Source organism: Variovorax multivorans, assembly GCF_051216835.1.
GTDB lineage: Bacteria > Pseudomonadota > Gammaproteobacteria > Burkholderiales > Burkholderiaceae_C > Variovorax.
Genome location: NZ_JBPJZL010000001.1, coordinates 558,712 through 741,725, shown reverse-complemented (window position 1 = coordinate 741,725; position 183,014 = coordinate 558,712). Strand labels below are relative to the sequence as shown.

The 183,014-nt window shown below is 66.5% G+C and carries 179 protein-coding genes, 2 pseudogenes and 2 riboswitches (1 of these 183 running past the window's edge); of the genes and pseudogenes, 90 read left to right on the top strand and 91 right to left on the bottom strand.

Annotated elements, in window-relative coordinates; genetic code table 11:
• Window positions 1-420: 420 nt before the first annotated feature.
• The 8 genes from ACSFCA_RS03545 to ACSFCA_RS03510 all read left to right on the top strand — a co-directional run bounded on the left by ACSFCA_RS03545 (window position 421) and on the right by ACSFCA_RS03510 (window position 6,691).
• Complete coding sequence (locus ACSFCA_RS03545) at window positions 421-849, top strand: HYD1 signature containing ADP-ribosyltransferase family protein (protein WP_435458646.1); 429 nt, start codon at window positions 421-423, stop codon at window positions 847-849.
• Window positions 846-1,157, top strand: a complete 312-nt coding sequence (locus ACSFCA_RS03540; RefSeq protein WP_435458645.1) for a hypothetical protein — start codon at window positions 846-848, stop codon at window positions 1,155-1,157. The genes ACSFCA_RS03545 and ACSFCA_RS03540 overlap by 4 nt, the downstream gene beginning before the upstream one ends.
• A gap of 318 nt (window positions 1,158-1,475) precedes the next feature.
• Complete coding sequence (locus ACSFCA_RS03535) at window positions 1,476-1,985, top strand: hypothetical protein (RefSeq protein ID WP_307616713.1); 510 nt, start codon at window positions 1,476-1,478, stop codon at window positions 1,983-1,985.
• Between the two features lie 32 nt (window positions 1,986-2,017).
• Window positions 2,018-2,308 (top strand): DUF7710 domain-containing protein, encoded by a 291-nt coding sequence (locus ACSFCA_RS03530; protein WP_097198850.1) that lies wholly within the window; start codon window positions 2,018-2,020, stop codon window positions 2,306-2,308.
• Window positions 2,309-2,669: 361 nt separating this feature from the next.
• Complete coding sequence (locus tag ACSFCA_RS03525; RefSeq protein ID WP_258354131.1) at window positions 2,670-3,689, top strand: sugar ABC transporter substrate-binding protein; 1,020 nt, start codon at window positions 2,670-2,672, stop codon at window positions 3,687-3,689.
• Window positions 3,690-3,718: 29 nt separating this feature from the next.
• On the top strand, window positions 3,719-4,678 hold the full coding sequence (locus ACSFCA_RS03520; protein ID WP_093050562.1) for an ABC transporter permease: 960 nt from the start codon (window positions 3,719-3,721) through the stop codon (window positions 4,676-4,678).
• A complete protein-coding gene (locus ACSFCA_RS03515; RefSeq protein WP_093050559.1) occupies window positions 4,678-5,475 on the top strand; it encodes an ATP-binding cassette domain-containing protein in 798 nt (265 codons plus the stop codon). Before ACSFCA_RS03520 ends, ACSFCA_RS03515 begins: the two co-directional genes overlap by 1 nt.
• On the top strand, window positions 5,468-6,691 hold the full coding sequence (locus ACSFCA_RS03510; protein ID WP_435458644.1) for an ROK family transcriptional regulator: 1,224 nt from the start codon (window positions 5,468-5,470) through the stop codon (window positions 6,689-6,691). Before ACSFCA_RS03515 ends, ACSFCA_RS03510 begins: the two co-directional genes overlap by 8 nt.
• A 128-nt stretch (window positions 6,692-6,819) precedes the next feature.
• On the opposite strand, the gene ACSFCA_RS03505 is transcribed toward ACSFCA_RS03510, so the two are convergent.
• From ACSFCA_RS03505 to ACSFCA_RS03470, 8 genes are all read right to left on the bottom strand, one after another.
• Window positions 6,820-7,284, bottom strand: a complete 465-nt coding sequence (locus tag ACSFCA_RS03505; protein ID WP_435458643.1) for a DUF2846 domain-containing protein — start codon at window positions 7,282-7,284, stop codon at window positions 6,820-6,822.
• Window positions 7,285-7,473: 189 nt separating this feature from the next.
• On the bottom strand, window positions 7,474-7,902 hold the full coding sequence (locus ACSFCA_RS03500; RefSeq protein ID WP_435458642.1) for a DUF6194 family protein: 429 nt from the start codon (window positions 7,900-7,902) through the stop codon (window positions 7,474-7,476).
• On the bottom strand, window positions 7,902-8,915 hold the full coding sequence (locus ACSFCA_RS03495; protein WP_435458641.1) for a Bug family tripartite tricarboxylate transporter substrate binding protein: 1,014 nt from the start codon (window positions 8,913-8,915) through the stop codon (window positions 7,902-7,904). Before ACSFCA_RS03495 ends, ACSFCA_RS03500 begins: the two co-directional genes overlap by 1 nt.
• Before the next feature lie 13 nt (window positions 8,916-8,928).
• Window positions 8,929-10,338 carry a sensor histidine kinase gene (locus ACSFCA_RS03490; RefSeq protein WP_435458640.1) on the bottom strand — a complete coding sequence of 470 codons (1,410 nt, stop codon included), beginning with the start codon at window positions 10,336-10,338 and terminating at the stop codon, window positions 8,929-8,931.
• Entirely contained in the window at window positions 10,339-11,004 is a 666-nt protein-coding gene (locus ACSFCA_RS03485) for a response regulator (RefSeq protein WP_093050550.1), read from the bottom strand. It lies immediately after the preceding gene.
• Between the two features lie 26 nt (window positions 11,005-11,030).
• Window positions 11,031-12,041 carry a Bug family tripartite tricarboxylate transporter substrate binding protein gene (locus tag ACSFCA_RS03480; protein WP_258354138.1) on the bottom strand — a complete coding sequence of 337 codons (1,011 nt, stop codon included), beginning with the start codon at window positions 12,039-12,041 and terminating at the stop codon, window positions 11,031-11,033.
• 70 nt (window positions 12,042-12,111) lie between these two features.
• Complete coding sequence (locus ACSFCA_RS03475; RefSeq protein WP_435458639.1) at window positions 12,112-12,777, bottom strand: hypothetical protein; 666 nt, start codon at window positions 12,775-12,777, stop codon at window positions 12,112-12,114.
• A gap of 8 nt (window positions 12,778-12,785) precedes the next feature.
• A complete protein-coding gene (locus ACSFCA_RS03470; protein WP_435458638.1) occupies window positions 12,786-13,580 on the bottom strand; it encodes an IclR family transcriptional regulator domain-containing protein in 795 nt (264 codons plus the stop codon).
• A gap of 199 nt (window positions 13,581-13,779) precedes the next feature.
• Between ACSFCA_RS03470 and ACSFCA_RS03465 the strand changes: the two genes are divergently transcribed.
• The 12 genes from ACSFCA_RS03465 to ACSFCA_RS03410 all read left to right on the top strand — a co-directional run bounded on the left by ACSFCA_RS03465 (window position 13,780) and on the right by ACSFCA_RS03410 (window position 26,855).
• Window positions 13,780-14,703 carry a shikimate dehydrogenase family protein gene (locus ACSFCA_RS03465; protein ID WP_435458637.1) on the top strand — a complete coding sequence of 308 codons (924 nt, stop codon included), beginning with the start codon at window positions 13,780-13,782 and terminating at the stop codon, window positions 14,701-14,703.
• Between the two features lie 28 nt (window positions 14,704-14,731).
• On the top strand, window positions 14,732-15,565 hold the full coding sequence (locus tag ACSFCA_RS03460) for a shikimate dehydrogenase family protein (protein ID WP_435458636.1): 834 nt from the start codon (window positions 14,732-14,734) through the stop codon (window positions 15,563-15,565).
• 16 nt (window positions 15,566-15,581) lie between these two features.
• A complete protein-coding gene (gene pcaB, locus ACSFCA_RS03455; RefSeq protein ID WP_093050537.1) occupies window positions 15,582-16,793 on the top strand; it encodes a 3-carboxy-cis,cis-muconate cycloisomerase in 1,212 nt (403 codons plus the stop codon).
• The gene (locus ACSFCA_RS03450) at window positions 16,790-17,212 is read left to right on the top strand and encodes a carboxymuconolactone decarboxylase family protein (RefSeq protein ID WP_435458635.1); all 423 of its coding nucleotides are present in this window, start codon (window positions 16,790-16,792) and stop codon (window positions 17,210-17,212) included. The genes pcaB and ACSFCA_RS03450 overlap by 4 nt, the downstream gene beginning before the upstream one ends.
• Window positions 17,209-18,435 carry a multidrug effflux MFS transporter gene (locus tag ACSFCA_RS03445; protein WP_258354144.1) on the top strand — a complete coding sequence of 409 codons (1,227 nt, stop codon included), beginning with the start codon at window positions 17,209-17,211 and terminating at the stop codon, window positions 18,433-18,435. The genes ACSFCA_RS03450 and ACSFCA_RS03445 overlap by 4 nt, the downstream gene beginning before the upstream one ends.
• Window positions 18,432-19,196: an alpha/beta fold hydrolase gene (locus ACSFCA_RS03440; protein WP_435458634.1), complete on the top strand. Its 765-nt coding sequence runs from the start codon at window positions 18,432-18,434 to the stop codon at window positions 19,194-19,196. Before ACSFCA_RS03445 ends, ACSFCA_RS03440 begins: the two co-directional genes overlap by 4 nt.
• Before the next feature lie 134 nt (window positions 19,197-19,330).
• Window positions 19,331-21,199, top strand: coding sequence for a bifunctional sugar phosphate isomerase/epimerase/4-hydroxyphenylpyruvate dioxygenase family protein (locus ACSFCA_RS03435; protein ID WP_435458633.1), 1,869 nt, complete (start codon window positions 19,331-19,333; stop codon window positions 21,197-21,199).
• Between the two features lie 46 nt (window positions 21,200-21,245).
• Window positions 21,246-22,655 (top strand): MFS transporter, encoded by a 1,410-nt coding sequence (locus tag ACSFCA_RS03430; protein ID WP_435458632.1) that lies wholly within the window; start codon window positions 21,246-21,248, stop codon window positions 22,653-22,655.
• Window positions 22,656-22,701: 46 nt separating this feature from the next.
• Window positions 22,702-23,388, top strand: coding sequence for a DsbA family oxidoreductase (locus tag ACSFCA_RS03425; protein ID WP_258354148.1), 687 nt, complete (start codon window positions 22,702-22,704; stop codon window positions 23,386-23,388).
• Window positions 23,389-23,511: 123 nt separating this feature from the next.
• A complete protein-coding gene (locus ACSFCA_RS03420; protein WP_435458631.1) occupies window positions 23,512-23,982 on the top strand; it encodes a hypothetical protein in 471 nt (156 codons plus the stop codon).
• On the top strand, window positions 23,979-25,580 hold the full coding sequence (locus ACSFCA_RS03415; RefSeq protein WP_258354150.1) for a DUF1800 domain-containing protein: 1,602 nt from the start codon (window positions 23,979-23,981) through the stop codon (window positions 25,578-25,580). The genes ACSFCA_RS03420 and ACSFCA_RS03415 overlap by 4 nt, the downstream gene beginning before the upstream one ends.
• Before the next feature lie 63 nt (window positions 25,581-25,643).
• Entirely contained in the window at window positions 25,644-26,855 is a 1,212-nt protein-coding gene (locus tag ACSFCA_RS03410) for a DUF1501 domain-containing protein (RefSeq protein ID WP_435458630.1), read from the top strand.
• A 30-nt stretch (window positions 26,856-26,885) separates the two neighbouring features.
• Here the strand turns inward: ACSFCA_RS03410 and ACSFCA_RS03405 are convergent, their stop codons facing one another.
• Window positions 26,886-27,713 (bottom strand): HDOD domain-containing protein, encoded by an 828-nt coding sequence (locus ACSFCA_RS03405; protein ID WP_093179481.1) that lies wholly within the window; start codon window positions 27,711-27,713, stop codon window positions 26,886-26,888.
• A 121-nt stretch (window positions 27,714-27,834) separates the two neighbouring features.
• Between ACSFCA_RS03405 and ACSFCA_RS03400 the strand changes: the two genes are divergently transcribed.
• The 3 genes from ACSFCA_RS03400 (at window position 27,835) to ACSFCA_RS03390 (ending at window position 31,418) form a co-directional block, all read left to right on the top strand.
• A complete protein-coding gene (locus ACSFCA_RS03400) occupies window positions 27,835-28,578 on the top strand; it encodes a tRNA-uridine aminocarboxypropyltransferase (protein WP_435458629.1) in 744 nt (247 codons plus the stop codon).
• Window positions 28,579-28,766: 188 nt separating this feature from the next.
• Complete coding sequence (locus ACSFCA_RS03395; RefSeq protein WP_435458628.1) at window positions 28,767-30,155, top strand: NHL repeat-containing protein; 1,389 nt, start codon at window positions 28,767-28,769, stop codon at window positions 30,153-30,155.
• A gap of 51 nt (window positions 30,156-30,206) precedes the next feature.
• Complete coding sequence (locus ACSFCA_RS03390; RefSeq protein ID WP_435458627.1) at window positions 30,207-31,418, top strand: hypothetical protein; 1,212 nt, start codon at window positions 30,207-30,209, stop codon at window positions 31,416-31,418.
• 41 nt (window positions 31,419-31,459) lie between these two features.
• Here the strand turns inward: ACSFCA_RS03390 and ACSFCA_RS03385 are convergent, their stop codons facing one another.
• Window positions 31,460-32,392, bottom strand: coding sequence for a LysR family transcriptional regulator (locus ACSFCA_RS03385; protein ID WP_435458626.1), 933 nt, complete (start codon window positions 32,390-32,392; stop codon window positions 31,460-31,462).
• A gap of 127 nt (window positions 32,393-32,519) precedes the next feature.
• On the opposite strand from ACSFCA_RS03385, the gene ACSFCA_RS03380 reads away from it, so the two are divergent.
• Window positions 32,520-32,909, top strand: a complete 390-nt coding sequence (locus tag ACSFCA_RS03380) for a RidA family protein (protein ID WP_435458625.1) — start codon at window positions 32,520-32,522, stop codon at window positions 32,907-32,909.
• 14 nt (window positions 32,910-32,923) lie between these two features.
• Here the strand turns inward: ACSFCA_RS03380 and ACSFCA_RS03375 are convergent, their stop codons facing one another.
• The 4 genes from ACSFCA_RS03375 to ACSFCA_RS03360 form a co-directional block, all read right to left on the bottom strand.
• Window positions 32,924-34,186, bottom strand: a complete 1,263-nt coding sequence (locus tag ACSFCA_RS03375; RefSeq protein ID WP_435458624.1) for an MFS transporter — start codon at window positions 34,184-34,186, stop codon at window positions 32,924-32,926.
• Window positions 34,187-34,401: 215 nt separating this feature from the next.
• Complete coding sequence (locus ACSFCA_RS03370; RefSeq protein ID WP_435458623.1) at window positions 34,402-35,832, bottom strand: MFS transporter; 1,431 nt, start codon at window positions 35,830-35,832, stop codon at window positions 34,402-34,404.
• Complete coding sequence (locus tag ACSFCA_RS03365) at window positions 35,825-36,793, bottom strand: tripartite tricarboxylate transporter substrate-binding protein (RefSeq protein WP_435458622.1); 969 nt, start codon at window positions 36,791-36,793, stop codon at window positions 35,825-35,827. The genes ACSFCA_RS03370 and ACSFCA_RS03365 overlap by 8 nt, the downstream gene beginning before the upstream one ends.
• Window positions 36,794-36,836: 43 nt before the next feature.
• A complete protein-coding gene (locus tag ACSFCA_RS03360; RefSeq protein WP_435458621.1) occupies window positions 36,837-38,291 on the bottom strand; it encodes an amidase in 1,455 nt (484 codons plus the stop codon).
• Here ACSFCA_RS03360 and ACSFCA_RS03355 point away from each other — a divergent pair.
• Complete coding sequence (locus ACSFCA_RS03355) at window positions 38,290-39,261, top strand: LysR family transcriptional regulator (protein ID WP_435458620.1); 972 nt, start codon at window positions 38,290-38,292, stop codon at window positions 39,259-39,261. The two genes, ACSFCA_RS03360 and ACSFCA_RS03355, sit on opposite strands and share 2 nt — an antisense overlap.
• Before the next feature lie 238 nt (window positions 39,262-39,499).
• On the top strand, window positions 39,500-39,877 hold the full coding sequence (locus ACSFCA_RS03350; RefSeq protein ID WP_258354162.1) for an OmpA family protein: 378 nt from the start codon (window positions 39,500-39,502) through the stop codon (window positions 39,875-39,877).
• A gap of 254 nt (window positions 39,878-40,131) precedes the next feature.
• Here ACSFCA_RS03350 and ACSFCA_RS03345 read toward each other — a convergent pair.
• Both ACSFCA_RS03345 and ACSFCA_RS03340 read right to left on the bottom strand, forming a co-directional pair.
• Window positions 40,132-40,482, bottom strand: a pseudogene (locus ACSFCA_RS03345) (transposase); the annotation flags it as partial.
• Window positions 40,483-40,856: 374 nt separating this feature from the next.
• Complete coding sequence (locus ACSFCA_RS03340; RefSeq protein WP_258354163.1) at window positions 40,857-41,159, bottom strand: hypothetical protein; 303 nt, start codon at window positions 41,157-41,159, stop codon at window positions 40,857-40,859.
• A 1,220-nt stretch (window positions 41,160-42,379) separates the two neighbouring features.
• Here ACSFCA_RS03340 and ACSFCA_RS03335 point away from each other — a divergent pair.
• Complete coding sequence (locus ACSFCA_RS03335; RefSeq protein ID WP_258354164.1) at window positions 42,380-42,592, top strand: hypothetical protein; 213 nt, start codon at window positions 42,380-42,382, stop codon at window positions 42,590-42,592.
• A 15-nt stretch (window positions 42,593-42,607) separates the two neighbouring features.
• Here the strand turns inward: ACSFCA_RS03335 and ACSFCA_RS03330 are convergent, their stop codons facing one another.
• Window positions 42,608-44,029 (bottom strand): aldehyde dehydrogenase family protein, encoded by a 1,422-nt coding sequence (locus ACSFCA_RS03330; RefSeq protein ID WP_435458618.1) that lies wholly within the window; start codon window positions 44,027-44,029, stop codon window positions 42,608-42,610.
• A 122-nt stretch (window positions 44,030-44,151) separates the two neighbouring features.
• On the opposite strand from ACSFCA_RS03330, the gene ACSFCA_RS03325 reads away from it, so the two are divergent.
• Window positions 44,152-45,057, top strand: a complete 906-nt coding sequence (locus ACSFCA_RS03325) for a LysR family transcriptional regulator (RefSeq protein ID WP_435458617.1) — start codon at window positions 44,152-44,154, stop codon at window positions 45,055-45,057.
• A gap of 28 nt (window positions 45,058-45,085) precedes the next feature.
• Here ACSFCA_RS03325 and ACSFCA_RS03320 read toward each other — a convergent pair whose 3' ends face one another.
• Window positions 45,086-45,499, bottom strand: coding sequence for a GFA family protein (locus ACSFCA_RS03320; RefSeq protein ID WP_435458616.1), 414 nt, complete (start codon window positions 45,497-45,499; stop codon window positions 45,086-45,088).
• 118 nt (window positions 45,500-45,617) lie between these two features.
• Entirely contained in the window at window positions 45,618-46,484 is an 867-nt protein-coding gene (locus ACSFCA_RS03315; protein WP_435458615.1) for an AraC family transcriptional regulator, read from the bottom strand.
• A gap of 231 nt (window positions 46,485-46,715) precedes the next feature.
• Here ACSFCA_RS03315 and ACSFCA_RS03310 point away from each other — a divergent pair, with 231 nt between their 5' ends.
• Entirely contained in the window at window positions 46,716-48,017 is a 1,302-nt protein-coding gene (locus ACSFCA_RS03310) for a UDP-N-acetylglucosamine 1-carboxyvinyltransferase (RefSeq protein WP_258354170.1), read from the top strand.
• Between the two features lie 31 nt (window positions 48,018-48,048).
• On the opposite strand, the gene ACSFCA_RS03305 is transcribed toward ACSFCA_RS03310, so the two are convergent.
• The gene (locus ACSFCA_RS03305) at window positions 48,049-49,089 is read right to left on the bottom strand and encodes a hypothetical protein (protein ID WP_435458614.1); all 1,041 of its coding nucleotides are present in this window, start codon (window positions 49,087-49,089) and stop codon (window positions 48,049-48,051) included.
• A gap of 113 nt (window positions 49,090-49,202) precedes the next feature.
• Between ACSFCA_RS03305 and ACSFCA_RS03300 the strand changes: the two genes are divergently transcribed.
• Window positions 49,203-50,246, top strand: coding sequence for an NAD(P)H-dependent flavin oxidoreductase (locus tag ACSFCA_RS03300; RefSeq protein ID WP_435458613.1), 1,044 nt, complete (start codon window positions 49,203-49,205; stop codon window positions 50,244-50,246).
• Between the two features lie 10 nt (window positions 50,247-50,256).
• The gene (locus ACSFCA_RS03295) at window positions 50,257-50,931 is read left to right on the top strand and encodes an alpha/beta hydrolase (RefSeq protein ID WP_435458612.1); all 675 of its coding nucleotides are present in this window, start codon (window positions 50,257-50,259) and stop codon (window positions 50,929-50,931) included.
• Here ACSFCA_RS03295 and ACSFCA_RS03290 read toward each other — a convergent pair.
• Window positions 50,909-51,538, bottom strand: a complete 630-nt coding sequence (locus ACSFCA_RS03290) for a TetR/AcrR family transcriptional regulator (protein ID WP_435458611.1) — start codon at window positions 51,536-51,538, stop codon at window positions 50,909-50,911. The two genes, ACSFCA_RS03295 and ACSFCA_RS03290, sit on opposite strands and share 23 nt — an antisense overlap.
• Window positions 51,539-51,587: 49 nt before the next feature.
• Here ACSFCA_RS03290 and ACSFCA_RS03285 point away from each other — a divergent pair, with 49 nt between their 5' ends.
• The 3 genes from ACSFCA_RS03285 to ACSFCA_RS03275 all read left to right on the top strand — a co-directional run bounded on the left by ACSFCA_RS03285 (window position 51,588) and on the right by ACSFCA_RS03275 (window position 54,125).
• Entirely contained in the window at window positions 51,588-52,703 is a 1,116-nt protein-coding gene (locus ACSFCA_RS03285; RefSeq protein WP_435458610.1) for a DUF2855 family protein, read from the top strand.
• A gap of 125 nt (window positions 52,704-52,828) precedes the next feature.
• A complete protein-coding gene (locus ACSFCA_RS03280) occupies window positions 52,829-53,737 on the top strand; it encodes a DUF3014 domain-containing protein (protein ID WP_435458609.1) in 909 nt (302 codons plus the stop codon).
• A 133-nt stretch (window positions 53,738-53,870) separates the two neighbouring features.
• Window positions 53,871-54,125, top strand: coding sequence for a hypothetical protein (locus ACSFCA_RS03275; RefSeq protein ID WP_258354177.1), 255 nt, complete (start codon window positions 53,871-53,873; stop codon window positions 54,123-54,125).
• A gap of 27 nt (window positions 54,126-54,152) precedes the next feature.
• On the opposite strand, the gene gcvP is transcribed toward ACSFCA_RS03275, so the two are convergent.
• From gcvP to ACSFCA_RS03220, 11 genes are all read right to left on the bottom strand, one after another.
• On the bottom strand, window positions 54,153-57,062 hold the full coding sequence (gcvP, locus tag ACSFCA_RS03270) for an aminomethyl-transferring glycine dehydrogenase (protein ID WP_435458607.1): 2,910 nt from the start codon (window positions 57,060-57,062) through the stop codon (window positions 54,153-54,155).
• A gap of 51 nt (window positions 57,063-57,113) precedes the next feature.
• Window positions 57,114-57,485 carry a glycine cleavage system protein GcvH gene (gcvH, locus tag ACSFCA_RS03265; RefSeq protein WP_176658246.1) on the bottom strand — a complete coding sequence of 124 codons (372 nt, stop codon included), beginning with the start codon at window positions 57,483-57,485 and terminating at the stop codon, window positions 57,114-57,116.
• 60 nt (window positions 57,486-57,545) lie between these two features.
• A complete protein-coding gene (gcvT, locus tag ACSFCA_RS03260; protein ID WP_435458606.1) occupies window positions 57,546-58,718 on the bottom strand; it encodes a glycine cleavage system aminomethyltransferase GcvT in 1,173 nt (390 codons plus the stop codon).
• Between the two features lie 45 nt (window positions 58,719-58,763).
• Window positions 58,764-58,876: riboswitch (glycine riboswitch) on the bottom strand.
• Window positions 58,877-58,888: 12 nt separating this feature from the next.
• Window positions 58,889-58,979, bottom strand: a riboswitch (glycine riboswitch).
• 33 nt (window positions 58,980-59,012) lie between these two features.
• Entirely contained in the window at window positions 59,013-59,558 is a 546-nt protein-coding gene (locus ACSFCA_RS03255) for a hypothetical protein (RefSeq protein WP_435458605.1), read from the bottom strand.
• Window positions 59,559-59,656: 98 nt separating this feature from the next.
• Window positions 59,657-60,121, bottom strand: a complete 465-nt coding sequence (locus ACSFCA_RS03250; protein WP_435458604.1) for a L,D-transpeptidase Cds6 family protein — start codon at window positions 60,119-60,121, stop codon at window positions 59,657-59,659.
• 98 nt (window positions 60,122-60,219) lie between these two features.
• Window positions 60,220-61,512 carry a TRAP transporter large permease gene (locus ACSFCA_RS03245; RefSeq protein ID WP_435458603.1) on the bottom strand — a complete coding sequence of 431 codons (1,293 nt, stop codon included), beginning with the start codon at window positions 61,510-61,512 and terminating at the stop codon, window positions 60,220-60,222.
• A gap of 11 nt (window positions 61,513-61,523) precedes the next feature.
• Window positions 61,524-62,036 (bottom strand): TRAP transporter small permease, encoded by a 513-nt coding sequence (locus ACSFCA_RS03240; protein ID WP_258354182.1) that lies wholly within the window; start codon window positions 62,034-62,036, stop codon window positions 61,524-61,526.
• 97 nt (window positions 62,037-62,133) lie between these two features.
• A complete protein-coding gene (locus ACSFCA_RS03235; protein ID WP_258354183.1) occupies window positions 62,134-63,108 on the bottom strand; it encodes a TRAP transporter substrate-binding protein in 975 nt (324 codons plus the stop codon).
• 44 nt (window positions 63,109-63,152) lie between these two features.
• On the bottom strand, window positions 63,153-64,172 hold the full coding sequence (gene denD / locus ACSFCA_RS03230; protein ID WP_435458602.1) for a D-erythronate dehydrogenase: 1,020 nt from the start codon (window positions 64,170-64,172) through the stop codon (window positions 63,153-63,155).
• 64 nt (window positions 64,173-64,236) lie between these two features.
• A complete protein-coding gene (locus ACSFCA_RS03225; protein WP_435458601.1) occupies window positions 64,237-64,989 on the bottom strand; it encodes an anti-sigma factor in 753 nt (250 codons plus the stop codon).
• Window positions 64,986-65,579 (bottom strand): RNA polymerase sigma factor, encoded by a 594-nt coding sequence (locus ACSFCA_RS03220; protein WP_435458600.1) that lies wholly within the window; start codon window positions 65,577-65,579, stop codon window positions 64,986-64,988. The genes ACSFCA_RS03225 and ACSFCA_RS03220 overlap by 4 nt, the downstream gene beginning before the upstream one ends.
• Window positions 65,580-65,706: 127 nt before the next feature.
• On the opposite strand from ACSFCA_RS03220, the gene ACSFCA_RS03215 reads away from it, so the two are divergent.
• The gene (locus ACSFCA_RS03215; RefSeq protein ID WP_435458599.1) at window positions 65,707-66,243 is read left to right on the top strand and encodes a DUF3455 domain-containing protein; all 537 of its coding nucleotides are present in this window, start codon (window positions 65,707-65,709) and stop codon (window positions 66,241-66,243) included.
• Between the two features lie 37 nt (window positions 66,244-66,280).
• Here ACSFCA_RS03215 and ACSFCA_RS03210 read toward each other — a convergent pair whose 3' ends face one another.
• A complete protein-coding gene (locus ACSFCA_RS03210; protein WP_435458598.1) occupies window positions 66,281-66,766 on the bottom strand; it encodes a tetratricopeptide repeat protein in 486 nt (161 codons plus the stop codon).
• Window positions 66,767-66,957: 191 nt separating this feature from the next.
• On the opposite strand from ACSFCA_RS03210, the gene ACSFCA_RS03205 reads away from it, so the two are divergent.
• The gene (locus ACSFCA_RS03205; protein ID WP_435458597.1) at window positions 66,958-67,452 is read left to right on the top strand and encodes a hypothetical protein; all 495 of its coding nucleotides are present in this window, start codon (window positions 66,958-66,960) and stop codon (window positions 67,450-67,452) included.
• Between the two features lie 258 nt (window positions 67,453-67,710).
• On the opposite strand, the gene ACSFCA_RS03200 is transcribed toward ACSFCA_RS03205, so the two are convergent.
• A complete protein-coding gene (locus ACSFCA_RS03200; RefSeq protein WP_435458596.1) occupies window positions 67,711-69,408 on the bottom strand; it encodes an electron transfer flavoprotein-ubiquinone oxidoreductase in 1,698 nt (565 codons plus the stop codon).
• A gap of 141 nt (window positions 69,409-69,549) precedes the next feature.
• Here ACSFCA_RS03200 and ACSFCA_RS03195 point away from each other — a divergent pair, with 141 nt between their 5' ends.
• The 4 genes from ACSFCA_RS03195 to ACSFCA_RS03180 all read left to right on the top strand — a co-directional run bounded on the left by ACSFCA_RS03195 (window position 69,550) and on the right by ACSFCA_RS03180 (window position 72,369).
• Window positions 69,550-70,332, top strand: a complete 783-nt coding sequence (locus ACSFCA_RS03195; RefSeq protein ID WP_435458595.1) for an SDR family oxidoreductase — start codon at window positions 69,550-69,552, stop codon at window positions 70,330-70,332.
• A 77-nt stretch (window positions 70,333-70,409) separates the two neighbouring features.
• The gene (locus ACSFCA_RS03190) at window positions 70,410-71,240 is read left to right on the top strand and encodes a DMT family transporter (protein ID WP_435458663.1); all 831 of its coding nucleotides are present in this window, start codon (window positions 70,410-70,412) and stop codon (window positions 71,238-71,240) included.
• Window positions 71,237-71,659, top strand: coding sequence for an acyl-CoA thioesterase (locus ACSFCA_RS03185; protein ID WP_435458594.1), 423 nt, complete (start codon window positions 71,237-71,239; stop codon window positions 71,657-71,659). The genes ACSFCA_RS03190 and ACSFCA_RS03185 overlap by 4 nt, the downstream gene beginning before the upstream one ends.
• A gap of 11 nt (window positions 71,660-71,670) precedes the next feature.
• Window positions 71,671-72,369 carry a M949_RS01915 family surface polysaccharide biosynthesis protein gene (locus ACSFCA_RS03180; protein WP_258354193.1) on the top strand — a complete coding sequence of 233 codons (699 nt, stop codon included), beginning with the start codon at window positions 71,671-71,673 and terminating at the stop codon, window positions 72,367-72,369.
• A gap of 6 nt (window positions 72,370-72,375) precedes the next feature.
• On the opposite strand, the gene ACSFCA_RS03175 is transcribed toward ACSFCA_RS03180, so the two are convergent.
• Both ACSFCA_RS03175 and ACSFCA_RS03170 read right to left on the bottom strand, forming a co-directional pair.
• Complete coding sequence (locus ACSFCA_RS03175) at window positions 72,376-73,731, bottom strand: sensor histidine kinase (RefSeq protein WP_258354194.1); 1,356 nt, start codon at window positions 73,729-73,731, stop codon at window positions 72,376-72,378.
• Complete coding sequence (locus ACSFCA_RS03170; protein WP_435458593.1) at window positions 73,728-74,402, bottom strand: response regulator transcription factor; 675 nt, start codon at window positions 74,400-74,402, stop codon at window positions 73,728-73,730. The genes ACSFCA_RS03175 and ACSFCA_RS03170 overlap by 4 nt, the downstream gene beginning before the upstream one ends.
• 141 nt (window positions 74,403-74,543) lie before the next feature.
• On the opposite strand from ACSFCA_RS03170, the gene ACSFCA_RS03165 reads away from it, so the two are divergent.
• From ACSFCA_RS03165 to ACSFCA_RS03155, 3 genes are read left to right on the top strand one after another with little or no spacing between them, the layout of a single operon-like run.
• Window positions 74,544-75,248, top strand: a complete 705-nt coding sequence (locus ACSFCA_RS03165) for a phosphatase PAP2 family protein (RefSeq protein WP_258354196.1) — start codon at window positions 74,544-74,546, stop codon at window positions 75,246-75,248.
• On the top strand, window positions 75,235-75,834 hold the full coding sequence (locus tag ACSFCA_RS03160; RefSeq protein ID WP_435458592.1) for a phosphatase PAP2 family protein: 600 nt from the start codon (window positions 75,235-75,237) through the stop codon (window positions 75,832-75,834). The genes ACSFCA_RS03165 and ACSFCA_RS03160 overlap by 14 nt, the downstream gene beginning before the upstream one ends.
• A gap of 46 nt (window positions 75,835-75,880) precedes the next feature.
• Window positions 75,881-77,632 carry a phosphoethanolamine transferase gene (locus ACSFCA_RS03155; RefSeq protein ID WP_435458591.1) on the top strand — a complete coding sequence of 584 codons (1,752 nt, stop codon included), beginning with the start codon at window positions 75,881-75,883 and terminating at the stop codon, window positions 77,630-77,632.
• 10 nt (window positions 77,633-77,642) lie between these two features.
• On the opposite strand, the gene ACSFCA_RS03150 is transcribed toward ACSFCA_RS03155, so the two are convergent.
• From ACSFCA_RS03150 to eat, 5 genes are all read right to left on the bottom strand, one after another.
• Entirely contained in the window at window positions 77,643-78,224 is a 582-nt protein-coding gene (locus tag ACSFCA_RS03150; RefSeq protein ID WP_435458590.1) for a peroxidase-related enzyme, read from the bottom strand.
• Window positions 78,225-78,282: 58 nt separating this feature from the next.
• Window positions 78,283-79,551, bottom strand: a complete 1,269-nt coding sequence (locus ACSFCA_RS03145) for an HAD family hydrolase (protein WP_435458589.1) — start codon at window positions 79,549-79,551, stop codon at window positions 78,283-78,285.
• Between the two features lie 101 nt (window positions 79,552-79,652).
• Window positions 79,653-80,435, bottom strand: a complete 783-nt coding sequence (gene eutC, locus ACSFCA_RS03140) for an ethanolamine ammonia-lyase subunit EutC (RefSeq protein ID WP_093055602.1) — start codon at window positions 80,433-80,435, stop codon at window positions 79,653-79,655.
• Window positions 80,432-81,826, bottom strand: a complete 1,395-nt coding sequence (locus tag ACSFCA_RS03135) for an ethanolamine ammonia-lyase subunit EutB (protein ID WP_435458588.1) — start codon at window positions 81,824-81,826, stop codon at window positions 80,432-80,434. Before ACSFCA_RS03135 ends, eutC begins: the two co-directional genes overlap by 4 nt.
• A gap of 20 nt (window positions 81,827-81,846) precedes the next feature.
• A complete protein-coding gene (eat, locus tag ACSFCA_RS03130) occupies window positions 81,847-83,274 on the bottom strand; it encodes an ethanolamine permease (protein ID WP_093055605.1) in 1,428 nt (475 codons plus the stop codon).
• A 170-nt stretch (window positions 83,275-83,444) separates the two neighbouring features.
• On the opposite strand from eat, the gene ACSFCA_RS03125 reads away from it, so the two are divergent.
• Entirely contained in the window at window positions 83,445-83,813 is a 369-nt protein-coding gene (locus ACSFCA_RS03125; RefSeq protein ID WP_176928807.1) for an FKBP-type peptidyl-prolyl cis-trans isomerase, read from the top strand.
• Window positions 83,814-83,816: 3 nt separating this feature from the next.
• Here ACSFCA_RS03125 and ACSFCA_RS03120 read toward each other — a convergent pair whose 3' ends face one another.
• Window positions 83,817-84,569: an SDR family NAD(P)-dependent oxidoreductase gene (locus ACSFCA_RS03120; protein WP_435458587.1), complete on the bottom strand. Its 753-nt coding sequence runs from the start codon at window positions 84,567-84,569 to the stop codon at window positions 83,817-83,819.
• 124 nt (window positions 84,570-84,693) lie between these two features.
• Between ACSFCA_RS03120 and ACSFCA_RS03115 the strand changes: the two genes are divergently transcribed.
• Complete coding sequence (locus ACSFCA_RS03115) at window positions 84,694-85,611, top strand: LysR family transcriptional regulator (RefSeq protein WP_093055611.1); 918 nt, start codon at window positions 84,694-84,696, stop codon at window positions 85,609-85,611.
• A gap of 13 nt (window positions 85,612-85,624) precedes the next feature.
• Here the strand turns inward: ACSFCA_RS03115 and ACSFCA_RS03110 are convergent, their stop codons facing one another.
• Window positions 85,625-87,223: an OpgD/OpgG family glucan biosynthesis protein gene (locus ACSFCA_RS03110; RefSeq protein WP_435458586.1), complete on the bottom strand. Its 1,599-nt coding sequence runs from the start codon at window positions 87,221-87,223 to the stop codon at window positions 85,625-85,627.
• Between the two features lie 174 nt (window positions 87,224-87,397).
• The gene (locus ACSFCA_RS03105) at window positions 87,398-88,240 is read right to left on the bottom strand and encodes a class I SAM-dependent methyltransferase (RefSeq protein ID WP_258354204.1); all 843 of its coding nucleotides are present in this window, start codon (window positions 88,238-88,240) and stop codon (window positions 87,398-87,400) included.
• A gap of 18 nt (window positions 88,241-88,258) precedes the next feature.
• On the opposite strand from ACSFCA_RS03105, the gene ACSFCA_RS03100 reads away from it, so the two are divergent.
• Window positions 88,259-88,438, top strand: a complete 180-nt coding sequence (locus ACSFCA_RS03100) for a TOBE domain-containing protein (RefSeq protein WP_435458585.1) — start codon at window positions 88,259-88,261, stop codon at window positions 88,436-88,438.
• Between the two features lie 132 nt (window positions 88,439-88,570).
• Window positions 88,571-89,137 (top strand): NADPH-dependent FMN reductase, encoded by a 567-nt coding sequence (locus ACSFCA_RS03095; RefSeq protein ID WP_435458584.1) that lies wholly within the window; start codon window positions 88,571-88,573, stop codon window positions 89,135-89,137.
• A 12-nt stretch (window positions 89,138-89,149) separates the two neighbouring features.
• Here ACSFCA_RS03095 and ACSFCA_RS03090 read toward each other — a convergent pair whose 3' ends face one another.
• Window positions 89,150-90,355, bottom strand: a complete 1,206-nt coding sequence (locus tag ACSFCA_RS03090) for a hypothetical protein (RefSeq protein WP_435458583.1) — start codon at window positions 90,353-90,355, stop codon at window positions 89,150-89,152.
• 2 nt (window positions 90,356-90,357) lie between these two features.
• A complete protein-coding gene (locus tag ACSFCA_RS03085; protein ID WP_435458582.1) occupies window positions 90,358-91,278 on the bottom strand; it encodes a LysR family transcriptional regulator in 921 nt (306 codons plus the stop codon).
• Window positions 91,279-91,406: 128 nt separating this feature from the next.
• Between ACSFCA_RS03085 and ACSFCA_RS03080 the strand changes: the two genes are divergently transcribed.
• Genes ACSFCA_RS03080 through ACSFCA_RS03065 form a run of 4 tightly spaced genes read left to right on the top strand, consistent with a single transcriptional unit; the run spans window position 91,407 to window position 94,956 of the window.
• Window positions 91,407-92,582, top strand: coding sequence for a CaiB/BaiF CoA transferase family protein (locus ACSFCA_RS03080; RefSeq protein WP_435458581.1), 1,176 nt, complete (start codon window positions 91,407-91,409; stop codon window positions 92,580-92,582).
• A complete protein-coding gene (locus ACSFCA_RS03075) occupies window positions 92,579-93,562 on the top strand; it encodes a hydroxymethylglutaryl-CoA lyase (protein ID WP_435458580.1) in 984 nt (327 codons plus the stop codon). Before ACSFCA_RS03080 ends, ACSFCA_RS03075 begins: the two co-directional genes overlap by 4 nt.
• Window positions 93,559-93,939 (top strand): VOC family protein, encoded by a 381-nt coding sequence (locus tag ACSFCA_RS03070; RefSeq protein WP_435458579.1) that lies wholly within the window; start codon window positions 93,559-93,561, stop codon window positions 93,937-93,939. The genes ACSFCA_RS03075 and ACSFCA_RS03070 overlap by 4 nt, the downstream gene beginning before the upstream one ends.
• A 51-nt stretch (window positions 93,940-93,990) precedes the next feature.
• Window positions 93,991-94,956, top strand: a complete 966-nt coding sequence (locus tag ACSFCA_RS03065; protein ID WP_435458578.1) for a Bug family tripartite tricarboxylate transporter substrate binding protein — start codon at window positions 93,991-93,993, stop codon at window positions 94,954-94,956.
• 6 nt (window positions 94,957-94,962) lie between these two features.
• Here the strand turns inward: ACSFCA_RS03065 and ACSFCA_RS03060 are convergent, their stop codons facing one another.
• Together ACSFCA_RS03060 and ACSFCA_RS03055 are read right to left on the bottom strand one after the other, a co-directional pair.
• Window positions 94,963-95,109, bottom strand: coding sequence for a hypothetical protein (locus ACSFCA_RS03060; RefSeq protein ID WP_176928800.1), 147 nt, complete (start codon window positions 95,107-95,109; stop codon window positions 94,963-94,965).
• A gap of 172 nt (window positions 95,110-95,281) precedes the next feature.
• Window positions 95,282-95,848: a LuxR C-terminal-related transcriptional regulator gene (locus tag ACSFCA_RS03055; protein ID WP_093055635.1), complete on the bottom strand. Its 567-nt coding sequence runs from the start codon at window positions 95,846-95,848 to the stop codon at window positions 95,282-95,284.
• A 105-nt stretch (window positions 95,849-95,953) separates the two neighbouring features.
• On the opposite strand from ACSFCA_RS03055, the gene ACSFCA_RS03050 reads away from it, so the two are divergent.
• The 3 genes from ACSFCA_RS03050 to ACSFCA_RS03040 all read left to right on the top strand — a co-directional run bounded on the left by ACSFCA_RS03050 (window position 95,954) and on the right by ACSFCA_RS03040 (window position 98,857).
• Window positions 95,954-96,760: a CoA transferase subunit A gene (locus tag ACSFCA_RS03050; RefSeq protein ID WP_435458577.1), complete on the top strand. Its 807-nt coding sequence runs from the start codon at window positions 95,954-95,956 to the stop codon at window positions 96,758-96,760.
• Between the two features lies 1 nt (window position 96,761).
• The gene (locus ACSFCA_RS03045) at window positions 96,762-97,400 is read left to right on the top strand and encodes a 3-oxoacid CoA-transferase subunit B (RefSeq protein WP_093055639.1); all 639 of its coding nucleotides are present in this window, start codon (window positions 96,762-96,764) and stop codon (window positions 97,398-97,400) included.
• A gap of 77 nt (window positions 97,401-97,477) precedes the next feature.
• Complete coding sequence (locus tag ACSFCA_RS03040) at window positions 97,478-98,857, top strand: CoA transferase (RefSeq protein WP_258354214.1); 1,380 nt, start codon at window positions 97,478-97,480, stop codon at window positions 98,855-98,857.
• On the opposite strand, the gene ACSFCA_RS03035 is transcribed toward ACSFCA_RS03040, so the two are convergent.
• Both ACSFCA_RS03035 and ACSFCA_RS03030 read right to left on the bottom strand, forming a co-directional pair.
• Window positions 98,854-100,023, bottom strand: a complete 1,170-nt coding sequence (locus ACSFCA_RS03035) for a pyridoxal phosphate-dependent aminotransferase (protein ID WP_435458576.1) — start codon at window positions 100,021-100,023, stop codon at window positions 98,854-98,856. The two genes, ACSFCA_RS03040 and ACSFCA_RS03035, sit on opposite strands and share 4 nt — an antisense overlap.
• 27 nt (window positions 100,024-100,050) lie before the next feature.
• The gene (locus tag ACSFCA_RS03030; protein ID WP_435458575.1) at window positions 100,051-101,007 is read right to left on the bottom strand and encodes a LysR family transcriptional regulator; all 957 of its coding nucleotides are present in this window, start codon (window positions 101,005-101,007) and stop codon (window positions 100,051-100,053) included.
• 153 nt (window positions 101,008-101,160) lie between these two features.
• Between ACSFCA_RS03030 and ACSFCA_RS03025 the strand changes: the two genes are divergently transcribed.
• The 4 genes from ACSFCA_RS03025 to mmsB are packed head-to-tail and all read left to right on the top strand — an operon-like array spanning window position 101,161 to window position 105,931.
• Entirely contained in the window at window positions 101,161-102,684 is a 1,524-nt protein-coding gene (locus ACSFCA_RS03025) for a CoA-acylating methylmalonate-semialdehyde dehydrogenase (protein WP_435458574.1), read from the top strand.
• A gap of 12 nt (window positions 102,685-102,696) precedes the next feature.
• Complete coding sequence (locus ACSFCA_RS03020) at window positions 102,697-103,851, top strand: acyl-CoA dehydrogenase family protein (protein WP_435458573.1); 1,155 nt, start codon at window positions 102,697-102,699, stop codon at window positions 103,849-103,851.
• Between the two features lie 27 nt (window positions 103,852-103,878).
• Entirely contained in the window at window positions 103,879-104,994 is a 1,116-nt protein-coding gene (locus ACSFCA_RS03015; protein WP_258354219.1) for an enoyl-CoA hydratase/isomerase family protein, read from the top strand.
• A gap of 40 nt (window positions 104,995-105,034) precedes the next feature.
• A complete protein-coding gene (gene mmsB, locus ACSFCA_RS03010; protein WP_435458572.1) occupies window positions 105,035-105,931 on the top strand; it encodes a 3-hydroxyisobutyrate dehydrogenase in 897 nt (298 codons plus the stop codon).
• Window positions 105,932-105,949: 18 nt separating this feature from the next.
• On the opposite strand, the gene ACSFCA_RS03005 is transcribed toward mmsB, so the two are convergent.
• Window positions 105,950-106,111: a hypothetical protein gene (locus ACSFCA_RS03005; protein WP_435458571.1), complete on the bottom strand. Its 162-nt coding sequence runs from the start codon at window positions 106,109-106,111 to the stop codon at window positions 105,950-105,952.
• Window positions 106,083-107,387, bottom strand: coding sequence for an MFS transporter (locus ACSFCA_RS03000; RefSeq protein ID WP_435458570.1), 1,305 nt, complete (start codon window positions 107,385-107,387; stop codon window positions 106,083-106,085). The genes ACSFCA_RS03005 and ACSFCA_RS03000 overlap by 29 nt, the downstream gene beginning before the upstream one ends.
• A gap of 124 nt (window positions 107,388-107,511) precedes the next feature.
• On the opposite strand from ACSFCA_RS03000, the gene gcvA reads away from it, so the two are divergent.
• The 3 genes from gcvA to ACSFCA_RS02985 are packed head-to-tail and all read left to right on the top strand — an operon-like array spanning window position 107,512 to window position 109,903.
• Window positions 107,512-108,492 (top strand): transcriptional regulator GcvA, encoded by a 981-nt coding sequence (gene gcvA / locus ACSFCA_RS02995; protein WP_435458569.1) that lies wholly within the window; start codon window positions 107,512-107,514, stop codon window positions 108,490-108,492.
• A gap of 32 nt (window positions 108,493-108,524) precedes the next feature.
• Entirely contained in the window at window positions 108,525-109,163 is a 639-nt protein-coding gene (locus ACSFCA_RS02990; protein WP_435458568.1) for a DUF1345 domain-containing protein, read from the top strand.
• Window positions 109,160-109,903, top strand: a complete 744-nt coding sequence (locus ACSFCA_RS02985) for a hypothetical protein (RefSeq protein WP_435458567.1) — start codon at window positions 109,160-109,162, stop codon at window positions 109,901-109,903. Before ACSFCA_RS02990 ends, ACSFCA_RS02985 begins: the two co-directional genes overlap by 4 nt.
• A gap of 15 nt (window positions 109,904-109,918) precedes the next feature.
• Here the strand turns inward: ACSFCA_RS02985 and ACSFCA_RS02980 are convergent, their stop codons facing one another.
• A complete protein-coding gene (locus ACSFCA_RS02980; protein WP_435458566.1) occupies window positions 109,919-110,845 on the bottom strand; it encodes a LysR family transcriptional regulator in 927 nt (308 codons plus the stop codon).
• 183 nt (window positions 110,846-111,028) lie between these two features.
• On the opposite strand from ACSFCA_RS02980, the gene ACSFCA_RS02975 reads away from it, so the two are divergent.
• Window positions 111,029-111,883: a hypothetical protein gene (locus ACSFCA_RS02975; RefSeq protein ID WP_435458565.1), complete on the top strand. Its 855-nt coding sequence runs from the start codon at window positions 111,029-111,031 to the stop codon at window positions 111,881-111,883.
• Here ACSFCA_RS02975 and ACSFCA_RS02970 read toward each other — a convergent pair.
• Window positions 111,825-113,327, bottom strand: a complete 1,503-nt coding sequence (locus tag ACSFCA_RS02970) for a short-chain fatty acyl-CoA regulator family protein (protein WP_258354227.1) — start codon at window positions 113,325-113,327, stop codon at window positions 111,825-111,827. The two genes, ACSFCA_RS02975 and ACSFCA_RS02970, sit on opposite strands and share 59 nt — an antisense overlap.
• 405 nt (window positions 113,328-113,732) lie before the next feature.
• Here ACSFCA_RS02970 and ACSFCA_RS02965 point away from each other — a divergent pair, with 405 nt between their 5' ends.
• Window positions 113,733-114,086 carry an alpha/beta hydrolase gene (locus ACSFCA_RS02965; RefSeq protein ID WP_258354228.1) on the top strand — a complete coding sequence of 118 codons (354 nt, stop codon included), beginning with the start codon at window positions 113,733-113,735 and terminating at the stop codon, window positions 114,084-114,086.
• 73 nt (window positions 114,087-114,159) lie between these two features.
• Here the strand turns inward: ACSFCA_RS02965 and ACSFCA_RS02960 are convergent, their stop codons facing one another.
• The gene (locus ACSFCA_RS02960; protein ID WP_435458564.1) at window positions 114,160-114,744 is read right to left on the bottom strand and encodes a DNA-3-methyladenine glycosylase I; all 585 of its coding nucleotides are present in this window, start codon (window positions 114,742-114,744) and stop codon (window positions 114,160-114,162) included.
• A 59-nt stretch (window positions 114,745-114,803) separates the two neighbouring features.
• Here ACSFCA_RS02960 and ACSFCA_RS02955 point away from each other — a divergent pair, with 59 nt between their 5' ends.
• The 3 genes from ACSFCA_RS02955 to ACSFCA_RS02945 all read left to right on the top strand — a co-directional run bounded on the left by ACSFCA_RS02955 (window position 114,804) and on the right by ACSFCA_RS02945 (window position 118,897).
• Window positions 114,804-116,543, top strand: a complete 1,740-nt coding sequence (locus tag ACSFCA_RS02955; RefSeq protein WP_435458563.1) for a dipeptidase — start codon at window positions 114,804-114,806, stop codon at window positions 116,541-116,543.
• Window positions 116,544-116,628: 85 nt separating this feature from the next.
• Window positions 116,629-117,060: a hypothetical protein gene (locus ACSFCA_RS02950; RefSeq protein ID WP_435458562.1), complete on the top strand. Its 432-nt coding sequence runs from the start codon at window positions 116,629-116,631 to the stop codon at window positions 117,058-117,060.
• 97 nt (window positions 117,061-117,157) lie between these two features.
• Window positions 117,158-118,897 (top strand): dipeptidase, encoded by a 1,740-nt coding sequence (locus ACSFCA_RS02945; RefSeq protein ID WP_435458561.1) that lies wholly within the window; start codon window positions 117,158-117,160, stop codon window positions 118,895-118,897.
• A 1-nt stretch (window position 118,898) separates the two neighbouring features.
• Here ACSFCA_RS02945 and ACSFCA_RS02940 read toward each other — a convergent pair whose 3' ends face one another.
• The 6 genes from ACSFCA_RS02940 to ACSFCA_RS02915 form a co-directional block, all read right to left on the bottom strand.
• Window positions 118,899-119,216 carry a chaperone modulator CbpM gene (locus ACSFCA_RS02940; protein ID WP_435458560.1) on the bottom strand — a complete coding sequence of 106 codons (318 nt, stop codon included), beginning with the start codon at window positions 119,214-119,216 and terminating at the stop codon, window positions 118,899-118,901.
• Window positions 119,217-119,218: 2 nt separating this feature from the next.
• A complete protein-coding gene (locus ACSFCA_RS02935; protein ID WP_258354232.1) occupies window positions 119,219-120,181 on the bottom strand; it encodes a DnaJ C-terminal domain-containing protein in 963 nt (320 codons plus the stop codon).
• Window positions 120,182-120,246: 65 nt separating this feature from the next.
• Entirely contained in the window at window positions 120,247-120,891 is a 645-nt protein-coding gene (locus ACSFCA_RS02930; RefSeq protein WP_435458559.1) for a histidine phosphatase family protein, read from the bottom strand.
• A gap of 13 nt (window positions 120,892-120,904) precedes the next feature.
• Window positions 120,905-123,307 carry a penicillin acylase family protein gene (locus tag ACSFCA_RS02925; RefSeq protein ID WP_435458558.1) on the bottom strand — a complete coding sequence of 801 codons (2,403 nt, stop codon included), beginning with the start codon at window positions 123,305-123,307 and terminating at the stop codon, window positions 120,905-120,907.
• Between the two features lie 105 nt (window positions 123,308-123,412).
• On the bottom strand, window positions 123,413-124,051 hold the full coding sequence (locus ACSFCA_RS02920) for a CDP-alcohol phosphatidyltransferase family protein (RefSeq protein WP_258354235.1): 639 nt from the start codon (window positions 124,049-124,051) through the stop codon (window positions 123,413-123,415).
• A 76-nt stretch (window positions 124,052-124,127) separates the two neighbouring features.
• Complete coding sequence (locus ACSFCA_RS02915) at window positions 124,128-124,868, bottom strand: glutamine amidotransferase (RefSeq protein ID WP_435458557.1); 741 nt, start codon at window positions 124,866-124,868, stop codon at window positions 124,128-124,130.
• A gap of 111 nt (window positions 124,869-124,979) precedes the next feature.
• On the opposite strand from ACSFCA_RS02915, the gene ACSFCA_RS02910 reads away from it, so the two are divergent.
• The 3 genes from ACSFCA_RS02910 to ACSFCA_RS02900 are packed head-to-tail and all read left to right on the top strand — an operon-like array spanning window position 124,980 to window position 126,194.
• Complete coding sequence (locus ACSFCA_RS02910; RefSeq protein WP_258354237.1) at window positions 124,980-125,441, top strand: hypothetical protein; 462 nt, start codon at window positions 124,980-124,982, stop codon at window positions 125,439-125,441.
• Window positions 125,442-125,906, top strand: coding sequence for a ribonuclease HI family protein (locus tag ACSFCA_RS02905; RefSeq protein WP_435458556.1), 465 nt, complete (start codon window positions 125,442-125,444; stop codon window positions 125,904-125,906).
• Between the two features lie 33 nt (window positions 125,907-125,939).
• Window positions 125,940-126,194 (top strand): DUF3297 family protein, encoded by a 255-nt coding sequence (locus ACSFCA_RS02900; protein ID WP_093055689.1) that lies wholly within the window; start codon window positions 125,940-125,942, stop codon window positions 126,192-126,194.
• A 6-nt stretch (window positions 126,195-126,200) separates the two neighbouring features.
• Here the strand turns inward: ACSFCA_RS02900 and ACSFCA_RS02895 are convergent, their stop codons facing one another.
• The 6 genes from ACSFCA_RS02895 to ACSFCA_RS02870 all read right to left on the bottom strand — a co-directional run bounded on the left by ACSFCA_RS02895 (window position 126,201) and on the right by ACSFCA_RS02870 (window position 133,437).
• The gene (locus ACSFCA_RS02895; RefSeq protein ID WP_435458555.1) at window positions 126,201-127,100 is read right to left on the bottom strand and encodes a DUF2272 domain-containing protein; all 900 of its coding nucleotides are present in this window, start codon (window positions 127,098-127,100) and stop codon (window positions 126,201-126,203) included.
• Between the two features lie 133 nt (window positions 127,101-127,233).
• A complete protein-coding gene (locus ACSFCA_RS02890) occupies window positions 127,234-128,010 on the bottom strand; it encodes a DeoR/GlpR family DNA-binding transcription regulator (protein WP_435458554.1) in 777 nt (258 codons plus the stop codon).
• Between the two features lie 132 nt (window positions 128,011-128,142).
• Window positions 128,143-130,350 carry a phosphocholine-specific phospholipase C gene (locus tag ACSFCA_RS02885; RefSeq protein WP_435458553.1) on the bottom strand — a complete coding sequence of 736 codons (2,208 nt, stop codon included), beginning with the start codon at window positions 130,348-130,350 and terminating at the stop codon, window positions 128,143-128,145.
• A gap of 37 nt (window positions 130,351-130,387) precedes the next feature.
• Window positions 130,388-130,567, bottom strand: coding sequence for a hypothetical protein (locus ACSFCA_RS02880; RefSeq protein ID WP_435458552.1), 180 nt, complete (start codon window positions 130,565-130,567; stop codon window positions 130,388-130,390).
• Window positions 130,568-130,619: 52 nt separating this feature from the next.
• Entirely contained in the window at window positions 130,620-132,692 is a 2,073-nt protein-coding gene (locus ACSFCA_RS02875; RefSeq protein ID WP_435458551.1) for a LamG-like jellyroll fold domain-containing protein, read from the bottom strand.
• A gap of 250 nt (window positions 132,693-132,942) precedes the next feature.
• A complete protein-coding gene (locus ACSFCA_RS02870) occupies window positions 132,943-133,437 on the bottom strand; it encodes an SRPBCC family protein (protein WP_435458550.1) in 495 nt (164 codons plus the stop codon).
• Window positions 133,438-133,591: 154 nt separating this feature from the next.
• Here ACSFCA_RS02870 and bla point away from each other — a divergent pair, with 154 nt between their 5' ends.
• Window positions 133,592-134,479, top strand: a complete 888-nt coding sequence (gene bla, locus ACSFCA_RS02865; protein WP_435458549.1) for a class A beta-lactamase — start codon at window positions 133,592-133,594, stop codon at window positions 134,477-134,479.
• Here the strand turns inward: bla and ACSFCA_RS02860 are convergent, their stop codons facing one another.
• Both ACSFCA_RS02860 and ACSFCA_RS02855 read right to left on the bottom strand, forming a co-directional pair.
• On the bottom strand, window positions 134,480-135,349 hold the full coding sequence (locus ACSFCA_RS02860) for an amidohydrolase (protein WP_435458662.1): 870 nt from the start codon (window positions 135,347-135,349) through the stop codon (window positions 134,480-134,482).
• Window positions 135,350-135,392: 43 nt separating this feature from the next.
• Complete coding sequence (locus ACSFCA_RS02855) at window positions 135,393-135,827, bottom strand: DUF3806 domain-containing protein (protein ID WP_258354247.1); 435 nt, start codon at window positions 135,825-135,827, stop codon at window positions 135,393-135,395.
• A gap of 153 nt (window positions 135,828-135,980) precedes the next feature.
• Between ACSFCA_RS02855 and ACSFCA_RS02850 the strand changes: the two genes are divergently transcribed.
• Both ACSFCA_RS02850 and ACSFCA_RS02845 read left to right on the top strand, forming a co-directional pair.
• Window positions 135,981-137,312 carry a DUF2325 domain-containing protein gene (locus ACSFCA_RS02850; RefSeq protein WP_435458548.1) on the top strand — a complete coding sequence of 444 codons (1,332 nt, stop codon included), beginning with the start codon at window positions 135,981-135,983 and terminating at the stop codon, window positions 137,310-137,312.
• A 134-nt stretch (window positions 137,313-137,446) separates the two neighbouring features.
• Window positions 137,447-138,649, top strand: coding sequence for an NAD-dependent formate dehydrogenase (locus tag ACSFCA_RS02845; protein ID WP_435458547.1), 1,203 nt, complete (start codon window positions 137,447-137,449; stop codon window positions 138,647-138,649).
• Between the two features lie 11 nt (window positions 138,650-138,660).
• On the opposite strand, the gene ACSFCA_RS02840 is transcribed toward ACSFCA_RS02845, so the two are convergent.
• The 7 genes and pseudogenes from ACSFCA_RS02840 to ACSFCA_RS02810 all read right to left on the bottom strand — a co-directional run.
• The gene (locus ACSFCA_RS02840) at window positions 138,661-139,575 is read right to left on the bottom strand and encodes a LysR family transcriptional regulator (protein ID WP_435458546.1); all 915 of its coding nucleotides are present in this window, start codon (window positions 139,573-139,575) and stop codon (window positions 138,661-138,663) included.
• Window positions 139,576-139,663: 88 nt separating this feature from the next.
• Window positions 139,664-140,578, bottom strand: a complete 915-nt coding sequence (locus ACSFCA_RS02835) for a bestrophin family protein (protein ID WP_435458545.1) — start codon at window positions 140,576-140,578, stop codon at window positions 139,664-139,666.
• 39 nt (window positions 140,579-140,617) lie between these two features.
• The gene (trhA, locus tag ACSFCA_RS02830) at window positions 140,618-141,241 is read right to left on the bottom strand and encodes a PAQR family membrane homeostasis protein TrhA (protein WP_258354252.1); all 624 of its coding nucleotides are present in this window, start codon (window positions 141,239-141,241) and stop codon (window positions 140,618-140,620) included.
• 27 nt (window positions 141,242-141,268) lie between these two features.
• Entirely contained in the window at window positions 141,269-142,708 is a 1,440-nt protein-coding gene (locus ACSFCA_RS02825) for a glycerophosphodiester phosphodiesterase family protein (RefSeq protein WP_435458544.1), read from the bottom strand.
• Between the two features lie 108 nt (window positions 142,709-142,816).
• The gene (locus tag ACSFCA_RS02820) at window positions 142,817-143,587 is read right to left on the bottom strand and encodes a class I SAM-dependent methyltransferase (protein WP_435458543.1); all 771 of its coding nucleotides are present in this window, start codon (window positions 143,585-143,587) and stop codon (window positions 142,817-142,819) included.
• Window positions 143,588-143,592: 5 nt separating this feature from the next.
• Window positions 143,593-145,347: an IlvD/Edd family dehydratase gene (locus tag ACSFCA_RS02815; RefSeq protein ID WP_435458542.1), complete on the bottom strand. Its 1,755-nt coding sequence runs from the start codon at window positions 145,345-145,347 to the stop codon at window positions 143,593-143,595.
• Between the two features lie 87 nt (window positions 145,348-145,434).
• Window positions 145,435-145,557 (bottom strand): annotated as a pseudogene (locus tag ACSFCA_RS02810) (macro domain-containing protein); the annotation flags it as partial.
• Between the two features lie 156 nt (window positions 145,558-145,713).
• On the opposite strand from ACSFCA_RS02810, the gene ACSFCA_RS02805 reads away from it, so the two are divergent.
• Window positions 145,714-146,703: a sialic acid TRAP transporter substrate-binding protein SiaP gene (locus ACSFCA_RS02805; protein ID WP_435458541.1), complete on the top strand. Its 990-nt coding sequence runs from the start codon at window positions 145,714-145,716 to the stop codon at window positions 146,701-146,703.
• On the opposite strand, the gene ACSFCA_RS02800 is transcribed toward ACSFCA_RS02805, so the two are convergent.
• The 3 genes from ACSFCA_RS02800 to ACSFCA_RS02790 all read right to left on the bottom strand — a co-directional run bounded on the left by ACSFCA_RS02800 (window position 146,700) and on the right by ACSFCA_RS02790 (window position 150,457).
• Entirely contained in the window at window positions 146,700-148,109 is a 1,410-nt protein-coding gene (locus tag ACSFCA_RS02800) for a GTPase/DUF3482 domain-containing protein (protein ID WP_435458540.1), read from the bottom strand. The genes ACSFCA_RS02805 and ACSFCA_RS02800 overlap by 4 nt on opposite strands.
• The gene (locus ACSFCA_RS02795) at window positions 148,106-149,503 is read right to left on the bottom strand and encodes a DUF2868 domain-containing protein (protein WP_435458539.1); all 1,398 of its coding nucleotides are present in this window, start codon (window positions 149,501-149,503) and stop codon (window positions 148,106-148,108) included. Before ACSFCA_RS02795 ends, ACSFCA_RS02800 begins: the two co-directional genes overlap by 4 nt.
• 351 nt (window positions 149,504-149,854) lie before the next feature.
• Window positions 149,855-150,457 carry a TetR/AcrR family transcriptional regulator gene (locus ACSFCA_RS02790; protein ID WP_435458538.1) on the bottom strand — a complete coding sequence of 201 codons (603 nt, stop codon included), beginning with the start codon at window positions 150,455-150,457 and terminating at the stop codon, window positions 149,855-149,857.
• Between the two features lie 57 nt (window positions 150,458-150,514).
• Here ACSFCA_RS02790 and ACSFCA_RS02785 point away from each other — a divergent pair, with 57 nt between their 5' ends.
• Window positions 150,515-150,958, top strand: coding sequence for a VOC family protein (locus ACSFCA_RS02785; RefSeq protein WP_258354260.1), 444 nt, complete (start codon window positions 150,515-150,517; stop codon window positions 150,956-150,958).
• A 7-nt stretch (window positions 150,959-150,965) separates the two neighbouring features.
• Here the strand turns inward: ACSFCA_RS02785 and ACSFCA_RS02780 are convergent, their stop codons facing one another.
• Complete coding sequence (locus ACSFCA_RS02780; protein WP_258354261.1) at window positions 150,966-152,822, bottom strand: ABC transporter ATP-binding protein; 1,857 nt, start codon at window positions 152,820-152,822, stop codon at window positions 150,966-150,968.
• Window positions 152,823-152,843: 21 nt separating this feature from the next.
• Window positions 152,844-153,788: a LysR family transcriptional regulator gene (locus ACSFCA_RS02775; protein ID WP_435458536.1), complete on the bottom strand. Its 945-nt coding sequence runs from the start codon at window positions 153,786-153,788 to the stop codon at window positions 152,844-152,846.
• 111 nt (window positions 153,789-153,899) lie between these two features.
• Between ACSFCA_RS02775 and ACSFCA_RS02770 the strand changes: the two genes are divergently transcribed.
• A complete protein-coding gene (locus ACSFCA_RS02770) occupies window positions 153,900-154,733 on the top strand; it encodes a DODA-type extradiol aromatic ring-opening family dioxygenase (protein ID WP_435458535.1) in 834 nt (277 codons plus the stop codon).
• 2 nt (window positions 154,734-154,735) lie between these two features.
• On the opposite strand, the gene ACSFCA_RS02765 is transcribed toward ACSFCA_RS02770, so the two are convergent.
• On the bottom strand, window positions 154,736-156,193 hold the full coding sequence (locus tag ACSFCA_RS02765) for a glycosyltransferase family 2 protein (RefSeq protein WP_435458534.1): 1,458 nt from the start codon (window positions 156,191-156,193) through the stop codon (window positions 154,736-154,738).
• Window positions 156,194-156,336: 143 nt separating this feature from the next.
• On the opposite strand from ACSFCA_RS02765, the gene ACSFCA_RS02760 reads away from it, so the two are divergent.
• Both ACSFCA_RS02760 and ACSFCA_RS02755 read left to right on the top strand, forming a co-directional pair.
• On the top strand, window positions 156,337-156,897 hold the full coding sequence (locus tag ACSFCA_RS02760) for a cytochrome b (RefSeq protein ID WP_435458533.1): 561 nt from the start codon (window positions 156,337-156,339) through the stop codon (window positions 156,895-156,897).
• Window positions 156,894-157,754: an alpha/beta fold hydrolase gene (locus tag ACSFCA_RS02755; RefSeq protein ID WP_258354266.1), complete on the top strand. Its 861-nt coding sequence runs from the start codon at window positions 156,894-156,896 to the stop codon at window positions 157,752-157,754. Before ACSFCA_RS02760 ends, ACSFCA_RS02755 begins: the two co-directional genes overlap by 4 nt.
• A gap of 3 nt (window positions 157,755-157,757) precedes the next feature.
• Here the strand turns inward: ACSFCA_RS02755 and ACSFCA_RS02750 are convergent, their stop codons facing one another.
• Both ACSFCA_RS02750 and ACSFCA_RS02745 read right to left on the bottom strand, forming a co-directional pair.
• The gene (locus ACSFCA_RS02750; protein ID WP_435458532.1) at window positions 157,758-158,765 is read right to left on the bottom strand and encodes a Bug family tripartite tricarboxylate transporter substrate binding protein; all 1,008 of its coding nucleotides are present in this window, start codon (window positions 158,763-158,765) and stop codon (window positions 157,758-157,760) included.
• The gene (locus ACSFCA_RS02745) at window positions 158,762-159,757 is read right to left on the bottom strand and encodes a Bug family tripartite tricarboxylate transporter substrate binding protein (RefSeq protein WP_093073400.1); all 996 of its coding nucleotides are present in this window, start codon (window positions 159,755-159,757) and stop codon (window positions 158,762-158,764) included. Before ACSFCA_RS02745 ends, ACSFCA_RS02750 begins: the two co-directional genes overlap by 4 nt.
• Before the next feature lie 155 nt (window positions 159,758-159,912).
• On the opposite strand from ACSFCA_RS02745, the gene ACSFCA_RS02740 reads away from it, so the two are divergent.
• The 7 genes from ACSFCA_RS02740 (at window position 159,913) to ACSFCA_RS02710 (ending at window position 168,039) form a co-directional block, all read left to right on the top strand.
• Complete coding sequence (locus tag ACSFCA_RS02740) at window positions 159,913-161,373, top strand: FAD-dependent oxidoreductase (RefSeq protein ID WP_435458531.1); 1,461 nt, start codon at window positions 159,913-159,915, stop codon at window positions 161,371-161,373.
• A gap of 85 nt (window positions 161,374-161,458) precedes the next feature.
• Entirely contained in the window at window positions 161,459-162,310 is an 852-nt protein-coding gene (locus ACSFCA_RS02735) for an IclR family transcriptional regulator (protein ID WP_435458530.1), read from the top strand.
• 52 nt (window positions 162,311-162,362) lie between these two features.
• Window positions 162,363-163,658, top strand: coding sequence for an aconitase X (locus ACSFCA_RS02730; protein WP_435458529.1), 1,296 nt, complete (start codon window positions 162,363-162,365; stop codon window positions 163,656-163,658).
• Window positions 163,655-164,110, top strand: a complete 456-nt coding sequence (locus ACSFCA_RS02725; RefSeq protein ID WP_258354271.1) for an aconitase X swivel domain-containing protein — start codon at window positions 163,655-163,657, stop codon at window positions 164,108-164,110. The genes ACSFCA_RS02730 and ACSFCA_RS02725 overlap by 4 nt, the downstream gene beginning before the upstream one ends.
• Entirely contained in the window at window positions 164,107-165,807 is a 1,701-nt protein-coding gene (ilvD, locus tag ACSFCA_RS02720; protein ID WP_435458528.1) for a dihydroxy-acid dehydratase, read from the top strand. The genes ACSFCA_RS02725 and ilvD overlap by 4 nt, the downstream gene beginning before the upstream one ends.
• A gap of 117 nt (window positions 165,808-165,924) precedes the next feature.
• On the top strand, window positions 165,925-167,052 hold the full coding sequence (locus ACSFCA_RS02715) for a porin (protein WP_435458527.1): 1,128 nt from the start codon (window positions 165,925-165,927) through the stop codon (window positions 167,050-167,052).
• 15 nt (window positions 167,053-167,067) lie between these two features.
• The gene (locus ACSFCA_RS02710) at window positions 167,068-168,039 is read left to right on the top strand and encodes a Bug family tripartite tricarboxylate transporter substrate binding protein (protein WP_435458526.1); all 972 of its coding nucleotides are present in this window, start codon (window positions 167,068-167,070) and stop codon (window positions 168,037-168,039) included.
• Here ACSFCA_RS02710 and ACSFCA_RS02705 read toward each other — a convergent pair.
• Window positions 168,026-168,961 (bottom strand): aldo/keto reductase, encoded by a 936-nt coding sequence (locus ACSFCA_RS02705; RefSeq protein ID WP_435458525.1) that lies wholly within the window; start codon window positions 168,959-168,961, stop codon window positions 168,026-168,028. The two genes, ACSFCA_RS02710 and ACSFCA_RS02705, sit on opposite strands and share 14 nt — an antisense overlap.
• Before the next feature lie 100 nt (window positions 168,962-169,061).
• On the opposite strand from ACSFCA_RS02705, the gene imuA reads away from it, so the two are divergent.
• From imuA to ACSFCA_RS02685, 4 genes are all read left to right on the top strand, one after another.
• The gene (imuA, locus tag ACSFCA_RS02700) at window positions 169,062-169,868 is read left to right on the top strand and encodes a translesion DNA synthesis-associated protein ImuA (protein WP_435458524.1); all 807 of its coding nucleotides are present in this window, start codon (window positions 169,062-169,064) and stop codon (window positions 169,866-169,868) included.
• A complete protein-coding gene (locus ACSFCA_RS02695) occupies window positions 169,837-171,201 on the top strand; it encodes a Y-family DNA polymerase (RefSeq protein ID WP_435458523.1) in 1,365 nt (454 codons plus the stop codon). The genes imuA and ACSFCA_RS02695 overlap by 32 nt, the downstream gene beginning before the upstream one ends.
• Window positions 171,194-174,547: an error-prone DNA polymerase gene (locus ACSFCA_RS02690; RefSeq protein WP_435458522.1), complete on the top strand. Its 3,354-nt coding sequence runs from the start codon at window positions 171,194-171,196 to the stop codon at window positions 174,545-174,547. Before ACSFCA_RS02695 ends, ACSFCA_RS02690 begins: the two co-directional genes overlap by 8 nt.
• 80 nt (window positions 174,548-174,627) lie before the next feature.
• Window positions 174,628-175,539 carry a hypothetical protein gene (locus ACSFCA_RS02685; protein ID WP_435458521.1) on the top strand — a complete coding sequence of 304 codons (912 nt, stop codon included), beginning with the start codon at window positions 174,628-174,630 and terminating at the stop codon, window positions 175,537-175,539.
• Window positions 175,540-175,542: 3 nt separating this feature from the next.
• Here the strand turns inward: ACSFCA_RS02685 and ACSFCA_RS02680 are convergent, their stop codons facing one another.
• The 4 genes from ACSFCA_RS02680 to ACSFCA_RS02665 all read right to left on the bottom strand — a co-directional run bounded on the left by ACSFCA_RS02680 (window position 175,543) and on the right by ACSFCA_RS02665 (window position 178,665).
• On the bottom strand, window positions 175,543-176,556 hold the full coding sequence (locus tag ACSFCA_RS02680; RefSeq protein ID WP_435458520.1) for a phosphotransferase enzyme family protein: 1,014 nt from the start codon (window positions 176,554-176,556) through the stop codon (window positions 175,543-175,545).
• 33 nt (window positions 176,557-176,589) lie between these two features.
• Entirely contained in the window at window positions 176,590-177,111 is a 522-nt protein-coding gene (locus ACSFCA_RS02675; RefSeq protein ID WP_435458519.1) for a 2'-5' RNA ligase family protein, read from the bottom strand.
• 11 nt (window positions 177,112-177,122) lie between these two features.
• Complete coding sequence (locus ACSFCA_RS02670) at window positions 177,123-177,320, bottom strand: hypothetical protein (protein WP_435458518.1); 198 nt, start codon at window positions 177,318-177,320, stop codon at window positions 177,123-177,125.
• 70 nt (window positions 177,321-177,390) lie between these two features.
• Window positions 177,391-178,665, bottom strand: a complete 1,275-nt coding sequence (locus tag ACSFCA_RS02665) for an SGNH/GDSL hydrolase family protein (RefSeq protein ID WP_435458517.1) — start codon at window positions 178,663-178,665, stop codon at window positions 177,391-177,393.
• Between the two features lie 108 nt (window positions 178,666-178,773).
• Here ACSFCA_RS02665 and ACSFCA_RS02660 point away from each other — a divergent pair, with 108 nt between their 5' ends.
• Window positions 178,774-179,682, top strand: a complete 909-nt coding sequence (locus tag ACSFCA_RS02660; RefSeq protein ID WP_435458516.1) for a LysR family transcriptional regulator — start codon at window positions 178,774-178,776, stop codon at window positions 179,680-179,682.
• Here ACSFCA_RS02660 and ACSFCA_RS02655 read toward each other — a convergent pair.
• Window positions 179,679-181,925, bottom strand: coding sequence for a DUF6351 family protein (locus tag ACSFCA_RS02655; RefSeq protein ID WP_435458515.1), 2,247 nt, complete (start codon window positions 181,923-181,925; stop codon window positions 179,679-179,681). The two genes, ACSFCA_RS02660 and ACSFCA_RS02655, sit on opposite strands and share 4 nt — an antisense overlap.
• A gap of 72 nt (window positions 181,926-181,997) precedes the next feature.
• Between ACSFCA_RS02655 and ACSFCA_RS02650 the strand changes: the two genes are divergently transcribed.
• Complete coding sequence (locus ACSFCA_RS02650) at window positions 181,998-182,777, top strand: Crp/Fnr family transcriptional regulator (protein ID WP_435458514.1); 780 nt, start codon at window positions 181,998-182,000, stop codon at window positions 182,775-182,777.
• Here ACSFCA_RS02650 and ACSFCA_RS02645 read toward each other — a convergent pair.
• On the bottom strand, window positions 182,763-183,014 hold the end of the coding sequence (locus tag ACSFCA_RS02645; RefSeq protein ID WP_435458513.1) for a hypothetical protein. 369 nt of this gene lie beyond the right edge of the window; the window shows 252 of its 621 coding nt (coding positions 370-621); the start codon falls outside the window, past its right edge; the stop codon is at window positions 182,763-182,765. The two genes, ACSFCA_RS02650 and ACSFCA_RS02645, sit on opposite strands and share 15 nt — an antisense overlap.

Below are 183,014 nucleotides of genomic sequence, written 5' to 3'. Positions count from 1 at the left end.
CAACCTAAAAAGGAGAACACCAAGCACTTATCCACACCGTGAAGCCTTCAAGCTCACAAAGCGGGTGGGTCAGTATTCAATGGAAATCTAGGGTCAGAGATCGGCGGAATTCAACAATCCAGTGAATTGAGAGGTTAATATATGATTTGCCCGCGCTGTGAGCAAGATGAGATTGTTGAGGCGAAAATCAAAGCGAATGAAGGGTTGATTTTTATCTGCCCCGAGTGTGATGCAATGTGGTTATCGAGTGATGAAATTGGCCTCGATAATTTCCTTGATTATGGTACTTACATGAAATCGATTGGTTTATCTCAATTGTGGAGTGAATTGAGTGTAATGAAGCGAATTTAATGTGTAAGTAAATCCAATTCAAATCCTCAGTGGCGAAAGTTTCTACGAGTACGTATTAAGCCCTACGCAATGGACGACCCCTTTGGACTAGCGCGAAAGGGAGGGTGGCGTGCAAATAGCGGGAGCGCTGGTGCGATGAAGACACCAGAGCAGATGAAACCGGCGCAGTCGCAGGAGAGCACGCAATGTCCGCTGATGACGCGAGTGCGGTATTACACGAATCGAAAAGGATCGAGCGGAATTCAAGTCAGCGGCAGAGTTATTGCAAGCGACAGCAATCGCATCTATGTCGAGCCCACGAGGGGGAAGCCACTAAGCCAACGCGATGCCGAGGAGAAGTATCAGATTGGACAAGGCCGTGGGCGCAACTCTGTTGAGTTTTACGTGCAAGCGTCAGGGCTTGAGTGGGTTACGAATCCTCGGAATCACAGGCAGGAGCTAAATATTAAGGTCGACGCTCCAGCATGTAACTCAAAGTTTTTGGGAGAGCTTAAGTGATCGATAAGCGCAAGGAATTGCGGATTGATGGAGAGAAGCTATTGCATATCCTGCGAGACATCGAATACGTGCTCATTTCTCTGCACAAGATCGGCTCCCACTACGCGCCCGATCTTCCCGGAAAGAAATCGGAATACTGCGCGGAAACGACAAAATTCATTGATGACGGAGAAGTGACCGGACGGCTCGCCAAGATTCGAGCCATCTTGTCCGGGGCTTTCGACGAAACGCGGGGTGTCGATGACTTGACAGACATCGAGCGCGCTTTGGAGGGACTTGAATTCTGGAGGCCAGGAAGTGCTAGTTAATTTGACTGGCTCAAGTCGTTTACGTCACACCAGACTACAACCGGTATCGGTACTACGATAAAGCAGGACCTTTCCGATTCCAAGCGAATGTGGTGACTTACGCGTTGAGGTCGCGCGGGAACAAGGCAATGGACTGAGTCAACGGCAGAAGTATGACCCGGCCCGGCGGCTGCTCGAACAGCAGATCTCGCGCACTGGGCTCGGCGCCATCGAGGCCATGGCGGATCGAGGAGGGCGGCGAGCGCTACATCCACGAGGCGGCCTCGTTCGCGCCGCTGGTGCAGGTGCGCGGAGCGAGACGACGGACGCGAGGCGCTGATGGAGGCCAACGGCGGCGTCTACGACATCATGGAAAAAATGATTGATTTCGCATTGATTGAATGTTCCAGGATTGACTGGAGCAAGTACGAAGTGATCCAAGGGCGAGCGGATTCAGTCCCCCTCGCCTTGGAAGCTTTGTTGACTTCCACAATAAAAGAGGCAGAAAAATATTATTGGAGAATTGAAAATCATGTTGTCGTTCAAGGGCGGCTGTTTAGCGCTGCTGAACCGACGCTTCAGGTGCTCATTGCCTCGCTTTTGAATGCTCGCCCTAGGCATATTAAAATTGACGTGCTTGAACTTATATTTCAGATTGTTGTTGGTGCTGCTGCAGAGTCTGCAAATGAGGAATATAAGAAAATGCAGCAGCGAGTTCAATTTCGCGCTCTGGAAGGGTTGTGGGTTTTTTATGGCGAATTGAACGGAGAGCATGCCAAAGCTGTGGGTGAGGTGTTGGATGTGCTCGATCCGTCACGTTTGAAATTTTTTCTTGATGCCAGTAAATGATTAATTTTTATTTTTTAGCGTAGAGGCTCTAAATGGATGAGGCTAAGGAGGTTTGGGTTTTTAATGGGTCTAGGGCGAAATTTCCTTCTGCGATTTTTGTGGCCAAGGAGAATGCCCTGGAGTGGATAGAAAAATATAGATTAACTGGAATTTTGACCAAATATCCCGTGGGTGTTTCAGTTTATGAGTGGTCAATTCAAAGCGGAAATTTCCAAGTGAGGTTGGAAAGAGATTCGACGCCGGACTTCATCGGGAACTTTTCTAGTGCGGCGCAAGAGCACATGCATTTCGAAAACGGGACCACGGCGAGCGCGCCAACATGATCGAGCGCGAGCGGTTGGCGAACCGTCTTCGCAGGGGATGGCCTCCCCATGACGGGGTGACTGGCCACAGCGGCATCACCGTCGCCTTCAACTGCGACGCGCCGGGCACCGGCCATGCGACGCTCAGGGGGAGCCTCGAAACTGTTTGATTGAAGGTCTCCATGAGGCCGACTCGTCTTTTCGCTGGTGTGAGCGCATCAACCTCTTTTTCATCTTCGGGTTTCCGATAACTAAATCGCCTTGATTTAGTCGCCCCGCTGCCCGATAGTCCCCTTGCGCCCGGACGCCCCATTCCAAGGCCAGCGATCCGGATCCAAAACCGCAGGGCGCATCACCCAGCGTCCGCCCAAGGAGACAAACCATGCCCCGCAGCAGCTCCCGCACCATCCTGGCCATTGCGGCCATGTCCCTCGCCGCAGTGACCGCATCCACCGCCGCATTCGCCGCCGACCAACCCATCATCGGCCTCGTCACCAAGACCGAAACCAACCCCTTCTTCGTCAAGATGAAGGAAGGCGCGCAGGAAGAGGCCAAGAAGCAGGGCGCCAAGCTGCTTTCCGGCGCGGGCAAGGCCGACGGCGACAACGCGGGCCAGATCACGGCGATGGAAAACATGATCGCGGCCGGCGCCAAGACCATCCTGATCACGCCTAGCGACGCGAAAGCCATCGTGCCGGCGATCAAGAAGGCGCGCGACAAGGGCGTGATGGTGATCGCGCTCGACAGCCCGGCCGATCCGCCGGACGCGACCGACGCGCTGTTCGCCACCAACAACTACACGGCCGGCGTGCTGATCGGCGAATACGCCAAGGCCGCGATGGCCGGCAAGCCCGCGAAGATCATCGCGCTCGACCTGTTGCCGGGTCACCCGGTGGGTGCGCAGCGCCACAACGGCTTCATGAAGGGCTTCGGGCTGCCGGCCAACGAGGCGAAGTCGAACGAGCTGTCGAAGGCGCCCGAGATCGTCTGCATGGCCGACAGCTACGGCGACCAGGCCAAGGCGCAGACGGCGATGGAAAACTGCCTGCAGAAGGCGCCTGACGTGAACCTGGTCTACACGATCAACGAGCCCGCCGCGGCCGGTGCCTACAACGCGCTGAAGCGCGCAGGCAAGGAGAAGGGCGTGCTGATCGTCTCGGTCGACGGCGGCTGCCAGGGCATCAAGGACACCAACGCCGGCATCATTGCCGCGACCTCGCAGCAGTACCCGCTGAAGATGGCCGCGATGGGCGTCGCCGCGGGCGTCGAATTCGCCAAGACGGGCAAGAAGGCCTCGGGCTATGTCGACACGGGCGTGACGCTGATCGCGGGCAAGAGCGTGGCGGGCGTCGACAGCAAGGACACCAAAACTGGCGCCGAGCTGTGCTGGGGCAAGAAGTAAATAGCTGACAGCCCCCAGGGAGTATCTCGATGGCGAAATCTGCGACGCACCACATTCCGTGGGGCGCCTTGGGGCCGTGGCTGGCCCTTCTTGGCGCGTGCATCTTCTTTGCAACCCAGTCCGACCGTTTTCTCACGGGCGGCAATCTCTCGCTGATCCTGCAGCAGGTGATGGTGGTCGGCGTGATCGCCATCGGCCAGACGCTGGTGATCCTCACGGCGGGCATCGACCTGTCGTGCGGCATGGTGATGGCGCTGGGCAGCATCATCATGAGCAAGTTCGCCACTGAGCTCGGGCTGCCCGTGCCGGTGGCCATCCTGTGCGGCATCGGCGTGACGACGCTGTTCGGCCTGCTCAACGGCCTGCTGGTCACGCGCATCAAGCTGCCGCCTTTCATCGTGACGCTGGGCACGCTGAACATCGCCTTCGCGATCACGCAGCTGTACTCGTCGTCGCAGACCATCACCGACCTGCCCGGCGGCCTCACGGGCCTGGGCACCACTTTCACCATCGGCAATGCCGAGGTGGCGTGGGGTTCGGTGCTGATGGTGGTGCTCTATGCGCTCACGTGGTTCGTGCTGCGCGAGACGGCTGCCGGTCGGCACATCTATGCGGTGGGCAACAACGCCGAGGCCACGCGGCTGGTCGGCATTCCGACGCAGCGCGTGCTGCTGGGCGTGTATGTGGCGGCGGGTGTGCTGTACGGCATCGCCTCGCTGCTGTCGGTGGCGCGCACCGGCGTGGGCGACCCGAACGCGGGGCAGACCGAGAACCTCGACGCCATCACGGCCGTGGTGCTCGGCGGCACCAGCCTGTTCGGCGGGCGCGGCATCGTGCTCGGCTCATTGATCGGCGTGCTCATCGTGGGCGTGTTCCGCAACGGGCTCACGTTGATGGGCGTGTCGTCGATCTACCAGGTGCTGGTGACTGGCGTGCTCGTGATTCTTGCGGTGGCGGCCGACCAGCTGTCGCGCCGGGGAGCCCGCTGATGAACACCGTCACCAACCCCAAGATCGTCATGCAGGCCAAGGGCCTGGTAAAGCGCTATGGCCAGGTCACGGCGCTCGACGGTGTCGACTTCGAACTGCGCGAAGGAGAAATCCTCGCGGTGATCGGCGACAACGGCGCGGGCAAGTCGTCGCTCATCAAGGCGCTGTCGGGCGCGGTGGTGCCCGACGAGGGGCAGATCCTGCTCGACGGCCAGCCGGTGCACTTTCGCAATCCGCTGGATGCGCGCCGCGCGGGCATCGAGACGGTCTATCAAGACTTGGCCGTGGCCCCGGCCATGACCATCTACGAGAACCTGTTCCTCGGCCGCGAACTGCGCCGCCCCGGCTTCCTGGGCAGCGTGCTGCGCATGCTCGACAAGAAGCAGATGCTGCTCGAAAGCACGGCCCGCATGGCGGACCTGAAGGTCGGCATCCAGTCGATGACGCAGGCGGTCGAAACGCTCTCGGGCGGCCAACGCCAGTGCGTGGCCGTGGCGCGCAGCGCGGCCTTCGCGCGGCACGTGGTCATCATGGACGAGCCCACCGCCGCGCTGGGCGTGAAGGAGGGCAACATGGTGCTGGAGCTGATCCGCCGCGTGCGCGACCGCGGCCTGCCCGTGGTGCTCATCAGCCACAACATGCCGCACGTGTTCGAGGTGGCCGACCGCATCCACGTGGCGCGTCTCGGCAAGCGCGCGGCGGTGCTCGACCCGAAGAAGATCAGCATGAGCGACACGGTCGCCGTGATGACCGGCGCCATGACGGCCGACCAGTTGCCCGCGGAGGCGCATGCCTGATGCGGACACACCTGCACGCACGCCCGATCTGTTGCGGCCTCGCGGCTCCAACCAGGTCGGCATGCGCCAGTTCAACGAGCGCACAGTGCTGCAGGCACTGCGCGTTCACACCAGCCTGCCCAAGGCCGATCTCGCGCGGCTGACCGGACTCAGCGCGCAGACCATCGGGCTCATCACCGCGCGGCTGGAAGAAGACGGTCTCATCGTCAAGCAAAGCCGCGTGCGCGGGCGCATCGGGCAGCCTTCGGTGCCGCTGGCGCTGAACCCCGACGGCGCCTTTGCCATCGGGATCAAGGTCGGTCGACGCGGCGCCGAATGGCTGCTGATCGACTTCACCACGCAGGTGCGCGAGCGCCATGCCATCAGCTACGACTTTCCCGATGCGGACGAGCTGCTGCCCGTCATCACGCAGCACATGCACCGGCTGCGCGACGGGCTGGGGCCACTGGCGGCGCGCAACGTTGGGGCGGGGCTGGCCGCGCCGTTCCAGCTCGGCGGCTGGCACCGTACGTTGGGCCTGTCGAAGGCGCAGTCAGACCTGTGGAACCAGATGGACCTGGCCGCCGAGGTGCGCGCGCGCACCGACGTGCCGGTGAGCTTCGCGCGCGACACGGTGGCTGCCTGCGTGGCCGAGCTGGTGGGCGGGCGGGGGCACGACCTGAAGAGCTTCCTGTACATCTTCGTAGACACCTTCGTGGGGGGCGGGCTGGTCATCAACTCGCATCTGCACACCGGTGCGCACGGCAATGCGGGCGCGCTCGCTTCATTGCCGATGCAGCCGCCGGGCAGTCGCGGTGCATTGCCGCCTCAACTGGTTGCACAGGCGTCGCTCTGGGAGCTGGAGCAGCGCCTGATCGGCGAGGGCCTCGACGCCATGGCCGCGTATGACGATCGTGCCTTGCAGCCGCCCTATGCCGCGATGACGCAGGCCTGGCTGGAAAGCGCATCGCAGGCGCTGGCGCATGCCATCGTGAGCGGCACCGCCATGCTCGACCTGCCCGACGTGGTGGTGGACGGCTCGATGTCGCGCGCGTTGCTGCAGGCGCTGCTCGACCAGACCCGCGCCGCGCTGGATCGCTGCAACTGGGAAGGCCTGTGGCAGCCGCGGCTGCATGGCGGCAAGGCGGGGGCGCAGGCCTGTGCGCTGGGTGGCGCGATGTTGCCGCTGCACGCCAACTTCGCGCCGGATCACGACGTGTTCCTGAAGGCAGGTTGAGAGGCCACCGACGTCGCAACGCACCTCATGCACGCCTTGGTGGCCGACCATTCCTTGAGCGAAGGCCTGTGTCGAAATTGCCTGGGGAGGGCGATCGGCCGCTTGTGATCGCCCCCCAGGAACACCGCTTACTTGCTGCACGTACCCGGCTGCGCCAGGCCGAGTGAGGCTATATCGGCCTTGCCTTGCTCCTCTGGAATCTGCTCCAGGTCGGCGCCGCCCACGAAAGCTCCCATCTTGATGAACTGCCGGACGAAGTAGTTCTTGCCGGCATCCATGAATACCTCCAGGGAATTGGGCGAGAACTCCGATTCCGTTTCGATCTTGTTCTTCTTGCCGCCGTCGACCTGCGTGTAGAAGAACACGTCGGATGCACTCTCGCCCAGGCATTTGCCGTTGACCCAGATGTCCTTCTTCAAAGCCTTCCCGACGAAGCTGTTGCGATAGACATAAAGGCCGGATTTCCCGGTGGCCGGGGCGCTGAACTGCTTGGCCTTGTCGCTCTCCTCCTTGCTGGCCATATTGACGGAGGCGCATCCTGTCATCAGCAGCGCCGACAGGACAACGATGCTGCTCTTGTGATTGATCTTCATTTTTGTGATCTCGATTGTGTATAGAAGACCGAGTACTCCCTCGACCCGGCCGCTCGCGACAGTGGTGTCGCGAGCGGGGGGCATTATGCTTTTTGTTTCAATGCGTAATCTGGATTCAGATGGCGGATCCCCGCCGAAATTGGCGTTCCAGGAACATCACTGTGCGGGCCCCGGCAGACAGCTGCCGGGCTATTTGTTCTTGTCTCTTGCGGCCACGAGGCTGTGGGCCTCTGCGATCAGCGGCTTCATCATCTCGAATGTCCTGTCGCTCGGGTTGATCACACTGACCCAGTACATCTTCCCGTACACAGGATGTGGCATCAGCCTGTCGAGCGCGGTGTAGTCGATGGCGGTGGTGTCCGTCTCGCCGAACAGCGCGTGGAAGGTCTCCTTGCCCACGCCGATGTTCAGGCGGAATACGCCGGGGCGGTCCAGATTCGAGGCGTTGTCGAACTCGCTGTCCTTTGTCACGAGGGTGGCAAAGGGAAACTTGTTGTCCGAGTTGTGGAAGAAGAAGGTGTTGTCGTCGGCGATCTGAAAGTGGCCGCCGGCCAGCATGTCGATGATGTGTTGGGTGATGGCGTCTTCGGTCATGAGCGCGATCTTGCCTGCGTTCATCAGGAGGGCCAGCGCCGCAGTCCCAGTTCGTCCGCCAGCCGGCGGTAGGCCTTGATCTGCGCCTGCACGTAGTCGTCGAGCGCGGCGCCCGTGAGCGTGAAGGGGTACAGCCCGTGCTGCTCGCGCAACGCGGCGTAGCCGGGCGCGGCACTCGCTTCGCCGAAGGCCGCGACCCATGCGCGCACGGCGGCCTCGGGCACGTCAGCGCTCAGGTACAGGCCGCGCACGGTCGGCCACACCAGGTCGATGCCTTGCTCGCGCGCGGTCGGCACGCCGGTGAGCGCGCCGCCAAGCCGGTTCTCCGACAGCACCGCGAGCAGTCGCACGGCCGCGCCGCCCGCAATGGCCTGCATCGCCTCGGCTGCATCGCCGGGGAACACGTCGACATGCTTGCCCTGCAATGCGCTCAGCGCATCCCCGCCGCCTTCGAAAGAAACGAAGCGCATGGCCTTGTGATCGCGCCCCGCCGCGCGCACCAGCAGCGCGGCCTTCACCCAGTCCTGGCTGCCGACCGTGCCGCCCGCGCCGAAGGCGATGCGCGACGGGTCTTGCCGTAGCGCGGCGACCAGGTCCTGCAGGCGCTTGTAGGGTGAGTCGCGATGCACGGCGATTACGCCGTAGTCGGTGCCCAGCGTGGCGATCCAGCGCACGGCCGAGGGCGAATGCGGGCCGAAGCGGCCTTGCGCGAGGTTGAGCAGCGAGCCGCTGGAAAACGCCACCAGCGTGCCCGGGCCGCCGAGCTTGCCTGTGGCGACGCGGTCGAAAGCCACGGCGCCAATGCCGCCCGGCAGGTAGCGCTGGGTGAGCAGCGGCCGCGCGGGCCGCACGGCCTGCAACGCGTCGCGCGCCAGCGCGCAGGTCAGCGCGAAGCCGCCGCCGGCCTTGGCGGGGATCACGCAGTCGGCGGCGTTTTCGGAAGGGTCGTTCGCGGCGGCCATCGCGCGCATGCCGAAGGGCATCAGCAACGCGCACAACGCGCGAAGTGCATGGCGGCGAGTGGGGGGCGTGGACATGGGAGTGGGCCCATCAGATGGCGGCCGGGCGAGGCCACCAGATGATCGCATGCAGCCCCGGGCCGGCCTCGCGCGCTTCGAGCCGCAACTCGCCCCTGTGCCGCTGAGCGATAGAACGCGCAATGGCCAGCCCGAGCCCGAAGCCGCCCTTGCCGGCGCGCGCGCCGCGCCGGAAGCGCTGGCCCAGCGCGGCGCGTTCCTCGTCGCCGAGACCGGGGCCGTTGTCCTCGACGTTGAGGCTCCAGCCCGCCGCGTCGCCCGCGGCAAAGAGCGTGATCGTGCCTTCGGCCGGCGTGTAGGTGATCGCGTTGCTCACAAGGTTGCCCAGCGCCTCGCGCATGAGCCCCCGGTCTGCCACGGCAAGGAACTCCGGCGTGGGCGAATGAATGCCCAGGTCGATACGCTTGGCGCGTGCCAGTGGCAGCAGGTCGACCGCCACTTCTCGTAGTAAGCCTGCAAGGTCGAACTCGGCGGGCTCCACCGACACCGTGTCGCTGCGGCCCAGCGCCAGCAGCTGCTGCGCGCTGCGCGTCGCGCGGCCGATCTCGGTGCCGAGCGCGTCGAGCGCGACCTGCACCTGCGCCGGGTCTTGTTCGCGCCGCGCGTAGTCGGCCTGCATCTGCAGCGTGGTGAGGTGGGTGCGCAACTGATGCGAGGCGTCATCCAGAAACTGGCGCTGCTGCGTCACGAGGTCTTGCGTGCGCGACATCTGCTGGTTGACCGCGGCCACCAGTGGGCGCACCTCGGCGGGCAGGTCGGTCTCGGCGATGCGTGTGAGGTCGTCGGGCGTGCGTGAGCCCACCTCGCGCGCCAGCCGCGAGAGCGGCCTCAGCGCCGCCGCGAGGGCCAAGGCGGTGCCGCACAGCAGCATTGCCAACACCAGCCCGTCGCGCAAGGCCGCGCTGCGCACGAAGCGTGCGCTGAACTCCTGCCGCGAGCGCGTGCTTTCCCCCACCTGGATCAGCACGCTGCGCCCGGTGCTGCCGGCCGGCGCGCGGTCGAGGTCGCGGCGGTAGGCCGCGAGCCGTACTGCTTCGCCGAAGTAGGTGGCGTCGTAGAAGGCCGGCACGCCCATCGCCAGTTCGGTGGGCGGCGCGGGCAGGTCGGCGCTGCCGAGCTCCACCAGCCCGTCAGACGTGGACACACGAAAGAAGACCTGGCCGCTCGCCGTCAGCTCGAAGAACTCGAACATCGTGTACGGCAGCTCGACCGACAGGCCACCCGAGGCTGTCGAGATGTTGGCGTCGATGGACTTGAGCGCGCCCAGCAGCGAGCGGTCGTAGGCCGCGTTGGCGGCAGCCAGCGCGTCGTGCCGCGTCATCCACAGTTCGAGGCCGGTCACGATCAGCAGGGCCGGGAACAGCAGCAGCGCGAGCCGCTGCCAGAGGCTGGCGCGGCGAAGGCGTTCACGCAGGCCGCTCACTCAGTCTGCTTCCAGTACATAGCCGAGCCCGCGCAGCGTGACGATGCGAACCCCGGTGCCGTCGAGCCGCTTGCGCAGCCGATAGACGAAAACCTCGACCGCCTCCGGGTGCACCTCTTCGTCGTCGGAGAACACGCGCTCGAGGATCTGCTGCTTCGACAGCGGCTCGCCGCTGCGCTGCACCAGCACGCGCAGCACTGCCAGTTCGCGCGGCGAGAGCGCCAGCGCCTCGCCGTTCAGCGTGAAGTGCCGGCGCGCGCCGTCGTACACCAGCGGGCCGCAGGCCAGCCGCGGATGCTCCACGCCGCGCGCGCGGCGCACCAGCGCATGCAGGCGCGCTTCGAGTTCGGCCAGCGCGAAGGGCTTGGCAAGGAAGTCGTCGGCGCCCGCATTGAGCGAAGCGACGCGCTCGTTCAGCGAGTCGCGTGCGGTGAGGATCAGCGCCGGCAAGCGCTGGTCGCGCTCGCGCAGCCGTTGCAGCACCGTGTGCCCGTCGAGCCCGGGCAGGCCCAGGTCGAGCACCAGCGCATCGTGGTCGCGCTGCTGCAGCGCCCGGTCGGCCAGGCGCCCGTCGTCCACCCATTCGACCTGGATGCCCGCATGTTCCAGTGCCTTGCAGAGCCAGGTGCCCAGGGTGTGTTCGTCTTCGGCCAGCAGGATGCGCATGGCGCCGATGCTAGAGCCTGTGCTGCTCAGTCGGGCTTGATGTTTGCCCTTGCGATGACCTTCTGCCAACGGGTCTGCTCGGCTGCGATGAACTGCGCGAACTGCTCCGGCGTGCCGCCGACGGCCTCGGCCGCGTCGGCCGTCAGGCGCTGCATCGAGTCGGGCGACTTCACGGCCTTCATCGTCTCGGCCGAAAGCTTGGCCAGGTTGGCAGGCGTGATGTTGGCTGGCGCGAGCATGCCGTACCACTGAGTCATCTCGAAGCCCGGGAAGCCCTGTTCGGCCACGGTCGGCACATCGGGCAACTGCGGCAGGCGCTTGGCCGAGCCGGTCGCGATGCAGCGCACCTTGCCGGCCTTGATGAACGGAATGATCGCCGCCGCGCCGATGGCCGAGGCGTCGAGCCGGCCCGAGAGCAGGTCGGTCACCATCGGGCCGGTCCCGCGGTAGGGCACGTGCAGCATGAACACGTCGGCCGTCATCTTCAGGTATTCGAAGGCCAAGTGGCCCGCGCTGCCGTTGCCCGCCGAACCGTAGCTGAGCTTGCCCGGCTTCGACTTGGCATACGCGATGAACTCCTTGAGGTTCTTCGCCGGCACGTCGGGGTGCACCACGTAGAGGCTGGGCACCTTGGCCAGCAGGCTCACGGGCTTGAAGTCCTTGTTCGCGTCGTAGGGCAGCTTGGCAAAGATGTACGGGTTGACCGCCAGCGTGCCGATGTGCCCGAGGATGATCGTGTGCTGGTCGGTGCTGCGCGCCACTTCGCTCATCGCGATGTTGCCGGCCGCGCCCGGCTTGTTGTCGACGAACACGCTCTGGCCCAGCGTGCGCGAGAGCTCGGCGGCGGTCGAGCGCGCGACGATTTCGGAGCTGCCGCCCGGCGCGAAGGGCACGACGAAGCGGATCGACTTGCTGGGCCAGGTGTCCTGGGCCGAGGCCAGCGAAGGCAGCAGGCCGCCGAGGGTGAGAGCGCCGCCGGCTTGCAGCCAGTGGCGGCGGTTCAGGCGGGCGTCGTTCGGGGAAAAGAAGTCGGACATGGTGCTTGTGTCTCCAGCGCTTTTGGATTGAAAGCGCGCATCGTGCCCGGTGGATGCTGTCGGAAAGCTGTCAGTTGCCGTTCGTCCAGTAATCCCGGCCGAATTCGCCCGCTAGCCGGGCAATCAAAGTCTCCACGCGCGCCAGCACGATTTCGACCTGCGCGTGCACCGGTGCGTAGGCGAAGCGCAGGTTGTGGAAGGTTGTGCCTTCGTCGGGGTCGTCATCGCGCAGGTACAGCGTGCCGTCGCAGAGCCGCAGATCGAGGAACCAGCCTTGCTCGTAGTCGGAAAAGACTTCGCCGGGTATGCCGGTTGTCAGTGCTTCGATGAAGGCCCGGCCCTCGCTGAAGCGGTCGTGCCATGGGAAGTTCAGCAGGAAGCGACCGGGCGCATGGACTACCGGTATGTTCCAGAAATGGGTGCCGTCTGCCGGGTCCTTGCCGTGGCGTGCGGCCCTGGTCAACAGGTCGCGATAGTGGCGGCAGAGCTCGTCCTCGTGGCCAATGCAGTCGGCCGACAGCACGAAGCCTTGCGCCGCGCCCGGAATTGCTGGCTGATACAGCGGCTCTCGCAGGTTCTCCCATTGTTCGGGGGAGATGTGCGACGAGGGGCCGTAGTAGAGCGAGTGCTCGACGATGAATGCGATGTCGATGTGCACGTCTTCCACCGGCTCCGACTGCGCCGCCCAGTCGGGCAATGTCGTCTGGCTCGAAGAACCCGAGGCGTTTGCGGTCATGGCGCTTCTCAGATCAGATTGCGCATCGCCTGCGCCGTCTCCCGCAGCACGGGCAGCACCCGCGCCACCGCGTCTTCCGAACTCTCGTGCCCCATCGGCATCGTGATGTTCAGCGCCCCCACCAGCGTGCCGTGCCGGTCGCGCAGCGGCGCCGCGATGCCGCGCGAATTGAGGTCGAGCTGCTGCTCGGAAAGCGCCCAGCCCTGTGCCCGGATGCGGGCGAGTTCTAGCTTCATGCGCTCCATGCTCGCGATGGTGTGCGAGGTGAATACGGTGAGCTGCTTCGTTGTCAGCCATTCGTTCAGCTCGGCGTCGCTGCGCAGCGCCAGCATCAGCATGCCCGAGGCCGTGACCTGCGCCGGCACGCGCGCGCCGAGCACATAGCCGGTGCTCATGCTGCGGTTGGGGCCGTTGCGCGCGATGTAGACCACCTCGTCGCCGTCCATCACGCTGAGGTACGCGATCTCGTTGGTGCCCGCCGCCACCCGCTGCAGAAAGGGCTGCACCACGCGCGGCAGCCGGGCCGACTCCAGGTACGACTGGCCCAGCCGCAGCACGCGCGGCGTGAGCCAGAAGAGCTTGCCGTCGCTCGCCACATAGCCCATGTGCTGCAAGGTCAGCAGATAGCGCCGCGCGGCGGTGCGGGTCATGTTCGTGCGCTGGCCGGCCTGGCTGGCGGTCAGGCGCGGGTTGGCGTCGTCGAAGGCTTCGATGATGCTCACACCGCGCTCCAGGCCGGCGATCCAGTCGCGCTTGTCCAGGCCGGGGGGCGGCGCCGGGTCGTCCTTGCTGTCCTTGCTCATGGGCGGAAGTGTGCCTGTGCGGATGGGTTCGGAGTTTGCATTTGATGACAGTGAAAACCCTTGAATTGAACGATCAGTGATTTTTTGAGTTCGATAATCGCACGATTTAAGGTGCCAAAGGCTGCGTGATTCAGGCGAAGCGACTATAAAGCTCGGCATCCGCCCTCGAAAAGAGCGATTGACGAACGGAAGCACGCACATGAGCCATTCCATCCGCGGCAGCACCCAGGCTTACCTGATCCCCGGCGACCCGGTTCGCAATGTGCGGCTGCCGCGCATGTTCAACGCCGCCTTCGAGCGCTTCGGCATCGACGCCGTGCTGCTGCCCATGCAGGTGCCGGTGCGCGACTTCGCGGTGTTCTTCAAGTCGGCCTTTCTCGCGCGCAACGTGCGCGGCATGGTGATCGCGCCGCCGCACAAGCCGCTGGTGGTCGACCTGCTCGACGGCTGCGGCCTCTTCGGCCGCGTGGCGGGCTCGGTCAACGTGGTACGGCGCACCGAGGGCGACCAGCTCGAAGGCGACCTGTTCGATGGCGAAGGCCTGATCGGCGCGCTAGACCACTACAACATTCCCTTTCGCGGCAAGCGCGCGCTGATCCTGGGTGCGGGCGTGAGCGCGGCAGCCATCGGCGTTGCGCTGGCCGAGGGCGGCACGGTGAACGGCGCGGCGCACATCGCCTTCTACGACAGAGCCGCCGGCAAGGCGGCGGGCGTGGCGGCCAAGCTCGATGCCTTCTTCGACGCAACCGTGGTTGCCGTGGACAGCAACGCGCCCGAAGGCTTCGACCTCGTCGTCAACGCCACGCAGCTGGGGCTGGTCGAGGGCGATGCGCTGCCGCTCGACGTGTCGCGCATGGAAGGCCACGCGGCGCTGTTCGACATCCTGTTGCGCAACCAGCCCACGCCGCTGGTGCAGGCAGCCCGAGCGCGCGGGCTCAACGCGCAGGCGGGCTTCGAGATGCTCATCCAGCAGATGCCGCATTACTTCCGCTACTTCGGCCATCTGGATGCTGCCACTGCGATGCAGGCCGACGCCGACTTCCTGCGCGAAATCATCTATCCGCCAGCGATGCACGCCGAGATTGCGCAGCCGCTGCGCTATCACTCCCCCAGCGTGGCCTGAGCCACGCCTTCACATAGAAACAACCGACATGATTTCCGGCAAGACCACGCTCATCGCCCACATCGGCTATCCCACCGAGGCCTTCAAGGCCCCGATGATCTACAACCCCTGGTTCGACAAGCACGGCATCGACGCCGTGGTGGTGCCCATGGGCGTGAAGCCCGAGGACTATGCGGCCTCGCTGCCGCAGATCTTCAAGTTCAGCAACCTGCGCGGCGCTCTGGTGACCATGCCGCACAAGGTAACGACGATGGCGCTGGTCGACGAGGTGACGCCCACGGCGCGCGTCGCTGGCGCATGCAACGCGATCCTCAAGCGGCCAGACGGCACGCTGCTGGGCGACCAGTTCGACGGCGCGGGCTTCGTGCGCGGCGTGGAGCGCAAGGGGCGTCTCTTCAAGGGCACGCGCGTGCTGGTGTCGGGCACGGGTGGCGTTGGCTCGGCCATTGCCGCCTCGATTGCCGCTGCGGGCGCTGCCGAGCTGATGCTGTTCGACATGAGCGAGGCTTCGGCCGGCGCACTGGCGGCGCGGCTGCGCGAGCACTACCCGCAGATGAAGGTGACCACCGGCTCGAAGGACCCGGCCGGCTACGACGTGGTCGTCAACGCCACGCCGCTCGGCATGAAGGAGGGCGATCCGCTTCCCTTCGACGTGGACCGCATCGACCCCGGCACTTTCGTCGGCGAGGTGGTCATGAAGACCGAATACACGCCACTGCTGCAGGCTGCAAAAGCCAAGGGCTGCCAGGTGCAGGTCGGCACCGACATGCTGTTCGAAATGATCCCTGCGTACCTCGAGTTCTTCGGATTCGGCACAGCCTCCCCGGAGGAATTGCGTGCCGTGGCCCAATTGAAATATTGAAAGGCCAGGTCATCGCATGAGTATTTTTGAAGGCTTCCTCTCCACGTCCGAAACGCTAGGCGCCTTCAGCGACCGCGCCTTCGTCGACGCCATGCTTCGCTTCGAAGCGGCACTCGCGCGCGCACAGGTGGCCGAAGGGCTGATCCCCGAGAGCGCTGCGCATTCGATCGTCAGCAGCTGCAAGGTCGAGCTGTTCGACGTTGCCAAGATCGTGCGCGAGAGCGGCCGCGCGGGCAGCGTCGCGATTCCGCTGGTGAAGGCGTTGCGCGAGGCCGTCGGCCTCTTCAATGCCGACGCCGCGCCCTTCGTGCACTTCGGCAGCACCAGCCAGGATGTGATCGACAGCGCAATGGCGCTGGTCACGCGCGAAGCGGTCGCGCTCATCGAGACCGACCTTGCCAAGGCGGCCGACGCGCTGCTGCGCCTGGCCGTCACGCATGCCGAAACGCCGATGCTCGCGCGCACGCTGATGCAGCCGGCCTCGGTCACCAGCTTCGGCTTCAAATGCGCGGGCTGGGCCGCACCGCTGGTGCGCAGCCGCATCCGCCTGCGCGATGCTGCGAAGCACGCGCTGCAATTGCAGCTCGGCGGCGCCGTCGGCACGCTGGCGCAGATGAAGGGGCAGGGCGCTGCCGTGCGCAAGCGCATGGCCAAGGAGCTCGGCCTGGGCGACCCCGGCGCAACGTGGCACACGCAGCGCGACGAATGGGTGGCGCTTGGCTGCGAACTGGGCCTGATCACCGGCAGCCTCGGCAAGATCGCGGTCGACATCGCGCTGCTCGGGCAGTACGAAGTGGCCGAAGTCGCGGAGCCCAGCGAGCCGGGCCGCGGCGGCTCGTCGGCAATGCCGCACAAGCGCAACCCGGTGGCTTCGATGGTCGCCATCGCCGCCGCGCACCGTGCGCCACAGCGCGTGGCCGCCTTGCTCGGCGCCATGCCGCAACAACACGAACGCGCGCTCGGCGCCTGGCAGGCCGAGCTGGCCGAATGGCCGCAGCTGCTGATGTCGGCGCACGGCAGCGTGCGCGCAATGGCGGGCGCATTGCCAGGCCTGCAGGTCGACGCCGCGCGCATGCGCGCCAACATCGACCGGCTGCGCGCCGAACTCCCACGCGACGCGGCCGACGAATGGTTCGACCCCGCGCTCGCTCACAACGCCGGACAGACTGCCCTCGCCGAAGTGAAGGCGCTGCAGGCCCGGCTTACAGACAAGGAACTTGCCCAATGACCGCCCCCGAAACCCCGGCCAACGACTACGAATCCGGCCTCGTCAACCGCCGCCGCGTGCTCGGCGATGCCTGGGTCGACAAGTCGCTCGCCAACCGCAACGGCTTCAACGCCGAGTTCCAGGAACTCATCACGCGCCATGCTTGGAACGACATCTGGGGCCGCCCCGCACTGGGCGACAAGACGCGCCGCTACATGGTGCTGTCGATGATGCTGGGCATCCACGCGTATGAAGAATTCGCCATGCACGTACGCGCCGCACTCGACGGCCCGCCCGAGTCGCGCCTCACGCCGGACGACATCAAGGAAGTGATCATGATGGCCGCCATCTACTGCGGCGTGCCGGTGGCCAACCATGCCTTCGGCATCGCGACCGGCATCCTGCGCGAAAAAGGCCTGCTGCCTGCGCTGCCCCAGTGACCGCGCCGGTCGCCCGCAAGAAGGGCCGGTTCGACGTCTCCTTCGCCTTGCTGCTGCCGCTGCTGCTAGCGGCGCAGCCGGTGGCCACCGACAGTTATCTCCCCGCGCTTCCCGCCATTGCGAAGGAGCTCGGTTCGGCCAGCACCAGCCTCACGCTGTTCGTGCTGGCCTTCGGCTTTGCGCAACTGTTGTGTGGCCCGCTGGCCGATCGCTTCGGTCGCAGGCCGGTGCTGCTGGCGGGGCTCGGCTGCTATGCCATTGCCGCGCTGGGCGGCGCGTTCGCAGGCAGCGTGGCGTTGCTCGCAGGCTGGCGCACGCTGCAGGGCTTTTCGATGGCGGCGATTCTGGTGTGCTCGCGGGCGGCGGTGCGCGACCTGTATCCGGCGCACGAAGGCCCGCACGTGATGGCGCGTGGCCTCACCGGGCTGGGCGTGGTCGGCCTGATGGCGCCGCTGCTGGGTGCATGGCTTGTGCAGGGCGCGGGCTGGCGCTGGGTGATGGTCGCGATGGCGGTCTATGCCACGCTGCTGTTTGCACTGTGCTGGCGCTCGTTCGGTGAAACGCGCAAGCCGTTGTTGAGCGAGGGTGAATCGTCTGCGCCGCGCGGCAGCACGCGCGCCGTGTTCGCGAGCCGGTCGTTCCGCGCCTGGGCCTCGGTGGCCGCGACGACCTACGGCGGACTGTTCTGCTTCCTGCTGCTGTCGCCGATGGTCTACATCGGCTATCTGGGCTGGTCGCCCGCGTGGTACGGCTGGATTCCGGCTGGTGGCTCGCTGGTCTATATCTTCAGCACCACCATGTGCCGCACGCTGTTGCGGCGCTACGGGCCGGTGCGCACCGTGCGGCTCGGTGCTTCGCTGAGCCTGACCGGTGCGGTCATCCAGGCGCTCGGCTGCTGGCTGATGCCGCTGAGCGCCGTGCCGCTGCTGTTCGGCCACGCCGTGTACTGCCTCGGCCATGGCATCCACCAGCCCTGCGGGCAGGCGGGTGCGGTGGGCGACCTGCCGCATCTGGCGGGCCGGGCCGTGTCCTGGTCGGGCTTCGGCATGATGATGGTCGCGTTCTGCGTGGGGCAGCTGGCAGCAAGATTTGTCGATGCCGATTTTTCCAACGGCGCCTGGCCGATGGTCGTGCCGATGCTGCTGGCCGGCTGCGTGCTGATGGCCATCGCGTTCCTCTGGCTGCCGCGTCTTCAACATCCGAAAAAGGAAACCACACCATGACCCGTTTGAATGTCGTTCGCGAGGGCGAAGGCCCGATCGTCGTGCTCAGCCATGCGCTCGGTTGCGACCTGAGCATGTGGGACGGCGTGGCCGCGCAGCTCTCGCGCGCCCACACGGTGCTGCGCTACGACCACCGCAACCACGGCGCGTCGGAGGTGGTGCCCGGCGCGCTGCGCGTCGAGACGTTGGCACAGGACGTGGCCGAACTCATCCAGCGCGAGGCGGACGGCGAGCCCGTGCATTTCGTCGGCCTGTCGATGGGCGGCATGACCGCGCAGGCGCTGGCTGTACGGCACCCCGAGCTGCTGAAGACGATGGTGATCGCCAATTCGGCCGCCTACTACCCCGACCAGGCCCCCTGGCGTGCACGCGCCGAGACGGTGGCTGCGAGAGGCGTGGCCGCCATCGCCCCGGGCGCCGTGGCGCGCTGGCTCACGCCGGCCTACGTGGGTACGCCGGAAGGCGCAGTCGCCGCGAAGACGCTGCACGACGTGCTGGTGCGAACTGACGCGCAGGGCTACATCGAGAGCTGCAACGCCGTCGCGGCCATCGATTTTCGCGAGAGCAACCACCGCATCGCCGTGCCCACGCTGGTGATCGGCGGGCTGCAGGACGAGGCCACGCCAATGGCCATGTCGCAAGCCATGGTGGGCGCCATTCCGGGTGCACGCCTGGCCACCATTGACGCAGCGCATCTGAGCGCGGTCGAGCGGCCGGTGGAGTTCACACAGCTGCTGATCGATTTCTGGCGCAGCCTTTGAGGGCTGTTGGCTGGGCAAGCGGCCTAGGTGTATCCCGTATTTCGTGCGAATACTGCACGTATGTGATCGATCATCGATCATTTGCCTTCTGAATTGATTGTGGCGAGGGCCGGGTGTTCCTAAAGTCCATCCCCATGCATCGCTCCATTGCCACCGTCTCGCTCAGCGGCACGCTCCGCCAGAAGCTCGAAGCCGTCGCCGCCGCCGGTTTCGATGGCATCGAGCTGTTCGAGGCCGACTTCATCAACTTCAAGGGCACGGCCTCCGAGCTGCGCCGCATCGCGGGCGACCTTGGCCTGACCATCGACCTGTATCAGCCGTTCCGCGATTTCGAAGGCATGCCCGAGCCGCAGTTCCGCCGCAGCCTGGAGCGCGCCGAGCGCAAGTTCGACCTGATGGAGGCCATGGGCGCGCCGATGGTGCTCTGCTGCTCCAACACTTCGCCGCTGTCGGTGAACGACCCGGCACTGGCCGCCGCGCAACTGCACGAGCTGGCCGAGCGCGCTGCGCGCCGCAACCTGCGCGTGGGCTTCGAGGCACTCGCCTGGGGCCGCCACACCTCGCTGTACGGCCAGGCCTGGGAGATCGTGAAGCAGGCGAACCATGCGCACCTGGGCCTGATCCTCGACAGCTTCCACACGCTGTCGCTGAAGGACGATCCGGCGGGCATCGCCAAGATTCCGGGCGACAAGATCTTCTTCTTGCAGATGGCCGATGCGCCACTGCTGTCGATGGACGTGCTGCAGTGGGCGCGCCACCACCGCTCGTTTCCGGGACAGGGCGACTTCGACGTGGTCGGCTTCTTCGAGCAGGTGCTGCGAGCGGGCTACACCGGGCCGCTGTCGCTGGAGATCTTCAACGACATCTTTCGCGAGACGCCGAACCGCCGCACCGCGGTGGATGCGATGCGCTCGCTGCTGTATCTCGAAAGTGAAGTGCGGCAGCGCTTGGGCGATGTCGAGCCCGTGCAACTGTTTAGCCCGCCGCCGGTGCCGGCACTCTCCGGCCTGTCGTTCATCGAGTTCGCGGCCGACGAGGCATCTGCCGTCACGTTGGCCACGCTGGTGAAGCAACTCGGCTTCCGCCGCATCGGCAAGCACCGCTCGAAGGCCGTGACGCTGTACCGCCAGGGCGAGATCAACCTGATCGTCAACGCCCAGCCCGATTCGTTCGCGCGGCAGCGCTTCGAGGCGCACGGCACCTCGGTGTGCGCGCTGGGTGTGCGCTGCGACGATCCCATCGCGGCCGTGGGCCGAGCCACCGCCATGCGTTCGCAGCGGCATGACAGCCCGGTCGGCCCCAACGAACTGCGCGTGCCGGCCATCGTTGCGCCGGGCGGCAATCTCATTCATTTCGTGCCCGAAGCGCTGGGCGACAACGGTTTGTACGAAGCCGACTTCATCCTGGAAGACGATGGCACCGGCGCTAACGACGCCGGCCTGCAGCGCATCGACCACGTGGCCCTGGGCCTGGCCGTCGACCAGCTCGACACCTGGGTGCTGTTCACGCGCGCCGTGCTCGGCCTGGAGCCTGGCGAGAGCCTGGAGCTCGCCGACCCCTTCGGCCTGATCCGCAGCCGCGGCGTCGCCAACGCCGACCGCAGCCTGCGCCTGGTGCTCAACGTGTCGCTGAGCCAGCGCACCCGCACCGCGCGCACGCTGAGCGTGACGGGCGGTGGCGCGGTGCACCACATTGCGCTGAGCTGCACGGATATCTTCGACACGGCCGCCAGGCTGCGTGCAAACGGCACGCGCTTCGTGCCCATCTCCGACAACTACTACGACGACCTGGCCACGCGCATCGACATCGCGCCCGAACTGCTGGCGCGCATGCGCGAAGCAGGCGTGCTGTTCGACCGTTCGCCGGCCGGCGACTACCTGCATATCTATACCGAAAGTTTCGAGGGCGGACTGTTTTTCGAGGTCGCACAGCGCGTGGGCAACTACGACGCCTACGGTGCCCTCAACGCACCGGCGCGCATGGCTTCGCAGGCGCAGGATTGATTTGATTTTTTGATCTGATTTTTTTCGTCAACACTGGAGACAACACATGGCAACCAACACAGCCCATGAGCCGCAAGGCAGGCACCAGTCGAAGAAGGCCGCAGCAAGCGGCTGGATCGGCTCGGCGCTGGAGTACTACGACTTCTTCATCTACGCCACCGCGGCGGCGCTGATCTTTCCGCAGATCTTCTTTCCGAAGGGCGACCCCCAGACCGCCATCATCGCGTCGCTCGCGACCTACGGCGTGGGCTACGTCGCGCGCCCCATCGGCGCCTTCGTGCTCGGCCACTGGGGCGACACGCACGGGCGCAAGCAGGTGCTGGTGCTGTGCATGTTCCTGATGGGCTTCTCGACCGTGGCCGTCGGCCTGCTGCCTACCTATGACCAGGTCGGCCTGCTGGCACCGGCGCTGCTGGTTCTGCTGCGCCTGGTGCAAGGCTTTGCGGTGGCGGGCGAGATCTCGGGCGCGAGCTCGATGATTCTTGAGCACGCACCGTTCGGCCGCCGCGGCTTCTTCGCGAGCTTCACGCTGCAGGGTGTGCAGGCCGGCCAGATTCTGGCGGCCGCCGTGTTCCTGCCGCTGGCGCACTACATGCCCGAAGAAGCATTCAACTCGTGGGGTTGGCGCATTCCGTTCCTGCTGAGCTTCCTGGTCATCGTGGCGGGCTACATCATCCGCCGCGAGGTCGACGAGACGCCGGCCTTCGCCGAAGTCGACAAGAAGGGCGAAGTGGCCAAGGCGCCGATCGTCCAGGCCTTTACCGACAGCTGGGCCGACATGCTGCGCGTGGTCTGCATGGCGCTGATGAACGTCATTCCGGTGGTGGCCACCGTGTTCGGCGCGGCCTATGCCGTGCAGGCCGCCTACGGCATCGGCTTCCAGAAGGACGTGTACCTGTGGATTCCCGTGCTCGGCAACATCCTCGCCGTGATCGTGATCCCGTTCGTGGGCAACCTCTCGGACCGCATCGGCCGCCGCCCGCCCATCGTCGTCGGCGCGCTGCTGTCGGGGCTGCTGTCGTTCGTGTACCTGTATGCCATCAGCATCCGCAACGTGCCGCTGGCCATCGCCATGTCGCTGCTGATGTGGGGCATCGTGTACCAGGGCTACAACGCGACCTTCCCCAGCTTCTATCCGGAGCTGTTCCGCACCCGCAACCGCGTGTCGGCCATGGCCATCTCGCAGAACATCGGCACCACCATCACCGCGCTGCTGCCCGCGCTGTTCGCCGCCGTTGCGCCTCCCGGCTCGACCAACGTGTGGTTCACCGTGGGTGCCATCACCTTCGCGGTGACGGTGCTGGCGGCCCTGGCCGCGCTCAGCGCACGGGAGACCTACCGCATCCGGATGAACGACCTCGGCAAGCCCGACGCTGTGCCGGTCGACAAGCAGGAGTACGACCGCCTGCGCGAGAAGACGCTGCACGACGCACGCCTGGCCAAGGCCGCGGCCTGAAAACCTTTCGTGCACCAAGGGTTGTGGCGCCGTGAAGAATGGCGCCATGACTACCCCTACCTCTTCCCACCTCAAGATCGACTTCGTCTCCGATGTGTCCTGTCCCTGGTGCGCCGTAGGCCTGAGTGCGCTCGAGGCGGCGCTCAGGAAGGTGGCGCCCGACGTCACTGCGGAGCTGCACTTCCAGCCCTTCGAGCTGAACCCGCAGATGTCGCCCGAAGGGCAGGACACCTTCGAGCACCTGAACCAGAAGTACGGCTCCACGCGCGAGCAGCAGGCAGAGGCGCGCGAAATGATCCGCCAGCGCGGCGCGGCAGTGGGCTTCGAGTTCAGCCCCGGAGGCCGTCCGCGTGTCTACAACACCTTCAACGCACACCGCCTGCTGCATTGGGCCGAGCTGGAAAGTCCGGCCAAGCAGGCGGCGCTGAAGAAGCTGCTGCTGAAGGCCTACTTCACCGACAGCCAGAACCCCTCGGACTCCGAAGTGCTGGTGCGCGCGGCGACCGAAGCCGGGCTCGACGCAGCCCGTGCCCGCGAGATCCTGAACAGCGACGAGTTCGCACAGGAAACCCGCGAACGCGAGCGCATGTACACCGACGCTGGCATCCACTCGGTGCCCGCGATCATCATCAACGACCAGCACCTCATTTCGGGCGGCCAACCCGTCGAGGTGTTCGAGCGCGCCCTGCGGCAGATTGCAGGCGCTGCGCCGTCCAGCCTGTCTGCAGCCTGACTTAGCTGGCGCTTAGGCGCCACCTTTGCGCTGCGTTACGAGGGTAAAGAGCGTCAACGCGGAGCGGGTCCGGATGGTTGAGGAGGCGTCCTTGACTCACCATCACTCCCAGGAGCTCCGAAGATGAAGAAGAAAAGCCTAATTGCCGCACTCGCCCTCATGGCTGCGGCTTCGTTGCCCGCATTGGCCGACGAATACGGCAAGCATCCGTTCTACCTCCACGCCCTGTCCGACCTGCAAACGGCCGCCTGGAAGGTGGAGCACCGCCGCCCCGAAGACGGGCTGATCTCGCGCGACGAGCAGGTGGTGGTCGACGAGATCCACGCCGCCATCGGCGACCTGCAGCGCGCGGCATGGCTAGACGGCAAGCCCCTCGAATGGCGCGAGCCCACCGATGCGTGGCTGCCGCGCGAAGGCCGCCTGCATGCCGCGGTCGACCTGCTGCGCAAGGTGCGCTCCGATGTGGCGCGCGAAGAAGACGACCCGCGCTCGAGGCCGTTCCAGCAGCGCGGCCTGGCGCACGTAGACCTGGCGCTCAATACTGCACAGCACGCCATCGGCGACGTGCGCCATCACGACATGCGCATGGAATGATCGTGATGCCGGTCACTGCGTCGATCTTTTCGGTGCGCCGCGCGTCAATGGCGCTCGGTGCGTGTGCGCTGGCCTTGCTCGCGGCCTGCGCAAGCGCACCGGGCGATCAGCGGCCCGTGGTGTCGGTGTCATTGCCTTCAGCACCGCTCAATGACGCCGCCCGCCTGCGCTGGCTAGACCGCGTGAGCTGGGGCGCCAACGCGAGCAGCGATGCGCAGCTTGCAAAGCGCGGCCTGTCGCTGTGGATGCGCGACCAGCTCAACCCGCGCCCCGTGCCGCTGCCACCCGCGGCGCAGGCGCAGATCGACGCGATGAGCATTTCGCGCACGCCGCTCGACCAGCTCGTCACCGAACTCGACGCGCAACGCAAGGCGGCCGATGCGCTACCCGACGAAGACCAGAAGAAAGCCGCGCGACAGGCCTACCAGCAGCGGTTGAACGACCTGGTACGCGAAGCACAACAACGCTTCGTGCTGCGCGCGCTGTACTCGCCCAACCAGCTGCAGGAGCAGATGACGTGGTTCTGGATGAACCACTTCAACGTCAACCTGCGCAAGGACAACATTCGCGCGATGGTGGGCGACTATGAAGAGAACGCGATTCGCCCGCACGCACTCGGCAAGTTTCGCGACCTGCTCGGCGCCACGCTGCACCACCCGGCAATGCTGCGCTACCTCGACAACGCGCAGAACGCCGCCAACCGCATCAACGAGAACTACGCACGCGAGCTGATGGAGCTGCACACGCTAGGCGTGGGCGGCGGCTATTCGCAGGGCGACGTGCAGGAGCTGGCGCGCGTGCTCACCGGCGTGGGCGTGAGCAACCAGCCACTCGACGCGCCGCCGCCGAACGTGCGGCCGGCCGTGCGCGCCGACTACGTGCGCAAGGGCCTGTTCGAGTTCAACCCCAACCGTCACGACTACGGCCCGAAGACGCTGTTGGGCCAACCCATCAAGAGCAGCGGCCTGGCCGAGGCCGACGAAGCGCTCGACCGCCTGGCGCGCGCGCCGGCTACCGCGCGCTTCATTTCGCGCAAGCTCGCCGTGTACTTCGTCTCCGACGATCCGCCGCAGGCATTGGTCGACCGCATGGCCGCTGCCTTCACCCGCAGCGACGGCGACATCGCCATCACGCTGAAGGCGTTGTTCGAGTCGCCCGAGTTCACTGCATCGCTGGGCCGCAAGTTCCGCGACCCGGTGCACTACGTGATGGCCGGCGTGCGGCTCGCCTACGACGATCGCGTGGTGTCGAACGTGAACCCGATGCTCGGCTGGATCAACCGCATGGGCGAACAGCTGTACGGCCACGAGACGCCCGACGGCTATCCGCTCAACGAGGCAGCCTGGGCCAGTGCGGGGCAGATGAACACGCGCTTCGAGATTGCGCGCGCCATCGGCGCGAATGGCGCAGTGCTGTTTCGTACGGACGACAAGGCGCCGCTGGAGAAGCCGGCCTTCCCGCAGCTGGCCGATTCGCACGCGGTGCGCGCGATGCAGGTTGGCATGAGCACGGACACGCGCGAGGCGCTGGCGCAGGCGAAGAACCCGCAGGAGTGGAACACCTTCCTGTTGGCATCGCCGGAGTTGATGCGCCGCTGAGGTTTTGGTTTTTCTCCCTCCCCCTTTGGGGGAAGGGGCAAGACAGAAGAAAGGACAACCGTCATGCAACGTCGAGAACTCTTGAAGCTCATGGCCGCCGCCCCGTTCGCGGGCGCCGCCGGCCAGTTGATGGCCGCGCCCGCGGCCGAAGGCGCCAAGCTGCTGGTCGTGTTCCTGCGCGGCGCGTACGACTGCAGCAATCTGCTCGTACCCACGAGCAGCGACTTCTACTACGCCTCGCGCCCCAACATCGCCATCGCGCGCCCCGGCACGCCCAACGGCGCACTGCCGCTCGACAACAACTGGGGCCTGCACCCCGCGCTGGCGCAGAGCGTGATGCCAATGTTCCAGCAGAAGCAGGCCTCCTTCGTCGCCTTCGCAGGCACCGACGACCTCACGCGCAGCCACTTCGAAACACAGGACTCCATCGAGCTAGGCCAGGCGCTCGACAAGCGCCGCGACTACCGATCGGGCTTCCTCAACCGGCTGGCCGGTGTGCTCGGCGCAGGGCCCGTTACCGACGTGTCGCCCATCGCCTTCACCGATCAGTTGCCCATCTCGATGCGCGGCAGCGCCAAGGCGGCCAACATGGCGATCGCGGGCAACGCACGCTCGGGCATCGATGCGCGGCAGAGCCAGATCATCACGGGCATGTACCGCAACACCTCGCTGGCCCAGCCGGTGGCCGAGGGCTTTCAGGTGCGCGACGAGGTAACGCGCGCGGTGCAGGCCGAGATGGACGCCGCCAGCCGCAACGCCATGACCGCCAAGGGCTTCGAGCTGGTGGCGCGCCGCATGGCGCTGCTGATGCGCGACCGCTTCGACCTGGGCTTTGTCGACGTCGGCGGCTGGGACACGCATGTGGGGCAGGGCGGCGCCACCGGCTACCTTGCCAACCGCTTTGAAGAACTGGGCCGCGGCGTGGCCGGCTTTGCCCAGGAGATGGGCGACGACGCATGGCGCCAGACCGTGGTGGTCGTCATCAGCGAGTTCGGCCGCACCTTCCGCGAGAACGGCAACCGCGGCACCGATCACGGGCACGGCACCGTCTACTGGGTGCTCGGCGGCGGCCTCTCGGCGCAGGCCGGCGGGCGCGTCGTGGGCGAGCAGCAGGCGCTGACGCAGGCCACGCTTTTCCAGAACCGCGACTATCCAGTGCTCAACGAATACCGCGCGGTGTTCGGCGGGCTGTTCAAGCGGATGTATGGCCTTTCGCCGGCACAGCTCGCGCGGGTGTTCGACGGGGTGGCGCCGAAAGACCTGCAGTTGGTCTAGCGCGCGAAGAAGGTCGAGACCGGAGTACGGTCAGGCGATCATCGATTCGAGGTCCGCGGCAAGCTCACGCGGCGCCGGCATTTCTTGGACCATGTCCTCGGTGATGCCGACAGCCAGTGCGGACTGGCTCGGCCAGAAGCCGCCGATATTGCTCAGGTCCACGCCCTGGCGCTCCAGTGCCACGCGCCACACGGCCAGGTGAAGAACGCCGCCGAGTGCATCGGCATGTTCCGACTTTGCCGGGCTCACGAAGCTCGAAAGCCCACCGACCAGGTCGGGAGCGAAGCCCCAGCGCTGCGCCAGAGACGCGCTCACGTCGCCGTAGTGATATCCGAACTCGACAAGCTCGAGTTGCGCACGCCCCAGCGCGTCCAAGGGGTGAACGGCATTCAGCGCGGCCATGCGATCGGGCATTGCCTGCGCCATGATCAGGTGGCCGATGGCATGCATGCTGCCCGCGGTGAACGCCAGGTTGGGGTCCACGTGCCGGGTCTTGGAAGCCAGATACCTCGAGACCGACGCCACGCGCAGGCTGTGGGCCCAGAAGGCTGGGAGGTTGACTCCGTCCACCTTCCTGAAGGCGCCTGACAAACCCGAACTCACGACGAACGACCGGATGGCGGAGAGCCCAAGCATCAGGATCGCACCCTGGATCGAGGAAATCTTTCGCCGGAGCCCGAAGAACGGCGAGTTGACCATTTGCAGCACCCTGGCCGCGAGCACCTGGTCAAGCTCGATCCGATGCGCGATGGCCGCGAAAGGCACGTCGTCGTCGCGCAGCATCTCAATCAGGTCGGATACCACCTTCGGCACGGTGGGGAGCGACTCGTCATTGGCAAAGAGTTCGTCGAGTGTCATGGCGTTATGGGCGTATTGCCTTTGTATGCAATGGATTTTCCCCCAGCACAGGGCCTGCCAGAGCCTCTATCGGCGCGAATGTGTAATTTCTACGGATTCCGGTGGGACCGAGAATCGCCGCATGCCCCACGCCGTCTCCCTCCTTCGCGCCGCCCGCCTGGCGCGAAGCGCCAAGCCCTTTCTCGCCCGTGGTGGCTTCAAGCGCGAGCGCTGCGCGGGCTGCCGCCTGGTGCCCAGCCATTGCATGTGCGCCGTGCGCCCTTCGGTGGCAACGCGCGCGGGGGTGTGCCTGCTCATGGCCGACATTGAGCCGCTCAAGCCCACCAACACCGGTTGGCTGGTCGCCGACGTGGTGGCCGATACCTTCGCCTTCGGCTGGGCCCGTACCGAAACCGATCCCGCGCTGCTGGCGCTGCTGAACGACCCGCAATGGCAACCCTACGTGGTGTTCCCGGGGCAGTATGCGGCGCCCGAGCGCGTGGTACTGACCGTTCCGTCGCCTGAGGCGACCAGCAGCGGCACCGCGAAACGCCCGCTCTTCATCCTGTTCGACGCGACATGGGCCGAGGCACGCAAGATGTTTCGCAGGAGCCCCTACCTCGACCGGCTACCTGTGCTGAGCCTGCAGCCGGAACAGATCACGCAATACAAGCTGCGCAACTCCGGCCGCGACGACCATTTCTGCACCAGCGAAGTGGCCGCGATGTGCATGAGCCTGGCAGGCGAGCATGCCGCCGAGCAAACGCTGGATGCCTACCTGGTGGTGTTCACGCACCACTATCTGAGCGCGAAGAACCAGCAGCCCGTGGCTTGGGATGGTGCGGCGCACCAGCGGCTGCGCGAAGTGTCCATCCCGCGGCCCTGACGACTCTGCCTGCCGCCGCCGCGCCGCACGGGCAGGCGCAGCCGTGCCTCGCTCCGCCATCTACCTAGTTCCGGTGATGGTGAAGAAGCAAATAGTTAACAAGAATCAACGATTTGAAACCGCCGGTAGCACTTCGGCCGGAGCGCGGGTTTCTTTTCGTGAATCGACAAAACCAAAGAGGGCAGTGGATGTTTTCCAGTCAAGTGAGTTTTTACGGGCGCTGCGGCGTCGTGGCCAGTGCGATCGTGTTGCTGGCTTCCTGCGGCGGTGGTGGTGGTGGCGGCTCGGGCTTTGTGCCGATTGCTGCGCCGGTGCAGACGCCACCGCCCCCCGTCGTCGTGACGCATACGGTCGGCGGCACCGTCACCGGCCTCACCGGCAGCCTGGTGCTCCAGAACAATGCGGGCGACGACCTGAAACTCACGGCCGACGGCAAGTTCACCTTTGCTACCGCGCTCACCGAAGGCTCAGCCTACGAGGTCAGCGTGCGCACCCAGCCCCTGTGGCAGTTCTGCACCGTGACCAAGGGCAGCGGCAAGGCCTCGGCCGACATCGGCGACGTGGCGGTCGCCTGCTCGGCGGAAGTGGCGCAGGTGTCCACGTTCGCTGGGTCCGGCACTATCGGCTCGGTCAATGCAAACGGCAGCGCGGCGTCGTTCTATCTTCCGTACAGCGTGGTCGTCGACAAGAGCGGCAACCTGCTCGTGTCGGATACGGCAACGAACCTTGTGCGAAAGATCTCGCCCGCTGGCGATGTCACGACATTTGCGGGCGGTGGCAGCAGCGGTACTTCGCAAGACGGCAACGGCACGGCAGCTTCGTTCTCGGGCCTGTCCGGCCTTGCGCTGGACTCCACGGGCAATGCCTATGCTGCGGAATTCGGCGGCAACCGCATCCGCAAGATCACGCCCGCAGCCGACGTGACCACGCTCGCAGGCAGTGGCGCCATCGGCTCGCTCGATGGCCACGGCACCTCTGCCACGTTCAATACCCCTTCATCGGTGGCCACGGACGCCGACGGCAACATCTACGTGCTCGAATTCATCGGCGCCGTTGTCCGCAAGATCACGCCTGCCGGCGACGTCACCACGCTGGCCGGTTCGGGCACTGCAGGCTTCGCCGACGGCACGGGGACTGCGGCATCTTTCGGGCAGGCCTATGGCATTGCGACTGACGTGGCCGGCAACGTCTACGTTGCCGACAGCGGCAACAACCGGATCCGCAAGATCACGCCCGGCGGCGTGGTCACGACGCTGGCCGGTTCAGGCCAGATTGGCGCGACCGACGGGGCCGGCAGTTCGGCATCTTTCAGCATGCCAGGCGGCCTGACGGTGGACAGCGACGGCAATGTCTACGTGGCCGACACAGGCAACAGCCTGCTGCGCAGGATCACGCCGGCAGGCGTCGTCTCCACGATCGCCGGCCAGCGCGGCGTGCTGGGCGCGCAGAACGGCATCGGCGCGGCCGCCACGTTCAAGCAGCCTTACGGGGTGACTGTGGACGCCGGCGGCACCCTGTACGTGGCCGACACCTTCGGCAACCTGATCCGCAAGGTCACGCCGGTTCGTGCGCCCTGAAGGCCCGGCTTCCCGCTAACCGCACGCGCTTCGCCAAAGGGAATTCTTCGCATGCCAATTTCAGTGGTCAGCGCACACCTGCTTCTTCGATCGCTCGGCGTCCATGTGCTGATGACCGATGCGCGCCTGGGCAACCTCTGTGCCAACTACCGCGCCACCACAGTCACTGCCGTGAATGGGGACGTGGCCCGGGTGAACGCGGTCGTTTCCATCCTCTGTCCTGGGGCTGTGGCGCCGGGTGTTTTCTCGCAGCCGCGGTTCAATGCGGCCAAGAGGTTTCTTGACCATATCAATGCGGGAGCCTCGGTGCCTGCGGTGAGAGCGCTCATCGACGAGGCCGAGGTCGTCCTGGATTGGCTGGGCCTGTCCTTTGCCGCCTTGACGGCGAACAACGTGCCGTCGACCGCCTTGCTGCGCCAGCACTGGGGGAACGTGCTACCGGCGCAGCAGGAGGGCATTTGGCTGTTCGCGCAATTGCGAACCCCCCTCACCGTGGTGCAGACCTTGATCAACCTTGCGAACGTGCCCGGCGCACCTGCTTTGACCAACCTGTCCACGCTAGGGCAGCTTGCACAGGCCGTGAATGCTTGCCGCGGCCTTGCAGACAGGAACCGCTTCTCGGGCATCACAGACGTGGCCTTCCCGAACCTTCGCACGCTCTACGGCCTGCACGGGCCCAACTCCGCTTTCGCGGGATTCGTGCGCTGGGGACCGGGTGACCACGGCTCACCCGAACTGAATCTGAAGTACCACTTCCTCAAGCATGTCTGCTATGCCGGGGTGGAGTCGGAGTTTCCCAGGGAGTCCGCTTGGTGGTGGGGTGTTTTGGACATCAGGCTGACCTTGGATCAGATGAACGGTTTTTTCGCCGGCAGCGTTGCGGAGCACGAAAGAAATGTGGTGCGGGCGATGTTCAATGATGACGAGGACCTGATCCCGGCAAAGAGGTTGCAATTTCTGCTTCTGGGCGTCGTTTCGCAGAACCCGAAATTGCTGAGCTATCTCGTAGACAACTATCAGAACGCCTATCGAGACCAAGCGCTGCACCCGCACGTGGCCATGACGGACAAGATCGTGCAGAGCAATGGCGAGAAGGTGTTCATCAGCGGTGCTGTGCGTATTGCGGGGGGCACGAGGGGTGTCTTCATCATCGGGCGCCTTGACGACGCCGGTCTATTGGGTGTCTCGGCCTGTTACATGTGCGAAAAAATCCAGGACAAATTGACGCCCGCAGCCAAAAACAAGGTCTGGGATCTGGCTTGAAGGCAGTGGCACGACGTCCGGGCGGCTGACCTGCGAGTGCGTCAGCCCGAGGAATCGCGCCGGCCGGCAACAGGCGCATGCCGCGCCATCAGCTCGACCACCCAATCGATGAACACGCGCAGCTTGGCGCTGACATGCCGGTTCGGCGGAAACGCCACGTACAAAGGCATCGGATCGAGTTGCCAGCCCTCGAACAGGGGCACCAGCTCGCCGCTCGGCAGATGTGGTTCGGCCATGTAGTCCGGCAGCCAAAGCACTCCCATGCCCGCCAGACCAGCCGCGAGATAGGCGTTGCCATCATCGACCGACAGCACGTAGCGGCCCTGCACCTCAATGCTCTCGTCGCCGAGGTGCATGGCGTATGGAAAGGTCTTGCCGCTGCGCGACCACAGGAAGCCCACGATGCGGTGATGCGTGTCTTCCAGCTCCCGCGGGTGTGAAGGCATGCCCGCGCGTTCCAGATAGCTCGGCGCCGCGTAAACCCCCAACTGCAGGTCGCCCACGCGGCGCGCCATCAGCGACTGGTCGGTGAGCTCGCCGCCGCGCACCACGCAATCGACGTTCTCGCCGATCACGTCCACCATGCGATCGCTCACGCCCATGTCGAGCTGGATGTCGGGGTAGCGGGCATGGAACGCCGGCATTGCCGGCACCAGGATCATGCGAGCCAGCGGGCTCGGCACATCAACCCGCAGCCGTCCGCGGGGCAACGCCGAGGCGCTCGACAGACTGGTCTCCGCATCGTCCATGTCGGCCAGCAGGCGCACCACGCGCTCGTAGTAGGCCGCCCCGTCGGCCGTGACGTTCACCTTGCGCGTCGTGCGGTTGAGCAGCTTCACGCGCAGCCTTGCCTCCAGTTGCTGCACCAGCTGCGTCACGCTGGTCTTGCTCATGTGCAGTGTCTCGGCCGCCTTGGTGAAGCTGCCAGCTTCCACCACGCGGGCGAATGCCTGCATCGCATCGAAACGGTCCATGTCTGCTGTTCCTGGTTCGAGGATTGTTTGGGTTCTGCAAACAGTGATTGTTGGCTTTGCCCGTTTATCGGGAAAGCACTGCTGCCTAAAGTCCCTTCATCGTCATCAAAGAAGGAAGAAGCAACTCATGGCCAAACGCGACGTCGTTTTCCCGCCCGGGCGCCAGGCGCTCTATGAAAAGAACCGCTACTCGCCGGCAGTCCGCTCCAACGGCTTCCTGTTCGTTTCAGGGCAAGTCGGCAGCCGTGAAGACGGCTCTCCTGAGCCCGAACTTGAGGCGCAGGTACGGCGCGCGTTCGAAAACCTGAACGGAATCCTCGGGGCTGCGGGCTGTACCTTCGACGACGTGGTCGACGTGACCGTCTTCATCGTCGACCCGGAGTCGAACTTCGACACGGTCTGGAAGGTGCTGCCGGACTATTGGGGCAGCGCGCCGCATCCGACGCTGACCGGCATCGGCGTGACGTGGCTCTATGGCTTCAAGTTCGAGATCAAGGTGATTGCGAAGCTCCCATAGAAGCCGCCGAACGGCTACCCCTCGTCGAGTCGATCCCGTCGCATGGCACGCCAGAGCGCAAGGTCGTAGGAAATCTTGAGCAACCCGCATGCGACGAGCGGCAACGAGATCCATCCGGCTGCGAACAGGGCGCCGCTGAGCGTCGGGCTGATGGCTGCGGCCAGACTCCGAGGCACTGCGGTGAAGCTCGCCGCAGCGCTGCGTTCCGCCGGCGTCACGACCGCCATCACGTAGGCCGTTCGCGTGGGCACATCCATCGACGACAGCGCGCTGCGGATCATCAGCAGGCCCAGCGCGACAGGCAGGCTTGGCGCCACCGCTGCCAGCACCAGGCAGACGTTGGCCGGCAGGTGCGTGAAGACCATGGTGTTGAGCAACCCGATGCGCCGGGCCACCAGCGGTGCAGCGAGTTGCGACGCTGCGCTGAGCAGGCCGGTCCAGAAGAAGAACACGCCGGCCTGGGTCAGCGAGAAGCCGAATCGCTCCAGCAGCCACAGCGACATCAGCGCGTTGACCGTCAGTCCGCCGGCAAATGCGTCGACGCTGAAGAGTGCGGCCAATCGCACCACGACGCGGCGCGACGGCCCCAGGGGTGTTGGCGCGACAGGCAGGCTGTCCGCGTTGTTGGCGCCGGCGTAGGCCGGCAGATTCCGATAGAGCCAGAAGACGATCAGCCCGATTGCCGCGTAGACCACGAACATCCCGCGCAGCGCGTCGAGCCGCGCGAACTCGCTGTGCCGAACCAGCCAGTCCGGCACAGCGGCGGCCAGCGCGCCCAAGGCTGCGCACAGGGCACCCAGGAGGCTGTAGCGTGCAAACAATGCTGTTCGTGCATGGCCTTGTGCCGCCGCCGCCAGGCGGGCGTGCTCAAGCGGAAGAAACACGCTGACGTCGCCGGAACTGGGGTTGAGCGTGCCGACCAGCGCGACCACCAACAACGGCCAGAACGAGGACAGGCCCGCAAAGCCCAGGCCCGTAGCGGCCATCAGCAAAGCAGCGCCGCGCAGCAGCCGACCGCCGGCAAAGCGGTATCCCCAGGCGCCGACCGCGAGCGTGGCCAGCGCCGAGCCCAGCATCGTCGCGGTACTGACGATGCCTACCTCCAGCGTTCCGAGCCCGATCGACAGAAGGTAGGCCGGCAGCAGTACCGCCATGTACCCGTCCCCGAAGGCGCGAAGCCCCCGCGCCGCGAGCAAGGGCAAGGCGCCTGGATCGACTCCGGAAGGCAGCAGGCGCGCGAGGCCCATGCGTGGGCGAGATGCGGAAGTGGTGCTCATCGGGTTTTCACAGCCAGAAGCGCAGGGGCTTCGATGAAAGAGATGGGCTGGGGTGGCGCGGTAAGCGCAATGGGTGCGTCAGGAAAGGCGGTGTCCACGGATAGCTCCGTTGTGAGTCACCAGCGCTTGGACGGGACACCGTCTGACTTTGCAGAACGGGAGGCTGTTTTCCCGCGAGCGGCATCGTAGCAGACCCAAAACCACATTGCGTGGTTCTACGGCTTCCAGTTCGGGATCAGCGCCGCACCCGCAAGGCAAAGACAAGCAAGCATCGCGAAAGCATTTCTCGCCCCCTGAGTGAATGCAACGACATCGACGCCCGAGAGCCCTGCACCGCCATTCCCGAGAATCATGAGCTGCGAGCTGTAGGGCAGCCCAGCCATCGCCACGCTCAACGCCAGGGCGGTTCCCATCATGATTCCGGTGTTCTGCAGCGTCGAGCGAACGCCGTTCGCAATGCCCCGGCGCTGCGGCACCACGCTTTGCAGAATCGACGCGTTGTTGGGCGTCACGAAGCTCCCGATGCCCAGGCCCAGCATCCACAGGCACGCGGCCAGTTGCCCGGCGCCGATGGCCGGCTGCAGCATGGCTGCCAACAGCGCCAGCGCGGCTGCGGCAAGCAGCAGGCCTGCAATGCAGATGGCTTGGGGTGTGAAGCGTCGCATCAGGCTGCCGGCTGTAGGAGCGGCCATCAGCATCCCCAGCGCGACCGGTGCGATGCGCATGCCCGCCTCTGATGGCGCCAGGCCCGCGCACGCCTGGAGATACAGGGCCACGAGCAGCAGTGGCGCAGCCTGCGACATCGACAGGAGCAGGATGCCCGCGTACGCCGTGCGACGCCCCGAGTCCTTGAACAGCGCCGGGTCGACCAAGGGGCTTGCCGTGCGCTGCTGAACCTTGGCGAACAAGAGGAGGGCGCAAACACCTGAGAGCATGAAGGCCCACACCGGTGTGCTCGCCCAGCCGCGCGTTCCCACCATCGATAGGGCATAGATCACGCCCCCGATCCCGGCGAGCGACAGCAGGGCACCGGTCAGGTCGAAGCGCTCGGCCTTGGCCGTTGCCGCGCTCTTCGGCAGAACCCGCCACGACCACGCCAGCACGCAAAGCCCGACAGGCATGTTCAGCATGAAGAGAACGCGCCAGCCCCACCACGACACGACGAACCCGCCAGCCAGCGGCCCCACGACCTGCGCCAGCGCGGCCACCATGGCGAGCACCCCGAGCGCAAGGCCCACCTTCTTGCGGCCGAAGGCATCGCCCACCAGGGCGCTGGAGTTGGCCATGACGCCCGCCGCACCCACCGCCTGGCAGATGCGAAAGAACAGCATGGCGCCGAAGCTCGTCGCGGCCGCGCAGGCTGCACACGCAACCAGAAAAAGCCCCAGCCCCGCAAGAAAAAGCCGCCGTCGCCCCCACAGATCAGCCAGCCTCCCGAAGCTGAGGATGCACACGGTGCTGACCAGCATGTAAGACAGCAGGATCCAGCTTGCCTGCGATGGCGAAGCGTTCAGGCCGCGCGCAACCGAGGGCAGCGCCACGTTGAGCGCGCTGAGATTCAAGAAGCAGAGAAACGCACCCAGGCTTGCAACAACGAGCACCGCCCACGCGGCCCTTTCCTCGTCTTCTGCCGCCGCTTCACTCATCGCTCTTGAAGCCCGAGGCCTTGACGATGGGCCGCCAGTACTCGCGGTCTTCGTTCATGATGCGCGTCACTTCGGCGCCGGGCAGCCCGGTCGCGTCGAGCCCCATGCGTTCGAGCTGGCCGCGCACCTGCGGGCTGCGCATCGCTGCCAGGAAGGCTGCTTCAAGCTTCGCGACAACATCCTTCGGCGTGCCCGCCGGCACGAAGGCGGCATAAGACGCGTTGGCACGATCGAAGGCGTCGTAGCCCGCTTCCTTGAAGGTCGGAACATCAGGCAGCCAGCTCAGCCGCTTCGTGCCCGCCACGCCGAGGATGCGCAGCTTGCCCGAGCGATGCAGCTCCAGCTGGCTGGCCAACGCGTCGGCGCCCAGCGGCACGTGGTCGCCGATGATGTCTGTCGCCAGCGGCGCGCCGCCCCGGTAAGTAACGGCCGTGAGCGGCACGCCGATGGCCTTCGACAGTTGCAGCACGCTGAAGTGCAGGCCGCCGCCAAGGTTGGTCATGCCCACGCTGCCCTGAGCGGGGTTCTTCTTGATCCACGCGACGTATTCGGGAATCGTCTTGTACGGCTGGTTCGCGCCGGTGGAGACCACGCTGGGCACGTTGGCCAGATGCGCGATGGGAATGAAGTCTTTGTCGACGTCGTAGTTCAGCCGCGCATAGGTCATCGGAAACAGCACGAAGGGCGGCGTTCCACCGATGAGGATCGTGCGGCCGTCGGGCCGCGCAGCCTTCACCGCCTCGATGGAAATGCGCGTGGATGCACCGGGGCGGTTTTCCACCAGAACGGGCTCCTTGAGCGAGCCTCGCAATTCCTCGGCGAGGGAGCGCGCCAGGTTGTCGAGCGCGCCGCCCGGCGGAAAACCGATGATGAGGCGAACGGGCGCGTTGTCGGCGTGCGCGGCGACGCCGGCCAGGGCAATCGACGCGCCGAGCACGAGTGTCTTCAGGAACGAGGTCATGGTGGCTACCTGATGGTTGAAAAATCGGAAGAGAAGAAAGACTTCAGAAAGCCACAACCGGCAACGGATTCGCCGGCCAGTGCGCAGCCTCGAACGAAGCGGCGGCCTGCAGCAACAGCCCGTCTTCGCGGAAGCGGCCGACCAGCTGCATGCCGATGGGCAGGCCCTCGCGGTCCGCGCCGCAGGGCAGGCTGATTGCGGGGTGGCCCGTGAGGTTGAAAGGCATCGTCCAGGGGAACCAGTTCGCGCGCACCTCGGCGTATTCCTTGCCGTCGATCTCGATGCTGCCGAACAGGTCCTGGTCGATGGGCAGGGCCGTGCGCGAGAGTGTGGGCGTGAAGATGAAGTCGTGCGTTTCCAGCCGCGCTTGCACGTCGCGGAACAACGCAGTCCGCGCGAACATGGCCTGCTGGAACGCAACGCCATCCACATGCTCGGCCAGCGCAAGCTGCTGCAGCAGCGACGGGCTCATCTGGTCGCCATGCGCCGCAGCCATGGGCGCGAAACGGCCGCGCCAGCTCGTGTGGTTGATCACGCGCCACACAGGCTCCACGTCGAAGCCTTCGCCCGACATCGGCTCCAGCACGGCACCCATCGACTCCAGCGTTGCCAGAGCGGCTTCGAAGGCAGACGCAACGTCCGCCGCAATCGGCCGCCCCGCCGGAGCGGCGCAGAAAAGAATGCGCTTGCCGCGAAGATCGCCGCCGGCTTGCAGGTCGTCGAAGTAGCGCTTGGCCGGCACGCCCAGCGACCACGGGTCGGACCCGTGCGCGCCGGTCATGGCCTGCAGCATCAGTGCCGTGTCTGCCACGTTGCGCGTGGTGGGCGTCACGTAGGTGTAGTTGCCGAACGCGTCCTGCACCTGGCTGTGGGGCACCACGCCCAGGCTCTGCTTCAGGCCGACCACGCCGTTGCACGCGGCGGGAATGCGCGTAGAGCCACCACCGTCGGTGGCAATGGCGAGCGGCGCGATGCCCGCCGCTATCGACGACGCCGCGCCGCCGCTGGAGCCACCGCTCGTGCGCGACGCATTCCACGCATTGCGGGTGCTGCCGAACAGCGGTGCATCGGTCAGGCACTTGGCGCCGAATTCAGAAGAGGTGGTCTTGCCGATGAGGATGGCGCCGGCCTCGCGCATCTGCGCCACGGCCACCGCGTCTTTCGTGGGCACATGGTCGCGGTGCAGCAAAGAGCCGTAGGTGGTGCGCACGTTCGCCGTGTCGACGATGTCCTTCACCGTGAAGGGCAGGCCATGCAGCAGGCCCGAAGCCTCACCGCGCATCAGCGCCTGTTCGGCCTCCTTGGCCTGCTGAAGCGCCTGCTCATGGCACAGCGTGATGAAGCAGTTCAGGTGCGGCTGCAGCGCATCGGCCCGGCGCAGCACCTCTTCGACGATCTCCACCGGCGAGAGCTCGCGCTGCGCAACCAGCTTGCGCATGGTTGTTGCTGGCATCTCGCAGATCTCGGACTTGGGAAGAAGGACGGGAGAGTTTTTCATGGCGCAAATGATTGATGCGCCGCAACAAGTCGTCCAATACTGTTTTCCAGAAAAGGCATATGCACAGCGTATGGCTACCCCAGACCTTCGAACTCTTCGCTATTTCGTGGCCGTTGCCGAGGAGCGCAGCGTCGGCAAGGCCGCGCGCCGGCTCAACATGGCACAGCCGCCGCTGTCCGTTCACATCAAGAACCTCGAGGCGGCGGTGGGCACGCCGCTCTTTCGCAGGGCCGCGCACGGCATGGAAATAACCGATGCGGGCAATGCACTGTTTCGGCGCGCGAAAGAGGCGCTGCTGCTGGCCAACGAAGGCTTCGACGCCGCGCGCGCCGTCGGCTCGGGCAGCCGGGGCCGGCTCACCATCGGCACGATGGTCGTGCTGTCTTACCTCGTGCTGCCGCGGCTCGAAAACGAATTGCGGCGCAAGTTGCCCGAGGTGGAGATCCAGTATGCGGAGCTGAACGCCGTCAACAACGTATCGGCCCTCACCAACTCTGACGTGTCGGTGGCCATCTGCATTCCTCCCATTGCGCAGGCGGGCATTGCGGCAGAGCGCATCGGCAGCCAGCCGCTGATGCTTGCGGTGCGCGCCGATTCACCGCTCGCGCGACTGCCCAGCATTCCGCTGGCGCGCCTCTCGGGCCTGCCGCTCATTGGGCTGCCCGCGCCCGAGGGCGATGTAGACAAATCGGTCGTCGCCTCGCTGCTGCGACGGCACGACGTGAGCATGCCGGTTGCGCAGCGGGTCGAGACGATGGTGTCGGCACTGGCGCTGGTGCTGGCGGGGAAGGGCGTGGCGATATTGCCCGCCTGCGCGCAGATCGGTCGGCCGCCCGGGGTGGTGTTCAGGGCTTTGCGCAATGTCGATGCGCGGATGGAGATTGCGGCTTGCTGGCGTAGTGATTGGGATAGTCCGTTGATTGAGCCGTTTTTGGTTTGTGCGCGGGCGGTGTTGCGGGAGTTGGCTTAGATGAGTAAGAGAGTCTGTTCGGCGGACCGTCGTAAGTCGCGCTTAGACTTCCGAAGTCGGCCAAGACCGGCCCTCGAGGAAACGGCGGAATGAATTCAGTCAGAACTGAACCTTCAGCCTCACCGAAGCATTTCACCGAATGAACTCTTCCGCCGCTCCACTTGCAGCGATCCGAATCGCGATGATGCTTCCATCGACGTTGGCGTGTTCCGTTGCTCTTGCGACGACCCCGCTACACATGACTACCGATGTCTGGTTCAAAGAAAACAGTTCACTGCTAGAGCCAAATGCCGTCGTGGAACTGGAGAGACTAGTCTGCAAACTCAAGGGCGGCAGGGTTGATGTGTTGAGGTTGTACGCGCACGCCGCGAAAGGTGAGGGGAATCCGGAAAATCTTGCATTGGATCGTGCATTGGCCGTTCGGGCATTGATGCTTGCTTCGCCTGCTGCCATTGAGCACATCGTGATTAGGAATGGTTCTGACACAGAACCTGTCAAGAGCAACGCTACGGAGGCGGGGCGTGCCGCCAATCGGCATGTGGAGCTTGAGGTGTCCTTCGCAAAACCACCAATGGGGTGGGGTGAAGAATGCGGTCCACGAGGCCAACTTCCATAGCCTTTCGTCCGCGCCCGCACTGCGCAGACAGGGCAACTGTTCGCCATGGAGAGAAAACCGCCTCCACGCGATCGACCGCTTTCGAGCGGACCGCGTGTCGGCTTAGGGCCGAGGCTGTGTAGAAACGCGCAACCGTCCGTGCAAACGACGACGTGCGGGGATCACAGACTTCATTCGGTGCCGAGCCGCGTCTGAGATCGACTACGGGGCCTTCACGGCACCTCATCGAAGCGCGAATGAGAGCCTGAAGAGGCTCATGCCCCCACCAGCCGCATCGCCTTCATCGTTTTCGCAACCCCCAACACGCTCATCACCCGCTTGAGGTTGTAGGCCAGCACGTGAAGACTCATCTCCGTCCCAACGTGAGCCATCGTCTTCATCAGGAAGTGCGTCGAGCCCATCCAGTGTTTCAGCGTTCCGAACACATGCTCAATGGTCGAGCGCCGCAAAGTCATCGCATCAGGCTTGCGGTCCAAGCGCTGCTGCATGCGGTCGATCACGGCTTCGTGCTCCCAGCGCCGGATGCGCCGGACAGATGAGGTGGTGCACTGATCTCTCAGGGCGCAGTTTGGACAGGCACTGGGCCAGTAGAGACGCAATTCCAGGTCAATCAAATCAGCTCCTTCAGGCCTTACGGATTCGACCCGAACATGGTTCCAAATCTCATTGGGGCACTTGATCACCGGCACTGTTGGCGGTTGAGCACCGATGGCCTCGATCTTCTCTAAATAGTCGGCAAAACATGCATGCTCTAGAGCGGTGCGCAGACCATCCGTCCAGTTACCCATGTTGCGGAGAGCGAGATGCTCCTCTCCGGTTAGGTCGGAAAAGGTCGAGTCGACTTGAACCGGAACATTCAACCAGGGGAACACCACATTTTCAGCAAGCATATGTACCCTCCAAAGGTCTGCTCGTGCCTATGATTTTTGCCCCGCCTCCGACCGACCGCTTATGGCCGATCAACGACATCGCAGTCACTTCATGCGTTCGCATCCGCGCTGCAAAACGGACACCAGAGCGGGTCTGGAGAGCAGTCTCGCAACTGCACATTCTCGTTGAGCACCTGCACTGTCATCTTTCCGTGCAGTTCGCATTCGATCTCTACACCGACGCCATGTCGAGTCAACGTGGAGATCGAGAGGTCTTCCCAACCGCACCAAGGGCATGCGCAAAGTGCGGCATCTGTGGCGGCAAGAACCGAGAGGTTCCAGCCGCACTCGCCACATTGCAGACGGTGAAGCAATTTCGGTTCGGACGTGCTGACGACCTTGGGAAGTGACATACGACTCCTGAACGATACGGTGATGTCTGGCTAGACTACCCTGAACATACTCTTGCGAATGGCGGCTCCCGGCCGAATCTAGCCGAAGCGCTAGCCGACAGCGTGGTGTTTCCCAGGAGCGTCAGCTGTCCCCCCCGCGAACGAGGAGGCTCGCCCATTGGGGGTGCTCCAACACTGGAACGAGGTCTTTCAGCGACTGGAAATTGGCCAAGTAGGGGCGCGCATGGGCCTCCAGTGCCGGCACAGCTGCCCGCGAGAGCGCGACGTCGAGGACCTTGCTATCTCTACAGGGAAAACGAGACGCGCCGCCGCCCACCCCGACCTTCGCATTGAGGCCAGCAGCCTGACCCGTGGGAACGCCCACGAAGTCTGGAAAGCGAGCCCACTGGTCGAGCCCGAGTAAAGGCGTACCGGGAAAGACCCATACCTCAAACTCGATACCACTCGACCGTCTCGAAAAGTGGATGAAGTGGAACAAGTCATCGTGTACCTGCCGATGGAAAGTGCAGCCACGCCCAGCACCAGTCGTAAAACCCCAGGGCGCTACGACCGGCTCAACGATGCGTCTCACAGATTTATCGAAATGATGCTCAAGCATTCATGCCCAAAATTTTCGGTTTCCCGCAGCGCGTGCCAACCTAGCGACGCCCAAGGTGGCCCCCTTGTGTCGGCACGCTAAATGACCGGTTGTGGCCGACTGTAGCCGGATGCACAGCCAGCGCGATCAGAGCTTCGTCTCAATCGAATGCGCAATTCATCGATTCATCTGGCGACCTCTCGGTATGACCTCGGCTCCCCAAGCTTGACGCCCGCCATTGACACCGCTTACATTGCCTTCGCCTCGTGATGAGCGAGGTCGGGATTGGCGTCCCGCTGACATCCTGCGACGAAAGCCGCAGTCACCGCACATGGTCTGCGGCTTTTTTGTTCATGCTTCCTTTTTTAGGCGGCTCGAACGGGAGGGCTCGCGCCCTGCCGGTTTCCGCAAGGATGTCCCGGTACGCCAACCTGTTCGAGCTGCCGCCCCCGATTGGCGTCGGGTGCGTCGGTTTCTGCAAATCGACATCCTTGGGAGGCCCATGGCCAATGCTTCTTCAAACGACGCAAGCACCAACGCCCGTTGTGCTTGCGCGTCCTATCGTCCCACCGTCCAATTCAAACCCTTCGAATGGATCCAGGGCGACCGACTCGATTCTTCCCAACAAAGCCAAGCCGCATTCTTGAACGACGCACGCGACGTAGTGCAAGGCGCGCAAACGCTGGTTCAGCTACTCGCCTGGGACGAAGACCGGCGCGATGCCGCTTCATCCGATGCAGACCCCGCGCCGCTCTTCGATGCATGCCAGCGCGGCTCGCTGCAGCGGCTTCTCTCGGCAACGCTGGGCCTGCTCCACGCCCGCATCGAAGTCCAGTGCGAGGCGCTGACGGGGTAGGGAAGGCCTTCGAGTTCAAGCCGCGCGTATCACCGACTTAGGCTCCAGATAAGCCTCCAGCCCGAAGGTGCCAAATTCACGGCCGATGCCCGATTGCTTGAAGCCGCCGAAGGGCGCCAGGGGCTCGTGGTGCAGGCCGTTGATCAGCACCCGGCCCGCCTGCAGGCGGGAGCCCACGGCAAGGGCGTGTTCGTCGCTGCCCGACAGCACCACCGCTTGCAGGCCGTAGACCGTGTCGTTGGCGATTGCGATGGCGTCTTCCTCGTCGCGGTAGGCAATGAGGCAGAGCACGGGCCCGAAGATTTCTTCACGCGCGATGACCATGTCGTTGCGTATTCCGGCGAACAGGGTGGGGCGCACGTAGAAGCCGGTGTCGAGGCCAGCCGGGCGGCCCTCACCGCCGGCGATGAGCCGCGCGCCCTCGTCGATTCCCTTGCGGATATAGCCCTGCACCCGCTCCCACTGCTTGCGGCTGACCATGGGGCCGATTTCGGTCGCGGCATCGTGCGGGTCGCCGACCTTCGCGGCTTCGACAGCCGCCCGGGCCAGCGCGATAGCCTCTTCCAGCCGGTGTTCGGGCACCAGGATGCGGGTGCCGGCCAGGCAGGCCTGGCCGCTGTTCTGGAAGCCGGCCGCCACGGCCAGGGGAATGGCGGTGGCGAAGTCGGCGTCGTCCAGCACCACGGTGGGCGACTTGCCGCCCAGCTCCAGCGTCACGCGCTTGAGGGTGTCGGCCCCGGCGCGCTGGATGGCCTTGCCCACGGCGGTGCTGCCGGTGAACGAAATCTTGGCAATGTCGGGGTGGCTGCTGAGCTCCACGCCCACCACGTCGCCCCGGCCGTTGACGATATTGAACAGCCCCGGCGGCAGGCCCGCGGCGTGCAGCGCCTCGGTGACCACCTGGGTCTGGATGGCGCTCATCTCGCTGGGCTTGATGACCACGGTGCAGCCGGCGGCCAGCGCGGTGGCCAGCTTGTTGCAGATGAATCCGGCGTTGGAATTCCAGGGCGTGATGAGGCCGGCCACGCCGACCGGCTCCATCACGACCTGCGCGCTACCGATCTGGCGGGTGAGCGGGTATTGCTCCAGCGTCTTCGCCGCGAGCAGAAAGGCTTGTGCCGCATACGACGCAACCCAGCTGGCGCGAGACACGGGGCCGCCGTATTCCTCGGTGGTGGCGGCGTTGATGTCGTCGGCGCGGGCCAGCACCGCGGCATGCAGGCGGTGAAGCAGCGCGATGCGCTCGGCCTTGGTGGTGCGCGCATAGGCGGGCCAGGCGCGCTTGGCGGCGGCAATGGCTCGCAGCGTGTCTTCGCGGTCACCCAGGGTGACGTGGCCGATGACGGCTTCGGTGGCGGGGTTGATGAGCTCGGCCTGTTCGCGCCCGTGTGGGGTGACGAAGGCGCCGTCGATGTAGATCTGGTCGATGTTGCGCATGGCGGTGTTCCTGTTGATTCGCCGGAGAAAAATCTGGCGTGAATCAAATCTAGGGCTCTGGCATTGACTTGAGAAGCCGGCCAAATCACCATGCGTCATTCAGATAATCAGGACAATCCATCATGCACAGCAGCGGGTTGATAGAGCTGGAGGCGGTGCTGGCGGTGGCCCGGCACGGCGGCTTCAGGGCGGCGGCGGTCGACATGGGCATGTCGCGCTCGGCCCTCAGCGCCACGGTGGCGGGGTTGGAGGCAAGGCTGGGCGTACGCCTGTTCAACCGCACCACGCGCAGCGTGTCCACCACCGAGGCGGGCGAGCAGTTCATCGCGCGCATCGCGCCGGCGCTGGCCGACATCCGCGGCGCCATGGAGGCGACCAACGAGCTGCGCGACACGCCCACCGGCACCCTGCGGCTCAACAGTTCGGTCGGTGCGGCGCAGATGATCTTCGCGCCGGTGGTGCTGGAGTACCTGCGCCGCTACCCCGACATGAAGGTAGACATCGTCACCGAGCGCCGGATGATCGACATCGTGGCCGAGGGCTTCGACGCCGGCATTCGCCTGGCAGAGGCTGTGCCGCGCGACATGGTGGCCGTGCCCATGGGCGGCGAGCAGCGCATGGTGGTCGTCGCGTCGCCGCAATACCTGCAGAAGCATCCCGCGCCCCAGGTGCCCGACGACCTGATGGCGCACCGCTGCGTGCGCTGGCGCTTTTCGAGCGGCATCGTTTACCGCTGGGAGTTCGCGCGCCACGGCGAGGCGATGACGCTCGACGTGCCCGGCCCCATCACACTCGACGAACCCCTGCTGATGCTGGAGGCGGCGCGCGCAGGCGTAGGCATTGCCTACATGGGGATGTTCCATGTTGCAGACGACCTGGCCAGCGGCCGGCTGGTGCCGCTGCTGGAAGAGTGGTCGCCAAGCTATCCGGGCATTTGCCTTTACTACCCGAGCCGGCGCAACGTGCCGGCGGGGCTGAGAGCCTTTATTGACCTGGTGCGCGAGTTGATCGAGTTGCCGGGCCCGTAGCGGAACCCTGAGCGAGCGGGCAGGGCCGTTACATCGGCGGCATCTTGTCGAACTTGGGCAATGCCGGGTCCAGAAAGTCCCATTCGTGCCCGCGCACGGTGTACGTCACCGCCTGGGGCTTGTACCGGCCGGGGTCGTCGAGGCTTGCCGCGTGCACGGTGAAGACGTCGGGCATCGCCGCAAAGGTCAGGTACACGGGCGAGCCGCAGTTCGGGCAGAACCCCCGGGTCTTGACGTTGCCGCTGTCGCCGACCATGTCCCACAGCGTGGCATTGCCGCTGTGCTTCACACCGCTGCGCGGGAAGGTGAGGTACGAGCCGTGGCCGGTGCCGCTCTTGCGTTGGCAGTCGCGGCACTGGCAGTCGTTCTGGAAGATCGGCTTGGCTGAAATTTCGTAGCGGATTGCGCCGCACGCGCAGCCGCCGGTGTAGGCGTGGCTCATTTGTCTTGTCCTTTCGAGGTTGTTTTCCAGCGGGGCTGGCTGGGTGCAACCAATTTAGGCGAGCGAGGGCGCGGCGGGGGAGTAACAAGTTCGTCGTGAGTGGGCACCGCCCGGGAGCTCAGGCTTCCACGGGCACGTAGAAGTCGATCACGGCTCCTGGCTGGTCGGGTGCGAAATGGCCGTCGTACATCTCGAAGTCGGGGCTGTCGACGACCCGCAGGCCCGAGGCGGGAATCAACTCGCCCCAGATGGTCGCCATGGCGCTCTTGACTTGCGGGTGCAGCGCTGACCCGTTCAGGGCGATGCGAAAAACGACATAGGTTGCCGCCGGAATCTCCTTCACGGTGAACCCCTTGGGGAGTTCGCCGTCGGTCACTACGCCCACGCCCGCCATGTACATGAAGCTCCCGGCCTCCCGGTCCGTGCTCCAGACCACGCCGTACGTTGCCCAGCTCGGGCTTTGGCCCTTCAGCGGCAAGGCGCCGACAAGTGCCGACCACAGCTGGGGAATCTCCGACCTCGTCGCGTCGTCGAAGCGTCGGGAGGGGCCCGCGACGCGGAACGCCTCGAGCTTGATCAATTCGGGCAATCGGGTCACTGCCGTGGAGGTGCTGCTGGGTGCATTCATGGGAAATTGTCCTTCGATGGGGGTGGGAGAGAAGCCGACACGAAAGCGGCCGGGCGACACGCCGAAGAGGCGCTTGAATGCGCGTGTGAAGGCCTCCTGCGATTCGAAGCCGCAATCCAAGGCCAGATCGACGAGCTTCACGTCGGGCTCGGTGCAGAGCCTGCGGGCGCCGCGCACGAGTCGACGCCCGCGCACATGCGCCATGACGCTGCGGCCCATGCGGGCGGTGAACATCCGGGAGAAGTGGTACGCCGAAAAACCCGCGCGTTGCGCGATCAGCTCGAGCGTGAGGGGCTCGTCGAGCCGCTCCTCGATCCAGGCCACAAGGGGGATGAAGATGTCGGGTTCGCGGGGCATCGGGTTGTCCATGCGGCGATCATGAAGTAGCGCAAACCGGCTGTCCTGACCGAACTTGCTGGCGCGCAGTAATGCGAAAGAATTGCCAACCCAGCGGCTTCTGCTTTGAAGTTCTTACAACTTCGGCCCCGTACATGCGGGTTTCAGACGGTAAAGTGCCCGTCTCCGGTTTCGGACTGTTTCCGACCCTTTTCCCGCCGCCTCCCGCTCCCCCGTTTCTGTTTCTTCTTCATGTCCAACCTCATCGTGCACGGCGGTACGCCGCTGCGTGGCCGCATCACCCCCTCCGCCAACAAGAACGCCGTGCTTCCGGTGCTCTGTGCCACCTTGCTCACCTGGGAGCCCCTGCGCCTGCTTGGCGTGCCCGACATCACCGACGTGCGCAAGATCCTCGACATCTTCCGCACCCTCGGCAGCGACGTGCACATGGACCACGAGACCGGCACGCTCGAGCTGCATCACCGCGAGACCACCTTCGACGCATCGCTGCACCGGCTGCCCGAGGAGATGCGTTCGTCGATCATGCTGGTGCCGCCGCTGCTGGCGCGCTTCGGCGTTGCGCGGCTTGAAGACAACGTGAAGGGTTGCACGCTGGGCGTGCGCGAGATCGATCCGCACGTGGAGGTGTTCCAGCGCTTCGGCGGCGAGGTCGAGCGCACCGAGGGCTCGCTGCTGGTGCGCAGCAAAGGCCGGCTCACACCGACCGACCACTGGCTCGACTACGCCTCAGTCACCACCACTGAAAACTTCGTGCTGTGCGCGGCCGCCGCGGGCGGCACCTCGACGCTGACCAATGCAGCGTCGGAGCCGCACGTGCAGGAGTTCTGCCGCTTCATGGCCATGATCGGCGTGCGCATCGAGGGCATGGGCACTTCGCGGCTCACGGTGCATGGCAATGGCGCGCTCAAGGGCGGCGAGTTTCGCTTCGACGAAGACTTCCACGAGATCACGACCTTCCTGGCGCTGGGTGCCATTACGGGCGGCGATGTGGTCGTGCGCAACAGCGCCCCCGAAAACTTTCCGCTGCTCGACCGCACCTTCGCCAAGTTCGGCGTGCAGATCGAGCATGCGGACGGCTGGTCGCGCGCCATCCGCACTGGTCCGCTGAAGGTGCAGACACCTTTCACGAGCAACGTGCTCACCAAGGTCGAGGCGGCGCCGTGGCCGTACTTTCCGGTGGACCTGCTGCCGATCTTCATTGCGCTGGGCGTGCGCGCCCAAGGCAATGCGATGTTCTGGAACAAGGTGTACGACGGGGCGCTGGGCTGGACGGGCGAGCTCTCGAAATTCGGCGCGCACGTGTTCTCGTCTGACCCACACCGGCTCATTACCTTCGGCGGCAATCCGCTGACGCCCGCGGTGGTCGAGAGCCCCTACATCATTCGCGTGGCGATCGCGCTGTTCATGGTGGCGGCGAGCATCGAGGGCAAGTCGGAGATCCGCAACGCCGCGCCTATTCGCCGGGCGCATCCGCGCTTCGTGGAAAACCTGCGCAGCCTGGGCGTGCAGGTGGAGTGGACGAGCGAGGAATAACTGGCGGGGTTGGTGCCGCAGCGCTCGCCCGTCAGAACGACGGAACGGGGTTGCGCCCTTCGGTCAGCACATAGGCGCCATTGCGCCAGGCATAGACCAGCGTGCTGTCGATGGTGAGCACGCGGCGGTTTTTGGTGCCGCTCGTTTTTTCGCCCTTGAACGCGATGCGCATCTCACCCGGCTCTTCGTCGGTGCCCAGCGTAAAGCTCGGCGTGCCGCTGACGTCGAAGCACGCGCCGCGTGGTGGCTCTTCCGGCTTGCCGGGCCTGGGCATTTTCTCGCAGGACTCGTCGGCACCTTCGTTGGTGGCCGACAGCGCAATGCCCCTTGCCAGCACGCGCACCTTGCCCGCTTCGAGCCCATACACCGACAGCCACTGCCCGCAGTAGCCCTGCCAGCAACTGCCGTGGGCAATGGTCAGCGCAAAGCGCTGGGGCGCGATGCGCTCGACCTTGGTGGTGCCGAGGTTGCCCATGAAGCCGAGGTAGTCGACAGCGTCGCTGCGGCTCGCGAGCTTCCAGCCCTCGGCGCTCTGCTCGAAGAAGTAGGCGCCGAGCCATGCGCCGTTCACGTGGCCGTTCATCGGCTCGCCCCGGTCGTCGAGCGGCACAGTTTCGGTCAGCATGACGGCGTGCGTATCGTCCAGCCGCACCACTTCGCGCGGCGACACCTGAGCCTGTTGATCGGCCTCGCTGCCGGGCACTGTCTTGCCCTCGTTGGCCCTCTCGGGCAGCGAGACGGTGTCGGGCTGTCGGGGCGAGGCGCCCGGGCCCTGGGAGTCGGGGAACACCAGCGCCATGAGTTCGGCTCGCTTGAGCGTGGCTGATGCGGTGGGGCGAGGCACTGGTGGTGCAGGTGATGCTGGCGGTGCCGCGGGGGCAACGGCCTCGGCGGTTGCCACGGCCACTGCCACTGCGGCTTCGTCCGGTTGCGCGTCGGCGGTGGTAGCAGGGGCTTCTTCTTTCTGCGGGCAGCCGCCGAGCATGACGAGGCTGGCGGTGGCAATGGCAGCAGCAATGGTGCGCTGCAGCGGCCGCGAGTGAGCGGGCCGCGTCGGGTTCAGGATGGGCATGCGCGCGATTGTGCCGAAGCCATTTGGCGATGATGACCCCGCCGCCGCCGCAACCTCCGGCTTGGCAGGAGAATGGCCGGCAACCGGCGACACACGAACAAGGAGCGCTCCAAATGACCACGCTGCAACAACTCATCGGAACGGACCTTCCGCTCATTCAGGCTCCCATGGCCGGCGTGCAGGGCAGCGCGCTGGCCATCGCTGTCAGCAATGCCGGTGGCCTGGGCTCGCTGCCTGGAGCCATGCTGAGCCCCGACGTCATGCGCAGCGAACTCGCCGCCATTCGCGCGGGCACCAGCAAGCCCTACAACGTCAATTTCTTCTGCCACACGCCGCCGGTGCCGAGCGCCGATCGCGAAGCGGCCTGGCGTACCGCGCTGGCGCCGTACTATGCGGAGTTCGGCATCGACGCGGCGAACATTCCCACCGGCCCGGGGCGCAACCCTTTCAGCGCCGAAGTGGCCGATTTGCTGGCCGAATTCCGTCCGCCGGTGGTGAGCTTTCATTTCGGGTTGCCGTCCGAAGCGCTGATGGCGCAGGTGCACGGTTGGGGTGCGAAGGTGCTGGCATCGGCCACCACGGTCGAAGAGGCGCAGTGGCTCGAAGCGCGCGGCGTGGATGCGGTCATTGCGCAAGGGCTGGAGGCCGGTGGGCATCGCGGTCATTTCCTGTCGCACGACCTGACGCGGCAGCTCGGCACTTTCGCGCTGTTGCCGCAGCTGGTGCACGCCGTGAAGGTGCCGGTGATCGCGGCCGGTGGCATTGCCGATGCAGCCGGCGTGGCCGCGGCCATGGCGATGGGCGCGGCGGGCGTGCAGATTGGCACGGCCTACTTGCTGACGCCCGAGGCGACCACCAGCGCGCTCCATCGCGAGGCGCTCAAGAGCAGGGCCTCGCGGCACACGGCGCTGACCAATCTTTTTACCGGCCGGCCGGCGCGCGGCATCGTGAACCGCGTGATGCGCGAGCTGGGGCCCATCGGCGCGGCCGCACCGGAGTTTCCGCTGGCCACTTCGGGCATCGCGCCCCTGCGCGCCAAGGCCGAAGCGCAGGGCAACGGCGACTTCTCTCCGCTGTGGTCGGGGCAGAACGCCACCGGCTGCCGCGAGTTGCCTGCGGCCGAGGTCACGCGCGAGCTGGCGCAAGGATTTCATTGAGCTTCAAACCATGACCCAACTGCATCTGCCCCTGAAGTTTCTCGCGCATGGCGCGCAACCCGATGTTCGCGAACCCTGGCTGCTGGTGCTGATGCACGGCGTGGGCAGCAACGAGCAAGATCTGTTCGGCTTGGCGCGCATGATGCCGCCGCAGTTCAACGTGTTGAGCCTGCGCGCGCCCTACGTGCTGTCGCCAGATGCCTACGCGTGGTTCGAGTTCCAGATACTGCCCGATGGTGAACGCCGGATCGACGAAGAGCAGGAGCGCGAAAGCCGCTTCCTGGTCGGCGAGATGATCGCCTCGGCCGGCAAGCAACTCGGCGTGCCGGCGGAACGCGTGGTGGTCGGCGGCTTCAGCCAGGGCGGCATCATGGCGCTGTCGCTGCTGCTGACCAAGCCCGAGAGCGTGCGTGCTGCGATGGTGTGGCACAGCCGGCTGCTGTCGCAGGTGCTGCCGCACGTCGCGGCACCCGAGGCCTTCGAGGGGAAGGCGCTCTGGGTGAGCCATGGCAGCGCCGACAACGTGATTCCGCCAAGCGCCGCGCAGGCCACGCGCGAGTTCGCGCGTACCTTGCCAGTGGCGCTGTCGGGTGCGGACTTTCCGGGTGCGCACGAGCTTCGTCCGGCAGAGTTGCAGGCCACGCTGGCGTGGCTGCAATCGCTCAGCGCGCCGACAAGTGCGTAGACAAGCGCGCCATGACCATCGCTTCCATCTCGGCCACCCATTCGTCGTTGTCCGCTTCGGGCTGCACCAGCAGGCGATAGCGGCGGCCGCCCCATGCGGCGGTCAGCAGCGCGTGGATGGTGGCGGGCGAGGGCGGCGGTTGCAGGTCTGTGCAGACGGCAAAGGCCTTGAGCCATCTGTCAGCCAGTTCGTCGTACACGCGGCGGTGATGCTTGGGCTCCGCCACGCGGTGTTCGAGCATCAGCATCTCGTGGTCGAAAGCCGGCAGCCCTTCGAGCCGCGTGTCGCAGGTGATGCGCACGAGGCGCTGCACGCGCGCTTGCCAGGCGATATCCGAAGGCGCGATCACTTCTGCATCGAGCCGCGCGAGTAGCGCCTCGATGCAGTGGCGCACATAGCCCGAGAGCAGGGCTTCCTTGTCGGGGAAGTAGTCGTAGAGCGTGCCGACCGCGATGCCGGTTTCCAGCGCCACTGCGCGCGTGGTCACGCCCTCCCAGCCGTTCGCGGACCAAATCCGAACAAAGGCGTCGTAGATCGCCTGCACGGTGAACTTGCTGCGTGCCTGCGTGGGGCGTTTCAGGGGCTTGGAGCGGGGTGTGTCCGGCATCGACGGTTTTCCGAACCCGCCGGGAGACGGGCCGCCATACAGTTTGCGAATGAACAACGCATTCACTTTAACCCGCCTCGAAACGCGCAAGAACGCCCTTGGCACCACCCGTGTCGTGACCACGCAAGACACCGGCAAGCTGCAGCCCGGCGAGGTGCTGCTGAAGATAGGCCGCTTCTCGTTGACCACCAACAACATCACCTACGCGGCCTTCGGCGATGCGGTCATGAAGTACTGGCAGTTCTTCCCGACCGGCGACGCCGACTGGGGCCATATGCCGGCCTGGGGCTTTGCCGACGTGGCGGCCTCGAACGTGGAGGGCGTGGCGGTGGGCGAGCGCTTCTACGGCTACTTTCCGATCGCGAGCCACCTGCGCATGCAGCCCGTGCGCGTAACGCCGCGCGGCTTCTACGACGGCGCGCCGCACCGCAGCGAGCTGGTGTCGGCCTACAACCAGTACATGCGCTGCAGCAACGACGCAGGCTACGTCGCCGCGCTGGAGGACTACCAGATGCTGGTGCGCCCGCTGTTCATCACCTCGTTCATGCTGGCCGACTTCCTGGAAGACAACGCCTTCTTCGGCGCGAAGCAGGTCGTGGTGTCGAGCGCGTCGAGCAAGACGGCGTTCGGCACGGCCTTCTGCCTGCGGCAGCGCGAGGGGCTGAAGCTGATCGCGGCCACGTCCAACGCCAATCGCGCTTTCGTGGAGAGCCTGGGTTGCTACGACCGCACGCTGGGTTATGAAGAAGTGACGACGCTGCCGGCCGACGTGCCCACGCTGTATGTTGACTTCTCGGGCAACGACGAACTGCGCGCCACCATCCACCATCACTTCGGTGAAGCGCTGGTGTACGACTGCTATGCGGGCTCCGCGCAGAAGACCGAATTTCTCGGCGATACCACTGCGCTGCCCGGCCCCACGCCCCAGCTCTACTTCGCCCCTGTGCAGATCCGCAAGCGCAACGCGGACTGGGGCCCGCAGGAGGTCAACCGCCGCTTCAACGAGGCGCAAGGCAACTTCATCGCCGAACTCAGCCGGCCTGACAACCGATGGATGACGCTGGCGCAAGGCAAGGGCTTCGCGCATGCGCAGGCGGTGATTGCCGACCTGCACGCGGGCAAGGTCGATCCGCGGCAGGCTCACGTGGTGCGGCTCATGGGCTGAGCGTGTGAACTTCCGCGCCGCGGGCGCGTCACAGGGCGTTACGACGACGGGGCTGGTGCGCAGCCCGAATTGGTGCACCATAGCCGTTCGCTTCCCCGACATTCCCGCACAAGGAAACCGACCTCATGTCCGAGCCCGACAGCGACACGCGCGACGCCCCTGAGTTCAGACCCCGCCGCGAAATGCCCATAGGCGCCATCGTCGCCTTCGTGCTGGTATTGCTCGGGACTGCCTACGTTGGCTGGCGCTGGTATCAGCAGCAACAGCAAAAGCCGGCTGAGCCCGTGCCGGTGGCGGCGGCACCCAACGACGCGCCCGCACCGCCGCCGGTTGCCCAACCAACCGGCCCGCAGAACCCGATCGATGCGCTGGCACCGCCCGATGCCGCACTGCCCAAGCTGGCCGACTCCGATGCACGCGTGACGAAGGCACTGGCTGAATTGCTCGGCAGCAAGAACGTCGCGGAGTACCTGCGCTCCGACGGCATAGTGAGCCGCTTCGTCACCACCGTCGACAACCTCGCACGAGAACAGGCGCCGGCCAATGCCTGGCCGGTGCAGCCCACGGGCCAGCGTTTCATCACCGAAGGGCCGCAGGGCCAGGTGCAGACCATCGCCGCGAACAACGCCGCGCGCTACAACGCCATCGTGCTGCTGGCCGAATCGGTCGACCCGGCCAAGGCGGCAGCCGTGTATGCAAAGCTCTATCCGCTGTTCCAGCAGGCGTACGAAGAGCTGGGCTATCCGGGCCGCTACTTCAACGACCGGCTCATTGCCGTGATCGACCACTTGCTGCAGGCGCCCGAACCCAAGGGCCCGGTGCAGGTGCGGCTGATCGAGGTGAAGGGCGACGTGCCCTCGACCCGGCCGTGGGTGCGCTACGAATACGTCGATCCGCAACTGCAGTCGCTGTCTTCCGGCCAGAAGATCATGGTGCGCATGGGGCCGGAGAACGAGCGCAAGGTGAAGGCCAGCCTGCGCGGGCTGCGCCAGCAGATCGCCACGGGCGACGTGGCGAAGAAGAAGCAACCCTGACGCGCACGGCGCTCGATGTACACGAGCGCCCGTGAGCATTCCTCCGGCGCGCTGTGTAGGCGCGAACCGATTGCATGCCGCACGGATGTCGCTGAGGCTTTGTTCTCAAGATCAAAATCTCGAGGACAAGCGTATGAACCTGATGAGCGTCGATCTCTACCAGAGTGCCACTGATTCGGAGAAATTCCTCGCGCTTCCAGCGGGCACCGATCCTGCCGAACTCATGGGTCCGATGACCTTCGACCAGGACTATGCGCAGGTCAAGCGATACCAGGAGGCATTCCAGTTCAATCCATCGGAAGCCTATGCGGGCGTCAATGCCGCCAAGATCGCTGCGGACATCCTGACCGTGAAGTGGGCGACCTATCGTCGCGAATCCCCGCCGTAGAAGGGAATCGCTGCGATACGACGGCGCTCAGGCCTCTTCGGTTTCCTTGTAGTCGCCCACGGGCACGCAGCTGCAGAACAGGTTGCGGTCGCCGTACACGTTGTCGACGCGGCCGATGGGCGGCCAGTACTTCGCGTTCTTGAGTTCGGCCAGCGGAAACGCGCCGAGTTCGCGCGAGTACGGGTGGCTCCACTCGGTGCCGAGCAGGCTCGCAGCCGTGTGCGGCGCGTGCTTGAGCGGGTTGTCTTCCTTCGGCCACACGCCTTCTTCGATGCGGCGGATCTCGCCGCGAATGGCGATCATCGCGTCGATGAAGCGGTCGAGCTCGGCCAGCGGCTCGCTCTCGGTCGGCTCCACCATCAGCGTGCCGGGCACGGGGAAGCTCAGCGTCGGCGCGTGGAAGCCGTAGTCGATCAGGCGCTTGGCCACGTCTTCGGCGGTGACGCCGCTGGTGTCTTTCAGCGGGCGCAGGTCGAGGATGCACTCGTGCGCGACGTGCCCGTTGGGGCTCGCGTACAGCGTGGGGTAGTGATCCTTCAGGCGCGCGCTGATGTAGTTGGCGCTGAGAATGGCCGTTTCGGTCGCGGCCTGCAGGCCCTTGGCGCCCATCATGCGGCAGTACATCCAGCTGATCGGCAGCACGGCCGCATTGCCCAGCGGCGCGGCCGACACGGCACCCACGCCGTTCGACGGCATGCCTGCGGTCACGTGCCCAGGCAGGTACGGCACGAGGTCTTCGACCACGCACACCGGGCCCACGCCCGGGCCGCCGCCGCCGTGCGGAATGCAGAAGGTCTTGTGCAGGTTCAGGTGGCTCACGTCGCCGCCGAACTCGCCCGGCGCAGCCACACCGACCAGCGCGTTCATGTTGGCGCCGTCGACGTACACGCGGCCGCCGTGCTCGTGCACCAGCTCGCACAGTTCCTTCACGCGGGTTTCGAAAACGCCGTGCGTGCTGGGGTAGGTGATCATCACTGCGGCCAGCTTGTCGCTGTGCTTTTCGCAAGCGCGCTTCAGGTCGTCCATGTCGACGTTGCCCTGCGCGTCGCAGGCCGTCACCACCACTTGCAGGCCCACCATCTGGGCGCTTGCGGGGTTGGTGCCGTGCGCGGAGGACGGAATCAGGCAGATGTTGCGGTGCCCCTGGCCCTTGGCTTCGTGGAAGGAGCGGATGGCCAGCAGGCCCGCGTACTCGCCCTGCGAACCCGCGTTGGGCTGCAGGCTGATGCCCGCATAGCCGGTGGCTTCGCACAGCCAGGCGCGCAGTTGAGCGTCGAGCTGGGCATAGCCCTGCTGCTGCTCGGCGGGCGCGAAGGGGTGAATGTTGGCGAACTCGGGCCAGGTGATGGGGATCATCTCGCTCGTTGCGTTGAGCTTCATCGTGCAGCTGCCCAGCGGGATCATGCTGCGGTCGAGCGCCAGGTCTTTGTCCGACAGGCTGCGGATGTAGCGCAGCATCGCGGTCTCGCTCTTGTGGGTGTTGAACACCGGGTGCGTGAGAAAGGCGCTGGTGCGGCGCAGGTCTTCGGGGATCAGCGGCGTGGTGCTGCCCGAGAGGTCATCGAAGCGCGGCGCCTGCGTACCGGCGGGCGCGAACAGGTTCCACAGGGTTTCGACGTCGGCGCGCGTGCTGGTCTCGTCGAGCGAGATGCCCAGGTGCTGCTGCAGGCGCTGGCGCAGGTTGACGCCGGCGGCTTGCGCGCGCTCGATGATCGCCGGCGTGTCTTCGCCGGTGCGGATGGTCAGGGAGTCGAAAGCGGTGGTGTTGACCAGCTCGCGGCCCGTCTGCGTGAGACCCTTGGCGAGGATGGCCGTGAGCGCCGCCACGCGCTGCGCGATGCGCGTGAGGCCGTCAGGCCCGTGGTACACGGCGTACATGCTGGCCACCACGGCCGGCAGCACCTGCGCGGTGCAGATGTTGGAGGTGGCCTTCTCGCGGCGGATGTGCTGCTCGCGCGTCTGCAGTGCGAGGCGGTAGGCGGGCTGGCCGTGCGTATCGACGCTCACGCCGACCAGTCGGCCCGGCAGCGAGCGCTTGAATTCGTCGCGGCAGGCCAGGTAGGCGGCGTGCGGGCCGCCGTTGCACAGCGGCATGCCGAAGCGCTGCGTGGTGCCGCAGACGATGTCGGCATCGAACTCGCCGGGTGCAACGAGCAGCGTGAGCGCCAGCAGGTCGGCCGCGACGATGAGGGCGGCGTCGCACTGATGCGCGTGGCCCGCGAGCGGGCGCAGGTCATGTACGTGGCCGGTGGTGGCGGGGTACTGCGCGAGCGCGGCGAAGAACTCGCCGCTCACCATCAGGTGTGGCAGCGTTTCCGACACGGTGCTCACCTTCACTTCGATGCCCAGCGGCGCGGCGCGCGTCTTGATGACTTCGATGGTCTGCGGGTGACAGTCGCCAGACACCAGGAACACGTTGCTCTTGCTCTTCACGCTGCGCTTGGCCAGCGTCATGGCCTCGGCTGCGGCCGTGGCTTCGTCGAGCATCGAGGCGTTGGCGATGGTCATGCCCGTGAGGTCGCACACCATCGTCTGGAAGTTGAGCAGGGCTTCCATGCGGCCCTGCGAAATTTCGGCCTGGTAGGGCGTGTAGGCGGTGTACCAGGCGGGGTTTTCGAGCACGTTGCGCAAGATCACGCCCGGCGTGTGCGTGCCGTAGTAGCCCTGGCCGATGAAGTTCTTGAACACCTTGTTCTTCGACGCCATCACCTTCAGCTCGGCCAGCGCATCGGCTTCGGTTGCCGGTGCGGGCAGGCGCATCGGCTTTGAGCGGCGGATGGCCGCGGGCACGATGCCGTCGATGAGTTCCGCGCGCGTTTCCGAGCCGATCACCGGCAGCATGCGCGCCTCGTCCGCCGCATCGATACCGATGTGGCGGGCGAGGAATTCTTCGGCGTTCTCTAGTTCTTGCAAAGAGGGAAGGGCGGGCGTCGGCATGGCGGTGAGGGCTCGGGGAGAAGAAGAAAGGTGGCTGAAGAACTCAGCGGATCAGGATTCGGCGGCGAACTTGTCGTAGGAGGCCGCGTCCAGCAGGGCGTCGAGCTGTGCAGGCTCGCTCAGCTTGACCTTGAAGAACCAGCCGGAGGCCAGCGGGTCGCTGTTGGCGAGCGACGGGTCGGCGCGCAGCGCCTCGTTCACTTCGGTGATCTCGCCCGACACGGGCATGAACACGTCGGCCGCGGCCTTGACCGACTCAACGACGCCGGCAACTTCGCCTTGCGCAAAGGTCTTGCCGACTTCGGGCAGGTCGACGAACACCACGTCGCCCAGCGCGTCCTGCGCATGCACGGTGATGCCGACGGTGGCTGCGTCGCCTTCGGCCGACACCCATTCGTGGTCCTTGGTGTACTTGATGCTCATGGAAAAACTCCTCGTGGAAAAAATGAATCGGGGTGCAGAGCCTAGCCGGGTCGACCAGGCTCAGCCGCGGTAGTAGCGGGTGGGCACGAAAGGCATCGTCGAGACCTCCATCGGCACCGGCTTGCCGCGCACGATGGCCTGCACGCGCGTGCCCGGCTCGGCGAAGGCGGTGGCCACGTAGCCCATGGCGATGCAGCGGTCGGCCGTCGGGCCGAGCAGGCCGCTGGTGACGACGCCGATGTCGTGGCCTTCGAACGACTGCAGCACCGTGCCGTCACGCACCGGAATGCGTTCGAGGGCAACGAGGCCCACGCGCTTGCGCTTCAGCGTGTCGTGGTCGGTGTGGCCGGCAGCGCCCGCGGCAGCGACGGCGAGCTGCGCGAGGATCTTTGCCGCACCAGGGAAGCCGCCTTCGCGCGCGCCACCGGTGCGGCGCACCTTCTGCATCGCCCAGTTGAGCGAGGCCTCGACCGGCGTGGTCGTGGTGTCGATGTCGTTGCCGTAGAGGCAAAGCCCGGCTTCGAGCCGCAGTGAATTGCGTGCGCCAAGGCCGATGGGCTTGACCTCGGGCTGGGCCAGCAGCAGGCGGGCCAGCGCCTCGGCGTCTTTGGCGGCCACCGAGATCTCGAAGCCGTCTTCGCCGGTGTAGCCGCTGCGGGTGACGAAGGCAGGAATGCCGCCGATCTGCACCGCGCCGCCGGTCATGAACACGAAGCGCTCGATGCCGGGCGACAGCCGCGCCAGTGTGGCCGCGGCCTGCGGGCCCTGCAGCGCGAGCAGGGCATGGTCGGGCAGGGGCTGCACCTTGCAGCGGCCGCCGATCTTCTGCTGGATGTGAGCGATGTCGGCCACCTTGCAGGCGCCGTTGACGATCACGAAGATCGAGCCGTTGCCCTCGTTGAAGAACATCAGGTCGTCGAGGATGCCGCCTTCGTCGCTCAGCAGCAGGCCGTAGCGCTGCTTGCCGGCGGGCAGGTCGATCACGTCGACGGGCATCAGGGTTTCGAAAGCCGCCGCCGCATCGGGCCCGACGAGGCGCAGCTGGCCCATGTGGGAGATGTCGAACAGGCCGGCCGCATCGCGCGTGTGCTTGTGTTCGGCCATCAGGCCGGCGGGGTACTGCACCGGCATCGAATAGCCGGCAAAGGGCACCATGCGGGCACCGAGCTCCACGTGGAGGTCGTACAGCGGCGTCTTGAGAAGTTCGGTAGCGGGGGCGGAAGAAGCAGCCACGGGGCACTCCAAAGGGGCAGACGAAATCCATGACGCAAGCCATGGGCCACCCCTGCTGTCCGCTTTACCTGAGAGATTCGCCCCACGATCGGGGTTTGCTCCTTCGGTGGGCCGATGGGCAGTTTTCACTGCAACGGCCTCTCTCCAGCAAGGAAACGCCGGTGTTCACCGGCGCCTTGTCAGTCCTTTTGCCTGAGCGTTCGGGAAACCCCTGCGCCTTCGGCGGCCCCGGCATGCGGGGCTCTCTCCTGACCCTGGCGAGTGTAGTGGATCGCGCGGGGCCGGGGTTTGGCGTCAGTGGATGATTTCGGCCGGGGGCAGCAGCTTGTCTATACGCTCGCGCAGCGATTCGGCGCGTTCGGGGCCGGCCGTTTTCTCGATTTCGGAGAGCATCAGCGCGGCGATGGTCAACATCGCCTGCCGGTCACGGGCCTCGCGCAGGGCGTCACGCATCTGCAGCGCGAACTTCGGGTCGCGCCGCACGAACATGCGCTCGCAGATGTCGAACAGGAACATGCGCGTGGTGGCCAGCGAGCGCTTGCCGTCGAAGGTGTCGGCCGAGGTGGTGGCGACCTGGATCGGCTCGGCGGCGGCGATTGGCGCGGGCTGGGCCGCTGCCGGTGCGGGTGCCGCAGCAGCCTGCGGGGCCTGCAGGTAGCCCCGCTGCACCAGCGCCAGGATCGCCTGTTCGGCTTCAATCCGGTTGGCGAACAGCGGACTGAAGTCGGTCAGCGAGCGCCGGCCGTCGGCCATCAGCAGCAGGGCGCGTTCACGCTGGCTGAGCGTGCGCTGTCCGCCCTGGAGTTCGTCGCGCGCCTTGTCGGTCTTGGTGGGAAACATGGCAGCCACAGCTTTCGGGAATCGAGGGCTGCAGCATCGTTGCAAGTGGTGACATCTTCATGAACCGTTTGCCTTACAGGGGCAATCGCGGCTGGCCTTCAGCCCGCGCTTTCCTTGCGTATGAGCCACTGGTTGCCCACGCGCTGCAATTCCAGCGTCTTGCGGCTCTTCTCGCGCAGCTTGTCGGCGCTGTAGGTCTGCTGAAAGCTCGCGCTGGCCGCCTGTCCCTGGACGCTGATGACGAGGCTGTCGATGCTCACGCTGATGGCCGCCTTGTCGGTAATGCGCGCGCGGCGGTCGGCTTCCCAGGCCTTGCGGTCCTGGCCGCGGGGTGGCGCGAAATCGGGTGCATAGGCGGCCAGGTAGCGCGCCACGTCCCGGGCTGACCAGGCTGCAGCCCAGGCGCGCACGGCGGCTTCGACTTCGCGGATGCTGGCGGCGGGATCGGCCGGCGCTGCTGCCGATACGGGGGCTGGTGCCGCGGCGGGCATTGCGGGCGGGGCGCCGAAGGCAGCCGGAGCCAGCAAGGCACCGCCCAGCAGGCAGCTCAGGAATCGATTCATGGCGCAGTCCCCTCCTTGTCGGTTGTCGGCCCTTGGCCCGTCGCCCGATTCTGGCAGTGAACATGCACCGGGCCGATCGGGCCCCGGAGCCCAGGCCGCTACTTGAACCCGAGCACGTGCGGCAGCCAGGTGCTCAGCGCCGGCACGAAGGTCAGGATGACCAGCACAGCCCCGTGCGCCCAAAGGAACGGCACCAGTTCCTTCACCAGCGCCGACATCGGCACCTTCGACACGTTGCACGTCACGAACAGCAGCCCGCCCACCGGCGGCGTGATCATGCCCAGCGTGAGGTTGAAGATCACGATCATCGCGAAGTGCACCGGGTCCACGCCCAGCTTGATGGCCACCGGCGCGAGGATCGGCGCCAGCACCATCACGCCCGGCAGCGGCTCGATGAAGATCCCGAACAGCAGCAGGAACACGTTGACGATGATCAGGAACATCCACGGCGAGAGGTTTATGCTGATCAGCCATTCGGCCATCTGCTGCGGAATGCCCTCGATGGTCAGCACCCACGCGAACGAGGCCGACAGCCCGATGATGATCAGCACCGAAGCCGACAGCAGGGCAGAGCGCGAGAGGATGTCCGGCAGCATCTTCCACTCAAGCGTGCGGTAGACGAACTTGCCGCACACCAGCGCATAGAACACCGCGACCACCGAGGCCTCGGTCGGCGTGAACCAGCCGGCGCGCATGCCGCCAAGAATGACCACCGGCAGCAGGATCGCGGGAATCGCCTTCCAAGTGGTGACCAGTATTTCGCGCAGCGGAGGCGTCTGCCCATCGCCCTTGTAGTTGCGCTTTTTCGAGACGTAGAAGTTCACGACGCACATCGCCACCGCGATCAGGATGCCCGGCATGATGCCGGCCGCGAACAGCGTGCCGACCGACACGCTCTCGTCCTGCAGCGCGTAGATGATCATGATGATCGAGGGCGGAATGATCGGCCCCACGATGGCAGTCGAGGCCGTGAGCGCCGCCGCATACGAGCGGTCGTAGCCGGCCTTGTCCATCATCTTGATGAGCATCGACCCCGGCCCTGCCGCGTCGGCCAACGCCGAGCCCGAGATGCCGGAGAAGAAGGTCAGCGACACCACGTTGGTGTAGCCCAGCCCGCCGCGCCGGTGGCCCACGAACTGGCCCGCGAAGCGCAGCAGCACCTCGGTGAGCGAGCCGCCGCTCATGAGCTCGGCCGCAAGAATGAAGAAGGGCACCGCCATCAGCGGAAAGCTGTCGATGCCGGTGAAGGTTTCCTTCAGCAGCACCATCAGCGGGTAGTTTTCCGCGAGGATGAGCGTGGTCACGGTAGAGAGGCCCAGCGCAAAGGCCACCGGCACGCCGATGGCCAGGAAAATGCAGGCAGAAACGATCAGAACGATGCTGGCATCCATGGTCGTTCTCCTTACAGCGACGCCGAGGCGTTGGCGTCGAAGTGCGCGTCGGACGCGAACTCCCTGCGCAGCACGTAGCCGCGCACCACCAGCAGCCAGTGCACGATCAGCAGCACGCCGCCGAACAGCATCGCGCTGTAGATGTAGGCGAACGGAATTTGCGTCACGGCAGTGAGCTGGAACATCGTGCGTTCCATGTACAGCCAGCCGTACCAGACCATGAAGCCGAAGAATGCGAACAGCAACCCGGCGACGACGATGCGCACCGCGACGGCCGCATTGCGGGGCAATGCGTCTTGCAGGTTCTCGACCGCGATGTGTCCGCCGTAGCGCAGCACCGGCCCGGCCCCCAGGAAGGTGAGCCAGATCATCATGTGGCGCGACACCTCTTCCGCCCATTCGAGCGACTGGTTCGTGGTGTAGCGCAGCACGACGTTGGTGAAGATGATGACCGACATGGCGGCCAGCAGAAGAATCAGCGCCCAGCGGTTGGCGGCGAGAAAGTAGCGCTCGAAGGCTTGCACTTTGTGTTGTTCTCTGTTCTGTCTGAAAAACGAAGCGCCCGGCGCACGCATGCGTGCCGGGCGCGTTGCCGGAAAGCCGGCCGTGGCGGCTCAGGGCTTACTTGACGTCCGTGATCTTCTTGATGTTGTCGGCGCCGAATTCCTTGGCGTAGCTCACGTAGGCGGGCTTCAGCGCCTCGCGGAAGGCGGCGCCGTCGACGGTGCGCGTGACCTTCATGCCGTCTTTCTCGAGCTGGGCGATGCCGTTGTTCTCGTCGTCGTTGACCTTCTTGCGCTGGGCGATGGAGGCCTTCTTCGCGGCTTCGGTGAACACCTTCTTGTCGGCGTCAGAGAGCTTGTTCCACACCTTCGGCGACAGCAGCAGCAGCGCCGGCGAGTACACGTGGCCCGTGAGCGAGAGGTGCTTTTGCACCTGCGAGAACTTCGACGACAGGATCACCGGAATCGGGTTCTCCTGCCCGTCGACCGTGCCTTGCTGCAGCGCGCCGAACAGTTCGGGGAAGGCCATGGGCGTGGGCAAGATGCCGAAGGTGCGGTAGCCGTCCATGTGCACCTTGTTTTCCATGGTGCGCATCTTCAGGCCGGCCGCATCGCTGGGCTTGACGATGTCGCGCTTGCTGTTCGTCATGTGGCGAAAGCCGTTTTCCGTCCAGGCGAGCGCGATGATGCCCTTGCTCGGGAACTTGGTCAGGATGTCCTGGCCGATGGGGCCGTCCATGACTTTGCGCGCATGGTCATAGTCGCGGAACAGGAACGGGATGTCGACGATCTTGACCTCGGGCACGAAGTTGCCCACCGGGCCGGTCGAGGTGTTGACCAGGTCCTGCGTGCCGAGCTGGATGGCCTCGATCTGCTCGCGTTCGCCGCCCAGCGCCGAGTTGGCGAAGTGCTGGCACTTGTAGCGGCCTTGCGTGCCTTTCTCGATTTCTTCGCAGAACACCGTGGAGCCCACGCCGTAGTGCGACTCCTTGGAAGTCGCGTAGCCGATCTTCAGAACGGTCGGTTGCTGCGCGAAGGCGGAAGTGCCCAGGGCGAGCGAAAGGCAGGCGGCGGCGATGTGGCCGAGTTTCATGATGTCTCCGGGGTTGGGGTCAGGTGCGCGTCAGGCGCAACGGACTATGCAACACCGGGGAGCTTCACCGCGTCGGGATTTTCACGGACGTACTGGCGAATGACGGCCTCGAAGCTTTCGTCAGGCATGAGCCCCAGCGCCCTCGCGCGCACGGTCTCGATGTGGCCCGGCCAGGTCTTCACGATGCGCTGGATCGTCGGGTCGGGCGTGCGGTCAAGCAGGGCGGTGGCGGCCTTGCCGGCCACGTGCTCCAGCGCCGCGGCCATCTCGCCGACCGTGGTGGCGAGCGAGGGCAGGTTGAGCGCGGTGCGCGGGCCCCATTGCGCATCGCTGGTCTCGGCGGCGCGGATGATGCCTTCGATGGTGCGCGCTGGTGACGCAATGGCGACAGGCGTTGCGTCGGGCACGGGGCAGGCGGCGGGCAACCCGGCCAGCGGCTCGCGGATCATGCCGCTGAAGAAGCCCGAGGCCGCGCCGTTGGGCTTGCCGGGGCGCACGCTTACCGTCATGAGCCGCACGCTGCGCCCGCGCACGAAGCCCTTGCGCGTGAAATCGGCCACCAGCTGTTCACCAATGAATTTCTGGATGCCGTAGCTGGTCTGCGGCGTGGGCAGCGTGTGGTCTTCGATGACCTTCGGCAGCGGTTGCTCGGGAGAATCGCCGAACACCGCTAGCGAACTGGCGAACACCAGCACGGGTTTCGTGCCGAGCGTGCGTACTTTTTCGAGCAGGGCATGCGTGGCTGCGAAATTGCTGCGCATGCCGAGGTCGAAGTCGGCCTCGCATTCGCCGCTCACCGCGGCGGCCAGGTGGAAGATGGCATCGGCTTCGCGCCAGACGGTGGCGTCCGCCTCGGCGGCGAGCTGTGCGTTCAGGTCGCCGGTCACGGCGGTGATGCGCGCATCGGCAGCGAGGTCAGCGGGAGCGCCCGCGCGGTCGACCAGCGTGATGCGCTCGATGGGCCGGGCCGGTGCGCCGGCCAGAGAAAGGCTGCCTTGCTTCAACAGCGTGCGCGCGAGGCGCGCGCCCAGAAAACCGGCGCCGCCGGTGATGACGATCTGCATGGGTTTTTGTCTCCTGTGAGCCGCAAGAATAAGCGAGGCTCACCGGATCAGGATCACAGGAAGCTCACCAGAGCTTGGCGCAGGCGCCGCTCAACACCACATCGGCACTGGGGGCCGCAGGCGAGGTGCTGCGCTCGCGCGTCACGACGAGGCGCGAGACCTTCGACAGCAGCTTCTCGGAGGTGTCGGGCAGCGTGAGGATGCCAGCGCCGCTCGCCGGCACCGTGCCGATGGCGAAGGGCGCCGCGTCGGCGGGCAAGGCCCACAGCACGAGCCGTTCGCCGCCCGAAACGGGCAGCGCCGTCGCACCCAGCACCTTCAGCGTGACCGTGCGGCCATGTCGCAGCGAACTGACCAGCAATCGCCCCCGGCCCTCGGTGTCGGAGAGCACGCCCACATAGCTTTGCGGCAGCCGCTCGCCCGTACGCATCGCGAGCTGGTCGCTCGTGATGAAGGCTCCAGGCATTGCAAGGAACAGCGCGCTCGCAGCGATGACGCCCGCCACGAGCCCGCCGAAGCCGAAGCCCGCGGGCCGCAGCCAGCCGGTCCAGCGAGAGGCCCGTGCCTGTCGTGCTTGCTGTGCCTGGGCGGGTTGGGTGCGCGCGGCGATCGCGCGCCAGAGATCGGGCGAAGGCTTGCGCTGCGGCACCGACAGGGCCAGCTGCCCGAGCCTCTGCTCCCATTGCGCCACCACGGCGCGCACGTCCGCGCGATCGCGCATCAGCCGCTCGAAGCGCCGCCGCGCGCCGCCTTCGAGCGTGCCGAGTGCGTAGGCCGATGCCAGTGCATCGAGCAGGCGGGCGTCGGTGTATCTCATGACGCCACCCCTTGCGCGCTCAGGCAGGCGCGCAGCTTGTCGAGCCCGCGTCGTATCCAGGCCTTGACCGTGCCGAGCGGCGCATTCATCTGCGCCGCCACCTCGGTGTGCGACAGGCCCTGGTAGTAGGCCAGCGCCAGGCTCTGGCGGAAGCTGCCGTCGAGCACAGACATGCAGCCCTCGATGCGAAGCGCATGCATGGCCTGGTCGAACAGCTGCGCTGCGCCGGGGGCCGGGTCGGCTGCCGTGTCGGCCTCGGTTTCTGCCTCTCCGTCCGGGCCGGTGGCCAGCGGTTGTTCGTGGGCATTGCGTCGCTTGCGCGCGCGCAGCGAGTCCAGCGCCTTGTTGCGCACGATCGCGATCAGCCAGGTGATGGGCTGGATCTCTTGCCCGTCGACGCTGGAGCGATAGCCGCCCGCGTTTTTCCAGATGCTCACATAGGCCTCTTGCAGCACGTCTTCGGCTGCCTGTTCATTGCCCAACATACGAACCGCGACGCCGAACAGATGCAGGTGCGTGCGTTCGTAGATCTGGGCAAAGCACGCGTGGTCGCCACGGGCCGCGCCGGCGATCAGGTCTTGCAGACTCATCAGAATATTTCTATTCATGCGGGCGAGTATTGCATCCGTTCCTGCGTGCGTGTCGTTTCTGGAGAAGGGCCGGATAGTCCGGCCCGCACTTGTTCGTTTATCTTTTCTTCTTGAACCGGGAAATGCCATGACATTGAAACCGACGCGAATCCTTCCCTTGGGAGCTGCCCTGCTGGGCGCCGCCTTGCTTGCCGCCTGCGCATCGCCAGCCACCGAACTGCCGGCCGCCATCAAGGCGCCTGATGGCGAACGCGCCGCCTTCACCTGGCACGCGGTGGGCGTGCAGATCTACGAGTGCAAGGCCGGCGACAAGGGTGCGCTGGCCTGGCAGTTCGTGGCGCCTGAAGCGGAGCTGTACGGCCCCGGTGGTGCCAAGGTCGGCACGCACGGCGCTGGGCCCAATTGGACCGCGCTGGACGGCAGCAAGACGCTCGGCACCGTGAAGGCTCGTGCCAACGGCCAGCGCGAGGCCGACATTCCGTGGCTGTTGCTGACCGCCAAGTCGGCGGGCGGCCCCGGAAAACTGGCCGGCGTTACCAGCGTGCAGCGCATCAACACCCTCGGCGGCAATGCGCCGGCAAAGGGGTGCGAGGCGCAGGCCGATGCAGGCAAGCGCATCCGGCAGGACTACAGCGCGGACTACGTCTTTCTGGTTGCCAGGTAGCCGCCGCATGAAGCGGGCCAGCTGGCCCGCTTCATGCTCAGCTCTTCTTGGCGCCACCGGCCTTGAAGCTCTCGACGGAAGCCTTCAGGTCCTTGTACTCCGGGCAGGCCATGTTGCAGGCCTGGCCCAGTGTGGCAAGGCGCTGCTCGGCCTTGGGCAGGTCACCCATCGAGATGTACAGCTCGCCCGAATATTCGAGCGCACCGACGTGCTTCGGATCGATCTTCAGCGCGGCGTCGTAGTACTTCTCCGAGGCGGTCCACTTGCCGGCGCCGGACTTGCGCAGCGTGTAGCCCATGAGGTTGTTCCAGTCGGCGTTGCCGGTGTCGTTGACGCGTTCGAGTTCGCTGATGGCCGCGGTCCACTTGCTCTCGGCGATAAGGGCGCGGGCGGCAGCCAGCTTGCTGACCGGTGCGGCCTTGGCGGCCGGCGCAGGGGCGGGTGCCGGGTCTGCGGCGAGCGCGTGACTGGCGGCGACGGTCAGAGCGGCGGCGATGGCGATGCGGTTGAGCAGGGTGTTCATGGCGAAAGATCCTCTTCGAGAAGTTGAATGGGTTGGCGGGCGGCAACTTGCATCGCCGTCCTGATTCCATTTACGCCACGGGTTTCCGAACGGACGCATCGCCGCGAAAAAAACTCTGACGAGGCCTCCCGTCGTGGTCCTGTCGCGGATGAGTTCACGCTTAAAGTACCTGCTGGAGCGGAGGAACAATCATGGACAGCAGATTTGAAGTGTCGGATGCCGTGCGCAATCTCGACCCGGACCGGATCGATCGCGACCGGTTCAGCTGGCGCGCCGCTTTGCTTGGCGCAGCGGTCGGTGTCGGTGGGCAGACCTATGGCAGCAGCCTGATCTCCAACGTGAGCACCTTGGTCCTGCAGTCGCTGGGTGCTTCTCCCAAAGAGGCCTATGCGCAGGTCTACGGGTTTGCGCTGACACCCAGCTTCGTTCTGTCGTTCGCGCTCGGTGTGTGTGTCTACCTTGCTTGCGGCTATGTCGCCGCATCGCATGCGCACAGTCGGCCCTATCAACACGGTCTGGTCGCAGGCTTGATGACGGCCTCGCTCTTCGTGCTCATGGCGATGGGGCCATACGGGTCTTCGATACCCGGCTGGTACGCGTGGCTGGCACTGACACTGCCGGTCGCATGCGGCACGGCCGGGGCGTATCTGTATGCGCGCAAGCGCGGAGGCGGCGTGAAGCCGTAAATATTTCCTGGACGCGGGGAGTGCGGACAGACGTTGAAGAGCCGATAGAGCGGCAGTTGATCGGCGAACACAACAGCAGCACTCATTGTGCGAAGGGCGCCGGGTGCTCCCCGCAGCGAAATAAAGGAGGAGGCCGAAGGCCGGGGGACATTCGCGGAGGGGAGCACCCGGTGGCCTTCGCACGCGCCCCCGAACGCAGACAGCACCAAAACGAAAAAGCCCTCCGAAGAGGGCTTTTCCACACAAGCGCAGAGCGCCTTACATCCCCACGTAGTTCGGCCCGCCGCCACCTTCAGGCGTAACCCACACGATGTTCTGCGTCGGATCCTTGATGTCGCAGGTCTTGCAGTGCACGCAGTTCTGCGCGTTGATCTGCAGGCGCTGCTTGCCGTCATCGGTGCCCACGAACTCGTACACGCCGGCCGGGCAGTAGCGGCTCTCGGGACCGGCGAACTTCGCGAGGTTGACGTTGACCGGCACCGTCGCATCCTTCAGCGTCAGGTGGGCCGGCTGCTGCTCTTCGTGGTTGGTGTTGCTGATGAACACGCTGGAGAGCCGGTCGAAGGTGAGCTTGCCGTCCGGCTTCGGATAGACGATGGGCTTGCACTCCGACGCGGGCTTCAGGTACTGGTGGTCGGGCTTGTTGCGGCGCAGCGTCCATGGAATGTGGCCCTTGAGCAGCCATTGCTCGACGCCGTTCATGAAGGTTGCAATGCCCAGGCCCTTCTTGAACCAGGCCTTGAAGTTGCGCGCCTTGTTCAGCTCGGCGTGCAGCCAGCTCTTCTCGAACGCGGCCGGGTAGGCCGTGAGCTCGTCGTGCTGGCGGCCGGCAGTGACCGCGTCGAAGGCGGCTTCGGCGCACAGCATGCCGGTCTTGATGGCGGCGTGGCTGCCCTTGATGCGGCTCACGTTGAGGTAACCGGCCTCGCAGCCGACCAGCGCACCGCCCGGGAACACCGTCTTGGGCAGCGACATCAGGCCGCCTGCCGTGATGGCACGTGCGCCGTAGCCGATGCGCTTGGCCGGCTTGATGCCCTTGGCCTCGTCGCCTTCGAGATACCAGCGGATGTTGGGGTGCAGCTTCCAGCGCTGCATTTCCTCGAACGGGCTCAGGTAGGGGTTGCTGTAGTCCAGGCCCGTGATGAAGCCCATGGTGACCTTGTTGTCCTCCATGTGGTACAGGAAGGCGCCGCCGTAGGTGTTGTTGTCCATCGGCCAGCCGGCGGTGTGCAGCACGAAACCGGGCTGGTGGCGCTTGGGGTCGATTTCCCATACTTCCTTCACGCCGAGGCCATAGGTCTGCGGATCCTTGCCCGCGTCGAGCTTGTACTTCGCGATGAGCTGGCGGCCCAGGTGGCCGCGCGCGCCTTCGGCGAACACCGTGTACTTGCCCAGCAGTTCCATGCCGAGCTGGAAGTTCTCGGTCGGTTCGCCGTCCTTGCCGACGCCCATGTTGCCGGTGGCCACGCCGCGCACCGAGCCGTCTTCGTTGTAGAGCACTTCGGCGGCCGGAAAGCCCGGGAAGATCTCGACGCCGAGGTTCTCGGCCTGCTGCGCCAGCCACTTGGTGAAGGCGCCCAGGCTGATGATGTAGTTGCCGTGGTTCTGGAAGCAGGCCGGCAGGAAGAGGTTGGGAGTGCGCAGGCCCGATTTCTCGCCCAGGAACACCATCGCGTCGTCGGTCACGGGCTGGTTCAGCGGGGCGCCGAGTTCCTTCCAGTCGGGCAGCAGCTCGTTGAGCGCACGCGGGTCCATGATGGCGCCCGAGAGGATGTGCGCGCCGGGCTCCGAGCCCTTTTCGAGCACCACGACCGAGATCTCTTTTTCGTGCTGCGCGGCGAGCTGCTTGAGCCGGATCGCGGTCGAGAGGCCGGCCGGGCCGCCACCGACCACGACCACGTCGTATTCCATGGCTTCGCGAGGGCCGAACTGGGCGAGGATTTCGTCGTGGGTCATGTGGGTTGGGTCGATAATGATTTTTCGAGGCGCGGGGCTTCCCGGGTTGCGGGGCATTTTATGCGGCGTCCACGGGCGGTCCGTGTCACTCGTGGGCGGGGCGCTTGGGCGTCACCTGCGCGACTCCACAGGATTCAGTTCATGGCTTACAGCATCGATCTTTCCGGCCGCGTGGCCTTCGTCACCGGCGCCTCCAGCGGGCTCGGCGCCCAGTTCGCGAAAACCCTTGCCCGTGCCGGCGCCGCAGTGGTGCTGGCCAGTCGCCGCGTCGAGAAGCTCAAGGAACTGCGCGCACGCATCGAAGGCGAGGGCGGCGACGCCCACGTGGTCGAGCTCGACGTGACCGACATCGGCAGCATCAAGGCGGCAGTTGCGCGCGCCGAGACCGAGGTGGGCGCCATCGACATCCTGGTCAACAACTCGGGCGTGAGCACCACGCAGCGCCTGGAGGACGTGACCCCCGACGACTACGACTACATCTTCGACACCAACGTGAAGGGCTCCTTCTTCGTGGCGCAAGAAGTGGGCAAGCGCATGCTGGCTCGCGCCAAGGGCACGGCGCCGGGCACCTACATCGGTGGGCGCATCATCAACATCGCTTCAGCTGCCGCGCTCAAGGTCATGCCGCAGATCGGCACTTACTGCATGAGCAAGATCGCGGTGGTGCAGATGACGAAGGCCATGGCGCTCGAATGGGGCCGTTTCGGCATCAACGTGAACGCGCTGTGCCCGGGCTACATCACCACGGAGCTCAACGAGGAGCACTGGAGCACCGAAGGTGGTGCCAAGCTGGTCAACATGCTGCCGCGCAAGCGCGTGGGCAAGCCCGAGGACCTGGACGGCCTGATCGTGCTGCTGGCCAGCGGCCAGAGCCACTTCGTGAACGGCGCCGTCATCGCGGCCGACGACGGGTTCTCGCTCTGAGTCCGCGGGCTTGGGTCGGCATTGCGGCCGGGCTGGCTGCGGGTGCGCTCTGGGGCCTGACCTTCGTGGCGCCGCGCATGGTGGGCCACTTCGGCATGGTGGACATCACGGCCTCGCGCTTCGCGGTGTTCGGCGCGGTCTCTGCCCTGGCCGTGTTCGCGCGGCCGGCTGCGGTGCGCTGGCCGAACGGGCGGCAGGCGCTCGCGGCCCTGGGGCTCAGCGTGCTGGGCTTCACTGGTTACTACCTGCTGCTGGCCTTCGGCATCGAGGCGGCGGGCACCGAGGTGCCCAGCCTCATCATCGGCACGATCCCTGTCTGGATGATGTTGCTGGGCCGGCCCGTCGGCCTGCAGATGCGCGCGCTGCTGCCGGGGCTGCTGCTCACGGGCGCAGGCATCGCGCTGATGATCTACGGCGCATGGTCCGCACAGCACGGCGCAGGCAGCGGCGGTGCCCGCTTCGGCTGGGGCATCGCATTGGCCCTGGCCGCAATGGCAAGCTGGACGGTGTACGGCCTGCTCAATGCCGCCTGGCTGCAGCGCCACACCAAGCTCAATGCAACCGACTGGGCCAACTGGCTCGGCGTGGCGACCGGCCTGGGCGCCTTGCTGCTGTGGCTGGTCGCGGGCAGCGACGTGGCCACTCTGAAGGCACAGCCCGACGGCATGCTGTTCGTGTGGATCGCGCTGGCGAGCGGCTTCGGCTCGTCGTGGCTGGCGACCATCCTCTGGAACGTCGCGAGCCAGCGCTTGTCCGCCAGTCTGTGCGGCCAGCTGATCGTCAGCGAAACGCTGTTCGCGCTGTTCTATTCCTTTGTCTGGGACGGCCGCTGGCCGCAGGCCGCCGAGTGGGCGGCGGCGCTGCTGTTCGTGCTGGGCATCCTCGCATCCATCAAGGCGCACCGATGAGAATCGAAATCCCCGAAAAGAAAAAGCTCGTGTATGAAACGTCGATCCCGATCCGCTGGGGCGACATGGATGCAATGGGCCACTTGAACAACGGCACGTACTTTCGCTACCTCGAAACCGCGCGCATCGACTGGATGCACTCCATCGGCTTCGAGCCCGAGCCGAGCGGCGAGGGCATGGTGATCGTCAACGCCTTCTGCAATTTCTACCGCCAGATCGAATACCCGGGCAACGTGCTGCTCAAGATGTACGTGAGCGACCCCGGCCGCACCACCTTCGAGAGCTGGGGCACCATGGCTCGCGAGGAAGAACCCGACGTGATCTGCGCGGCCGGAGGCGCGACCACCATCTGGGTCGACTTTCCGAAGCAGAAGGCGCTGGCGCTGCCAGACTGGCTGCGTGCGCTGGTGAGCGAGTGAGCTGCGGTCCGATGAAGCGGAAGCTCCTGGCGTTAACGCTCCTGGCATTGCTCGCCACCGGCAGCCATGCCCAGAAGACCCCACCCGGCAAGAACGAATGTGCAGCCAATGCGCCGTATCTGAGCGCCGAGGCGCTGAAGAAGGCCGGGCTTGAACTCCCCGCATTCAAGCGCTATTGCTACACCGACAAGTCGGGCAGCTATGTCTTGCTGCTCGGCGAGAAGCAGGACGAGCCATACGCCGGGGAACTGCTGTCCTCGGCCATCCAGGCCTCGCTCTACAAGGTGGGCGGCGACAACACCTTGACCCGTGAATGGTCGATCCGCGACTTCGCCAACAAGGACGAGGCCGGCGTCAACTTTCGCTCGAAGCTCATCGAACTCGCGGACATCGACGGCGACGGGCTGGTCGACCCGATCCTCGTGTATCGCTTCTTCAACCCCGTTGACTCCGATCACATCGACAACGACGACTACGTGGGGCGCATCAAGATCGTCACTTTCCATCTGGGCCGCAAGGCGACGATCCACGCCATCACCGGCCACCTGGACGGTGATCGCAAGACCACGGCCAATGACAACTACTTTGCGTTGCCCAAGCCGGTGCAGCGGCATCTCGTGAAGAAGATGAAGGCGATGTACGACGCCGAGCAGTTCGGCTTCGACAACTCCTACGACTTTGTGCCGAAAAGGGAAACCGCCCGCCGCTGAGGAGGCTCAGGCCGGCCGCAGCACGATGCGCGCCTCGAAGCCGTGCGCCGCACCCACGGGCGGCGACGAGAGTTCGAGCTTTGCGCCGTGCTTCTCGACGATGGTGCCCACGATCGAAATGCCCAGCCCATAGCCCGCGCGGTCGGAGCTGTGGCGCACGTGGCGCTCGCGCAGGGTTTCGAGCTGCGCCGGCGTAACGCCGTGGCCGGTGTCGCGCACGGCCAAGGTGCAAGGCGCCATCACCTCGATCACGACGCGGCCGCCGCCGTAGCGCAGCGCGTTCTCCACCAGGTTGCGCAGGGCAATTGCGAGCGCATCGACGTCGCCGAGGGCCAGTGGCACGACGCTGTCGGGTACCTTGAGCATGAGTCGCTCGGCATTCTGCGGGTCTTGCCAGAACTCCTGCGCCACGGTGCCGGCAAGCTGCACCAGGTCGACCCGCGTGCGCGCGAGCGAGGCGCCCGATTCCGCGCGCGACAGCTGCAGCAGCTTCTCGGTGCGGTGGCTGAGGGTACGCAGCGCATCGAGCGCGGCCTGCACGTCGTTGCGCTGCAGGTCGTGCTCCAGCGCGGTCTGCAGCCGCAGGCGGGCGGCGGCGAGCGGCGTGCGCAGCTCGTGCGCGGCATTGGCCGCCAGGGCGCGCTCCACGTCGAGCGAGTGCGACAGCCGCTCCAGCAACCGGTTGACATGGTCGCCGACAGTGCGCAGCTCCTTGGGCAACCCGCCGGGCAGGGCGATCGGGCTCAGGTCGGCGCCGCTGCGCTTCTCGATCTCGCCGGCCAGATCCTGCAGCACCCGCAGCTCGGTGCGCGCCACGTTGCGCAGCACCAGAGCGAGCAGCGGCAGCACTGCGCCGAGCGGAATGATCAGGCCGAAGAGCGTGCGGTTGAGGGCGCGGCGGCGTTCGTCGAGCGGGTCTGCCACCTGGAAGAACAGGCCCAGGGTCGGGTGTCGCACGGTGTAGATGCGCCAGGTCGGGTTGTTCGCGAAGCCGGCGGCCAGCGGCACGTCGAAGGTGTCCGCGGGCGCCTCGGCGGAGCGCAGCATCACATGCTCGTGCAGGTCGACGATCTGGTAGATCACCGCGTCTTCCGAGAACAGCTGCTTGGGCGCGATCAGCGGTTCGCGCGGCGGCTCCTGGCCCGGGTGCTGCAGCTTTTCCAGTTCCTGCACTGCCATCGCGAACATGCGGTGCGAGACCTCGACCAGTTCGTTGTCGAAGTTGTGGTTGATCTCGCGGTCCACATACCAGACCACGGCGAACACGCACAGCAGCCAAACGCCGCCGACCCAGACGATCAGCGTGCGGGTCAGCCGGCCGGCGAGCGAGTCGCGGCCGGCCGCGAAGCTGCTGGAGCTCATTCGTCGTCGTCCGCAGAGAACGACAGCCGGTAGCCGAGGCCGCGCAGCGTCTGGATGTGGCTGCGTCCGAGCTTGCGCCGCAGGCGGCTGATGAAGACTTCGAGCGTGTTGCTGTCGGCCTCGTCGCCGAAGCCGTAGAGCGCATCGGCGAGGTTCTCGCGCGTGTGAATGCGTTCGGGCCGTGTGGCCATGACGCGCAGCAGCGCCCATTCCTTCTGCGTCAGTGTGATCGGTGAGCCGTCTTTGCGCACCATGTCGTGCGCCAGGTCGATCTCGAGCGTGCCGAGCTGCAGCACCGGCGAGCTGCTGGAGCTGCGGCGCCGCTCGACCGCGCGCAGGCGCGCCAGCAGTTCGGCGGGGTCATAAGGCTTGATGAGGTAGTCGTCGGCGCCGGCGTCCAGGCCGCGGATGCGGTCTGTTACCTGGTCGCGCGCCGTCAGCACGATGACGATGGGGCGCTCGGGCAGGGCGCGAATCTGCGGCAGCAGCGAGAGGCCGTCGCCGTCGCCCAGGTGCAGGTCGAGCAGCACGGCTGCGTACTGCACCGAGAGCAAGGCGCCGCGCGCGTCGGCCAGGCTGGGCGCCACGTCGACCACGAAAGCCTTGGCCAACAGATAGCTGCAGACGGCATCTGCCAATGCACTGTCATCTTCGACCAGCAATATGCGCACGCATGTCTTTCCAAGAAAAATTGCAGTCTAGCGTCACCGAGTTGCACCGGGCCTTTCAGTCAGGTTCGGTTCATCTTGCTTCAGGCTCGGTTCATTCCGCAAACGTAGGCTCGCGACTGTTTTTCAGTCCTGCCTTCGTCCATGACTCGCTTTCCCAATTTTCGTCTGGGGGTTCTGACCCTCATCGCACTGGTTGCACTGATGGCGTGGGACGCGACGGGCGGGGATCTGATGCTGGCGCGCATGGCAGGTTCCCACATCGGGTTTCCCCTGCGCGACAGCCCTTTCATGGTTCATGTGATGCATGAGGGCGCTCGCGACCTCAGCTGGGTGCTCGTGATCACGCTGTTCGCCGCGATCCGCTGGCCCTTCGGTCTGCTGCGCCGCCTGAGCACCGGCGGCCGCGTGCAATTGGCCCTGACCGTGCTGGGCTCGGTGATTGCCGTCAGCCTGCTCAAGCATGCCAGCCACACCAGCTGCCCCTGGGACCTGCAGGAGTTCGGCGGCATGGCGCGTTACGTGTCGCACTGGTCATGGGGCGTCGACGACGGCGGCCCTGGCGGGTGCTTCCCGGCCGGCCACGCGTCGGCTGCTTTTGCCTACGTGGGTGGTTATTTCGTGCTGCGCCGGGTGTCGTCCCGCGCTGCAGCAATCTGGCTGGGGGTTGCGTTGGTTGCAGGGCTCGTGCTGGGTGTGTCGCAGCAGCTGCGCGGCGCCCACTACATGAGCCACACGCTCTGGACGGCCTGGGTCTGCTGGGTGGTGGGCTTTGCCATCGAGGTGGGGGTAACGCGCTTCGGCTCGCGCGCAGTGAGGCCGGCGGTGCCCGCACATGCAGGATCTTGATTTCGCGCTGTTCAGGCTGGTCAACGCGGGCATGTCGGTGCCGGCGTGGAGCCTGGGCTTCGCCGAGTTTTCCTCCGACCTGCTGCCGGCTCTGTTGACGCTCGCCATCGGGGTCTGTGCACTGTTCAGCCGGCGCTGGCGCTATGCGCTGTTCACGGTGCTGATGAGTGTGCTGGCCGTGTGGCTGATCGTGAACATGATCCGTGCGGTGGCGCCGATTCCCCGGCCTGCGTTCTATGGCCTGGGCATCCAGTGGGTGCCGCAGGGCGTGCGGCCCGGTTTCCCGAGCCTGCATGCGGCCGGCACCTTTGCCGCGGCCTTTGCGCTCTGGTGCCTGCCTTCTCGCTGGCCCATGCTGGCGGCGCTGCTGGTGGCCGCCGTGGTGGCGTGGAGCCGGGTGTACCTGGGCCTGCATTTCCCCTCTGACATCGTGGCGGCGGCGATGCTGGGTGCGCTGGTGTCGATCGTGGTGGAACGCGGCGTGAGCCGGCCGCTGAGCTTGGCGGCCTCTGGTGCGTACGTGGCGCGGCGGCGTTCGAAGATGAGGATGCTGAGGATGCGCAGGGCCAGCCTGAACACTGACTGAATAGTCAGTTCAGCCTCCCTTCAGGCGGGTTCGTTACATTCGCCGCATGTCTGTTTCGCGAATCGCTCCCGCCCCATTGCAGCGGGTGGGTACTTCTGACTCCAAAACGCCACACTCGCCTGCCTCCGGCGGCCCGTGGGTGCGCTTCAATCTGTGGCTGGAGCGGCCGCGTTCGGCCGCCGTGGTCGTCCTGTGGCTCAGCCTCTACCTCGTCCTGACCACCAACTGGCCGCTGTGGAACGAGTTGGCCCGCATCGGCGGTGCGCCGAGCACCTACATGTCGACCATCGTGGTCATGAGCCTGCTCACGCTGTGCGGCTCGGCGGCCATGCTGTCGCTCACAGCCTGGTCGCGATGGATGAAGCCGCTGTGGCTCGCCGTGGTCGTGCTGGCTGCGGTGGTGCAGCACTACATGCTCGAGTACCGCGTGGTGATGGACCCGACCATGATCGCCAACGCGCTGCAGACCGACCCGAACGAGGCGCGCGACCTGCTGAGCTGGCGCATGGCCTTCAACGTGGGGGTGGTGGTGCTGCCCGCGGCCTGGTTGCTGTGGCGGGTGCGCGTCGCGCCGATGGGCATCCTGTCGAAGCTCTGGCGCAACATGGCGCTGCTGCTGCTGTCGGTGGTCGTGGCGCTGGGTGCGGCTGTGTCCATGAACCGCGAGCTGGCGCCGCTGATGCGCAACAACGTTCATCTGCGCTACATGATGAACCCCATCGCGACCCTCTATTCCACGGGTTCGCTGCTCATCAAGCCACTGTTCAAGCGCAGCGGCAAGCTGATTCCGATCACCGCCGGCACGGCGCTGGGCGCGAGCTATGCGGCCCAGACCAAGCCGCCGCTGTTCGTGGTGGTGGTGGGCGAGACGGCGCGCGCCGACCATTTCGCCCTCAACGGCTATGCGCGCGACACCACGCCCGAGTTGGCCAAGCGCGGCGTGCTGAGCTACCGCGACGTGCATTCCTGCGGCACCAACACGCTGGCCTCGGTGCCGTGCATGTTCTCGCCGCTGGGCAAGCAGGGCTACGAATCGCGCAAGGACGACTACGAGAACCTGGTCGACGTGCTGCAGGCCGCCGGGCTGGCCGTGTTCTGGCTCGACAACCAGGCCGGCTGCAAGGACGTCTGCACCCGCATTCCGAACGCCTCGGCCTTCGACGGCCTCGATGCCGCCACGAAGAAGGCGCTGTGCGACGGCGACGAATGCCTCGACGACGTGATGCTCAAGGGCCTGGACGAGCGCATCGCCGCGTTGCCGGCCGAGCGCCGCGCCAAGGGCATCGTGCTGGTGATGCACCAGATGGGCAGCCACGGCCCGGCGTACTACAAGCGCTCGGCGCCCGACGTGAAGCGCTTCCTGCCCGAGTGCAAGACCAATGCGCTGGCCGAGTGCGGCCACGCGGAGCTGATGAACGTGTACGACAACTCGATCGTGCAGACCGATCGCTTCCTCGGCCAGACCATCGACTGGCTCAAGGCGCAATCGAAGCAATACGACCCGGCGATGCTGTACGTAAGCGACCACGGCGAGTCGCTCGGCGAGTACGGCCTGTTCCTGCATGGTGTGCCCTACAGCTTCGCGCCCGAGGCGCAGAAGCACGTGCCCATGGTCACGTGGTTCAGCGAAGGCATGAGCGAGCGGCGCAAGCTCTCGCGCTCGTGCATGGAGGCGGGGCTCGATGCGCCGCTCACGCACGACAACCTGTATCACACGGTGCTTGGCGTGATGGATGTGACCACGCCCACCTACAAGCCGGCACTGGACGCCCTCGCATCCTGCCGCGCGAAGGCCTGAGCGGGCCCGGCTACTTCTTCTCGCGGGGCAGCCGCCCCATGAGGAAGAACTCGTTGTTCGGCTGCATGCCGCTGAAGCTGGCCAGGCGGTTGCTCAGGCCGAAGAAGGCGGTGATGGCCGCGATGTCCCAGATGTCCTCGTCGTCGAAGCCATGGGCGTGCAGCGGCGGAAAGTCGCTGTCGTCGATCTCGTGCGAGCGGTCGCAGACCTTCATAGCAAAGTCGAGCATCGCGCGCTGGCGCGGCGTAATGTCGGCCTTGCGGTAGTTCACCGCCACCTGGTCGGCCACCAGCGGCTTCTTCTCGTAGATGCGCAGCAGCGCGCCGTGCGCCACCACGCAGTACAAGCACTGGTTGGCCGCGCTGGTGGTGGTGACGATCATCTCGCGGTCGCCCTTGGTGAGCGAGCCTTCTTCCTTGAGCATGAGCGCGTCGTGGTACGCGAAGAACGCGCGCCACTCGGCGGGGCGGCGCGCCAGGCCGAGGAACACATTGGGCACGAAGCCGGCCTTTTCCTGCACGGCGAGGATCGCGATGCGGATGTCCTCGGGCAGGTCTTTCAGTTCGGCAAGGGGGTAGCGGTCTGTGGCCATGTTGTCTCCTGGTGATCGATGCCAGGGATCATAGGCAACCGCCCCCGGTGCGCCGCGTTTACTTCAGCGCCTTGCCCTGTGCTGCACCCAGCGGCGTGTGCAGCTGCGAGGGTACCCAGGCGCCCGTGTTGTCGTCGCGCCCCTGCAGCAGGTAGCGCGTGTCGGCCTTGCCATAGTTCTGCACCGCCATGGCCGAGAACTTGCCGATGTCGGTCTTCGGATCGCGCAGGCGATTGACGATCAGCACCTTCTTCGTGTCTGCAAAGTCGGCCATCATGTTCTGGTCGCCTTCGCTGTCGCCGGCCACGAAGCTCGGGCCGTAGCCGTACTTGCTGACCAGGAAGCGCTGGATGTTCTTCGTCTTGCCCGGGCCCTGCGTCTGGTCGTAGCCGCGGCGGAACTCGGGCTGGATCATGCCGCTGGCGTCGCGCTCCAGTTCCATTGCGAGCACGCGCTCGGGCGGGTTGTTGTAGCCGAAGGCGGGGTTCGACGAGATCTCCTTGATCACATCGACGAACGACGCCGAGCACACCCACACGTCGAAGCCCGCGTTGCGGAAGGCGGCGTACAGCTCCTGCATTTCGGGCTGCAGGCGCAGGCCGTTCTTCCAGCTCACCGAGACCACGCCCGCGCGGCCCGGCAGTGCTGTGGGCGAAGTCCACTTGACCTTGGCGACCGGCTCCTTCAGCTGCCACGCCACCGTGTCGGCCGTGAGCTTGCGCACCTGCGCCTCGGTCATGCCGGCGAAGAGATACGTCACCCACGGGTAGGCCGTGTCGTGGTCGAAGGTGTCGCCAATGGCTTCGTAGAGGTAGCGCACCTTGGTGGTGAATGCGCCGTAATGCGGGCTCAGTGCCACCACGGCCAGCGACTGGTCGCCCTTCAGGCCCTTGTAGTTCTGGTAGAGCCACGTGTAGCTCGCGACGATGTCGGGCACCACGCGGTCGATGTTCACTGGCTGGCCGGCCGCGTTGTTGTACGCGGGCAGGAAGTCTTTCTTCGGAATGTTCTTGCGCAGCGCCACTTCGAGCTGCGCGGGCGTGGCGCCGAAGACGAGGTTCTCGAGCTGGTAGATGAGCGAGGCCTCTTCGATGTCGAGGAAGACGCTGGTGTTGTCCCAGTCGAACACCACGTACGGCGGCTTTGCGGCGTTGTAGCCCGGGCTGCCCTTGCCGAGGCTGGCGATCAGGCCCTCGATCTGCGCGCGGTTGAAGGCGTCCCAGTGGCCGGGCGAAAGGGCCGGCCCCGTGGAAGACGAGAGGCTGGCACAGCCGGCCGCAGCCATCGCAGCGGCAATTGGCGAGAGAAGAAGGAGGCGACGTTGCATTGCTTTTTTCCTGTTTGAGTGCATGCGTTGGACAAAAAAAGACGATGACGAGCGTACGAAGCGCTCGTGACAGTTCTGGCGTTGCCGCTTGTGGGTTGTGCTCAGCGCGCGAGCGATGGCGCCTGGCGCTGTTCAAGCACCGCGAGATCGCTCTCGTCCTTGAGCCCGATGCCGGTCAGTCCCCTGCGCAGGGACTCTCGCATCAGCCATGCCAGCTTGAACGCGGCCACTTCGTAGGGCAGGCCTTCGGGGCGCACGTTCGAGATGCAGTTGCGCTCGGCGTCGTGCCGGCCGCGCTTGGGCGAATGGGTCAGGTAGATGCCGAGGCTGTCGGGCGAGCTGAGGCCGGGCCGCTCCCCGATCAGCATGACCGAGAGCGCCGCACCGAACAGTTCGCCTACCTCGTCGGCCAGCGCGACGCGCGCCTGCGTGGCGATGACCACGGGTGCGAAGCTCGTGTCGGGCGGCAGGTGCGATCGCAATGCCGCGAGCAGTGGCACCGTATGACGGGCTGCCGCGAGCGAGGAGAGCCCGTCGCCGACCACCACGCAGACATCGCAGCCGTAGCGCCGGTCGCCGAGCAGGCGCGTGGCTGCGTCTTCATCGAGCTGGCGGCCGAGATCGGGCCGGCGCAGGTATTCGGTGCGATCCGCGGCGCGGCTGCGTGCGCGCGCCACTTCCCAGCGCTGCGCGGTCAATGCGGCTTCGAGCGCATCGACGTCGAGCGCGGCATGAATTGCGTCGCGCGCCATCGCATGCGCCCATCCGAAGCGCAGTGTCTCGTCGGTCGGCATGCCGGCGCCTGCGCGGCCCAGTGCCAGCCGGGCGGGCGTGGCCGAGCGCCATTGCGCCCAGGGGTTGGGGGTGACCGGTGAATCGCTCATGACGCGAGTGCGGACAGCCCGCTCATGTCGGCCAGCAGCCGGTTGGAAGAGGGCGGCGCCAGCTGGCCGGCCGCATTGGTGATCTGCATGCGCTGCAGCCATGCCTCGAACTCCGGCGCGCGCTTCAGGCCCAGCGTTTCGCGAAGGAACAGCGCGTCGTGGAAAGAAGTGCTCTGGTAGTTGAGCATCACGTCGTCCGCACCCGGGATGCCCATGATGAAGTTGATGCCCGCCGTGCCCAGCAGCACGAGCAGCGTGTCCATGTCGTCCTGGTCGGCCTCGGCGTGGTTGGTGTAGCAGATGTCGCAGCCGATGGGCAGGCCCAGCAGCTTGCCGCAGAAGTGATCCTCGAGCCCGGCGCGAATGATCTGCTTGCCGTCGTACAGATACTCCGGCCCGATGAAGCCGACAACAGTGTTGATGAGAAAGGGCTTGTAGCGCCGCGCCAGCGCATAGGCGCGTGCCTCGCAGGTCTGCTGGTCGACGCCGAAGTTGGCGTTGGCCGAGAGCGCGCTGCCCTGGCCGGTCTCGAAGTACATGACGTTGTCGCCAATGGTGCCGCGCTTGAGCGACAGCGCCGCCGCATAGGCCTCGTCGAGCAGTTCGGGCGTCACGCCGAAGGAGAGGTTCGCCTTCTCGGTGCCCGCGATCGACTGGAACACCAAGTCCACCGGTGCACCGGCTTCGGCCAGCTTGAGCGTGTTGGTCACGTGCGTGAGCACGCAGCTTTGCGTGGGAATCTCGAAACGCTGGATCACCTCGTCGAGCATGTGCAGCAACTGGCCCAGCACGGGCATGCTGTCCGAAGCCGGGTTGAGGCCGATCACCGCATCGCCCGCGCCGTAGAGCAGGCCGTCGAGCGTGGAGGCGGCCACACCGCGCAGGTCGTCGGTCGGGTGGTTGGGCTGCAGGCGCACGGCCAGGTGGCCGGGCAGGCCGATGGTGTCGCGAAAGCGCGTGACCACGCTGCACTTCTTCGCGACCGATACAAGGTCCTGGTTGCGCATGATCTTGGACACGGCCGCCACCATCTCGGGCGCGAGGCCCGGCGCGAGCGCGGTGAGCGTGGCGGTGGTGGCAGCCTCGGACAGCAGCCAGTTGCGAAAGTCGCCGACAGTGAGGTGCGACACCGGCGCGAAGGCCTGCGCGTCGTGGCTGTCGATGATGAGGCGCGTGATGTTGTCGCTCTCGTACGGAATCAGCGCTTCAGAGAGGAACTGCTTGAGCGGCGTGTCGGCCAGCACATGGCGCGCGGCCATGCGCTGCTGCGCGGTGGCCGCGCCGACGCCCGCGAGGTAGTCTCCCGAACGCGCGGGGCTTGCGAAGGCCATGACCTGCCGCAGGTCTTCGAAGGCGAAGACCTGGTCGGCGATGGTGGTGCGATACAGCATCTTTCTTCGGATGTCAGGTGTCAGGCGGAAGTGGTCGAAGAAGACAGCATCTCGTCGGGCGCGGCCGCCTTGCGCTGCGCCGATGTCAGCAGGAAGTAGCCGTACGCCGCGGCCATCAGCACGATGAACAGCAGCGTGAGCATGCCGTTGAACCACACCATCGCGCCCAGGCACACCACGCCGAGCCCGAGCGCGATGGCCGGGAACACAGGGTAGAAGGGCGCGCGGTAGGTGCGCAGCAGGTTCGGTTCAGTGCGGCGCAGCTTGAACAGCGCGGCCATCGAAATCAGATACATCACGATGGCGCCGAGCACGGCCATGGTCACGATGTTGGCGGTGAGCGTCTGGCCGCCGAACTGCACCCACTCGTCGCTGAAGATGGCAATGACGCCGATCACGCCGCCGGCCAGCAGCGCGCGGTGCGGCGTGTCGAAGCGCGGGCTCAGACCGGCGAAGTAGCGCGGCAGGTAGCCCGCGCGCGCCAGCGCGAAGATCTGGCGCGAGTAGCCCATGATGATTCCGTGGAACGAAGCGATCAGCCCGAACAGGCCGATCCACACCAGCATGTGCAGCCAGCCGCTGTTGTCGCCCACCACGGCCTTCATGGCCTGTGGCAGCGGATCGTTGATGTTGGCGAGCTTGCGCCAGTCGCCCACGCCGCCCGCGAAAATCATCACGCCGAAGGCCAGCACCACCAGCGTGACGATGCCCGTGGTGTATGCGATGGGAATGGTGCGATGCGGGTCGCGCGCCTCTTCGGCCGCCATGGCCGCGCCCTCGATGGCAAGAAAGAACCAGATCGCGAACGGTATGGACGCAAAGATGCCCGAGATGGCCGCGCCGTTCAGCACGCTGCCACCGGCCCAGCCATTGGCCACGAAGTTGGCCATGGTCCAGCCCGGCGTGACCACGCCCATGAACACCAGCAGCTCGACGATGGCCAGCACCGTCACGAAAAGCTCGAAGGCCGCAGCAATGCCCACGCCGACCCAGTTGAGCGCGATGAAGATCACGTACGCGCCGAGCGCAAACCACTTCGGGTTGATGCCCGGAAACTGCACGTTGAGATATGCGCCGATCGCCAGCGCAATGGCCGGCGGCGCGAAGACGAATTCGATCAGCGTCGCAAAGCCCGCAACGAAGCCGCCGTTGGGCCCGAAGGCGCGCCGCGCATAGGCAAAAGGACCACCCGCATGCGGAATGGCGGTCGATAGCTCGGTGAAGCTGAAGATGAAGGTGGTGTACATGGTGGCCACCAGCACCGTGGCAACCAGAAAGCCGAGCGTGCCGGCCGTGTTCCAGCCGTAGCTCCAACCAAAGTACTCACCCGAGATGACGAGGCCCACCGCAATGCCCCAGAGCTGGACAGGGCCGAGCACTTTCTTGAGATGGCCGGTGCCGGTATGGGCCGGCGCTGCTGCGCCAGTGCTGGCTTCGGTGGAGTTCATGCGGCTTCCTCTCTGCGTGAATGTTGACAGTGCACTTTCAGCAAAGCAAGGGCCGTTCCAACGAGGCCGGCATGGGCCGATATGAGCCGCTGGCCATAATCGGGGCCTCTCAACCTTCGAGGTGTTTTGTGAAGTCTCTTTTCTGTGCCGCTCTCGTGTCCGTCTTTGCAATGCCCGCCGCGTTCGCGCAGTCCGCGCCCGTGACCACGCCCAGCGGCCTGATCTACCAGTCGATCAAGGAAGGCACTGGCGCTTCGCCCGCTGCCACCGACGTGGTCAAGGTTCACTACCGCGGCACCTTCCCCGACACGGGCAAGGAATTCGACAGCTCCTACAAGCGCGGCGAACCCACCGAGTTCCCGCTCAACGGCGTGATCCCGTGCTGGACCGAAGGCGTGCAGAAGATGAAGCCCGGCGGCAAGGCCAAGCTGACCTGCCCACCGTCGATTGCCTATGGTTCGCGCGGCGCCGGCGGCGTGATTCCGCCGAACGCCACGCTGAACTTCGAAGTCGAGTTGGTGTCCGTCACCAAGCGCTGATCGTCAGATCTGTGCCATGCCGCCGTCGACGAAGAGTTCGATTCCGTTGACGAAGCTGCTGTCCTCCGAGGCCAGGAACACCACGGCCTTGGCAATTTCATCGGGCGTGCCGACCCGGCCCAGCGGGATGTTCTGGGCTTGTCCCTCGATGAAGCCCTGCACCTGCTCCGCCGTGAGGCCCAACAGTTCGTAGGCGGGGGTTGGTACCACGCCTGGGCTCACGGCGTTCACGCGAATGCCGGCGTCCTTCAGGTCCACCGTCCAGCTGCGCGCAAAGCTGCGCACCGCCGCCTTGGTCGCGCTGTAGACGCTGAAGGCCGGGTTGCCCTTGATGCTGGTGATCGATGCGTTGAGCACGATCGACGAGCCCTTGGGCATCAGCGGCAGCGCCTTCTGCACCGTGAAGAGCAGGCCGCGCACGTTGGTGCCGAATATCTTGTCGAAGTGTTCCTCGGTGATCTGCCCCAGCGGCAACAGGCTGCCGCCGCCCGCGTTGGCGAACAGCACGTCGAGGCGGCCTTTCTCCTGCTTGATGGCGGCGTAGAGCCGGTCGAGGTCTTCGAGCTTCGACACGTCGCCGAGCACGCCGGTCACGTTGCGCCCGATGGCTTTCACGGCCGCGTCGAGTTCGGCCTTGCGGCGGCCGGTGATGAACACGTGCGCGCCTTCGGCCACGAAGCGTTGTGCGGTGGCCAAGCCGATGCCGCTGGTGCCGCCGGTGACGAGGGCGATCTTGTCGTCGAGCTTGAGGGTCATGGTTTCTTCCTTGGTGATTGCTGCAATGCAGCGTTGTCGATAGAAGCAAGTTTGGGCGCGACCCCCACGCGGACCAAGACGGCGCGCGGGATTTGTTTGTTTCCGGATCACTAATAATCCGGCGATGGACCAGATCACCGCCATGCGCGTGTTTGCCCGCGTGGTCGAGGCCGGCACCTTCACGCGCGCTGCCGACTCGCTGCAGATGCCCAAGCCCACCGTGACGAAGATGGTGCAGCAGCTCGAAACGCATCTGCGCGTGAAGCTGCTGCAGCGCACCACGCGGCGCGTGACGGTCACGCCCGAGGGCGCGGCCTACTACGAGCGCACCGCGCGCGTGCTGGCCGAACTGGAAGACATCGAGTCCGACCTCACCAACGCGCAGGCCAATCCGCGCGGGCGCCTGAGGGTGGACGTCGGCTCCTCGCTGGCCAACATGATCCTGATTCCGCAACTGCCGACGTTCCATGCGCGCTATCCCGAGATCGAACTCGAGATCGGCGTGAGCGACCGGCCGGTGAACCTGATCGGCGATGCGGTCGACTGCGTGATCCGTGCCGGCGAACTGACCGACCAGTCGCTCGTGGCGCGCCGCATCGCGACCTTGCCCTTCGTGACCTGCGCCACGCCTGCCTACCTGGAGCGCCACGGTGTGCCGAAGACGCCCGCGGACCTCGGCGACGGCACGCACCGCGTGGTGGGCTACTTCTCGTCGCTGAGCAACCGGCCGATTCCGCTGCGCTATGGGCGCGGCGAGGAGCGCATCGAGATCCACGGCCACACCGTGGTGGGCGTGAACGAGAGCACGGCGCACCTGAGCGCGATGCTCACCGGCATGGGCGTGGCACAGACCTTCGATGTGATGGCCGCGCCCTACCTGGCCAGCGGCGCGCTGGTCGAGGTGCTGCAGGGCTGGGCGCCCGAGCCGTATCCCCTGCACGTGGTGTACCCGACCAACCGGCACCTGAGCGCCAAGCTGCGCGTGTTCGTGGACTGGGCGGTGGAACTCTTCGCGCCCTACAACAAGGCCGGCAAGCGCTGAAGCGCCTGCGGTTTCAGCCTGGCTGGTACTGGTACAACCAGGTCTCGGTCAACGTCTGGTCGCCGTTCTTCATGTACATGCGCATGTCGATCGGCTCGTTGCCTTCGGGCGTGAAGTCGAACTGCGCACGCCAGTGGCCGGGCACACCGTTGGGCACGGCCTCGGCGAAGACGTACGAGAACTTGCCGCGCGCCGCCGTCAGCATCACCTCGGGCTTCACGCCGAAGGGCACGGCCTGCAGCGGCTGTCCGATGAACTCGACCATGAACTTGCGCACGCCCTGCGGACGCGGCTGGCCCGGCTGCCCGCCGCGCCCGATGCGCGTGGCCACGCAGCGCGCGAGCGGCGACGGAAAGGGTTCCTGGTCGGTCCAGTGCAACCGGTATTGCAGGCTGTAGCTCGAGCCGGCCTTTGCGTCGGCCTTGGGCACCCAGAAGGCGACGATGTTGTCGTGGATCTCGTCGTCGGTCGGAATCTCGATGAGCTGCACCGAACCCTCGCCCCAGTCGCCCAATGGTTCGATCCACAGGCTCGGGCGCTTCTCGTAGTTCACGCCGTCCTGGTAGTGGTCGAAGGCGCGGTCGCGCTGCAGCAGGCCGAAGCCGCGCGGCTTGGTGTCGGCGAAGGCCGAGGCGCGCGTCTGCGTGGGGTTGTTGAGCGGGCGCCAGATGCGCTCGCCCGCGCCGTTCCAGATCGCGAGGCCGTCGGAGTCGTGCACCTCGGGACGCCAGTCGATGGCGGTGGGCTTGATGGTTTCGGAGTACCAGTACATCGACGTGAGCGGCACCAGGCCCAGGCGCGACACGTCGCGGCGCAGGAACATGCGTGCGTCGATGTCCATGATGACGGCCTTGCCGCGCTGCATGATGAACTTGAACACGCCCGTGATGCTCGGCCCTTCGAGCAGCGCGTAGACCGTCATCGACGTGGTGTTGTTGGCGGCCGGCGTCTCGAAGTAGAAGCGCGTGAAGGTCGGAAACTCCTCGGGCTTGTCGGGCACCGCCACGTCCAGCGCAAGGCCGCGCGCCGACAGGCCGTACTGGTAGAGCTCGCCGATCGCGCGAAAGTACGAGGCGCCGAGAAAGGCGACCCAGTCGTTCTTCTGCCAGTCGAGCTTGCTCTGGTCGCCCAGGCGGCTTTCCTGCAGGCGAAAGCCCGCGAAGCCCGCGCCCGGCGGCAGCGCGCGTGCGGGGCTGTCGGGCGGCATCGAGAAGTAGTTGGGGCTGTAGAGCACCTCGCGCGCAAACGCGTCGCCGTCGGTGTTCTCGAGCACGTGCATGCGCACCGGCGTCTGGAAGAAGCGCCCGAGGTGGAAGAAGGTAACGGGGAAGGCGCCGGGCCCGTCGCGAAAGAGGGCGTTGGCGGGGTCGAACTTGATCTTGCCGTGCGCGTCATAGTCGATGCGGTCGAGCACCTCGGGTGCCAGCGGCGCCGCGGCCGCATAGGGCTTGGCGGCGAGCGACTTCGCCTGTGCGATCAACGCGTCGAAGGAGAAGGGGGTGGGCTGGCTCAGTTGCAGCCCGTTGGCGGCCAGTGCCTCCTGGGGCAGTCCGAGGGCGGCAAGTGCGGCAGCGGCACCACCGGCGGCAAGGAAGGATCGGCGATCAAGCATGTGGTTCTTGAGGGTTGCGAATCTTGAGGGGGAAGAAAGAAAAGCAGCGAAGACGATAGAGCATTCTCCGCGACCGGGAACAGCTGGTAGCTTGACCTGGCCCGGGGCCGCTCCGCGTCAGCCATTCCGCGCAGCGTGGGCCGGACAAAGCCGGCACTTCACAAAATTGTGCGTTTATGTATCGGCGACGTCCGTCGCCTTCAGCGCGTAGAGCGCATACAGCGGCACGCCGAGAAACAGCATGACCATCGGCGCGAACAGCGTGTAGGGCAGGCCGATGCCCTCCAGCACGCGGTAAGTGGCGGTCAGCTGCAGGCGCGGATGGGGCTGCGTCAGCTCGGTAGAGCGACGGATTCCCCAGAGGAACTCGGCACCGGTCGTGCGCACCGACGGATGCTGCTTTCCGCGCCCCACCGCGAGCCAGCACATGGCGTCGAAGGCCAGCATCGAGCCTGCGGGCGCGCGTTCGCCGAAGGTGGCGAGCACTGCCTGCACCTGCTCGGGCTTCAGGTACATCAGCACGCCTTCGGTGAACAGGAACACCGGCGCAGCGTTGCGCTTGCGCGGCAGGCCCAGCTGTTCCCACCAGTCGGGCGCGGTCAGGTCGAGCTCGCGCAGGTCGTGGCGTTCATTCGTCTCGGGGATCAGCTCGCGGCGCATTTCGAGCACCTCGGGCAGGTCGGCGTCGGTCATGCGGGACTTGCCATCGTCCAGCCACTGGAAGTAATGGCTAAGGCCGCAACCCATGTTCACCACGCGCCCGCCGGGGTACTGCTTGAGGAAGTCCTGCGCCAGGCTGCGGAAGCGGCGGGTGCGCGAGAGGATGCTGTAGATGGTCGCCCTGTCTTCCGGCAGCGCCTGGCCGTCGTCGCGGATCTGCTCCAGGATGCCCGCGGCGTATGCGTCCCGCACGGCCACTTGCGGAAACATCGCGTCGCCCGAAGCCCGGGCGGCCAGGGGAATCCGCAAGGTGGAGGGGACGGCCGACAGGCGCCGTGCGGGCTTGCCGGCGGTCATGGATGCGGGAGAGAGGCCATGCACAAAGTCTGGCCGCTCCGGCATTGCGGGGCAAGTCAGTCTTTGGTTATGCCGGCCGGCGCGGCGGCGATTGTCTCGACCTTTACCAGCAACTCGGCCGATTCGCTGAAGCTGACCGAAGGCGCGAATGCCTATGCGGTGATCAAGGCTTCGAGCGTGATGGTGGGCACCGACTGAGCCTCGAGTCCGGCTGCGTGCCGGACTTTTCCGTTTGAAGGAAAAGTGGTTTCCATGAAAATCGCTTTCCCGATGGCTTGGCCGACGCCATAGTTGCCGACCACCAACCCCAGCACAAGAACAGGAAACCGAATGAGCACCCTCGACATCGTCGGCCTCTGCGGCAGTCTTCGCACCGGCTCCATCAACCGGGCCGCCCTGAACCTCGCAGGCTCGCTGATGCCCGAGCCGATGGCCATGGAGGTCGTCGAATGGCGCGAGGTGCCGGTGTTCGACGCGGACGTGTTCGCCAAGGGCTACCCCGCGTCGGTGCAGGCGCTGCGCGACCGCATCCGCCGCGCCGACGGCGTGGTGATTGCCACGCCCGAATACAACTTCTCGATTCCGGGCGGGTTCAAGAACATGATCGACTGGCTCAGCCGCGGCGAAGACCAGCCCTTCGCGCACAAGCCGGTGGCCATCCTCTCGGCATCGCCCGGGCCGGTTGGGGGCGCGCGGGTTCAGTACGACTTGCGGCGCGTGCTGCTGTTCGTGAACGCGATGGTGCTGGCGAAGCCCGAGGTTTTCATCGGCGGCGCGGGCGGCAAGTTCGATGCCGAAGGCAACTGCACCGACGAGACGACCCGCAAGTTCGTCGGCGACCAGATGAAGGCGTTCGAGAAGTGGATCGGGGCGGTCAAGCGGATGACGGCCGCTTGAGCCCATGCTCTGTCAGGCGGGGCTGGTTTCGGGTTCCTGCTCGGCCCAGGCGGCCGGGTTGGGCGCCCAGCTCGGGTCGGGCTCCCGTTCGAGCAGTGCGCAGGCATAGGCGCCGAGGTCTGCACTGAAGACGTCCTGCGCGGCTTCGGCGCCGCCGTCATCGCGCTTCGCATTCGATGCAAAGCGCGCGAACAGCTCCCAGTTTCGCCCCATCTGCTCGACAAGGATGCGTGCAAGTTCGTAGGACAGGAGATTGCCGTCGTCCGTTCTGAAGAACGACTGGCCGGACCAGAATTCCTGGATCTTTGCTTCGTCCCAGAACTTCAGATGCTTGCGCTGCAATTCCTGCGGCGTGTACAGCATGGCACCCGTGCCCGCCAGCTTGCGCTCGGTGTTGACGGCCAGTCCTTCATCCAGCCACCTCGGCAGCTTGAGGTGCGAGAGGGCGCTGTGGGTCATCTCGTGCGCGATGACGGGCTCGATGGCTGCAAGGTCGGCCCGCTTCGCGAGAAAGTGCGCGCAACCAGCGTCGACGAACATGCCGCCGCTGAAGGCGAACTCGCCGCCTTCAGGGTAGTAGCTCGATACGTAGTCGTAGTACGTTTCTTCGTCGTCCACTACCAACAGGATGCTCTTGTCACTGGCGCCGAAATGCGCGATGCCGGCCAGGACGCGTTGAATTCGCTTGCGCGTGGACGTCACGTAGGCGGCTGTTGCGGCGACGACGACATCTTCCAGTGACGACAGAACGTAGGCGCTGCCTGATTCGTACAGGCGGAAGTGCGAGCCCAGCGCGTCCCTCAAGTGAAGAAGCCATGCGCGCTTTCCCTGCTCGATGGCCGCGCGTTGGAGGTCGGCGTCGTTCATCGAGTCGGCCCATTCCTTCAGCGCCTGCCAGTCGAGCAGGGGGAGTCCGTTGTAGAGCCCCATGTGCTCGTGCAGCGGAAATGCGGGGCCGTCTCCCAGCGCGATGTTCTCCGGCGCCGCGTCGGCCGTGAAACCGTCGGACTTTGTCCCGAGGCGAGCGGGCGCGGCGCGGGTTGGTCTTGGCATGCCGATCCTGGCAAGCCAGGCGCCAAGGAACGGGATCAGCCAGACCATCCACAGGATCAGGACCTTGCGCCACAGGGGCTCCTCGCTCGCCACGATGCGCATCGTGATGTGCACATTGATCGCAAGCAGCAAGGCACCCGCGCAGAACAACAGAAACTCTTGCATCGTCACGGCCCTGCTTGTTGCAGAAGATGTCGAGCCAGCAATTGCGCCGCCGGCGAAAGTGCCGCCCCCGTCTTCGTCGCCATCAGCAACCGCCGCGTGGCCCACGCGTCCTTGAGCCGCACGACCTTCAGATCGAGCGCCGCAACCTGCGCCTTGCACGCAGCCAGCGGCACCACGCCGATGCCGAGGTTGGCCGCGATCATGTGGCACATCGCATCGAAGCTGCGCACCTGCACGCGCAGGCGCATCGGAATACCGGCCTGCTCCGCCGCGCGCGACGTGAGCTCCAGCAGCGAACTGCTGCGGTTCAGGCCAACGAATTCGTGCGCGAGGCAGGTCTTGAAGTCGACCTGCTTCACGCGGCTGCGCGCCAGCGGATGCTGCTTTGCGCACAGCACCACGAGCTCGTCGGTCTGGAAGGGCGCGACGTCGAGCCCATAGGCGGGTGTGTTCTCCGCGAACACGCCGACGTCGGCGAGCCCGTCGACCAGTGCGCGCACGATGTCGCCGCTCAATTGCTCTTCGACCTCCACTCGGATGTCGGGATGCTGCGCGAGAAAAGTCGCGAGCGTCGTGGGCAGGAACTCGGTCAGCGCCGACATGTTGGCCCACAGACGCACGTGCCCGCGCACGCCGCTCGAATAGTCGTTTATCTCGTTGCTGAACTGCTCGAAGCCCTGGAACAGCCGCATCGCATGCTGCATCGCCACATGGCCGGCGGGCGTGAGCGCGATGCCTTGCGCGCTGCGTTCGAGCAGCTTCGATCCCGTTGCTGCCTCGAAGTCCGAAAGCCGCCGGCTCGCCGCCGACAGCGCAAGGTGGCACGCCTCCGCGCCCTTGGTGATGCTTCCCGACTGCGCCACTGCGCAGAACAGGCGCAGCGTCACGAAGTCGACACGAGCGGGGTTGATCGGGCTGGGCATCGGCGGATTCTAGAGAGGCGCGGCCACCCCTTCGCGTTTTGCGAAGGAGTGCTGCCGTCACAGCAATTCCGCCCATCGCAATCTGTTCCTAGAGTCGGACCTTACCCAACAAGGAGACGGACGCGGACATGAATGCACTCGAAGGCCTGAAGGTGCTGGAGCTCGGCCAGCTCATTGCCGGCCCGTTCGCCGGCAAGACGCTGGCGGAGTTCGGCGCCGACGTGATCAAGGTCGAGCCGGCTGGTGTCGGCGACCCGCTGCGCAAGTGGCGGCTGCTGCGTGACGGCACGTCGGCATGGTGGGAGGTGCAGTCGCGCAACAAGCGTTCGGTGTGTCTCGACTTGCGCAGCGCCGAAGGCCAGGAGGCGGCGCGCGCGCTGGCGCTCGAGGCCGACGTGCTGATCGAGAACTTCAAGCCCGGCACGCTCGAAGGCTGGGGCCTGGGGTGGGAGCAGCTGCACGCGCTGAACCCGCGGCTGATCATGCTGCGCATCTCGGGCTATGGGCAGACCGGGCCTTATCGCGACAAGCCCGGCTTCGGCGTGCTCGGCGAATCGATGGGCGGGCTGCGCTATCTGAGCGGCGAGCCGGGGCGGGTGCCGGTGCGCGTGGGGGTGTCGCTGGGCGACACGCTGGCGGCGCTGCATGGCGTGATCGGCGTGCTGACCGCGCTGCACCACCGAACGGCCCATGGCGGGGAAGGGCAGTTCATCGACGTGGCGCTGTACGAGTCGGTGTTCAACGTGATGGAAAGCCTGCTGCCCGAGTACGACGCCTTCGGCGCGGTGCGTGAGCGCGCCGGCAGCGCGTTGCCCGGCATCGCGCCGACCAACGCCTACCGCTGCAACGACGGGCACTACGTGCTGGTGGCCGGCAATGGCGACAGCATCTTCCGCCGGCTGATGCGGGCCATCGGGCGTGCGGATCTGGAGAACGACGCCGAGCTCGTGCACAACGATGGGCGCGTGCGGCGTGTCGAGGAGATTGACGTCGCCATCGAGGCATGGACGCAGCAGCGCAGCCGCGACGAAGTGCTGGCAGCACTCGACGCTGCCGGCGTGCCGGTCGGGCGCATCTACACCGTGGCCGACATCGCGAGCGACCCGCAGTATCTGGCGCGCGAGATGATCGTGGAGGCGCCCACTTCGGACGGTGCCACGCTGAAGGTGCCTGGCGTAGTGCCCAAGCTCAGCGCCACGCCCGGCCGCATCGCGCACCCCGCGCCGCGCCTTGGCGAGCACACCGGCGATCTGCAAAGTACCGGCTGGCCAGCGCGCCGCACGGAAAGCGGGCTTCTCGTATGAAGGCGGGCAACGGCACGCGGCTGCTCATCAACGAGGTCGCCACCCGCGACGGCTTCCAGATGGAGAGCCGCTTCATTCCCACCGACGACAAGGTCGCGCTGATCGACCGGCTCAGCGGGCTGGGCTACGCCAAGATCGAAGTCACGTCGTTCACTTCGGCAAAGGCGATTCCGGCATTGCGCGACGGCGAAGAGGTGATGCACCGCATCGCCCGGCGCCCCGGCGTGATCTACACGGCGCTGGTGCCGAATGTGCGTGGCGCCGAGCGTGCGCTGGAGAGCCGCATCGACGAATTCAACATCGTCATGTCGGTGAGCGAGACGCACAACCTTGCCAACCTGCGCATGACGCGCGAGCAGTCGTTCGCGCAGCTGGCCGGTGTCGTCGCGCTGGCGAAGCAGGCCGGAGTGCCGGTGAACGTGTCGCTCTCGTGCGTGTTCGGCTGCCCGATGGAGGGCGAGGTGCCGCTGGCGGCGGTAAGAGGCTGGATCGACCGCTTCGCTGCGCTGGAGGTGCAGGGCATCACGCTGTGCGATACGACGGGCATGGCCTATCCCACGCAGGTGCAGGCCCTTTGCGAGGACGTCATCGCGGCTCACCCGCAGATGGATTGGACCGCCCACTTCCATAACACCCGCGGCATGGGCCTCGCAAACACCGTGGCCGCCGTCGAGGCCGGCATCCACCGGCTGGACATGTCGCTCGGCGGTATCGGCGGTTGCCCTTATGCCCCGGGCGCGACCGGCAATGTGGCGACCGAAGACGTGGTGCACATGCTGCAGTGCATGAGCTACGACACCGGCATGGACCTGGACGGCCTGATCGCCGCCGCGGCCGAGCTGGAGTCGCTCGTACAGCACGAGCTGTCGAGCCAGGTCTCGCGCGCAGGTCATCGGCTGACGCGGCATGCGCCGCCCGCGGATTTCAACGACATCGTTACCCGTGCCAAGGAGCGCGGACAGAAGGAGCTTCACCCGTGATCGACCATCTGGACCACCTTGTGCTGACGACTGCGCACGAAGAAGCCTGCACCCGTTTCTACGTCGATGTGATGGGCATGGCGCTCGAAAGCTTCGGCGCCGGCCGCAAGGCCTTTCGCTTCGGCAACCAGAAGATCAACCTGCACATCAAGGGCCACGAGTTCGAGCCCAAGGCGCAACTGCCGACGCCGGGTTCGCTCGACCTGTGCTTCATTGCCAGCGTGCCGCTCGAAGAAGTCATCGTGCAGCTGAAGGAGCACGACGTGCCGATCCTCGAAGGCCCGGTGATGCGTACGGGCGCCACCTCGCGCATCCGCTCGGTCTATGTGCGCGACCCCGACCTGAACCTGATCGAGATATCGGAGCTGGCGCCCTGACGGCGCAACTCCGAAGACTGCAAGCCAATACAAAACCACCGGAGACAAACCATGAAACCCATCCACCGCCTTCTCGCGGTCGGCCTCGCGCTGGCTGCTTCGGCTGCAAACGCCGACACCTGGCCCTCGAAGCCAATCACCATGATCGTGCCCACGTCGCCGGCCGGCTCCACCGACATCATGGCGCGCATGGTCGGCGATCCGCTGCAGCGCGCGCTGGGCCAGCCTGTGGTCATCGACAACAAGCCCGGCGCCAGCGGCAACATCGGCACCGAGTTCGTGGCGCGCGCCGCGCCGGACGGCTACACGCTGCTGATGCAGTACTCGGGCTTCCACGTCGGCAACCCCTCGCTCTATCCGAACATCAGGTGGAGCCCAACGAAGGACTTCGTGCCGGTGGCGATGGTGATGCGCGCGCCGCACGTCGTCGCGGTAAGCGGCAAGCTGCCGGTGAACTCGATGAAGGAACTCATCGAATACGGCAAGAAGAAGGAGGGCGGCCTGTTCTACGCCTCGTCGGGCAACGGCTCGATCCAGCACATCGCGGGCGAGCTGCTGTCGCGGCAGTCGAAGCAGGCGATGACGCACGTGCCCTACAAGGGCTCGGGCCCGGCCATCAATGACCTGATCTCGGGCAACGTCGACATGTTCATCACCACGCCGCCCTCGGTCATCGGTCACTTCGCGGGCGGGCGCATCAAGGCACTGGCGTATACGGGCACCAAGCGGCATCCGTCGATGCCCAACGTACCGACCTCGGCCGAGGCGGGCCTGCCGGGCTACGAGGTCGAGTCGTGGTTCGCGGTGTTCGCGCCGGCGAAGACGCCGCCTGAAGTCGTTGCCAGGCTCGGCGCGGAGCTGAAGAAGATCGTGGAGAGCGAAGCCTTCCGCAAGAAGGTCGACGAGCAGGGCGCTTTCGCGACCTACATGGACTCGCCAACGCTCGCGAAGTTTGTCGACCAGGAACTGGCGACCTGGTCGAAGGTGATCAAGTCGGCGGACATCAAGCCGGACTGACCAGGGCTACAGCTTGACGTTGATGATCGACAGGATGATTGCCGAGAGTGTCAGCGCGACGGGCACCTTCTGCACAGCGAGCGCGTGGGCCCGTGCGAACGAGGCCTGCGTTTGCAGCAAGAGGCTGGTTTCGGAATGGATACGTGTGGACATTTCAGACTCCTGAATAGTTGCTAGTTGCGGGCTTCCTGCCCTGCATGGCCTCAACGATAGGCCTCACTGCGCGCAACGGAGCAGGCGTTTCGACGACACGGCGTTTCCGTTTTCGCAACGATCAGGCGGCTTGTGGCCGGAACTTCCGGCAGGCCCTGGCAATCGTCAGGACCTAACCCGCGATCAGCTTCTGCACCAGCTCGGCGGTGGTCGCAGCCGCGTACTTGCGCATCAGCCGCGCCCGGTGCAGCTCCACTGTGCGGTGACTGATGCCCAGCGCCTTGCCGATCTCCTTGGAGGTCAGCCCGCGCATCACCTGCGCCGCCACTTCGCGCTCGCGTGGCGTGAGCTCGGCCTTCACGGCGCGGCGCGAGCCCAGGTCTTCGAAGGTCCAGATGCCGGCCTCGTGCGGGGCGGCGCGGTTCATCGCGTGGCCCGTGACGTGGCACCAGAAGGTTTCGCCCGCGATGGCGCCATGCAGGCCACCCAGGCGCCTCATCATGCGGTTGTCGGCGTAGTGGCCGCTGGCGTTCAGAAAGGGCTCCATGCGCTTGCCGATGCGCTCGAACTCGGCCACGCTGGGGTACAGGATGCTGAACGAATGCCCGACCAGCGCGGAGGGCGTTGCGCCAAAAATCTCGCACACGCGCACGTTGCAGGCCACGATGGTGCGGTTGCTCGAAACCACCATGCCGACGGGCGCGTGTTCAAAAGCCAGCCGGTAATCGATCTCGGGCATCGGGGGTCTCCATTACGAAATACTACGTATGCGAGTAGGTAGTATCGTTCAGGGGTTTCCCGCCCCTTTCCCACCCACTCTCCATTCATCCATCAAGGAGCCCGAGTGAACAAGATTTTTCCCACCGCGGACGCGGCACTCAAGGGGGTCGTCGCCGACGGGCAGATGCTCGCGGTCGGCGGCTTCGGCCTGTGCGGCATTCCCGAAGCGCTGATCGAAGCGCTCAAGGACTCCGGCGTGCAGAACCTCACCGTTGTCTCGAACAACGCGGGCGTCGACGGCTTCGGCCTCGGCAAGCTGCTGGAAACGCGCCAGATCAAGAAGATGGTCGCCTCCTACGTGGGCGAAAACAAGGAGTTCGAGCGCCAGTACCTGGCCGGCGAACTCGAGCTCGAATTCACGCCCCAGGGCACGCTGGCCGAGAAGCTGCGCGCCGGCGGCGCGGGCATTCCGGCCTTCTTCACCAAGACCGGCGTGGGCACGCAAGTGGCCGAGGGCAAGGAACTGCGCGAGTTCGATGGCGAAACCTACGTGATGGAACGCTCGCTGCTGCCCGACGTGGCACTGGTAAAGGCCGACGTGGCCGACAAGTCGGGCAACCTGCGCTTTCGCCTGACGGCGCGCAACTTCAACCCGGCCGCCGCCATGGCCGGCAAGATCTGCATCGTCGAGGTCGAGAAGATCGTCGAAGTGGGCGAGCTGGCCCCCGATGACATCCACCTGCCGGGCATCTACGTGCACCGCATCGTGCTCAACGCCAGCCCCGAGAAGCGCATCGAGAAGCGCACCGTGAGCGCATCGGTCGATGCCGCCGCCGCCAAGGTCGAGGCCCAGACCGCCATCGCCCAGGCCGCCGCCACCAGCGAAGTGCCGGTGCCCACCGTGCCCGCCAACAAGAAAGAAGGAGCCTGAGATGCCCTGGACCCAAGACCAGATGGCGGCCCGCGCCGCGCAAGAACTCGAAGACGGCTTCTACGTCAACCTCGGCATCGGCATTCCCACGCTGGTGGCCAACCACACCGGCACGAAAGAAGTGTGGCTGCAGAGCGAGAACGGCATGCTCGGCATCGGCCCCTTCCCAACCGAAGACCAGGTCGACGCCGACCTGATCAACGCCGGCAAGCAGACCGTGACCACGCTGCCCGGCTCGGCCATCTTCGGCAGCCATGACAGCTTCGCGATGATCCGCGGCGGCAAGATCAACCTGTCGATCCTGGGCGCGATGCAGGTCAGCACCAAAGGCGACCTCGCCAACTGGATGATTCCCGGCAAGATGGTCAAGGGCATGGGCGGCGCAATGGACCTCGTGGCCGGCGTGAAGCGCGTGATCGTGCTGATGGAACACGTCGCCAAGAAGAAGGACGGCACCGAGGACCTGAAGATCCTCGAGAAGTGCACCCTGCCGCTGACGGGCGTGGGCGTGGTCGACCGCATCATCACCGACCTGGCCGTGATGGACGTGGTGCCCGAAGGCCTGAAGGTCGTCGAGCTGGCGCCGGGCGTCAGCTTCGACACGCTGCAGTCCAAGACCGGCGCCAAGCTGATCCAGTAACAGGGCAGCGAACGCAACGACAACGAAGGGCAGGGCCGCGAGAGCGGGCCCTGCCTTTTTCTTTGGAGCACACAGGAATGAATGCGAACGAAGTTCTGGACGGCATCTGGCGGCAGGCGGGCCTGCCCGCGGAAGCCTTGCCATTTGCGCGGCTCACGGGCGCCGACCCGGTGCTGCCGTCGTCTTTTGCGGTCGGCGTGGCGGCGCAGAGCACCATCGCTGCGGCGGCGTTGGCTTCCTGCGAGCTCGGGCACCTGCGAGGTTCGCCGCGCCAGCAGGTCGGCGTCGACATGCAGCATGCAGCACTCGACTGCACCGGCTGGTTCAGCCTCGACGGGCGCGTGCCCGATCCGTGGGACACCTTCTCGGGGCTGTACCGCTGCGCCGACGGCTGGGTGCGCATTCACGCGAACTTTGCGCATCACCGCGATGGGGCGTTGCGGCTGATGAAGCTGGACCCGGCCACTGCCACGCGTGCCGAGGCCGAGGCGGTGATGGCGACTTGGCGCGCGCATGAATTCGAGGATGCGTCCGCTGCACAAGGGCTGGTGGCAACCGCGCTGCGCCGCTTCGACGAGTGGGACGCCACGCCGCAAGGCCGGGCCATTGCGGCGCAACCGCTCTTCACCATCGAACGCATCGGCGACGCACCGCCGCTCGCGCTGTCGCCGCTGCGCGAAGACCAGCGGCCGCTGACGGGTGTGCGCGTGCTCGACCTGACACGCATCCTCGCGGGCCCGGTCGGTGGCCGCGCGCTGGCGGCGTATGGCGCTGACGTGATGCTCGTCAATTCGCCGAACCTGCCGAACATCGAATCCATCGCCGACACCAGCCGCGGCAAGCTGTCGACGCACGTGGACCTGCGCACCGACGAGGGCCGCGCCGCGCTGCGGCAGCTCGCCACGCAGGCGCATGTCTTCGTGCAGGGCTACCGGCCCGGCGGCGTCGCATCGCTGGGTTTCGGGTCGGCGGAGCTGGCGCGGTTGCGGCCGGGCATCGTGTGCGTGTCTCTGACGGCCTACGGCACCCAGGGGCCGTGGGCCAATCGCCGTGGTTTCGATTCGCTCGTGCAGACCGCAATGGGCTTCAACCACGCCGAAGGCGAGGCCGCCGGAGACGGCAAGCCGAAGCCACTGCCAATGCAGATCCTCGACGAAGCGACCGGCTACCTGATCGCATTCGGTGCCGCCGCTGCGCTGTGGCGACAGCAGCAGGAGGGCGGCAGCTGGCACGTGCAGGTGTCGCTGGCGCAGACGGGGCAGTGGCTGCGCAGCCTCGGTCGCGTGCCGGGTGGCTTGTCGATTGCAAGACCTGACCTCAAGCCGTACGTCGAGACCTCGGCCTCCGGCTTCGGCGAACTGGCCGCGCTGCGCCACAGCGCGCAGCTGTCGCGAACGCCCGCAGGATGGGCGCGACCCTCGATGCCGCCGGGCAGCCACCCGGCGGTGTGGCCCTAGGCGCCCAGCGCAGCCCGCACCTTGTCTCCCAACCCGCGCAGCCGCTCCACCGGCTCGTTGGAAAACACAAAGCGCAGGTATTGCGCGCCGTGCGTCTCGCCCCAGCCTTGCATCGCCGTGGCGCAGACGCGATGCGACAGCAGGCGCTGCGACAGTGTCTGCCCGTCGATGCCGAAGTCGCTCGTGCGCAGCAGCAGCGACCAGCCGCCGCCCGGCACACCCACGGGCAGGCCGCGAAGTTCGTCCAGCACCGCGTCACGCCGCCGCTCCAGCTCGCCTACGTACGGCGCGAGCGTGCGCACCGATTGCTCCAGCGCCGTTGCCACCGCATCCTGAGCGATGCCGACCGGCACCACCACATTGGCCAGCGATACGGCCACGAGATCGGGCATGTAGCTCTCGGGCGCCACGGTCCAGCCGACGCGCCAGCCGATCATGCGCAGTTCCTTGGCCGATGAGCCGACGGTGATGGTGCGCTCGGCCATGCCGGGCAATCCTGCCGGGTGGATCACCTGCCGGCCGTCGAACAGCAGGCGTTCCATGGCGCTGTCGAGGATCAGCGTCAGGTCGTGCTGCACGCACAGCGCGGCGATGGCGCGCCAGTCTTCTTCATCGAAGCAGCCGCCCGTGGGCATCGAGGGCGACATCAGCAGCATCACGCGCACGCGGGGGCTGATGGCGGTGTGCAGTGCGGCGCGATCGAGCTTCCATTCGCCACCGGGGGTGAACTGGAACGGCACGTACTTCGGCGTGCCGCCGGCGAGGCGGATGCGATTGAGCAGCCCCGCGTAGGTCGGATCGGTCACCAGCACTTCGTCGCCCACCTCGACCGTCGCGAGCAGCGCGTTGAGGATGCCCGAGAGTCCGCCTGCCGAGATCACGCAGTTGCGTGCGCCGCTATACGCCACGCCCGACAGCGCGGACACATGCCGCGCCGCCACGTCGCGCAATCGAGACTGGCCGACGAAGGGCAAGTAGCTGTTGTCCGAGTCTTCCGAGGCGGCACGCACGGTGCGCGCGATGGCTTCGGGGTCGGGAGGGATGTCGACGTCGAGGTTCTCGAGCCGCAGAAAGGGCGGGCCATCGGCGTCGTCGGCGATGGCGCCCATGCGGTCGACGCCGATGCCTGCGATGTGTTCAAGACGTGCGGGGCGGTGGCGTGGCATGGGGCGGGTCTCCGTGTTGGGGGCTGGCTACGGGGTTGGCCTGCGCGGGCGGGCCGGGCGCTGCTGCTGTGACGCGCCATTCTCATCGCCGGGCGGGGCCAGAAGCAACAGCGCCTGCCGCGCCTGCACCGTCTCGCGCAGGAAGTTCCACACCGTCTGCATGCGCCCCAGATGCTTGGTTTCTGCCGGCATCGACATCCAGAACGTGCGCGTGAAGTTCGCTTGCCCCGGCAGCACGGGCTTCAGCGCGCTGTCGTTCTCCGCGATGAAGGCCGGCAGCACCGCGATGCCCGCGCCAGCCACCACTGCACCGTGCTGCGCCAGCACGCTGGTGCTGCGCAGCGCGAAGGCGTCGGGGCGGTGCAGTTCGTCGAGGTACTGCAGTTCCTTGCTGAAGAGCAGGTCGTCGACGTAGCTGATGAAAGTGTGGCCGCGCAGGTCTTCGCGCGTCTTGATGGGCTTGTGCGCGGCCAGATATTTTTTCGATGCGTAGAGCCGCAGCGTGTAGTCGGTGAGCTTGGTGACCACCACCGGCCCGCGCGCCGGGCGTTCGAGCGAGATCACGATGTCGGCCTCGCGCCGCGACAGATGCACGAGGCGCGGCATCGCGAGCAGATCGATGGTGAGCTTCGGATGCTGCACCGCGAACAACGCCAGCTGCGGTGCCAGCACCACCGTGCCGAAGCCCTCGGTCGCGCCGATGCGCACCAGCCCCGACAGGCCTTCCTGCGAAGCCGGCGCTGCGCTTTCCACGGTGCGGAAGGCGCTCTCCATCGCCTCGACCTGAGGCTGCAGCCGCCGGCCGGCCTCGGTGAGCCGGTGTCCGCCCGATTCACGCGAGAAGAGCGGGGCGCCGACTTCCTTTTCAAGTGCCTGGATACGGCGCGCCACGGTGGTGTGGTCGACCTCGAGCCGACGGGCCGCGCTCATCAGCGTGCCCGAGCGCGCCAGCTCCAGAAAGTACCGCAGGTTGTCCCAGTCCATGTGCTCTCGTGTCTCCGGTTTGAGGCTCTGCATTTTTGCAAAGCGGCCGCGCATATTTGTCTATTGTCATGGCAAATCTGCAAAGCTAGGATGCGTGACCGAACCGGCCAGACCGGCACCCGAATTTCACCGGATTCACAGGAGACAAACCCCATGGACGCCACCACCACGCCCTCGACCCAGGTCGCCACCGTCAAATTGCTGATCGGCGGCAAGCTGGTCGAATCGAAGACCACCGAATGGCGCGACGTCGTCAACCCGGCCACGCAGCAGGTGCTGGCCCGCGTGCCCTTCGCGACGCAAGCCGAACTCGACGCCGCCGTGGCTTCCGCCAAGGAAGCCTTCAAGACCTGGCGCAAGACGCCCATCGGCGCGCGCGCCCGCATCTTCCTGAAGCTGCAGCAACTCATTCGCGAACACATGGGCGAGCTCGCCGCGATCCTCACGGCCGAGCAGGGCAAGACGCTGCCTGATGCCGAAGGCGACGTGTTCCGCGGCCTCGAAGTGGTCGAGCACGCATCGAACATCGGCAACCTGCAGCTCGGCGAACTGGCCAACAACGTGGCCAACGGTGTCGACACCTACACGCTGCTGCAGCCGCTGGGCGTATGCGCCGGCATCACGCCGTTCAATTTCCCGGCCATGATCCCGCTGTGGATGTTCCCGATGGCCATCGTCACTGGCAACACCTTCGTGCTGAAGCCCTCCGAGCAAGACCCGATGGTCACCATGCGCCTGTGCGAGCTGGCGCTCGAAGCCGGCATTCCGCCTGGCGTGCTGAACGTGGTGCACGGCGGCGAGGCGATCGTCAACGGCATCTGCGATCACAAGGACATCAAGGCGATCAGCTTCGTGGGCTCGACCAAGGTCGGCACGCACGTCTACAACCGTGCCACGCTGAACGGCAAGCGCGCGCAATGCATGATGGGTGCGAAGAACCACGCCATCGTGATGCCCGACGCGAACAAGGAGCAGACGCTCAATGCGCTGGCCGGCGCGAGCTTCGGTGCGGCTGGTCAACGCTGCATGGCGGTGTCGGTGGCGGTGCTGGTTGGCGAGGCGCGCAACTGGGTGCCCGAACTCATCGAGAAGGCCAAGACGCTGAAGATCGGCGCCGGCACCGAGAAGGGCGTGGACGTGGGCCCGCTGGTTTCGTGCGCAGCGTACGACCGCGTCAACAGTCTCATCGAACGCGGCGAGGCCGACGGTGCCAAGCTCGTGCTCGACGGCCGCAAGCCCACCGTACCCGGCTACGAGAAGGGCAACTTCGTCGGCCCGACGATCTTCACGGGCGTGAAGCCTGGCATGACGATCTATGACCAGGAAGTGTTCGGCCCGGTGCTGTGCGTTGCCGATGCAGAGAACATCGACGAAGCCATCGACCTGATCAACAGCAACCCGAACGGCAACGGCACCGCGATCTTCACGCAGTCGGGTGCCGCAGCGCGTCGGTTCCAGGAAGACATCGACGTGGGTCAGGTCGGCATCAACGTGCCGATTCCGGTGCCGGTTCCGATGTTCTCGTTCACCGGCTCGCGTGCGTCGAAGCTGGGCGACCTGGGGCCGTACGGCAAGCAGGTCATCATGTTCTACACGCAGACCAAGACGGTGACGGCGCGCTGGTTCGACGACAGCACCGTCTCGCACGGCGTCAACACGACGATCAGCCTCAAGTAAGAAGTCCGCCGGATGGACTTCGAACTTTCCGAAGAGCAGCGCGCCTTTGCACAGAGTGCGCGCGACTTTGCACAGGCCGAGTTCGCGCCGCACGCGGCGCAGTGGGACGCCGAGGCCATCTTCCCGAAGGAGGCCATCGCAAAGGCCGGCGAGCTGGGCTTCTGCGGCCTCTACGCGCCCGAGCGAGTCGGTGGCCTCGGCCTGCCGCGACTCGACGCCGCACTGGTGTTCGAGGAGATGGCCGCGGTCGACCCTTCGACCACGGCCTTCATCACGATCCACAACATGGCGACGTGGATGCTCGGCACCTGGGCGACCGATGCGGTGGCGAAGCAATGGGGTGAAGAACTGACGAGCGGGCGCAAGCTCGCTTCGTACTGCCTGACCGAGCCCGGCGCCGGATCGGACGCGGGCTCGCTCAAGACGCGTGCCGAGCTGCAGGGCGCCGAGTACGTCATCAACGGCGGCAAGGCCTTTATCTCCGGCGCGGGCTCGACCGACGTGCTGGTGCTGATGGCGCGCACGGGCGGCGCGGGTGCGAGCGGCATCTCGGCCTTTGCAGTGCCGGCTGACGCGCCGGGCATCAGCTACGGCAAGAAGGAGCACAAGATGGGCTGGAACAGCCAGCCCACGCGCACCATCAATTTCGACAACGTGCGCATTCCCGCGCAGAACCTGCTGGGCAAGGAAGGCGAGGGCTTTCGCATTGCCATGAAGGGGCTGGACGGCGGGCGCATCAACATCGCGACCTGCTCGGTGGGCGCGGCGCAGGGCGCGCTGGATGCAGCGCGTCGCTACCTGCACGAGCGCCAGCAGTTCGGCAAGCCGCTCGCGAGCTTCCAGGCGCTGCAATTCAAGCTGGCCGACATGGCGACCGAACTGGTCGCGGCGCGGCAGATGGTGCGGCTCGCGGCATCGAAGCTCGATGCCGGCCATGCCGATGCGAGCACCTATTGCGCGATGGCCAAGCGCTTCGCGACCGATGCGGGCTTCAACGTCTGCAACGACGCGCTGCAGCTGCATGGCGGCTATGGCTATCTCAGCGAGTTCCCGCTGGAGCGGCTGGTTCGCGATGCGCGCGTGCACCAGATCCTCGAAGGCACCAACGAGATCATGCGCGTGATCGTTGCGCGAAAATTGCTGGAAGGGGACAGCGATATCCGCTGAGGCCTCGCATCCAGAACCCTCAAGACAATGACCGACTCCGTAGTTCTCTTCGACGAAATCAAGACCGCCGGTGGCCAGCGCTTTGCCGTGGCCACGCTCAACGCACCGGCTTCGCTCAACGCGCTGTCCGTGGACATGGTGCGCCTGCTCACGCCCAAGCTGCGCGACTGGGCTGCCGACGCCGGCATCGTCGGCGTGCTGCTGCAGGCCGCGGGCGAAAAGGCCTTCTGCGCCGGCGGCGATCTGCGCCAGCTCTACCAGACGCTGCTCGACTGCGGCCCCGCGCGCAACACCTACGCCGAAGATTTCTTCCGCGAAGAGTACGAGCTCGACTACCTGATCCACACCTTCCCCAAGCCCTTCCTGTGCTGGGGCCACGGCATCGTGATGGGTGGCGGCGTCGGCCTGCTGGCCGGTGCATCGCACCGGGTGATGACGCTGCAGAGCCGCATCGCCATGCCCGAGATCAACATCGGCCTGTACCCCGACGTGGGTGGCAGCTGGTTCCTGCGCCGCACGCCGGGCCGCACGGGGCTGTTTCTCGCGCTCACGGCCGCCAACGTGAATGCCGCAGACACCATTTTTTGCGGGCTCGCCGATGTGCTGGTGCCGCAGGAGCGCAAGGGCGAAGTGCTCGAAGCCATCGGCGCCACGCAGTGGGCAGGCGAGCAGAAGGCCGATCGCGCCACGCTGTCGCGCATCCTCGCCAAGGCGGGCGAGAGCGCCGAGATGCCGGCGTCGAAGGTGCGCGAGCACTACGACACCATCAATGCCCTGATGGCCGGCGACGACCTGCTCGACATTGCGAAGCGCCTGCGCGACCTGCAAAGCGACGACGCGTGGCTGCAGACGGCGGCCAAGACCTTCGCCAAGGGCGCGCCGAGTTCCGCCGCGCTGAGCTTCGAGCTGTGGCAGCGCGTGCTGCGCATGTCGCTGGCTGAAGTGTTTCGCCTCGAATACTGGGCTTCGCTCGGCTTCTGCGCGCACAAGGACTTTGCCGAAGGCATCCGGGCCGTGCTGGTCGACAAGGACCGCAACCCGCGCTGGAGCCCGGCCACGCTCGACGAGATCACGCCTGCCTTCATCGAAGACCACCTGCGCCCGCGTGGCGAAATGCCTGCCGAGCTGGCGTCGCTGGTCTGAGTTTCATCATTTCCCGCACAGAACAACGGAGACAAGACAAATGAAGATCGCATTCATCGGCCTCGGCAACATGGGCGGCCCGATGGCCATGAACCTGCTCAAGGCCGGCCACACGCTCAGCGCCTTCGACCTCTCGGCCGAGGCCTGCAAGAAATTCGGCGGCGATGGGCTGCCCATTGCCGCTTCGGCTGCAGAAGCGGTGGTTGACGCCGAGGTTGTCATCAGCATGCTGCCGGCCAGCGCGCACGTGGAAGGTCTGTTTCTCGGCGGCGCCGGCAAGCCCGGCCTGCTCGACAGCATTCGCGCCGGCACGTTGGTGATCGACAGCAGCACCATCGCCGCAGCCACGTCGCGCAAGGTGGCCGAAGCGGCCGGCGCCAAGGGCATCGCGATGATCGATGCGCCAGTGTCGGGCGGCACCGGCGGCGCGATCGCCGGCACGCTGACCTTCATGGTCGGCGGCGAGACGCAAGACCTGGAGCGTGCGCGCCCGGTGCTCGAGAAGATGGGTGCCAACATCTTCCACGCCGGCGCGGCCGGTGCGGGGCAGACCGCGAAGATCTGCAACAACATGCTGCTCGGCATTCTGATGATCGGCACCTCGGAGGCGCTGGCGCTGGGTGTGGCCAACGGGCTCGACCCGAAGGTGCTGTCAGAGATCATGCGCCGCAGCTCGGGCGGCAACTGGGCGCTGGAAAAGTACAACCCGATGCCGGGCGTGATGGAAACTTCGCCCGCCTCGAAGAACTATGCCGGCGGCTTCGGCACCGACCTGATGCTCAAGGACCTGGGGCTCGCGCAGGAAAACGCGACCGCAGTGCGCGCAGCCACGCCGCTTGGTGGGTTGGCGCGCAGCCTGTATGCGGCACACAGCCTCGCGGGCCATGGCGCGCTCGATTTCTCGAGCGTGCTGAAGCTGGTGCAGAAGGCGTCCTGAGCCGGACGCTGGCGGTGGTCAGCCGTAGTGGGACTGCACGACCCAAAGCAGGCCGATCACCACCACGAACAACACGGTGAAAAGCACCCAGGCGCGCATGATCGCCTGGTTTTCCGTGATTTCGGCAGGTGCAGCCGATGCGGGAGGCGGGCTAGGAGCGGCGGGCGGTGCTTGGGTCATGCCCGACTGTACCCCGCGGCGAGGCCGTGCTGGCCAGCTTTGCAGAGGCGTCCATCCGCGACATCGCCCACATGATGCCGGCCGCTATCAGGTTAGCCCCCACGCTGAACAGGATCGGCAGCAAGTAGCTGCGGCTCACGTCGAAGGCAAAGCCCGCGGCGGCCGGGCCGACCAGCGTGCCGAAGGCCACGCTTGTGTAGAGCACACCGATGATCGCGCCGATGTTGCGCCCGCCGAAGTAGTCCATCACCAGCGCCGGCAGTAGCGCGACAAAGCCGCCATAGAACGCGCCGTAGAAAAACGCGAACACCGCCAGCCCCCAGAAGCCGCTGGACGCTGCCCACACGAGCAGCGACAGCGCCATGCCGGTCGACATCAGCAGCATGGTCTGCGCGCGTCCCATGCGGTCAGCGAGCCCTCCCAGGAAGAAGCGCCCGGCCGTGCTGCCGACGCCGATGGCACCCAGCAGCAGCACCGCGTACGCATTGGGCACGCCGTGGTCCAGCGCGTAGGGCACGAGATGCACGAAGGGCACGAACAGGCCGAAGGAGCTGATGAGGCAGGCTACGTACAGGCCGGCGAAGCGCCTCGAGCGCACGGCATCGCGCACCGCGAAGCCCTCGGCCTGGGCCGACGCCGCCTTGGGCTGCGGTGGATCGCCGTCGGGGCCGAGCCCGCGGTCGCGCGGGTCGTTTTCGATCAGCAGCGCCATGCCCACGCCCACCACCACCGCCAGCGCGCCTAGCGCCAGGTAGGCGTTCCGCCAGCCCAGCGTCTCGATGAAGAACGACGCCAGCGGCGGCATCACCAGCGTGCCCACGCCGATGCCGCTCACGGCCAGCCCCGAGGCAAAGCCGCGCCGCCTGACGAACCAGCGCTGCACCGCACCCAGGACCGGCACGTACGACGCGCCGACCCCGAGGCCGACGCCGAGCCCATAAGCGAGATAGATCTGCGTCAGGCTCCGCGCCTGCCCCGCAAGCGCCAGCCCCAGCCCGACCAGCACCATGCCGGCGACGGCCAGCCGCCGCGAACCCCAGCGGTCGGCCAGCGGACCGCTGAGCACGCCGAGGCCGAAATAGAGAAAGCCTGCCAGCGAGAACACCAGCGAAACCGAGCCGCGCGAGGCGCCGAAGTCTTTCTGCAGCGATTCGAGAAAGGCGCTGAAGGTGTAGGCGCTGCCGAAGCCGACAAAGGTCACGGCAAAGGCGCCTGCGACCACCAGCCAGCCGCGGAAGAGGCCGCCGGCTTGCGATGAGGTTGGCGTGTGGCTCAAGGGAATAGGCCTTTAAAGATCAGAATATCTGAATGGATTGATTTCGGGTGTGCCAATATTCCCGCTTATCAATCTGTGCTGCAAACCAGAACTTCTACCGTTGCTGGATCAGAATTTCTAAATAATGGAACACCAGCTACCGCCCCTCAATGCACTCCGCGCCTTCGAAGCCACAGCGCGCCATCTCTCGGTGAAGAACGCGGCGGACGAACTGTGCGTGACCCCCGGCGCCGTGAGCCAGCTCGTCAAGACGCTGGAGCTGCACCTTGGCGTGCAGCTGTTCCGCCGCGTCAATCGCGGCGTTTTCCTGACCGACGCGGGCCAGGCTTATCTGCCGCCCGTGCGCAATGCCTTCAGGCAGATCAGCGATGCCACGCAAAAGGTCGCCGTTCCCGCGGAGACCGGTCTGCTCACCGTGAGCGCCACGCCGTTCTTCGCTTCGGCGTGGCTCGTGCCGCGCCTGAAGTCCTTCCAGGACGCGCATCCCGACATCGACCTGCAAGTGCTGACCGGCAATGCGCTGGCCGATTTCTCGCGCGATGGCGTTGACGTTGCCATCCGCCACGGCATGGGCCAGTACCCCGGGCTCGCCAGCCAGCGCGTGCTCACGGTCGAGATGATTCCCGTCGCCGCGCCCGCGCTGGTCGCCGAACACGGCAAGCCGAAGAAGCCGGCCGACCTGCTGCTGTGGCCGCGCGTGAACGATGCCGATCGCAAGGGCTGGCGCCTGTGGTTCGAGGCGCAGGGCATCGAAGATGCCGGCCCGGCGCGCGGGCCTTCTTTCGACGACGCCGGCCTGCTGCTGCAGGCGGTGCTCGCGGGGCAGGGCGCGGCCCTGCTGCCCGCGGCCATGATGGCTCCCGAGATCGAGCAAGGCCGGCTCGTGCAGCTCTCGAAAGCGACGTGGCTCGAAGACTTCGCGTACTACCTTGTGTGCCCCGAGGGCAGCCGCGACCGGCCGAAAGTCGCGGCTTTTCGTGACTGGCTGCTCAGCGCGGTGCGGCAGAAAAGTGCTTCGTCAGGTAGCCGCAAGAGAGCATCGTCGACAGTCGCAGGTCAGGCCGTAGCGCCGCCACCCCGGCGGCGTGCCGTGCCCAAGCCTTGATGAAACTCCAGCGACACAGATTCCTCCGCCCGATGGCCGCCCGGCCGCGACTCTTCATTGCCACGGCCATCGCCATTGCGACCGGCCTGCTCATACCCTCGGCCGTTGAAGCCCACCTGGTCACGCGCCTGCTGATAGCGTGGAACACGGGGGCCTGCCTGTACGTGCTGCTGGCCGCGGTCATGATGACCCGGTCGTCGCAGCAGCACATGCGCTACCGCGCGCAGATGCAGGACGATGGGCAGATCGTCATCCTCGTGCTGGTGGTGGTGTCCGCTATTGCGAGCCTGGCGGCCATTGGCGGCGAGCTCGCGGTGGTGAAGGACATGCACGGCCTGGAGAAGATCGCGCACATCGCGCTGGCCGGGCTCACGGTGATGTCGTCGTGGGCTTTCACGCAGATCATGTTCACGCTGCACTACGCGCACGACTACTACGCCGGCGCTGGCCGGGGGCGCAAACCCGGCCTCCAGTTTCCGGACGACGAACCGCCGACCTATGGCGATTTCTTCTATTTCTCCGCGGTGATCGGAACTTCGGGGCAGACGGCGGATGTGTCCTTCGTGTCCAAGCCTCTGCGGCGCATCGGCTCGGTGCATTGCATCCTGGCCTACCTCTTCAACACGACCGTGCTCGCGTTGCTCATCAACATTGGCGCGAGCATGTTTTGAGCGCGCCGGCACGCCATCGCAGACTTGCCGCTGCAGCGGCCCTGCTGTGCCTGGCGCCGGCCGCGTGGGCCGACGACGAGCCGGCCGAGCTGCCATTCAAGCTCACCGTGGGCGCCTACCGGGTTTCCGGCGGCGGCCTGCCCGCGGGGCCGGGGCTGGACATGAACCTGCGCTACACCTACGGCGACGGCAATGTCTGGATCGGCTGGTTCCGCTCGCCGGTGCTCGACTTCGCGCAGCCGCGCGTGGGATGGGACCACACCTTCACGCTGGGGCCGGTGCGGGTGTTGCCGTCGTTGCAGGCCGCCTCGGGTGGGTTCGTGGGCGGCAGCCTGGCGGTGGAAACCGGCGACAGCTGGTTCGTCGGCACGGGGCTGGGCCGCACCAACCTTCGCAACTACGCGAACCTGAACTTCGACCCGAACGATTCATACACGGTGTATGGCGGCTACAAGTGGACGGACGGCACGGCGCTGTCGCTCTCGCTGATCCGCGACAACCGGCTGAACCCCGACCAGCAGGACGTGCATCTGATCTACCGCGTGCCGCTGCCCGAGCGGCAACGCCTGACCGTCGATCTGCTGGCCAAGCAGGGCACTGTCGATGGCCGGTTCATTCGTCGCGCGGGCCTGACGGTTACCTACGACTGGCCGCGCTGGTTCGTTCGCGCGGCCTACGACCCGAAGGTGAACTTCACCGCGCAGGACATGGTGCGGCTGTCTGTGGGCACGCGGTTCTGAAGAGAAGAAAAGAGCTCAGAGCAGCTCGATTCCCGACAGGCTCTTGAAGCAGTTCTCTCGCGTGACGCGCACGAAGTCCGCCAGCCACGGCTGCTCCGACGTGCCCGGCGTGCACGCCATGTAGAGCCGTCCCGTCAGGCCCTTGCTGCCCACGCGCCGGGCAGTGACGTAGCCGCGGTCCAGGTAGTTCTGCACCGCCCACAGCGGCAGCGTTGCCACGCCGCGCCCGCTCGCCACCAGCTGCAGCATCGCCACCGTGAGCTCGGTCGTGCGCCGGTGCGCAGGCTCCGCGCCCGCAGGCGCCAGCACCTGCCGCACGACGTCGATCACTTCATCGGGCACGGGGTAGGTGATGAGCGTCTGGTCGGTGAAGTGGCGCGCCGTGAGGTAGGCCTTGGCCGTCAGCGGATGGTCGTTGGCCAGCAGGGCCATGATTTCGAAGCGGAACAGCGCGTGATAGTCCACCGCTTCGTCGGGGCCTTCCCTGGACACGATCGCCACTTCGGCGCGGTTCTGCATCACCTGCGCGATCGGGTCGGAGTGAAAGCCGGAGACGATGTCGAGCTCGATCTCGGGCCAGCGCTGGCGGAACGCGTCCATTGCCGGCATCAGCCAGTCGAAGCAGGCGTGGCACTCGACCACGATGCGCAGCTGGCCGCTGCGCCCCAGCGCGAGCCGCGCCACGTCGCGCTCTGCTTCCTCGATGAGCGGCAGCGCGGTGTCGGCCAGCTGCAGCAGCCGCAGGCCGGTGGTGCTGAACTGCGGCGGCACCGACTTGCGCTCGAACAGTTGCGCGTCGTAGCGGTCTTCGAGCAGCTTGATCTGGTGCGACAGCGCCGATTGCGTGAGGTTGAGCAATTGCGCCGCGCGCACCAGGCTGCCGGTGTCGCGAAGCGCGATGAGTGTGCGCAGATGACGTATTTCGAGGATCGACTGGAGCATGAAAATTATTCAATCGAATTTGCGAAATATCTCGGTTGAATCATATGCCTGGTGGCCATTCACATCCAGTTGCTTGGCTGCGAACGGACGCGTTTCGACTTCCATGCGACGAGCCTGAACTTTTGCTTTACTTCACAAGATGGCGCGACGTGGGGAACGAGCAGGTGTGCCAATAATGGCACCATGCTCTCTCCGAACCGTCTTTCCCCGTTCCGTTTCTCCCTGTTGCTTTTGCTGTCTCTGGCCCCATTGATGGGCTGGGCGCAGAACCGCGCGGAAGCACTCCTGCAGTTCGAAGGCGTGCAGGCGCGCTACCAGGCGTCCTATGCGCCCGGCGCCGTCGCGCGCGGTGCAAAGGAACTGCTTGACCCCGATGACCAGGCCATCGCCGACAAGGCGCTCAAGGCGCTGGACACGGCCGCCACGCGCGCGTTCAACACTGCCGCATCTGTGTCCGCCATCCAGCAGGAAGTGGCATCGGCGGGCAACGGCGGTGCAGCGCCCAGCCCCGAATTGCGGGCCGCCCTGGCCCGCTTCGTGAAGCTGCGCACCGACTACACCGCGATGAGCGAGGCCGGCAGGGCCGAGTTCTTCAATCGCGAGCGCGCCAAGCCGGCCGACCCAGCGCGCACCGAACTGCTCGAACGCATGGCCGTGGCCGATGTTCGCGAGATCGACTTTTCTAGCCAGCTGCTGATGAGCGCGGTGGTCAAGCAACTGGCGCGCGGCAACGGCGGACAACTCAGCTCGCTGCCGGACCGCACGCTCGACATGGCTCTCGACACGCTGTGGTCGCGCGGCGTGACGTCGACGCGCCCGCGCAACCTGATGCTGGTGGCACGCGAGTTCGAAAAGCAGGTAACGCAGGCGCTGCTCGCCGCGCTGCCCGATGCCGATGTGGCCGCCTTGCTGGCTTGGCGTAACGACCCGCAGGCCGCAGCCGAGCGCGAGGCGCTGGTGGGCACTTATCGCGCCGAGGTCAAGGGGAGCGGCGGGGTCGCGCTGCGGACGCTGGTGCGCGCCTGGCCGCGCTCCTGACGATCGCGTTGTTGCCGGACGGTGCTGCCGCGTAGGGCATGAACCGGCTCTGGTTCTCGTCCACGTCGAGTGGCCGGCCCACGAACGGAAACGCGCGCTGCGGGCAGGCCTCGCGTTCGCACACCTTGCAGCCCGCGCCGATGGGCGTGGGCACATCGGGGTCGCGCAGGTCCATGCCCTTTGAATAGACCAGCCGCGTGGCGTGGCTGATGTCGCAGCCCAGCCCGATCGAGAAGGTCTTGTTGGGCGAGCCGTAGCCGCGATAGCCGTGCGACACGGTGCGCGCAATCCAGAGGTAGGCGCGGCCGTCGGGCATGCGAGCGAGCTGCGTGAGCACGCGGCCCGGCTGCGCGAAGGCCTCGTACACGTTCCACAGCGGGCAGGTGCCGCCGGTCTTCGAGAAGTGGAAGTGCGTGGCCGACTGCCGCTTCGAGATGTTGCCCGCGCGATCGACGCGAATCAGGAAGAAGGGCACGCCGCGTGCCTCGGGCCGCTGCAGCGAGCTCAGGCGATGGCAGATGGTTTCGAAGCCCACGCCGAAGCGGCGCGCCAGCTGGTCGATGTCGTAGCGCAACTGCTCGGCGGTTTCGAGGAACTCGCCGTAGGGCAGCAGCAGCGCGGCGGCGAAGTAGTTGGCCAGGCCGATGCGCGCCAGCGAGCGGGCCGTGTCGCTCGATAGTGGCGCGGCGGCAACCAGTTCGTCGAGCATGTCGCCCACCTCGAAGAAGGCCAGCTGCGTGGCGAGCTGGAAGGCATGCTGCCCGGGCTCCAAGTAGGGCGAGAGCCGCAGCACGCGCGTGGCTGGGTCGTAGCGCCGCTGCGCGCCGGCCTCTCCGTCTTCGGCGGGCACTACCCGCACGCCATGCGCATCGAGCAACTGGCGCGCGAGGCGGTCGCCGGGGTTGCCTTCGCGCAGGCGCCATTGCGCGGCGAGGGCTTCGGCTGCTTCGTCGAGTGGCGCGATGTGGTTTTGATGTGCGAAGAAGAAGTCGCGCACTTCCTCGAAGGGCATGGGCCGCGCCTGCGGCATCCGCGCGAGATCGCCGCGGCCGTCGCCGAGTTCGCCCGCCAATGCCTCGAGCCGTTCCATCGCATCGCGGTGGCGCTGGTGCAGCGCAACCAGCGCGCGGCCCACGGCCGGCATCTGCGTGGCGACTTCGCGTAGCTCGGCCAGCGCGACGGCATCGCCGCCGGGGTTGTCGGCCAGCGCTTCGCGCAGGCTGGCGATGAGGCGCGCTTCTTCGTCTTCCGAGAAGGCCTGGATGTCGACGCCCAGCGTGGCATGCAGGCGCAGCAGCACCGGCACCGTGAGCGGCCGTTGGTTCTGCTCGATCTGGTTCAGGTAGCTGGGCGACAGGCCCAGCTGCTGCGCGAGCGCGAGCTGGCTCAGGCCGCGCTCCTCGCGCAGGCTGCGCAGCCGCACTCCCATGAAAGTCTTCTTAATCGCTTTATCCGGTTATTCGCAAGATTCGCAAATACGGTGAGGCTCATTCGCAATCATTTGCTTAGACAGACCTTCATTATGGGCGCGATATTTCTTGAATTGCGAATTATGCAAATCTCGCGGACCGGCCCATTGGAGAGGCAGAGAACTTGCAAGGCTCGGTGGCTGGCATGCAACGTGCGTGGATTTGCTTGCGCGATGCCCGTCACTTGACGGGCTAGAGGAAAAGTACACAAACTAACCGCATTTCTGGCGCCCGAAAGGGCAGTTGAGTTAGCCTCGATTGAAAGTTCCCGTTCATTGTTTCAATTTCATGAACACTGCGATTCGATTGCATGGGGGTTAACCCTTGGAATCGCGGTGCACACTTGGGGCACCCAAAAGCCCAATGAAGAAGGAATTGAAATGAAGACCTCGAACATCCTCGCCGCCGCCGCTCTGTCCCTGCTCGCCGCCGCTGGCGCCCATGCAGAAACCTACGAAGGCGTTCAGCCCCTGACCTCCGGCTACAGCCGCGCCGAAGTGGCGCCCCAAGCCGCGGCAGCTGCCCGTGCCGGTAACGCTTATGGCGACAACGAAGGCGCTGCGTCGACCGCAACGCCCGCCCTGGCCGCTTCGGTCGACCGCGCCACTGTTCGCAGCGAGGCTGTTGCCGCTGCACACGCACCGGGTCAGAACCTGCGTCCCGAAACCTTCGCTGGCAGCGTGATCCCCTCGCAAGCGAAGGGCCTGACCTTCACGCGTCAAGCCGGCCTGTAATTGAAGGCGGCGCAAGCCGCTTCAGTCACACGTCAACAAGAAACCGGACCTGCGAAAGCAGCGTCCGGTTTTTTCATTGGGGCTTGGGTGTGTGTTTGGCGCCGTGCCGGTGGCAGTCGTGCGCGTGGTCGTCCACGATGCCTGTCGCCTGCATCCACGCGTAGACGATGACGGGGCCGACAAACTTGAAGCCGCGCTTCTTGAGCGCTGCGGAAATATCCTCCGACAGCGGCGTCTTTACTGGCACGCTGCCGGTGCGGTTGACGATGGGCTTGCCACCCGCCATGCCCCAGATGAATTCGGAGAAATCTTCGCCCGCCGCCTGCATCGCGAGGTAGGCGCGCGCGTTGCCGATGGCGGCCTCGATCTTCGAGCGTGAACGCACGATGCCGGCGTCTTGCATCAGCCGCTCGACATCGGCCTCGGTGAATTTGACGATCTTCTCCGGCACGAAGCCCTTGAAGGCCTTGCGGAACGCGTCGCGCTTGCGCAGGATGGTGAGCCACGAGAGGCCGGCCTGGAAGCCGTCGAGCATGAGCTTTTCCCACAGCGCGCGGCTGTCGTGCTCGGGCACGCCCCATTCGGCGTCGTGATAGGCGGTCAGCAGCGGGTCGGTCTGGGCCCAGGCGCAGCGGATCTTGTCGGTGCTTTTGCTCATTGTTCGTTTCTTCGCTCGGCTATCTTCGGAGATGTTTTCAGAATGAGAGGGAGACCCTGATGCAGCATTTTCGATTTTCATTGTCGGCGCTTTCGTTGGGCGTCGCGCTCGCCCTTGGTGCGCAGGCGCACGCCGAAACGATCAAGAAGCCCCAACTCGATCAGCTCGCCGCCGCGTGGCAGGCCGGCAAGCCGCCCGCCGACTTCAACGCTTTCCTTGCGCAGGCCGCAAAGAGCCAGCCCGCATTGCAGGGCAGCGTGAATGCGTACCGCAGCAAGAAGGCCTCGCTGGCCGGCGACGACCTCGTCAACATCGCGCGCCTGCTTGGTCTCTACAACCGCCTGAAGAACCAGCAGGCAGTGATTGCGAGCATCGGCACCATGGTCGCGATTCCGACCGTGCGCAACGTGCAGGTTCCGCCCCATGAGAGCGCGCCGATCGTCGAGTTCGGCCAGCTGGTGCAGAAGATGGCGAATGATTTCGGGCTGGCCTATCGCAACGTCGACAACCGCATCTTCGAAGTCAGCCTGAAGGGCAAGGGCACTGAGGAGTTCGGCATCCTCACGCATTCCGACGTGGTGCCCGCGGTGCTGTCTGAATGGGTGCTCGATGACGGCACGCGGCTCGACCCCTTCAAGATGACCCGAGTGGGCGACTTTCTCTACGGTCGCGGCACCATCGACGACAAGGGCTCCATCGCCGCCGTGCTCTATGCGATGAAGGCGGTGAAGGAAAGCGGCTTGCCCATCGAACGCAGCATCCGCCTGATGATCGAGACCACCGAGGAAACCGGCGGCGACGCGATGCAGTACTACCGCACCAAGACGCAGCTGCCGGCCTACAACATCGTGCTCGACAGCAAGTACCCGGCCGTGGTGGCAGAGAAGGGCTCGGGCGCGCTGAAGGTGCTGTTCCCGGCAGAGCAGGCGGATGGCGCATCGACCGCGATCACGGCCATGAGTGGCGCCGCATCGGTCAACGCGATTTCGCAGACGGCGATGGCCACGCTCAAGGGCGGCGACCTTGCGGCCGTGCTCGCGAAGCTCGAAGCAGCAAAGCCGGCCTTCCTGCAGAAGTACGAAGGGCAGGGCGGAAAGTTCGCCATCGACATTGCGCGCGGTGCCGACAGCATCGAGCTGAAGGTAACGGGCGTCTCGGCCCATGGCTCGCGGCCCGAGGAGGGCGTGAACCCGCTGCCGCGCCTCGCACTGTTCCTGCAGGAGTCCGGCGTGCCGTTGGCCGCCAACCACTACCTGAAGGCCGTGAAGTACATCGACGCGCTCTACGGCACCGGCTACCTCGGCGAGAAGATGGGCCTGGGCTATGCCGACGACTTCATGGGCCCGCTGACCTTCTCGCCCAACCTTGTGCGCATGGGCGGCGACGGCAGGCTCGAAGTCACGGTCAACGCGCGCATGCCGCGCGGGCGCACACCCGACGAGCTGAAGGCGCAGGTCACGTCGAAGATCGATGCGTGGGCAAGCGCGAACAACGTGAAGCTCGAGGTCGCCTACGACCAGGGCAACTGGATGGCGCGCGACCCCAAGGGCGCGTGGCTCTCGACCCTGTTGAACATCTACGGCGACACCACCGGCCTCGAGGCCAAGCCGGTGCCCACGGCCGGCAGCACCACCGCGAAGCTGATGCCCAACGCCATCAACTTCGGCCCCGCGATGCCCGGCAAGAAGTACACGGCGCACAACGCCAAGGAGTACAAGGAAGTGCCCGATCTCGACGCCGACATGCAGATGTTCACCGAGATGCTGGTGCGCATCGGCAACCTGCAGCAGATGCAATAGCGGGCCTCATGTGTAGCTTCCGCCGTATTCCCACGGCAAGCCCGGCCTGCTGAAATGCGCATCGCATGACCGAGGGGGCTTCTCCATGACTGAACAGAGCAGTTGCTATTCGCTTCGCTGCGGCCTCGTGACGAGCGAAGCGGTTGACCGGTGCCCGCAATGCGGCGGACGCATGCGATCGGCAAGCCAAGTCCGCCGACTGGGCTGGGTGCTGGTGGTGCTCGGGGTTCTCCTTGCCGCGGGAATGGGCGCGATTGCTTACGCGCTGGCGCCGAGCATGCTGAGTCCCGGGGTGGCCGATGCGCAAGGCGCGCGCTTCACGGGGACCGCGATGCAGGGGAGGACGGTCCTTGGCCTTTTCGGCGTTGTCATCTTGTTCGGCTTCCTGTGCATTGCCAACGGCGCCTGGCAGATCGTCAAGGGACAGCGCAGCAAGTGGCTGGCGATCGCAACGCTGGTGATGGTCGCGCTTATCGTGCTGAGCACCTGGAGAACCATCTCCGTATTGCCGGGCTGATTCCGCAACGTTTCTTCGTAGTGCGCAGGGCCCTGTCGCAACGCGTGGCTCGGGTATCGTCGAAGGCTTCCATTTTTGTGAAAAGGGAGTCACGCACATGCTGCAATTTCGCTTCTCGTTGCCAGCCTTCACCATGGGCTTGATGGCAGTTGGCCTCACCGCACCGGCCTTCGCAGAGACGCTCAAGAAACCCGCGCTCGACCAGTTGGCCGCGGCCTGGCAAGGCGGCAAGCCCGCCTCCAGCTTCAACGCTTTTCTGGCCCAGGCGGAGAAGGCCAACCCCGAGCTGAAGCCCGCCGTGGCCGCCTATCGCAAGAAGGCGCCGCTGGCCGGCGACGACCTCACCAACATCGCGCGCCTGCTGGGCCTGTACAACCGCCTGCACAACCAGAAGGCCGTGATCGCAAGCCTCGGCGCCATGGTGGCGCTGCCGACTGCGCGCAACGTGCAGATTCCGCCGCACGAGAACCCGACGATCATCGACTTCGGCAAGCTGGTCGAGAAGATGGCGCGAGACTTCGGGCTTGCGTACCGCAACGTCGACAACCGCATCTTCGAAGTCAGCCTGAAGGGCAAGGGCACTGAAGAGTTCGGCATCCTCACGCACTCCGACGTGGTGCCCGCGGTGCTGTCCGAGTGGGTGCTCGACGACGGCACGAGGCTCGATCCGTTCACCATGGTGCGCGTGGGCGATCGCCTCTACGGCCGGGGCACCATCGACGACAAGGGCTCCATCGCGGCCGTGCTGTACGCAATGAAGACGGTGAAGGAAAGCGGCCTGCCGATCCAGCGCACCATGCGCCTGATGATCGAGACCACCGAGGAAACCGGCGGCGACGCCATGGAGTACTACCGCGGCAAGGTGCCGCTGCCGGCCTACAACATCGTGCTCGACAGCGGCTACCCCGCGGTCGTGGCCGAGAAGGGCGCGGGCTCGCTGAGCGTGTTCTTCCCGGCAGAGAAAACCGATGGCGCAGTCACCGCGATCACCGACATGGGCGCAGCCGCAGCGGTCAACGCGATTTCGCAGACCGCCACCGCCACGCTCAAGGGCGGAGACCTCGCTGCGGTGCTCGCAAAGCTCGAAGCCGCGAAGCCGGCCTTCCTGCAGAAGTACGAATCGCAGGGCGGCAAGTTTGCGATTGCCGTCACGCGTGACGGGGACAGCATCGCCATCAAGGTCACGGGCACCTCGGCCCATGGCTCGGAGCCCCAGAACGGCGTGAATCCGCTGCCGCGGCTGGGCCTGTTCCTGCTGGAGTCCGGCGTGACCCTGGCCGATAACCAGTTCCTGAAGGCAGTGAAGTACGTCGATGCGCTCTACGGCACCGGCTACCTTGGCGAGAAGATCGGCCTGGGCTACAGGGACGACTTCATGGGGCCGCTGACCTTTTCTCCCAATCTGATCCGCACCGGTGCCGACGGCCGGCTGGTCGTGGCGGTCAACACGCGCATGCCGCGCGGCCGCACGCCCGAAGAACTCAAGACGCAAGTCACCGCGAAGATCAATGACTGGGCTGCGGCGAACAAGGCCAGCGTCGAGATCAAGTACGACCAAGGCAACTGGATGGCGCGCGACCCCTCCGGTCAGTGGCTGGCGACGCTGCTCAACATCTACGGCGACACCACCGGCCTCGAGGCCAAACCGGTATCCGCAGCCGGCGCCACCACGGCCAAGCAGATGCCCAACGCGATCAGCTTCGGCCCCGGCATGCCCGGCAAGAAGTACACGGGGCACAACGCCAAGGAGTACAAGGAAGTGCCCGACCTCGACGCCGATCTGCAGATGTTCACCGAGATGCTGGTGCGCATCGGCAACCTGCAGCAGATGCAGTAGCTCAGCGCAGGCCGCGCGCCTGCAGCACCGCCTTGAGCCGGCGCACCTCGTACTGCAGGTCGAGGATCAGCGCGGCGGCGTCGAGCCCCACGCCGAAGTCGCGCTCCAGCCGGCGAGCTTCGAGCGCGTGCTGCAGGTCGGCGCTGGAGAACTGCCAGCGCTCGGGCTGGGTCTCGGTCGTTTCGATCCGCAGGATGCCGACCTCGACCAGTTGCACGACCCAGGCGGTGTCGGCGCCGACGGCGTGCGCCAGTTCACTCGCCGCGAGCGGTTGCGAGGCGCTGACGGCGGTGGCGGTTGTGACGGTGAAATTCACCATGCTCAGACTCCCAGATGCTGGCGTGGGTGGAACGATGCCGTGGCTTGCGCCAGCTGTTCGTAGGCCTTGCGCGCATCGTCGCTGTCGGCGGGCGGCAGCGCAATGTCGAGCAGCAGGTACAGGTCGCCGGGCGTCTTGCCTGCGAAGCCCCGGCCCTTGAGCCGCAGCTTCAGGCCGTTGCGCGCGTTGCGCGGCACGGTCACTTCGACCACGCCGCCGGTAGGTGTTGGCACCTGCACCTGCGCACCCAGCGCGGCCTCGGTGGGTGTGATGGGCAGCGTCATGTACAGGTCGCGCTCTTCCACGCGGTACAGCTTGTGCGGTGCGATGCGCACTTCGAGGTAGAGGTCGCCGGGCGGCTCGCCGCCGTGGCCGGGCATGCCTTGCCCCGCGAGGCGGATGAACTGGCCCGGGTGCACGCCCGGCGGGATCTTCACGCTGAGCGTGCGGTTCTCCCACTGCGGGTGGCCCTGTGCGTCGACCGTCTGCGCACGCAGCGTGATCTCGCGTTCGGCGCCGTTGAGCGCGTCTTCGAGCGTGATCTCGATGGCCGCGTGGTGGTCTTCGCCGCGCGCGCGGAAGTTCTGGCGCGCGGCGCCGCGACGTTCGGCTTCGCCGAACAGCGACGAGAAGAACTCGCTGAAGTCGGCATGGTCGGCCGGGCCCTGGCGCGGACCGCGGTGAAACTCGAAGCCTTCGTCCCAGCCCGGCGGCGGCTGGAAGTCGCCCTCGGGGTGGCCTCCGCGCGCGACGCGGTCGGCCAGCGCGTCGTAGGCGGCGCGCTTTTCCTTGTCGCCAAGCACGTCCTTGGCCTCGTTGAGGTCGCGCATGCGCTTCTCGGCGTCAGGCTCGGTGCTGACGTCGGGGTGGTACTTGCGGGCGAGCTTGCGATAGGCCTTGCGCACTTCGTCGTCGGACGCGGTGCGGTCGATGCCCAGTGCGCTGTAGTAGTCCTTGAATTCCATGGTGTTTGGCGGTTCGTTGGGTGGACGGCGACAAGGCCCGGGGGCTACGGGGGCTATGGGGGCGGCTAGGCCAGGGCTGCGTCGCCGTCGGCTTGCCGCAGCAGCGGCGTCACGGCCCATGTGGGGCCGCGGCGCTCGAAACGCAAGGGCTGCGCATTGCCGAGCAGGCCGATGTCGACAGGCACGCCCAGCAGGGCGGCCAAAGCGTAGAGCGTGCCGCCGTGCGCCACCACCAGCACCGGGGCGGGCAGCCGCAGGGCTGTGTCGAGCGCGTCGCGCGTGCGGGTGACGAATTGCGTGAGCGTTTCGCCACCCTCGGGCTCGCAGGCCCAGTCGATGTTGGCGGACGAGGTGCCGATCAGCGCGCCGAAGTTGCGCTCGCGCAGCGCGGCCTGCGCTGCCGGCACGAGCTTCAGCGTCGTGGCCACGGCGTACGCGGTGTCGTGCGCGCGCCGCGCGTCGCTGCACACGACGGTGCTGATCGGCTCGCCGGCCAGCAGCCCGGCGGCGCGCGCGGCCTGCTGCAGACCAAGCTCGCTCAGGGGCTCGTCCACCGCCTGAAAGATGCGCAACGCATTGCGGCCGGTCTGCCCGTGGCGCAGGAAGTAGAAGTGATCGCAGGCTGGCGACAGCGGTTTCGCCGCCGCGATGCGGATCAGCTCGTCGAGCCCGCTCGCGGCGGTGTGGGAAGGGGCGGTTTGCTGTGACATGGATGGGGTGGTGTCAGTATGCGAGCTGCAGCGGCGTGCCTTCGCGCTGCGCCCGCACATCGGCGGGGTGGAACGGCAGCGGGTGCCACTGCTTGGCCGCAAACAGCGGCAACTGGTCGTAGGCGCGCGGCGAAGCCGGGTCGCTGCTCTGGCCGTAGGTCAGCAGGCCTTGAGCGACCGGGCCGTTGGCGTCGAAGGTCACGACCTGCATGTAGCTGCTGCCATAGTTGACGTTGTAGCCCTTCGGGTCGATCAGCGACTGGCCCTGCGACTCCAGCTTGTTGAGCACGCCCTCGAACTCGTCGCCGCCGTGCAGCGCGATCTTCTGGTCGCGCACCAGGCGCGACTGCGGCACGCCCAGCGGCACGTCGGCCGCGAAGCCGGCGGTGCGCAGGATGCCGACCGCGTCGCCCAGCGCCTTGAACACGGCCTCGCGCGTGGCCGGCGTGGCCATGTCGAGCCCGGCCGGCGTCGTCACCGGCTGCGCGGGGTCGAACGGCACGCGCCAGACCTTCGGCACGTCCTTCGTCTTGCGCCAGAACTCGCGGAACAGCGGTGCGCCCTTCGAGTCGGCATTGCTGGTGCGGTCCCAGGCGGTGAGCACGCGGCAGCCGAGCGTCTGATCGGTGGTGAGCGTGTTGCCGGCGGCGCTGCAGGCGGCCTGCAGGTCGTTCATCACCAGCATGCCCGCGAGGTTCCTGTCGCGGAAGATCACGCTGCGCAGCTCGGCCGCGCCCATGCGGTTGCCGGGCAGGCCGTCGCCGCCCGCGAGCCGGCCCCGGATTTCCATGATCGCGCTGCGCGTGCGCAGCCGCTGCGGTACGCCCACCGGGCCCACCAACGGCGACACGCCAGCCATCGGCGCGGTGTCGGGGTTGCTGAGCCAGAAGCTGTCGTTGCTGTTCTGCACGTAGTCCGGTGTGATGAGAACCGGCATCCGCGTCGGCGCGATGATGCCGGGCGCGGCGGCCGCGCTGTCGCGGTTCCACGCGCAGGCGCTGCGCGAGCCGTCGAGCACTGGCAGCCCTGCCGCGTTGAGCAGCGCGGCAGCGGCGGGCGAGGGCGCGCAGCTCTTGAGCATGTCGGCCGATACGTCGGGCACGACCGACAGGTCGGCGTACATCGCGTTGCCGTCGCGGTCGGCCGCGATGGTGTTGATCCACGGCATGCCCTGGTTGCCCATGGCGGCACGCAGCTCGGCCACGTTGCGGGCCAGCGCCATCTTCATCCAGCTCTCGGCCGAGCGCACGTTGAGCGTGTTGGCGTCGCGGATGGCGTAGGCCTTCTGCGCGGTCCAGCCCAGGCCGGCGCGCGGCAGCGAGATCACCGGGCCCCAGTCGGTCGAATAGAAGGTGTGCTGCACCGGCGGCGTGCCGCTGCCAGTTGCCGCGGCGGGCAGTGCCACGGTGCGCGCGACCATCTTCTTCGGCTGGCCGTCGACCAGGTACACCGTCGGGTCATTGGGGTCGAGCTTCAGCTCGTACAGGGTGAAGCGCTTGCCGGTCGACACGGTGTGCGTCCAGGCCACGTCCTTGTTGAAGCCGATGGCCACCACCGGGCTCAGGCCGCCGGTGGCGCCCATCACGTCGAGCTTGCCGGGGATGGTGAGGTGCATTTCCCAGAAGCGGTTGGTGCCGGTCCACGGAAAATGCGGGTTACCGAGCAGCAGGCCACGGCCGTCCGGCGTGGCGTTGCGCCCGAAGGCCCAGCCGTTGGAGCCGAGCTCGCCGCCCTCGGGGTTGGCGTTGAAGCTGTGGCGGCCGATTTCGGCGACGGCTTCCTTCAGGTCCACCGGCGCGGCGCTTGTTTTGGCGCCGGGGGCGGGCGGCACCGCGGTGAGCACGGCGCCGGCCAGCGCGCCCAGGCCGCCCTGGATCATCGACATCTCGGTGGCGCGCGACAGGTCGCCGGCCGTCATCGGCCGCACCCAGGGCTTGCCGCGGCAGGCTTCGGGCAATCCGTTGGGGCCGGCGTCTTGCAGGTAGCGGTTGTAGCCGGCCACGTAGCCGCGCAGCGCGGCCTGCACGTCGGGGCTCGTGGTAGCGCCTGCACGCGCCAGCGCGGCGTCATCCATGTGATAGCGGATGAACAGGTCGATCTGCGCATTCGGCGCGCGGCCCAGGCCCAGGTCGCCGGTGTTCTGCGCGCCCAGGAACTGCGAGCGCTCGCCGCGCAGCGTGAGCAGGTGCTCGGCCGTCTGGCAGACGTTGTCCTGCGCATGCGCATAGGCGCTGCCGTACGCCAGGCCCTCGTAGTCCGGTGCGGTGATGTGCGGAATGCCGAAGGTGGTGCGCTCGATGGTCACGCTACGCCCGCCGGGCGGCGGCGTGCTCGCGCAGGCGGCAAGCAGGGCGACCAGGCCCACGGAAAGGGCCGTGAGCGAAAACCGGGAAGGCGTGGCGTTCTTCGATGTCATGCGGGCGTCTCTCTTATTGGAAAGGAACAAGGAAGCCGATTAAAGGACGTACCTTTGCCGCGCGTTGTCACAAGCGCGGCACGCCGCGCCGAGTCGAGTGAGCGGTCAGAACTTCGGGATTCGCAGCGTCTTGCTGATCATGAGCGTGCCCGAGAGCGCGAAGAGCAGCGTGAGCGGATGCAACTGCCACGGCCCGATGACCCAGGCGCCGCCCCACAAGGCGCTGCCGATGTGGCCCTGCCAGGCCGCGTATGCCAGCACGCCCACCAGCACCACGCTGGTCGGGATGGGGGTGCCCTCGAAGTACTTCACCTTGTCGGAGCCGGCCGACAGTGACTCGGCCGTCACGTTGAAGCGCGCGAGCCGGCTCACGCCGCAGCCCACGAAATAGATCAGGATCACGCAGTCCCAGCCGCCGTTCAGCCCGGCCGCGAAGCCGAGCGCGGCGGGCGCCATGCCGAAGGAGATGATGTCGGCCAGCGAGTCGAGCTCGCGCCCGAGGGCGGATTGCGTCTGGCGCCAGCGCGCGATGCGGCCGTCGAGCACGTCGAAGATGAACGCTGCCGGCGCGAGCGCGGCCGACCACAGGAACTGCGCGAGCGACTGGCTCGCCATGAAGGCCATCGCGAGGAACACCGCGCCCACCCCGCAGGCTGCATTGCCGAGCGTGAAGGCATCGGCCAGGTGGAATTCCCGGAGCATCGAAAAATGCTTGCGGGTCGGCGCGGGGGAGGGAGTGGTCATGAAAGAGGGGTTGGGCAAACGGCGAATGGACCGCACCTTAACCGAAGCGAAACGCGCTTCTTGTCAGCGCAGGGCGTCAGACGCCGTGATGCGCTTCGACGATCCGTGCGAAGCGCCCGAGCAGGCTGGCTGCTGCGTCGGTCTGGATCACGTGCTCGCGCAGTGCGGCCGGGTCGGTGCCGGCGCGAGCCAGGCCGTCGGCCAGCTGGTCGATGTAGTCGCGCATGACGTCGGCATCGAACTCGGGGTGGAACTGAACGCCCCAGGCATGTTCGCCCGCACGGAACGCATGCACCGGCTCGTGGTCGTTGCCGGCCAGCCGCACAGCACCTTCGGGCAGGCGCAGAGCGCTCTGCCAGTGCACCGCGTGGGCCGGGAATTGCGCGGGCAGGCCGCGCAGCAACTGGTCGGTAGCGGCGGCATCGTCGAGCGTGACGGTCACGGTGCCGACCTCCGCGCCCTGCGGGTGGTCGCCGGCCTCGCCGCCGAGCGCATGCGCGAGCAATTGGTGGCCGTAGCAGATACCGAGCACAGGCGTGTCGCGCGCCACGAGTTGCGCGAGCCAGGCGGCCGTGGTCTCGCTCCAGGGTTCGCGGTGCGACACCATCGCGTGCGAACCGGTGACGACCGCGCCCGACACCTCGGCCGGGTCGGGCAGGGCGTCGCCGCGGCGCGGGTCGACCACCAGCAGAGGCAGCGCGCGCGTGTCGAGCCCGTCGGCAATCCAGTGCTCGAAGTCGCCGCGCCGCGTGCGCAGGGCCTCGAAGGTGTCTCCAAGCTTGACGATGACGAGCGGGTGCGGGCGATGGTTATCCATGCCCGCGATCATGCCGCAGGTGCGCAACGCGCTCGCAACGGCTACAGTGGATGACCCCGGGGCGGTTCCCGGGTGTTTGACCTGACTGCAACCCTGCCGAAAAATCGACCGATGCGCACCTTGGCTGCCTCCCTCACGATCTTCGCTGCGGCGCTGGGCGCACAGGCGGCTGAGGTGGTGCGCTGCACGGACGCCAGCGGGGCCATCTCCTACACCAACGTCGCCTGTCCGGCGGGCAGCAAGCAGTCGCGGCAGGTGCCGATCCTCGAATCGCCGCCCGCCGAGGCGCGCCGGCCAGACTACACACCGGCGCCGACCCCCGCAGCACCGATTGCACCGCCCAGCCAGGTGGCCAGCAATCCGCCTTCGGGCCCGGCCATCATCCCGCGCTATCCCGCCGACACGCAGCCCGCGGCTGCCGATCCCCCGGCCGTCGTCATCCTGAGCCCCGATCCGTACTACGACGGCGTGCGCCCTATCCGACGTCCGCCGCCGCATGTGAACGACCCGGGGCCGCCGCCCGGCCAGCGGCCCTGCCAGAACCTCGCGGGCATCAAGCGCGGCAACTGCTGAATGAGTGCAGGGGAAGCCAGGCCCGATAGCCTCCCGTGGACCGTCTACTGCGACGGCAGCGCCATGCCCAACCCGGGGCGCATGGGCATCGGCGCCGTCATCACCGCGCCCGACGGAACGCGCCACACGCTGTCGCAAGCCACGCATGCCACCGGCTGCAACAACGAGGCCGAACTGCGGGCGCTGACGCTGGCGCTGCAAGACCTGCGCGAGCGCGGTGCGACGGCGGTGCGGGCCTACAGCGACAACAGCATCCTGGTCGAACAGCTCGGCCCGACCGGGGCGAAACCGATCGAGCGCCTGGCCGACCTTTTCGACGATGCCCGCGCCTTGCTCGGCAGCTTCGACGACGTGCGCGTGCAGTGGATTCCGCGCCACCGCAATGGCGAGGCCGACGCGCTGGCACGCGCCGCCTTGGGCTTCGCGCCCAAGCCGCCTGCAAGGCCCGCGAAGAAGCGGCGATAGGGCAGGGCCCGGGAGCCCCTATCATCACGCGCCATGACAGAAGCCACTCCCCGCCCACCCCTTCCCGACCACCTCTCCATCGATCCGCGCAGCCCGCACCACGTGGCCGCCGCCTTCGAGCATGACATCGGCATCCGTTTCAACGGCAAGGACCGCCTCGACGTCGAGGAATACTGCATCAGCGAAGGCTGGATCAAGGTGCCTGCAGGCAAGACGCTCGACCGCAAGGGCAAGCCGCTGCTGCTCAAGCTCAAGGGCACGGTCGAGGCGTACTACAAGGAAGCCTGAGCGCGCTCAGCGCCACTGCAGCAGCAGCGACCAGGGCTGCCGGCTCATGTGGCGATCGATGCACCCTGGCGCGCCCGGCGTGCATCCCTCGGGCAGGTAGCTCGGGTCCAGCCAGCGCGTGCCCGGCGCAAAGTCGAGCCGGCGCCGCGTGACCGACTGCAGCACGTTGCCGCCCACGGTGTCGAAGCCCGTGGCATCCACGGCCACCACCACGTCGCAATGCATGGGCAACGGCTCGCCGCCGGTGTCCCGCGCGGCCAGCACTTCACCGATCTTGTCGAAGGTATCGAACCCGGCGCCCGCGCCGCGTGCCTGGCAGACCAGGTCGCCGACGCGCGGTGGCGTGCGCCTCAGGTCGCAGGCGCGCAGGGCGTAGCGCGTGGGGCGGCCCACGGTCTCTTCGATGCCGGCCTGCCACGCGGCGCCCGCATAGTCGACATGCGCCTCGGAGAACACGAACTCGTCGTCCGCCAACCCGGCCTGCCGCGCCAGCCAGCTGATGAAGGCCGCGGACCAGGGCGTGTCGATCACCGCGACCCGGCTCAGCGCGGCCTGAACGGCGCGCAGCTCCACTGAATCAAGTCCCTCGTCGGGTCCGACGCCCATGCCCCGCAGGCGCCCGGCCGTCGCCTCGTTCAACGCCTGCATCAGCAGGTGCCGGTCGGCGCCCCGCAGTGCGCCGAAGCGCACGAGCGACGGGAGTTGCGGATCGACGGCCTGCCAGTAGCCCAGCACCCGCTGCCATGGTGCGAGGCCCGGCACCGTGCGGCGCGTGTCCTCGGCCTCCGAGTCGCCGGCTTCGGTCATGCGGCCTTCGGCGTCCATGGCCTGACTGCCGAAGGCCGCGTGCTCCTGCAGTGCAAAGCCCGCCATTGCGACGGCGCGCGACGGTGAAGGGGCTTGCATGGCCGTTTCGAGGCAGCCCGATGCAGCGGAAGCCAGTCCCGGCGCGGATGCGAGCAAGAAGGCTGCGGCACCCAGGGCCGCCATCGTCCATCGCGAGGCAGGGGAAGCGTCCGCTCGCAGCATGCGATGCGCCTCAGGCCACTATCACCCGCTCGCACGCTTTGCGCAGCGCCGACAGTCCCGGCAGCTCGCGCGCCTTGGCATCGGTGACCACTACATCGATGTCCGTCGTTCGCGCATAGGTCACGCGGCTGGCCTGGCCGATCTTGGCGTGGTCGGCCAGCAGCACCAGCTGCTGCGCCTGCTCGGCCATCGCGCGTGCCACGGTGGCTTCGTGGTGCTCGAAGCTCATCGCGCCGTGCTTGGCGTGCAGACCCACCGGCGACAGCAGCGCGACGTCGGCGCGATAGCGGCGGATGGCCTCGACCGTGGTGTCGCCGCAGGTGGCCTGCGCCTTCACGTCGATCTGGCCACCCAGCAGGATGGTCTGGTTGCCGGTGAGCCGGCCTTCGCCCGCGCCCGCGAACTTGAGCGCGATGTTCAGCGAGTTGGTGATGACCGTCATTCCGCTCAGCGTGCCGATCTCTTCCGCGCAGATCGACATGGTGCTGCCCGCGTCCATGAAGATGGTCTGCCCCGGCCGCAGCAGTGCGACGGCGGCCTTGGCAATGGCGCGCTTTTCGCGCTGGCGCGCCACCAGCCGCACCGCGAGCGGCGGCTCGGGCTCCGCCTTGATGGCAACGGCGCCGCCGTGCACGCGGCGCAGCTCGCCCAGGCCTTCGAGTTCGAGCAGGTCGCGGCGCACCGTTTCGCGCGACACCGTGAGGTCCTGCATGATGCGCTCGACGCTGAGTCGCGAGAAGGTGGCGAGCAGGCTGCGGATGCGCAGGAATCGTTCTTCTTGGAGCATGGAATGCCGGCGTAAAAAAGAAAAAGGGCGGCGTCAGTGTGACAGCCGCCCCGGTTGCACGTGAACAGGCACAGGGGCCGTGCAATTGTGCCGCCCAATATCCCGATGCAGGTGCGTTGGCCCCGTCCGCTGTCAGAGATCGGCGAGGCCCATGGCCGGATCGCTCACCGAGTGCTTGCCGGTTTCGACACGGCCGGCAAAGCGGCGGTAGAAGGCCGGGTCGGCATCGCAGGTAACGGCGAAGTCGTACCACTGGCCGCTGCTGGCCAGCACCCACAACTGCTCGGCCTTGCCGCCGCCGTTCACCGTGGCGTTCCACGGGCCGTCGTCGCGGTAGGCCTTGGCACGCACCGTGAACTTGCAGGCGGCCGTGCCGCTGTTGAGCATTTCCACGTAGACATTGCCGTTGGCGATGTCGTAGCACACCCGCACCTCGGGGTTGGGTGTGCCACCGGCGCGAAGCCGGTTGAGATCGCCCTTGAAATGACGGTGGAAGCCGTTCGGCCCGAGCACCCACAGGTCATAGAAGCCGCTGTTGTCGGTCGTGGGGTTCCATGCGTCGTCGAGCTGCTTGCCGGGCTCGACCATGTAGCGGCGTGGCAGGCGGTCGAGGTTGAGCTTGTCGTACACGTGGAACACGGCTGCGGCCTTGCCGCTGTTCTTGAAGACCAGCCGCATCTGGCCCTTGATGGTGTCACTGCGTCCGCTCACGTGCAGTTCGTAGGGCAGGGCGCGCGACGGGCGCGTGCCGGTGGCCTGGCGCGGCAACTGGGGGTCGAGCGGCAGTGGCACTTGCGGAAGGGCCTGCTGGTCGGTGCGCAGCTTGGTGGCGGCGTCCTTGGTCGTGCGTCCCGCCAGAGCGGGGAGCGCCTCGTTGTTGGGCGTGGCGAAGTTGAACGCGCTCGTGAGGTCGCCGCACACCGCGCGGCGGAACGGCGAGATGTTCGTCTCCTTCACGCCGAAGCAGGCTTCGATGAAGCGCAGCACCGAGGTGTGATCGAAGGCCTGCGAGTTGACCCAGCCGCCACGGCTCCAGGGCGAGATGACGTACATCGGCACGCGTACGCCGGGGCCATACACGCGTCCGTCGGGCGCGGGCTGGCCGGTGGTGCCGGGCGGCTTCGGATGCGTGAAGCGCTCCACTGCGAGATCGGCCTCAGGCAGCGTGGTCTTGCCGGCCATCGTGCCGTCGGGGTTGATCGAGGGCGCGGCCGGCGACGGGTAGTGGTCGAAGTAGCCGTCGTTCTCGTCGAAGTTGATGAGCAGTGCGGTCTTGCTCCACACGTCGGGCGCGGCGGTGAGGGCATCCAGCACTTCCTGGATGTACCAGCCGCCCTGCACCGGGCTCGAAGGTCCCGGGTGCTCTGAATAGGTGGCTGGCGCGATGATCCACGACACCTTCGGCAGATCGCCGCTCTTGATGTCCTTGCGGAACTGCTCGAGGAAACCGCCGTCGGGCATGGTGTTGGCGATGCCCTTGTACAGCGGGTCGCGTGCGTCGTCGCTGGCCCGGTCGTAGGCGGGCGATACGTCGTCGTTGCTCACCTGCCTGCCCGGGGCTTCGTTGGCCTTGCGGTACTGCTTGAAGCCGGCCAGTGGGTTGTCGGTGAAGTTGTCGGGCATGTTCTGGTAGATGAACCAGCTGACATTGGCTTCCAGCAGCCGCTCGGGATAGGTCTTCCACTCGTAGCCCGTGGTCGAGGGGCCGATGTCGTCCCACTCGTTGACGACCGAGGCCACGCCCGCGACACCGGTGCCGATCTGGCCCGAAGGGCCGTTGGTGCCGGTCCAGTGGAACATGCGGTTCGAGTTGGTACCCGTGTGCATGCTGCAGTGGTAGCCGTCGCACAGCGTGAAGGCGTTGGCCAGCGCGAACTGGAAGGTGACTTCGGCTTCCTTGAAGTAGCCCATCGACGCATTGTTCTTGTAGCGGGGCCACTGGTAGGCGCGCCCGCCGTCCCAGGCGTTCTGGCCGTCGCTCCAGGAGTGCGGGGTGCCGCTCACGCGTTGCGCGTTGCCTTTGCGGCTGTCGAGGTGGTAGGGCAGGATGGGCTTGCCGGTGGCATCGCTCTGCTGCCAGACATTCAGGCCCTTTGGCAGCGGAATCGTGAAGCGATCGCCGAAGCCGCGCACGCCCATCAGCGTGCCGAAGTATTGGTCGAACGAACGGTTCTCCTGCATCAGGATCACGATGTGCTCGACGTCCTTGATCGTGCCGGTCTTGTTGTTGGCCGGAATGGCGAGTGCGCGGCGGATGCTGGGCGGAAAGGCCGAGAGCGCGAGAGCGGCGGCGCCGGTCGTGGCCGTGCCGGTGAGAAATTTGCGACGTGAATTCGTCATGGGCTTGTTCTTCTGGTTGGACATGGTTCGGCGGGGCTCAGGGGGCGCAGCTCTTCACGGGGGCAACACCGGTGTCGGGTTGCGTCGGCGTGGTGGGGGGCGTCGGCGTGCCGCCGACGAAGCCGCCACCTCCGCTGCCGCCACCGCAGGCGGACAGGACGCAGGCCAGGATGAGCGCGGGCACGAGGCGCGCGCCGGGAAGGGTGTGAACTTGCATGGTTTGATCCTCTGGAATCGTTGTTGTCTTGGGGCTCGGGGGGTGATCGGGGTCAGGGCAGCGTCGACAGCGGCGTGCCCGACTTGAAGATGCTGGTCAGCTCGTCGTTCGTGAGCGCGCGGTTCCAGATCGCGAAGTCGTCGAAGTCCATGGCACCGCGCGGCGAGGAGGTTTCGCGCTGGTAGTAGAGGCCGGTGCCGTCCTCGTTCAGGCCCAGGCCGTTGCCCAGGCCGCCGAGCTTGTCGACCAGCGCGCTGGTGATGGCGGTGCTGTTGGTCTGGATGCCCCTGACGGGGTCCATCACGTAGCCCTTCATCGTGAGTGCGGCCTTGTCGATCACCACCGCCACGTAGGCCCACTGGCCCGCGCTCAGGCTGTAGCCGTTGCTGTCGGCGCGTGCGCTGCCCGTGCCTACGTTGAAGCGGATCTCGCAGCTGCCGAACAGTCCGATGGCCAGGCCCGCGTTGCCGCCGGTGGTGTAGTTCTTGTTGCCGATCACCGTGCCGCCATTGCTCACGCCCTGGCTGCAGGTGTTGTCGGTGCGCATCCAGAAGCCGATGGTGAAGGCCGTGACGGCGGGGTTCGTCGTGACGTCGCTGTTCTGCACCAGGCGATAGCCGGCCATGCCGCTGGCGTTCTTCACGGTGCTGTCGACGCGCAGCGCCTTGGCCTTGTTGGGTGCCGGGAAGCCATCGTCGATCAGCGTGCCGCCGTTGGCGTCGGCCGCCCACGGTGCGAGGGTGGAGGCGTTCTTCGTGTCGACGCCCGGCAATGCGTTGAGCGGGTAGTAGTTGACCAGCCCGTTCGCCAGCGTGGCGGCGAGCGTCACCGGCGGTTCCGGCGGTATCGGCTTGACGTAGGCGATCTGCGCGGTGAGTGCCACGGTGGCCTCGTTGGCGACGACCGCGTACTGGAAGGTGTACGGCCCGTCGCTCTCGGCGACGATAGGGTCGATGTAGGCATTCGAGCCGGCCGGCAGCGTAGCCACCAGCTTGCCGTCACGCAGCACCTGCACTGGCGCGGTCGTGGTGCCAGCGAGCGTCCACGACAGTTCGATGCTGCGCTTGTCCGCACCCGTCTTCGCCGAGAGACCACGCAGCGACGTTGCCGCCTGCAGGGCCTGGCCGTTGAAGCGGTAGTCGGCGGCCGCAGGCAGCGCGCCGAGGTGACGCAACACGGTCGGCGCGATGTCGGTGGCGGCAGCGAGCGCGAGCAGGGTGGTGTCGGTGGGCGCAGCCGTGCCGACACCGGGCTGCGCCGCGAGCGTCTTGTTGCTGGCGATGAAGATCGTCTTGTTGTCGTTGTCCTGCACACCAGTGGCGCCGCCGAAGGCGTCGAGGCCGTGGCCGGTCGTGAGGATCACGAGCCAGTCTTCCTTCGGATCGTTGGCAGTGCGCTGCGCGATGCGCGCCAGCAACTGGCCCACGCCGGCGGCGGTGTCGACGACTGCGCGCTGGTAGGCGTCGCTCTTCAGGCCGCTGCCCGCCGCTGTGGCCGGCGCGCCGTACTGCGCGACCAGCAGGTCGTAGCCGGTGTCGATGAGCTGCGCGGTGCGGTCGGTGACGCAGGCGTCGGCACCTGCGCAGTCGATTGCGGCGTCGAGCGTGCCGGCTTCGTTCGCCAGCAACTGCGGATAGAGCGCCCGAGCAGTGACGGAGGCCGTTTTGTAGCCGGCCGCCTTGTTGTTCTGCCTGGCGAGTGCGAAGATCGAGGGCGCGAGTTTGACGTCGATGCGCTGGTCGTTCGTGTCCCAGCGCACGCCGTGGCGCGGTACCCATGTGCCGGTCAGCAGCGTGGCCCAACCCGGGCCGTCCGTGGTGCGCTGTTCGCTCAGCGTGCCGTTGGCGCCGCCGGTCCATGCCGGAGCAACGCGCAGCGACTGCAACGCCGGCACCTTGTTCTGTGCCATGGCATCGCGAAGCGTCGCGTACGCGAGGCCATCGATCTCGACGACGAGTGCCTTGGGCCCGCTCTTGCCCTGGTTGACGGTGGGTGCCGGGTTGCTTCCGCTACCGGGCGACGGTGTGCCAATGGGCGAGAAACCGTTGCCACTACCTCCACCGCAGGCGGTGAGAAGCAGCAGAGCGCACATGCCTGTTCCCGCCAATGCGCGGCGCGTGTTCATTCCTCTGATCATGTTTTCCCTCGAAGTTCTGAGACGCATATCCCGCGGCTGCGCCGAAGGAACGTGGGTGTCTTTCTGTTCTTGTGCAAATAAAGTTATTTACAACAAAACACACAAATACTCTTAATACCTCAGATGCTGCGGTTCTCAGGTGACAGCGGTTTGACAAGCCCCGCGAAGGCAAACCCCCCAAAAAAAACGGGGCCCGAAGGCCCCGTGCGAGAGAAATGAAAAAGAGGAACGCGCCGGTTCAGCGAATCTGCGCTTCGTAGTTCCTCTCGAGCGCCGCGTGGTTCGTCCAGAAGCCCTGCGGCTTGCTGCCTGCCAGCACCTCGATGAGCACGTCGACATGCGCATGCCACCCACCCGCCACGCTGACCATGTCCTTGCGGCTTGCCAGCCGGCGATGCGTGAGCACGAGCTGCGTGGAGTTTCCCTGCGGCGTGAGCTCGAAGGTGACTTCCGACGGCGCAGGGCCTTCGTCCCAGCTGATCGTCAGCAGCGTCGGCGCTTCCATGCGCACCAGCCGCGACTTCTGCACGATCGGCTGGCGGCACTCTGCGTAGCGATCGGGGGCTACTTCGCCAGTGAGTTCGGTGTGGTTGAAGCGCAGGTCGAACATCTCGCCCGGCTTCTGCGCCATGGTGCCGTCGGCAAGCCACGCGGCGCGTTTGTCGGGGTCGATCAGGTAGGCCCACACGCGCTCGATGGGGGCGGGCAGCGTGTATTCCATGCGGGAGATCACTTTCGCGATTTCTCTTCGCGCCGCAGTTCCTGCTCCAGCCGTTACAGCGGATACACCCGGGACGCACAACGCCGTCGGGAGGCTGGATCGATGAGGGTGCCGCTCCTAGGATTCGCTTCGTACCATCCACTCGACCAAAGAAAGAGAGAACGAAATGAACCCTCTAGTCCAGCGCCGCAGCCTGCTGCTTGCCGCCTCCGTCCTGCCGCTCGCCAGCGCATGCACTGCGTGGTCTGGCACGGCATCGCAGTCTTCGGCCGAAGCGCAGCTCGCCGCACTCGAAAGCACCTCGGGAGGCCGCCTGGGCGTGGTCGGCTTTCACACCGGCAGTGGCGCACGCATCCAGCACCGGCCGCACGAACGCTTTCCGCTGTGCAGCACCTTCAAACTGATGCTGGCCGCGGCCGTGCTCGAGCGCAGCACCAAGGACAGCGGCCTGCTGTCGAGGAACATCAGCTACACCAAGGCGGATCTGGTCGCCTACTCGCCGATCACCGAGAAGCACGTTGCCACCGGCATGACCGTGGCCGCGATGTGCGCCGCCACCGTGCAGTACAGCGACAACGCCGCCGCCAATCTGCTGTTGAAGGTGTTGGGCGGCCCGCCCGCCGTTACCGCCTTTGCGCGCGGCATCGGCGACCAGACCTTCAGGCTCGACCGTACGGAGCCCGATCTCAACACCAGTATTCCTGGCGACCCGCGCGACACCACCACGCCCGCGGCCATGGCCGACAGCGTGCAGCGGCTGGCGCTGGGTGATGCGCTGGGCACGGTGCAGCGCGACCAGTTGCAGACCTGGCTGCTGGGCAACACCACAAGCACCGAGCGTTTCCTGGCGGGCGTGCCGGCCGGCTGGAGGGTGGGGGATAAGACCGGATCGGGCTCGTATGGCTCCACGAATGACGTCGGCGTGCTGTGGCCGCCGGCCGGTGCGCCTATCGTGCTGTCGGTCTACCTGACCTTTCCGCAGAAGGATGCGAAGGGGCGCAACGACGTCATTGCGTCGGCAACGCGCATTGCGGTGGCTGCGCTGGCAGGCTGATCAGCGAAGGTCGAACAGCGCGGCAGCGTTACCCCAGGCGACGCGTTGCGCTACGTCGGCCGGCAGATCGCCAAGCCAGGTGCGGTAGCCGCGCATCGTTTCGTCATAGGCACTCCAGCGCTGGTTGACCCAGGTGTCGGAGCCGACCATGAAGCGACCCGGGTACTTGAGGATCAGCGCCCGCCACTCGGGGCACAGCCTGCCGCCTTCGCAGGTCAGCCCCGGCCGGTACGAGAGCTCGCCCATCAGCAGCGGATAGCGCTCCAGCAGCGCCTGTACTCGCTCGACCGGTGCACCGCCGATGCCGGTATGCGCCCAGATGAGGCGCAGGGCCTGGCCCTTCGACGGGGCGTTGGCCATCAGCAGGTCGATTGCCACGTCGTCGACGTGCGCAAGCACCGCGAGCTTGCGCTGCTCCGCCAGCACGATCAGCTTCTTCGCCACGGGGCCGTTGGCGTCGGCGCTGTCGTACAGGTGGAACTCTCCGAGCCCGCGATAGGGGCCGCTCGCGGTGCCGCGCGCAAGCTCGGTCTGCACCATCTCGTAGATGGTTTCGTCGCGGAACCAGTTGGTGTAGTCGTCGCGATTGCGGTACAGGCGCACGAAGGGCACCACCGTCACGCCCGCGGCGCGTGTTTCGCGCGCTGCGGCCAGGGTCTGCGTGCCCGCGTTGGGGCGCGAATTGGCAATGATCGCCTTGACGTTGTTGCGCTGTATGCGCGCGAGCGCCTCGGCGGGCGGATAGGGACCGGTGTTGCCGTCCCAGGCTTCCTGGTTGTAGTGCAGGTGCGTGTCGAACAAGGGGCCTGCATAGGCCGGGGCTTGCCCGTAGGCGCTGGGCGCGATGGTCGTGCAGGCGGCCATGAGCATGGCGGCGATTGGCGCAATGGTTTTCATGCGGTTTCGATCCAGGTCAGGCATCCGGGTAGTGCTCGGCCAGCACTTCGCGAACGGTTTCCTGCAGCCCCTCGAACATCTCCGTGACGTTGACTGCCTTGCCGTCCTCGATTCGCTTGGAGATCATGGTCTTGGGAAACAGCAGAAGCGTCGTCTGCTTGTACCGGAGCGCGGGGTCTCGTCCGTACTCGTCCTCGACCATCCACCAGTCGAAATCGGTACGAGTGCTGATGAACACTTTGCCGAATGCGAGGCCGAGCGCCTGAAGGGAGTAGGTGGCTTCCGGCTCGACGAGCTTCGAGTCGATGACTTTCTGCAGCGCGGCAAGGTCTGTCCTTGTACCGGTTAACTCGTGACCGCTGGCTTCGGACACCAGCTCCGACGCGTGCATGAGCTGCGTGGCAATGGCCCGAAGGTCCGACTTTGCGGGCGAAACGATCTTTTGTTCCATGGCGCGAGTATTCCATCCAATCGCGCCGCAGAAAACCCTGGCCACGTGAAGCCGCACACCCCCCTCCGGGACGCACGAAGGCCATTTCGCTATATTCTTGCAGATACGACGAGAGGCCTCTCGCTCCGACTTGCTACCCAGGTGACAAACACAATGCTCAACCCGCCATTCAAACGTCTTGTGTCGGGCCAGACTGCTGTTTCCGAAACGCAGAGTCCGGTTTTCCGCAGTATCGCCGCCTGCTGCGATCCAGTTGTGGATGCGGACGAGCCGGCGGCGAACGGCCGCATCAGGCTTTCCGATCTGGACACGAACTTCTTCTGCTCTTTGATCGGCACCTGCCTGACGACATCCGAACTGCGCAAGCTGATGGCCCGATACGGCGATCTGCAAGGCGTGAGCGACCTGGACATTCACCACGACTCGGTGCGGCTTGCCACGCAAGACGCCGGGGTCGCCAAAGCATTGCAGAAAGCACTGGATCATCGGCACGCCCCGGTCATCCAGCGTGTCTCGAAGATCCACGCAACCTCGGAGCTGAGAGAGTTCTGGGAGGAGGCGCTTCGCCAGGGAGAGATCCCCGGAGCCTACTGGGCCGTTCTCATGCATCGCAAGGCCACGCCCGAATTGAGGAGCAAGGTCTTCGGCGACGTTCACATGCTGTCGCACCTGGTTGGCGCCGCAAATCGGGCGGACATCAGGCGCCTGGTCGCGCTCGAACGGGAGAACACCGAACTGCGCGAGCGGCTTGATCGCCAGCAGGCCAGGTCGCACGAACTCACCGAGGAGCGGGACAACGCGCTCTCGAAGTTGAAGCACGAGCTGATTCATCACGCCGCAAGCCCCAAGGGGGCATCGTTTCCGCTGGATGAACCGGAGCTGGCGGCGCGGATCAGGCAGGAAGAGAGCGAGCGGGCCGCATCCCTGATTGCAGTCCAGACCGGGCGGCGCGAGCGCGCCGAGCAAGCCGCGGTGGCGGCTGTTGCCGAGGCGAACCGGCTCCAGGAAGAGCTGGAGCACCTGCGCGAGCATGCGATCGCGTTGGGTCGTGAACTCGCGGCAGCCGAGGCCCAGCTGAAGCTGAATGCCGGCGAAGCCGCGCCCAGCGCCTATCTCGACAGCCAGCTGCAAGGCCGGCGGATTCTCTACGTCGGCGGCCGGCCGAGTTCGATGCCGGCCATCCGCGATCTCGTGCATCGGCACGGCGGTGAGTTCCAGCGCCATGGCGGCAGGCTCGAAGACCGGTCGGGGCTGTTGGCCTCTGCGGTGTCCTGGGCCGAGGTGGTGGTGTTTCCGGTCGACTGCATCGACCACGAGTCGGTGGACAGCCTCAAGCGGCTCTGCGTGCGCCAGCAGGTCCGGTATGTGCCCCTGCGCAGCGCCGGCATCGGCTGCTTCGCGGCAGCTTTCTCCAGCCCACCAGCCGAGAGCCCGGATGCGCCAGACCTGTCGTCGGGCGGGTCGATCTGCCGGCGCAACGGCTGAAGGCGCCTGCATGGCCTGCCTGATAAGGCAGGCCTATCACGCGGTCGAATCAAACGATTGGCGCCGAAAACGCCCTTCGGAAACCATCTCTCCCGGTGCAGCAATGTTGCTGCAACCCCAACCAGGAGATGAAATTGGCCAAGATTGTTTGTGTGCTCTACGACGACCCCGTCACCGGCTACCCCAAGACCTACGCCCGCGACGACCTGCCGCACCTGGAGCGCTACCCCGATGGACAGTCGCTGCCCACGCCCAAGGGCATCGACTTCAAGCCCGGCACCTTGCTGGGCAGCGTGTCGGGCGAGCTGGGCCTGCGCAAGTACCTGGAGTCCAACGGCCACCAGCTGGTGGTGACCTCCAGCAAGGACGGCGCCGACAGCGTGCTCGACCGCGAACTGCATGACGCGGAAATCGTGATCTCGCAGCCCTTCTGGCCCGCCTACATGACGGCCGAGCGCATCGCCAAGGCGCCGAAGCTCAAGATGATCGTGACCGCCGGCATCGGCTCGGACCACACCGACCTGCAGGCCGCCATGGACCGCGGCATCACCGTGGCCGAGGTGACCTACTGCAACAGCAACAGCGTGGCCGAACACGTCGTGATGATGACGCTGAGCCTGGTGCGCAACTACATCCCCTCGTACAACTGGGTGATCAAGGGCGGCTGGAACATCGCCGACTGCGTGGCACGTTCATACGACCTCGAAGGTATGAACATCGGCACCGTGGCCGCCGGCCGCATCGGCTTGCGCGTGCTGCGCCTGCTGAAGCCCTACGACGTCAAGCTGCACTACATGGACCGCCACCGCCTGCCGGAGGCCGTGGAGAAAGAACTCGGCCTGACCCACCACACCAGCCTGGAGAGCCTGTCGAAGGTGTGCGACGTGGTCACGTTGAACTGCCCGCTGCACCCCGAGACCGAGAGCATGGTCAATGCGCAGTCGCTGAAGAACTTCAAGCGCGGCGCCTACCTGATCAACACGGCGCGCGGCAAGCTGTGCGACCGCGATGCGATAGCCGCGGCGCTCGAAAGCGGCCAGCTCGCCGGCTATGCAGGCGACGTGTGGTTCCCGCAACCGGCGCCGGCCGACCACCCGTGGCGCACCATGCCGCACCACGGCATGACGCCGCACATCTCGGGCACTAGCCTCTCGGCGCAGGCGCGCTATGCAGCCGGCACGCGCGAGATCCTGGAGTACTACTTCGACAAGCGACCGATCCGCAACGAGTACCTGATCGTCCAGGGCGGCGAGCTCGCGGGCGTCGGCGCGCACTCGTACAGCGCTGGCAATGCGACCAAGGGGTCGGAAGAGGCTGCGCGCTTCGCGAAGAAGTAAGGAAAGTCCGCTCAGGTGGGCGGTAGAAAGCCGTCCACCCAGCCTTGCAGATCGAGCTCGCGAAAACGGCGCATGGCGGCATCGAGCAGCGGCGCCCGCGGCTGCTGCCCCAGCAGCACAAGGCCGATGTCGCGCTGCAGCTGCGGCGCCATCGGTATTGCGCAGAGCTGTTCCGCAGACTCCGTCAGGCACAGCACGCTGTGCGGCAGGATGCTGTAGAGCCCAGCCCGACGCACATGCGCCCACAGCGCGGTCATTGAATCCGTCTCGACCTGGGGCACCGCTTCCACGCCCGCCGCCGCAAAGGCTGCGTCCATGCCATGGCGGCATTGCATGTTGGTGGTGAAAAGGCACAGCGGAAAACTCGCCGCGTCCGACCACGACATCGACGTCATGCCCTCGAGCATCGACTTGTCGGCCGCGACGAACACGTAGCGCTCGCGAAAGATCGGCAGAGTCTCGAAGGCGCCCAGCCGTTCGTCGTCGAGGTAGCTGAGCCCGAGGTCGAGTTCGAAGTTGGCAATCTTGCGCAGCGTGTCGGTGGCCGACAGCGTGTAGATCTCGTGCCGCATGCGCGGGTACTGCTGCAGGCAGCACTGCGTGAGCATCGGCACCAGCGGCAGGGAGGCGGGGATCACACCCATCCTCAGCGTGCCGACAGGGTCGTCTTCGCTGGCGCGGGCATCCTGGCGCAGGCTTTCGCAATCGGCCAGCACGCGCCGCGCCCATGCGAGCACGCGCTCGCCGTCCTTGGTGAAGCCCTCGAAGCGCCGTCCGCGCTGGACGATGACAACGCCCAGCTCCTGCTCGATGCCGCGGATCGCGCCCGACAGCGCAGGCTGCGACACATTGCATGCGGCCGCCGCGCGGCCGAAATGCTTTTCCTGCGCCAGCGCGACGACGTAGCTCAACTGTCGAATGAACATGGGTCAACCCTTGTCGGTGAGTCGAACCATTGTATTTTTGGAAATATAACGAAACGGGATCGAGGTTATCTGAAAGAAGGCAGGCCCTTCAGGTTTGCACGTACTCGTCAGGCCCCGGCGCTGACGGCACGGCCTGCGGCTCGCCGATCATCTCGCGCAAGGTCGCTTCGATCGTGCGGGACATCGCATCAAGCGCGAGGTCGTTCGGCGAGGTGCCGAACGGGTCTTCGATCTCGGCTCCAAGTGCCTCGAGCGCGAAGAAGGTGTAGGCGATGAACGCGACCACCACCGGCGTCATCGGGCCGATGGCGTCCACCAGACCGAAGGGCAGCAGCACGCAGTACAGGTAGATCGTGCGGTGGATGATGACCGAGTAGGTGAACGGAATCGGCGTGCCCGCGATGCGCTCGCACCCGCCCAGCGCTTCGGTCAGGCGGCCCAGCGGAATTTCCATGGCCTGGGCGAGCATCGGGTCGAGCTGGCCGCCCTTGCGCTTGTCCCGCAGCCATTCACCGACCATCAGCAGGAGAACGGCCGGCTTGAAGCGCGCGGCTTGCAGGCGGACGCAGTCTTCGGGCGGCAGCAGCCGCGCGAGATCAGCCGAGGGATCGGTGCCGCGCAACTGGTGGCGCAGAGCATGCACGAAGGCGATGAGGCGTAGGGTCGGCGTGCCCGCCTCGTCGGGGGCATCGGCCAGCGTCAGCACCTGCCGCACCAGCGAGCGGGTCTCGTTAAGCAGCGTGCCCCACAGGGTGCGCGCCTCCCAGTAGCGCGAATAGCTCGTGCCGTTGCGAAAACCAAGGAAGATGGCCAGCGTCAGGCCGATGAGCGAGAAGGGCACGAAATTGAGCGGCACCTTCCACTGGAACAACCGACCGTGGAGCACCGTCACCAGCACCGCGAAGGCGGTGGTCCACAAGAGCTGCGGCGCTATGTCCAGCAGGACCGAGCCGCGCCACACGAAGAGCATGCGCAGCCAATGAGGGCGGGGTCGGACGATCATCGGTCGGGGATTATCCCCGCACGACCGGCCCGCAGGCCCCTACAGCACGAACCAGCCCACCGCCACGTAATGGCTCGCAGTGCCTGCCAGCACGAACAGGTGCCACGCACCGTGCGCATGCCGGAAGCCTTGCCTGTTGCGATAGAACACGGTGCCCGCCGTGTAGAGCACGCCGCCGATCAGCAGCCATGCCAGCCCCGCGCCGTCGAGCCGCGCAGCCAGCGGCACGGCGGCCAGCACGCCGAGCCATCCCATCCCGATGTACAGCGCCAGCGAGGGCTTCTTCTGTCCGCTGCCCTTGGCCGGCATCAACTCGCGCCAGATTCCGAAAAGCGCCGCGCCCCAGATCGTCGCCAGCAGCAGCCAGCCCCATGGGCCTTGCAACGTGACCAGCGCAAAGGGCGTGTAGGTGCCGGCGATCAGCAGGTAGATGGCGCAGTGATCGGCGCGCTCCCACATGCGCTTGAGGCGCCCGCGCGTGCTGTGAAAGAGGGTGGAGGCCGCATACAGGGCCACGGCCGAGAGTGAGAACACCAGCGCTCCCGCGATGCGCGCGGGGTCGCCGGTGGGCAAGGTCTTGGCGAGCAGCAACGCCGTTGCAGGCAGCGCGAGCAGCAGGCCCAGCAGGTGGCTGTATCCGTTGAGTCGTTCTCCGGGGTACATCGTGCTGGCTGCCTTTCGTGCTCTGCCTCAGCGGCCCGTTTCCTTCAGGTAGGTCTTGCGCGCCGCGAACGCCGTGTTCGCGAAGTCCGAGAACACACCGTCGATGCCGGCGCGGAAGTACGCCAGGTACTCGGCCGTCGGGTCGCCCTTGTAGATCCCGGCCAGGTACTTTGCCTCATTGCGGAAGGTATAGCTGTGCACGAACAGGCCGGCCTTGTGCGCATCGGCGATCAGGCTGGTGGGTTTGATGGTGTTCACGTCGGCCAGGCCCTTGTTGGGCGTGACGAAGGGCACGATGGTGTGGGCCATGACTTGCGGCTTCCACGGGCCGATGCCGTCGGCATAGGTCTTCACGTCGGCCAGGCCCGCAGGCGTGAGCATTTCGCCGAACCACTTGGGGTTGCCGGCCAGCGTCCAGCTGTAGGGGCGGCCGTCGACGAAGGTGTAGACGTCTTTGGTGACGTAGATCATCTCGCCAGTCTGGTAGTTGACGTCGTTGCCGTCCACCAGTTGCACGGCGCGAGCCTTCATGCCGGCCGAGCGCAGGTACTTCAGGCTCTCGGGCTCGAAGCTCTGCACGAAGATCGGCGCGTCCTTGCGGTTGAGATCGTTGAAATTCATGATCTTCAGCAGCGCGTCTTCCAGCGGATGGCTGCCCGCCGGGCCGCAGCCGTTGGCGATGGCCTGCGCGTTGTTCCAGATCGGGTTCTTGGTTTCCGGATACACGGTGAGCGTGCGGCCCGTGGAGGCGCTCTTTGCCTTGGCGATGTCGATCACTTCCTGGAAGCTCAGGATCGGCAGCTTGCCGTTGAGGTCGGTGGGGCGCTGGTCCCGGGCGTCGTAGGTGGTGCCGCGAATCCACTGGCGCAGTTCGTCCATTGTGAAGTCGGTGATGGACCAGTCGTTGGTGTGGTCCTCGCCATCGACGATGAGCGACTTGAGCACCGACTTCGGATCGCTCGGATCGGTCAGGTCGCTCAGGTACTGGGCCGGGCCGTTGGCCTCGATGGCCGGGTACTTCACGTTGACCAGCACGCCCGGCACGGTGCGCTTGCGGCCCGCGACGGTGGTGTTGGTCGTGGCGACGTCGGCGATGTTGGTGTTGTCGCTGAGCCAGGGGTTGTGGCGCGCGACGAGCACGCAGTCCTTGGTGAGGTGCAGGTCGGTCTCGAGCGAATCGGCACCGGCATCGGCCGCGGCTTCGTAGGCGACCTTGGTTTCTTCGGGGTACAGGCCTGGCAGGCCGCGATGGCCGATGACCAGGGGCATGGAGCCGTCGAGCGTGCCCAGCGGGGCGGGGGCAGGGGGAGCCGGGGCTGGTGCGGGCGCCGGTGCCGGCGGGAGGACCGGGAACGAGACACCTCCGTCGTTGCCGCCACCACAGGCGGCTATCACGAGGCAGCCACCGATGGCTGCGATGGCGGCGCGAACCGGCCGGGGCGCGGGTGCGGGGACGCTCTTTGTCATGTGCGGTCTTCGAGTGTTTGTTGAAAGAGAAACGAAAGCCGCCGAATGCTAGGTTTGCCCCATGACGGGACAGTGACCGGCGCTCGCTCCCCGAAGCCGCGCGCAGGCTCAGGGCCGCGTGCCCACCAGCACTGGCTGGAAGAATGCGCCGTCGATGCGCCGAACGTCCTGCAGCCCCGCTTCCCGCATGAGCTCGCACAGCCGCGTCGTCGATATGGCGTAGTAGCGCGAGCGCATCACGCGCGTGCTCACGGCATGCGCGGCGAGGTCTTCCGTGACGAAGAAGAAGCCAAGGTCGTAGTGCTCGCCCGTGCCCCCGTCATCGAAGTCCCAGACCTGGAACAGCACATGGCGCTGTCCGTTCTCCACGCGCGCGCCGTAGTGCTTCACGAGGTTGCTGCCGCGCTCTTCCTTCGCATAGTCGCGCACGCTGACGACGCAGCCGCCACCCGGGCGCAGGCAGGCGGTCATCTGACGCAAGGCGGTCAGCAGGTCGGCGTCGGTCTGCAGATGCGGCATTGAGTTGTCGCAGGACATGACGACGTCGAAGCCGCCGCCGTGATGTGTGTGCGCCTCGCGCATGTCGCACACCGAGAAAGCGATGTCGAGGCCGCGCAGTTTCGCTTCATTCCGCGCGCGTTCGATCTCGTTGGCCGACAGGTCGGAGGCCGTCACCACATGGCCGAGCGCCGCGAGCCCGAGCGTTTGCGTGCCGATGCCGCATGAAACGTCGAGCACCTTGCGATGTGCGCCACCACCGGGCCATTCGGCCTCGAAGAGCTGAGAGAGCTTGTCGCCCTGCAGGCGGATGCTCTCGCTCCAGTCCGGATAGATCAGGTGATAGAGCGGTGCGAGCTCGTCGTAGAAATCGTCGGTCATGCGCTTTATCGTGGCACCTTGCCCACGGTGTTCGGCGCCCGGAGAAAGTCGAAGTCCACGCCCTTGTCGGCCTGCATCACGGTCTGCAGGAACAGCTTCTTGTAGCCGCGCTCGGCGGTGGGTTCGACCACCGTCGTCTCTTCCGCGCGGCGCGCCAGTTCTTCGTCCGTCACCAGCAGTGAGATCTCGCGCTTGGCCACGCTGAGCCTGATGCAGTCGCCGCTGCGCACATACGCCAGAGGCCCGCCGATGGCCGACTCGGGCGTCACGTGCAGCACGATGGTGCCGAAAGCCGTGCCGCTCATGCGACCGTCGGAGATGCGCACGATGTCTTTCACGCCGGCACGCGCAAGCTTGCGTGGAATCGGGATGTAGCCCGCCTCGGGCATGCCCGGCGCGCCCTTGGGCCCGATGTTCTTGAGCACCAGCACGTCTTGCGGCGTGACGTCGAGCGCGTCGCTGTCGATGCGCTGCACCAGGTCTTCGGCGTTCTCGAAGACCACGGCGCGGCCCTCGTGCTCCATCAGCGCCGGGTCGGCGGCCGATTGTTTGATGATCGCGCCGCCCGGCGCCAGGTTGCCCCACAGCACCGCGATGCCGCCCTGCGGATAGATCGGCTGGCTGGCGGGCCGCACCACGTCCTGCCTGAAGCCCGGCCCGGCGCGCTCGATTTCCTCGCCGAGCGTGCGGCCCGTGACCGTGAGCGCATCGAGGTGCAGCAGCGGCTTGAGTTCGCGTAGCAGCGTGGCCATGCCACCAGCGGCGTGGAAGTCTTCCATGTAGTGCTGGCCCGAGGGCTTCAGGTCGAGCAGCACCGGCGTCTCGCGGCCCATGCGGTCGAGCGCGAGCAGGTCGATGTCCAGACCCATGCGGCCGGCGATGGCCGCGAGGTGCACGATGCCGTTGGTCGAGCCGCCGATGGCCAGCAGCACGCGCATCGCGTTCTCGAAGGCGGCGGGGGTCAGCACCTTGTCGATGGTGAGGCGGTCGCGAGCGATCTGCACGGCCTGCGCGCCGGTCTGCTCGGCAATGCGGATGCGGTCGGCCGTGACTGCCGGCGGCGAGGCGCCGCCCGGCATCGTCATGCCCAGCGCCTCGGCAATGCAGGCCATGGTGCTGGCCGTGCCCATCACCGAGCAGGTGCCCACGCTCGCGACCAGCTGGTTGTTGACGTCTGCGGTTTCCTCGGCGTCGATCTCGCCCGCGCGGTACCTGCCCCAGTAGCGCCGGCAGTCGGTGCAGGCGCCCACGCGTTCGCCGCGATGGCTGCCCGTGAGCATCGAGCCGGTGATGAGCTGGATCGACGGCAGGCCCGCGGAGGCTGCGCCCATGAGCTGCGCCGGCACGGTCTTGTCGCAGCCGCCGATGAGCACCACGGCGTCCATGGGCTGCGCGCGCACCATCTCCTCGGTGTCCATCGACATCAGGTTGCGCAGGTACATGCTGGTCGGCGCGGCGAAGCTCTCGTGCACCGAGATGGTCGGAAAGTCCATCGGCAGGCCGCCCGCGAGCATCACGCCGCGCTTGACGGCCTCGATGAGCTGCGGCGCGTTGCCATGGCAGGGGTTGTAGGCGCTGCCGGTGTTGGCGATGCCGACCACGGGGCGGTCGAGCGCCGCATCGGTGTAGCCCGCGCCCTTGATGAAGGCCTTGCGCAGGAAGAGCGAGAAGCCGCGGTCGCCGTAGCTGGTCAGGCCCTTGCGCATGCCCGCGTTGCTGTTGTCGGTGTTGTCGTCGGGCTCGAAGGGGGATTCGGACATCGGGCGTGGGTTTGTTGTTCGTCGGAACTGGTATTTGACTCGCTGACAGCTTTTCTGGCTTTTCTTTCAGCGCGCGCCTTCGGCCAGTCCGGCCGCGCGGTGGATCGCGCCGTCCACTCCGCCGCCGCCGAGCAGCGATGAGTTGGCGGCGTTGACGATGGCGTCGACTCGAAGGGTGGTCGTCATGGTTCGGTGGCTCGGGGCTGGCATCGTAGGCGCGCGGGCCGGAGTCGGGCAAACCCGCTTTCGATGTTTGTTGCAAATATTTACGATTCCCGGGTCGGGCGCATTGTGCCCGGCGTCCGCCGGCTGCCATGGCGTCGATCTTGCATACGGCCGGACTGTTCTCAACCCGAGGGAGAGTCGATGAAAAGCTTGTTGCCATGGCACCGCGCCGGTGTTCTTTGCATGGCGCTCGCAGGGGCGATGTCCGCCCATGCGCAGGTGCTGCAGTTCAAGTGGGGGCATATCTACGAGCCCACGAGCATCTTCCACCAGCAGGCCGAGCTGGCGGCGCGCAAGATCGCCGAGCAATCCGACGGCAAGATCAAGATCGAGGTGGTGCCGTCTTCCAAGCTGGGGCAGGAGGGCGACTTTCCGCTGATGCTGGCGAACGACTCGGTGCAGATCGCCTACGTCGGGCAGGCCACGCTGGCCGAGGGCTATCCGCCGCTGAGCCTGGGGAGCTATCCCTTTGCTTTCAAAGACCTCGACCACATGCGCAAGTACCTGGCGAGCCCGCTGCTGGCCGACCTGATGAAGGGCTACAACGAAAGAAGCGGCAACCGCATGGTGGCCGCCGTGTACTACGGCGCGCGCCAGGTCACGTCGTCCAAGCCGCTGGCCAAGCCCGAAGACTTCCGCGACCTGCGCCTGTACGTGCCCGCTGCCGCGGCCTACCAGCTGTTTGCCACCGCGCTCGACGCCAAGCCGGTGACGCTGCCCTTCATGAGCCTCTACAGCTCGCTCAAGAAGAACGAGGTGGAGGCGCAGGAAAACCCGCTGGACATCGTCAAGTCGAAGAAGCTCTACGAAGTTCAGAAGTACGTGCTGCTGACGGCGCACGTCTACGACACGCTGGGCATCGTCATCGGCAAGGCGGCCTGGGCCAGGCTCGCGCCGCAGCAGCAGGCGATGGTGGAGAAGGTGCTCGTGGAAACCGCGAAGTGGACCAACGTTGGCGTGATCGCCGGCGAACTCGAAGACGAGAAATTCCTGCGCGACAAGGGCATGACCGTGGCGCCGGTCAACCGGCAGCTTTTCCTGGAGCGGATCGTCAAGCGCTCGACGCCCGAGCAGGCGGGGGCGCGGCCGGGTGACTACGCAAAGCTGCAGGCGCTGGCAGGGGCGAATTAAGGCGCTTCGAAAGCGCGCAGCAACGCCTGCGACAGGTCGGCCACGAGCGCTTCGCGCTGCGGCGAGGGGCGCCAGAAACTGCGCGTTGCGATGCCGCTGGCTTCCCACTCGGGATGGTTGCGCGCCGGCTGCACGCCACGCACGGCAGCTGCTGCGGCTCGCGTGGGAGCGTCGCCGTCCTCGGGCGACTCGGCGGCGATGCGCTGCGTGGCCGCATGGCCGCGCTGCTCCAGCGCCTGCGTGAGCTTCAACTGCCACGCGACCAGCGTGAACAGCACACCGTCTTCCACGGTGAGTTCGTGCACGTCGCGCAGCTTGTTGGCCAGCTTGCGGCCGAGCGGCCCCCAGCCCTGCGACACCGCACCGCCGATGGCGCCACCCAGCGCCGCGCCCGCGCCGAGCGAGATGCCGGCCACGGCCAGGTCGGCCACCACACCCACTGCCGCGCCGATGACCGCGCCCTTGCCGAGGCGCAGGCCCGCGTCCTTCATGGCCTCGGGGCTGAAGAAGTCGAGCGTCCAGCGGCCTTCGATCATCGGCAGCGGGGCCTCGTCGGCATCGCCCTGGCGAAAGCCGTAGAGCGCGAGCAGATCGTCGGTGCAGCGCTGGGCTTTGTCGAACACGGCCTTCTGAAGCGCGGCGACGAGCGCCTGGCGGCGCGCGGTGTCAGCGAACTCGGTGGACGACACCGTGCGGCGCACCGCGGCGGCATCGACCAGCAGGGCGGCGATGCGCGTGCAGGCGGACTGGCGGCGCTGCGCCGCTTCGTCGGCCAGTGCATCGACCACTCCGCGCAGCAGATCGCGGCGTTCGCGCAGCAGCGTGGCGAGGTCGTTGTACAGGTCCTGCTCGGCGCCGACGAAAGGGGCCGCGGCATCGAAGCGCACCTGCACATGCAGGCCGTAGGCCGAGAGCAGCTCCTTCCACGCCGGCTCACGGCTGGCGGCATCGCGCACGAAATTCAGCACCGGCAGCACGGGGCGCGCGCAGGAGTTGAGCAGCTCGATCTCGTCGCGGAACTTGGGCAGCACTGGCTCGCGCACGTCGATGACGAGAAAGGCCGCGTCGATGTCGAGCATGGTGCGCAGTACCTTGGCCTCCTGCTCGAACACGCCATGGGCCTCGGGGCCCTGCAGAAACTGGCGGATGCGGTCGGGTGGCGTCGCCTGCGCATCGAAGCCGGCAAGGTGCTCGCGCAATGCGACGGCGTCCTCGAGGCCCGGCGTGTCGAAGAAGCGCACGGCGGTTTCGCCGTTGACGTCGAGGTCGACCGATTCGACATGGCGCGTGGTGCCGGGGCGCTGCGACACCTCGCCGAAGCCGATGCGCCGCGTGAGCGTGCGCAGCAGCGAGGTCTTGCCCGCGTTGGTGTGCCCGACGACGGCGATGCGGATGGGTTGCGTCATGGAACGATGGCGCTTTCTGGCAGGGCGATGTCCAGGCGGTCGCTGGCGGTGATGCGTTCCAGGCCGGTGTCGCGCAGCCAGTCGAGCCAACGTTGAGTAGCGCTCGCGCCCGGTGCGTCGGCCAGCCACAGGCGGCATTCGCCGCAATGCGCCAGCACTTCGCGCAGGAAGCGCTCGGTGCCGCGGTCGGGGCTCGATGCGGCGTGGCACACCAGCAGCACCGTGCGCGGATGGGTATGGGTCAACTGGTCGAGCAAGGCGCGGCGCGCAGGGGCGCTGCCGTCGATGCGCTGCACCTGCGTTGCGATACCGGTGGGCAGGGCGGCTGGAGGCCAGAGCATGTCGGGCGGCAGTTCGAAGCCGACGACGAAGAGGGCGTCTTGCAGTTCCGAGGCCGGCAGGCCCGTGGGCAGGGCACCGCGCGTGCGGCCCGGATCGGCATCGACGATGGCCGCAGGCGCCAACGCGGCGAAGCGGGCCAGCAGCTTGCGGTAGTAGGGCTCGCGCCAGTCGGGCTGCAGCGCCTTGCGGCGGCGCTTCCAGACGAAGGCGCTCAGCAGCACGAGCGCGACGCGCGGCAGCAGCCCGTAGACGACGATGCAGCCGGTCAGCCACAGCGCCCATGTGCGCTGGCCTGCGGCGCCAGGGGCAGCGGCCAGTACGGTGGCGGCATCGGGCACAGGAAAGCCGAGCTTCGCAGGCGCCCAGCCCAGCATCTGCACCGCGCGCACGAAGAAGTCTGGGTCAAGAATGGTCGTCTCCCAGCTCAGCGTGTAGCTGCGAAACGCGAGCGCGAACAGCATCGCGGCCAGCACCACCGCAAACGACAGCGACCAGATGCCGTGGCTCACCAGCCCGAAGGCCCACGGCAGCAGCTTCGCGCGAGACAGCAGCCCCGTGGCCGCACGCACCAGCACCGGCGCCTGACCGCGCTTGCCGCCCGCCACGCGCGCAGTGAGCGACAGCCAGATCCAGCCGAGTGATGCCGTATTGAACGAGCCGAGCGGCATCCACAGGCCAACGAGCCACAGCAGCAGCGTGAGCGCGTGCAGGCCCAGCAGGCTCACGAGCGCGACGATCACGTTGATGTGGCGCTCGCCGCCGCCGACCACGTTGCCCGCCAGCCCGAGGCCGGCCATGACGATCAGCGCCACCAGCCCGAGCAGCACCCACGGCGCCCACTGCCGGGCGCGTGCGAGTTCAGGCTGCAGGCCGATGCGCTCGCCGAGCTGGAGCGCGCGTTCGGTGATTTGCCCGTGGGCATCGGCTGTGCGCGACGCCGCGGTGCGCAGGGCTTGTGCGTCGTCGAGTGGGCCGTTCTGTTCGGTCCATCGGATCGCCTCGGTGATCACCGCATCCGGAAAAGCAGATTCGCGCAGCGCGGTGTTGGTCAACAGGGTCCCTTCGCAGCCAATCGGTCAATGAGGCCCCGCATGGCGCCGGGGCGCGCAAATTATGCCCGGCAAGCTTCGGGCGGCCACGACGAGAAACGGGGCCGCAAGCGGCCCCGTTCTGCATGGTGCGGAGGTCGTTGGTGCGTGCCCGGTTTCAGCGAAGGCCGAAGAACGAAAGCACGGCTACGACTACCACGACCAGACCGACGATGTAGATGATGGAATTCACGCGAAGACTCCTCTGGGTTGAAGATAAGTCCAGCATTGCGCCGCGTTTGCGGCATCACTGTCGGCAGGGGGCGGCGTGCGATGTAGGCGCGTGCGAAGCATCGGCCCACGACATGTCCCGCATCAGCGCTTCCTGACCGGGCTGAGCGCTCGCTCGAGCAGCCATAGCATCGCCGTGCGGGTTTCCTCTACGTCCGCGCCTGCGTCGATGGCCAGCGCGGCCCGGTCGAAGGCCGCCGCGAGCAGCGGGGTCAGGGCGTCGAGCGACACCTCGCCCTTGCCCAGGCCGGCGCGCTCCAGCCCCTGTCGCAGCGACTTCGCCGAGGTCGCGTCGTCCATGGCCATGACTTCGGCCATGCCCAGCACCGCCGGCCCGTCGATCAGCAGCAGCCGCGTGCGGCCCGGCGCCGTCATCGCGTTCAGATAGGCCTTGCTGCCTTCGAGCAGCGCCTCGCGCGGCGAGAGCTGCTCGGGCGTGGCCACCTCGATGTCGGCGGCCACGGCTTCGCCTTCGCGCAGCAGCACTTGGCGGAACAGGTCGCGCTTGTCGACGAAGTGGTGGTACAGCGCGCCTCGGGTGATGCCGGCGGCCGTCGCAATCTCCGGCGTCGAGGTGTCGCCGTAGCCCTTGCCCACGAACAGAGCGCGCGCGGCCTCGATCAGCGCAAGGCGCGTGGTTTCCGTGCGTTCACGGTTGGTTCGGGCTGGAGTGGGTGAATCGGCCATTTACATACAGTCTGTCTGTAAGTTATATTCAAAATTTACATGCAGCCTGTATGTTAAATGAAAGGATCCATCGTGAAAGTGACGAGCTACTACCCCGTTCTCATGACCAACGACGTCGCGGGAACGGCGAACTTCTACCAGGCGCACTTCGGCTTCACGCCGCTGTTCACGAGCGACTGGTATGTGCACCTGCAACTGGCGGACGAGCCCTCGGTGAATCTCGCCGTGCTCGACGGCCGGCATGAAACCATTCCGGCCGCCGCGCGCGGGCAGGTGGCTGGCGGCACGCTCTTGAACTTCGAGGTGGACGACCCCGACGCGGTGCACGACCGGCTGAAGGCCGCCGGCCTGCCGATCCTTCTGCCGCTGCGCGACGAGGCGTTCGGCCAGCGCCACTTCATCACGCGCGACCCGAACGGCGTGCTGATCGACATCATCAAGCCGATCCCGCCGAGCGGGGAGTTCGTTGCGCAGTACGAGGCCGGCGCGCTGCCGACCTGATGGCGGATCAGGCGCGCAGGGCTTCGTCTTCTTCCAGGCTGTCGCCCAGGAAGCCGCCGCTCTGGTGTGCCCACAGCCGCGCATACAGGCCGCCTTGCGCCATCAGCGTGCGGTGGTCGCCTTCTTCCACCACGCGGCCTTCGTCGAGCACGATGAGCCGGTCCATCGCGGCGATGGTCGACAGCCGGTGCGCGATCGCGATCACGGTCTTGCCTTCCATCAGCGTGTAAAGGCTTTGCTGGATGGCCGCTTCGACTTCCGAGTCGAGCGCGCTGGTGGCTTCGTCGAGCAGCAGGATCGGCGCGTCCTTCAGCATCACGCGCGCGATGGCCACGCGCTGACGTTGGCCACCCGAGAGCTTCACGCCGCGCTCGCCCACATGCGCCTCGTAGCCGCGACGCCCGCTCGCGTCGCCCAGCGTCTGGATGAAGTCGTGCGCTTCCGCACGCCCGGCCGCCGCCTCGATCTGCTCGTGCGTGGCGTCGGGCCGGCCGTAGGCGATGTTGTCGGCCACGGAGCGGTGCATCAGAGAGGTGTCTTGCGTGACCATGCCGATGTGGCTGCGCAGCGAGTCCTGAGTGACATGCGCAATGTCCTGCCCGTCGATCAGGATGCGGCCGCTCTCCAGGTCGTGGAAGCGCAGCAGCAGGTTCACCAGCGTCGACTTGCCCGCGCCCGAGCGGCCGACAAGGCCGATCTTCTCGCCGGGCTTTACCGTCAGGTTCAGGTCGTCGATCACGCGGCGGCCGGCGTCGGCGTAGCGGAAGCTCGCATGCTCGAAGCGCACCTCGCCGCGCGGCACGTCGAGCACCGTGGCATCGGCCGCGTCGAGCACGGTGCGTGGGCGCGACAGCGTCTTCATGCCGTCCTGCACGGTGCCGATGTTTTCGAACAGGCTGGTCATTTCCCACATGATCCAGTGCGACATGCCCTGCAGCCGCAGCGCCATCGCCGTGGCCGCAGCCACCGCACCCACGCCGACCGTGCCGTGCGACCACAGCCACAGCGCCACACCCGCCATGCCGGCCGTAAGGCCCATGCTCAGCGTGTGGTTGACGATTTCGAAGGCGCTCACCAGGCGCATCTGGCCGTAGCCGGTCTTCATGAACTCGCGCATCGCGTCGCGCGCGAAGCCGGCCTCGCGCTGCGTGTGCGAGAACAGCTTGACGGTCGCGATGTTGGTGTAGGCGTCGGTCACGCGGCCGGTCATCATCGCGCGGGCGTCGGCCTGTGCCTTGCCGACCTTGCCCAGGCGCGGCACGAAGTACACCAGCGAGCCGATGTACAGCGCCAGCCAGATGATGAAGGGCCACACCAGCTGCGCGTCGAGCACGCCCACCAGGATGATCATGGTGGCCACGTACACGCCCATGGCCACCAGCACGTCGGCCAGCACGAACACCGTGTCGCGCACCGCGAGCGCGGTCTGCATCACCTTGGCCGTGATGCGGCCAGCGAACTCGTCCTGGTAGAAGGCCATGCTCTGGCCCAGCATCAGCCGGTGGAAGTTCCAGCGCAGGCGCATCGGCAGGTTCACCGCGAGCGTCTGGTGCTTCACGATGGTCTGCAGCGCGACCACGCCGATGCTGATCACCAGGAACGCGGCCAGCCACATGAGCGTGGTGCCGCGGTCTGCCCACAGGCGCGCGGGCACCTGTGGGCCGAGCCAGTCGACGATGCGCCCGAGGATCGCGAACAGCGCCGCCTCGAAGATCGACATGACGGCGGTGAGCGCCGCCATCGCCCCGATCTTGCCGCGCACGCCATGCGTGCAGGCCCAGAGAAAGGCGAGAAAGCCCTGCGGCGGCAACGTGGGTTCGGCGGCGGGGTACGGGTGGAGTAGTTTTTCGAAGAAGCGGAACAAGGACTGAGTCTCCCGGAGAGCTCAGGACTTTAGCCGCGCCTGCATGACCTTGCCCCGAAAAGGTGCGTTCGGTGGCGCATCCAGGCCCAGCCGCTCGCCCATGAAGTCGATGAAAGTACGCAGCTTGGGCGACATGTACTGCCTGCTGGTGTACACCGCGAAGAGCGTGACGGGCGTTGACTCGAACTCCGGCAGCAGCCGCACCAGCCGGCCCTGCGCGATGTCGTCGTCGATCAGCCACAGCGGCATGAAGGCAATGCCCATGTCCGCGTGCACCGCATGCAGCGTGAGCGTGGTGTCGTCGGAGCGCATGGCCGGTGCCAGCCGCAGCGGAAACATCCGCCCGCCCGGGCCCTTGAGCGCGAGGTTGTCCAGGTTCACGTAGCTCGGCACGATGGCGCCCAGCTTCGCGAGGTCGGCCGGCACGGCTGGCACGCCACCCATGCGCTTCAGGTAGGCCGGCGTGCCCGCCAGGAAGAAGGGCACGCGGCACAGCGGCCGGGCGATCAATGCGGGCGAGGGTTCCTGCGTGGCGCGCAAGGCCAGGTCGTAGCCGTCGGCCGCGAGATCGACCTTGCGGTTTTCCAGGTGCATGTCGACCAGCACCTCCGGGTACTTCTCGCGGTAGTCGGCCAGCACCCGCGCGAAACGCGGTGTGGCGCACCACACGGGCGCGCTCACCTTGAGCTGGCCGCGCGGTGTGTCGTGCGTCTGGCCGATGGCGGCTTCGGCCGCGTCGAGCAGATCGAGCGCGCGGCGGCTCTGTTCGTACCAGGCGGTGCCGGCCTCGGTCAGGCTCAGGTGGCGACTGGAGCGGTGCAGCAGCCGCGCACCGAGCGACTTCTCGAGCTGCGCTACATGCTTGCTGGCCATTGGCGGCGACATGTTCAGCCGCTCGGCCGCAGCCACGAAACTGCCCGCCTCCACGACTTCGCGGAACACCCGCAGGCTGGTCATCCGGTCCATGTGAACACCCTTCAAGCTTTCCTGTGAGGAACTGATTCGATGCATCGTAGCTTGTCGATTTCCCGGCAGGAAATGTCTACAGTCGATGCAACGCTTTCAAGGAGCATCGGCTTGACCCACGACAACACCATCGCGAACGACACTTCGCGCCTGCCCACGTACTTCATCTCGCACGGCGGCGGCCCCTGGCCCTGGATGAAGAAGGAAATGGGCCCGACCTACGACCAGCTCGCCGCTTCGCTGGCCGACATGCCGCGCCAGATCGGCCGCACGCCCAGTGCCATCCTCATGGTGTCGGCGCATTGGGAGGCGCCCGCCTTCACGGTGCAGGGCAACCCCAAGCCGCCGATGATCTACGACTACGGCGGCTTCCCGGCCCATACCTACGAGGTGCACTACGACTCGCCCGGCTCGCCCGAACTCGCGCAGCGCGTGCAGTCGCTGATCGCTGCCGCCGGCCTGCCGGTGCAGATCGACCCCGAGCGCGGCTACGACCACGGCATGTTCGCGCCGATGGCCGCGATGTACCCGAACGCCGACGTGCCCGTGGTGCAACTGTCGCTGCGGCGCGGGCTCGACCCGGCCGAGCATCTGGCACTGGGCCGTGCACTCGCACCGCTGCGCGATGAGAACGTGCTGATCGTCGGCAGCGGGCTGAGCTATCACAACCTGCGCAACTTCGGTCCGCAGGCACATGGTGTGTCGAAGGCTTTCGACGACTGGCTCGATGCGGCGGTGGTGAAGAGCTCCGCTGGCGAGCGCAGCGCGCAGTTGCTCGACTGGGACTCAGCTCCCGCGGCGCGCATGGCGCATCCGCGTGAAGAGCATCTGATTCCGTTGATGGTGGCCGTCGGGGCGGCCGAGGCAGATGCTGGCGAGCGTGTGTATCACGAAGACGCTTTCATGGGCGGCTTGGTGGTCTCCAGCTTCCGCTTCGGCACGTAGAGCTAACCGCGCCGCACGCCATCGGCATCGACAAGCCCCACGCGCGTCTGCCGCCCCCACGTGCCGCGTCCCGTCAGGAATGTCCACCACCCCCACGCCGCACCCGTGTGGCGCAGGATCTGGAAGGTGAAGGGCTCGATCAGCGCGGCCATGAAGGCTTGCGCCATGTTCGCCTCGCTGCTGTGGCCGATCCAGCGCCGGTACAGGTACACCGACCACAGGTGAAAGGCCAGGTCGAGCACGATCTTCGCGCCGATCACGCCGGCCACTGGCGCGAGCACGCCGAAGTTGCCGCGCACCAGATACATCAGCAGCAATCCGAATGCGGCCAGCCCGTAGAGCGGTTGCAGCGTGTCGATGGCCTTCACCGGCAGCATCGCGACGCCGAGCCAGCCGTAGCGCTTGTCGCCGACCATTGCGCGGTACCAGAACTGCGTTTGCAGGAAACCACCGAACCAGCGGCGGCGCTGGCGCAAGAAGGCACCGGTGCTGCTTGGCGCATCGGTGTGCGCCTGTGCGTCGCCCAGCACGCGCACCGTCCACGGCAGGCCGTGCGCCTGCGCATGGCGGTGCAGGCGGTGGATGAGTTCGTAGTCTTCCACCAGGCAGTCGGTGTCGAAGCCGCCCACGGCGCGCACCGCGTCGGTACGGAAGCCGGCGAAGGCGCCGGAGATCAGCAGCAGGCCGTTGACCCGCATCCACGCATAGCGCGAGAGGAAGTTGCGGATGTACTCGTAGGTCTGGAACCACTGGAAGCAGCGCCCCGCCAGCGAGCGGCTGCACACCGGGGTGATGACGCCGGTGGCGGCGACGAGGTTCGGCTCTTCCGAGAAGGCTCGGCGGACGGCGCCGATGGCATGGCTGTCGAGCAGCGTGTCGCCGTCGACCGTGAGCACGGTGTCCGTGTCGATGCACAGGACGGCCGCGTTCAGCGCCACTGCCTTGCCGCCGTGCGGCAGGCGCAGCCAGTAAAGGGAGGGGTGTGTTGCACTGGCAGCGCTCAGCGAACCAAGCTCGGGCGCGACGAGCCCGTAGCGCGTGGTCAGCAGTTCGGCCGTGCCATCGGTCGAACCGTCGTCCGCGATCACGATGCGATCGGGTGCGTCGGTCTGGCCGAGCAGGGCGGCCAGCGTCACGGGCAGCACGGCTGCCTCGTTGTGCGAGGCGACGATCACGCCCAGCGTATTGCGCCTCACCGCGGCCGCAGGGGAAGGCGAGAGTCGTGGGCGCAGGATCGGCAGCGTCATCCAGGCGACGAACAGCAGCAGCACGGTGTCGTACAGCACGTAGGCCACCCCCACCGACCAGGCCCCGACATTGCCGACCTTGAATGCCATGGCAAAGAGCAGTGCCCACAGCACGAGCACGCTCCCATGAATGAGCCAGCTGCGCAGCGGCGTGCTGGGTGGAGACAGGCGCGGCGATGCGGCCACGAAGGCGCTTTGGAGAGGATCGTTCAAGAGAAGGTGCCCGGGCGGCTGTCGGTCGGTGGTTCGTTGTCGATACGCAAAAACTCGGCCTGCGGTTTCGAAAGTCCCAAGGCAAAGCCGGGACAATCGCACGCGTCATCGACTGAGTCGCCCCACGCCCGAAAATTCCCCGCATGCTCGCACAAACCCGCTACACCCGAACCGCCATAGCGCTGCACTGGCTGATAGCCCTGCTCATGGTCGTCAACATCGCCCTGATCCTGCTGGTCGACCACTACCCCGACGACTGGGTGCGCCCGGCCGTCGACACCCACAAGTCGATAGGCATCACGGTGCTGGGCCTGGTGATTTTGCGGCTCCTGTGGCGCGCCACGCACAAGCCGCCGGCCATGCCGGGCTCGTATGGCGCACTCGAACGATTCGCGGCGCATGCCGCCCACGGCGCTCTTTATCTGCTGATGATCCTGCTGCCGCTGTCGGGCTGGATGCACGACTCGGCCTGGAAAGATGCGGACACCCACCCGATGCAGCTCTTCGGCCTGTTCGAATGGCCGCGCATCGGCTGGATCATGGCTATCGAGCCCACCATGAAGGAAACCTGGCACACCGTGCTGGGCGGCGTGCACGTCTGGGCGGGCTATGTGCTTTACGTGCTCTTCGCGCTGCACGTGCTGGGCGCGCTCAAGCACCAGTTTTTTGACGGCGAGGCCGAACTCCAGCGGATGCTGCCATGACCACACAAGAAGAGACCAAGGCCCGCGAGGCCATCGCCCGCATCGACGCGCTGTCGACCCACTACGACCCGGTGCACGAGGGCGTGCGCGTGCGCTGGCGCCGCTTCGGCACCGATACCGCCCGGCCCCCGCTGGTGCTACTGCACGGCGGCCACGGCAGCTGGATGCACTGGCTGCGCAATGCCGAGGCGCTGTCGGCAGGCCGCACGCTGTGGCTGCCCGACATGCCGGGCTTCAACGAGTCCGATGCGCCGCCCCGCGTGGCGCCCGGCGAAGACTCGCTGCCACCACTGCTTGATGCGCTCGGCGGCACGCTCGACCAGCTCATCGGCGCGGGCACGCCCGTCGACCTGGGCGGCTTCTCCTTCGGCGGCTTGACGGCTGCGCGCTTTGCCGTGCGGCGCGGCGCCATCCGCCGCTTCGCGCTCGTAGGCAGCGGCGGCCACGGCACGCTGCGGCGCATGACGGCTCAGATGATCAACTGGCGCGCCGCCCCAGACCGCGAGGCAGAGCGCGCCGCATTGCTGAACAACCTTGCCGCGCTGATGCTGCACGACCCGGCGGCCATCGACGCGCTGGCCTTCGAGATTCATGACATCTCGTGCCATGGCACGCGCTTTCGCAGCAAGGAGGTGTCGCAGTCGGGTGGGCTGCAGCAGGCACTGAATGCGCTGGGCTTGCCCACGCTGCTGCTGTGGGGCGAGTACGACGTCACCGCCGACCCGCGCCCGCTAGTCGCTCGGCTGGTGGCCGAAGGGCCGGGGCGCGAAGGCGTGGTGATCGACGGCGCCGGGCACTGGGCGCAGTACGAGCGTGCCGACGAAGTCAATGCGCGACTGCTGGAGTTCTTTCGCTGAACCCTATTGCTGCTGCTTCACCAGCCCCAGCTTGCGGATGATGTCGCCCCACTGGTCATAGGTCGCTCGCGTCAGCGCGGCCAGCTCCGCGGGGCTCGACGATTCCGCCTCGTATGCGCCCTGGCGGAAGAAGTCGCGCGTGGCCGGCAACGCCAGCACCTGCGCCAGCGCGGCATGCAGCTTCTCGACCACCGGCGCCGGCATGCGCGCCGGTCCGTAGAAACCAAGCCAGCTCGGCATATCCACGCCGCTCACGCCCTGTTCGCCCATGGTGGGCACGTCGGGCAGCATCGGGCTGCGCTTCGGCGCCGCCACGGCCAGCATGCGCACCTTGCCGGTGGCAGTGTTCTGTATGGCGTTGGGCGCCGCATCGAAGTAGTACTGCACGCGGCCCGCAAGAAAGTCTTTTGCGGCGTCGGCGCCGCCCTTGTACGGCACGTGCACCACGTCCAACCCTGCCTGCCGCGCGAAGGCCTCGCCGTAGATGTGCGACGAGGTGCCGGTGCCGAAGGAGGCGTAGCTCATCTTCCCCGGGTTGGCCTTGATGTAGGCCACCAGCTCCTGCACCGTGCGTGCCGGCACGCTCGCGTGCACGGTCAGCACCAGCGGCCCGCGCGCGCCGAGCGAGATCGGCGTCAGGTCCTTGAACGGGTCGTAGCGCACCTGCGCCAGCGTCTGCGGGTTCTGCGCCACCACGGAGGAGGGCGCGTACATGAAGGTGTAGCCGTCGGGCGCGGCGCGGATCACTTCTTCAGTCGCAAGGATGAAGCTCGCGCCCGGCCGGTTCTCCACGATCACTGGCGTCTGCAGCACCTCGCCGAGCTTGTTGGCGACGAAGCGTGCCTGCGAGTCCGATGCACCACCAGCTGCCAGCCCCAGCACGATGCGAATGGTGCGGCCCTTGTCCGGAAAAGGTGCGGCGGCATGGGCTGCCAGCAGTGGCATGGCCGCACCGAGCGCAAGCCAGGCGGTAAAGCGGCGGCGATCAAGAAGGGAGCGCATGCCGCTCATTGCTTGGCCAACCCGACCTGCTGCACCATCGCGCCCCAGCTGTCGTAGGTCGAGCGCGTGATGCCGGCAAACTCCTCCGGCGTGGTGCCCCCGGCCTCGTAGCCGCCGCTGCGATAGAAATCGCGCACCTGCGGCATCGCCAGCACCTTCGCGAGCGCCGTGTTGAGCTTTTCGACCACCGGCGCCGGCATGCGCGCCGGCCCGTAGAAGCCCAGCCAGCTCGGCAGATCGAGCCCCGCGTAGCCTTGCTCGGCGAAGGTGGGCACGTCGGGCAGCGCGGCAATGCGCGCGTTGGCAGCCACCGCGAGGATCTTCACCTTGCCCGTGGCCGAGGTGATGATGGCCGACGAGGCCGAGTCGAACATGTATTGCACGCGCCCGCCGATGAGGTCTTTCGCCGCGTCGGAGCCGCCCTTGTACGGGATGTGCACCGCGTCGATGCCGGTCTTCTTCACGAAGGCCTCGCCGTAGATGTGCGACGAGGTGCCTGCGCCGAACGAGGCGTAGCTCACCTTGCCGGGGTGCGCCTTCACGTAGGCCACCAGCTCCTTCACGTTGTTCACCGGCACGCTGGTGCTCAGCGACAGCACCAGCGGCCCGCGCCCGCCCATCGAGATGGCGGTGAAATCCTTGAACGGGTCGTAGGGCACCTGGGCGAATGTGTGCGGGTTCTGCGCCATGGTGGACGAGGGCGCGTACAGCAGCGTGTAGCCGTCGGGCAGGGCGCGCGACACCTCGTTGGCCGCCAGCATGGTGCTGGCTCCGGGCTTGTTGTCGACGATCACGCTGGTGCCCAGCACCTCGCCGAGCTTCTGCGCCACGATGCGCGCCTGCGCGTCGGTGCCGCCGCCGGCGGTGAAGCCCACGACGATGCGAATGGGCTTGCCGCGCGCCGGAAAGTCCTGCGCCACGGCAAGTGATGCAAGGCCCAGGAAGGCTGCGGCGCCGAGGGCCGAGCCGAAGGCACGGCGGGTGCCGTGAAGTTTCTTCATCGATGTCTCCGTTGGATTTCTCTTTATATATTGATCTTGAAAACCATAAAAATCCATATTCACTAGGGAATACCCCAGAGATATGGCTTTTGAGTTTGACAAAGTGGAAAGTGAAATCAAAATACGACGAAACAAGCCAAGCCGAGAACGCATTCATGAAAACTGTCGTCCGTACCGACGAGCGCATCCTGTCTTCCGACATCTTCGACCGCGACAGCCGCGTCAAGCGGCCTGATCACGGCAGCTGGGCCGAGCCCGGCAAGAGCATTCCGGTCTATCACCGCTGCGGCGTGCTGGTGGTCGGAGGCGGCCCCTCGGGCACGGCGGCCGCAGCCGCAGCGGCCCGCGCGGGCGCCGACGTGGCGCTGCTGGAGCGCTACAACCACCTGGGAGGCCTGTCGACCGGCGGCCTTGTCATCTGGATCGACCGCATGACCGACTGGGAAGGCAAGCTGGTGATCCGCGGCTTTGCCGAAGAGCTGTTCGACCGCTTGCCGGCCGACGCCATCGCCGGCCCCTCGCCTGCAGACTGGGGCTCGCAAGACACCGCCAAGGCTGCGCACTGGTCGCAGCGCACGGCCGCTTATCACGGCGTCGTCACCTGGTCGCCCACCATCGACCCCGAGCGCCTGAAGCTGCTCTCGCAAGAGATCGTGCTGGAGCGCAAGGTCAAGCTCATCTACCACTCGTGGGCCGCCATTCCCATCGTGCAGGACGGCGCCGTCAAGGGCGTGGTGTTCGAGAGCAAGGAAGGCCGCATGGCCATCATGGCCGACGTGGTGGTCGACGCCACCGGCGATGGCGACCTGTTCGCCCGCGCCGGTGCCGACTACGTGAACGACATCGAAGAGGCCGACGTGCACCACTGCATGAACACCTCGTGGCTGTTCGGCGGCGTGGACATGAACCGCTGGATCGAGTTCAAGGCCGGCCAGCCCGAGGCCTTCACCGCCTTCATGGCGGGCGGCCGCGAGCAATGCGGCCTGTTCGAGCGGCCTTTCGTCTCGTGGCGCAACGACGTGGCCCTCTTCATGGGGCCGCGCCAGTCGGGCTACTCGGCGCTCGACGTGGACGACCTCACTGCCGTGGAAGTGCGCTCGCACCGCGCCATGGCCGCACATCTGGACTACTTCCGCGCCCATGCGCCGGGCTTCGAGGATGCCTACCTGATGCTGAGCGCGCCGCAGATCGGCGTGCGCCATGCGCGGCGCCTGAGCGGCGTAGGCTCGGTGCTGCGCAGCCAGTGGCCCGATGGCGTGCCGCTGGCGGACGAGATCGGCGTGTCGCCCGCGGTGTCGCCGAAGTTTCCGAACATCTCCATTCCCTACGGCGCGCTGGTGCCGCAGAAGCTCGACGGCCTGCTGGCCTGCGGGCGCCACATCTCGTGCGACCGCAACTCGCACGGCTTCATGCGCGAGATTCCGCAGTGCTGGATCACCGGCCAGGCCGCGGGCGTGGCGGCGGCGCTGGCATCGCGCGGCGGCATTGCTCCGCGCTTCATCGACGTGGGCGCGTTGCAGTCCGAACTGCTGGCCCAGGGCGTGTACCTGCGAGCCGGGGCACCCGGAGTTGGGCAGGGCGCGGTGTCGCCTGCAACGGCCGAAGCCGGCGCCTGAGCCATTGGCCATGACCCCGGACGCCCTCTCTTCGCAAGCCTCTACATTGGAGAGTCCTGAGAAGAGTCTTGCAAAGGGTCCCTCCATGTCCACTGAAAAAAACGACACCTCCTTTTCCGCGGCCGAGCCGGCCGAACCGGCGGAAGTGCGCGGCGAGCGCTCCGACACCGTGAGCGCGCTGGAGCGCGGCATCTCGGTGCTGCGCTGCTTCAGCGAAGAACGCCCGGTGCTGGGCCATGCCGACATTGCGCGCATCACCGGCATTCCGCGCCCCACCGTCAACCGGCTGGTCGCCACGCTGCTTTCGCTGGGCATGCTCAAGCCCGCACAGGCGGCCGACCGCTTCATGCTCGGGCCGGGCGTGGTGTCGCTGTCGCGCGTGTTCCTCGGCAGCCTCGACGTGCGCGCCGCCGCGCGGCCCAGCATGCAGGCGATGGCGGAGGAGGTGGGGGCATCGGTCTACCTCGCGATCCGCGACGGCATGGAGATGGTGCTCATCGAAGCCTGCCGCCCGCGCTCGTCGATGCTCTCTGCGCGGCTCGACGTGGGCTCGCGCGCGCCGCTGGCCAACTCGGCGCTCGGCCGCTCGTACCTTTCAGCATTGCCCGAAATGCAGCGCAACCAGCTGATCGATTCGATGCGCCTGCTGCGTGGCCCCGAGTGGGACAGCATCGCGCCGAACATGAACCGCGCCATCGGCGAATCGAAGCGGCTGGGCTACTGCCTGTCGCTCGGCGAATTCCACCGCGAGATCAACTCGGTGTCGGTGCCCCTCATCGGGCCGGACGGCGAAGTGATGGCGCTCAACGGAGGCGGCGCTGCCTTCGTCTTCACCGAGGAGCGCCTGCGCAACGAACTCGCACCGCGCCTGCACGACATCGCGCTCACCATTGCGCGCGACATCGGCGGCCACGTACCGACTCCCTCGCCGGGCTAGCAGGTCCGGCCGGGGTTGATTCCCCACGATAGAAGAAACGGAGACACAGGCCATGCACCTGAGCGATGAAGAAAAAGCCATGTACGACGGCCGCGACGGCCCGGCCGTGCAGAAGGCGATGGACCTGCTGATGCGCTACGGCGAGGCATTGGGCGCCGAGCGGCTGGTCGAGACGCGCAACGTCTGCGCCACCATCACCTCGACCACGCCCTTCCAGCGCGACTTCGCGCTCGCCAAGGGCGGCGGCATGGATGCGGTGTTCTCCGAATTCAGCCTCGATAGCCAGGAGACGGTCGAGATCCCCAAGTTCAAGGTCTTCACCAGCCACCTGCAGCTGGGCTTCGACCCCGGCCAGCCCGAGCGCATGGGCGTGAGCGAGGAGATCGTCCAGTTCTACAACAAGAGCGAGCGGCACGCCGCCGGCCTGGGCGCGCAGATCATGAACACCTGCACGCCCTACCAGGTCGGCAACATCCCGACGCGCGGCGAGCACTGCGCGTGGATGGAGTCGTCGGCGGTTGTGTATTGCAATTCGGTGCTGGGTGCGCGCACCAACACCGAAGGCCGGGAGAGCACCGGCGCCGCCATGCTTACCGGCCGCATTCCATACTGGGGCTATCACCTCGACGAGAACCGTCGCGCCACGCACGTGGTCGAGCTCGACATCGAGGTCGAGTCCGTGCAGGACTGGGGCCTGCTCGGCTACTACATCGGCGAGCACGTGCAGGAGCGCGTGCCGGTGGTGCACAGCAAGCGCGGCATTGGCCGCGTACCGAACCTGCCGCGGCTCAAGCACTTCGGCGCGGCCGCGTCGTCTTCGGGCGGCCTGGAGATGTATCACATTGCCGGCATCACGCCCGAGGCGCTGACGCTCGAACAGGCGCTCGGCGGCCGTGCGCCGGTCGAGGTGCTGTGCTACGGCGAGGCCGAGCGCCGCGCCACCTACGAGAAGATCAACGTCACGGGCAAGGACTCGGAAATCCAGTACGTGATGCTGGGCTGCCCGCACTACACCATCGAGCAGATCTGGGAAGCCGCGCAGCTCATCGAAGGGCGCAAGGTGCATCCGAGTTGCGAGCTATGGATCTTCACGCCGCGCGCCATCAAGTCGCTGGCCGACCGCAACGGCTACACGAAGATCATCGAAGACGCGGGCGGAATCATCATGAGCGACAGCTGCTCCGCCATGAGCCGCGCCGTGCCCAAGGGCACGAAGACCGTGGCGCTCGATTCGGCCAAGCAGGCCCACTACCTGCCCGCCATCCTCGGCGTGCAGGCCTGGTTCGGCAGCACCGCCGAATGCATCGACGCCGCTTGCACCGGCCGCTGGAACGGAGGCTACGCATGAGCGACGCAGTCATCACGGAGAAAACCATCGTCATCCGCGGCCGCAAGGTGGTGGGCGGCGTGGCCGAGGGCGAGGCGCTGGTCACGCGCGACCGCATCTCGGGCTGGGGCGGCATCGATCCGCGCACCGGCACCGTCATCGAGACGCGGCACGAACTGCGCGGCCAGAGCTTCGCGGGCAAGGTGCTGGTGTTTCCGGGAGCCAAGGGCTCCTCGGGCTGGTCGGCGATGTTTCACATGACGCGGCTCATGAACTCGGCGCCGGCAGCGTTCCTGTTCAACGAGATGACGACCAAGATGGCGCTGGGCGCCGTGGTCACGCACTCGCCATCGATGACCGACTTCGAGCGCGACCCGCTCGAATGCATCGCAACCGGCGACTGGGTGCGCGTGGACGCCGACCGTGGCGTGATCGAGATCACCAAGAAGAACAAATCCGGAGACCGCCCATGACCCGCCCCCTGCGCAGCAACTTCCCGCGCGGCTCCTACCTGTGGTCGGTGCGCAATGCGCACTGGCGCGCGCTCGGCATTCCGGAAGAGGATTGCGAGAAGCCCAAGATCGCCGTCGTCAACAGTTCGTCGGAGTTGGCCGCCTGCTTCAGCCACCTCGACCGCGTGGCGGGGGAGATAAAGGCCGCGATCCGCGCCGCGGGCGGCATTCCCTTCGAGATTCGCACTGCCGCACCCAGCGACTTCATCACCGGCGCCGGTGCGCGCGGCGCCTACATGCTCGGCGCGCGCGACCTGGTCACCAACGACATCGAGGTGGCAGTCGAAGGCGCACAGCTCGACGGCATGGTGTGCCTCACCTCCTGCGACAAGACGGTGCCCGGCCAGCTCATGGCTGCGGCGCGGCTCAACATTCCGACGCTGCTGGTGCCCTGCGGCTACCAGCCCAGCGGCGAGTACCGCGGCAGGCACATGGACATCGAGGAGGTGTTCATCGGCGCGATGCATGCCGTCACGGGGAACCTGCCGGTGGAAGAACTCGTGGGCATGAGCCGTGAGGCGATCCGCGGGCCGGGCGTGTGCTCGGGCCTGGGCACCGCGAACTCGATGCACATCGTCTGCGAAGCGCTCGGCATGGCCTTGCCCGGCAGTGCACCGGTGGCCGCGCTGAGCGAGAAGATGATGGCCGACGTGCGCGCGGCCGGCACACGCATCGTGCAGATGGTGTGGGACGACCTGAAGCCGCGCGACATCCTTTCGCATGGCGCTTTCGTCAACGCGGTGCGTGCGGTGCTTTCAGTCGGCGGCTCGCTCAACACGGCGAAGCACTTGCAAGCGGTGTCGACCGAAGGAGAGTGCGGCGTCGACGTGTACGGCCTTTTCGAAAGCCTCGGCCCCACGACGCCGGTGCTGGCCGGCGTGCGGCCCATCGGCGAGCATTCCATCGAGGCCTTCGAGGCGGCAGGTGGTTGCCGCGCGCTGATGAAGCAGCTCGAGCCCTTGCTCGATACCAGCGCGCTGACGGTCACCGGCGGCACCGTGGCCGAGAACCTGCGCAATGCCGAAGTGGCCGATGCCGAAGTGATCCGCCCCATCGACCGCCCCGTCGCACTGCTGCCGGCCATCGTGCTGCTGCGCGGCAACCTCGCGCCCGAGTCCGGGCTCATCAAGACCGGCATCGCCGAGCGCAAGGTGCGGCGCTTCACCGGGCCGGCCGTGTGCTTCTGGACTTCGGACGCGGCCATCGCCGCGCTGAAGAAGGGCGAGATCGTGCCCGGCCAGGTGGTCGTGATGCGCGGCGCCGGCGCCTGCGGCGGCCCGGCCATGGGTGGCGGCGCATCGCGCGTGGTCTTCGCTGTGGATGGAGCGGGCCTCGGCGACCAGGTCGCGCTGCTCACCGACGGGCATCTCTCGGGCCTCGTCTGCAAGGGGCTCGTGGTGGCCGAGGTCTCGCCCGAAGCCGCGCTAGGCGGACCGCTCGGGCTGGTGCGCGACGGCGACGTGATCACCATCGATCTCGACGCGCGCCGCCTCGACATCGCGCTGACCGACGCCGAACTCCAGGCCCGCCGCGCCGACTGGCAGGCGCCGCCGCCGGCCTTCGACACCGGCTGGCTGCAGCAGTACCGGCGCAACGTGAGCCCGCTCTCCAAGGGCGCAGTGCTCGTGCGCACCGAACGCCCCGAGCCCTCGAGCTAGACCTTTTTCACCCCGGCCTTCGCCAACCGGTGCGAACCCCCGTTCGCACCCGGTGGCAGCCCTGCGCGCGATTCCAGAGTTTTTCAACCGAAGAGAAGAAGCAGGAGACAAAAAACCATGAAGAGATTTTTGATGTGGTCGGCATTGGGGCTGGCAAGCAGCGGCGCGGCGCATGCGCAATCCAGCGTCACCGTGTTCGGCGTGGTGGACCTCGGCATCCAGTACACGAGCGGCGCCGGTGGCGGCTCGGTCAAGGCTCTGTCGAACGGCGGGCTCTCGACCAGCCGGCTCGGATTTCGCGGCACAGAAGACCTGGGCGGCGGCCTGCGCGCGGGCTTCTGGCTCGAAGGCAGCCTGAACCCCGACAACGGCACAGGCCGGCCGAGCAACAGCAACAACCAGACGAGCGGCGCGGGCGCGGCGGGGCCCATAACCTTCGACCGCATGTCCTTCGTGAGCCTCTCGTCAGACACACTGGGCGAAGTGCGGCTGGGCCACGACTTCATTCCCACGCACTACAACAGCATCTACTTCGACCCCTTCAACGCCAATGGCGTGGCGCGCGCGGGCAACCTCACCTTCGCGGGCGCGGGCACCGGGCCGTTGCCCACGGCCATCACCGGCAGCAACACGGTGAGCTACTGGCTGCCGCCCAACATCGGCGGCTTCTATGGCATGGCGATGGTCGGCACCGGCGAGAACGACTCCACCGTGGCGAACCGCGACGACGGCAACTTCGCCGGCGCGCGCTTCGGCTTCGCCTCGGGCGCGTTCGACATCGCGGCGGCCGTCACGCGCTCGCACTTCGACGCCACCGCCACCATCGGCAACTACACGCACGCCAACATCGGTGGCTCGTGGGACGCGGGCTTTGCGAAGTTCTTCGCGCTCTACAACAAGGTGACGGTGAAGCTCGCGGGCGGCACGGTGCGCAAGAACACCACGGAGATCGGCGCGCACATTCCGGCCTTCGAGGTCGGCCGCATCCGCATCAGCTACGCCTATCTCGATGACCGCAGCGACGAGAGCCTGCGCAACGCCAACGGCATGCCGCGCAACCGCGACGACGCGCGGCAGTTCGGCATCGGCTACGTGCACAACCTCTCCAAGCGCACCGCGCTCTACGGCACCTATGCGCGGTTGATGAACAGCGGACAGGCGCGCTATGTGGTCAGCGGCGGCGTTGCACCCGGGGCCGGGCAGCGCTCGTCGGGGTGGGAATTCGGTGTGCGGCATCTCTTCTGAACCAAGGAGCCTTTCATGCGACGCAGAACCCTGACCATGGCGGTGCTCCCGGCTCTTGCGGCCGCGATGCCGCCCGGCGCGGCGGCCTGGAGCGCCGACGCGTATCCGAACAAGCCGCTGCGGCTGATCGTCGGCTTCGCGCCCGGCGGCGGCGCTGACGTGCTCACGCGCATCATCGCGGAGGGGCTGTCGAAGCAACTCGGCCAGCAGGTGATCGTGGAGAACCGGCCCGGCGCCGACGGCGTGCTCGCGGCGCAGGCCACCTCGTCGGCCAAGCCCGATGGCTACACGCTGCTGATGGGCACCAACACCGCGATGGTGGCGGCGCCCACGCTGCGGCCGACGCCGCCCTACGACCCGTTCAAGGCTTTCACGCCGATCAGCTCGGCCGGGCAGTTCTCGATGTTCCTCGTGGTGCCGACGAGCCTGCCGGTGAAGAGCGTGAATGAACTGCTGGCAATGGTCTCGGCCAAGCCGGGTGCCTACAACTCGGCATCGAGCAACAGTGCTTCGGAACTCGCGATGCTGCAACTGCTGGGCGACCGCAAGGTGGTCAACGCGCGCTACAAGGGCGACATGCAGGCCATGACCGACCTGCTGGGCGGGCAGATCCAGATGATGTTCACCACCGGCACGTTGGCACCGGGCTTCGTGAAGGAAGGGCGCATCCGCGCGCTGGTGACGCTGCTGCCGCAGCGCCGCGGCCTGCTGCCCGATGTGCCGACCGGCGGCGAGCTGGGGCTGGGCAAGCTCACCATCACGCCATGGGCCGGCTTCTTCGGGCCGCCGGGCCTGCCGCAGGCGATTACCGACAGGCTCTCGCTGGAGCTGCAGAACACGCTCAAGCGGCCCGACGTGCATGCCCAGCTGGTGCAGCAGGGCTTCGAGGGCTACGGCATGAGTCCCGCGAAGTTCGCCGAGTTCTTCCGCACGCAGTACGACGCCTTCGGCGCCACCGTGCGGGAGCACAACGTCAAGTTCGAATAGCGGCGGCCTCGCGGCGCCAGAAGGCCGCATCGGGAAAAGTGCCCGCGCCGGCCGCGGCGTTGTCCGCCATGTGCTCGCTGCGGCTGGTGCCGGGAATCGTGCAGGTCACGGCCGGGTGGCTCAGCACGAACTTCAGCAGCACTTGCGCCCAGCTCGTGCAGCCGATCTCGCCAGCCCACGCGGGCAGCGGCTTGTCGCGCAGACGGCGCAGCAGGCCACCGCCGCCGAAAGGCATGTTGACGATCACCGCCACGCCGCGCTCGGCCGCCAGCGGCAGCAGGCGCTGCTCGGCGTCGCGCGCGTCGAGCGAATAGTTGATCTGCAGAAAGTCGAGCTTCTCGGCGCGCAGCACGGCCTCGACCTCGTCGTAGGCCGAGGGCGTGTAGTGCGTGATGCCGATGTAGCGCACGCGGCCTTTTTCTTTCCAGCCGCGCAGCGTGGCGAGGTGCGTGCGCCAGTCGAGGAGGTTGTGCACCTGCATCAAGTCCATGCGCTGCGTGCGCAGCCGCGCGAACGATTGCTCCATCTGCTCGATGCCGGCCTCGCGGCCCGAGGTCCAGACCTTGGTAGCGAGGAAGACCTTGTCGCGCTGCTTCGCTGCGGCCAGCAGTTCGCCGGTGGTTTCTTCGGAGCGGCCGTACATCGGCGAGCTGTCGATCACCGTGCCGCCGGCTGTGAACAGGGCGTCGAGCACGCCGGGCAGGCGCTTGTATTCCTCGCTGCCGGGGCGCTGGTCGAAGCCGATCCAGGTGCCGCAGCCGATCACGGGCAGGGCCTCCTGGGTGGAGGGGATGGGGCGGGTGTTCATGGCGGACTTGCTCTGCGGTTGTGCGGAGGCGGGGAGCGCGGCGCTTGCGCACAGCGCGGCGCCCAGGCGCAGCAGTTCGGCGCGGGTGAGAGGGAAATCCTTCGAGGGCGGCATCGGCGGCCAGTATCCGACGATGGGGGGCAAAAAGAGAAAAACGGCTTTCTTGTTGTGGCCCATGAAATACTGTATAAAAATACAGTTAACAGTCTTCACCATGGGCCTTCCTTTCCTCGACTCCTTTTCCGCTGCCGCAGGCCGTGGCGTCTGGCATGCCGACGAGCTCGGCCTGGCCGACGCACAGGTCGTCGCCACCGGCCACGCTGCGCTCGATGCGCAGTTGCCGGGCGGCGGCTGGCCGGTCGGGGCGATGACGGAGCTGCTGCAGGTCGTGCCCGAAGCCCATGTCTGGCGGCTGCTGCTGCCCGCACTGGGGCAGGCGGTGCAGGCGCGGGGCGGGCCGGTGGTGCTGATCGGCGCGCCTTATGAGCCTTGCGGACCCTCGCTCGCGGCGCAGGGGCTGCCGGTGGAGGCCCTGATGTGGGTCAGGAGCGAGGCCCCGGCCGCGCGGCTGTGGGCCTGCGAGCAGGCACTGCGCTGCGCGGACATCGCCGCCGTCGTGGCCTGGCTGCCGCAGGCGCGGGTGGGCGAGCTGCGGCGGCTGCAGCTGGCGGCCGCGCAGCACGAGGTGCTGCTGTTCGTGTGCCGGCCCGAATCGGTCGCGTTGTCTGCCTCGCCCGCGCGGCTGCGCATTCGCGCCGGGCGCTGCGAAGCGGATGCGTCGCAGATCGAGCTGCACATCCTCAAGCGCCGTGGCCCGCCGCTGGCTACGCCGGTGATGCTCCCGGCGCGCAACGAACGCATGATCGCATTGCTGGCCGCTGCCCGCCTTCGCCGCAAGCTGCGTCTGCAGCAACTGGGCACGGTGCCGGCCGGGGATTCGGCAACCTCGGCGACCGTGGTGCGCATCGACGCGTGGAAAGGAGGCCCGGATGCACTGGATCGCCTTGCGGTGGTCGCTTGACGCCGACTCGCCCGACGCTCCTGTCTTGCACACGCCCGAAGCGCTGGGCTGGTGGGCGCTGCGGTACACGCCGCACGTTGCCTGGCAAGACGAGGCGCTGATGCTCGAAGTCTCCGCCTGCGAGCGCCTGTGGGGCGGGCGGCTGCAGCTGATGCGCCAGTTGCTGGCCGACAACCCCGCGCCCGACGTTCACATGCAGGGTGCGCAGGGCGCCACGAGCCTGATCGCGCTGGCCCGGCTGCGCCTGTTCGTGCGACAGGAAAAGCGGCCGCAGGACGTGCCGGCCGGGCTGCCGCTCGATACGCTGAGCGCCGCGCGCGAACACCTCGACCTGCTCGCGCGCCTGGGTTGCCGCACCTGGGGCGAGGTGGCGGCACTGCCGCGCGGTGGCCTCACGCGGCGCTTCGGCGCGGGGTTGCGCGAGGCACTCGACGCCGCATGGGGCCTGCGCCCCGAAAGCCATGCCTGGCTCACGCTGCCCGATGTGTTCGAGCAGAAGCTGGAGCTGCCCGCGCTGGCCGAGACCGCGCCCGAACTCATGTGGTCGGCCAACCGGCTGCTGTCGGCCCTGCAGATCTGGCTGCGTGCCCGCCAGCGTGGCGCACGCGCGCTCGAACTGGAGTGGACGCTCGACCTCAAGCGCTTCAACGGCGTGAACCTGCCGCCGCACCAGCAGGTCACCGTGCGCACGGCCGAGCCCACGCAGGACATGGCGCACCTGCGCCGCCTGCTGTCCGAAAAACTGGCCCTCACCACGCTGGCCGCGCCCGCGAGTTGGCTCAGGCTGCGCACGCTCGAAACCGATCCGTGGGCCGGCGCCAGCACCAGCTTTCTGCCGGAAGACAACCGCAAGGGCGACAGGCTGCACGAGATGGTCGAGCGGCTCAGCGTGCGGCTCGGAGCGCAGCAGGTGGTGGTGCCGTCGGCACAGGCCGACCACCGGCCCGAACGCAAGCAGGCATGGCGGCCCGCGCTGCAGAAAGAAAAGGAGAAGGCGCCCGGCGACAAGGTTCGCAAGGAGGCAAAGGCTGCCAGGGCCGCGGCTTCGCAGCCCGATGCCATCTACCCGCCATGGCTGCTGCCCGAACCGCTGCTGCTCGAAATGGACGGTGAGCGCCCGTGCTATCGCGGCCCGCTGAGCAGGCTGATCGGGCCGCAGCGTGTCGAGACGGGCTGGTGGGGCGACAAGGAAGACGGCGGCCAGCCCGCGATGCGCGACTACTACGTCGCGGAAAGCCCCGAGGCCGGGCTGGTTTGGATCTTTCGCGAGCGGCCTGCCGCGCGCTTTTCTTCCGGCGAGGTGCGCTGGTATCTGCAGGGGTTCTATGCCTGACCTGAGCGGCAAGCAACTGCGCGGGCGCAACTCGGCCAAGGTGCATGCGCTGCCGTTGCCGCTGCGCAAAAAAGCCGCGCCGACGCTGCCGGACTATGCCGAGCTGCATTGCCTGACCAACTTCAGTTTCCAGCGGGGAGCCTCGACGCCGGAGCAGATGGTGGAGCGGGCCTACCAGCTTGGCTATACCGCGCTCGCCATTACCGACGAATGCTCGGTGGCGGGCATCGTGCGGGCCCATGTGGCCTTGCGCGACCTGCCGGCGAAGCTGGCCGAGCATGAGCGCGAGCATCCCGACGAGCCGGAGATTCCGCGCAATTCTGCTTTTCGCCTGCTGTTCGGCAGCGAGTTCCGGTTCGAGCGCTTCAAGCTCGTGGTGATCGCGAACGACACCGAGGGTTGGGGCAACCTGTGCGAGTTCATCACCGCCGCGCGCAACACCGAGCTGCCCAAGGGCGAGTACCGCGTGAGCTGGGAAGACAGCGACGTGGCCTCGCTGCAGCACTGCCAGATTCTTTTCGTGCCGCAGCGCAACCCCGGCGGTGCGATGGATGTCGCAACGCTGCACGAAGACCTGATGGCCGCCAAGGCGCTGTACGGCGAAAACCTCTGGCTGGCCGTGGAACTGTTCAACGAACTCGACGACGACCTCTGGTTCGTCACGCTGATGCAGGCGGGCGAGGAGGCAGGCGTGCCGCTCGTGGCCGCCGGTGACGTGCGCATGGACGTGCGTTCGCAGAAACCGTTGCACGACGTGCTGACGGCCGTGCGCGAGGGCAAGACCGTGGCCGAGTGCGGCTTTGCGTTGCAGTCGAATGCCGAGCGGCATCTGCGGCCGCGTATGCGGCTGGCGGAACTTTATTTTCAGGAGATGCTGACGAACACGCTGGTGGTGGCCGGGCGATGCAGGTTCGACCCTGAAGTGATCCGCGAGAACTACAAGTACCCGTTGGAAAGCGTGGGCAGCCATGAGACGCCAGCGCAGACGCTGGTGCGAAAGACGTGGGAGGGGGCGCAGGTTCGTTATCCGCAGGGCGTGCCCGACGTGGTGCGGGCTCAAGTGCAGAAAGAGCTCGATCTCATCCTCGAACTCGAATACGAGATGTTCTTTCTCACGGTGGAAGATATCGTGCGCTTCGCCCGCTCGCAGGACATCCTCTGCCAGGGCCGTGGTTCGTCGGCCAATTCGGCAGTCTGCTACTGCCTGGGCATCACCGCGATCAACCCCGAAAAGGGACATCTGCTGTTCGAACGCTTCCTGAGCCGCCATCGCCGCGAGCCGCCCGACATCGACGTCGACTTCGAGCACCAGCGGCGCGAGGAAGTCATTCAGTACATCTACGACAAATACGGCCGCGACCGTGCCGCTATCGCCGCTGTCGTCATCTGCTATCGCGCACGCAGCGCGTTGCGCGACGTGGGCAAGGCCATCGGCATCGACGAGCGGCTGATCGATGAATTCGCGAAAGACCATTACTGGTTCGACGAGACAGTGCTCGGTGAGCAACTGCGCCAGGCGTCGGCGCGCGTCGGTGTCGAGGAGGACGAACTCAAGCTGATGCACTGGATCGAGATGACGCAGCGGCTCAAGGGCTTTCCGCGCCACCTGAGCCAGCACGTGGGAGGCTTCGTGCTCACGCACACGAAGCTCACGCGGCTGGTGCCGGTCGAGAAGGCGTCGATGAAAGACCGCTCCGTCATCCAGTGGGAAAAAGACGATCTCGAAGCGATGGGCATGCTCAAGGTCGACGTGCTGGCGCTCGGCATGCTCAGCGCGATCCGCCGGGGGCTCGCTCACATGAATCGCTGGCGGGGTTCGATGCTGGAGATGCACCAGATACCGAGCGACGACCAGAAGGTGTTCGACATGATCTGCGACGCCGACACCATCGGCGTGTTCCAGATCGAGAGCCGGGCGCAGATGTCGATGCTGCCGCGCCTGAAGCCGCGCACGTACGAAGACCTGGTGATCGAGGTTGCCATCGTGCGGCCTGGGCCCATACAAGGCGGCATGGTGCATCCGTATCTCAAGCAGCGGGAGCGCAAGCGCAACAACCTGCCTATCCACTATGAGAAGGAAGAGCTGCGCCCTGCGTTGGAGCGAACGCTGGGCATTCCGATCTTCCAGGAGCAGGTGATGCAGATCGCCATGATCGCGGCCAAGTTCACGGCCGACGAGGCCGATCAACTGCGGCGCGCCATGGCGGCATGGAAGCGCAAAGGCGGTCTCGACAAATTCCACGACAAGCTCGTGAAGGGCATGGTCCACAACAAATACCCCGAAGCATTCGCCGAAGCCATCTTCAAGCAGGTCATGGGCTTCGGCGACTACGGCTTCCCCGAAAGCCACGCCGCCAGCTTTGCGCTGCTGGTAACGGTGAGCAGTTGGCTCAAGAACTACGAGCCGGCCTGCTTCCTCGCCGCGCTGCTCGATTCGCAGCCGATGGGCTTCTACAGCCCGTCGCAGCTCGTTCAGGACGCACGTCGCCATGGCGTCGAGGTGCGCCCGGTCGACGTCACGCGCAGCGAACTCGACACCACGCTCGAAGCTCGCGCCCCCGATGCGCTGCATTCTCCAGGCATCGATCCACGCTACATCGACCGCCTCGGCAACGAGAACCAGCCCGCGGTGCGGTTGGGCCTGAACCGCATCTCGAGCCTCAGCAAGGGAGGCGCTGAGCGCCTGCTCAAAGCACGCGACCAATCGCCCTTCACGAGCACCGAAGACCTCGCCCTGCGCGCCGAGCTCGACGGCAAGGACATGGCCGCGCTGGCCGCGGCCGATGCGCTGATCTCGCTCTCGGGCCATCGGCGCCAACAGGTGTGGGACGCCACCGCGCAGCACCGGTCGCCGGCTCTGCTGCGGGGCGTGCCGATCAACGAGCAGGCGCTGCTGCTGCCGGCCGCGCCCGAGGGCGAGGAGATCGTCGGCGACTACGCGGCGCTTGGCCTCACGCTGCGCCGCCATCCGCTCGCGCTGCTGCGCCCGCGCCTTGTGCGCATGAAGCTCATGAGCGCGGCCGAACTGCGTTCGCTGCCCAGCGGCCAGACCGCGCGCGCCTGCGGCATCGTCAAGGGACGGCAGCGCCCACAGACCGCCAACGGCACCATCTTCGTCACGCTGGAGGACGAGACGGGCAACGTCAACGTCATCGTCTGGAGCCATGTCATCGAGGCATGGCGCGAGCCGCTGCTCAAGTCGCACCTGCTCGCGGTGCAGGGCACATGGCAGCGCGACGACGACAGCGGCGGCAAGGTGCAGCACCTGATCGCCACGGGCTTCAAAGACCTGACGCCGCTCATGGGCCGGCTCGCGCAGAGCAACACCAGCCGCGACTTTCATTGATGCGAGAAGGGAAGGACCGAATGCAACCGATCGTTCCATGCCTCGCGCCTTCCACCGCTTTTCGCTAACCTGTTTCCGCCATGTCCGCACTTGCCGTTCTCGCCCCCATCGTCGCCACGCCCATCGGGCCGCCGCCACCAGCGCCCGATGTGCCCGTGCCACCACCGCCGCCACCCATGCCACCGCCGGAGGGCGACCCGCCTCTGGTTGTGCCGCCCGTGACCGACCCCGGGTTTCCGCCACCGGTGGTGGAGCCTCCGCCACCGATGCAGACGGCGGTGCCGTTCGGCAAGCCGCATGCGCGGCGCCTGCGCGAGATCTACCGTTCGGCCGGCTGGCCATGCTGCGACACCATCGAGGTCGAATTGCTCGCCGGTGGTTATCTGGAACGCGTACGCACGGTGCACGGCCACGAGACGCTGCGCGTGACCGACACCGGCATCGCACGCATCGCCACCACGCTCACCATCAATCGCGCCGCGCTGTCGCCGCACGAAGCCCTGGTGGAGCGCGTGGCGCGCGAGATGACGCGCGGCGGCCGCATCGCATGGCGCGGCCTGGGCCTGCGGGCCCGCCTGCCGCCGCTGGAAGAAGGCGGCAAGCCGCGCTGGTGCGTTGCGCGGCCCGATGTGTTCTCCATCCGCAATACCAGCGTGGAGGCTTACGCGCACCCCATCGTGCATGAGGTGAAGGTGAGCCGCGCCGACCTGCTGGGCGACCTGCGCAAGCCCGACAAGCGCGCGGCGTACCTCGACCTGGGCGGCGAGTGCTGGTACGTGCTGGGCAACGACGCCAAAGGCCGCTGCATCGCCAAGCCCGAAGAGGTGCCAGCCGAATGCGGTGTGATGGTGCTGGAGGGCGAACGCCTCGTGGTCGCGCGTGCGGCCGTGCATCGCGCGTTCGATCGCATTCCGTTTGCTGTGTGGCTCGCGCTGGCCAAGGCGCAGCCGCTTGCCGGATTCGAGGACGACGTGCAGGACATGCTGATCTGACGATCAGGTGATGTCGTCGTAGCCCCGGTGCGCGATGGCGACGACGTCGCCGGGCAGGAACTGGCTCTGCATCTGGCGCAGGCCTTCTTCGCGATCTTCCGCGCTGGCCGTGGCGTCGAACATCTGGTCGCAGAATTCGAGCACGTCTTTCGCGATGCGTTCGTAGCGGTAGTAGGCGAGGGCGACGAGGTCGATGTCCTTCGATCCGTAGCCTTCGTAGAACGGCGCTTCTTCCTGCGGCTGGTTCCACACGTGGCCGACGCCACCGCCGATGAACATCAGGTCGCGCTCCTTCGGGGCGAGGATGAGCGTGTCCCAGTCGACGATGGAAATGCGGTCGTTGTCGCCGACGAGAACATTGCCCGCGTGCAGGTCGGAGTGGCACAGCACCAGCTGCGGCGGGCGTTCGAGCAGGATGGAGGCGAGCTGTTCACTGCGGTAGACGACGGTGTCGATCTCTTCCGCATGTTCCTCCCAGAAGGCGAGGAAGCGCTTGACGATGTCGTCGCCCTTCACGCCGTTGATGAAGCGGCGCTGGTAGCGGCGGACGCCTTCGCGCCAGTGGTGGGCGTAGTGCTCTTTAGGAAGACCGGCCGACAGCGCTTCGGGTAGTTCGGTGCGATGGATCGCGCCCAATGCAGCGCCGAGCGTGGTCCATTGCCGGTTCGTCAATGCGCGCTCGAAACCGTTCTGGCCATCGAAGAAGGGATAGAGCGCCCAATCGAAGCCGTGGCTTTGCGCGGTCAACTGCTGATTCGTTGTAGGCAGCGGCGCCATCACGGCTTCGATGCCTTGCTCGTGGTGAAGGAAGGCTGGGACTGCGACGACCGGCTGGTCGAAATCGCCTCTGCGCAGCTTGAGGAAATACGCGGCGCTGTCACTCGCATTGATGCGAAAGACGGCCGAGTTCACATCCGCGCCGATGGGCAGGAATTCGATGCGGGCGTCGTGCAGGCCGTAGGCATCGGCGAGGTATTGCGCGATGGTTTCGCGCGACAGGTCGGGGGGCGTCAGCATGCGGCCACTGTAGCGCCGGACGAATGCCGCACCTCAGTGCAGAGGATAGGAGCCCAGGGGTTCGTGGCGAAACGGATACGTGAAGTGCGAGCGGACCAGTCGGAACTCTGTTGCGGTCCAGCGAATGGGCTTCAGGGAAGTAGGCCTTGCTGCGCGTTCAGCGTCCCGCGCGATCGTGACGTGCGGCGTCCATCCGCGGACATGGACATCGAGGGAAAAGCCGGCCCGCAGCAGCGCACGGCTGATGTCGTACTGAAGGCATCGCAATCCCTCGTGTTCCGACGGTTGCACTACCGAAGCGTCGTTGGACCATGTGCAGGAGCGGTCGAGCGTGAGTTGCAGTGGCTGCATCGACACTTCGGCGAGCGCGGCGCGCAGGCGTTGTTCGGCATTGCCCTGCTGATCGTCGAGGTACTGGAGCGTCAGGTGCAGGCGCTCTTCGGGCGGAAAGGAGCAGCCTCTGGGCCACCACCAGTTCTTGCGGTGCGCCTCTATTTCAGCTTGCACTTCCCTGGCGGGAAAAAGCCCGACGAGAAGCTTATTGAACTCGGCCATCGGGCGCTTCTTCAGGATTCAGGCGGCCACCAGCTCTCGGCCGTCGTGCGGATGACGCGCGCTGCCTGCACGCGAATGTCCCCCTTGTCGCGGGTCACCTTGAATGGCCAGGTGGAGATCCGGCCTGTGTGGGAGCGGGGCTGCAACTGGTGCAGCCTGGAGAAAAAAAGAACCTGCGCCGTGGGCGCAGGGGGATTGGCGGTGGTCATCGGCGTCGCCTCGAAGTTGTTCTTGGAGACGACGAATTTTAGAGAAATACTGTATTTATGTACAGTATTTTCAGGGTCGGGCAGGCGTGCCCAGCAGGGCATCCAGATCGACGGCCGCCGCCATGGCCTTGTAACCCGCATCGCCCGGATGCAGGTGGTCACCCGAGTCCATCGACGCCTTCAGCCGTGAGGGCCGGGCCGGGTCGCGCAGCACGGCGTCGAAGTCGACCACGGCGTCGAATGCACCGCCTTCGCGGATCCAGCGGTTCACGGCCTGGCGTACCTTGTCCTTCTCTGGCGAATAGTGGCCTTCGAGCGGCGTGCCTTCCAGCGCACGTTCGGTCGGTGCGATGGTGCCGGCCATGATGCGCACGTTGTGGGCGCGAGCCATCTCCGCCAGCTGCCGCAGGCCCTGGATGACGGCTTCCGCGCGCACGGCGGGTTCGTTCGGTGCGAACGGGCCGCCGGGCCAGCCGATGTCGTTGGTGCCCAGCAGCACGATCATGGCGCGCACGCCCGGCTGGGCGAACACGTCGCGGCCCGCGCGCTCCAGGCCGGCGCGGCCCATGCCGTCCTTCAGCAGGCGGCCGCCGGAGATGCCGGCGTTGAGCACCGCGACATTGCGCCCCACCAGCCGCTCGGCCAGTGCATCGGGCCAGCGGGTGTTCGCGCCGGGCGTGGAACCGTTGCCGTCGGTCAGCGAATCGCCGAGGGTGACGACGGTGGTTGGTGGCCTGGGTGTCTCGACGATCAGGCCGCTGACGTAGACGCGGGTGCTCCATTGCGTTGCCGTTGTCGGCAGGCGCGCGGCGCCGGTCAGGTCGCCATCGGCCACGTAGGCGATCTGCCGCGCATCGAAGTGAAAGCCTGCGGGCTGGCTGGGTCGCGGCAGATAGAGAGACACAGCAACTTCGCCGAGAGCGGGCATGGCGATGTCCACCGGGTCGCTGACCAACCGCGCGCCGGGCGGGATGGTGACGTCGGCCTGCCCGCCGAAGCGCAGCGGCCGGTCGCTGCCCTCGAAGACAGCCGAGCCTTCGGCATGCCGGGCCACGCGCGCCGCACCGATGTACAGCGGCGCCACCCCGCCTTCGTTGCTGATAACCACGCGCAGCCGCGACCCGCCAATACTCAGCCGCGTCACCTGGCGCACGGTCTGCCGGTTGAACTGGAAGGGCAGGCCGGTGGGCAGCACGAAGTCGCCGGTCCAGATCGGCTGCGTGCTGGCCATCCAGCTGGGGCTCCAGTAGGCCGCCGGTTCTGCTATTGAAGTTGCGGCTGCGGCGGCCAGGGTGAGCGCGAGGGCGCCGTTGCGCAGGATCGAGGCGAGTGTCGGTGTGGTCACGAGAGGTCCTTGAATGAAAGCTGAAGCAAGGCCCTGACTTTCTTCCATGCGCATTCAGATGGGTAGACGGCAGAATGGCATCCAGACCATTCCAAAGGCGAATACATCATGGACACCCTGCGCGCCCTCGAAGCCTTCGTGCACAGCGTGGAGCTGGGCAGCCTGTCTGGCGCGGCCCGCGCACTCGACACCACGCAGCCCACCATCAGCAAGCTGGTCGCGGGGCTGGAGCGATCGCTCGGCGTGCGCCTGCTGCGGCGCACCGCGGCAGGCCTGAGCCTGACCGAGGAAGGCCAGCGCTTTCACGAGCGCGCACGGCGAGTGCTGGAGGACTACGGCGACGCAGTGTCCGATGTGCGCGAAGGCATCCAGCAGCCGCGCGGCCTGCTGCGCATGAGCGCGCCGGTGACCATGGGCCAGCGGCATCTCAACGCGATGGCGGTGGAGTTTCTGGGCCTGTACCCGGACATCGAACTGGAGCTGGTGCTCGACGACCGCTTCGTCGATCCGCTGGAGGAGCGCATCGACGTCTCACTGCGCGTCGGCGGCGCCTTGCCGCCCGACCTCGTCGCCCGCCACCTGGGCACGTGGCCGCGCGTGCTGGTCGCCTCGCCGGACTACATCGCGGCACGCGGCAAGCCGCGCAAGCCTCAGGACCTGCTGGCGCACGATTACCTGCGCTATGCGGCGGGCGACGACGGCGTGCTGCTTCAAGGCCCCGATGGCCCCGTCACCGTGCCGGTGCGCAGCCGCTATCGGGTGAACAACGCGGTGGCTCTGCTCGACAGTGTGCTCGGCGGCGCCGGCATCTCGCTGCAGCCCACCTGGATGGTGGCCGACCTGCTCGCACAAGGCCGGCTGGTGCGGGTGCTCAGTCGCCACACTGGCCCGGCGCAGGAGGTGCACCTGCTGTATGCCCCGCGCCGCCACCAGCCGCTGCGCGTGCGCGTGCTGGTGGACTTCCTGGCCGAGCGGGTGGCGAAGCTGCCGGGCGCCTCCCGCCCGGTTACGCGCTAGTTCAGCGGCAGCCGCAAGAAGGTGCCCCGCAGCGCCTCCTGGCCCGCGCCCGGCTTGCTCCAGTCGCACACGCCGCTCGGGAAGATGGTCTGCAGGCGCGCCAGGTCGGCGCCGGCAATGGTCACCGAGTAGTCGGCCGCATTCACCGGCTTCAGCTGGCACTTGAGCACGTCGTTGACCAGCGGCGTGCCGGCAACGAGGCGCGGCGTGCTGAAGCGCGGGTACACCGCGTTGCAACTGGCCGCCGGATTGGTTGACGCGGCTTCGTCGATGCGCGTGCCGCTCGCGTCCCAGCAGGCATCGTTCGCGCCTGCGGGCTTGTTGCGCACCACCTTGTCGATGGACGGTGCCGCCGTGTCGGCGGCCATGTTGTCCAGCCACTTGTTGATGAGGTCGAGCGAGGCAGACATGTAGTCGACGGGCGACTTCGATCCCAGCGTCCAGATGATCTGGTTGTCGCTGCGGCCGTTGGCGCGCTGCAGGCGGGCCCGGATGATCAGGTCCTGCATCGTGTCGTGGATGTCGCCCACCGCATCGGCGTTACCGCGCTGCGTGATGATCGGAATGTTCGCAAGGCCCGGCCCCTTGAAGCTGTTCTTGAAGCCGCCCGCGTAGGTGAGCTTCAGCGCGTCGGGGTCCGCCACGGAGCGCGCGGCCTGCGTATTGCCGTCGCCGTCGTAGCCGCCGACCTTCTCGTTCAGGTCGAGAAACTCCGTCACCGAGATCGCGCCGCTGTTCAGCGCGGCCAGGCCGTACTGCACGCCGATGTTGTCGAGAGGGCGACGCGCCTCCTGCGTGCCGGCGCGCTTGCCGAGCAGGTTCACGTTGGTCTGGAACAGGTCGCAGCGGATGCCGGTGGGGTTGGTCGTGCGGTTGAACACGTTCGACACGTTGGCCGGTTCGAGAAAGCCGCAGCCCACCGTGTTGTCGGATTTGATGATGCTCGCGAAGGACAGGTCCCAGCTCGTGCAGGTGTTGGTGTTGAAGCCGTTCACCGCGTTCTGCTTGGCCGTGGTCCACGTGGCGGTGTCGAGCTTGTAGACGTTGTTGAGCAGCCGGCACTCCATCACCTCGGGCATCAGCGTCTCGGGGAAGGACACGATGGGCTGGATGCCGTCGAGCAGGCCCGGGTAGAGCTGCGCGATCAGGTACTGCTGGATGGCGCCGCCCGAGCCGCCGAAGCCGACCGTCCACTTGGGCACGGCGCCGAATTCCTCGATGACGTGCTCCTTCAGCATCATCAGCGTTTCGCCCTGCAGGTGTGGGTTGGCGTGCTGGTTGTTCCAGAGCTCGGTCGAGTTCATGAAGGCGAAGCCGCGCGAGAGCTGGATGTGGCCCACATCGCCGAGGATCGTCTCGATGGGATGCACGCCCTGGTTGTACTGAGCAGAGCCGCAGCAGTCGAAGTACACGACGAGCTTCTTGTTCCAGCCCGCGCCGGGCTTCCAGGTGGCGGGCGCGTCCTTGGAAGGGTTGTCGAGCACCGCGAGCCGGTACACGCCGCGGTTGATGGTGCCCGACTCCACACGCACGATGTAGGGCACCGTGGCGCCGTCGTTGGTGGTGGTCGTCACCAGGTCGGCCGGGCGCGGGCCCGTGGGGTCAGTCAGCGGCAGGAAGGTGTTGGCCTTGGTGCGGTAGTACCAGAGCACCTGCGTTGCGGCCGAGCAGTCGGCGTCGAGCGGCGAGCCCAGGCCGTTCTGCACCGTGCGGCATTCATAGGGCGAGATGTGCGGGCCCGACAGGATGGGCCCGGTGATGGGGTAGTTGACCAGCTTCGTCTCGGTGCGCTGCGCGGCGTTGTCGGCGTTGCTGACCACCAGCGTGTTGCTGCTGCCCGTGGTGCTGGAAGCATCCGTCGTGAGCCCGGTGACGAGGCCGCGCAGCACGCGGGCCGTGCTGTCGGCCACCGGCACCTGCGAGCTCACGTCCTTGCCGTTCAGGCTCACGCGCACCTTGTCCAGCGCCACGCCAACGGGCGCGGTGATCTCGATCAGCGAGTCGCCGCCGCTGACCATGTCGGGCGACGACGAGAGCGTCTTCACCTGGAACGCGGCTGGCGTCTGCGTCGCGGGCGGCGGGCTGGCGCCGGGAATGAACGAAAACCCCGATCCGCCGTCGGAGCCTCCGCCGCATCCTGCGACGAGCAGAGCTCCTGCCATTGCGAGACCCGCGGCAAGGGCGCGGGGCCGGCGCGGCCACGGAAAAACCCGCTTGTGCGGCCGACGGGGTGTAGCGAACATGGACGTCTCCTGTGTTGTATGTCTTGAAAGAATACGAATGGACGTTCCGGGGCGCGGTCGTTGCGACGACACATGACGCGCGAATTGCTACAGGTAATCCCTGATTCACCCAGCGAGCCTTTTTCTTCTTCGTCTTCCGCCGCGCAGGCGATGGAGGAGATGGTGCGGCGCTCGAAGTGGGCATCGGCCCTGTCGCCCGACGACCTGGAGCACGTGCTCGGCAGCATGCAGGAGCGGCAGGTTGCGCGCGGCGGCTGCATTGCGCGCGCCGGTGAGCAGGTCGAGCACTGGATGGCGCTGATCGACGGCTTCGCAAAGATGTCGGTCGCATCCGAAGACGGACGCGTTTCGACGCTCACGGGCGTGTCGGCCGGCGTGTGGTTCGGCGAAGGTTCGTTGTTCAAGCACGAGGCGCGCCGCTACGACGTGTTCGCGCTGCGACCCACGCGCGTGGCGCTGATGCCGCGCCGTACCTTCGAATGGCTGCGCGGCACCAGCGTGCCGTTCAACCACTACCTGCAGGAGCTGCTCAACGCGCGGCTCAGCCTCTTCATCGGCGCACTGGAGCATGAGCGCCTGCTCGACACCGACGCGCGCGTTGCGAACTGCCTGGCGAGCCTGTTCAACCCTGATCTGTATCCCGATGCACCGCGCTTCCTGGAAGTGGGGCAGACAGAGATCGGGTTGCTCGCGAACGTGTCGAGGCAGCGCGTGAATGTTGCGCTGCAGCGCTTTCAGGCGCTGGAGCTGATCCGCCTCGAAAAGCGCGGGCTGACGGTGCTCGACCTTGGCGGCTTGCGCAATTACAAGGCAGAAGGCATCTTGCCGCTGCGCCCGTCAGGTGCTGCGTAGCTGGCGCGTGCCGACTGGCGTGTCGGGGCCGGTGCGCACATTGCGTTCGATGAACTCGCGTGCAATGGCTTCCACGTTGGCCGGCGTCGGCGTGTTGAAGGACATGCGGTACTTCAGCAGCTTGCCGTTGCGCACCGCGAGGTAGGTGAACGAGTCGTAGGCCTTGGCGTCCTTTGCATGCACGAGGCGGAACGAGACGGTGCGGAAAGTCAGCCCTTCGATGCGCACGTCGCGGGT

What these genes read in the sequence shown, in the direction of transcription:
- ACSFCA_RS03545 (WP_435458646.1), top strand. Translation starts at nt 421, where the DNA reads ATGGACGACCCCTTTGGACTAGCGCGAAAGGGAGGGTGGCGTGCAAAT.
- ACSFCA_RS03535 (WP_307616713.1), top strand. Translation starts at nt 1,476, where the DNA reads ATGGAGGCCAACGGCGGCGTCTACGACATCATGGAAAAAATGATTGAT.
- ACSFCA_RS03530 (WP_097198850.1), top strand. Translation starts at nt 2,018, where the DNA reads ATGGATGAGGCTAAGGAGGTTTGGGTTTTTAATGGGTCTAGGGCGAAA.
- ACSFCA_RS03525 (WP_258354131.1), top strand. Translation starts at nt 2,670, where the DNA reads ATGCCCCGCAGCAGCTCCCGCACCATCCTGGCCATTGCGGCCATGTCC.
- ACSFCA_RS03520 (WP_093050562.1), top strand. Translation starts at nt 3,719, where the DNA reads ATGGCGAAATCTGCGACGCACCACATTCCGTGGGGCGCCTTGGGGCCG.
- ACSFCA_RS03515 (WP_093050559.1), top strand. Translation starts at nt 4,678, where the DNA reads ATGAACACCGTCACCAACCCCAAGATCGTCATGCAGGCCAAGGGCCTG.
- ACSFCA_RS03510 (WP_435458644.1), top strand. Translation starts at nt 5,468, where the DNA reads ATGCCTGATGCGGACACACCTGCACGCACGCCCGATCTGTTGCGGCCT.
- ACSFCA_RS03505 (WP_435458643.1), bottom strand. Translation starts at nt 7,284, where the DNA reads ATGAAGATCAATCACAAGAGCAGCATCGTTGTCCTGTCGGCGCTGCTG.
- ACSFCA_RS03500 (WP_435458642.1), bottom strand. Translation starts at nt 7,902, where the DNA reads ATGAACGCAGGCAAGATCGCGCTCATGACCGAAGACGCCATCACCCAA.
- ACSFCA_RS03495 (WP_435458641.1), bottom strand. Translation starts at nt 8,915, where the DNA reads ATGTCCACGCCCCCCACTCGCCGCCATGCACTTCGCGCGTTGTGCGCG.
- ACSFCA_RS03485 (WP_093050550.1), bottom strand. Translation starts at nt 11,004, where the DNA reads ATGCGCATCCTGCTGGCCGAAGACGAACACACCCTGGGCACCTGGCTC.
- ACSFCA_RS03480 (WP_258354138.1), bottom strand. Translation starts at nt 12,041, where the DNA reads ATGTCCGACTTCTTTTCCCCGAACGACGCCCGCCTGAACCGCCGCCAC.
- ACSFCA_RS03475 (WP_435458639.1), bottom strand. Translation starts at nt 12,777, where the DNA reads ATGACCGCAAACGCCTCGGGTTCTTCGAGCCAGACGACATTGCCCGAC.
- ACSFCA_RS03470 (WP_435458638.1), bottom strand. Translation starts at nt 13,580, where the DNA reads ATGAGCAAGGACAGCAAGGACGACCCGGCGCCGCCCCCCGGCCTGGAC.
- ACSFCA_RS03465 (WP_435458637.1), top strand. Translation starts at nt 13,780, where the DNA reads ATGAGCCATTCCATCCGCGGCAGCACCCAGGCTTACCTGATCCCCGGC.
- ACSFCA_RS03460 (WP_435458636.1), top strand. Translation starts at nt 14,732, where the DNA reads ATGATTTCCGGCAAGACCACGCTCATCGCCCACATCGGCTATCCCACC.
- pcaB (WP_093050537.1), top strand. Translation starts at nt 15,582, where the DNA reads ATGAGTATTTTTGAAGGCTTCCTCTCCACGTCCGAAACGCTAGGCGCC.
- ACSFCA_RS03450 (WP_435458635.1), top strand. Translation starts at nt 16,790, where the DNA reads ATGACCGCCCCCGAAACCCCGGCCAACGACTACGAATCCGGCCTCGTC.
- ACSFCA_RS03440 (WP_435458634.1), top strand. Translation starts at nt 18,432, where the DNA reads ATGACCCGTTTGAATGTCGTTCGCGAGGGCGAAGGCCCGATCGTCGTG.
- ACSFCA_RS03435 (WP_435458633.1), top strand. Translation starts at nt 19,331, where the DNA reads ATGCATCGCTCCATTGCCACCGTCTCGCTCAGCGGCACGCTCCGCCAG.
- ACSFCA_RS03430 (WP_435458632.1), top strand. Translation starts at nt 21,246, where the DNA reads ATGGCAACCAACACAGCCCATGAGCCGCAAGGCAGGCACCAGTCGAAG.
- ACSFCA_RS03425 (WP_258354148.1), top strand. Translation starts at nt 22,702, where the DNA reads ATGACTACCCCTACCTCTTCCCACCTCAAGATCGACTTCGTCTCCGAT.
- ACSFCA_RS03420 (WP_435458631.1), top strand. Translation starts at nt 23,512, where the DNA reads ATGAAGAAGAAAAGCCTAATTGCCGCACTCGCCCTCATGGCTGCGGCT.
- ACSFCA_RS03415 (WP_258354150.1), top strand. Translation starts at nt 23,979, where the DNA reads ATGATCGTGATGCCGGTCACTGCGTCGATCTTTTCGGTGCGCCGCGCG.
- ACSFCA_RS03410 (WP_435458630.1), top strand. Translation starts at nt 25,644, where the DNA reads ATGCAACGTCGAGAACTCTTGAAGCTCATGGCCGCCGCCCCGTTCGCG.
- ACSFCA_RS03405 (WP_093179481.1), bottom strand. Translation starts at nt 27,713, where the DNA reads ATGACACTCGACGAACTCTTTGCCAATGACGAGTCGCTCCCCACCGTG.
- ACSFCA_RS03400 (WP_435458629.1), top strand. Translation starts at nt 27,835, where the DNA reads ATGCCCCACGCCGTCTCCCTCCTTCGCGCCGCCCGCCTGGCGCGAAGC.
- ACSFCA_RS03395 (WP_435458628.1), top strand. Translation starts at nt 28,767, where the DNA reads ATGTTTTCCAGTCAAGTGAGTTTTTACGGGCGCTGCGGCGTCGTGGCC.
- ACSFCA_RS03390 (WP_435458627.1), top strand. Translation starts at nt 30,207, where the DNA reads ATGCCAATTTCAGTGGTCAGCGCACACCTGCTTCTTCGATCGCTCGGC.
- ACSFCA_RS03385 (WP_435458626.1), bottom strand. Translation starts at nt 32,392, where the DNA reads ATGGACCGTTTCGATGCGATGCAGGCATTCGCCCGCGTGGTGGAAGCT.
- ACSFCA_RS03380 (WP_435458625.1), top strand. Translation starts at nt 32,520, where the DNA reads ATGGCCAAACGCGACGTCGTTTTCCCGCCCGGGCGCCAGGCGCTCTAT.
- ACSFCA_RS03375 (WP_435458624.1), bottom strand. Translation starts at nt 34,186, where the DNA reads ATGAGCACCACTTCCGCATCTCGCCCACGCATGGGCCTCGCGCGCCTG.
- ACSFCA_RS03370 (WP_435458623.1), bottom strand. Translation starts at nt 35,832, where the DNA reads ATGAGTGAAGCGGCGGCAGAAGACGAGGAAAGGGCCGCGTGGGCGGTG.
- ACSFCA_RS03365 (WP_435458622.1), bottom strand. Translation starts at nt 36,793, where the DNA reads ATGACCTCGTTCCTGAAGACACTCGTGCTCGGCGCGTCGATTGCCCTG.
- ACSFCA_RS03355 (WP_435458620.1), top strand. Translation starts at nt 38,290, where the DNA reads ATGGCGCAAATGATTGATGCGCCGCAACAAGTCGTCCAATACTGTTTT.
- ACSFCA_RS03360 (WP_435458621.1), bottom strand. Translation starts at nt 38,291, where the DNA reads ATGAAAAACTCTCCCGTCCTTCTTCCCAAGTCCGAGATCTGCGAGATG.
- ACSFCA_RS03350 (WP_258354162.1), top strand. Translation starts at nt 39,500, where the DNA reads ATGACTACCGATGTCTGGTTCAAAGAAAACAGTTCACTGCTAGAGCCA.
- ACSFCA_RS03340 (WP_258354163.1), bottom strand. Translation starts at nt 41,159, where the DNA reads ATGTCACTTCCCAAGGTCGTCAGCACGTCCGAACCGAAATTGCTTCAC.
- ACSFCA_RS03330 (WP_435458618.1), bottom strand. Translation starts at nt 44,029, where the DNA reads ATGCGCAACATCGACCAGATCTACATCGACGGCGCCTTCGTCACCCCA.
- ACSFCA_RS03325 (WP_435458617.1), top strand. Translation starts at nt 44,152, where the DNA reads ATGCACAGCAGCGGGTTGATAGAGCTGGAGGCGGTGCTGGCGGTGGCC.
- ACSFCA_RS03320 (WP_435458616.1), bottom strand. Translation starts at nt 45,499, where the DNA reads ATGAGCCACGCCTACACCGGCGGCTGCGCGTGCGGCGCAATCCGCTAC.
- ACSFCA_RS03315 (WP_435458615.1), bottom strand. Translation starts at nt 46,484, where the DNA reads ATGCCCCGCGAACCCGACATCTTCATCCCCCTTGTGGCCTGGATCGAG.
- ACSFCA_RS03310 (WP_258354170.1), top strand. Translation starts at nt 46,716, where the DNA reads ATGTCCAACCTCATCGTGCACGGCGGTACGCCGCTGCGTGGCCGCATC.
- ACSFCA_RS03305 (WP_435458614.1), bottom strand. Translation starts at nt 49,089, where the DNA reads ATGCCCATCCTGAACCCGACGCGGCCCGCTCACTCGCGGCCGCTGCAG.
- ACSFCA_RS03300 (WP_435458613.1), top strand. Translation starts at nt 49,203, where the DNA reads ATGACCACGCTGCAACAACTCATCGGAACGGACCTTCCGCTCATTCAG.
- ACSFCA_RS03295 (WP_435458612.1), top strand. Translation starts at nt 50,257, where the DNA reads ATGACCCAACTGCATCTGCCCCTGAAGTTTCTCGCGCATGGCGCGCAA.
- ACSFCA_RS03290 (WP_435458611.1), bottom strand. Translation starts at nt 51,538, where the DNA reads ATGCCGGACACACCCCGCTCCAAGCCCCTGAAACGCCCCACGCAGGCA.
- ACSFCA_RS03285 (WP_435458610.1), top strand. Translation starts at nt 51,588, where the DNA reads ATGAACAACGCATTCACTTTAACCCGCCTCGAAACGCGCAAGAACGCC.
- ACSFCA_RS03280 (WP_435458609.1), top strand. Translation starts at nt 52,829, where the DNA reads ATGTCCGAGCCCGACAGCGACACGCGCGACGCCCCTGAGTTCAGACCC.
- ACSFCA_RS03275 (WP_258354177.1), top strand. Translation starts at nt 53,871, where the DNA reads ATGAACCTGATGAGCGTCGATCTCTACCAGAGTGCCACTGATTCGGAG.
- gcvP (WP_435458607.1), bottom strand. Translation starts at nt 57,062, where the DNA reads ATGCCGACGCCCGCCCTTCCCTCTTTGCAAGAACTAGAGAACGCCGAA.
- gcvH (WP_176658246.1), bottom strand. Translation starts at nt 57,485, where the DNA reads ATGAGCATCAAGTACACCAAGGACCACGAATGGGTGTCGGCCGAAGGC.
- ACSFCA_RS03255 (WP_435458605.1), bottom strand. Translation starts at nt 59,558, where the DNA reads ATGTTTCCCACCAAGACCGACAAGGCGCGCGACGAACTCCAGGGCGGA.
- ACSFCA_RS03250 (WP_435458604.1), bottom strand. Translation starts at nt 60,121, where the DNA reads ATGAATCGATTCCTGAGCTGCCTGCTGGGCGGTGCCTTGCTGGCTCCG.
- ACSFCA_RS03245 (WP_435458603.1), bottom strand. Translation starts at nt 61,512, where the DNA reads ATGGATGCCAGCATCGTTCTGATCGTTTCTGCCTGCATTTTCCTGGCC.
- ACSFCA_RS03235 (WP_258354183.1), bottom strand. Translation starts at nt 63,108, where the DNA reads ATGAAACTCGGCCACATCGCCGCCGCCTGCCTTTCGCTCGCCCTGGGC.
- denD (WP_435458602.1), bottom strand. Translation starts at nt 64,172, where the DNA reads ATGCAGATCGTCATCACCGGCGGCGCCGGTTTTCTGGGCGCGCGCCTC.
- ACSFCA_RS03225 (WP_435458601.1), bottom strand. Translation starts at nt 64,989, where the DNA reads ATGAGATACACCGACGCCCGCCTGCTCGATGCACTGGCATCGGCCTAC.
- ACSFCA_RS03220 (WP_435458600.1), bottom strand. Translation starts at nt 65,579, where the DNA reads ATGAGTCTGCAAGACCTGATCGCCGGCGCGGCCCGTGGCGACCACGCG.
- ACSFCA_RS03215 (WP_435458599.1), top strand. Translation starts at nt 65,707, where the DNA reads ATGACATTGAAACCGACGCGAATCCTTCCCTTGGGAGCTGCCCTGCTG.
- ACSFCA_RS03210 (WP_435458598.1), bottom strand. Translation starts at nt 66,766, where the DNA reads ATGAACACCCTGCTCAACCGCATCGCCATCGCCGCCGCTCTGACCGTC.
- ACSFCA_RS03205 (WP_435458597.1), top strand. Translation starts at nt 66,958, where the DNA reads ATGGACAGCAGATTTGAAGTGTCGGATGCCGTGCGCAATCTCGACCCG.
- ACSFCA_RS03200 (WP_435458596.1), bottom strand. Translation starts at nt 69,408, where the DNA reads ATGACCCACGACGAAATCCTCGCCCAGTTCGGCCCTCGCGAAGCCATG.
- ACSFCA_RS03195 (WP_435458595.1), top strand. Translation starts at nt 69,550, where the DNA reads ATGGCTTACAGCATCGATCTTTCCGGCCGCGTGGCCTTCGTCACCGGC.
- ACSFCA_RS03190 (WP_435458663.1), top strand. Translation starts at nt 70,410, where the DNA reads ATGGTGGGCCACTTCGGCATGGTGGACATCACGGCCTCGCGCTTCGCG.
- ACSFCA_RS03185 (WP_435458594.1), top strand. Translation starts at nt 71,237, where the DNA reads ATGAGAATCGAAATCCCCGAAAAGAAAAAGCTCGTGTATGAAACGTCG.
- ACSFCA_RS03180 (WP_258354193.1), top strand. Translation starts at nt 71,671, where the DNA reads ATGAAGCGGAAGCTCCTGGCGTTAACGCTCCTGGCATTGCTCGCCACC.
- ACSFCA_RS03175 (WP_258354194.1), bottom strand. Translation starts at nt 73,731, where the DNA reads ATGAGCTCCAGCAGCTTCGCGGCCGGCCGCGACTCGCTCGCCGGCCGG.
- ACSFCA_RS03165 (WP_258354196.1), top strand. Translation starts at nt 74,544, where the DNA reads ATGACTCGCTTTCCCAATTTTCGTCTGGGGGTTCTGACCCTCATCGCA.
- ACSFCA_RS03160 (WP_435458592.1), top strand. Translation starts at nt 75,235, where the DNA reads ATGCAGGATCTTGATTTCGCGCTGTTCAGGCTGGTCAACGCGGGCATG.
- ACSFCA_RS03155 (WP_435458591.1), top strand. Translation starts at nt 75,881, where the DNA reads ATGTCTGTTTCGCGAATCGCTCCCGCCCCATTGCAGCGGGTGGGTACT.
- ACSFCA_RS03150 (WP_435458590.1), bottom strand. Translation starts at nt 78,224, where the DNA reads ATGGCCACAGACCGCTACCCCCTTGCCGAACTGAAAGACCTGCCCGAG.
- ACSFCA_RS03145 (WP_435458589.1), bottom strand. Translation starts at nt 79,551, where the DNA reads ATGCAACGTCGCCTCCTTCTTCTCTCGCCAATTGCCGCTGCGATGGCT.
- eutC (WP_093055602.1), bottom strand. Translation starts at nt 80,435, where the DNA reads ATGAGCGATTCACCGGTCACCCCCAACCCCTGGGCGCAATGGCGCTCG.
- ACSFCA_RS03135 (WP_435458588.1), bottom strand. Translation starts at nt 81,826, where the DNA reads ATGCTGTATCGCACCACCATCGCCGACCAGGTCTTCGCCTTCGAAGAC.
- eat (WP_093055605.1), bottom strand. Translation starts at nt 83,274, where the DNA reads ATGAACTCCACCGAAGCCAGCACTGGCGCAGCAGCGCCGGCCCATACC.
- ACSFCA_RS03125 (WP_176928807.1), top strand. Translation starts at nt 83,445, where the DNA reads ATGCCCGCCGCGTTCGCGCAGTCCGCGCCCGTGACCACGCCCAGCGGC.
- ACSFCA_RS03120 (WP_435458587.1), bottom strand. Translation starts at nt 84,569, where the DNA reads ATGACCCTCAAGCTCGACGACAAGATCGCCCTCGTCACCGGCGGCACC.
- ACSFCA_RS03115 (WP_093055611.1), top strand. Translation starts at nt 84,694, where the DNA reads ATGGACCAGATCACCGCCATGCGCGTGTTTGCCCGCGTGGTCGAGGCC.
- ACSFCA_RS03110 (WP_435458586.1), bottom strand. Translation starts at nt 87,223, where the DNA reads ATGCTTGATCGCCGATCCTTCCTTGCCGCCGGTGGTGCCGCTGCCGCA.
- ACSFCA_RS03105 (WP_258354204.1), bottom strand. Translation starts at nt 88,240, where the DNA reads ATGACCGCCGGCAAGCCCGCACGGCGCCTGTCGGCCGTCCCCTCCACC.
- ACSFCA_RS03100 (WP_435458585.1), top strand. Translation starts at nt 88,259, where the DNA reads ATGCACAAAGTCTGGCCGCTCCGGCATTGCGGGGCAAGTCAGTCTTTG.
- ACSFCA_RS03095 (WP_435458584.1), top strand. Translation starts at nt 88,571, where the DNA reads ATGAGCACCCTCGACATCGTCGGCCTCTGCGGCAGTCTTCGCACCGGC.
- ACSFCA_RS03090 (WP_435458583.1), bottom strand. Translation starts at nt 90,355, where the DNA reads ATGCAAGAGTTTCTGTTGTTCTGCGCGGGTGCCTTGCTGCTTGCGATC.
- ACSFCA_RS03085 (WP_435458582.1), bottom strand. Translation starts at nt 91,278, where the DNA reads ATGCCCAGCCCGATCAACCCCGCTCGTGTCGACTTCGTGACGCTGCGC.
- ACSFCA_RS03080 (WP_435458581.1), top strand. Translation starts at nt 91,407, where the DNA reads ATGAATGCACTCGAAGGCCTGAAGGTGCTGGAGCTCGGCCAGCTCATT.
- ACSFCA_RS03075 (WP_435458580.1), top strand. Translation starts at nt 92,579, where the DNA reads ATGAAGGCGGGCAACGGCACGCGGCTGCTCATCAACGAGGTCGCCACC.
- ACSFCA_RS03065 (WP_435458578.1), top strand. Translation starts at nt 93,991, where the DNA reads ATGAAACCCATCCACCGCCTTCTCGCGGTCGGCCTCGCGCTGGCTGCT.
- ACSFCA_RS03060 (WP_176928800.1), bottom strand. Translation starts at nt 95,109, where the DNA reads ATGTCCACACGTATCCATTCCGAAACCAGCCTCTTGCTGCAAACGCAG.
- ACSFCA_RS03055 (WP_093055635.1), bottom strand. Translation starts at nt 95,848, where the DNA reads ATGCCCGAGATCGATTACCGGCTGGCTTTTGAACACGCGCCCGTCGGC.
- ACSFCA_RS03045 (WP_093055639.1), top strand. Translation starts at nt 96,762, where the DNA reads ATGCCCTGGACCCAAGACCAGATGGCGGCCCGCGCCGCGCAAGAACTC.
- ACSFCA_RS03040 (WP_258354214.1), top strand. Translation starts at nt 97,478, where the DNA reads ATGAATGCGAACGAAGTTCTGGACGGCATCTGGCGGCAGGCGGGCCTG.
- ACSFCA_RS03035 (WP_435458576.1), bottom strand. Translation starts at nt 100,023, where the DNA reads ATGCCACGCCACCGCCCCGCACGTCTTGAACACATCGCAGGCATCGGC.
- ACSFCA_RS03030 (WP_435458575.1), bottom strand. Translation starts at nt 101,007, where the DNA reads ATGGACTGGGACAACCTGCGGTACTTTCTGGAGCTGGCGCGCTCGGGC.
- ACSFCA_RS03025 (WP_435458574.1), top strand. Translation starts at nt 101,161, where the DNA reads ATGGACGCCACCACCACGCCCTCGACCCAGGTCGCCACCGTCAAATTG.
- ACSFCA_RS03020 (WP_435458573.1), top strand. Translation starts at nt 102,697, where the DNA reads ATGGACTTCGAACTTTCCGAAGAGCAGCGCGCCTTTGCACAGAGTGCG.
- ACSFCA_RS03015 (WP_258354219.1), top strand. Translation starts at nt 103,879, where the DNA reads ATGACCGACTCCGTAGTTCTCTTCGACGAAATCAAGACCGCCGGTGGC.
- mmsB (WP_435458572.1), top strand. Translation starts at nt 105,035, where the DNA reads ATGAAGATCGCATTCATCGGCCTCGGCAACATGGGCGGCCCGATGGCC.
- ACSFCA_RS03005 (WP_435458571.1), bottom strand. Translation starts at nt 106,111, where the DNA reads ATGACCCAAGCACCGCCCGCCGCTCCTAGCCCGCCTCCCGCATCGGCT.
- gcvA (WP_435458569.1), top strand. Translation starts at nt 107,512, where the DNA reads ATGGAACACCAGCTACCGCCCCTCAATGCACTCCGCGCCTTCGAAGCC.
- ACSFCA_RS02990 (WP_435458568.1), top strand. Translation starts at nt 108,525, where the DNA reads ATGGCCGCCCGGCCGCGACTCTTCATTGCCACGGCCATCGCCATTGCG.
- ACSFCA_RS02980 (WP_435458566.1), bottom strand. Translation starts at nt 110,845, where the DNA reads ATGCTCCAGTCGATCCTCGAAATACGTCATCTGCGCACACTCATCGCG.
- ACSFCA_RS02975 (WP_435458565.1), top strand. Translation starts at nt 111,029, where the DNA reads ATGCTCTCTCCGAACCGTCTTTCCCCGTTCCGTTTCTCCCTGTTGCTT.
- ACSFCA_RS02965 (WP_258354228.1), top strand. Translation starts at nt 113,733, where the DNA reads ATGAAGACCTCGAACATCCTCGCCGCCGCCGCTCTGTCCCTGCTCGCC.
- ACSFCA_RS02960 (WP_435458564.1), bottom strand. Translation starts at nt 114,744, where the DNA reads ATGAGCAAAAGCACCGACAAGATCCGCTGCGCCTGGGCCCAGACCGAC.
- ACSFCA_RS02955 (WP_435458563.1), top strand. Translation starts at nt 114,804, where the DNA reads ATGCAGCATTTTCGATTTTCATTGTCGGCGCTTTCGTTGGGCGTCGCG.
- ACSFCA_RS02950 (WP_435458562.1), top strand. Translation starts at nt 116,629, where the DNA reads ATGACTGAACAGAGCAGTTGCTATTCGCTTCGCTGCGGCCTCGTGACG.
- ACSFCA_RS02945 (WP_435458561.1), top strand. Translation starts at nt 117,158, where the DNA reads ATGCTGCAATTTCGCTTCTCGTTGCCAGCCTTCACCATGGGCTTGATG.
- ACSFCA_RS02940 (WP_435458560.1), bottom strand. Translation starts at nt 119,216, where the DNA reads ATGGTGAATTTCACCGTCACAACCGCCACCGCCGTCAGCGCCTCGCAA.
- ACSFCA_RS02935 (WP_258354232.1), bottom strand. Translation starts at nt 120,181, where the DNA reads ATGGAATTCAAGGACTACTACAGCGCACTGGGCATCGACCGCACCGCG.
- ACSFCA_RS02930 (WP_435458559.1), bottom strand. Translation starts at nt 120,891, where the DNA reads ATGTCACAGCAAACCGCCCCTTCCCACACCGCCGCGAGCGGGCTCGAC.
- ACSFCA_RS02925 (WP_435458558.1), bottom strand. Translation starts at nt 123,307, where the DNA reads ATGACATCGAAGAACGCCACGCCTTCCCGGTTTTCGCTCACGGCCCTT.
- ACSFCA_RS02920 (WP_258354235.1), bottom strand. Translation starts at nt 124,051, where the DNA reads ATGACCACTCCCTCCCCCGCGCCGACCCGCAAGCATTTTTCGATGCTC.
- ACSFCA_RS02915 (WP_435458557.1), bottom strand. Translation starts at nt 124,868, where the DNA reads ATGGATAACCATCGCCCGCACCCGCTCGTCATCGTCAAGCTTGGAGAC.
- ACSFCA_RS02910 (WP_258354237.1), top strand. Translation starts at nt 124,980, where the DNA reads ATGCGCACCTTGGCTGCCTCCCTCACGATCTTCGCTGCGGCGCTGGGC.
- ACSFCA_RS02905 (WP_435458556.1), top strand. Translation starts at nt 125,442, where the DNA reads ATGAGTGCAGGGGAAGCCAGGCCCGATAGCCTCCCGTGGACCGTCTAC.
- ACSFCA_RS02900 (WP_093055689.1), top strand. Translation starts at nt 125,940, where the DNA reads ATGACAGAAGCCACTCCCCGCCCACCCCTTCCCGACCACCTCTCCATC.
- ACSFCA_RS02895 (WP_435458555.1), bottom strand. Translation starts at nt 127,100, where the DNA reads ATGCAAGCCCCTTCACCGTCGCGCGCCGTCGCAATGGCGGGCTTTGCA.
- ACSFCA_RS02890 (WP_435458554.1), bottom strand. Translation starts at nt 128,010, where the DNA reads ATGCTCCAAGAAGAACGATTCCTGCGCATCCGCAGCCTGCTCGCCACC.
- ACSFCA_RS02885 (WP_435458553.1), bottom strand. Translation starts at nt 130,350, where the DNA reads ATGACGAATTCACGTCGCAAATTTCTCACCGGCACGGCCACGACCGGC.
- ACSFCA_RS02880 (WP_435458552.1), bottom strand. Translation starts at nt 130,567, where the DNA reads ATGCAAGTTCACACCCTTCCCGGCGCGCGCCTCGTGCCCGCGCTCATC.
- ACSFCA_RS02875 (WP_435458551.1), bottom strand. Translation starts at nt 132,692, where the DNA reads ATGAACACGCGCCGCGCATTGGCGGGAACAGGCATGTGCGCTCTGCTG.
- bla (WP_435458549.1), top strand. Translation starts at nt 133,592, where the DNA reads ATGAACCCTCTAGTCCAGCGCCGCAGCCTGCTGCTTGCCGCCTCCGTC.
- ACSFCA_RS02860 (WP_435458662.1), bottom strand. Translation starts at nt 135,349, where the DNA reads ATGCTCATGGCCGCCTGCACGACCATCGCGCCCAGCGCCTACGGGCAA.
- ACSFCA_RS02855 (WP_258354247.1), bottom strand. Translation starts at nt 135,827, where the DNA reads ATGGAACAAAAGATCGTTTCGCCCGCAAAGTCGGACCTTCGGGCCATT.
- ACSFCA_RS02850 (WP_435458548.1), top strand. Translation starts at nt 135,981, where the DNA reads ATGCTCAACCCGCCATTCAAACGTCTTGTGTCGGGCCAGACTGCTGTT.
- ACSFCA_RS02840 (WP_435458546.1), bottom strand. Translation starts at nt 139,575, where the DNA reads ATGTTCATTCGACAGTTGAGCTACGTCGTCGCGCTGGCGCAGGAAAAG.
- ACSFCA_RS02835 (WP_435458545.1), bottom strand. Translation starts at nt 140,578, where the DNA reads ATGATCGTCCGACCCCGCCCTCATTGGCTGCGCATGCTCTTCGTGTGG.
- trhA (WP_258354252.1), bottom strand. Translation starts at nt 141,241, where the DNA reads ATGTACCCCGGAGAACGACTCAACGGATACAGCCACCTGCTGGGCCTG.
- ACSFCA_RS02825 (WP_435458544.1), bottom strand. Translation starts at nt 142,708, where the DNA reads ATGACAAAGAGCGTCCCCGCACCCGCGCCCCGGCCGGTTCGCGCCGCC.
- ACSFCA_RS02820 (WP_435458543.1), bottom strand. Translation starts at nt 143,587, where the DNA reads ATGACCGACGATTTCTACGACGAGCTCGCACCGCTCTATCACCTGATC.
- ACSFCA_RS02815 (WP_435458542.1), bottom strand. Translation starts at nt 145,347, where the DNA reads ATGTCCGAATCCCCCTTCGAGCCCGACGACAACACCGACAACAGCAAC.
- ACSFCA_RS02805 (WP_435458541.1), top strand. Translation starts at nt 145,714, where the DNA reads ATGAAAAGCTTGTTGCCATGGCACCGCGCCGGTGTTCTTTGCATGGCG.
- ACSFCA_RS02800 (WP_435458540.1), bottom strand. Translation starts at nt 148,109, where the DNA reads ATGACGCAACCCATCCGCATCGCCGTCGTCGGGCACACCAACGCGGGC.
- ACSFCA_RS02790 (WP_435458538.1), bottom strand. Translation starts at nt 150,457, where the DNA reads ATGGCCGATTCACCCACTCCAGCCCGAACCAACCGTGAACGCACGGAA.
- ACSFCA_RS02785 (WP_258354260.1), top strand. Translation starts at nt 150,515, where the DNA reads ATGAAAGGATCCATCGTGAAAGTGACGAGCTACTACCCCGTTCTCATG.
- ACSFCA_RS02775 (WP_435458536.1), bottom strand. Translation starts at nt 153,788, where the DNA reads ATGGACCGGATGACCAGCCTGCGGGTGTTCCGCGAAGTCGTGGAGGCG.
- ACSFCA_RS02760 (WP_435458533.1), top strand. Translation starts at nt 156,337, where the DNA reads ATGCTCGCACAAACCCGCTACACCCGAACCGCCATAGCGCTGCACTGG.
- ACSFCA_RS02755 (WP_258354266.1), top strand. Translation starts at nt 156,894, where the DNA reads ATGACCACACAAGAAGAGACCAAGGCCCGCGAGGCCATCGCCCGCATC.
- ACSFCA_RS02750 (WP_435458532.1), bottom strand. Translation starts at nt 158,765, where the DNA reads ATGAGCGGCATGCGCTCCCTTCTTGATCGCCGCCGCTTTACCGCCTGG.
- ACSFCA_RS02745 (WP_093073400.1), bottom strand. Translation starts at nt 159,757, where the DNA reads ATGAAGAAACTTCACGGCACCCGCCGTGCCTTCGGCTCGGCCCTCGGC.
- ACSFCA_RS02740 (WP_435458531.1), top strand. Translation starts at nt 159,913, where the DNA reads ATGAAAACTGTCGTCCGTACCGACGAGCGCATCCTGTCTTCCGACATC.
- ACSFCA_RS02735 (WP_435458530.1), top strand. Translation starts at nt 161,459, where the DNA reads ATGTCCACTGAAAAAAACGACACCTCCTTTTCCGCGGCCGAGCCGGCC.
- ACSFCA_RS02730 (WP_435458529.1), top strand. Translation starts at nt 162,363, where the DNA reads ATGCACCTGAGCGATGAAGAAAAAGCCATGTACGACGGCCGCGACGGC.
- ACSFCA_RS02725 (WP_258354271.1), top strand. Translation starts at nt 163,655, where the DNA reads ATGAGCGACGCAGTCATCACGGAGAAAACCATCGTCATCCGCGGCCGC.
- ilvD (WP_435458528.1), top strand. Translation starts at nt 164,107, where the DNA reads ATGACCCGCCCCCTGCGCAGCAACTTCCCGCGCGGCTCCTACCTGTGG.
- ACSFCA_RS02715 (WP_435458527.1), top strand. Translation starts at nt 165,925, where the DNA reads ATGAAGAGATTTTTGATGTGGTCGGCATTGGGGCTGGCAAGCAGCGGC.
- ACSFCA_RS02710 (WP_435458526.1), top strand. Translation starts at nt 167,068, where the DNA reads ATGCGACGCAGAACCCTGACCATGGCGGTGCTCCCGGCTCTTGCGGCC.
- ACSFCA_RS02705 (WP_435458525.1), bottom strand. Translation starts at nt 168,961, where the DNA reads ATGCCGCCCTCGAAGGATTTCCCTCTCACCCGCGCCGAACTGCTGCGC.
- imuA (WP_435458524.1), top strand. Translation starts at nt 169,062, where the DNA reads ATGGGCCTTCCTTTCCTCGACTCCTTTTCCGCTGCCGCAGGCCGTGGC.
- ACSFCA_RS02695 (WP_435458523.1), top strand. Translation starts at nt 169,837, where the DNA reads ATGCACTGGATCGCCTTGCGGTGGTCGCTTGACGCCGACTCGCCCGAC.
- ACSFCA_RS02690 (WP_435458522.1), top strand. Translation starts at nt 171,194, where the DNA reads ATGCCTGACCTGAGCGGCAAGCAACTGCGCGGGCGCAACTCGGCCAAG.
- ACSFCA_RS02685 (WP_435458521.1), top strand. Translation starts at nt 174,628, where the DNA reads ATGTCCGCACTTGCCGTTCTCGCCCCCATCGTCGCCACGCCCATCGGG.
- ACSFCA_RS02680 (WP_435458520.1), bottom strand. Translation starts at nt 176,556, where the DNA reads ATGCTGACGCCCCCCGACCTGTCGCGCGAAACCATCGCGCAATACCTC.
- ACSFCA_RS02675 (WP_435458519.1), bottom strand. Translation starts at nt 177,111, where the DNA reads ATGGCCGAGTTCAATAAGCTTCTCGTCGGGCTTTTTCCCGCCAGGGAA.
- ACSFCA_RS02670 (WP_435458518.1), bottom strand. Translation starts at nt 177,320, where the DNA reads ATGACCACCGCCAATCCCCCTGCGCCCACGGCGCAGGTTCTTTTTTTC.
- ACSFCA_RS02660 (WP_435458516.1), top strand. Translation starts at nt 178,774, where the DNA reads ATGGACACCCTGCGCGCCCTCGAAGCCTTCGTGCACAGCGTGGAGCTG.
- ACSFCA_RS02655 (WP_435458515.1), bottom strand. Translation starts at nt 181,925, where the DNA reads ATGTTCGCTACACCCCGTCGGCCGCACAAGCGGGTTTTTCCGTGGCCG.
- ACSFCA_RS02650 (WP_435458514.1), top strand. Translation starts at nt 181,998, where the DNA reads ATGACGCGCGAATTGCTACAGGTAATCCCTGATTCACCCAGCGAGCCT.